The sequence below is a fragment of the Enterobacter sp. 5-4 genome, from assembly GCF_000612205.1.
Taxonomy (GTDB): Bacteria; Pseudomonadota; Gammaproteobacteria; order Enterobacterales; family Enterobacteriaceae; genus Enterobacter; species Enterobacter roggenkampii.
The window spans coordinates 1-230686 of sequence record NZ_JFHW01000006.1 but is presented as its reverse complement, the minus strand read 5'-3'; the positions used below and the strand labels follow the sequence as shown (position 1 = coordinate 230686).

The following is a 230686-nucleotide window of genomic DNA, read 5'->3' as shown; positions in this document are numbered from 1 at the left end:
TTGCTCATCGTAGCCACTAAACAACGATTTACGAAAATCTTGCAGGAGACATTATGAAAGTTATGCGTACCACTGTCGCAACTGTTGTCGCCGCGACCTTATCTCTGAGCGCGTTCTCTGTATTTGCAGAAGCAAGCCTGACTGGCGCTGGTGCAACCTTCCCTGCGCCGGTGTATGCCAAATGGGCGGATACCTACCAGAAAGAAACCGGTAACAAGGTTAACTATCAGGGTATCGGCTCCTCCGGTGGCGTAAAACAAATTACCGCGAACACGGTTGATTTCGGCGCATCAGATGCTCCGCTGTCTGATGACAAACTGGCTCAGGAAGGCCTGTTCCAGTTCCCTACCGTGATCGGTGGCGTGGTTCTGGCGATCAACCTGCCGGGCGTGAAGTCGGGTGAGCTGGTGCTGGACGGCAAAACCCTGGGTGACATCTACCTGGGCAAAATCAAAAAATGGGATGACGAAGCGATCGCCAAACTCAACCCAGGCCTGAAGCTGCCTTCTCAGAACATCGCCGTGGTTCGCCGCGCGGATGGTTCTGGTACCTCTTTCGTGTTCACCAGCTACCTGGCGAAAGTGAACGAAGAGTGGAAATCTAAAGTCGGCTCCGGCTCTACCGTTAACTGGCCTACCGGTCTGGGCGGTAAAGGTAACGACGGTATCGCCGCGTTCGTACAGCGTTTGCCTGGCTCCATCGGCTACGTAGAGTATGCGTACGCGAAGCAGAACAACCTGTCCTACACCAAACTGGTGTCTGCCGACGGCAAACCGGTTAGCCCGACCGAAGAGAACTTTGCTAACGCCGCCAAAGGCGCTGACTGGAGCAAATCCTTCGCGCAGGATCTGACTAACCAGAAGGGCGAAGGGGCGTGGCCAATCACCTCTACCACCTTCATCCTGGTGCACAAAGAGCAGAAGAAACCTGAACAGGGCGCTGAAGTGCTGAAGTTCTTCGACTGGGCATACAAAAACGGCGGCAAACAGGCTAACGCTCTGGATTACGCTACCCTGCCAGACAACGTGGTTGAGCAGATTCGCGCTGCATGGAAAACCAACGTGAAAGACAGCAGCGGTAAAGCGCTGTACTAACAGGATATATTTAACGAAGATGGCGGGTGGCGCTGCGCTTACCCGCCCTACGGTTTACTCTGTAGGCCCGGTAAGCGTCAGCGCCACCGGGCATATTCGTAAAAACGTCTCAAACAGAAGAGTAATTTATGGCTGCAACCAAGCCTGCATTTAACCCTCCGGGTAAAAAAGGTGACATGATTTTCAGCGCGCTGGTCAAACTGGCTGCGCTGATTGTGCTATTGCTGCTGGGCGGCATTATCGTGTCTCTGATTTTCTCCTCCTGGCCGAGCATCCAGAAATTCGGTTTCTCCTTCCTGTGGAGTAAAGAGTGGGATGCGCCGAACGATATCTACGGTGCACTGGTGCCGATTTACGGCACGCTGGTGACCTCGTTCATCGCCCTGCTGATTGCGGTTCCGGTAAGTTTCGGTATCGCCCTGTTCCTGACGGAGCTGGCGCCGGGCTGGCTGCGTCGCCCATTGGGTATCGCCATCGAACTGCTGGCGGCCATCCCAAGTATCGTCTACGGCATGTGGGGCCTGTTTATCTTTGCGCCGCTGTTCGCCACGTACTTCCAGGAACCGGTGGGTAACGTCCTCTCTGCCATTCCGTTTGTGGGGGCCCTGTTCTCTGGCCCGGCTTTCGGTATCGGCATTCTGGCGGCGGGTGTGATCCTCGCCATCATGATTATTCCGTACATTGCGGCGGTGATGCGCGATGTGTTCGAACAAACGCCGGTGATGATGAAAGAGTCGGCCTACGGTATCGGCTGCACCACCTGGGAAGTGATCTGGCGCATTGTTCTTCCGTTCACCAAAAATGGGGTGATCGGGGGCGTGATGCTGGGCTTAGGTCGTGCGCTGGGTGAAACCATGGCGGTCACCTTCATCATCGGTAACACCTATCAGCTCGACAGCGCGTCGCTTTATATGCCGGGTAACAGTATTACCTCTGCGCTGGCGAATGAGTTTGCGGAAGCGGAATCAGGTCTGCACGTCGCGGCGCTGATGGAGCTGGGTCTGATTCTGTTCGTTATTACCTTCATTGTTCTGGCGATTTCCAAGCTGATGATTATGCGTCTCGCTAAAAATGAGGGAGCACGCTAATGGCCACTCTCGAAATGCAAGCAACTGCTGAACTGGCGGAATCCCGCCGCAAAATGCAGGCCAGACGCCGCATGAAAAACCGCATTGCCCTGACGCTCTCTATGGCGACGATGGCATTCGGTCTGTTCTGGCTTGTCTGGATCCTCTTCTCAACGGTCGTTCGCGGGATTGACGGAATGTCACTCTCGCTGTTCACCGAAATGACGCCGCCGCCGAACACGGCGGGTGGTGGCCTGGCGAATGCCCTGGCGGGCAGCGGATTGCTGATCCTCTGGGCCACGGTCTTCGGCACGCCGCTGGGCATCATGGCGGGCATCTACCTGGCGGAATACGGTCGTAAATCCTTTCTGGCGGAAGTGATTCGTTTCATTAACGACATTTTGCTGTCAGCCCCGTCTATCGTCGTGGGTCTGTTCGTTTACACCGTGGTGGTGGCGCAGATGGAACACTTCTCCGGCTGGGCGGGTGTGATTGCGCTGGCGCTGCTGCAGGTGCCGATTGTGATTCGAACCACCGAGAACATGCTAAAACTGGTGCCGGACAGCCTGCGTGAAGCGGCTTACGCGCTGGGTACGCCAAAATGGAAGATGATCTCTGCGATTACGCTGAAGGCGTCGGTCTCCGGGATCATGACCGGTATCCTGCTGGCGGTGGCGCGTATTGCGGGTGAAACGGCACCGCTGCTGTTTACGTCCCTCTCCAACCAGTTCTGGAGCACGGACATGATGCAGCCGATCGCCAACCTGCCGGTGACGATCTTTAAATTTGCGATGAGCCCCTTCGCGGAATGGCAGCAGCTGGCCTGGGCCGGGGTGCTGATCATTACCCTTTGCGTACTGTTGCTGAACATTCTGGCGCGCGTCATTTTCGCGAAGAAGAAACACGGTTAATTTTTTACGGCGCGGCAGCTCGCGGCGCCGAATGAGGAAATGAGTCAATGAGTATGGTTGATACTGCCCCGGGTAAGATTCAGGTTCGTGATTTGAACTTCTACTACGGCAAATTCCATGCCCTGAAGAACATCAACCTGGATATCGCGAAGAACCAGGTCACGGCATTTATCGGTCCGTCCGGCTGTGGGAAATCCACGCTGCTGCGTACCTTTAACAAAATGTATTCGCTCTATCCGGAGCAGCGCGCTGAAGGGGAAATCATCCTCGACGGCGAAAACATTCTGACCCAGGCTCAGGATATCGCCCTGCTGCGCGCGAAAGTGGGGATGGTGTTCCAGAAACCCACGCCGTTCCCGATGTCCATTTATGACAACATTGCGTTTGGTGTGCGTCTGTTTGAAAAGCTCTCCCGTGCCGATATGGATGAGCGCGTGCAGTGGGCTTTGACCAAGGCCGCATTATGGAACGAAACCAAAGATAAGTTGCACCAGAGCGGGTACTCTCTCTCAGGTGGTCAGCAGCAGCGTCTGTGCATTGCGCGCGGTATTGCGATTCGCCCGGAAGTGTTGCTGCTGGATGAGCCGTGTTCAGCGCTGGACCCGATTTCAACCGGTCGTATTGAAGAACTGATCACCGAGCTGAAGCAGGATTACACCGTGGTTATCGTGACCCACAACATGCAGCAGGCTGCGCGTTGCTCCGATCACACGGCGTTTATGTACCTGGGTGAATTGATTGAGTTCAGTAACACGGACGATCTGTTCACTAAGCCCGCGAAGAAACAAACCGAAGATTATATTACTGGCCGCTACGGTTGATTTGCCTTAGTGCATGTGGAGAAACCATGGACAACCTCAATCTTAATAAACACATTTCCGGCCAGTTCAACGCAGAGCTGGAAAGCATTCGCACCCAGGTGATGACCATGGGCGGCATGGTCGAGCAGCAGCTTTCTGATGCGATTACGGCGATGCACAACCAGGACAGCGAGCTGGCGAAGCGCGTCATTGAAGGCGATAAAAACGTCAACATGATGGAAGTGGCTATCGACGAAGCCTGCGTGCGCATTATCGCGAAACGTCAGCCGACGGCGAGCGACCTGCGTCTGGTGATGGCGATCATCAAAACCATCGCCGAGCTGGAACGTATTGGTGACGTCGCCGATAAAATCTGCCGCACCGCGCTGGAGAAGTTTTCGCAGCAGCATCAGCCGCTGCTGGTGAGCCTCGAGTCACTGGGCCGCCACACCGTGCAGATGCTGCACGACGTGCTGGATGCCTTTGCGCGGATGGATCTGGACGAAGCGGTGCGTATCTACCGTGAAGACAAGAAGGTCGATCAGGAGTATGAAGGCATCGTGCGCCAGCTGATGACCTACATGATGGAAGATTCCCGTACGATCCCGAGCGTGCTGACGGCCCTGTTCTGCGCGCGCTCTATCGAGCGTATCGGTGACCGCTGCCAGAATATTTGCGAATACATTTTCTACTTCGTGAAGGGTCAGGACTTCCGTCACGTGGGCGGCGACGAGCTGGACAAGCTGCTGGCGGGTAAAGATCCGAAAGAGTAATCCTGTCATCTGATAACAACGCCGGTACTCACCGGCGTTGTTATTTCTAGTGTAATCACAATTTTCCCCTTCATCCGTTGCCTGACGTTCGAAACGCGCTAACGTGAGACGAAAAAACAGCAAAGGATGGTATATGAAAAATTCATTAGCGTGCCTGGCGATGGCCATCAGCATCGGGATCGGTACTGGAACAGACGTGATTGCCGCACCGTTGCCGGTCACACCTGACCAGACTACCCCGGTCAGCCACTATGTGACCCAGGTTAATGCGGATAAAAGCATTACGTTTCGCCTGTTTGCACCCGGCGCAACGCGAGTCTCCGTGGTGACGGGGTCAATGCCTGAAAGCCAGGTTTCCCATGATATGACGAAAGAGAAAAATGGCGTCTGGTCATGGAAAAGCGAGCCGATGGCCCCGAATCTCTACGAATATTATTTCGACATCGATGGTTTCCGTTCAGTTGACACGGGAAGCCGCTATCAAAAACCCCAGCGGCAGGTGAACACCAGCCTGATTCTGGTTCCGGGCAGTATTCTCGACGATCGTCCTGTACCGCATGGCGATCTGACGACCTTGACCTGGCACTCGCCGTCACTCAAGTCAGAGCGCCGCGTCTATGTATGGACTCCCCCTGGCTACAACGGCACAGGGGAACCCTTACCGGTGCTCTACTTCTACCATGGTTTTGGCGATACAGGACTCTCGGCAATCGACCAGGGCCGTTTGCCGCAAATCATGGATAACCTGATGGCCGAAGGGAAAATCAAACCGATGCTGGTGGTGGTACCCGACACCGAGACGGAGAGCACTGAGGCCATCCCCGAGAACTTCCCACCGGCAGAACGACGGAAGTCTTTCTATCCGCTCAATGCGAAAGCCGCAGACCGTGAACTGATGAGCGAGATTATTCCGCTGGTGGATACCCGCTTCAACGTGCGTAAAGATGCGGCAGGCCGGGCGCTGGCGGGATTGTCACAGGGCGGTTATCAGGCGCTGGTCTCCGGGATGAATCATCTGGAGAGCTTCGGCTGGCTGGGAACGTTCAGCGGCGTTACCACGACAACCGTGCCTGACGAAGGCGTGGCTGCACGCTTTAAGCAGCCGGAGGCCATTAACCGGCAGCTGCATAATTTCACCGTCGTTGTGGGAGAGCGCGATTCGGTAACAGGCAAAGATATCGCCGGTCTGAAAGCGGAGCTGGAAAAGCAGGGCATCAAATTCGACTATAAAATGTACCCCGGTCTGAATCACGAAATGGACGTCTGGCGTCCGGCCTATGCTGAGTTTGTTCAAAAGCTCTTCAGATAAACCTGTCGCCCTCCCTGCCGGGAGGGTCTGCTTAGCACGTAATATTCCACCCGCGCGCCTTCCACAGCGCGGGTAGCTGCGCCAGATCGGTGAAGGTCGTGACTTTTGGATGAACGATCGGCTTGTTGTGCGGGTCGGCGCAGAAGTAAAACACCTCCATCCCCGCATCAATCCCCGACTGCGCGCCCGCAGACGAGTCATCCACCAGAATGCAGTGCTCTACGTTAACGTTCATCGCCTTTGCCGCATGGAACATCAGTGCCGGGTCCGGCTTCCAGCGCTGGATATCGTAGCCGCTGAACAGTTTTTCCGGGAAGTGGTGCAGCATCTCAAGCTTGCCGAGCGAGTGCTGCATTTTGCTGACCGGCCCGTTGGAGACCACGCAGATCGGCACCGTCATGGCATCCAGCAGCGCGTTTGCGCCCGGAATCACCTCCAGCTCCGAATCGAACAGGCGAGCAACCTCGGCGCGGTACACCGGTTCCAGAGCCGCCTTCTCCAGGACGACGCCGTGTTCTTCGTTAATGATGTCGATGATCTCGTAGAGCTTCACGCCCTTAAAGCGCTTAAACACCTCGTCGAGTTCCAGCGTAATGCCAAATTCCTGGAACATGGCGACATACGCGCGGGAACAAATGACCTCACTGTCGACCAGCGTACCGTCGCAGTCGAAAAATACCGCTTCAATTCCGGACATGCCTTTCCCTTTTAACCAGTTTAACGTTTACGTACGGCAGTTCACCGGAACGCAATCGTTGCCGTATAAGCAAATTCAATGAAAAAAGTATCACGTAACCGCCACTATTGTCGCATTTTGGTATAGGATAGCGACGAATTTTCCCTCCTTGTTCGGAAATTGATGATGAGTCAACAACACACTACCCAGACATCTGGTCAGGGTCTGCTTGAGCGCGTGTTTAAACTGCGCGAGCACGGCACGACGGCACGCACCGAAGTGATCGCCGGTTTCACCACCTTCCTGACGATGGTCTATATCGTTTTTGTTAACCCTCAAATTCTGGGCGTTGCTGGCATGGATACCAGCGCCGTCTTCGTGACTACCTGTCTGATCGCGGCCCTCGGCAGCATTCTGATGGGTGTGTTCGCTAACCTGCCGGTCGCGCTGGCCCCGGCGATGGGTCTGAATGCGTTCTTTGCCTTCGTGGTGGTTCAGGCGATGGGGCTGCCGTGGCAGGTGGGTATGGGCGCCATCTTCTGGGGCGCGGTTGGCCTGCTGCTGCTGACCATTTTCCGCGTGCGTTACTGGATGATTGCGAACATTCCCGTGAGCCTGCGCGTGGGCATCACCAGCGGTATCGGTCTGTTTATCGGGATGATGGGGCTGAAAAACGCCGGCGTGATCGTGGCGAACCCGGATACGCTGGTGAGCATCGGTCACCTGACCTCGCATAACGTGCTGCTGGGCGTGCTGGGCTTCTTTATCATCGCTATCCTGGCTTCCCGCAATATTCATGCGGCGGTGCTGGTCTCCATCGTGGTGACCACGCTGCTGGGCTGGATGCTGGGCGACGTTCACTATAACGGCATCGTTTCCGCGCCACCGAGCGTCTCTACCGTTGTTGGCCATGTTGATCTGGCGGGTTCCCTGAACCTGGGCCTGGCGGGCGTGATTTTCTCCTTCATGCTGGTGAATCTCTTCGACTCCTCCGGTACGCTGATCGGCGTGACCGACAAAGCGGGTCTGGCAGATGAGAAAGGCAAATTCCCGCGCATGAAGCAGGCGCTGTTTGTGGACAGTATCTCCTCTGTGACCGGCTCATTTATCGGGACCTCGTCTGTGACCGCTTACATTGAATCCTCTTCCGGCGTCTCCGTGGGCGGCCGTACCGGCCTGACGGCGGTTGTGGTGGGTATTCTGTTCCTGCTGGTGATCTTCCTCTCGCCGCTGGCGGGCATGGTGCCTCCGTACGCTGCAGCGGGTGCGCTGATCTACGTGGGTGTGCTGATGACCTCCAGCCTGTCTCGCGTGAAGTGGGATGATTTAACCGAAGCGGTGCCGGCGTTTATTACCGCCGTGATGATGCCGTTCAGCTTCTCGATTACCGAAGGTATCGCGCTGGGCTTTATCTCTTACTGCGTAATGAAGATCGGTACCGGCCGCTTCCGCGACCTCAGCCCGTGCGTCATCGTTGTGGCGCTGCTGTTTGTACTGAAGATTGTGTTTATTGACGCGCACTAAGGTGCGGTTTGTGGTGTCAGGTGGCGCTTCGCTTACCTGACCTACTGACGAGTGTAGGCCCGGTAAGCGCTAGCGCCACCGGGCTTTTTTATCAGGCTTTAACCCGCTTAATGTAATCCCCGAACGCCGTCAGCTGGCCAGAGAGATGGTCGCGCGTGCTCTGATCCACCACCTCACCCGTTTGTGGGTCGACCTTGTTCTGAATCACTCCGCCCATAAATTCCGGCTTGTTCATCACCATCGCATCGAGGAAGACCAGGATCTGACGCAGGTGATACTGGCAGCGCGCGCCGCCAATCGCGCCCATGGAGCTGGTCTGGATCAACACCGGTTTGCCTGACAGCGGCTGCTCAGGTAAACGGGACAGCCAGTCGATGGCATTCTTCAGACCACCGGGTACAGAGTAGTTGTACTCTGGCGTGACGATGACCACGCCGTCAGCCTGGCGAATCTGCTCTGCCAGCGCTTCAACGCTCTGCGGGAACCCTTCTTCCTGCTGTACGTCAGCATCATAAAGCGGAATATCGCCAATAGACGGCAGGGCGCTAATTTCCATACCTGCAGGTGCCAGCTGTGGCAGCGTGCGGGCTACCATCCCGTTAAATGAACCTTTGCGCAGGCTTCCCAGTAACGTAACAACTTTCAACGTATCAGACATGATTACTCCTGTTTCATCATGATGACCCTGATTGGATCAGCTAAGGGTGAATGCTTTTTCTGCCGGTAAACTGGTTAATCGCATCAGACGTGCGGCGGGCTCGTTGGCGCGCTCGGGCACATCAGGAAGGCTACGCCATCCCTGTTGACTGTCAAATTCCCAGATTTTCATGCGTTCGATGGCGGGGGTCACCGCGATGGACCAGATGAGCACATCCTCCGCGTCGCAGAGCGCTTCTACCAGCGTGGCCTGGGCGGCGCGCAGACGTCCGGAACCAGGCAACAGCTGCAGCAGGCTGGCGTCGTCTGAGGCGCATCCGCAGAGCTTGCGAATGCTCTGGCGCAGGGTAATGAGCTGGGCTCTGGCTTCAACAGGATCGTTCTGGTTGCGTACCCACAGCTTCTCATTGCTGGAGAGCGGATAGTCTTCATGCGCGTTACCACCGTGGAAGCTGCGCGTCGCGCGCTGAAGCTCCATATCGAGCCCACAGTCCCCTTCGGTGGTCAGCGCGACCCCAATGATATTGCCCGTGTAGGCAATGGAAAAACGAGGGAGATCCGGGTCGGCAAAGACCGGGCGGCCTTCTGGCTGGGTAATGATGTCCGGCAGCTCGCTGGTGCCGTACAGCATAAACATCAGTTCTGCGAGAAGCGCTCGGGACGCTAAAAACCGCGACCTGCGATGCTCCGGAAGAGTGAGTGCTTCACGGTGACAGGCTGAAGAAATTCTTGCCGATACGAGACGTCCTTCTGTAAGTATCCCTCTTGCAAAGTGCGTAGCCATTTTTCGCTCCTTGATAATGGTCGTAATCGGTTAAACGGTTACATGATTATCGCTTAACTTGCCTCCTGTTTTAATCAGTAAATGGAAGTAAGAGAAGCCTTAGGACCGAACTTTACATTTTCTTAGGCAAAAATTGGATCGCTCGCACCGTACAGCGCCTTGATGGTCTCCCGCAGCCAGAGAATTTTGGGATTATGGCTGTTCCGTTTATGCCAGATCAGCGTGAAGGGCACGGTCAATTTATCCGCCTGCTCCTCATCAATGGGGATCGGAAGCGCGATCAGCTTACGCTGGTGGAGTTCATTGTAGTGATGACAGTAGTGCGGGGCGGTGGCGATATAGTGATGGCCGGGCTGCGCCGCCATAAACATCGCCTGTTCGAAGCCCGGCAGGCTCATGGCGATAGTGCGATCGCGTCCCATCTCCTTTAACACCTCATCAAGCGCCCAGGTATCGCTGCGTTCCCAGAAGATGCTGATGTGGGGATAGCGCAGGAAGGTCTCCAGATTCCATTCTTGCTGAAGCGCCGGATGATCCTCGCGCAGATAGACGCAGGGGCGGTCGCTGAACAGGATTTCGTAGTCGATAAACCACGGCATCAGCTTAAGCAGCTCGCGGGATCGCGGATGCGTTTCACGCCCGGTGAAGCCCAAATCCACCTCGCCACGCGTAATCGCGTCCAGCGAGTCGTAATCCCACTGGCGCATTTTCACCGTCGCCTGCGGATAGCGCTGGTTCACCTGCTCCAGCAGGGTATTGAAGCGGATCAGCATCAGCGGCGTTTCCGCGGCCAGCACGAACGTCAGCCCGCCCGGAGAATCATGATGGAATTTATCGAGGATCTGGTTGCCGATTTGCATCCAGTCAGCCAGATCCTGCTCCAGGCTCACCGTCAGCGGCGTCGGCAGCAGCCCTAGCGGCGTTTTGACAAACAGCGGGTCGTCAAACCAGTCACGCAGCTTGGCCAGTGATTTACTCACCGCCGACGGCGTCACGTTCATCCGCTTCGCCGCTTTGGTAACGCTGCGCTCCTGCAGCAAAAGCTGCAGGCACAGCAACAGGTTAAGATCGAGACTGCTGATGGGCTTCTTCATAGTGCGCCGCGGGCTGGATGACCATAAGTAAGGTAATGCAGACTATGCTACAGCCAATCAGAACCCCGATCAGCATATTCAGCGCGTTCAGGCCAACTACGGCTGCCAGCCAAATCCACAGCGACGAGCCGCAGACCTGCGCGATCCCGAGCACCGAACTCGCCACGCCTGCCCGCAGCGAGAAGGGACCAAGCGCCTGGCTCATCGCCACGCCAAAGCCAACCGAGAACCCGGCGCAAATGAGCGTAATGCCCACCAGCATCACCGCATGTGAGCTGGTGGTCGCTAGGATCGCGCCTGCGGCAAGGAATAAAACCTGTGAGGTCAGCATCAGCGTGCGCTGGCGAAAGATATTCAGCGCAAACGGGGTAGAGAACGACACAGCCATACTGACCATCGCGGTTAAAGCCATCACCGTTGAATACTCACCGCGATCGAAGCCCATGGTCTCCATCAGCAACACCGGGGAAACGTTTACATAGGTCAGGATCACCGCCACGCTTAACGTGGTCACGGTCAGACGGCTGAGGAAAAAGCGGTTGAGAAGCTTCTCTGCCGGGTGAATGGTCGCGGTATGGCCGGTATTCTGCGAGCCCGGGTGGGTCTCTTTCAGCACGGCAATCGACAGGACAAACACCAGCGCGCCCATCGCCGCCATGGTCCAGAACAGGCTCTGCCACGGGAATTTCAGCATGATCAGATAGCCCACGACCGGGGCCAGCACCGGGATGATGCAGGTAATGCCGTTCAGCATCGACAGCACTTTGGCGCGACGCTGGGCGCTTAAGGTGTCGCGCAAAATGGCAAACGCCACCACGTAGCAACCGCCCGCACCGATGCCCTGGATAAAGCGCCCGGCCAGAAACACGGTGCTGTTTTGCGCCTGTGAGCAGAGAAGCGACGCCAGGGCAAAAACGATGGCACCGGCGATTGCGACAGGATGACGGCCTGCTTTATCCGCAATCTTCCCGGCAAAGACCATCGACGATGCCATCCCCGCGAGGTAGGCCGAAAACGCAATATGCAGCTGCGCTTCGCTGGCGCCCAGATCGCGGGCGATATGCGGTAATCCCACCAGATACATATCAATGCCGGACGGATAAAGCAGAACTAATGCGAAACTACAAAACAGAAAACGCGCCATAAACCCCCCATAGATGCAGGCATGCAGGATAGGGGGGGAAAAGGGATTAGGCGAGTTGCCATTTGGACAATGGTGATTTCCTGAGAGGAAAACCAATCTCTCACTGTTTTATGTATCTAACTTTTGCGAGAAGATACTTCGGATTAACAGGGAGACAAGGCTATGAAATTGTCTGTTTCAGTTATTTTGCAACAGTAGTATTTTAATTAATGAATATCTCCTTTTTTGGTAGGAGATATAGATAATCGACCCATTGCAAATTTTATATAAATTATTAAATAATTCTGTTCTGAAACCGATAACTAAAGAAAACATCTTTTTACTACAAACAGCTCAGCCTCGAGGACATAAAAATGGAAGAAACCGAGTTTTACAGAAATGGGAATGTTAGCATTACTAATGCAAGGTTTATTGTAGGTTCAACAACATATGCAATGAATGGTGTGACATCAGTTAAACGTGGTCAAACAGATCCTTCAAAGGTTGGACCAATCATTTTGGTACTGATTGGTATCGCAATGGTATTCATCGCCGCATCTTTATTGACGAAAGCAATTGGTGTGGTCATTGTGGTGGTTGCTATTGCATGGTTTAAAGCAATCAAGCCTGATTATATTGTTTACCTGAATAGTTCCTCTGGAGAGTCACAGGCACTGACCAGTCAAGATAAACAATATATTGACGATGTGATTAATTCCTTGAACAACGCCATAATTCATCGCGGTTAATATAACTACAGGTGACTTATGAATACGTGATTATCATAAGTCGCCTGTAGATATTGAACACCCCCGATAAGTGATTACTTACCAATACAGAAGCTCGAGAAGATCCGTCCCAGCAGATCGTCCGACGTAAACTCCCCGGTGATCTCGCTCAGATTCTGCTGCGCCAGACGCAGCTCTTCCGCCAGCAGTTCACCTGCCCACGCGCCAATCAGCTGCGCTTTGCCCTGGTCAAGATGGCGTGCCGCCTCTTCCAGCGCCTGCAGGTGACGGCGACGCGCCAGGAAGCCGCCTTCCATGCTGGTATCAAAGCCCATGCTCTGCTTGAGATGGTTACGCAGGTCATCCACGCCTTCACCGGTCCGCGCCGACAGGCGGATCAGTGAGTGACCATTCACATCGCTGATACCGAGCGTTTCGCCGGTCACGTCCGCTTTGTTACGCACCACGGTGATCGGCAGTTTGGCCGGCAGACGGGCAATAAAGTCCGGCCAGATCTCTGCCGGGTCAACGGCGTCGGTCGTGGTGCCGTCCACCATAAACAGCACGCGGTCGGCCTGCTCGATCTCCTGCCAGGCGCGTTCGATACCGATGCGCTCAACCTCGTCGCTGGCATCGCGCAGACCGGCGGTATCGATGATGTGCAGCGGCATGCCGTCGATGTGGATGTGCTCGCGCAGCACGTCGCGAGTGGTACCGGCAATGTCGGTTACGATCGCTGCTTCACGGCCCGCCAGGGCGTTCAGCAGGCTCGATTTACCGGCGTTCGGGCGTCCGGCAATCACCACCTTCATCCCTTCGCGCAGCAGGCTGCCCTGGCGCGCTTCTGCACGAACGGCGTCGAGATCGGCCATCACCTGGTCGAGCTGGGCTTCGATTTTGCCGTCAGAGAGGAAGTCGATCTCCTCGTCCGGGAAGTCGATAGCCGCTTCCACGTAGATCCTAAGGTGAGTAAGTGCTTCCACAAGGTGATTCACACGCGCGGAGAATGCGCCCTGCAGCGAGTTCAGAGCAGAGCGGGCCGCCTGTTCAGAACTGGCGTCGATCAGGTCAGCAATGGCCTCAGCCTGCGCCAGGTCGAGCTTGTCGTTGAGGAAGGCACGCTCGGAGAACTCGCCCGGCTTGGCAATGCGCAGGCCCGGCAGGGTCAGGATACGTTTTAACAGCAGGTCGAGGATGACCGGGCCGCCGTGGCCCTGAAGCTCCAGCACGTCTTCACCGGTAAAGGAGTTCGGGCCGGGGAACCACAGCGCAATGCCCTGGTCCAGCGGCGTGCCGTCGGCATCTTTAAACGGCAGGTAATCAGCGTAGCGCGGCTTTGGCAGTTTACCCAGCACCGCTTCGGCCACCTCGCGCGCCTTCAGGCCGGAGATTCGCAGAATGCCTACACCACCGCGTCCCGGTGGGGTTGCCTGGGCGACGATAGTGTCGTTATGGCTCATGGTTGCTCTCGTTCAATACAAATAAAAAAGGCGGTCAATCGACCGCCCTTATTTTAGCGTTAACTTATCGGATCAGGACTTTTTCTTTTCGCGGCTATGCAGGCCACGTTTTTCCAGACCACGGTAAATCAGCTGCTGCTGGATGATGGTCACCAGGTTGCTGACGATATAGTACAGCACCAGACCTGACGGGAACCACAGGAAGAACACGGTAAAGATGACCGGCATAAAGGTCATGATCTTCTGCTGCATCGGGTCGGTCACGGTGGTCGGCGACATCTTCTGGATGAAGAACATCGTCACGCCCATCAGGATCGGCAGGATGTAGTATGGGTCCTGTGCGGACAGGTCATGGATCCAGAGTGCGAACGGCGCGTGGCGCAGCTCAACGGAACCCATCAGCATGTAGTACAGCGCAAGGAAGATTGGCATCTGAATCAGCAGCGGGAAGCAACCACCCAGTGGGTTCACTTTCTCTGCTTTGTACAGGGCCATCATTTCCTGGCTCTGACGCTGTTTGTCATCGCCCAGACGCTCACGCATTGCCTGAATCTTCGGCTGCAGCATGCGCATCTTCGCCATGGAGGTGTACTGCGCTTTAGTCAGCGGATACATGATGCCACGAACGATGAAGGTGATAACGATGATGGAGAAGCCCCAGTTACCCAGGAAGCTGTGGATGAACTTCAGCAGCTTAAACAGCGGCTGAGAGATGAACCACAACCAACCGTAATCCACGGTCAGATCCAGGTGCGGCGCAACAGCGGCCATTTTGTCCTGAATTTCCGGGCCAACCCACAGGGTGCTGGCCAGCTTACCGGTTTGACCCGGCTGTACCAGAACCGGCTGAGATTTGTAGCCGATGGCTGCAAGGCCGTTACCCAGGTTCGCGGTATAGAAGTTGTTGGTACCGTCGTTATTTGGCACCCACGCCGTCGCGAAATACTGCTGCAGCATCGCCACCCAACCGCCTTTAGCGCTGACGTTCAGGTTTTCGTTATCGGCAATGGTGTCGAATTTGTATTTCTCGTACTTCGCGTCAGGCGTGGAGTACGCCGCGCCACGGAAGGTGTGCAGCGCAAAGTTGCTGCTTCCGGTGTCACGGTGAGACGGCAGATTGATGGACTGCTTCAGCTGGCCAAAGGTCGACAGCTCCAGCGGTTTCGCACTGGCGTTCTGAACGCTGTAGCCCACGTTCACCGCATACTCACCGCGCTTCAGGGTGAAGGTTTTGGTGAAGGTGTTGCCTGCGGCGTCGGTATAGGTCATCGGGATAACGAGTTCGTTCTGGCCATCAGCCAGCACAAAGGTGTCGTTCTCGACGTTATACAGTGGACGCGCACCGTTAGCCGGGTTATCCGGGCCGTCACGACCGGTCAGGCCGCTCTGCGCCTGGTAGATAAACTCAGGCGTGGTTTCCAGTAACTGGAACGGTTCGTTAGACTTCAGCTCTTTCGGGTAGGTCAACAGCAGCGCCTGCTCAACATCACCACCACGGGTGTTGATTGTCAGCTCAAGCACATCGGTCTTAACCGTAATCTGTTTCCCCTGGCCACTGGCCGGTACGCCCTGGTCGGCGGCGCTACCCGCTGCGGTGGTCGTAGTCTGCGTGGTCTGCTGCTGGGGTTGAGGATTTTTATCCTGCTCCCATGCCTGCCAGATCATGAAAGACACGAACAACAAAGCGATGATAAGAAGATTGCGTTGCGAATCCATCGTTAGTGTTCTCTGGTATCAAAGGGTCCTGGGGGGACGGGGTCGTCTCCACCGGGGTGTAAAGGGTGGCATTTTAATACGCGTTTCACCGTCAACCAACTGCCTTTTATCACTCCAAACCTGCGCAATGCCTCAATTCCGTAGCTTGAGCATGTTGGTGTGAAACGGCAGTGCGGCCCGAGTAGCGGACTAATCAGGCGTTGATAGACCCGAATGAGGGCTATCAGGACCCGGGAGCCAGGCGACAGTGGCGGCGCCATAATTTTTCCAACGCTTCCGAGAGAGCACGGTTATCGAGGTCGGCAACCCCTTTCTTCGCCACCACCACGAAATCCATTGAAGGCAGTTCGTGCTGACGTAAACGGAAGCTTTCACGCGTCAGACGTTTAATCCGATTGCGTTCATGCGCACGCTTAACATTTTTCTTGGCGACTGTGAGACCGATGCGGGGATGCCCCAGCGAATTTTGGCGGCCGAGGATGGTGATTTGCGGCGTGCCAGCCCGTTGTGGCTGCTGGAAGACGAAAGTGAAATGAGCGGGAGTTAACAAACGTAACTCCCTGGGAAATGCTAGCTTAACCACTCAGGGGTTAGCTTTATTACTTGGAAACGGTCAGACGAGCGCGGCCTTTAGCACGACGACGTGCCAGAACCTGACGACCATTTTTAGTAGCCATACGAGCACGGAAGCCGTGAGAACGGTTGCGCTTCAGTACAGACGGTTGAAAAGTGCGTTTCATGGCGATTTCTACCTAAACTTGAATAAATTCACTGACTTTTGCGTATACCCGAACGAGTTTCGAACGACTAACGCCTCAGCGTGGGTGATTAAAGAGGCCGGATTGTAATAATTGTACACTCCGGAGTCAATTCTCTTTCCTTATTTCCCGCGTATTTCCGCACGTTTTCGCGTGGAAAATGAGCAACGGACGACGCAGGAAGATGAGCATCACGCGCCGGGTCGAGGATTATACGGGCTCACCGATAAAGCGCAAGGATCGTCCCGGATCTTCGTTAGATCATTTAAGCAATAAATTGGCTGTGCTCATTAATTTTTCCAATATGCGGGCTAAATCGTGGGGCACTCGCGCCAGGATCGTTTACACTTAACCGGTTTCTGATCTTCCTGTGGATAAATCGGGAAGAATCTGTGAGAAACAGAAGATCTCTGGCTCAGTTTAGGCTATGATCCGCGGTCCCGATCGGGATCCCAGGATCCTGGTCAGGATAAATTGCAGATAGCAATTCGCACGTCCCCCTTTACACAGGGTCATGCCGATGTGCGCCAACAATCATGAATATTCAATAGTTTTCTTTTATTGTTCGAGTGGAGTCCGCCGTGTCACTTTCGCTTTGGCAGCAGTGTCTTGCCCGATTGCAGGATGAGTTACCAGCCACAGAATTCAGTATGTGGATCCGCCCGTTGCAGGCGGAACTGAGCGATAACACGCTGGCTTTGTACGCGCCAAACCGTTTTGTGCTCGATTGGGTAAGGGACAAGTACCTTAATAACATCAATGGACTGCTGAACGATTTCTGCGGGTCAGATGCCCCACAGCTGCGCTTTGAAGTGGGCACAAAGCCGGTCACCCAAACCGTACGTGAAACCGTGAATGTGGCTGCGCCTGCTCAGGCCGCACCCGCGCCGGCCCCTCGCGTCGCTCCTGCTCGTCAGGGTTGGGATAATGTTCCTGCACCGGCTGAGCCAACCTACCGCTCTAACGTAAACGTCAAACACACGTTCGATAACTTCGTTGAAGGTAAGTCGAACCAGCTGGCGCGCGCGGCGGCTCGCCAGGTTGCTGATAACCCCGGTGGGGCCTACAACCCGCTGTTCCTGTATGGCGGCACGGGTCTCGGTAAAACGCACCTGCTGCACGCGGTTGGCAACGGCATTATGGCGCGCAAGCCCAATGCCAAAGTGGTGTATATGCACTCCGAACGCTTCGTTCAGGACATGGTAAAAGCCCTGCAAAACAATGCGATCGAAGAGTTTAAACGCTACTACCGTTCCGTTGACGCGCTGCTGATCGATGACATTCAGTTCTTTGCCAATAAAGAACGATCGCAGGAAGAATTTTTCCACACCTTCAATGCCCTGCTGGAAGGCAATCAGCAGATCATTTTGACCTCGGATCGTTATCCAAAAGAGATCAACGGCGTTGAAGATCGTCTGAAATCCCGCTTCGGCTGGGGCCTGACCGTGGCGATCGAGCCGCCGGAGCTGGAAACCCGCGTCGCGATCCTGATGAAGAAAGCCGATGAAAACGACATTCGCCTGCCGGGTGAAGTGGCGTTCTTCATTGCCAAGCGTCTGCGCTCCAACGTGCGTGAGCTGGAAGGGGCACTGAACCGCGTTATCGCCAATGCCAACTTTACCGGTCGTGCGATCACCATCGATTTTGTGCGTGAAGCGCTGCGTGATTTGCTGGCATTGCAGGAAAAACTGGTCACTATCGACAATATTCAAAAGACGGTGGCTGAGTACTACAAGATCAAAGTGGCAGATTTACTGTCTAAACGTCGTTCCCGCTCGGTGGCGCGCCCGCGTCAGATGGCGATGGCGCTGGCAAAGGAGTTAACCAACCACAGTCTGCCGGAAATCGGGGATGCGTTTGGTGGCCGTGACCATACGACCGTGCTGCACGCCTGTCGCAAGATTGAGCAGTTACGCGAAGAAAGCCACGACATAAAAGAAGATTTTTCCAATCTAATCAGAACATTATCATCGTGACGCTATGAAATTTACCGTTGAACGTGAACATTTATTAAAACCGCTGCAACAGGTGAGTGGCCCATTAGGCGGCCGCCCAACGCTGCCTATTCTCGGAAACCTGCTGCTTCAGGTCGCGGACGGTACGCTGTCGCTGACCGGTACAGATCTGGAAATGGAAATGATCGCGCGCGTTACGCTGACGCAGCCGCACGACGCGGGCGCGACCACGGTTCCGGCACGTAAATTCTTTGATATCTGCCGCGGGCTGCCGGAAGGCGCTGAAATCGCCGTGCAGCTGGAAGGCGACCGTATGCTGGTGCGCTCTGGCCGCAGCCGTTTCTCGCTCTCCACGCTGCCTGCAGCGGACTTCCCGAACCTGGACGACTGGCAGAGCGAAGTGGAATTCACCCTGCCGCAGGCGACGATGAAGCGTCTGATTGAAGCCACCCAGTTCTCCATGGCGCATCAGGACGTTCGTTACTACTTAAACGGCATGCTGTTCGAAACCGAAGGTGAAGAGCTGCGTACCGTGGCGACCGACGGCCACCGTCTGGCGGTCTGTTCCATGCCGATTGGCGACTCGCTGCCAAACCATTCGGTGATCGTGCCGCGTAAAGGGGTGATTGAGCTGATGCGTATGCTCGACGGCGGCGACACGCCGCTGCGCGTGCAGATCGGCAGCAATAACATCCGCGCCCACGTGGGCGATTTTGTCTTCACATCGAAGCTGGTTGACGGCCGTTTCCCGGATTATCGCCGCGTATTGCCGAAGAACCCGGACAAAACGCTGGAAGCCGGTTGCGATAGCCTCAAGCAGGCCTTTGCCCGTGCGGCTATTCTCTCTAACGAGAAATTCCGCGGCGTGCGCCTGTACGTGAGTGAAAACCAGATCAAAATCACCGCCAACAACCCGGAGCAGGAAGAGGCAGAAGAGATTCTGGACGTCACCTACGCCGGGGCTGAGATGGAAATCGGCTTCAACGTTAGCTACGTGCTGGATGTGCTGAACGCGCTGAAATGCGAGAACGTGCGCATCCTGCTGACCGACTCCGTTTCGAGCGTACAGATTGAAGATGCCGCATCACAGTCGGCTGCCTATGTTGTCATGCCAATGAGACTGTAATGTCGCTCACCCGTCTGTTGATCCGCGACTTTCGCAACATCGAAAGCGCGGATCTCGCTTTATCCCCTGGCTTTAATTTCCTGGTTGGCGCGAACGGCAGCGGCAAAACCAGCGTGCTGGAAGCCATCTATACGCTCGGCCACGGTCGGGCGTTTCGCAGTTTGCAGATTGGTCGCGTGATTCGCCACGAGCAGGAATCTTTTGTTCTGCACGGGCGTTTGCAGGGCGAGGAGCGGGAGACCGCCATCGGCCTGACCAAAGACAAGCAGGGCGACAGCAAGGTGCGCATCGACGGTACCGACGGCCACAAGGTGGCCGAGCTGGCGCTGCTGATGCCGATGCAGCTGATCACGCCCGAGGGGTTTACTTTACTCAACGGCGGCCCCAAATACAGAAGAGCGTTCCTCGACTGGGGATGCTTTCACAACGAAGCCGGATTCTTTAACGCCTGGAGCAACCTGAAGCGTCTGCTCAAGCAGCGTAACGCCGCGTTGCGCCAGGTGACGCGCTACGCCCAGCTGCGTCCGTGGGACATGGAGTTAATCCCTCTTGCGGAACAAATCAGCAACTGGCGTGCCGAATACAGCGCAGGTATTGCCGAAGACATGGCCGACACCTGCAAACAGTTTTTACCCGAGTTCTCTCTCACCTTCTCCTTCCAGCGCGGCTGGGAGAAAGAGACGGACTATGCCGAGGTGTTAGAGAGAAGCTTCGAGCGCGACCGCATGTTGACCTACACCGCGCACGGCCCGCACAAGGCGGATTTCCGCATTCGTGCCGACGGTGCGCCGGTGGAAGACACGCTGTCGCGCGGGCAGCTCAAGCTCCTGATGTGTGCGTTGCGCCTGGCACAGGGGGAGTTCCTCACCCGCGAAAGCGGGCGACGCTGCCTGTACCTGATAGATGATTTTGCCTCGGAACTTGACGACGCGCGGCGCGGGCTGCTTGCCAGCCGCTTAAAAGCCACGCAGTCGCAGGTTTTCGTCAGCGCCATTAGCGCTGAACACGTTATGGACATGTCGGACGAAAATTCGAAGATGTTTACCGTGGAAAAGGGTAAAATAACGGATTAACCCAAGTTGAAATGAGCGAGAAACGTTGATGTCGAATTCTTATGACTCCTCCAGTATCAAAGTCCTGAAAGGGCTGGATGCGGTGCGTAAGCGCCCGGGTATGTATATCGGCGACACGGATGACGGCACCGGTCTGCACCACATGGTATTCGAGGTGGTAGATAACGCTATCGACGAAGCGCTCGCGGGTCACTGTAAAGACATCGTGGTCACCATCCATGCGGATAACTCCGTCTCCGTCACCGATGACGGCCGTGGCATCCCAACCGGTATTCACCCGGAAGAGGGCGTCTCCGCGGCGGAAGTGATCATGACCGTCCTGCACGCAGGCGGTAAGTTCGACGATAACTCCTATAAAGTTTCCGGCGGCCTGCACGGCGTAGGTGTTTCGGTAGTAAACGCCCTCTCGCAGAAGCTGGAGCTGGTTATCCAGCGCGAAGGCAAAATTCACCGTCAGCTTTACACGCACGGCGTGCCGCAGGCACCGCTGGCCGTTACCGGCGAAACCGACAAAACCGGTACCATGGTGCGTTTCTGGCCGAGCCTCGAAACCTTCACCAACGTCACCGAGTTCGAGTACGACATCCTGGCGAAACGCCTGCGTGAACTGTCGTTCCTGAACTCCGGCGTCTCGATTCGCCTGCGCGACAAGCGTGACAACAAAGAAGACCACTTCCATTACGAAGGCGGTATCAAGGCGTTTGTTGAGTATCTGAACAAGAACAAAACGCCTATTCACCCGAATATCTTCTACTTCTCCACCGAAAAAGACGGCATCGGCGTTGAAGTGGCGCTGCAGTGGAACGACGGTTTCCAGGAAAACATCTACTGCTTTACCAACAACATTCCACAGCGTGACGGTGGTACCCACCTTGCAGGCTTCCGTGCGGCGATGACCCGTACCCTGAACGCCTACATGGACAAAGAAGGCTACAGCAAGAAAGCGAAAGTCAGCGCCACCGGTGACGATGCCCGTGAAGGCCTGATTGCCGTGGTTTCCGTGAAGGTGCCGGATCCGAAGTTCTCCTCACAGACCAAAGACAAGCTGGTCTCTTCTGAGGTGAAATCGGCGGTTGAGCAGCAGATGAACGAACTGCTGAGCGAATACCTGCTGGAAAACCCGTCCGACGCGAAAATCGTGGTGGGCAAAATTATTGATGCGGCGCGTGCCCGTGAAGCGGCGCGTAAAGCCCGTGAAATGACCCGTCGTAAAGGCGCGCTGGACTTAGCCGGCCTGCCGGGCAAGCTGGCTGACTGCCAGGAACGCGACCCGGCGCTCTCCGAACTGTACCTCGTGGAAGGGGACTCCGCGGGCGGTTCTGCGAAGCAGGGCCGTAACCGCAAGAACCAGGCTATTCTGCCGCTGAAGGGTAAAATCCTCAACGTTGAGAAAGCCCGTTTCGACAAGATGCTCTCTTCTCAGGAAGTGGCGACACTCATCACCGCGCTGGGCTGCGGCATTGGCCGTGACGAGTACAACCCGGACAAACTGCGCTACCACAGCATCATCATCATGACCGATGCGGACGTCGACGGCTCGCACATCCGTACGCTGCTGTTGACCTTCTTCTATCGTCAGATGCCAGAAATCGTTGAGCGTGGCCACGTCTACATTGCCCAGCCGCCGCTGTACAAAGTGAAGAAAGGCAAGCAGGAACAGTACATCAAAGATGACGAAGCGATGGATCAGTACCAAATCGCGATTGCGCTTGATGGTGCGACCCTGCACGCGAACTCGCACGCCCCTGCACTGGCCGGTGAACCGCTGGAGCGTCTGGTGTCCGAGTTCAACGCTACGCAGAAAATGATTACGCGTATGGAACGCCGTTATCCGAAAACGCTGCTGAAGGAGCTGGTTTATCAGCCAACCCTGACCGAAGCCGATCTGAGCAGCGAGCAGACCGTCACCCGCTGGGTGAACGCTCTGGTGACCGATCTGAACGAAAAAGAGCAGCACGGCAGCCAGTGGAAATGCGATGTTCAGCAGAACGCTGACGGGCAGTTCGAGCCGATCGTTCGCGTGCGTACCCACGGCGTCGACACCGACTACCCGCTGGAGCACGAGTTTGTCACCGGTCCGGAATACCGTCGTATCTGCACGCTCGGCGAGAAGCTGCGCGGCCTGATCGAAGACGATGCGTTCATCGAACGTGGCGAACGTCGTCAGCCGGTAGCCAGCTTCGAGCAGGCGCTGGACTGGCTGGTGAAAGAGTCCCGTCGCGGCCTCGCGATCCAGCGCTATAAAGGTCTGGGCGAAATGAACCCGGAGCAGCTGTGGGAAACCACCATGGATCCGGAAAGCCGTCGCATGCTGCGTGTTACCGTTAAGGACGCGATTGCTGCAGACCAGCTGTTCACGACCCTGATGGGCGATGCGGTTGAACCACGTCGTGCCTTCATCGAAGAGAACGCCCTGAAAGCGGCAAATATCGATATTTAATCGACGTGATACCGCACGATAACTGGCCGCGCGTTTAGCGCGGCTTTTTTATGGGCGCGGGCATATCCTGCGACAGCACTGACGGTAAGCGACTGGCGAGCGTATCGACGGCAATCCTCACCCTCAGCGGCAGGTGCGGCGTTTGCTGCCAGACGGCATGAACGTCAAAATGGACATCGGGCGCCTGTTTCAGGAGCGGGACGAGCTTTCCCTGATGAATTTCTTTAATGGCCATCCAGCAGGGGAGCCAGGCAATCCCGTGTCCGGCCAGCGCCGCGTCGCAGATGGCCTGCAAATCATCCATATTGAGCGATGAACGGGGAGTAAAGGTGTGCGAGGTCCCTTCGTTATCCATCAGTTGCCAGGGTAACACTCTGCCTGCGCGCAGATAGTTAATGGCCGTATGATGGGGTAAGTCAGCCACGCTTTGCGGCTGGCCTTTGTTCTGCAGATAATCCGGCGCAGCGCACAGCACCATGCGGTGTTCCCCCAGCTTTCTGGCGACCAGCACGCTGCTGTCCTGCAGCGTGCCGTTACGCACCGCCATATCAAACCCTTCCTCCACCAGATCCACCACGCGGTCGCTGAACGACATTTCAAGCTCAAGCCCGGGGTGTTCCTGCGCCAGTTCAATCAACAGCGGCGCGACGCACTGGCGGCCAAACAGTACCGGCATGGCAACGCGCAGGCGGCCGCTAACCTGCTGTTTCCCCGTTTCAAGCAGCGATTCCGCGCCCCGAATTTCCTCCAGCGCACGCAGGCACCGTTCATAAAAAAGGGCGCCGTTATCGGTCAGGCTCTGGCTGCGGGTGGTGCGCTGAAACAGCCGTACCCCCAGTCGCTCCTCGAGACGAGCGATGCTTTTTCCTACCGCCGAGCGTGACAAATGCAGACGAATGGCGGCCTGAGCGAAACTTCCCGCCTCTACGGCAGCCACAAAAACAGGGATATCCTTCAGCGTGTCGGTCATTAATTGTATCTTTTTTGGCGTCAATATAGAGAAAACTTATCGCCACTGGCGACCATGCGTCAACGGTAGACTGTCAGTACTAAAGCTTACTTGATGGCCGGAGAAAAAAATGACAGAGACAATGCAACGCTGGACGATGAGCGCCCTCGGGCGCGAGAGCCTTACGCTTATTCAGGAGCCCATTCCCCAGCCAGGTCCGGGTGAAGTGCGCGTAAGGGTGAATGCCGTCGCGCTCAACTATCGCGACAAAATGGTGATAGAAGGCACGATGCCGATTCCGCTTTCCTTCCCGTTTACCCCGGCGTCTGACATGGCGGGCGTCGTCGACAGCATTGGTGAAGGCGTCACGCGTTTCCAGCCCGGTGCCCGCGTTATCTCAACCTTCTTTCCGGAGTGGATCGACGGTAAGCCGCAGGCAGACGCGCGCAATTTGCCCTATAAAACGTCCGGCGGCTATTTCCAGGGAATGCTGGCCGAGTATGTGATTGTGAAGGAAGACGCGCTGGCGGCATCGCCGGAAACCCTGGATGACGCAGAGGCCAGCACCTTACCCTGCGCGGGGCTTACCGCCTGGTTCGCACTGGTGGAACGCGGTCAGCTGCGCGCCGGGCAATCGGTGCTGGTACAGGGAACGGGCGGCGTGGCGATTTTCGCCCTGCAAATCGCAAAAGCGCACGGCGCAGAGGTCATTGTTACGTCCGGGAGCGATGAAAAGCTGGCGCTGGCCAAAAAGCTGGGGGCCAGCCAGGGCATCAACCGCCTGAAAGGCGACTGGGCTGAAGAGGCGCTGGCGCTGACGCAGGATCGCGGCATCGACCATATTATTGAAACCGTGGGGGGCGAGAACCTGAAGCACTCCCTGCGCGCCGTTGCCGTTCATGGACGTATCTCGGTCATTGGCGTGCTGGCCGGGTCTGACATTTCGCTCTCTGCTGGCGAACTGTTGCTGAAATCTCCCGTCATTCAGGGGATCGGCGTGGGGCACCGCCGGGCGCTGGAGGATTTCGTCCGCGCCGTGGATGTCACCGGGTTGAAACCTGTGATTGAGCATCGCTACCGTTTTAACGAGCTTAAACAGGCTCTTGAGCATCTGGATCGCGGTGCGTTTGGTAAAATCGTTCTCACCCGCGAGTAAGTCTTTGTTCCCCGGGATAGGCGTAAAAGGGGGTTTTTGTTGCGCAAGGTAGCTCTATTTTTGTGTGCTTAATCGCGTTAGCATGAGGCAGCACTCATTTATCCCGGGGAACTCATGGCTATCAAACTTATTGCAATCGATATGGACGGCACGCTGTTGCTGCCAGACCACACTATCTCTCCAGCCGTTAAGAACGCGATCGCCGCGGCACGCGCAAAGGGCGTGAATGTGGTCCTCACCACGGGGCGTCCGTATGCGGGCGTGCACAGCTACCTGAAAGAGCTGCACATGAATCAGCCCGGCGACTACTGCATCACCTATAACGGCGCGCTGGTGCAGAAAGCCGCAGATGGCAGTACGGTTGCGCAAACCGCGCTAAGCTACGATGACTACCGGTTCCTGGAAAAACTGTCCCGTGAGGTGGGTTCCCACTTCCACGCTCTCGATCGCAATACGCTTTACACCGCCAACCGTGATATCAGCTACTACACGGTACATGAATCCTACGTGGCGACCATTCCGCTGGTGTTCTGTGAAGCCGAGAAGATGGATCCGGCCACCCAGTTCCTGAAAGTGATGATGATCGACGAGCCGGAGATCCTGGATAAAGCGATTGCGCGCATTCCGGCCGAAGTGAAAGAGAAATACACCGTGCTGAAAAGTGCGCCGTACTTCCTTGAAATCCTCGATAAACGCGTCAATAAAGGCACCGGCGTGAAATCGCTGGCCGACGCGCTGGGCATCAAGCCGGACGAAATCATGGCGCTGGGCGATCAGGAAAACGACATCGCGATGATTGAATTCGCGGGCATGGGCGTAGCGATGGATAACGCTATTCCGTCGGTGAAAGAAGTGGCTAATTTTGTCACCAAATCCAACCTCGAAGACGGCGTGGCTTACGCCATTGAGAAGTTTGTGCTGAACTAAACACCCGCTTGCGATACCCTGATGCGATAACTGCGCATCAGGGTATCCTCATGAAACAAATCACCTTCGCTTCCCGCAACCACCAGCTTACTAACATCAATACCTGGACGCCGGACAGCCAGTGGCTGGTCTATGACGTGCGCCCGTCAGGTGCATCGTTCACCGGTGAAACCATCGAGCGGGTTAATGTTGTTACGGGCGAAGTCGAGGTGATTTATCGCGCTACTGACGGTGCGCACGTTGGCGTGGTGACCGTTCATCCCGCGCAGGAGAAATACGTCTTTATCCACGGCCCGAAAAACCCGGATGCGGACTGGCACTACGATTTTCATCATCGCCAGGGGGTAATTGCGCATCACGGGCAGGTGAGCAACCTGGACGCAATGGATATCACTTCACCGTTCACCCCGGGCGCGCTGCGCGGCGGCAGCCACGTCCATGTCTTCAGCCCGAACGGCCAGCTTGTCAGCTTTACCTATAACGACCACGTGCTGCACGTGCGCGATGCGAAGCTTGATTTACGCAACGTCGGCGTGGCGGCGCCTTATGGCCCGGTGAATCCGCCGGGAAACCATCCTCGTGAATACCCGGGGACTTACTGGAGCGTGCTGGTCAGCCGCACGACGCCCAACCCGCAGCCGGGCAGCGACGAGATTAACCGCGCCTACGAAGAGGGCTGGGTGGGCAACACCAGGCTGGCGTTTATCGGCGATACCCTGTCTGCAACGGGCGAGAAAGTGCCTGAACTGTTTATTGTTAACCTGCCAGAAGATGAACAGAGCTGGAAACGCGCGGGCGATGCGCCGCTTCAGGGCGCCGCAGAGACCCTGCCAGCCCCGCCTGCTGGGGTGAAGCAGCGTCGTTTGACCTTTACGCATCAAAGGGCCTATCCGGGCCTGGTGAACGTGCCGCGTCACTGGGTTCGCAGCAACCCGGAGGGGACACAGGTCGCGTTTCTGATGCGCGACGATAACGGCATTGTGCAGCTGTGGCTGATCTCACCTGAAGGCGGCGAGCCGCGCCAGCTGACGCGTAACGGGAGCGATATTCAGTCTGCGTTTAACTGGCATCCGGCGGGTGATCGGCTGGGGTTTGTGCTCGAAAACCGGATTGCCTGCTGTGACGCGCAGACCGGACAGGTGACGTTTTTGACGTCCGATCACGGCAATCCGCCGTCTGCGGATGCCGTCGTATTTTCCCCGGACGGGCGCTTTATTGCGTGGATGGAAGAGACGGACGGTTTCCGTCAGCTCTGGTTAGCAGAAACCGCGCAGAACTAGCGCGGCGGCATCTCTGCGGGCGGAATGACGGCGTTTGTCGCCAGATTTTCCTGCTCGCTTTTCTCTACCCGTGAGCGCACGGAGTCGTCCTTACGGAATAAATCCCACGGCAGCAGAAGCGTGTCCGCCACAGCCGTAAACGGCATATCCAGGATAACCAGGGATTTGGTGCCCCAGTTTGTATCGTCATCGGAGATCATCGCCGCGCTGGCGCGCGTCCCCGGATATGTTCCTTCTTTACCGCCGGTGTGAGACATCACGCTCGAACACCCGCAAAGTAAAACTACCCCGCTGAACGTCGTCAGCTTTATCAGAACATTTTTCATCATCACTCAGTCATCGTTAATGGCACTGCATAGACCTGCAACTCAGGGTTATAGCGAGCCTTATCCAAAATGGATAGCCCGATAACCCCGCACTGTGGCAGCCATCGCAATTTAACCCTTTGTGCTGTTGTCCCAGTCTATGCGAGATGCAGGAAAGTGCAAAAAAAAGTGCAGTTGTCATGCTTGAAAAGCCCGGTTGCAGACCCATTTTAAGAATACGACCCGATAACGAACTCGCCTGATGGGTGTTCGGGGGGCGTAAAGGCCTGTCCATGGTGGAAGGCTTACTTTTCTCGCTGATTTCAGGAGTTTTATTTATGCGTAACTTCGATCTTTCTCCGCTATACCGTTCTGCAATTGGTTTTGACCGCCTGTTTAACCATTTAGAAAATAACCAAAGCCAGAGCAACGGCTACCCTCCATACAATGTTGAGCTGGTTGACGAAAACCACTACCGCATCGCCATTGCCGTCGCCGGTTTTGCAGAAAACGAACTGGAGATCACCGCGCAGGACAACCTGCTGGTGGTGAAAGGTTCCCATACGGCCGAGCAGAAAGAACGTACCTACCTTTACCAGGGCATCGCTGAGCGCAACTTTGAACGCAAGTTCCAGTTAGCTGAGAACATTCACGTGAAAGGCGCGAACCTGGTTAACGGCCTGCTGTTTATCGAACTGGAACGTGTGATTCCGGAAGAGAAAAAACCGCGTCGTATCGAAATTAACTAATTATGCGGGTCGCGCGAGCGGCCCACCCAGACCTGCTTGCCGTAACGGGAGCATATGCGAATCCATCAGGATTTGCAGGAACAACTGCGCACAAAATTAAACTGTGCCGAACTCGCTTCTCAGAAGGAGATTTAGTATGCGTAACTACGATTTATCCCCCTTACTTCGTCAGTGGATTGGTTTTGACAAACTGGCTAATGCCCTGCAAAACACCGCTGAGCAACAGACGTTTCCGCCGTACAACATCGAAAAAAGCGACGATAACCACTATCGCATCACCCTGGCGCTGGCCGGCTTCCGTCAGGAGGATCTGGATATCCAGCTCGAAGGCACGCGTCTGACCGTGAAAGGTACGCCGGAGAAACAAGAGACCGAGACCAAATGGCTGCATCAGGGGCTGGTTAATCAGCCGTTTAGCCTGAGCTTTACCCTGGCAGACCATATGGACGTCTCCGGCGCAACGTTTACCAACGGGCTGCTGCATATTGACCTGACCCGTAACGTGCCGGAAGCCATCGCGCCACAGCGTATCGCCATTAGCGACCGGCCGGCGTTAAACAGCTAACAAGCCCGCCGAACCTGTAGGTCGGGTAAGGCGCAGCCGCCACCCGACACTGCTCACAGACCGCACAAGGCCCTGCCCCGGCAGGGCTTTTTTGTGCGCCATCGCCCATACAACCGCCCACGGCTCTGAGAGAATCCTTAGCATAACTAAGGTTATGCCAAGGAAGTGGATCATGAGTGATATCGCGTTAACCGTCAGCGTGTTGGCCCTGGTCGCTGTTGTTGGCCTGTGGATAGGGAATATCAAAATCCGCGGCGTCGGGTTTGGGATAGGCGGGGTGCTGTTCGGCGGCATTTTTGTCGGCCACTTTGCCGACCAGCTCGGGCTGGTGCTGAGCGCCGAAATGCTCCACTTTACCCAGGAGTTCGGCCTGATCCTGTTCGTTTATACCATCGGGATTCAGGTGGGACCGGGTTTTTTCGCCTCTCTTCGTGTCTCCGGATTGCGGCTCAACCTGTTTGCTCTCGGCATTGTGGTGATGGGCGGGCTGGTCACCGCCATTCTGCATAAGATCTTTGCTATCCCTCTGCCCGTGGTGCTGGGCATTTTCTCCGGGGCGGTCACCAACACGCCTGCGCTCGGCGCGGGGCAGCAAATCCTGCGCGATTTGGGCATCGAACCCGGCATTGTCGACCAGATGGGGATGAGCTACGCCATGGCCTATCCGTTTGGTATTTGCGGCATTCTGCTCTCCATGTGGCTGGTCCGCGTCCTGTTTCGCATTAACGTCGATAAAGAGGCGAAGGACCACGAAACCACGCTCACCAACGGCCATATGCCGATCAAAACCATCAACATTCGGGTCGATAACCCCAACCTGAACAATATGGCGATTCAGGACGTGCCGATCCTGAACAGCGCCAATATTATCTGCTCCCGCCTTAAGCGCGACGATATGCTGATGGTGCCTGCCCCCGGCACCATTATTCAGCAAGGCGATCTGCTGCACCTGGTGGGCCAGCCCGGCGATTTGAACAATGCCCGTCTGGTGATTGGTCAGGAAGTGGATACCTCGCTCTCAACGCGCGGCACCGATATGCGGGTGGAACGCGTTGTGGTAACCAACGAGCACGTCCTTGGCAAAAAAATACGCGATCTGCAGGTAAAAGAGCGTTATGACGTGGTGATCTCCCGCCTTAACCGTGCGGGTGTCGAGCTGGTCGCCAGCCCGGAGGCCAGCCTGCAGTTCGGGGATATCCTCAACCTGGTTGGGCGCCCGTCTTCCATCGACGCCGTCGCGGATATGGTGGGTAACGCCCAGCAGAAACTGCAGCAGGTGCAGATGCTACCGGTGTTTATCGGTATTGGGCTTGGCGTGCTGCTGGGCTCCATCCCGCTGTACGTGCCGGGCTTCCCGGTGGCGCTCAAGCTGGGCCTGGCGGGCGGGCCGCTGATTATGGCGCTGATCCTCGGGCGTATCGGCTGCATCGGTAAGCTCTACTGGTTTATGCCGCCGAGCGCCAACCTGGCGCTGCGCGAGCTGGGCATCGTGCTGTTCCTGGCGGTGGTCGGGCTGAAGTCCGGCGGGGATTTCGTCGACACCCTGCTCAAGGGCGAAGGGATGAGCTGGGTCGGCTACGGCATCTTTATCACGGCGATCCCGCTGCTGACGGTGGGCATACTGGCGCGGATGTTCGCCAAAATGAACTACCTGACGCTGTGCGGCATGCTGGCGGGTTCCATGACCGATCCGCCCGCGCTGGCCTTTGCCAATAACCTGCACACCACCAGCGGCGCGGCCGCGCTCTCCTATGCCACCGTCTACCCGCTGGTGATGTTCCTGCGCATCATCACCCCGCAGCTACTGGCGGTGCTGTTCTGGGGGATGAGCTAGTAAATCTTCCGGGTGGATGCGCCGCAGATGGTAGTCCACCTGGTAATCACTGGTATTTCGGAACATCACGGAATAGTTGAGAAACTCGCCGCTGTCGCTGTAGGAAAGGGAGGTGATACGCAACAGCGGTGTCTGTTCCGGCAGGTTCATATAACCCGCCAGCTGCTTATCGGCCAGCACCGGCGTCAGGCTCTCGTAGTTGCCGCTGATGGTGATCCCGCACTCCTTCTCGATGTAATCAAACTTTGACCCTTCAAGATGCGCCAGCGACAGATTGCGAAACAGCTTCACCGGCATAAAACTGTCCTCCAGCATCAGCGGTTTTCCGTCCACGTAGCGCACCCGCCGGGAAAAGTAGATCCGCTCATCCACCTGAATTCGCAGCTGGCTGGCGATGGCGGGCGGGGCGGGCATCACTTCAAACTGCAGCACCTTGCTCTGCACCTCTTTTCCCTGCTGACGCAGCACCTCCACCAGCCCGGTCAGGTTGGTGGTTTCGTGGTGAACGTCTTTGCGTGACACAAACGTGCCGCTGCCGTGCCGCCGTTCAACCAGCCCCCAGCTCACCAGCAGATCCAGCGCCTTGCGGATGGTCATTCGCGCCACGCCGAACTCCTGCGCCAGCGCTTTCTCGCCCGGCAGCGGACTGCCGATATTGTAGTCCGATGAATTCAGCCGCAGCCGCAATCTGTCAGCAATGGATTTGTAGATCACCAGTAGACCTCTCTGCCCTTATCAGGGCGTGGATGGCGTCCTGACATGTCCATATTTACCGTAAAAAGTAGACCTGATTGGTCAAAATAAAACCATGAATGCGATCACGAATCGCAGCGGCACGCCATGTTCGCGCATCAGTAAGTTCTTATGCTCACCTCAGGCCAGCAAAAAACCATAAAGGCCTCTACCCCTACAGGTTGTTTCATGAGGATTTAAAAATGCTCAGTCAAATACAACGTTTTGGCGGTGCCATGTTTACCCCGGTGTTGCTGTTTCCGTTCGCCGGGATCGTGGTGGGAATCGCCATCATGCTTCGCAACCCGCTGTTTGTCGGCGAAGCCTTAACGGCCCCCGATCATCTTTTCGCGCAGATTGTTCACATCATTGAAGAGGGCGGCTGGGCGGTGTTCCGCAATATGCCGCTGATTTTTGCCGTCGGCCTGCCGATTGGCCTGGCGAAGCAGGCCCAGGGCCGCGCCTGTCTGGCGGTGCTGATTAGCTTCCTGACCTGGAACTACTTCATCAACGCGATGGGGATGACCTGGGGCCACTTCTTCGGCGTCGACTTCTCCGCCGAACCGACGGCGGGAAGCGGGCTGGCGATGATTGCCGGGATTAAAACGCTCGATACCAGCATCATCGGCGCCATCGTGATTTCAGGCATCGTTACCGCCATCCACAACCGCTATTTTGACAAGCCGCTGCCGGTGTTTCTGGGGATTTTCCAGGGCAGCTCGTTTGTCGTTATCCTCGCGTTCTTTGTCATGATCCCCTGCGCCTGGCTGACGCTGCTGGGCTGGCCGAAAGTGCAGATGGGCATTGAGTCCCTGCAGGCGTTCCTGCGTTCTGCCGGTGCGCTGGGCGTATGGGTCTATACCTTCCTGGAACGCATTCTGATCCCAACCGGATTGCACCACTTCGTCTACGGTCCGTTCATCTTTGGCCCGGCGGCGGTGGAAGGCGGGATTCAGGTCTACTGGGCGCAGCACCTGCAGGAGTTCAGCCAGAGCACCCTGCCGCTGAAAACCCTTTTCCCGGAAGGCGGGTTCGCGCTGCACGGCAACTCCAAAGTGTTTGGCTCGGTTGGGATTGCGCTGGCGATCTGGTACACCGCGTCGCCGGAAAACCGCGTCAAGGTCGCGGGGCTGCTGGTCCCGGCCACGCTTACCGCCGTGCTGGTAGGCATTACCGAACCGCTCGAATTCACCTTCCTGTTTATCTCGCCGCTGCTGTTTGCCGTTCACGCCGTGCTGGCGGCCACCATGGCAACGGTGATGTACACCTTCGGCGTGGTCGGGAACATGGGCGGCGGCCTGCTGGACCAGTTCCTGCCGCAAAACTGGATCCCGATGTTCCACAACCACGCCTCGACGGTGTTCACCCAGATCGGCATTGGCGTCTGCTTTACCGGAGTTTACTTCGTGGTCTTCAAAACGCTGATTGCGCGTCTGAACCTGAAAACCCCGGGCCGGGAAGAGAGCGAAATCAAGCTCTACAGCAAGGCCGACTATAAGGCGGCGCGAGGGCAAACCACCGCTCCGGCCGCGGCCAGCCAGCAGGTCGGGCAGGCCGCCGGGTTCCTGCAGGCGCTGGGCGGCGCGGCCAACATCGAAAGCATCAACAACTGCGCCACCCGCCTGCGCATCGCCCTGGTCGATATGACGAAAACACAAAGCGATGACGTCTTCAAAGCCCTCGGCGCCCACGGCGTGGTGCGACGCGGCAACGGCATTCAGGTGATTGTCGGCCTGCACGTTCCTCAGGTGCGCGACCAGCTGGAATCGCTGATGAAAACCCCCTTAACGAATGAACAAACCACCCTGACAGAGGCTATATCATGAAAAAATTCTCAGTTGTCATTGCAGGCGGCGGCAGCACCTTCACGCCTGGTATCGTCCTGATGCTGTTAGCCAACCGTGACCGTTTCCCGCTGCGCGCCCTGAAGTTCTATGACAACGACGGCGCGCGTCAGGAAACCATCGCCGAAGCGTGCAAAATCATCCTTAAGGAGCAGGCCCCGGAGATTGAATTCAGCTACACCACCGATCCAAAAGCGGCGTTTAGCGATGTGGATTTCGTGATGGCGCATATCCGCGTGGGCAAATATCCAATGCGTGAAAAAGATGAAAAAATCCCGCTGCGCTACGGCGTGCTGGGCCAGGAAACCTGTGGCCCGGGCGGGATTGCCTACGGCATGCGCTCTATCGGCGGCGTGCTGGAGCTGGTGGATTATATGGAGCAGTACTCTCCGAACGCGTGGATGCTGAACTACTCCAACCCGGCGGCGATTGTTGCGGAGGCCACGCGCCGCCTGCGTCCGAACGCCAAAATTCTCAACATATGCGATATGCCGATCGGCATTGAAGGGCGCATGGCGCAGATTGTCGGCCTGAAAGACCGCAAAGAGATGCGCGTGCGCTACTATGGCCTGAACCACTTCGGCTGGTGGACGTCGATTGAAGATCTTAACGGCAACGATCTGATGCCGAAACTGCGCGAATACGTGGCGAAAAACGGCTATGTACCGCCGTCTGACGATGCGCACACCGAGGCGAGCTGGAACGATACCTTCGCCAAAGCCAAAGACGTGCAGGCGCTGGATCCGGACACCATGCCGAACACCTATCTGAAGTATTATCTGTTCCCGGACTACGTGGTCGCGCATTCCAACCCGGAACGCACCCGCGCCAATGAGGTTATGGACCACCGTGAGAAGCACGTGTTCAGTTCCTGCCGGGCGATTATCGAGGCGGGCAAATCCTCCGCCGGTGAGCTGGAAATCGACGAACACGCGTCGTACATCGTCGATCTGGCGACCGCGATTGCCTTTAATACCCAGGAACGCATGCTGCTGATTGTGCCAAACAACGGGGCCATCCATAACTTTGATGCCGATGCGATGGTGGAGATTCCTTGCCTGGTGGGCCATAACGGACCGGAGCCGCTCACGGTGGGCGATATTCCACACTTCCAGAAAGGGCTGATGAGCCAGCAGGTGGCGGTGGAAAAACTGGTGGTGGATGCCTGGGAGCAGCGCTCGTACCAGAAACTCTGGCAGGCGATTACCCTGTCGAAAACCGTGCCGAGCGCGTCCGTCGCGAAAGCGATTCTGGATGACCTGATCGAGGCCAACAAGGATTTCTGGCCAGCGCTGCACTGATCGTCCTGACCGGCATCGCCCGATGCCGGTCTCCTTGTCCTTGTCGATTTACGCTATGCTGAAGCCTGCCCGTAGCTCGACAAGGAACCTTCATGAAAATTTCCCGCCTCGGCGAAGCGCCGGACTACCGCTTCTCGCTGGCTAATGAACGCACGTATTTAGCGTGGATCCGCACCGCGCTGGGATTCCTTGCCGCCGGGGTGGGGCTCGACCAGCTCGCGCCTGATTTCGCCACGCCGCTGATTCGTGAGGTGCTGGCGCTGCTGCTGTGCCTGTTCGCGGGCGTGCTGGCGATTTACGGCTACCTGCGCTGGCTGCGCAATGAGAAGGCGATGCGTCTGAAGCAGGATCTGCCCTATACGCGCGGGTTACTCATCATCAGCGTGATTCTGCTGGCGGTGGCGGGCGTGGTGATGGGGCTGGTGTTCTATGGCGGATAGCCGCAAAGCGCGACGCGAAGCGGACCCCGGTCTGCAGCCGGAGCGGACGTCACTCGCCTGGCTGCGCACGCTGCTGGGGTATGGCGCGCTGATCGCCCTGGCGATTAAGCACAACTGGCACCGCACCGGGGTGCCGTTCTGGATCTCGCTTGTTGTGCTGGCGCTGGTGGCAATCGTTTTATGGCGCTATACCCGCAGCCGTAACCTGATGGACGTAGCGCAGGACGACTTTGTGCAGCCGAAGGCGGTGCGGGATAAGTTCCTGATTGCGCTGGCCGTGCTGTCGCTGTCTTTACTCTTCGCAGTGACTCACCTTCAGCAAATTGTGAGCTTTTAAAGCCCGGTGGCGGCTACGCCTTACCGGGCCTACAACTGCCGCGAACCGTAGGCCGGGTAAGGCGCAGCCGCCACCCGGCAGAATTACTGCCCTTTAGCCAGATACTTCGCCATCTCGTCTTCCGGCACCATGCCGCCGCCGGTCGCCCACACCAGGTGGGTAACGCTGGCATCTGAAGGCACGCGCAGCGGTCCGGCCATGCCCGCCAGCGCGGACGGTTCCAGACGAATGCCTTCCTCCTGCGCCAGCCAGCCGAGCATGTCGTACATGCTCTGGTCGGAAAGCGTATAAAACCCGTCGAGCAGGCGCTCCATCGCGCGGCCCACGAAGCCGGAGGCGCGTCCTACCGCCAGCCCGTCCGCCGCCGTCACGTTATCAATGCCCAGATCCTGCACCGCGATCTCATCGTGCAGGCCGGTGTAAACGCCCAGCAGCATGCACGGGGAGTGCGTGGGCTCTGCGAAGAAGCAGTGGACGTTGTCACCAAAGGCCAGCTTCAGGCCAAACGCCACGCCGCCAGGGCCGCCGCCGACGCCGCACGGCAGGTAGACGTACAGCGGATGATCGGCATCCACCACGCGGCCCTGAGCGGCAAACTGTGCCTTCAGGCGCTCGCCCGCCACCGCGTAGCCCAGGAACAGGGTGCGGGAGTTTTCATCGTCAATGAAGAAGCAGTTCGGATCGCTTTCCGCCGCTTTGCGTCCCTGCTCCACCGCCACGCCGTAATCCTGCTCATATTCCACGACGATGACGCCATGGCTGCGCAGTTTGGCTTTCTTCCACTCGCGGGCGTCGGCGGACATATGCACCGTCACCTTAAAGCCGATGCGGGCGCTCATGATGCCGATGGACATCCCCAGGTTGCCGGTTGAGCCTACCGCAATGCTGTACTGGCTGAAGAAGTCCTTAAAGCGCGGCTCCAGCAGGATGCTGTAGTCGTCTTCAACGCTCAGCAACCCGGCGTCCAGCGCCAGTTTTTCCGCGTGGGTCAGCACCTCATAGATACCGCCGCGCGCTTTAATCGAGCCGGAGATTGGCAAATGGCTGTCTTTTTTCAGCAGCAGCGTGCCGGGAATGGATTTGCCAGATTCTTTCTCCAGCCGCGCCCGCATTGCCGGGATGGCGACCAGTTCGGATTCAATAATCCCACCCGTTGCGGCCGTCTCCGGGAAGGCTTTCGCCAGATATGGCGCGAAGCGTTTGAGGCGCGCATGCGCATCGTCCACGTCGGCTTTGGTCAGCCCGACATAGGGCAGCCCTTCTTCAAGCGTGGTGGTGTTCGGGTTAAGCCAGGTGGTTTCTTTCAGGGCAATCAGATCCTCAACCAGAGGAAACTGTGCGGTTAAAGTGGTGATAGTTGCGTTTTCCATAATACGTCTCTTCGCGCTCAGATAATGAAAGAAAGCAGGAATGTGCCGCCAAGTGCAAGCACCGAGGCGATAAACGTCGCCGTCGTATAGTATTTGAAGGTCTCATTCAGGGTCGCGCCGCAGTATTGCTTCACCAGCCAGAAGAGAGAATCGGTCACGATCGTGCAGCCAATGGCGCCGGAACCGATGGCAATGGTGATGATCTCCGGGCTGACGTTCGGGTAGAGCGGCAGCATCGGCGCGACGATGGCCGTGGCGCCCATCATCGCGACCGTGGCGGAGCCTACGGCGGCATGCAGCACCAGCGCCACCAGCCAGGCGAGCAGGATAGGGTGCATGTGCAGGTTCGAGAGAATTTGCGCCAGCGAGTCCGCCAGTCCGCTGGTTTTCAGGATGGCGTTGAACGCGCCGCCCGCGCCGATAATCAGCAAAATGTTGGCGATAGAGCCAAAGCCGTGCTCGGTGTGCGTCAGCATCGCGCCCATGCCCATATGCTGGCGGATGCCCAGCAGGTAGTAGGCGACAAACACGGCGATAAACATGGCGGTGATGGGGTTGCCGATAAACTCCAGCAGCGTATACAGCGTGCCGTCTTTTGCCATATTCAGTTCAGCGATGGTCTTCACCAGCATCAGGGCAATCGGCAGCAGCACCGTAAACAGCGTGGCGCCCAGCGACGGCAGGGTATGCTCCTCCCGCACCTTCAGGTCTGAAAATTCCGCCGGAACCGGTTTAAACGGCAGACGATTGCCGAGCAGCTTCAGGAACAGCGGGCCGCCGACCAGAGAGGCCATCAGGCCCACCAGCAGGCCGTAGACGATTACCGTCCCAACGTCCGCCCCTAATTTATTGGTCACAAACAGCGCGGCCGGATGCGGCGGCACCACGCAGTGCACCGCCATCAGCGCGGTACAGAGCGGAATGGCCAGCTTGAGCAGCGACGTGTGGGTCTTTTTGGCGATGGAAAACGCCAGCGGGATCAGCAGGACCACGCCCACTTCCACGAACAGCGTAATGCCGCAGATCAGGCCCACCAGCACCATAATCACGTCTGCTGACAGCCAGCGGCAGCGCTGCAACGTAATCCCGATGCGCTCTGCCGCGCCGGAAACCTCCATCATCTTGCCGAGAATGGTGCCCAGACCAATCACGGCCGCCAGGAAGCCCAGCGTGCCGCCAATCCCGCTCTCAATGGCGTTTACCATATCCAGCGGGCTCATTCCCATCATTGCGCCGACGAAAAAGCTCGCCAGCAGCAGCGCGAGGAACGGGTGAAACTTCAGCTTAACGATGGTTAAAACAATCAACACAATGCTGACCAGCAGCGTTGCCACAACCCAGACCTGAGATCCCATATCTCACCTCACCCTTATGTCATCTGGGGGTATTGGACGAAAAAGCGGCGTGGGCTGACAAACGATATAAATTGGCGTTCAGGTGAGCCAGATTGAATCAACTGAGTGACTGCGCTCTAAAAAACGCACTTAATCCGCATTAGGTTCACATAAATTCACCCATGAACGGTATGCTGGGCGCAGAAAACACGCGTGAGAATTGTGATGACCGATGCAAATGAAGCCAGAAACCGACTATTAAACGGCTGGCAGCTGTCGAAAATGTACACCTTTGAAGTGGCGGCCCGGCATGAATCCTTCGCGCTGGCGGCGGAGGAGCTGTCGCTCAGCCCCAGCGCGGTGAGCCACCGCATCAACCTGCTCGAAGAAGAGCTCGGTATTCAGCTGTTTGTCCGCTCGCACCGTAAAGTTGAGCTGACGCAGGAGGGAAAGCGCGTTTACTGGACGCTAAAATCGTCCCTCGACACCCTGAATCAGGAGATCCTGGACATCAAAAACCAGGCGCTGTCCGGCACGCTGACGGTCTACTCCCGGCCGTCGATCGCTCAGTGCTGGCTGGTACCCATGCTGGGTGACTTTACCCGCCGCTATCCGTCGATTTCGCTCACCGTCCTGACCGGCAATGATTACGTCAATATGCAGCGAACGGGCGTCGATCTGGCGCTCTATTTCGACGATACGCCGCCAAACCATCTGTCTCATCACTTCCTGATGGACGAAGAGATTTTGCCCGTCTGCTCGCCGCAGTATGCCCGCGAGCATGAGCTGCTGAAAAACCCCGATAACCTTAGCCACTGCACGCTGCTGCACGACCGTCAGGCCTGGAGCAATGATTCCGGTACGGATGAGTGGCTGAGCTGGGCGCAGCACTTTGCGGTGAATATGCCGCCATCGTCGGGTATTGGTTTCGATCGTTCCGACTTAGCGATTATTGCGGCCATCAACCACGTCGGCGTCGCGATGGGGAGAAAGCGGCTGGTGCAAAAACGGCTTGAACGGGGCGAACTGATCGCCCCGTTTGGTGACAAGACCCTGAAATGCCATCAGCACTACTATGTTTCGACGCTTTCGGGCCGACAGTGGCCGAAAATAGACGCCTTTATCGGCTGGCTGAGAGAACTGGCAGGTTGAAGAATTATTACGCTTTCGCGCTACACCAAATGTGAAAAAGCGTGCTAAATACAGGTAATGCTTTCGATTTATCCAGGGTAAACCGTGTTAAAGCCTCTTATAGCGACCGCGTTACTGATCTCTTCCGGCTGGGCCATTGCCGCTGAGCCGCCGCTGACGGCTGCCCGTTATGCGCAGCAGCTTGGCGTCGGGATGGATGTGGACTGGGCGCGCACCGAGCGCGGCATACGCGAATTCGATCCGCTGGTGGTCCGCGATTTTCGGGCTAAAGGCATTACCCACGTGCGCATCCGCGTGGCCGACGAGCCGACGGAAGCGCGGCTGATCCACCTGCGCAAGCTGGTAGAAGCCTGTGAGCAGTATGGCGTAATCCCGATAGTCGCTTATCAGGCTGATGAATATAAAAACGACCCGAAAGCCGATAACGAGAAAGAGACGGTCAACTGGTGGATTGCCGTGGCGCACTATTTCGGTCAAAGCTACCCGCTGCTGGGTTTTGATCTCATTTATGAGCCTGCCGACAAGCTTAACCACAATCTGGCGTCGCTAAACCGCGTCTATGAAAAAACCGTTAAAGCGATCCACGACATCGACCCGCAGCGCATGATCTTCATTGCGCCACGCCTGCGTGCCGCGCCGGAGGAGTTATCCAGCCTGAAGCTGCCCGCGCACAGCCAAACCTATCTGCTGGCGGAGTGGCATATTTTCCCGTGGGGGCCGCTGAAAAATGGCGGCAAATACCCGTGGACGTCCGGCACGGCGGCAGAGAAAGCGGCAATCCGTAACCGCATCAATGCCGCGCTGCACTGGCAGCAAAAAACCGGGCACGTTAGCTGGGTCGGGGGCTGGGGCGTGGGGGAGTCAAGCCGCTTTACGCCAACCGCCTCGCAAGTCGCGTTCGCCACCTTTATGGCCTGCGAGCTGCAAAAGGCCAAAATCCCGTATGCGCTTAACGCGGATTTCCAGTTTTACGACGGGGAAGAGGGCGCCTGGCGGCCAGCGCCAGAGCCGTTATTGCAGGCCATGATTGCGCCCGTCTGTGAAAAGCCCGGCGAGAAGCCGGGCCATCATGCGGTTAAACCGGCTGCTCGTGATGCGGGACACGCGACGCCAGCGGCAGCCAGCACAGTAAAATCAGCAGCCCCATCAGCGTCATCAGCAGGCCCAAACTAGCCTGCCCGGTCTGCGGCATCATCGCTGAAAGCCAGGCCAGCGCGCCGGAACCGATGTTCTGCAAACCGCCCACCAGCGCGCCCGCCGTACCTGCAAGGAACGGGAACGGCTCCATCGCGCCGCTGGTGGCGAGCGGGAACAGCATCCCCGCGCCGAAGAAGAACAGCGCCGCCGGGATGAGCAGCGTCCAGACGGTCATCACGCCAAACAGCCCCGGGATCCACATCATCAGACCCGCCAGCAGACAGCTGATCACCGACTGCCACATCAGGGTGGAGAAGCGCTTGTTTGGTCGCCCGGCAAACCACGCGCCGAAGAACGCCGCCGGGATCGGCAGAATAAACAGAATGCTCACCACCATACTGCTCAGGCCAAGCCCCGCGCCCAGCAGCACGCCGGAGCAGGCTTCGAACACCGCGATGCCCGCCAGGCCGCCAATCAGCATCAGCAGGTAGCAGGTGAACGCGCCGTTGCCGAACAGCGTTTTATAGCTGGCGATCAGCTTCGTGCGCGGCGCGTCCTGCGGGCGCGTTTCCGGCATCCAGCGCGCCATGCTGAAGGTGACAATGATGCACAGCACCAGCAGGAAGGCGTAGCAGGCGCGCCAGGACCACATCGTGTCCAGCAGGCCGCCGATCAGCGGGGCCAGCAGCGGGCTGACCAGAATGCCCATATTCAACAGGCTGTTAGCATGACGGAGCTGGGTGCCCTGATACATATCGCGCGGTAAGGTTCGCGCCATCACCCCGCCGACGCCGGTCCCAACGCCCTGCAGGGCGCTGGCGGCAATCAGTACGGTCAGGCTATGGGTGGTAATGGCAATTACCGTCGCCACCATGAAAATACTCATGCCCACCAGGATCACCGGGCGACGCCCGACGCGGTCGGAGAGCGGGCCGTAGAAGAGCTGCGAAACGCCATAGGTCAGCAGGTAGGCCGCCATTACGCTCTGTACCGCGCCCTCGCGGACGTTCAATTCCTTTGCCATGTCGGCAATCGCCGGAATGTAGATGGTTTGCGCCATCTGACCGACGGCCACCAGTAACACCAGCATCAACAATAAGTTAACGTTCCGTTGCTTTTTCATGTCGCTGAATACTTTTGCCAAAAGAGAAAAATGAAGAATAAGTGACTGCGCATTCCCATAAATGCGCGAGGAATCTACCACAGAGAGATGACAATTTAAGCATTGTTGTGGTGAATGAAAAAACCGGTAAAGGCAGGATTTGTAAACAAGAACGGCAACTAATGTTGCCAGTGCTTTACGCCAGGCGCAGCAGAATGGCGCCGCCGGCGATACCCAGCGCCGCCGCGATGCGCAGGCCCGCAACCTTTTCTTTTAAAAGCAAAAATGCGATCAGCGCGCCAAAGAGTATGGAAGTTTCCCGCAGCGCCGCGACCACCGCCAGCGGTGCCTGCGTCATTGCCCACAGCGCCAGACCGTAAGAGCCCATGGTGCCAACGCCGCCGAGCAGCCCCTTTTTCCAGTGCAGACGCAGGTAGCCGGATGCCTCGCGTCGACGCGCGACCATCGCCCAGCCGAGCAGGCAGAAGCCGTTCATAAAGAAGGTCCACAGCGTATAGCCTAGCGCGGTCTCCGACAGCCGCACGCCGGTGCCGTCCACCAGCGTATATCCCGCAATAAAGCAGGCGTTCAGCAGCGCCAGCCAGATCCCCTTGCGTGACTGCATGCGCCCGTTCATTGCCATCGCCAGAATCGACAGGCAAATTACCCCGATGCCGGACCAGGCGAGCCAGGAGAGACGATCGCCGAGCACCAGCACGCTGATCAGCGCCACCAGCAGCGGGGCGGTGCCGCGCATCAGCGGGTAGGTCTGGCTCATATCGGAAACCTGATAGGTCTTCGCGACCAGCACGGTGTACACCACCTGTAAGGCGCAGGAGACGATCAAAAACGGCCAGCTTGCGGCAGAGGGCTGTGGAGAGAAGGGGAGCAGCACCAGGGCAATCAGCGTGGCGGAGCCGCTGACGCTGATTGCAGAATAAAGCTTGTCCGTTCCGGCTTTGACGATGGCGTTCCAGCTGGCATGCAGCAGCGCGGCGAAGAGTAAAATGCAGAATACGGTGAGGGTCATGGCGTGTCGGGTGGTGAATTGTCACTCAACTGTAACATTCACGCCCTGAAGCTGCCAGCCGCTTATACCGCACAAAAAAGGCGGTGCGTCACCCGCGGTTCGTCCGAGACCAGCGTAAACCCTGCCCGGCGATAAAACCCGTAGGCAGCGTCCGGCGCATGGGTATTGAGGAAATCGAACCAGATGCTGGCATCGGCCATCACGACGGTTAAAAGCTGCTTGCCAATCCCCAGCCCGCGGCACTTCTCGCTGACGTAGAGATGGCGAATACGCCCGGCGCGCGGCTGCTGGCTGAACGGATCGCGATTCAGACCGCACACGCCGACCAGCTTGCCGTTGAGAAACGCCCCCAGCAGCTTTTCACCCGGCGCGTTAAAGCGGTTCTCACCCCGCTGCCAGCTCTCTTCCAGCCTGCGCAGCATGTTGAAATTCAGTGCGATACTTTCCGCCTTCAGGGCGATATACCCCGGCTCGTCGGGCGTGACAGGCTCAATTAACAGACGCGACATAGCATTCCCTCGTTATTAAAGAGGGGCGGTTGCCCGCCCCTCTCAGGTGCGACTTGAACCTGAATTACCGAACGAATTTCAGGACAGCATCAAGCAGTTGCAGTACTGCAACAATGAGTTTGAGGATAAGTATCACCATATCCACTACGCTCATACGCGTCTCCTTTTGGTTAAAAGGAGCACGATGCTGGCGTACCTTTCCGCCGCCTGTTGCCAGCACCTGGATTGACGTAACACAGTGTGCTCACTTCAGGGGTTAAGGCACTGACGGCACCACCCGTTTCAGCCAGGACTTCGTTGCGCCGGTAGAACTGCGGCCCCCTCGCTCACTGCGAACACCCTCAGTATAGATAAATACTGTACGTATGAACAGTATTTTGTGGACAAAATCTGGAAGGCGATCCATACTCAAAAACGTCAAAATCCGTGCCGGAATTGCGCGTTCGTCTTCGATCGCGTATACTTTTTGCGTTGACGTAACACAGTGTGTTCTGTGGCGACCAACCGCAAAACCCTGATAAAAACCTCGCTTAGGCGGGGTTTTTTGTTTTCTGTTAGTCGGAATAATTCATATTTTCAATGTACGACTGTATTGCGGCTCTCTTTTGTTCAAAAGCCATTTCCTCCGCTTTTTGACACTCTGCCAGGATTGCGGCAGGGTAGTGAACGCAGGGTATTTGCCGGGTTTTATCCTGCAATATCCCCAGCAGATATCCCGTGCTGGCATCAAGGACAGAAATGCGTTGTTCGACGGATGCTGATGGCCCTTGTCCGGTGTTTTGCAATTCAATCAGAAACTGGACCTCATGCGTTGAGATGGGGTAACCCAGGCCTGCAACATAGCCCAGCATGGAGAGTGGCTTTACCTGTTTACTCGTCGCTTCGCCGAAATAGATCATACGGTAGATAAAATAACTGCCCCAGGGTTCGCGCGAGCCCAACGCGCTGTGCATAAACCAGGCCCGGGAATCATGGATTTGGTCATCAAAAAGCGCTCTAGTCAGCCCTGAGGGGTCATTGGCATTGCTCTGTTCCCCTTGTGGTGGAAACAGTGTTTCCAGATGTTGTTTCCCCGCCTCTTTGATCTTTTTAAACTCAACGGGAATATCATCCTGGTTAAAGGCAAAAACAAAGCCTTTGAAGTAATCGAGTACGGCGTAGGTTGTGCTTTTTGCCTGAGTACGAGAAACGCCCTGATAGTCTTCTTTGAACTCGAATGCTGCCTGTAAAAGCTGAGTTTGCCCGAGCAAGGCATCAAAGTCTTTTGGGCCTGTTTTAAGCATGACAAACAGACCCTGCGGATGGCTACCGAGCTGTTTAATTCGCTCTCTTTCTGCATCTTTTTGTAGTTTTTCGCGTTCTCTTTCCCGTTCCGCCCTTTTACCAGGATCGTTATCCTGATTTTGATTATTGGCTGCGGCGTCGTGATAAAAGCGCTGGCTCCGGAATGTTTCCTGGGCGTAGCGATTGATGCGCCAGGCGGTTATCCAGCCGATTTGGTTTTCAAGCGCTTCGATGATATTGACCCGAGCGCGAACGGGGGAGTAGAGGGTTGCCTGTTCATCGGGAACGCCACTTTCGGAAGGAGGTAAATCAAGAGTGAGCTGGCGCCAGGCGTTGAAGCGTTGGATTAGTAAGGGGTCAGTACTAAATTCGTCAACCAGGGCTTCTGGCATAATTCTCCATGAATCTTTTTGTAAATCTTCAGGGAGCGACTCTTTTTGGACTTTTAATGGGGCACCTGAAGTAAAGGCTGCTGCGTATATGTCGTTTAAACAAAGCTGTGATAATAAGAAATCATCGACATTAGCATTTGCTTTCCCCTGATCGCCTGGTGGGTACCCGCCCCCAATATCAGAGTGCATGCCAGGATAAACCACCTCTACGGCATATTCAGGATATCGCCCGTCAGCACGACAGATTGAATCGAGTGGGAAGCACAACCGCTGATCGTGAGCCGAAACCAGATGCACGCAGCGCTTAATCAGCGCATTGTCCGGCAATTCCATCGTTCCGTCGGCCCAGCCCATATGACCTTCCGCTACCGGGGCAATATGGGCAATCCCTACGGAAGCGACCGTATCCAGCAAACCTAAAAATTCAATGCTAATCGGAATTTCACCCTGTTTTGTCGCCAGGTAAAAAGGTTGTAAGGCCCCTGCTCGGGAAGGCGAAAGCAGGGCGTTAAGCCAGTTAACAAAGGCCCGGGCCGAGGCCGCTCCGCGCGAGAAACCGTAAACATAGAGCTTGATTCCCAGCAGCTTAGAGGTGCCTGGCGGTGGCTGCGTTAACGCGGTCTCCAGCGTTTTACCCAACCCGTTTAACAGCCGGAAAAGCTCTCTGTGGCGGAGGTATTCTCCGTGAACGTTGGAGTGTGAGTAGTTGGTGGCCATAGCCTGAATGGAGTGCCAGTTTTCCTCATCGCTCAGCTTGCCAAGCCCAAGCGTACATCGCAGAGCGTCTACCAGCCGAAGCAGACCCCAGTTGATGCGCTCCTCGCCGTAAGCTGCGTATTTCAGGCCTGCATCACTGAAGTCGAGATCCAGCACCTCCGGAAAAGGCGTCCCCACGCCGGGAATATAGTATTTGTAATACTGGTTGTGCGCGACGCCTTCCTGATCGACCAGCTCTGCGTTATGCGCGCCGGTTCCCCCTGCATAGCCTTGTCCTATGGTGGAACGGAACAGGCGAGCGATATTGGTCGGATGAGGCGGGGTCGATTCATAGAGGTCATGATTCAGGTTGTTGCCCGTACCGTCAAAGAAAAGGCTGATATGGAGCGTTTTACAGCAGGGAGGCAAGACGCGTCGGTTGGCAGCCGTGCAAAGCTGGTTATGGTATTGCGTTTCCAGACGGCCTTGTTCCCTGCAGTTTTGCCCAAAGTGAGATCTAGTACTAGGTAATCTACCTCTTTCCGGAAACTCAGGAGGGTACCAGACATTATCAGGGTTCAGTTTGGACATACTTTGGGCTTCTCCATATGCACGGGGTCTTTGACGGGATAATCAGGGCTGCCGTAGTCGGCACAGCTGGTGGTGACCTTCACCTGGTCACAGGGCAGGAAGTGAACGGTAATACCGCAGGTTTTTTGTCCGGTGTAATCGGGGACCGGAACGCTTTGAGTATGTTTTTTATTCAACCCTTTGATTATTGCTCGCCACTCACGGCGTTTATCTGCATATTCCTGCCATGCCTTGTAACGCTCATCCCGGTTCATCCCGGTGGTATCTGGTTCATCAGGCTGCGGGATCTCAGGCACATCGCTGGCAAACGCGACGCCCGTTTCCCAGTCAACCTGCACCGTCATTCCGGGCTTCCACGGCCCGCTCACGCCAAAGCAGCATCCTCCACCGCCACCCGAATACGGGCCGATAATATCGAGGCCGGACTGCCCGTTAACGCTGAAGCGGTTGATGGCCCAGCTGGTGTGGTTAATGGCTTCAATGGTTCCGCCCCCGCCGGGCGGGGCTGGTTCTGTTTTTACGGGCTGGTCGCACCCGGCCAGTAAAAGCAAAGCCGCGAAAAGCATTGTGTAAAACTTATTCACGTTGTCTTCCTTAACACCCGCCTGTATCCCTCGGCACGCTCTAGTATTTTTGTAGTTGTTCTTAGGTTCGAAGAAATCATAACCACATAAAGCCTGCGACAATACCCTCGAGCCGCTATTTTCAGATTTTCATAAGAAATTAATATGTGACTGAACCTAATAGCGTTTAGGGCAAATTTGAGAGGTGAAAACGGAGAGCAAACCCAACAAACGAAACGTGATCCCTGACGCATTTTTGCGCAGATGAAAATATTTCCATTGTCACGCCCGAAAACCTGTGTTTGTATAAATTCCATCAATGATTCCAAACACAGGTCCCCAATGACTTCATCCATCTTCACTTCGACCCTACTAAAAACTGCGCAACCAGCCGCAGTGGTCGTCGTGCGTGTGGTGGTGGTCGTCGGCAATGCGCCGTAGGGACTGGATCAACACACGAATCCAAAACCCCGCCGGCGCAAACCGGGCGGGGTTTTTCGTTTAGGACCCTCCCCGGAAAGTCGGCTCAGAAGAAAAGGACTGGAGCATGGCAAGTTCGGGCACAACATCCACCAAGACGCGTTTTACCGGCGCGCAGCTGATCGTTCATCTGCTGGAGCGACAGGGCATCACCACGGTTGCGGGCATCCCTGGCGGCACGGTGCTGCCGCTGTACGATGCGTTAAGCCAAAGCACGCAGATCCGCCACGTGCTGGCGCGCCACGAGCAGGGGGCGGGGTTCATCGCTCAGGGCATGGCGCGCACGCAGGGTAAACCGGCGGTCTGTATGGCCTGCAGCGGGCCGGGCGCAACCAACCTGGTCACCGCCATCGCCGACGCGCGCCTCGACTCCATTCCGCTGATCTGCATTACCGGCCAGGTGCCGTCCTCGATGATCGGTACCGATGCGTTCCAGGAAGTGGATACCTACGGCATCTCTATCCCCATCACCAAACATAACTATTTAGTTCGCGACATCGCCGAGCTTCCTCAGGTTATCAGCGATGCGTTCCGCATTGCGCAGTCCGGTCGCCCGGGCCCGGTGTGGATAGACATTCCTAAGGATGTCCAGACCGCAGAGATCGAGATCGACGTGCTGCCGGAGCCGGGCGAGCGTGCCCCCGCGCCGGAGTTCAGCGCTGAGAGCGTGCGCGACGCCGCCGCCATGATTAACGCCGCCAAACGCCCGGTGCTCTATCTGGGCGGCGGGGCGATTAACGCTGCGGATGAAATCCGCCAGTTTGCGGAAAAAGCCAACCTGCCGACCACCATGACCCTGATGGCGTTGGGTATGCTGCCAAAAGCGCACCCGCTGTCCCTGGGGATGTTGGGCATGCACGGCGCGCGCAGCACCAACTATATCCTGCAAGAGGCGGATTTGCTGATTGTGATGGGCGCACGTTTTGATGACCGGGCGATTGGCAAAACCGAGGAGTTCTGCCCGAACGCGAAAATTATTCACGTGGATATCGACCGCGCCGAGCTGGGTAAAATCAAGCAGCCGCACGTGGCGATTCAGGGGGACGTAGCCGAAGTGCTGGCGCAGCTGATCCCGCAAACCGACGCGACCGATCGCGCCGACTGGCGCCAGCTGGTGGCCGATCTGCAGCGCGAGTTCCCGGGCGCGATCCCAACTGAAGGCGACCCGCTGAGCCACTATGGTCTTATCAACGCCGTTGCCGCCTGCGTGGACGACAGCGCGATTATCACCACCGACGTGGGCCAGCACCAGATGTGGACCGCCCAGGCCTACCCGCTGAACCGTCCGCGCCAGTGGCTGACCTCCGGCGGCCTCGGCACCATGGGCTTTGGCCTGCCCGCAGCTGTGGGCGCGGCGCTGGCGAATCCGGACCGCAAGGTCATCTGCTTCTCCGGTGACGGTAGCCTGATGATGAACATTCAGGAGATGGCGACCGCGGCCGAAAACCAGTTAGACGTGAAAATCATCCTGATGAACAACGAGGCGCTGGGGCTGGTGCACCAGCAGCAGAGCCTGTTCTACAAGCAGGGCGTGTTTGCGGCGACCTATCCGGGGATGATTAACTTTATGCAGATTGCCGCCGGCTTTGGCCTGCACACCTGCGATCTGAACGCGGAAGAGAATGCCCACGCGGCGCTGCAGGCGGCGATTTCTCGCCCAGGACCGGCGCTGATCCACGTGCGTATCGACCCTGAACAAAAAGTGTATCCGATGGTGCCGCCGGGTGCGGCAAATACTGAGATGGTGGGAGAATAAGCCATGCAGAAACAACATGATAACGTCATTCTGGAACTCACCGTCCGCAACCACCCTGGCGTCATGACCCACGTCTGCGGGCTGTTTGCCCGCCGGGCGTTTAACGTGGAAGGCATTCTCTGTCTGCCGATTCAGGGCAGCGAGCACAGCCGCATCTGGCTACTGGTCAACGATGACCAGCGTCTGGAGCAGATGATGGCGCAGATCGACAAGCTGGAGGACGTCACCAACGTGGCGCGCAACCAGTCCGATCCCACCATGTTTAACAAAATTGCGGTGTTCTTCGAATAGATCGCTTAAGGTAAGCGTCTTTCGCTCTTGTAGGCCGGATAAGCGCAGCGCCATCCGGCTTTTTCAGACCGCAGGAACACACATGACCACCATCGCCCTTATCGACGACCACCTTATCGTCCGCTCTGGCTTTGCCCAGCTTCTCAACCTCGAACCGGATTTCCAGGTCGTGGCCGAGTTTGGCTCCGGCCGCGAAGCGCTGGCGGGCCTGCCGGGGCGCGGGGTGCAGGTCTGTATCTGCGACATTTCGATGCCGGATCTCTCCGGGCTGGAGCTGCTAAGCCAGCTGCCGAAAGGAATGGCGACCATTATGCTCTCGGTCCACGACAGTCCGGCGCTGGTCGAGCAGGCGCTCAACGCGGGCGCACGCGGCTTCCTCTCTAAACGCTGCAGCCCGGACGAGCTGATTGCCGCCGTGCGCACCGTCTCCACCGGCGGCTGCTACCTGACGCCGGAAATCGCCATCAAGCTGGCGGCCGGACGACAGGATCCGCTCACCCGGCGCGAGCGTCAGGTGGCTGAGAAGCTCGCGCAGGGGATGTCGGTAAAAGAGATTGCCGCCGAGCTGGATCTGTCGCCGAAGACCGTGCACGTCCATCGCGCCAACCTGATGGAAAAACTCAACGTCAGCAACGACGTCGAGCTGGCGCGCCGCATGTTCGACAGCTGGCAATGAGTCCCGTCTTTTCGCGGCTGATCGCCGTCGTCGCCAGCTTTTTTATCTTCTCCGCCGCGTGGTTCTGCCTGTGGAGCATCAGCCTGCATCTGGTGGAACGTCCTGAGCTGGCGGTGCTGCTGTTTCCCTTCGGCCTGCGTCTGGGGTTAATGCTCCAGTGCCCGCGCGGCTACTGGCCCGTTTTGCTGGGCGCAGAGTGGCTGCTGCTGGTCTGGCTGGCGCAGGAAGTGGCCCTCGCGCATCTGCCCTTATTGATGACCGGAAGCCTGCTCACGCTTCTCCCGGTTGCCCTCATTTCCCGCTATCGTCACCAGCGCGACTGGCGCACGCTGCTGCGCCAGGGGGCGGCGCTGATTGCCGCCGCGCTGCTGCAGTCCCTGCCGTGGGTTGGCGACAAGGAGATGCTCAACGCTCTGCTGCTGACCCTCACCGGTGGCCTGACGCTGGCACCCACCTGCCTCGTGATCTGGCACTACCTCACCAGCACCGTCTGGCAGCCGCTTGGTCCGGGGCTGGTGTCCCAACCGGTGAACTGGCGCGCCCGGCATCTCATCTGGTATCTGCTGCTGTTCGTGGTGAGCCTCTGGCTCCAGCTTGGTCTGCCCGCCGAGCTTTCACGCTTCACGCCGTTTTGCCTGGCTCTGCCGATTATCGCCCTGGCCTGGCACTACGGCTGGCAGGGGGCGCTGATCGCCACCCTGATGAACGCCATCGCGCTGATCGCCAGCCAGACCTGGCACGACCATCCGGTGGATCTGCTGCTCTCGCTGCTGGCCCAGAGCCTGACCGGGCTCCTGCTCGGGGCGGGCATTCAGCGCCTGCGCGAGCTGAATCAGTCCCTGCAGACCGAGCTGGCGCGCAACCGGCGTCTGGCTGAACGCCTGCTGGAGACGGAAGAGAGCGTGCGGCAGGAGGTGGCCCGCGAGCTGCACGATGACATCGGGCAGACCATTACCGCCATCCGCACCCAGGCGGGCATTGTCCAGCGCCTGGCGGCAGAAAACGCAGGCGTGAAGCAGGGCGGGGCGCATATTGAACAGCTTTCGCTGGGCGTGTATGACTCGGTGCGACGCCTGCTCGGCAGGCTGCGGCCGCGCCAGCTTGACGACCTGTCGCTGGAGCAGGCGGTACGCTCCCTGATGCGCGAGATGGAGCTGGAAAGCCGCGGCATTGTCAGCCATCTCGACTGGCGAATTAACGAATCAGCCCTGAGCGAAGGCCAGCGCGTAACCCTGTTCCGCGTCTGTCAGGAAGGGCTGAACAATATCGTCAAACACGCCAGCGCCAGCGCGGTCACGATCCAGGGCTGGCAGCAGGACGAGCGCCTGATGCTGGTGATTGAAGACGACGGCTGCGGCCTGCCGCCGGGCTCCGGCCAGCAGGGCTTTGGCCTGGCGGGCATGCGCGAGCGCGTGAAGGCGCTCGGCGGCACGCTGAGCCTCTCCTGCACCCACGGGACGCGCGTCAGCGTCAGCCTGCCGCTAAGGAGCCACCATGTTTAAAACCCCCGCAAACGCCGCGCCGATAGGCAACAAAGCGGAGATCGACGCCCGCTACCGCTACTGGCGGCGTCATATTCTGATTACCATCTGGCTCGGCTACGCGCTGTTCTACTTCACCCGTAAAAGTTTCAACGCCGCCGCGCCGGAAATCCTTGCCAGCGGTGTGATGACGCGCACCGACATCGGCCTGCTGGCGACGCTGTTCTACATCACCTACGGCCTGTCGAAGTTCTTCTCCGGCATCGTCAGCGATCGCTCAAATGCCCGTTATTTCATGGGCGTTGGGCTGATCGCCACCGGCGTGGTGAATATTCTGTTTGGCTTCTCCACCTCGCTGTGGGCCTTTGCCCTGCTGTGGGCGCTGAACGCCTTCTTCCAGGGCTGGGGCGCGCCGGTCTGCGCGCGTCTGCTCACCGCCTGGTACTCACGCAACGAACGCGGCGGCTGGTGGGCCGTCTGGAACACCGCGCACAACGTCGGCGGGGCGCTGATCCCGATGGTGGTGGGGGCCGCGGCGCTGCACTACGGCTGGCGCGCGGGGATGATGATTGCGGGTGGCCTGGCGATTGTCGCCGGGCTGTTCCTCTGCTGGCGCCTGCGCGACAGGCCGCAGACCGTGGGCCTGCCTGCGGTGGGCGACTGGCGGCACGACGAGATGGAGATTGCCCAGCAGCAGGAGGGCGCGGGGCTGACCCGCAGGGAGATCCTCACCAAATACGTGCTGAAAAACCCGTACATCTGGCTGCTGTCGCTCTGCTACGTGCTGGTCTACGTGGTGCGCGCGGCCATCAACGACTGGGGCAATCTGTACATGTCCGAGACGCTCGGCGTGGACCTGGTGACCGCCAACTCGGCGGTGACGATGTTCGAGCTGGGCGGGTTTATCGGCGCGCTGGTGGCGGGCTGGGGCTCGGATAAGCTGTTCAACGGCAACCGCGGCCCGATGAACCTGATCTTTGCCGCCGGGATCTTGCTCTCCGTCGGCTCGCTGTGGCTGATGCCGTTCGCCAGCTACGTCATGCAGGCGGCGTGCTTCTTCACCACCGGCTTCTTCGTGTTTGGCCCGCAGATGCTCATCGGCATGGCGGCGGCGGAGTGCTCGCACAAGGAGGCGGCAGGCGCGGCGACGGGCTTTGTCGGGCTGTTTGCCTATCTCGGCGCATCGCTCTCCGGCTGGCCGCTGGCGCGGGTCATCGACGTCTGGCACTGGAGCGGTTTCTTCGCGGTGATCGCCATCGCGGCGGGCATTTCCGCCCTGCTGCTGCTGCCTTTCCTGCACGCGCAGGCTCCGCGCGAAGCCAGCGTGATGTGATGCGCTTCACCTTTTCGCCCCGAGTGGCGCAAAACTAGGAAATTTTCCCGGTTTTACCTGGACGCTGTCTCAGGCATCTCTCCCGGCTGATTTTTACAATGCTGCAAAAATCAGCTCAGGAGTAAACCAACCATGCTGGCCTTCTTAAACCAGGTGCGCAAGCCGACTCTGGATCTGCCGCTCGACGTGCGGCGCAAGATGTGGTTCAAACCGTTCATGCAGTCCTATCTGGTGGTCTTCATCGGCTACCTGACCATGTATCTGATCCGCAAAAACTTTAACATCGCGCAGAACGACATGATCTCGACCTACGGGCTGAGCATGACGCAGCTGGGGATGATTGGCCTGGGCTTCTCCATCACCTACGGCGTGGGGAAAACCGTTGTCTCGTACTATGCAGACGGCAAAAACACCAAGCAGTTCCTGCCGTTTATGCTGATCCTCTCCGCCATCTGTATGCTCGGCTTCAGCGCCAGCATGGGCGCGGGTTCCGTTAGCCTGTTCCTGATGATCGCCTTCTACGCCCTGAGCGGTTTCTTCCAGAGTACCGGCGGGTCGTGCAGCTACTCCACCATTACCAAATGGACCCCGCGCCGCAAGCGTGGTTCCTACCTCGGCATGTGGAACATCTCCCACAACCTCGGCGGGGCGGGCGCGGCTGGCGTGGCGCTGTTCGGCGCAAACTACCTGTTCGACGGCCACGTCATCGGGATGTTTATCTTCCCGTCGATTATCGCCCTGATTGTCGGCTTTATCGGCCTTCGCTACGGCAGCGACTCCCCGGAATCGTACGGCCTCGGCAAAGCGGAAGAGCTGTTCGGCGAGGAGATCAGCGAAGAGGACAAAGAGACCGAAGAGAACGAGATGACCAAATGGCAGATCTTTGTTGAGTACGTGCTGAAAAACAAAGTGATCTGGCTGCTCTGCTTCTCAAACATCTTCCTCTACGTGGTGCGTATCGGCATTGACCAGTGGTCAACCGTGTATGCTTTCCAGGAGCTGAAGCTTTCTAAAGAAGTAGCAATTCAGGGCTTCACCCTGTTCGAAGTGGGCGCGCTGGTCGGCACGCTGCTGTGGGGCTGGCTCTCCGACCTCGCCAACGGCCGTCGCGCGCTGGTGGCCTGCATCGCGCTGGCGTTGATTATCGCCACCCTCGGCATCTACCAGCACGCCAGCAACCAGTACGTTTACCTCGCATCCCTGTTCGCGCTCGGCTTCCTGGTGTTTGGTCCGCAGCTGCTGATCGGCGTGGCGGCAGTGGGCTTCGTACCGAAAAAAGCGATCGGCGCCGCCGATGGGATTAAAGGCACCTTCGCCTATCTGATCGGCGACAGCTTTGCCAAGCTGGGTCTGGGGATGATCGCCGACGGCACGCCAATTTTCGGCCTCACCGGCTGGGCGGGCACCTTCGCGGCGCTGGATGCGGCAGCGATCGGCTGTATCGTCCTGATGGCGATGGTCGCGGTGCTGGAAGAACGTAAAATTCGCCGTGAAAATCGCGCGCAGAAATTAAAAACAGCCTGAGTGTGCAGGTAACTTCTTTGCCCGGTGTGTGATGCCGGGCTTTTTTATTTGCGCCAACGGCGTTAATACCTGATCCCCCATTCCGCAACGTCTTTTCAGAGCACTATTCTGGTTATGCCCGCTGTTGACGCCGTGCGTTTCCCGCTATGATGAGCGGCTAGTCAAAGGAGAACGCATGGTCTGGATAATGCTGGCAACGCTTGCCGTGGTCTTTGTGGTGGGATTTCGCGTCCTGACCTCAGATTCCCGCCGCGCCATCAAACGTTTAAGCGAGCGTCTTGGCATCACCCCGATGCCGGTTGAGTCGATGATCGATCAGTTCGGTAAAACGCCGGGCAATGAGTTTATCCGCTACCTTGAACGGCCGGACGAGGCGCATCTGCAAAACGCCGCGCAGGTGCTGCTGATCTGGCAGGTCTGCATTGTCGACGGCAGTGAAGAGAACCTGCACACGTGGCACCGCCTGCTGCGTAAAGCCCGCCTGGCCGCGCCGATCACCGATGCGCAAATTCGTCTGGCGCTCGGCTTTATGCGCGAGATGGAGCCCGATCCGCAGGAGCTGAACGCCTTCCAGCTACGCTATAACCAGCTCTTCCTGCCGGAAGAGGGCGTGTTTTACCTGCACTGATCCCCTCTAAAACCACAAAAGTTGTCTAAACGTTAAATTCGTCACACTTTTGATGATAAACTGCGCGACTTTTCCGCACGTTTTTATCTTCAGGTGACGCCATGACAGAACATATCCAGCCCACGACCCGACCGCAGACCAAAGAGGTTACTCGCCCCAACTGGTCGGCGGTTTTCTCCGTGGCGTTCTGCGTCGCCTGCCTGATTACCGTTGAGTTTCTGCCGGTGAGCCTGCTGACGCCGATGGCGCAGGATCTGGGCATTTCCGAAGGCGTGGCGGGGCAGTCCGTTACCGTCACCGCCTTCGTGGCGATGTTCGCCAGCCTGTTTATCACCCAGGTGATTGGCACCATCGACCGCCGCAAGGTGGTCATACTGTTCAGCGTGCTGCTGACGCTCTCCTGCCTGCTGGTCTCCTTCGCGGAAAGCTTCACCCTGCTGCTGCTCGGTCGCGCCTGCCTGGGGCTGGGGCTCGGCGGCTTCTGGGCGATGTCGGCCTCGCTCACCATGCGCCTGGTGCCCGCGCGGACGGTGCCAAAAGCGCTTTCCGTTATCTTTGGCGCGGTCTCCATCGCGCTGGTGATCGCCGCGCCGTTAGGCAGCTTCCTCGGCGGGATTATCGGCTGGCGTAACGTCTTCAACGCCGCGGCGGTGATGGGCCTGCTCTGCATCATTTGGGTATGGAAAGCGCTGCCGTCCCTGCCGGGCGAAGCGGCGCACCATAAGCAGAACATGTTCGCGCTGCTCAAGCGCCCCGGCGTGCTGGCGGGGATGACCGCCATCTTCATGGCCTTTGCCGGGCAGTTTGCCTTCTTTACCTATATCCGCCCGGTGTTTATGACCATGGCGGGCTTTGACGTAGACGGCCTGACGCTGGTGCTGCTGAGCTTCGGTATCGCCAGCTTTGTCGGTACCTCGCTGTCGTCGCAGTTCCTGAAACGCTCCCTGAAGGTGGCGCTGGCGGGTGCGCCGCTGGTGCTGGCGGCAAGCGCCACGGTGCTGGTGCTGTGGGGCAGCGATAAGTGGGTCGCGTCTGCCATTGCGATTATCTGGGGCTTTGCCTTTGCGCTGGTGCCGGTGGGCTGGTCGACGTGGATCACCCGCTCGCTTGCCGATCAGGCGGAAAAAGCCGGGTCGATTCAGGTGGCGGTGATCCAGCTGGCGAACACCTGCGGCGCGGCCATTGGCGGCGTGGCGCTCGACCATCTGGGGCTGACGTCACCGCTGGTGATTTCCGGTACGCTGATGCTGCTGACGGCGCTGCTGGTGGCGGGGAAGGTTAAAGCGAAGTAGTGTTTTTCTCCCTCTCCCGTGGGAGAGGGTTGGGGTGAGGGCATCAGGCTACGCCGATGCCTTAACCCTTCTACGCGAATCCATCGAAATCAGCACCACCGACGACACGATCAGCAGCGTCCCCAGCCAGTCCGGCAGGGTAAACGCCACGCCCAGCAAAATCACCGACAGCAGCGCGCTGCTCAAGGGTTCGGCGCAGCTCAGGATGCTCGCCTTCGGCCCGCCGATCATCTGTGCGCCTTTCAGATACAGGCTGAACGTCAGCGCGGTGCCAATCACCACCAGGTAGAAAAACGCCAGCAGCAGGCCGCCGTCGATCACGAAGATGGTGCCGCGTCCGGCGTAGAACGGCGTCAGCATTAATCCGGCAATCAACATACTCCAGCCGACAATCGGCAATGTGCCGTAGCGGGCAATCAGCGTTGACGGATAGGTGGTGTAAAACGCGGCGGCAAACGCCGAGGCGATGCCGAAGAACAGGGCGGCAGGCGAGATGGAGAGCGAGGTTGGGTCGCCGTGGGTGACCAGCAGGAACGTCCCGACAAGCGAGGTCACAATCGCGGACAAAACAAACACGCCGGGGCGCTTTTTCCGCGCCAGCGCGAACCATGCCACGATAATCGTTGGCGACAGAAACTGCAGCACGGTGGCCGTCGCGGCGTTGGATTTTTCAATCGTCAGCAGGAAGGTGAGCTGCACGGTGAGCGCGCCGACCAGCGAGAAAAACAGCAGGCTGAGGGCGTCTTTGCGATGTTTGATGACCGAGAAAATCTTGTCGCCGTGAACGAAGGAGAGCGTCAGCAGGATCACGCCGGTAAACAGCAGGCGAACCATGGTCAGGTAAGGCGAAGAAATGTGGCTTTTCTCCATGATGTACTGCGCGCAAACGCCGGAACTGCCCCATAAAACGGCGGCGATCAGGACGTTCAGCATCCCTTTACGTGTGGAACCCATTTTCTCCCCTGTTATGTTGGTTTTTTTGTAGCATAACATGGGATCTTGCCGGGTGGCGCTACGCTTACCCGGCCTACAAAACCTTGTAGGCCCGTGCAAGCGCAGCGCCGCCGGGCGAAACAAACGACGCTTTACTAGAACCACGCCTCCCACATCGCGCCGACGTTAAAGTCGTCGAGCGTCTCGTCTTTGGTGTTGTTCACGCGCGCGGTGCGTGCGTTATCCACCTTGCCGCCGGTCACGTAGAAGCGCAGCATCGGACGGAACTCCGGCCCCATGGCGATAGACATGTTCTGCGACAGGGTCAGCTTCCAGCCCTTGTTGTCGCCGCCGTTGTCGTAATCCACGTGCTGCCAGCCCGCTTCCAGCCAGGTGGAGTGAACGTCGTTCCACCAGTGCATCGGACGCACGATGGCGTTGTAGTTCTTACGGTTGTCGGTCTTATCACGGCTGTTGTCGTAGTCGTGGAAGGCGAGGATGTACTCCACCTGCGTGGCCTGGGTGAATTTGTACAGCCCTTCGAAGCTGGCGTAGACCGTGGTCAGGTCTTCGGTTTTATTGAACACGCTGTTGTCCGAGTTATCGGAGTAGCGGGCAATCACCTTGTTCACGCCGCTGTCGTTGGTGTGGCTCAGCACCACGCCGCCCTGCCAGGCGTTCAGACGCTCGTCGCTCTCCACCGCTTTTGAATCAAAGCCGTAGTTGGCGTACAGCTCCAGATCCAGCGGACCGAGCTTCATGCCGTGGATTTTAGAGGTGGCCGCGTAGTTACCTTTGTCGCCCGTGCCGGACCCGCCGGTACAGGTGATGCGTGACGGGTTCGCTTCGTCTTCCATCACTTCCGGGCTACAGGATTCCACTGCCGCCACGGCAGCGACGTCAAACTGCACGCCGCCGATATCGAAGTTCTTCACCCCGGCGCCCTGGCCGTCGTGGTTCATCCAGAAGTAATCGTTGATGCCCTGCTGCGGACGCTGGTGGAAGTCGCGACCGGCCCAGAAATAGGCGTTCGGGTTGGAGGCCATAATGTTGGTCACCCCCGCGTAGGCCTTTTTCAGGTTAACTTCGTCGCCCCAGTGGTCGATCATCACGTTGATGTCCCAGATGGCGCCGTTTTCTCCCTTGAAGGCTTTAGAGAGCTGGAACTCGCCGCCGTTGCCTTCGTTACCCAGACGACCGATCGCGGACGCGCCGTTGTAGGAGCCATCCACCGCCACATATTTCTGATCGGCGGCCTGGAAGTGCGCGCCGTAGCGGGCGTAGCCGGTAAATTTAATGCCGAACGGAATCGCCATGTCCGGGGATTGCGCCGCGCTTTGCGGCTCGGTCACCACGTCCGCTTTTTTCGCGACGGCGGCATCCATTTTGGCCTGACGTTCGGCCAGGGCTTTATCCACCGCTTTCGCCACAATGGCGTCGATTTGCTCCTGCGTGAATTCCTGGGCGAGCACGGAAATTGGGCAAAGCGCGGCGATAACCGCCATGGTTAATGGAAGTTTTTTAATCGTATTCATGGTTATCTCAATATAGTTTAATTTTATTCAGACAATAACCATCCCGCTCCGATCTGACAGAATATGTCGCTATCATCAGAACAAGTGGATTTCTATTTAAGGTACAGAGGTATTACAGTAATTTATTTCGCCATAGACTATCTCTGATATAAATGAATAATTTCTTCGGATAATTCACGCGCTAATAAGGAGTTCATTAAATGATCCTGCGCGTGCACCATGATTAACGTCATTGGCTGGCGGGCTTCGCCCGCGTCCTGCTCAATCAGTTTGGTCTGCATTTTATGCGCCTGACGCGCGTAGCCGTCGGCTTCGCGCAGCAGGCTTTTGGCCTCGTCAATGTTGCCCTGACGCGCCGCGTGCAGCGCTTCAAAGCACAGGCTGCGGGACTGCCCGGCATTGACGATAATTTCCATTACGGCTTCTTCTAGTGCGATCATCATCATTACTCTTTATCAAAGCTATTATTTAAGGCGGTGGCGGCAAACCACTCCCCGCTTTTCTTAATGGTGCGCTGCTGCGTCTTTAAATCGAGCTGGATAAATCCGTAGCGATTTTTATACGCGTTACACCACGACCAGTTATCAATAAACGTCCACATATGGTAACCAAGACAATTGCACCCTTCGCTAATACCCTTATGCAGCCAGGCTAAATGTTCGGAAATAAACTCGATGCGGTATTGATCGTTAATCTGGCCATTTTCAATAAAGCGTTGTTCGTTTTCGACGCCCATGCCGTTTTCAGAAATAAAGCAGCGGGGGTTGCCGTAATTGTCGCGCAGGTTAATCAGAATATCGTAAATACCCGGCGCGTAGATTTCCCAGCCGCGGTAGGGGTTCATCTTGCGGCCCGGCATCTCGTAGCTATCAAAGAACCATTCCGGCATAAACGGCGCCTGCGGGTTCACCGCGCTGTCGCGACACTTCACGCGACGCGGCTGATAGTAGTTAATGCCGAGCTGGTCGATTTTCCCTTCCGCAATCAGGAAACCGTCTTCCGGCTTGCAGGCGGGCAGCTGGTCGTAAGATTTCAGCAGCGCCACCAGATCGGCCGGGTATTCGCCGCGCAGGACCGGGTCGAGGAAGCTGCGGTTAAACATCAGATCCGCAACGTGCGCCGCCTTCACGTCTGCCGGGTTCTGCGAACGCGGATACGACGGCGTCAGGTTCAGCACGATGCCGATCTCCCCCGCGTAGTGCCCGGCGCGGTAGGCCTGAACCGCCTTCGCATGGGCCAGCACCGTGTGATACGCCACGGTGGCCGCCCGGCGGAAATCCACTACGTTGGGGTAGTGGAAGTCGTACAGATAACCGCCTTCCACCAGCACGATCGGCTCGTTGAAGGTAAACCAGTGCAGCACGCGGTCGCCGAACAGCTCGAAGCAAATCTGCGCATAGCGGGCGTACGCGTCCACCACGTCACGGTTTTCCCAGCCGCCAATTTCCTGCATCGCCATCGGCATGTCGAAATGGAACAGGGTGATAAACGGCGTGATGCCCTGTTCATTCAGCTCATCAATGACCTGATTATAAAAATCGACCGCGTCCGGGTTCACTTCACCGATACCGTCGGGGATCAGGCGCGCCCAGCTAATCGAGGTACGAAAGCTGTTGTGGTTCAGCTGTTTTAACAGCTGAATGTCCGTTTTCCAGTGCTGATAAAACGTGGAGGTGTGCTGCGGCCCCACGCCGTTGTGAAAACGGTTCGGCTCGCGGGCAAACCAGTAGTCCCACGTGGTTTCACCCTCTCGTGTCCCTTCCGTCTGGAGAGCGGAGCTTGCGCTGCCCCACCAGAAGTTATCGGGAAATGCGTATTTCATGACCCTTCCTCTTTGACTTAATTGCTTGTGGCTTCAGCGGCACCCACGGTTGCAGCCTGGGCTTTCTGCTCTTCGTTTTTAATCAGCGTACGCTCATAGGCGCGCAGGAACGGCAGGTACATCAGCGCCGACATCACCATGCAGACGAGGCACATTACCACCGGGCTCAGCGCCCAGTTCGCCGCCCACGAGGCGCCAATCGGCGCGGGCGTAGTCCACGGGGTTAACGAGACCACCTGTGCCAGCCAGCCGAGCTTGGTTGCGCCGTACGCCAGGCAGGCGTTGACCAGCGGAACAAACACAAACGGGATAAACAGCATCGGGTTCATGATGATCGGCGCGCCGAACAGAATGGGTTCATTGATGTTAAAGAAGCTTGGCACGACGCCCATTTTGCCGATGGTGCGCAGGTGGGTAACGCGGCTGCGCAGCAGCAGGAAGGCCAGCGGCAGGGTGGAACCGACGCCGCCAATCAGCAGGTAGTGATCCCAGAAACCCTGCAGATAAACGTGCGGCAGCGCCGCGCCTGCGGCCAGTGCCGCCTGGTTTGCCGAGAGGTTCGCCATCCAGAACGGGTTCATGATGCCGGTAACAATCAGCGAGCCGTGGATACCCGCGAACCAGAAGATCTGGCACAGCAGCACGGAGAGCAGAATGGCGGGCAGGGAGTCAGACGCGGACACCAGCGGCTCCAGCAGGTGCATGATCGCCTGCGGGATAATCATCCCGGTCTGCGCTTCAATGAACAGGTTCAGCGGGTGCAGCGTGCCGATCACCACCATCACCGGGATCAGGATCTCAAACGAACGCGCCACGCCGGTGGGCACTTCCTTCGGCAGGCGGATGGTGACGTTGTTCTGCTTCAGCCAGGCGTACACGCGGGTTGAGTAAATGGCGGCGATCAGGGCGGTGAAGATGCCCTGGCCGGAGAGGTACTGGGTTGAGATTTTGCCGTCGGCATACGGCGCGGCGACCAGCAGGAAGGCCATAAAGGCCAGCAGGCCGGACATCACCGGGTCGAGGTTAAACTGACGCCCCAGGCTCGCCCCAATCCCTACCGAGATGAAGAAGGTCATCACGCCCATGCTGAGGTTAAACGGCAGCATCAGCTGTTCGCGGTAGGTTTGGGAAAAATCCAGCCAGCCGCGGGCGAAGCTGTTAGTGGTATCCGCCGAGAACGGCGGGAAGATGAACACCAGCATAAACGAGCCGATGATCATAAACGGCAGCGCGGCGGTAAAGCCGTCGCGGATGGCAATCACGTACTTTTGCTGACCGAGCTTCGCGGCCAGCGGGGTAATTGACTGCTCAATCACCGCAACCATGGATTGATATAACGAACTCATGTGAACACCTTTTAGTGTGCCGCTTCGATGAGCGACAGAGCAAAGTCCAGTACTTTATCGCCACGCTGCATGCCGTAGTCCATCATGTCGATGGGCTGCACCGGAATGCCATGCGTCGCCGCCTTGTCTGAGAGTGTCTGTAACATGTATTTCACTTGCGGTCCGAGAAGTACCACCTGGTATTGCGGAAACTGCGTATCAAATTCGGAAACACCGTACGCATCAATCTTCACCGACAAACCACGTTCTTTCGCGACATCGACCATTTTGCTGACCAACAGGCTGGTGGACATCCCGGCAGAGCAGCACAGCATAATCTTGAACATCGACAACCATCCTCTAAATGTAAAAAGTTATTGCGAGGATGATTGGACATGATACGGAAACCGGTTTCCATTCATAAAAGACAGAACTGTGACAACCATCAAGATCCAATACTTATGAGGCTAATTAACCGGATGCAGGTCACATAATTTGGCTGTTTTGACATCATTTGGAGTGGAAACGGAAAATCGGTTTCCATGGAAAACGGAAACGGATATACTCCGCTCTGGCTATAATGTGAGCCGAAGCGGTCATGGAATTTGCAGGCGCGAGGTAAGCCTGCCAGGGGAAAGAGATGTCGACAATCAATGATGTATCACGTCTTGCCGGGGTGTCTAAAGCCACGGTATCGCGAGTGTTGAGTGGGTCGCGTGGCGTAAAGGAAGCCAGCCGTCAGGCCGTTCTGAAGGCAGTGGATGAGCTGAACTACCGGCCTAACGTGATTGCCCAGTCGCTGCTGAGCCAGTCGACGGGCTGTATCGGGGTGATTTGCGCCCAGGAAAACATTAACCAGACCACCGGTTATCTCTACGCGCTGGAAAAACAGCTCAGCCAGCATCAAAAACACCTGCTGCTGCGTTTCGCGCACAGCAAAGCGGAAGTGATGCACGCTCTTGAGGAACTCTCCTGCGGGCTTTGCGATGACATCCTGGTGATTGGCGCGCGTTTCCCGCTGGACGTCGATATGGACAACGTCATTCTGGTGGACTGCATGGAGTCTGATAATTCCAACAGCATCCAGTTCGATCACGCCTTTGCCGCCGAAACCGCCTGTAACTACCTGACCAGCCAGGGGCGACGCCAGATTGCCCTGATCCATCCGCACGGCAGCGGTTTTGCTGACCAGGTGCTGCTCGGCTACAAGCACGCGCTGGAGAAAAATTTCCTGCCCTTTAATCGCAACCTTGTGTTCATGGACGCGACCTCGTCGTCCGTTGCGCTACAGGAGCTGCTGAATAACGCCAGCACGCTGAACTTCAACGCGCTGCTGGTGGCGGACGAGCAGGAAGCCCAGCGGGTGATCCCGCAGCTGCAGGCGTTTAACAAATCCGTGCCGGACGACATTATGGTCTTTAGCTTGGCCGGATCGCTGCACCTGCCGGGTATTCCGGTGATCCCGGCGATTGAATATTCTATGGATGCGATGGCGGCGCGTATCGTGAGCTGGCTGACGGAGAAAACGCAGATGCTGGGCTCGTATGTGCTGCGCGGGGATTTGATCATTCCAGATGTGCGTAAGCGTTAAACATGTTGTGTAGGCCGGGTAAGGCGCAGCCGCCACCCGGCGAGAAGCAGGTTTCCAGCCCTCAATAATCTTCCATACAATCCACCTGACCAATCGCCGCCCAGTAGGCGTCCAGGTTGTCACGCTTCACGGCGGTAACGGCATTTTTGATCAGCAGCTGATTGGCCTCTGACGACAAAATCATCGCCTGCCAGGCCTTATCGCTCTGCTTTTTCTGTGGCGTACAGGTTTTCTTAATATCTTTCAGGACCTGTTGCTTAATCTGCGCCTCTTTCGCCGGATCGTCCTTTTCCTGAGCATGGACAAACGCGGCGAACAGCAGACAAACCAGCAGGCAGACAAGGTGTGCAGCTTTCATCAACAACCCCCTTTTGACGTCACAGGCTTCCCATGAAATATATCGTTACATTCAGTGTAGCGACGCCAGCCGAAAGTATGAATTTTCTCCACGTTGCGTGTGTGAGATAGTGAAACGGCACAGATAACAAGGAGAAAAATATGCACCTGAGCATTACTCATGCGGTTACGGCGCAGGAAAAAGAAGAGTTACTCACGGGCCTGAGAGCCTACAATGCGCAGTTTCTGGATCTCTCCACATTCAGCGGGGATATTGGCGTTTACGTGCGGGACGACATCGGCACCATGCTCGGCGGGCTCATTGGGGTGCGCAAAGGCGACTGGCTGAATATCGACTTTCTCTGGGTGAGCGATGCCGTACGCGGATCCGGCGTGGGCAGCCAGCTCATCAAAACGGCGGAAGATGAAGCCAGACGCAAAGGCTGCAAGCACGCGCTGGTGGATACCGTCAGCTTCCAGGCGCGTCCGTTCTATGAAAAACAGGGGTACCAGTTGCAGATGTCTTTGCAGGATTATCCGTACCCGGGCATGCAGCGACATTACCTGGCGAAAGCCCTTTAAGCCCGTTTCTGTCATTATGCATTCTGCTATTTATTGCGAGCCGCTTTCCTAATTTAAAACGTGTTGCTTGTCTTCTTTTCGGGCCCTGGCGCATGCTTTGGCCTGGTCAAGTCATCCATGGAGATAGCAATGGAACGCACAGCAAAACTATTCAGAAAGGGTCAGAATCAGGCCGTTATGCTGCCTGCTGAATTCGCGTTTAATGCGGAGAGCGTCTACATCCGACGGGATGAGGAGGGGAATGTCGTTTTGGCGGCAAAACCTGTTCGAATAAAGAGCTGGGATAATTTTCTCCGCATGCTGGCAGAAACGGACGTACCAGATACGTTTTTGAGCAAGGAGGAACGCAATCAGAGTGTTACGACAAGAGACCCTCTGGATGGAGCATGCTCATGAGACATATGCTGGATACGAATATTGTGAGTCACTTGTTTAAACGACACCCGGAGGTTGTAAGCAGAATGACATGTCTGGCGCCGGGTGACGTTTGTATCTCAAGCATTACCGAAGCGGAATTGCTGTATGGTGCTGACAAGAAGAAAAGCAGTAGATTGAAAGAAACAATCCGGGAGTTTCTCAATACCATCACGATTTGCGACTGGGACAGCGACGCCGCAGCAACGTACGGTGAACTCCGTGCAACCCTGGAAAAGAAAGGGAAAGTGATGGGGGATCTCGATCAACTGATCGCTGCACATGCTATCAGTCGGGGAACAACGATCGTGCATTCAGAATGGTGCAGGAGCTTGCCGTCGAGGACTGGACGACAATGTTGTGATCCCTGATGCCCGGTGGTGCAGCGCCACCCGGCCATACCCGCATATAACCGATCCTTCTTATTGATTCTTTTTCGGTTTTTATTTCCCCGCCTCGTTGTCGATATAGTCACTACAACATTCAGCAAAAGGAACTGTCTTGTGAAACGTCGATTGGGTGCTCTGGTACTGGCTGGCCTGCTGCTGGCCGGGTGCGATCAAAGTGGCAGCGATGCCAAACACATTAAAGTCGGCGTCATCAACGGCGCCGAGCAGGACGTGGCGGAAGTCGCCAAAAAGGTGGCAAAAGAGAAATATGGCCTGGACGTGGAGCTGGTGGGCTTCAGCGGCTCGCTGTTGCCTAACGATGCCACCAACCAGGGGGAACTGGATGCCAACGTCTTCCAGCATCGCCCGTTCCTTGCAGAGGATAACAAGGCGCATGGCTACAAGCTGGTGGCCGTGGCGAACACCTTTGTTTTCCCAATGGCTGGCTATTCCCGCAAAATCAAATCCGTGTCTGACCTGAAGGACGGCGCAACCATTGCCATTCCAAACGACCCGACCAACCTGGGACGTGCGCTGTTGCTGCTGCAAAAAGAGAAGCTCATCACCCTGAAGCCAGATACCGGGCTGCTGCCGACGGCGCTGGATATTACCGCCAACCCTAAACAGCTGAAAATCATGGAGCTCGAAGGGGCGCAGCTGCCGCGCGTGCTGGACGACCCGAAAGTGGATGTCGCCATCATCAGCACCACCTATATCCAGCAAACCGGGCTGTCGCCGGTGCATGACAGCGTCTTTATCGAAGACAAAAACTCGCCGTACGTGAACATCGTGGTGACGCGCGAAGACAACAAAGACGCCGAGAACGTGAAGGAATTTATCCAGTCGTATCAGTCGCCTGAAGTGGCGAAAGCGGCGGAGACGATCTTTAACGGCGGGGCGGTGCCGGGCTGGTAAGGAACCCGCAGAAAGCGCGGTGACGAAAATTGGCCCGATTCCATCGGTAATCGCCCTTTAACCCACAGCGTGACGCGCGACGGCTGGCTATCCTCCTTATCACACCAACCGGAGGATAGCCCATGAACATCACCCACATTCGCAACGCCACCCAGCTGATTACCTACGCCGGAAAACGTTTTTTAATCGACCCGATGCTGGCTCCGCAGGGCGCTTATCCGGGCTTCCCCGGCACGGCCCATGCCGAACGCCGTAACCCGACGGTCGAACTCCCCGTAGACGTCAACACGCTGCTGGACGCCGACGCGGTGATCGTCACCCATACCCATGACGATCACTGGGATCGCGCCGCGGCGGAGCTGATCGCCAAAGATAAACCGATCTACGTGCAAAACGACCGTGATGCCGCGCTGCTGCGCAGCCAGGGGTTTAGCAACCTGACGGTCATGACCGACGCAACCACCTTTGGTGATATCCGGATAGCGAAGACCCACGGCGGCCAGCACGGTACCGATCGCGCATACGCCGTGCCCGAACTGGCGGAGCGGCTGGGCGAGGCCTGTGGCGTGGTGCTGCGTCATCCTGATGAGAAGACGCTCTATATTGCCGGGGATACCGTCTGGCGTGACGAGGTGGCGGCCGATCTGCAAAAGCACCAGCCGGACGTGGTGGTGCTGAACGCCGGCTATGCCCACGTCATTGGTTTTGGGCCCATTATTATGGGGCAGGAGGATGTGCTCAACGTCCATTTCCTGCTGCCGCAGGCTAAAATTGTGGCGATCCATATGGAAGCCATTAACCACTGTCTGTTAACCCGCAGCGCGCTGCGGGAGTACGTTGAAGCCAACCAGGTGAGTGACGCAGTGAGCATTCCCCAGGATGGCGAAACCGTTATATTCTGAGTGTCTGAAAGGGAAAGGAGAGACAAATGTCGCTAGTCAACGTCGCGATTGTCGCAGTAGACGGGTTCAGCCCGTTCCACTACTCCGTTCCCTGCATTCTGTTTGGCGACTCGGTCTCCGGAGAAAAGCGCTTTAACGTGACGATCTGCGCCGAAACGCCAGGGTTTCTCACCTCAAAAGACGGATTTGCCCTCAACGCCACGCAGGATTTTACCGCCATTGGGCAGGCCGATATTGTTGTCGTTCCTTACTGGCAGCACGTTCTTGAACGCCCACCACAGGCGCTGCTCGACAGCCTGGTACAGGCGAGGGACCACGGTGCGGAAATCGTCGGGCTGTGTCTGGGGGCGTTTGTGCTGGCCTGGGCGGGGCTCCTCGACGGCAAACGCGCGGCCACCCACTGGGAGTTCGAACGTCAATTTCAGTCGCTCTTCCCGAACGTTCAGCTGGATATTAATGCCCTTTACGTGGATGACGGCAATATCATTACCTCTGCCGGGACTGCCGCCGCGCTGGACTGCTGCCTGTATATCATTCGTCAGCGCTTTGGCAGCGTGGTTGCCAACCAGATTGCCCGCCGGATGATTGTTCCGCCCCACCGCGAGGGCGGGCAGGCGCAGTTCATCGCCCAGCCGGTACCCAAAGATACCCGCGACGGACGCATTAACTGCCTGATCGACTACCTGCAGCAGCACATCACCGAACAACATAGTCTGGACTCGCTGGCTGAGGTGGTCTCGATGAGCCGCCGCACCCTGACTCGTCATTTTGTTAACGCGACGGGGATGAGCGTCGCCGACTGGCTGACCGCCGAACGCCTGCGGCGCAGCCAAATCCTGCTGGAAGCCGGAAATATGCCGATTGAACGCGTGGCTGAGCTGGTGGGATTTAATTCCGCCGTCACCTGGCGACAGCAGTTTAAAGCGCGTTTTGGGGTGAGTCCCGCAGAGTGGCGAAAAACTTTCCGTCTTCACAGCTAGTGTATTCGGGCTAACTCAAGATTTAAGGCTTAGTTAAATTAGTTCGTATTTTTTCTTAATACCCTTCTCATTTTTCTGAAAGAAAAATTTATTTCAGATGCCCTAACGCAAATTAGATATACTCGCTTTAAGAATGCTCTTATATTACGCAAATAATCATTGCGGACATTTTTGTGGCATGGATGAATAGCTCCAAAATAAAAAATAGAATAATTTCATTAGTAAATTATGCTGCTGCTATCTTATTGGCCGTCTTTTTTTTAGCGCGCGCCAATGCTGCGCCGCTGTCGCCGGCCGATCGCGATTCCATTCAACAGCAACAGCAGCAGCTTTTATTACAGAACCAGCAACAGCGTGAGGAGCTGGAGCGCAGTATTCCTCGCCCTGCGCCCGCCAGACCGCTGCCTGTTACCGGCTCCGGGCCCTTTTTCACTATTCATACCATTACCCTTTCCGGTGCGACCTTAATCTCCCCGAAAACCCGGCAGACCCTTGTCGCGCCGTGGCAGGGCCGCTGTCTGGATATGGCGAAAATAACGGAACTTCTCGCCCATATTTCTGACTGGTATATCAGCCGGGGATATATCACCAGCCGCGCTTTTCTTACCGAGCAGGATCTCTCCGGCGGTCAGCTGAATATTGTTGTGCTGGAAGGCAGACTGGAAGCGATCCGTCTGGAAGGCGAAACGCCGCGCATGCTGAAAATGGCGTTTCCGGGACGGGTGGGCGGCATCCTTAATTTACGCGACATCGAACAGGGCATGGAGCAAATTAACCGTTTGCGTACCGAGCCGGTTCAGATTGAAATTCTTCCGGGAACGCAGGCCGGATATTCCATTGTTAATCTTACGGCAAAGCCGGAATTTCCCTTAAGTGCATCGGTAAGCCTGGATAATAGCGGGCAGAAGAGTACCGGCGAAGATCAGCTGAGCGGCGTGCTCACCGCCAATAATATGCTGGGTCTGGCGGATAAATGGTTTGTCAGCGGCGGGCGCAGCAGCGATTTTGCCAGCGCGTACGATGCGCAGAATTTCCAGGCGGGCGTCAGCGTGCCGTTTGGCTACGGATTACTGGACTACAGCTACGCCTGGAGTAACTACCGGACCACCATCAGTAACCAGGGATTCAACTGGCTCTCCACGGGCGATACCAAAACCCACCGCCTTAACGCGTCCTGGGTGGTCTTCCGCAACGGGGATGTGAAAACCGGCATTGCGGCTGGCGTGGTTCAGCGCTCCAGTCGCAACTGGCTCAACGACGCGCCGCTTCAGAGCAGCACGCGCAACCTCTCCAGCCTGATTCTTGGGATCACGCACACGCAAAAAATGCTGGGCGGCGTGGCGACCTTCAACCCGACCTGGAGCCACGGCATGCCGTGGTTCAATGCCGAAACCGACGAAGATAAGTCCGGGGATGTGCCGCGTGCGGAATTCCGTAAATGGAGTCTGAACGCCAGCTTCCAGCGGCCGATTACCCGTAATGCCTGGTGGCTGACCAGCGCCTACGGCCAGTGGTCGCCCGATCGGCTGTACGGTTCCGAGCGCCTGACGCTCGGCGGCGAAAGCTCCGTGCGCGGTTTTAAAGAGCAGTACCTGTCCGGGGACAACGGCGGCTACTGGCGCAACGAGCTGGGATATTCCCTCTTCACCCTTCCGGTGATTGGCGCGGTGAGCGCAACGGTCGCCGTTGACGGCGGCTGGCTGGAAAAAGACCGTCAGGACCGCTTTGCCTCCGGCACGTTGTGGGGCGCTTCGGTAGGACTGAACAGCGCAGGGCGCGGGTACAGCAGCCAGATTTCGGTCGGTACGCCCCTGCACTACCCCGACTGGCTCGGCCCGGATCATGTGAGCGTTAACTGGCGCATTGCCTTCATGCTTTAAGAGACTCTACGACTATGGATACCCGTCACCCACCCGTTCGTTTCTCGCAGCGTCTGATCAGCTGGATTGTCTGCGGCCTGATGGTCTGGCAGCCGATGGCACCTGCCGTCGCGGCGGCGCTTACGCCAACCGGGCAGACCACGGTCGATCGGGCGGGGAACGGGGTGCCGGTCGTCAACATCGCCACGCCCAACGGGGCGGGTATCTCGCATAACCAGTTCGGTGAGTATAACGTCGGCAAAGAGGGGCTTATCCTCAACAACGGCACGGACCGTTTAACCCAGACCCAGCTGGGCGGGCTTATCCAGAACAACCCCAACCTGCAGGCCGGGCGGGAAGCGAAAGGCATTATCAACGAAGTCACGGGCGCCAGCCGCTCGCAGCTGCAGGGCTATACGGAAGTCGCCGGTAAAGCAGCAAACGTCATGGTGGCCAACCCGTACGGCATTACCTGTAACGGGTGCGGATTTATCAACACCCCGAACGTCACCCTGACCACGGGGAAACCGCAGTTCGACGCCAGCGGTAACCTGCAGGCGCTGGAGGTGACGAAAGGCGCCATCACGGTTGAAGGCCAGGGGCTGGATGCCAGCAAGAGCGACGCGCTGTCGATTATTGCGCGTGCGACGGAAGTGAACGCCGCGATTCACGCGAAAGATTTGACCGCGACCGTGGGCGCCAACCGGGTTGCCGCCGACGGCAGCGTCACGCCGATTACCGGCGAGGGGGCCGCACCTGTGGTAGCCGTGGATACCGGCGCGCTCGGCGGGATGTACGCCAACCGTATCCGTCTTGTTTCCAGCGAAAAAGGCGTCGGGGTTAACCTCGGGGATCTTAACGCCCGACAGGGCGATATTACGCTGGATACCAACGGTAAGCTGATGGTGAATAACAGCCTTGCAAGCGGTAGCCTGACGGCGAAGGCGGATAGCGTTGTCCTCAGCGGCGAACATAAAAGTACGGGAGCAATGCTGATCAACAGCCGTTCAGACGTGGCGGTAACGAACGGCAAACTGCTTAGCGACGGGGATATTACGCTTGCCGGTAATGGAAAGCTGAGCGTCGCTAACGGTACGTTAACGGCGGGTAAAAACATCAGCCTGAACTCTGGTTCGCTTACCGCAGATACCACCAGTGAGGTTAATGCGGCTGGCACCATTCAGGCTAACGTCGCAGGGGCTGCAAACCATGCGGGTAAGATGGTGGCAGGCAGCGGTATCTCTCTTTCCGCAGGCCAGCTCGCTAACAGCGGGAAAATGACCGCGAACGGCGATCTAAACGTGAAGGCGGGAGGTTTTACCAATAGCGGTGCGGTACAGGCGCAGAAAAATACCCGGCTCGATCTGGGCACGCTTAACCATACTGGTCAACTGCTGGCCGGCGGCGTGCTGGAGATCTCAACGGGGGATGCCTGGATTGACGGCATGCTCAGCAGCGATAGCGATCTGAGCGTTAGCGGTACTGGCGCGCTGAATATCGGGCAAAACGGGCAATTGTTATCCACCGGCAGGCTCGGGCTGCAGTCTGACAGCGTCATAAACAACGGGCTGGTCAGTGGGAAACAGAATCTCGCGCTCACCAGCCGTCAATTCAGCGCTCTTCAGGGGAGCACGCTGACCAGCGGGGGCAGCCTGCAGCTCAATGCGGGTGATGCGCAGATCGCCGGGGAGGTTCTGGCCCAGGGCGATCTGTCCTTCAGCGGCGACCGACTTACGACGCTGGCGAGCGGACAGCTTCAGTCGCAGGGCGATATGCTGTTGCAGGCGCATAACGCCGCCGGGCTGGACGGTGTCCAGGCTGCAAAAGGCAACCTGACGCTCGCTGCCGGCAGCTTAACGCATCGCGGTACGAGCCGCGGCAGCAACGTTTCTCTGCAGGCTAACCAGATTGACACCAGCGGCACCCTGCAGGCGGATAATGCCATGGCGTTGAGCGCCGAAACCATTGTTCAGCAGGCCGGAGGGGCGCTGCTGGCGCAGAAAACGCTGCAGCTTAATACCAGCCAGTTGACCAACAGTGGTTCGCTGGATAGCGATGCCTTAACGCTTGCCATTACCGGGCATACGGATAACCACGCGAGCGGCAAAATGACGGCCCGTAACGGGCTCACGCTGACGGGAAATACCTTCACCAACGACGGCCAGCTGGCTGCCAGCGCGCTGGCGCTGACGCTAAATAACGCCTTTACCAACACGGCCTCCGGAAGCGTGCTCGCCGAAAATACACTCGACCTGACCGCTCCAGTGTTCAATAACGCCGGGAGAGTGGCCTCATCCGCTCTGAACCTGAACGCGAATACCCTCGACAATAGCGGCCTGCTGCAGGGCGGGCAAACGTTGCAGCTCGCTTCCACAAGGCTGGCTAACCAGAGCGGGGGAAAAATCATCAGCGGCAGCGGGCTGACGCTGAATATCCCACAACTGGTGAATGCCGGGCTGATTTCGGTGAAGCAGGGGCTAACCATTGAAAGCCTGATGCTGACGAACAGCGGCAATCTTGAAGCCCAGTCGATGGCGCTGAAAGCGGGTCAGAAATTAAGTAATCAGCAAGGCGGCGTACTGCTGGCGGAAGCGTCGCTGGCGCTTACGACCCCGGCGTTTGATAACGCGGGCAGCGTTCAGGGCAAAACGCTGACGATTGACGCCGGGGAGTGGAGCAACGGGGGTCAGGCTTCGGGGCTGGACGATCTGTCGGTCAATGTCCGCGATACGTTTACTAACCTCGCCGACGGGCGGCTTGTCAGCCAGCAGACTGGCCGCGTGAACGCCGGGAAGTTTGCTAATTTCGGCGGCGTCACGGCAGACAATCTGCGCATTAGCGGCAACAGCCTGACTAACGACGGCTGGTTGCAAAGCGGCGGGGCGCTGGATCTGAATGTCGGCGCGCTGGCAAACGGGCTTTCCGGCACTGTTCAGGCAGGCAGCGGCCTGGCCGTTACCGTACAGCAGCTGGTTAATGCTGGCGCGATCTCCGCTCAGCAAGGCGCTGCCATTGATGCGTTAACGCTGGATAACAACGGGCGGATTGAAGCTCAGGATCTGCAGCTAAAGCTGCGCGAAAAGCTGAATAACCTGGCTGAGGGGATCCTCCTGGCCCAGCGCAGCCTGAAGCTCGCGACGCCGCAGCTCAGTAACGACGGACGTCTGATGTCGGAAAGCGCGACGCTGAACGCGAAGACGCTCGTCAATAAGGGTTTGCTGCAGGGGAGCGCGGCACTTGTCGCTGACGGTGAGCAGTTTAACAATGCCTCCGAAGGCGAAGTCGTCAGCGGCGGTACGCTGACGTTCAATGAGACCCTAGGGTTCAGCAACGCCGGTAAGGTGCAGGGCGAGACTATTGGACTGAATACCAGAAAGGCGGATAACAATGGCCAGATGCTGGGATTATCTGCGCTTAGCCTGAGCGGAACCGAAAGCCTCACCAATAGCGGTAATTTGCTCAGCAAAGGCAAACTGGGCCTTACGAGCGAGCAGTTGGATAACCAGGGGCAGATCGCGGCGCCCGAGCTGAACATCAACACCCGGCAGATGACCAATAGCGGTTTGCTACAGGGTGACCAGCTGTTTGGTTTTACCGCCTCCTCACTCCATAACCAGAAGCAGGGCAGCATTATCAGCGGCAGCGGGCTAAGACTTGCCATTCCCGACCTGATTAACGCCGGTTTGATTTCGGTCACCCAGGGGCTGGCTATCGAGGCCGCGACGCTGGACAACGCTGGGAACATCGAGGCGAAGGATTTACAGCTGACGCTGCGCCAGCAGCTGAATAACCAGGCGAAAGGTGTGCTGCTGGCAGATGATTCGCTTCACCTGTCGACACCTGAGTTCACCAACCGGGGGCAGCTGATTAGCCGCTCAGGCACGATAATCGCCAATACTCTGTCAAATGCGGGGTTATTGCAGGGAAATCAGGGGCTTTCCGTCAGCAGCCATACGCTGGATAACCTTTCAGGTGGTCAACTCCTGAGCGGCGGTGCGCTCACCCTGAATACCGTGCAGGGAGGGAACGCCGGACGTCTGCAGGGGGACACGGTTCAGATCGGTGCGGGGCGGCTGGATAACAGCGGCCAGGTGCTTGCTATCAACGGTCTGTCGCTCACCGCCGGGGAATTGAATAATACTGCAGGCGCAGAAATGAGCGGCAGCGGAGGTAGTTTACATGTTGATCGGCTGGTCAACGCCGGGCTGATTTCGGTCAGTCAGGGGCTGGCTATCGACGCGCTGACGCTAACGAATGGCGGCAATATTGAAGCAGGCAATCTGGCGTTAACGTCGGTACAGACGCTGAATAACCAGGCCAGTGGCGTACTGCTGGCAGACGATACCCTCTCGATTGACGCCGCCCGCGGTGATAACGCCGGGAAGCTTATCAGCAGCAACGCGCGTCTTGCGGTTAGCAGCTTAACAAATAGCGGGCTGATTCAGGGAAACCAGTCCCTCGGCCTGCAGAGCAGCCAGTTGAACAACATCGCCAGCGGCCAATTGCTGAGCGATGGTGATGTGGGACTTAATGTTGACCGTCTGGATAACGCTGGCCGGGTTCAGGGGAAAAGCCTGACGCTCGCGGGTGGACAGTCTGGCGGCGTTAACCGCGGACAAATGCTGGGCCGCGAGGCGCTGAATATTCTGTTCGCCGGGGCTTTCAACAACGACGGGCGTCTTATCAGCCAGAATTCCCTCAGCCTGAAAAGCGGGGCGCTTTCTAATACAGGGGTAATTGCTGCTGCAACCGTTAACATCGACAGCGCAGTGGGGCAGGCAAATAACAGCGGATTAATTCAGGCCGACGGCAAGCTCAGCTTCTCCGCCGCCTCATTGTCCAATCAAAAGAGCGGTTCGCTGGTAGCAGGCGATGATATTGCGCTGACGGTACCTGCGCTGATCAATGACGGGCTGATGTCGACGGGGAAAAACCTGCGCCTGGACGGGACTTCTCTTGATAACCGCGGTGGTCTGGAAGCACTGAATGTGCAGCTGAATTTGTCCGGTCAGGTAAACAACCAGCCTGAGGGGCATCTGTTTGCAGACGACCTGCTGACGCTTAACGCCGGAAGCTGGCGTAACGACGGGCAGCTTATCGGCAACAACGTCATTATTTCGTCCGGACGCGGGCAAAATAGCGGCCTGCTGCAGGGGGATATTGGTCTTAAACTTGCCGTTACCGGCCTCGATAACGATCAAGCAGGCAAGATATTAAGTGGTGGGCTGCTCGATATTACCGGCCAGCAGCTGAACAACACTGGCCTGATGCAGGGGCAGAACGCTCTCCTGCACGGCGTGGATTTCACTAATGCGGGTTCGCTGACAGGTAAAGGCGATCTGACGCTGAATGTGGATAATACCGCGACCATCAGCGGGCAAATGCTGAGCCAGGGCAAGCTGCAGCTTGACGCCAGTCAGCTCGATAATAGCGGTATTCTGGCAGCAAATACGGTTAGCGTGAGCACCGGAGAGCTGAACAATACCGGGACGCTGCAAAGCAATGGTGCTTTGAATCTCGTTGCAGACGCGTTCAGCAACGTTGGTACGCTTCTGGCCAAACAGGCGCTAAATCTCACGAGCGCAATGCTGACTAACAGCGGTGTGATTCAGGCCGACACGCTGACCCTCGCGGTAAAAAACGCGCTGACCAACCGGGACACGGGCAAAGTGCTTGCCACCCAGGCGCTGGCTTTTGACGGCAATACGTTAACCAACAGCGGCACGCTGGCGGCAGATAATGCGCACCTGGCTCTCGGGATCCTGAACAATAGCGGCCTGGTGCAGGGTAACAGTGGGCTGGCGATCCAGGGTCAAGCGGCACAGACCTCGGGCCTGAGAAGTGTTGACGCCGCGCAGACGCCTGCTGCCAAAGTGATTAATAACCTGATCGTCGGACAGCTGTTAAGCGGCGGCGATTTGACGATTGCCGGGGATAAGGGCGATAACGCCGGTACGCTACAGGGCCGGACGCTGAACGTTAAGGCCGGAAGCTGGAATAACGAGGGGACGCTGCTTGGCCAGCAAGGCGCGAGCCTGAACGTCAGCAGCACGCTAACAAACAGCGGAACGTTACTCAGCGAGGCCGGGTTTGATATTCGCGCAGGCGCTGTAGATAACCGCGGGCAGTTGGCGGCGGGTACGCTTAACCTGCAATCGGACAGCATCAGCAACAGCGGTTTATTGCAGGGTAGCGCTGCGTTGACGTTCGATACCCGGGCCCTGGATAACCTTACCGGTGGACAAATTCTGTCCGGCGGCTCGCTTAATCTCGATCTGCCGCAGTTTACCAACGGCGGGCTCGTTCAGGCGAGTCAGGATATGACGCTGACGACCGGCAGCTTTGACAACCTGGGCACATTGTCTGCCGGAGCGTTAAATCTTAACGTCGCGCAACAGCTGAATAACCAGAGCGGGGGCAAGCTGCTGGCGACCCGTCAACTTAGCAGCCAGAGCGCCAGCCTGACGAATAACGGTGTGCTTGCCGCAATGAGTGTCGAGCTTACCAGCGGCCAGATCGACAACAACGGCATCCTGCAGGGAGACAGCGCGCTGGCGCTGCACACGCCGCGGCTCAACAATCTGACGAACGGGCAAATTGTTAGCGGCAGCTCGCTGAATCTCTCCATCCCGCAGATGGTCAACCTGGGGCTGATGTCTGTAAAAGAGGCGCTGGTCCTTTCTGGAGCCACCCTGGATAACCAGGGAACGCTACAAGGGAGCCGTGTGGGGCTAAGCTTCACCGGCGACGTCGTGAACCGCGGCAATGCACGCCTGGTGGCACAAAAAGATCTGACCCTGAGCGCCGCCAGCCTTAACAACCAGGGCACGTTAGCGGGAGATTCGGTGAATATCATCACCAATCTGCTGACCAACGTCGGCTTGCTGCAGGGTAACAGCGCGCTGGCGCTGAACTCCCTGACGCCATCAACTCTGGTACTTAACAATAAGACCGGCGGGCAAATTATCACCGGCGGGGCGCTGACGCTTTCCCTGCCGCAGCTGACCAACCAGGGGCTGCTGCTTTCGCAGCAGGGGCTCACGCTTAATCTCGATAATCTCGACAACCAGGGCATCGTGCAGGCGCGCGATCTGGGCCTGAATATCGGCAACCAGCTGACGAACCAACAAAGTGGACGGCTGCTCGCTCAGCAGGGGCTGAACCTGACGGCCGCAAGGCTGGATAACGCAGGTCAGCTGGCGGCGAGTAATGCCACGCTGGCGGTCAATATTCTGAATAACCGCGGCGTGCTTCAGGGCGACGGCGGGCTGTCGATTACCGCCCCGACGCTGAACAACCTGACCGGCGGGAAACTGCTTTCCGGCGGACAGCTGACGCTTAAGGCCGGTCAGCTCGCGAATGGCGGGATAATGCAGGGGCAACGGCTCGGCGTGAACGCGAGTGGCTGGAACAACAGCGGCAGCGTACTCGGTACCGACGGACTGACCGCTCAGGTTGATAACCAGTTGACCAACACGGGTCGCCTGCTTGGCCAGGGGAGTACGCGCGTTGCTGCGGGGGCGCTGAATAACCAGGGCTCTCTGCTGGTTGACGGTGACCTGATACTGGACGGCGGCAGCCTGTCAAACGGGGGCAGCCTTCAGGGCAGTACCCTGACGGTAAATAGTGGTACGGTCGATAACGCCGGTTCCGTGATTGGTCTGAACGCCCTGACGCTTCAACCTCTTCAGGGGCTGACCAACCGGGCCGGTGCATCAATGAAAACGCAGGGAACGCTGCTGGCGGGTGGGCAGAGCATCACGAATGATGGTCTGTGGCAGTCGCAGTACCTGAAGGTTAACGCCCGGCAGTTACAGAACAACGGTACGCTGCAAAGCGCGGGAAATACGGATCTCGCGCTGACCTCCTCCCTGGTCAATACGGGCTCAATGGTGGCGAACGGGACGGCCACGCTCGGGGCGCCAACGCTGAAGAATCAGGGGCAAATGCTGGCGAAGAAGATGTCGCTGTCGGGCGGTTCGCTCAGTAACAGCGGCAGCATCAGCGGTGCCGATGGCCTTGGCGTCACGCTCAGCGGCGATCTTGACCAGCAGGCGGGTGCGAAGCTGTTAAGCAACGGCCTGCTCAGCATGGGCGCCAATATCCTGACCAACCTCGGTCATATCCAGGGGAGCACCCTGACGCTGAATGCCGGTAGCCTGAATAACCAGGGCCGCATGGAGGCGAATACCGCGCTCAACGCCACGCTGCGCGGTAACGTCGATAACGGACGCAATGCCGTGATGCTGAGCCAGGGCGCTTTCCAGCTGGGCGCACAGACGCTGAATAATGACGGTACGCTACAGGGGAACGGTAATACGCAGCTTGACCTGCGCGATCGCGGCAGTAATCAGGGGCAGTTACTCAGTGGTTCAACGCTAACGCTGAATACGCCGGGGCTGACCAACAGCGGCTGGGTGCAGGGCTTTGCGCTGTGGCTCAACGCCGGTTCGCTGAACAACAGCGGTACGGTGCTGGCACAGCAGCAGGGAACGCTCGGTGGTAATTATATTGTAAACGACGGCATGTTGCAGGGCGCGAACCTGACGGTTAATCCGGGCCAGCTCGATAATAACGGTACGGTATACGCCACCCAGAATCTTGGGATTGCCGCCTCGCAGGTCAATAACGCTGCTGCTGCCCGGATGCTTAGCCAGGGTAACCTGGCGATTAACGCCACTAATACCGGCCTTCAGGGGCAGGTTGTGGCGCTGGGGGACCTCACCCTCGCGAGCAAGGCTTCCTATAATCAGCTGACTACGCTGGCCGCGGGGAATACGCTGTCCGTCACCAGCCAGGGCGATATCACGACCAATGGCCTGATGCAGGGCAAGGGGATACAGCTTTCCGCTGCGGGTACGCTGAATAATAACGGCCAGCTGCGGGCGGGCTATGGCGAAAGCCAGCTTAGCGCAGGGCAGCTAAACCTGAATGGTACAGGCAGCGTCGAGGCGGGCGGTACGCTGCGCCTGAGCAGCCTGAACGGTATTAATAACGCAGGGTTTGTCGGAACTGCAGGCGATCTGATCGCCAGCGCCGGAAGCACGCTGCTGAATAGCGCTCTGCTGTACGCGGGCAATAATATGAGCCTGCTGGCGAACAGCATCCGTAACGCGCGCGGCGATATTCTGGCCGGTAACAGCCTGTGGATGCAGCGCGACAGCGCAGGTAACGCTAGCGCGGAGGTCGTGAATACTTCAGGCAGTATTGAAACCCTGCGTGGCGACATTTCAATCCTGACCGGGCATTTAGTAAACGAGCGGGATGGGCTCAATGCAGCCCAGAGCGAAACGAATATCGCACCGTCCTGGGTTAAGGGTGGAACGGCGGATATTCCTGTGGACTGGATTTCCTCTTCCGGTACCGGCAAGTACGGTATTTATGTGACGGAAGGACAGAGTTATCACGGCCACGGTGACGACTGGAGCGAAATGCTTGGCAACTATGCGCCTTATGAAGACGCGGATGTTCAAAAAGTTGCCGTTAAAACCGTTTCGGTATCCGTGAGCGCGAAGGGGCAGCAGTCCCGCATTGCGTCCGGCCGAGACATCATCGCCCGGTCTGATAACGTTGAAAATATGGCGTCGTCGATTCTGGCGAACAGAAATATTCAGCTTTCAGGAAGTACCTTAAATAACCAGTCATGGCTAAACGGCACGTCGACGGTTTATAACGTTTATCGCTATGGGGTAGGCGATAAATATGCCCGCAGACCTGATGAGACCACGCGAAGCTATGACAAGCTGGTATCGAAGTCGATTAGCTATGTTCTTGACAGTGTGACCACTGAAGGGGCCAGCGGAGACGTTTATCGCGCCGTTATCCAGGCCGGCGGCGCGGTAGTCGCCAGCTTCAGCAACAATATCAGCAATACCTCCACCACGGCGAACGCCCCGGGCTATAAGCCTGGCCTCAGTGCCCCCGGGCTGAACCTGTCTGGCGGCCCGACCGTTGCGTCTGGCGCTAAGGCCACCGGACTCGGCGCGGCAAGCAGCCAAAGCGTTGCCGCACCGCAGGCGACCATTAACCTGCCCGGCGGTGGGAGTGGCATAGGTAATGCGGAAGTGCTCACCAGCCGCAATGCCGGTAATAACGGTCTGGCATCGATTGATAACCGTCCCCAGAGCATCGGCGATTTTGGCCAGGCAGGCGGCAAGCTGGCTGACGTTCACCTGCAGGCTGCAGGCTTAACCTCCCAGAACGGTGCGAACGGTACGCCGGTTGATTTGACCGGGACCGGTGCAGCCCTGGTGGTTCCCGGCAGCGCGGGTGGCAAGCATACGACTATTGCCAGCGATACCGTAGCGCTGGCGGGGCAGAAGCAGTCGGGAACAAGCGGAACGTCCGCGCTGGCTTCCCGCGATAAGATCGGTGAAATCGCTGCGGTAACGGCTCAGATCATTTCGCTTTCCAGCGGCGGGAAAACGCCTCCGCCACCGGGTTATAACTACCGTCCTGTTTCGCTTACCGATATCTCGTCGGTTGCCCCAGCGCTGACCAGCAATGGTTCGCCGATTAAGCTGAGCGACTATCCGCTACCGGCCAACAATAACGGCTATTTTGTGGCAAACCGCGATCCGAAAAGCCCGTATCTCATTGTTACCAACCCGAAACTGGCGGGTTTAGGGCAACTGGATAGCAGCCTGTTTAATGATTTGTACAAGCTGGCCGGGACAACGCCGCCTTCGGCGCCGCAGGAAACCCGTACAACCTATACCGATACCACGCAGTTCCTGGGGTCGGATTATTTCCTGGCGCGTCTGAATCTGCGTCCGGAATATGATTACCGTTTCCTGGGCGATGCGGCCTTCGACACCCGCTACGTCAGCAATCAGATCCTGAACGAGACCGGTAGCCGCTACGTTAACGGCGTGGGCTCCGACCTTGAGCAGATGCAGTATCTGATCGATCGCGCCGCTCAGGCCCGTGACAAGCTGGGGTTACAGCTCGGCGTCAGCCTGTCGGAAGAGCAGGTTGCCTCGCTGGATTCCAGTATCCTGTGGTGGGAAAACACGGTGATTGAGGGACAAAATGTCCTCGTGCCAAGGCTGTACCTGTCGGCGAAGGACGTGGCGTTTAACAAAGGGAGCATTATCGCCGGAAATCAGGTGATCCTTAATGCTGGCAGCATCACGAATGACGGCAGTACGCTGCAGGGTAAAAGCCTGCTGGCTGCCAGCAGCCAGAGCACAATCAACAACATCAATGGTGGCCTGATCGGTTCCAGCGGAAGCCTGCAGCTTAGCGCCCTGGGCAATATCAATAACGTGGGGTCAACCATCAGCGGGCAGACGGTTAGCCTTGAGAGCGTGGGGGGCAGTATTGTTAACCAGACGCTGACCAACCAATGGAATATCTCGGGTACCACGAACGGATGGAACAGCCAGGCCGTCTCGCTGACGCAAACCGACCTGGGCGCGCTTGCTTCCATCAAAGCGACGGACAGCCTGACCCTGAGCGCCGGGAAAGATATCATCAATACCGGCGCTAACCTCAGTGCTGGCGGCGATATGTTGCTAAAAGCGCTGGATGATATCTCTGTTACAGGGAATCAACTGGTGACGCGCGACCGTTATGGCCGCAATCTCAATGAGACCGTCACCAACCAGGGCAGTACGGTCACCAGCGGAGGCAACCTTGGCCTGCAGGCAGGTTACGATCTGAACGTTACGGGCAGTAATCTGACGGCCGGAGGCAGCGCTGCGCTTTGGGCGGGGAACGATCTGGTGCTGGATGTGGCGCAGAATAGCCGTCACAGCCAGACCGCGAAAACGGATTCCCTGAAGACGGATAATACGCGTACGGTCATTAGCGCTGGCGACGATCTGACGCTGGCCGCAGGCCGCGATCTGCGCAGTAACGCCGCGGCGCTTGCCGCACAGGATCGCGTGGGGCTGCAGGCCGGACGGGATATCGATCTGCTGGCGGCAGAGACCACAACCAGCGACAAATACAGCGCGAAGAAAAAGGTCGAGATCAACCAGTCTGTGCGCCAGCAGGGAACGGAGATCGCCAGCGGCAGCAGCACCACAATCATTGCGAACCGTGATGTTAATACCCAGGCGGCGCAGGTCACAGCACACGGGGATATTGGCGTGGGCGCAGGGCGGGACATAAATCTCGCCACCGCAACCGAAAGCGATTATCACTACAAAGAGCAGACTAAAACCAAAAAAGGGTTCCTGAGCAAGAAAACCACCCACACCATCGAGGAGAACAGCGCGACGCGTGAATCCGGCTCATTGCTGAGCGGCGATAACGTGCAGGTGGTGGCGGGCAATAACCTGCTGGTGAACGGTTCCGCCGTGGCGGGCGACGGCGACGTGAAGCTTAAGGCGGGCAACAACGTCGATATTGTGGCAGCGACGAACAGCGATACCTCCTGGCGCTTTAAGGAAGAGAAAAAATCCGGCCTGATGGGCTCGGGTGGGATTGGTTTCACCATCGGCAGCAGCAAAAGTACCCAGGATCTCCGTGAGAAGGGCACCACCCAGAGCCAGAGTTTCAGTACGGTGGGCTCGACGGGGGGGAGCGTTGATATTGCCGCCGGTAATCAGCTGCATGTCGGCGGCGCGGATCTGGTGGCTGGCAAAAATATGGCGCTCACCGGAGACAGCGTGACGATCGAGCCGGGCCACGACAGGCTCACCAGCGATCAAACCTTCAAGCAGAAAAGCAGTGGCCTGACGATTGCCCTCTCCGGCGCAGTGGGTGACGCGGTGAACACTGCGGCCAGCACGGCAATGGCGGTGAAAGACCAGAGCGATGGCCGTCTCGCCGCACTGCAGGCGACCAAAGCGGCACTGTCGGGTGTTCAGGCCGTGCAGGCCAACCGTCTCGCTGAAGCGGCTAACGGCAGCGATCCCACCAACAATGGCGCGTTCGGCGTGATGGCCTCCATTGGCGGACAGTCCTCTAAATCCACCTCACACTCGGAGCAGGACAAAACGACCGGCAGCACGCTGAATGCCGGGGGTAACCTCGCCATCACGGCGACAGGTCAGGGCAACGCTGCCAACAGCGGTGATATTACCGTGGCGGGCAGCCAGCTGAAGGCTGGCAAGGATCTGACGCTCAATGCGGCTCAGGATATCAACCTGACGAGTGCAGCCGACACCAACAAACTGACGGGCAGTAACTCCAGCAAGGGTGGCTCAATCGGGATCGGTATTACCGCCGGTCCGAATGGCGCGGGCATCACCGTCTCTGCCAGCGTAAACGCCGCCAGAGGCAGCGAAAAAGGCAATGGAACCTCCTGGAACGAAACGACGCTGGATGCCGGACAGAACGTCAACCTGACCAGCGGCCGCGATACGGTACTTAAAGGCGCGCAGGTCAACGGCGATAAGGTCACGGCGGATGTCGGGCGCGACCTGACCCTCAGCAGCCTGCAGGATAGCGACAAATACAACAGCAAACAGCAGAGTATGAATGCGGGTGCAAGCTACACCTGGGGAGCGGGCAGCGGTAGCGGCAGCTTTAGCATCAGCCGCGACAAGATGAAGAGCAACTACGACTCGGTCCAGGAGCAGACCGGGATCTTCGCTGGCAAAGGCGGCTTTGATATTAACGTTGGCAACCATACGCAGCTGGACGGTGCGGTGATTGCCAGCCGTGCTGATGCAGACAAAAACCGCCTTGAGACCGGTACGCTGGGCTTTACGGACATCAACAATAAGGCGGAGTATAAGGTTGAACATCAGGGTGTCGGCTTCAGCAGCGGCGCCGGGGTTGCGGGTAATCTGGTTAGCAACATGGCCAGCACAATGCTGGCAGGAATGGGCGGCAGCGGCCATGCTGAAGGGACCACGCAATCAGCGGTAGCCGACGGTGCTATCATTGTTCGCGACCAGGCTAACCAGAAGCAGGACGTCAGCACGCTCAGCCGTGACACTGACCATGCCAATGGCAGCATCGACCCGATCTTTAACAAAGAGAAAGAGCAGAAACGCCTGCAAACCGCGCAAATGATTGGCGAGATCGGCAATCAGGTTGCGGATATTGCGCGCACCAACGGCAAGATTGCGGCCACGGAAGCGGCCAACGAGAAGATGAAAACCGCGGGCAGCGATGCGCGTAACGCCGCCATCAGCCAGCTGAAAAAAGACGGTAAAGAGGTTACCGATCAGGCGATTCATGACCAGATGTACCAGACCTTCTATAACGAAGCGTTTAACCAGTCTGGCATGGGAACGGGGCAGAGCACCCAGCGCGCCATCACGGCAGCAACGGCGGCCATTCAGGCGCTGGCAGGTGGCGATATTAAAGCTGCGATTGCGGGCGGTGCCGCGCCGTATATCGCCAATGCCATCGCGAATGCCATCCCGGAGAAGGATCTTAAGGGACGCGTGCTGGCCCATGCGGTTGTCAACGCCGCACTTGCAGCCGCTTCCGGCAGAGATGCGGCGTCCGCTGCAGCTGGCGCGGCGGTGGGTGAGCTGGCTGGTAAGATTGCGGTTGACGGTTTTGGCAAACAGGTCAGCGAACTGAGCGAGGAAGAAAAACAGACGGTATCTGCGCTGGCGACACTGGCTTCTGGTCTGGCTGGCGGGCTTGTCGGAGACAGCAGCGCGAATGCGGTAGCGGCGGCTCAGGCGGGCAAAACGACGGTTGAGAATAACTATCTTAGCAACCAACAACGTTCTGAGCGGGATAAAGAGTTTGATGCCTGTAAAGGTAACACCTCATGCCAGTTGAAAGTCGGTGCTAAATGGGATGCTATTGATATCGGGCAGGAGGCCGCCTACGGGGCTGGTATGCTGGTTGGTGTTCCTCAGGGGATTAGTGATTCCGTCGAGAGTTTATCGAAAGCCATCACAAATCCTGCCGCCACTTATGATGCGATTAAGCAATTAATCACGAGCGACGACATGTTCAGTACGATGTCGGATGCCGTTAAACAAAGTTATATTGATCGTATCAATCTGATGGAATCAGAGTATCAGAGGGCAGGTGCGGGAGGTGCGTACAATGCAGGTCTTGAGGCGGGTAAACTCATGTCCGATCTCATTACTGCTGTTGCCAGTGGTGTTGGTGTTGCAAAAACAGGTACGGCTCTGACAGAGAAGATTGTTGCAAAAGTCACTTCCAAAGTAGAGAAAGTTATTCCTGAAAATCCATCGATCACATGGACTGCTGGCGATGGCGAGTATTCAGTAAAACCGGGTAAGGATATTAAAAATGTAGAGTATCCTGGCGGTCAGTACGACGGAAATTCGCTGCCATATAAAACCAGTACAGAGAAGGGCATTACGACAATCACTTATCCTGATGGGATGAGTATCAGAATTGATCAACCAAAACATCTGGCAACGGTTGATGGGTTTACGCAAAAGAGTGGGATTTCAGGTGGGCATAATGCTGATGCGTTTTATGATGCCGTTAAAAAATATGGCGTAAAAATCGTAAGCGAGAAACCTACAAATGTTAAAGGTATTTCTGAAGTTGAATACTTAGTTCCTACCAAAGATCGCATGGGGAATTTAGATGGAAAATATAAACCAAGTCCAGAAAAGAAAACTATCTATGATCCGAAAATATATACTGACAAAGTAATGTTAGATCTTGGGCAAGAGGCTGCAGTGAAAGGGTATAGAGATGCAATGCTCAATGGTCAGTCAGCATATGACGCTACAGCTGGCGGGTTGAATTTTAGAGTTTATCTCGATAAAAATACAGGTCGAGTCACAAACTTTCATCCCAAATAGGATTAAATGAATGAAATTTTTATTTGGTTTACCTTATATAAAATCAGACCCTTACGTGGTTATAAAAACTTACTTTGACCTCATGTATAATGATGGTGATTTCTTGATGTCTATTGAAAGTATTATTAAAAAGCATTCATTTATGAGAGATGGGGTTTACTGCTTCTTTCCTGATATGGAAAGTTATGACGAAAGTGAACATTTTGAGGGTGTTGAATTTGCTGTTGGTTATCCTCCCTCTGAAGCAGATACTACTATCGTTAGTGAAGAAATCTGCTATCACTACGTACGACTTGCAAGTGAAAAGTATTTGCTGCTTCACCCGGAAGATACGGAAAAGGTAAATAGCTTACTTGCTCGGCTACCTGTGTGAGTACAAATCCAGCCAACTGTCCGCGGGATTTTTTTGCTCTGCCTTTTTCACTTCCAGACAAGATGTGTTTTTGGAGTACCGCCGTCCGCGACGGTACTCCAAAACGGCCAGGTCACGCAATCCTAAAACATCAGATGGTGGAACCGTTTTTAGGCCTGTAAACGGTAGGGCGTACTTCGATAATTTGAGGTGATGAATGTAATATCTCTTGCTGGGAAACAAGCTCAATTAACCATTGATGAAAATGAGTTATTGATCCTGAATTCAGCTTTAAATGAAATCTGTAATGGTATCTCTGTTCCTGAATTTGAAACCAGGATTGGGGCTTCTAAAGAAGATGTCTGTGCCTTACTTAATGATATAGGCCAAATTTTAGCCAATATGATGGCTTGAGAAGATCCCAGCTCCTGCGGCGTTTTTTTGTTACGCAATACTGTTTGGAAATATCTGAACTCATCCCGGCAGGCTATTTTACGATAGCCTGCTTCTCACTGACCTGCTCCCCGTTGATGCCATTATGCCGGGCGTGGCATCTGCCGCAACTACGGGGAAAGGCTGGAACGTATGAGCGGCAATCAATATTGGGGCTGCGATTGGCAGTGCGATTAAAAGGGAAGACCCGAGTAACACTCTGATAAGTCGTGGATTTGGAAGTGCGGCTGGTAGTTTAGGAGCAAAAGTTTTTGGTTCATTGTCTCCAGTAGCTGATCAAGTGACAAAGGATGTTATTGGTGTAGTAACAGGTTCTACTGCTTTTGAATTTCCAGGAAAAGTGGTAAAAGATGAGTTAAACAAACGGGAGAAGAAGCAATGAGCATCTTCAGTAAGGTTGGTATCTTTTGGCTTCTTTTCTTGGTTATGTACTGTACAGTTTTAGTCACTATTGTTCTTTTCGCATGCCAGTTCGGAGTGTCAATAATTTTCTATTTTAACGATGGTGAATTCTTTTTTTCATGGAAAAAGGCATTACATATCGCATTAATAAAAGGGGGTATTACAGGATTAATATTAGGTGTAGGGGTGTGGTTAAAAAACAAACTGCATGAGTATCGCTGGAAAAATAGTCGCTGAGAATAGATAGTATGAGTGAGATGCGAAAAAACAGCCCGCGGGCCTCGGCAAATTACGGCTGCTAACAACAATAATGGAGCAGCAAAATCAACTAAAAAAACGGTTAATATTTTTTATTTTGCTGGCGCTGATTTTAACAATGGAGATTATTGCTTTGTTAACTTATTTTTTTCAAAGTCTGTCTCTATTTCATTCGTAATATTCCTTTTGAGATAAATATTTTTGACTTAGTGAGGGTTATTAAGGGTGCTTCATTTGGTGGACTTGTTGTTGGTATAGGTTGTTAGTATCTTTCTTTTAAAAAAATTAATTATTGCGGATGATGATTTACTCGGCGGTAGCGAAGATGTTCAGGCCGCGACGATACGCCAGCATGGCGTTGATATGGCGTCTTGTTCCGACAATCCGAGTGGGGTTGTATGTCAGAAAGCAATGAAGGACTAATCAAATGATTTATCTGTTGTTAGGAATTGCGCTGTTCGCATTTTTCATCGGAACTGTCGTGTTTGTCCGTTTTAGTAAAGTGACGGGAAGAAGCGTTCAGTCACCTCTTACCACGATGTTTTTCTTTGATGCGCTCTTTTTTGGTCTGGGTAGTAAGCGAGACATGAACATCGCAGCATCTTCATTTATCGTCTTTCTAGTCAGTATCTGGGGATTAACTTATTTAAAATTAAGCACCCATTTTTGGGGAAGTCGCGAAAGTTATTTTGGTTTTGCGTTCGCCGGAATTTTATTTCTGATTATGCATTGCCGCTATTGTGCAAAAAATGTCGTTATCAAAAATGATGGCCTGGCCCCCATGAGAGAGTTGATTAATATCCGGCGATCCGGCCTTACCAGCCCCTTTATATGGTTAAGCAGGGCCGGGTATCTGGGGTTCTTTATTGGCATGCTTCACTGAAGCGAGATGCGAAAAAACAGCCTCCGTTCCCATTGAGACTACCCCAGCCTCTCCACCGCGTCTCCCCCTCCGCCATCGAAGCTGGTAAGGCAGATCTGCGAGTAGAGGCGGGTCTCGGCGATTAAGCTCGCGAGGGCGGGCAGCATCTGCGGGGGCAGGCTGTTTTCCGGTTAGTTCAACGCGATATTCAATTGATAAACTAAAAGTGGCTGAAATATTCTATTTCTACGACCTAAAAAGAGGTTAGCACCAACAACACGGGTGAGGCGACCACTGGTCGAATAAAGAGTTTGTCATGGGGTTTCAGTATCCGCAGAGCTTTCTGAATGTTATAGATGAAGACTATCTTATTGATCTGGAACCTTGGTGGTTCCTGTGCGAGTTCGAGGGATATTCTCAGCAGTGGTTTGATGAAATTAAAAAGCAATACCCAGAACGAAATTTGATACCATTTGCAAAAAAGAGTGACTCTGACGATGTTGCTTGTTTTGACGGCCACTCTATATCAGGCGATCCTAACGTTTACTATGTTCATGCTTTTGCATCACCGGGGTGGGCGGACCATGGTGCAGTAGCTAACTTTAGCGCGTGGTTTGCAGCTGCAGAGAATGAATCTGCTGTGTATAAATCAGGGCAGAGAACTTAAATTCATTAACCACACACTGCTATCGGAAAGATAAAAATTATAGCCCTGTTCGTACATTTGCAGGCCTTTCATATCAACCACTGTTTAGCCCTGTACCAGACTCGGGAAAGGTATATATTGATGATATTTTTGGTTCTCTGAGAAGGGCGTTTTCGATAATGCCGATAAAGATGATGTGAACAAAATGACAAAAAATAAACCTACTCTCGCCAGGTTATTGTTCAGCATTGCCTACCTGTTTGTTTGCTGCCTGGCGTTTTTCTCTCTGGCCCTGATTGTCGTTAAATTCATCATCAGCCATGACGTTGTTTTTGACCGGTCAGATATTAAGCAGGTTGTCGTTGTAAGCGCTATTGCAGCAACCGCGGCAGGCGTCAGATCGTGGCTATATGCCTTACTCGATGAGCGCAAGATACGAAAGAAGCCCCCGGAGTAATGTCGAGTTTGGGACTGTGTTTCTTTTTGTTGGGCTTCTAAGGAAGAGAATGCGGCTTACCCCAGCCTCTCCACCCTCGTTTCCCCCTCAACCATCGACAGCTGATACAGCGAAAACGATCGCTGCTTCTCAATCAACGTCGCCAGCTCCGGCGAGTGGCTGGTGAGCCAGATCTGCGAGTAGCGGCTGGCCTCGGCGATTAAGCTCGCCAGGGCGGGCAACATCTGTGGGTGCAGGCTGTTTTCCGGTTCGTTCAACGCGATAAACGCCGGTGGGCGCGGGCTGAGCAGCGCTACCGCCAGGCACAGAAAGCGCAGGGTGCCGTCGGAGAACTCCGCCGGTTCCAGCGGTCTGCTCAGCCCCTCGCGCTGCATCATCATGCGAAAACGTCCGCCGGTGTTGTCGCTGTAAAACACGCAGCCGGGGAAGGCCTGATCGAGGATGCGCATCAGCAGCAGCTCGTCGCCAATTTCGACGATGGTCTGAAACGCCGCCGCCAGGTTGGCGCCGTCGCTGGCCAGCACCGGGGAGCGGAAACCGACCTGCGGGGCGCGCATCGCCGAGCCGATTGATACAGAAAACTCATGATAAAATCGCCAGTTACGCAGGGACTCGCGCATCTGCGACACTTCCGGGTAAAGGTGCGGTTCGCCGAGCTGGCCGAATACCGATTCGTTCTCGTACAGCGTGCCGCTGTGGGTCACCTTCTCGTGATGCACGTTGTTCAGAAACACGGCCTGATTCCTGCGCTTCATCAGCTGGGACGAGGGGCGTCGGTGCTGGCCGCTCAGCCAGAGAGATTCTTCCTTGATCACCGGGTCGAGCTGGAACTGCGACGGGTAAGGCAGCTTCTCCACAAACCCGACCTGCAGCTCGTATTCATAGGTCTCTGTTTCCACCGCGAGGTTCATCCGCCGCAGCTGGTCGCTGCGGGTTTTACCTGCCCAGAACACCTTCAGAATGCCGCCCTCGTTCGCCAGCGCCTTTGAAAACTGCCCCTGGGCGGCGCTGTGCATCAGGTGTATCGCCTTGTAGATATTCGATTTCCCGGTGCCGTTCGGCCCGAAGACGATATTGAGCTGCTCCAGCTCCAGCGACATCTCGCGGATGGAGCGGTAGTTTTGGATGTGCAGGGTGTGGATCACAGGCAGGCCCCTTTCGCAGAATAAGCCTGTATATAATCACAGTCTTTGAGATGAAATGCAAAAAAGAGACGACAGTGAGGATGTCGTCTAAACGGGGTACTGCTTTGGGCCTCTACGGGTCAATGGGGCCTTCGCATTTTTTTCATCACTTGACTGCCAGACGCAGACCCAAATCATCAGGATAGGGATCAAAGTAGTTTTGCGTCATCAGATACCGGTCGGGGTATTCGGCCAGGTAGTGCTTCAGCAGCGTGATCGGGGCGAGGATAGGCAACTGTCCGTTGCGATAATGCAGGATCACGTCGCGCAGTTCGCCGCGCTGGCGGGTGTTCAGCTGGTTACGAAAATACCCCTGAATATGCATCAGCACGTTGGTGTGATTCTTCCGCGAAGCGGGTTTTTTTAGGATGGTCATCAGCTTTTCCCGGTACGCCACAAAGAAGGCGTCCAGGTCTTCCCACTCGTGCAGCGAGGCAACGAACGGGCCGATTTCACGGTAACCCGCCTGATGGTGCGCCAGCAGCTGGAGTTTGTAACGGCTGTGGAAGTCCAGCAGCGCGCGGCGCGTGAGGCCATTTTTACGCAGCGTGTTCAATTCGTGCAGGGCAAAAACACGTTCGACAAAGTTTTCACGCAGCACCGGATCGTGCAGGCGTCCGTCCTCTTCCACGGGCAGCCACGGCCAGGTTTCAAGGAGGGCGGCGGTGAACAGCCCGACCCCCTCCTTGCGGCCCCGGTTGCCGTTTTCATCATACAGCCGCACGCGTTCCATGCCGCAGCTTGGGGATTTAGCGCAGACGATAAACCCGGCGAGATCGCCGATTTTCGGCAAAAAATCTGCCGTAAAGTCCGCCATTTTCTGCGTAACGTCTTCGTGAGGCGCGTGGCTAAAGCGCATCTGCGTTTCACCGCTGGTGGTCATAATCAAACGCAGCGCAGGGCGAGGCGTCGGCAGGCCGATGGCCATTTCCGGACACACGGGCCTGAAGTTCACCCACTGGGCCAGTTCATCCATGACGAAGCTCATACGCTTGTGTCCGCCGTCAAAGCGAACGGCGGATCCGGTCAAACATCCGCTAATACCGAGCACAGGTTTCGTTGTCATGGTGTGGTCCTCCCGTTCATATAATTAAAACTTACACAACATGACTAATTTGTCCAAGTATTCGCGGAACTATTTTTTTTATTCCTTTAGAATCAATGCATCTTAGCTGCCCTTATAGGTCGAGTAACCGTACTGGCTCAGCAGAAGCGGGATGTGCAGCTTCTCGTTGGTGCGGGTCACGGTAAACAGCACCGGGATCTCCGGGAAGAAGGAGTCCAGCTTTTTGCCGTGGAAGTACTCAGCGGTTTTGAAGGTCACTTTATACACGCCAGGCTGCATGTCCTGATCCTGCGGATAAAGCGATTTGATGCGTCCGTCATGGTCGGTTTTACCGCTGGCAATCGGGGTCCATTTGTCCTGCTGCTGCTTCTCCAGCGTAACGCTCACGTCTGATGGCGGCATCCCGGTTTGCTGGTCGAGAATGTGGACGCTCAGCGTACCGGCAGGGGCGCTAAAGGCGGCGGGGGCAAAGGCCATTGAGGCCAGGATCAGCAGAGGGGCAGTTTTTTTCATGGTGTTTTCCTGTGGAGTTATTCGTCACAGGAAAACGTTAGCATTTGCGGCGCGGGAAAATATTCAACTTTTCGTGAAGATTCCCGCAGGAGAAAATGATCAGAGGATAATCACTTCAAGCGATACCTGCTGCTGCCACTGCTCCACCTGCTTTTTCCGCCCGGCGGTGAGTTTACCGCTGGTGACCAGCAGCCATTTTCGCTCCGGGAAAATGTCCGGAGCCAGGGCGTCTGGCGGAACTGGCAGAATGTCGATGCGGTGGCCCTGCCCGGTGCGCGTTAGGGCTTCGAGCCAGATCTCGCACGGGTCGTTCAGGTGCCAGCCGCTAAGCAGAATGTTATCGCCAGGCGCTTTTTTATCGCCTTCGAGGCAAAACGAGGTATAGGCGATGATGATGCCGTCGAGGATCGCGCGCAGGGTCATGGCGGCGGCCACGTTAGCCGAGACCTGGCGGCGCAGCGGGCGCAGCACGTTCGCGACCAGTTCGGGTCTTGGGTACTCGCGTCCGGCGTCGTAAATCATCTGGCGCAGGGACTCGACTTTGCCGTCCTGCAGGCGTTGCAGCATGTTCTGCTGCAGGGTTTGCCAGTTGTTGGTTCGGCCCGGCGTCGGGCGTTCCAGCAGCGGTTTGACCTGGCCGATCGGGACGCCTTTTTTTACCCAGTCGAGGATTTTGAGCGCCTGCTGGACGTCCTCATCGCTGTACTGGCGATGGCCGCCTTCCGTGCGCTGTGGCTTGAGTAAACCATAGCGACGCTGCCACGCCCGCAGGGTGGTGGCGGTGATGCCGCTGAGTCTGGCGAATTCGCCGATGGAGTAAGCCATGTCCGTGTCCAGAGTGGAGGAATACTCTCAATATACTACGAATTTTCCCGAACGGGATGAAGCGCCGAAACGGTGCACTACACTTAACATCCAACCGTGCAAATGAAAGGAATTCTCATGAAGCTATGGCCCGTTGTGACCGGTGTTGCGATTGCTTTGACGCTGGTCGCGTGTAAATCTCCCACGCCGCCGAAAGGCGTGCAGCCTATTACCAACTTCGAAGCCAGCCGCTATCTCGGCAAATGGTACGAAGTCGCCCGTCTGGAAAACCGCTTCGAACGCGGCCTGGAGCAGGTGACGGCGACCTACGGCAAGCGCAGCGACGGCGGCATCAGCGTGCTTAACCGGGGGTACGATCCGGTGAAGAACAAGTGGAATGAGAGCGAAGGCAAAGCGTACTTTACCGGCGAGCCGACCACCGCCGCGCTGAAGGTCTCCTTCTTCGGCCCGTTCTACGGCGGGTATAACGTGATCAGACTCGACGATAAGTACCAGTATGCGCTGGTCAGCGGCCCGAACCGCGATTACCTGTGGATCCTGTCACGCACGCCGACCATCCCGGATGCGGTGAAGCAGGATTACCTGAACACCGCGCGCAATCTGGGCTTCCGGGTTGACCAGCTGGTGTGGGTGAAGCAATAAAAATCGTGCTTTCTTCCTGGGGCATTACTGGCTCGCCTGGATAGACTTCCGTTAAAAGCCCACCGGAGGGAAGACGACATGAACTGGCAGCCTTTTCGCGGCGATGCGCCGGAAAATATGACGATTTTCAGCGCGTCATTTCCCGACGTCAGCGACCAGTGGCCGATGAAAGACGATGCGGCCCGTGAGATCGCCTCCCTTGACCGCGCCCTGAAAGCCGAGCCAGCGCTCCGGCCGCCGAGGGTGGAATACGACGAAGGGGGGCAGGCCGTGCTTGTTCCGCAGAACCGCTATTCCGAACAGGCCTTCCGCAACCGTCCGGCGCTCACCGCGTGGCGCACCCGGCTGGTCCCCTCCGCGCTGGCGCTGTTTGTGGTGCAAAACCCGCTGGAGGACCGCCTGCCCGACGGCACAAAAATGGACAGCGACAGCCGCCAGTGGTTTATCCACGCTAACGATGCGATTGGCGTGCGCTCCCGCGCCCGGGTGCTGGCAGCGCTGGTGGATAAGTACATTCATAATGAAAGCGAGAACAACTGGGTCAGCCTGGCGAGCGGTGCCGCCATTCCGGTGCTGGAGGCGTTGCGCGAAGCAAAGCTCGACGGTCAGCAGGTGTATCTCACGCTAGTGGACAAAGACCCCGTAGCGCTGAGCTGGGCGGAAACCATGGCGGCGCAGGAAGGCATTGTGGTGGGCGAACAGCTGACGCTGCTCAGGCGTAACCTGCTCCATACGCTGGTGCGTAACGAGGACCTGCTGCTGGAGCTGGGGGAGCATCAGGCCGAACTGGTCGACGCGCTGGGGATTTTCGAATACTTCAACGATACCGACGCGGTGATTTTTCTCCAGCGCGCGCTGCGGCTGGTCAAGCCCGGCGGCGCGGTGATTGTGTCGAACATGCTCACCAGCAGCCCGCAGATTGACTTTGTGCTGCGGGGTATCGGCTGGGAGGATATTCACCCGAGGTCGTTACAGCAGCTGCAGGACATCCACCTCGCGGCGGGCGTGCCGGTGGAAAACGTCACCGTGGTGGTGCCGAAGGACGGGGTGTATGCGGTGATGGAGATCAGGGTAGGGGATGAAAAACCGCACGGTCAGTCCCCTCTCCCTGAGGGAGAGGGTTAGGGTGAGGGGGAGCAGGCCGCATAGAGTGATTTGCATTAGTAGGATTTTCCAATCATGATCCCCCCATGAAAATTGAAACCGCACTCCCCACACACTTCGAGCGTCTGGTCGCGATCTGGGAATCCTCCGTCCGCGCCACCCATCACTTTTTACAGGAAAGCGATATTGCGGCGCTGCGCCCGCTATTGCTCAACGCCTATCTGCCAAATCTCAAGGTTGTGATTGCTCGCGATGACGCAGGCGTTATTCACGGCTTTTTAGGCGTGGATGAAAACCGCATTGAAATGTTGTTTGTTGACGACGCGAGCCGCGGGAAGGGCGTTGGGAAATTGCTGCTGCAACACGCCATCGCAGCGTTCGGCGCGAACGAAGTGGATGTGAATGAGCAGAACCCGCAGGGCGTCGCGTTTTATGGCCATATGGGGTTTGAGCAGGTCGGACGCTCGGAACTGGACGGGCAGGGGAATCCGTTTCCGTTGCTGCATATGCAGTTGGGCGGGCAGGTTTAACGCCCCCTCCCTCTGGAGAGGGAGTCTGCAAGCTAGTTACTGGTAATTTGCCCGATGATTACGCCACGCACTTTTTCGCCATCGAAGTAATAAGAGACCGTATTACTCTGGATGAATCCATTCTGTACTGGCGTCTCCTGATAAAAAAGCATCGCTTTCTTTTTGGCGATCTCTTTCTTGCCGAACAATTCGACTAAATTCCCATGCGTCGCATTTAATAATGGAACATTAGCGACTGAGACTCTGACAGGTTCCGTTGTTTTAGCACACTCGTTATGGATGCCATCTTTGGCTATAACTAGCGCAGTTAGCAATCCTGCACCCATTTCGTTATCAGAAATGAACCAGTAATTCGTGCCATCGTCGTCATGAAGGCAGACCCAACGAGCGGAACTGTCTTTGTTGACTGGTGTGCTGGAGATGTCCGCCAGATGAGTAACCTGCATTTGCACGGTTTTCTTACCGATAGTGATGGTTGAGGTAAGGGGCATTGTTGTTGAAATTTCCGTCAGCGAGTCGTCTTCATCGTAATACCGGGTCGCGAAGCCGGTCATTTCCGTTGCTGAGACGTGCGAACTGACTGCAACGAGTAATGGCAATAAACAAAATAAATGCTTCATTTGACAATCAATATCGTATCGTTGCTTTTCCAGATACTCCTTCTGGCACTCAGAGGAGCAATGATGCAGCCCTCTGAAGAGTCGTCGGGGTGCAAACTGCGTTTACCATGTGTGAATCGCCACGGATAATCTAGACACTTCTGAGCCGTTGATAATATAGGTTTTCATATTCAGCCGGTGGCATCTGCTCGCTCGAACCATGCCGACGCTTACTGTTATAAAACATTTCCATATAATCAAAAATATCGCTTCTGGCTTCGTCTCTCGTTCCGTAGATCCTTTTCTTAATCCGTTCGCGTTTCAGTAGCTGGAAAAAGCTTTCCGCAACCGCGTTGTCATGACAATTACCGCGACGACTCATGCTGCCTTCCAGACCGTGTGATTTCAGGAACGACTGCCACTCATGGCTCGTGTACTGACTGCCCTGATCAGAGTGAACCAGTACCTGCTTTTGAGGATTACGCCTCCACACCGCCATAAGTAATGCGTTCAGGACAATCTCTTTTGTCATGCGGGGTTGCATTGACCAGCCGATAACTTTTCGGGAGAACAGGTCAACCACCACGGCCATATACAGCCAGCCTTCGTGGGGTCGGATGTAGGTTATGTCCGTCACCCAACGCTCATCCGGTGAGTCCGGATTGAACTGCCGCTGGAGCCTGTTGGGTGTCACGATGCTGGCTTCGCCTTTACGTGCCCGTGGGCTACGGTACCCAACCTGAGCTTTTATTCCGGCACGCTTCATCAGCCGCCAGACCCGGTTCACTCAGCACTGCTGTCCGGTATCACGCAGATCGAGATGGATCTTGCGATAACCTTAGACGCAGCCCTCCTCAAGCCAGGACTGTTTGATCTGCCCGGTCAGCATCTGGTCTGTCTGGTGACGTTGTGAATGTGGCTGCTGAAGCCAGAAATAAAATCCACTCGGATGGACATCCAGAACCCGACAGAGCAAACGAACAGGCCAGCAACGGCTGTTGTCGCGGATAAAGGCGTACCTCAGTCGGACAGCTTTGCGAAGTACGCCGCGGCTTTTTTTAATATGTCCCGTTCGTCCGTAACCCGCTTCAACTCTTTCTGAAGACGGCGGATTTCGGCCTGAGCATCTGACTGTTCATTATGAGTGGAAGAATCCGGACCGTACTTCTTTATCCAGGCGTAAAGACTGTGAGTGGTGATATCGAAACGTGTTGCAACACTGGAAACAGAATGACCACGATCACAACCTGTTTGACTGCTTCAATTTTAAACTCTTCAGGATAACGCTAACCGCTCATGGTCACCTCTCTTTAAGTCATCTTAAATGGCTCTGAGGTGTCTGTTAAACCCGTGGCGATTCAGTCAGTCCACTTAACACCATCCGTATATCTAAAACGATCTAATGTTGTTAACGATAAAAAAAATTGCCAGTATCCCTAAAAAAGTTGGCAAACCTGCCGATGAACTGACAACCTATGTCAGCATTTCACATATAATCCATGTCAGGGAAACAGAAAAGTAGGTGCTTATGGCCGATTCAGCAAGGAGTTGCTCAGCGGGACGTTTAGTCGATATTCTGATAGAACTACAAACTTGTGGCGCTGTGAATCGCTATCAGTTGATGAGGAAATTTAATATTACTGAACGAACGGTCTATCGTGATCTTAATATGCTTTCCTCATTTATAGAGGGGTGTGGTGGTGGAGAGTATCGATTGATACCTATTCGAGCTCAGAATAATCGCTACGATGCTCTTCATTACCCACTGGCTAAGTTGCTGGACGCCGATGCGGTTTTTCCTGACAGAGATGAGGATTTTTGGCTTAGCTTAGAGAAAAGAGCTGCAGAACAGCATGTTAGAGTTCAGTTTGGTCGCCCTGAACATTCAGTCAGAAATGATTTGCGAAAGTATTTTAACTTATTAGAAAAAGCGATTCAGAAAAACAGCGTCTGTCATATTTTATATAAAGACAAAACGCGCACTGTTCATCCTTATAAATTAGTTAACCAGAAAAATATTTGGTATCTGCAGGCGACTGAGGACGGAAAACTAAAATCTTTTTCGTTAGGTAAAATTCGGTGGTTGGATATCCGGAAAGAGCATTTTGCTGTAGACACCCCCACACTGTCATTAATTGATGAGCATCGCGATCCTTGGGTGAGTGAAGAGACGTTTGAGGTGCGGGTGCGTATTAAACACAGTATTGCTGGCTACTTCGCAAGACGAGACTTACTGCCTCAGCAAGAATTGGTTCGCGAAGAGAATGATGGTGTGACTTTGCTTTGCAAGGCAGCACATCAGAATCAAATTATTCCACTAATTCTATTCTGGTTACCGAATATAGAAATTCTGGAACCAGAATGGTTGAAAAAAACGGTCATCAACTTACTGCATAACTACATCACTGTCGATCGTGACTCTGTTCCTGTTCAGGAATGTGATGCGTAGCGGGTAACAACGACTTATTGCACAGGAGATTATTATCTATGGCATTACCATTCATTATTCTGGGCGTCGCGGCAGCGGCAACGGCGTTTGGCGGCAAAAAAGCTTATGATGGCTACCAGAAAAAATCGGAAGCTGATGATGTATTAGATCGCGCGCAGCGTCGCTTTGATAAGCATAAAGAGAGCTTTGATCTGGCAAATGAAACAACGTCGAAAAAACTGGCCGAACTGGGTGAAAAAGAGCTGGAAATCGGTAAAGATTTCAATGAGTTTAAAACGATTGCCGACGATCTGCTGGCGCGTATGGCGAAAGATGGGCATAAAGATCTTCAGCTGAAGGTACCACAGCATAACATCAATAAAATTCAGAACTTGGCGATTTCCGCCACGGAATACCTGACGACGGTCGTCGGTGCCGGGGTTTCTGGTGCTGCCGCTGGTTTTGCCGTGTACAGCGGCGTGATGGCGTTTGCCGCAGCTTCTACCGGTACGCCGATCGCCGCCCTGTCTGGTGCGGCGGCGTATAACGCCACAATGGCAGCGATTGGTGGTGGTTCCCTGGCCGCAGGTGGTTGGGGGATGGCGGGCGGCGCGATGGTGCTTGGCGGTGCAGTGGTGGCTCCGCTGATTGCTATTGCGGGCTGGGCTTACGATAGCCATGCCGAAAAGGCGCTTAACAATGCTTATCAAAGCTCCCGTGAAGTGACCGCGGCGGTGGAAAAAATGAATGCGGCTGAAGCGCAGCTGACGAAGGTGCAGCAGTATGTAAATAGCATTTATGAATCAATCACCCGTATGCATAGCGTCTTTATTCAGCACTACTTTGAGCCGCTGAAAGCGATGCATACCATCATTGTTGAACGTCATGAGAAGAATATCACTACCGAGATTAGTGAGTCGGAAGAGATCATGGCGATTATCGACCATGGTTATGAATTAGCTGCCATAATGACCGACGTGATCACCACGCCGTTGTTCAAGCCGGTGACGCAGGAAAACGGTGAAGCCGTTATCGAAGATGGCGTGATCCAACTGCAGACCGACAGCAACGGTATGAACCTGCTGAACAAAGAGATTCTGGACGAAAAACTGGCGGCTTCTGATTCTGAGTTTGACGCATTTTCTTCTCGTATTTAATCAACTCGCCGGGCGAATCTGCCCGGTATTGCTATGGGCGAGCACAATGAACACAGCCAGGTTTGACTGGGGTGAAGAGTTACATCAGACGGTAGTCAAGAGTCTGACTACCTCTTTTGGGTTGGATTTTCTCTTGCTGGAGGATAAACACGGCGGCGATGTGAATACCATTCATAACGCTCGCGAGGGAGTGTATGCCTCCGATGCCGAGCGTCAACGGTACGAGCAACGCGAAGGGTATGATTCTCATCATTACCATAGGCACGAAAACTACATTGCCACCAACCGGGCGGGAAAAAAGGCGCACGAGGCCGGTACGTTGACCGATACCTACACTGGTGAGAGATTTGCGGCTAATGATAAAAAGAATCTCGACCATATTATTGCCGCCCATGAAATTCACAACGATCCAGGGCGTATCCTTGCCGAATGCGATGGTGCCGATCTGGCTAATGATTCATCAAATCTGACCTTCACGAATGAGTCGCTGAATAAGGCGAAGAAGGCGAAAACGATGGATGCCTTCGTGCAAACGCTACAAGAACAGCATGCTGCGACCACGCAGGAAATTGCCCGTTTGCGCAGCCAGCCAACGCTTTCCGAGCAAGAGCAAAAACAACTGAATAAGCTGGAAAATAAAGCAGCCGCCGATTTTGAACGGATGAAAGAGGCTGACAAAAAGGCGCGGGAAAAATACAACAGTACGATCAATCAGGAATATTACACCAGCAGCAAATTTGCGAAGAATGTCGCCACTGCCACAATAAACAATGCATTTCGCATGGGAACGCGGCAGATGTTGGGGCTGGTTCTGGCTGAGACCTGGTTTGAGTTCCGCGAGCGCATTCCGGTGATGTTCGAGAAGCATCGTCGTTCATTCGATGCCGGAGACTTCCTGCAAGATGCGGCGGAGGCATTACGCGCAGTCTGGCAGCGAGTGCAGAGTAAATTCAGCACTTTCCTGACATCCTTTAAAGACGGTGCTATCGGTGGCGTGCTCTCCAGCATTACGACGACGCTCTTCAATATCTTCTTTACGACTAAGAAGATGATGGTGCGCCTGATTCGTGAGATGTGGAACAATTTGGTACAGGCCTTTAAAGTTATGGTCTTTAACCCTGAGGGGTTAGCGCCGGGGCAGCTAGCTAAAGCGGTGAGCAAGCTGGTGGCTGCGGGTGTGGCCGTGGCTGCTGGTGTGGTGGTTAACGAAGCTTTAGCCAAGATGCTCGTCTTTCCTTTTGGTCCGGAACTGGCGGCTTTCTGCGGCGCGCTGGCGACCGGTCTTCTGACGCTGGTGATGAACTACTTCCTTGAACACAGCGCATTGATGAAAAAGGTCTGGGCGTTTCTGGATACGTTTAAAGATAAGTATCAGAAAGCACTAGAGTATTATCAGCAGGTGAATGCTGAACTCGATCGTTATCTACTGGAGCTTTCGGCGTTAGAGTTTGCTATTGATACGTCTGCGTTATCGCGTTTCTCGCTGCATCTTAACGCGGTGAATAGTGAAATTGAGCGTGGTTTGTTGCTGCGTGCAGAGGTTGAGCGCCGTAATATTGCGCTACCGTTTGAAGCAGGGAATACCCGCTCTGTGCGTAGCTGGTTAAGTAAGCTATGACGCTAACGCCCGCGTTTCCCTGTAACCAGTGCGGCGCTTGTTGTCGCCACGTCAATCGCGCCAGTGAAACGCAATTTCTCGATCGTGGTGACGGCATTTGTCGTCACTATCAGATGGAGACAAAGCTGTGCGCGATTTATGAAACACGTCCGCTTATTTGCCAGGTAGAAAAACAGTATCAGCTTAACTACCAACAACAATATAGCTGGCAGGAATTCATTACTCTTAATCGTGAAGCTTGTTTAATTCTAGAAAAACTTGAGCAGTAGGATGGACTGATCCCATGACCATAGTCACGACTAGGCCAGTTTGAAGGCCTTTGGACTGATGCTGCCGTTGTTTTGACTACTTGAACCCGAATCAAAGAGCAGAATTTAAAGTAAATCACTTCGGAGACAAAAAAACACTCCAAATAATAGCCATCTAGATTTATAGATGGCTAAATCATTGTTGTATTTACCCCACAACATGCCTATTCAATACAGCCTCTCTCATCCTTAGCTCATCAATAAAATCCCCATACCACTGCATCATTTCCCTTCTTCCTTCCAGATATTGCGCATGGTTGTAAGTACCACGGATCGCATTCTTATCGACGTGTGCAAGTTGCGTTTCAATCCACGCTGAGTTAAATCCCTGCTCATGCAAAATGGTACTCATGGTGTGACGGAAGCCATGTCCAGTTAGCCTACCTTTATAACCCAGTAGCTCTATTACCTGATTCACACTTTCCTTTGAGATTGGTTTAGTTCGATCATTACGCCCGATAAACACTAATGGATACTGCCCGGTAATCGGTTTAAGCGATTCAAATAGGGCCACTATCTGGTTCGATATTGGAACGATATGGGGTCGCTTCATTTTCATCACCTCGGCAGGTATTTCCCAGAGTCGTTTTTCAAAATCAATATCTTCCCATCGGGAAAAACGTAGCTCCTGAGTTCGTACGCCCGTCAGCATGATGATCTATGTTGCTGTTTTTGGGATGACACTGCCAGTATAGCCAGAGAGGTCTTTGAGGAAATGCGGGAGCTCATCTGCAGAGAGGAAAGGAAAATGCGTTTTCTTTGGTGTTGCCAGGGCAGTTGCAAGATCCGGTGCTGGGTTATATTCGGCCCTGCCTGTGACTATTGCATAGCGAAACACTTCACCACAGCGTTGACGAACCTTGCGCATTTTCTCTAACGCCCCGCGCTTTTCCATGCGACGGAGTGCTTCCAGTAATTCCATTGGTTTGCTTTCAGCAATAGGGCGCTTACCAATGTAGGGAAAATATCTTTTCCAAAGGTATCAATGATTTCATCGCAGTAGCGTAATGACTAGCGATCGGCTTTTGAGTGATGCCACTCACGAGCTACAGCTTCGAAGGTGTTCTCAATATTGAGCTTTTGGGCTAATTTCTCCGCTTTTTTTACTTCTGCTGGAGCACTTCCTGCAGCTAATGTCTTTTTAGCCCCTTCTCTTCTGTCACGTTCAGGATAAACATCAAATGCTAAGCGCTTCTCTTTACCTCCGTAGCGATATTTTAGTCTCCAGTAGCGAGAGCCGCTGGTTGCTATCTCAAGATAAAGTCCACCACCGTCTGAGAGCTTGTACGGCTTATCTTTAGGTTTTGCGGTCTCTACTTGTCAGGCTGTCAGTTTCATTGGGGGCACCTAGAAAATAGGGGCATCTTTTATGCCCCCAGAACACGCTTGATTCTGATAGACATGAGTTGATCTAAGGAGAGCATAGATGCTTTCAGTTGCAGGTATTATAAGGGATTAATTGACTTAGGGAGAATTTAGAAGAGGCATATTGGCGGAAGATCACAGGAGTCGAACCTGCCCGGGAACGCTGGCGTCCCCAACTGGATTTGAAGTCCAGCCACCTCACCGGAGATGACGATCTTCCGCGCCTGCATTGCTACATGGAGGCGGGGCGCATTATAGCTACTTTCAGGCATTTACCACATACCCCACACCACTTTTTTCACCTCTCTTTTGACCTGTACCCCCCTGTTTCAGTTAATTCTTAAGAAAATCCTCAGGTTAGCCTTTCGTGCTCTCCGGTATTTACCGCGATCACAAAAAACAAGAAACGTAATCTGCTAACCAGAAAACGCAATACCCGCCGTTGAAACAATGGTTTAAAACCAATGCAACCGGTCTCAGCGCCCCCTACAGCGTGAAGGATAAAAAAGATGAGCGAAGTACTGTCAGTAAAAGAGAAGATTGGCTACGGCATGGGAGACGCCGCCAGCCACATCATTTTTGATAACGTCATGTTGTACATGATGTTTTTCTACACCGACATTTTCGGCATTCCCGCCGGGTTCGTCGGCACCATGTTCCTGCTGGCCCGCGCGCTGGATGCGATCTCCGACCCGTGCATGGGGCTGATTGCCGATCGCACCCGCAGCCGCTGGGGCAAGTTCCGCCCGTGGATTTTGTTCGGCGCGATCCCGTTCGGTATCGTCTGCGTGCTGGCCTACACCACGCCGGACCTCAGCCTTAACGGCAAAATGGTTTACGCCGCCGTGACCTACACCCTGCTGACCCTGCTCTATACCGTGGTCAACATTCCTTACTGCGCGCTGGGCGGCGTGATCACCAGTGACCCGACGCAGCGTATCTCCCTTCAGTCCTGGCGCTTTGTGCTGGCGACGGCGGGCGGCATGCTCTCTACGGTGCTGATGATGCCGCTGGTGAAGCTGATTGGCGGCGACGATAAGGCATTCGGCTTCCAGGGCGGGATTGCCGTGCTGTCGGTGGTCGCGTTCCTGATGCTGGCGTTCTGCTTCTTCACCACCAAAGAGCGCATCCAGGTGCCGCCGAGCACCACCTCCATGCGGGAAGACCTGCGCGATATCTGGCAAAACGACCAGTGGCGCATCGTGGGCGTGCTGACCATCCTCAACATCCTTGCCGTCTGCGTGCGCGGCGGCGCGATGATGTACTACTGCACCTGGATCATGGACTCGCCGGAAGTGTTCGTCGCGTTCCTCACCACCTACTGCGTCGGCAACCTGATTGGCTCCGCGCTGGCAAAACCGCTCACCGACTGGAAGTGCAAGGTCAGCATCTTCTGGTGGACCAACGCCGCGCTGGCGGTGGTCAGCGTGGCGATGTTCTTCGTGCCGATGCACGCCACGGTGCTGATGTTCGCCTTTATCTTCGTCATTGGCGTGCTGCACCAGCTGGTGACGCCGATCCAGTGGGTCATGATGTCCGATACCGTCGACTACGGCGAATGGACCAACGGCAAGCGCCTGACCGGCATCAGCTTTGCAGGCACGCTGTTCGTGCTGAAGCTCGGTCTGGCGCTGGGTGGGGCGATGATCGGCTGGATGCTGGCTGGAGGTGGCTACGACGCGGCGGCCAAAACCCAGAACAGCGCGACCATCAGCATTATTATCGGCCTGTTTACCCTGGCCCCGGCGGTCTGCTACGTGCTGAGCGCCATCATCGCCAAACGCTACTACACGCTGAAAACCCCCTTCCTGACCAAAATCCTGGCCGAGCTGGCGCAGGGTGCGCGCCGCAATCAGCAGGAGTTTGAAAACCTGCCGGTCAGCAAAGAATTGCAGAACTAAGAGGACGAAAGCATGAAAATCAGTGATGGAAACTGGCTTATTCAACCGGGCCTGAACGTGACCTGTCCGGTGCAGGTATTCGACGTGGAGCAGCAGGGCAATGACCTGGTGGTGTTTGTTGCGCCGCGTGACGTGCGCGAACGCACCTGGCAGCTCGACACGTTGATGTTCACGGTGCGCCTGTTTGCCCCGCAGGAAGGGATTGTGGGGGTGCGCATTGAGCACTTCCAGGGCGCGCTAAACAACGGCCCGCACTATCCGCTGAACGTTCTGAAAGACGTGAAGGTAGAGATTGAAAACAACGCCGATTTTGCCGAGCTGAAAAGCGGCAGCGTCAGCGTGCGCGTCACCAAAGGCGAGTTCTGGGCGCTGGATTTCCTGCGCAACGGCCAGCGCATTACCGGCAGCCAGCTGAAAAACAACGGCTACGTGCAGGACAGCAATACCGACCGCAATTACGTTTTTGAGCGTCTGGATCTGGGCGTGGGGGAAACGGTCTACGGCCTGGGCGAGCGTTTTACCGCGCTGGTGCGCAACGGCCAGACGGTCGAGACCTGGAACCGCGACGGCGGCACCAGCACCGAGCAGTCCTACAAAAACATCCCGTTCTACCTGACCAACCGCGGCTACGGCGTGCTGGTGAATCACCCGGAAAACGTCTCGTTTGAAGTGGGCTCCGAGAAAGTTTCTAAGGTGCAGTTCAGCGTGGAAGGCGAATATCTTGAGTACTTCGTGATCGACGGCCCGACGCCAAAAGAGGTATTAAACCGCTATACCCGCTTCACCGGGCGTCCGGCGCTGCCGCCTGCCTGGTCGTTCGGCCTGTGGCTCACCACCTCGTTCACCACCAACTACGACGAAGACACGGTGAACAGCTTTATCGACGGCATGGCCGAACGGGACCTGCCGCTGCACGTGTTCCACTTCGACTGCTTCTGGATGAAGGCCTTCCAGTGGTGCGACTTCGAGTGGGACCCGGTGACCTTCCCGGATCCGGAAGGGATGATCCGCCGCCTGAAAGAGAAAGGGCTGAAGGTCTGCGTGTGGATTAACCCATACATCGGCCAGAAATCCCCGATCTTCCGGGAACTGAAAGAGAAGGGCTACCTGCTCAGGCGCCCGGACGGCTCCCTGTGGCAGTGGGACAAATGGCAGCCGGGGCTGGCGATTTACGACTTCACCAACCCGGATGCGTGCCGGTGGTATGCCGACAAGCTGAAAGGGCTGGTGGATATCGGCGTCGACTGCTTTAAGACTGACTTCGGCGAGCGTATCCCGACCGACGTGCAGTGGTTCGACGGTTCCGATCCGCAGAAGATGCACAACCACTACGCCTACATCTACAACGAGCTGGTGTGGAACGTGCTGAAAGAGACGGTGGGAGAAGAAGAGGCGGTGCTGTTTGCCCGCTCCGCGTCCGTGGGTGCGCAACAGTTCCCGGTACACTGGGGCGGCGACTGCTACGCCAACTATGAGTCGATGGCCGAAAGCCTGCGCGGCGGGCTGTCGATTGGCCTGTCCGGCTTCGGGTTCTGGAGCCACGATATCGGCGGGTTCGAAAACACCGCCCCGGCGCACGTCTACAAACGCTGGTGCGCGTTCGGGCTGTTCTCCAGCCACAGCCGCCTGCACGGCAGCAAATCCTACCGCGTGCCGTGGGCGTACGATGACGAGTCCTGCGACGTGGTGCGCCACTTCACCCAGCTGAAGTGTCAGCTGATGCCGTACCTGTACCGTCAGGCGGCGCTGGCGCGCAAGTTCGGCACGCCGATGCTGCGCGCGATGATGCTGGAGTTCCCGGACGATCCGGCCTGCGATTACCTTGACCGTCAATACATGCTGGGGGATGCCCTGATGGTCGCTCCGGTGTTCTCCGAGGCGGGGGACGTGCAGTTCTACCTGCCGGAAGGGCGCTGGACGCACCTGTGGCACAACGACGAAATTCAGGGCAGCCGCTGGCATAAGCAGCAGCACGATTTCATGAGCCTGCCGGTCTACGTGCGCGGCAACACGCTGCTGGCGCTGGGCAACAATAACCAGAAGCCCGACTACGCGTGGCACGAGGGGACGGCCTTCCAGCTCTTTAACCTGGATGATGGCGCAACGGCAGTGAGCGAAGTGCCTTCGGCGGACGGCGCGGTGGCGTTTACGCTGAAGGCATCGCGTCAGGGCGACATCGTGACCTTTACCGGCGCGGGAGACGCGCAAAACTGGTCGGTGTGTTTGCGCAACGTGCAGAAAGTGCGCGGCGTGAAGGGCGGCTCGCACGCGGGTAGCGAGTGGGGCGTGGTGGTGAAAGCCGAGGGGGATGAGGTGGTGGTTCAGCTCTGAGGTGGAAAATGCCCGGTGGCGCTGCGCTTACCGGGCCTACGGTAATTATGCGGTCTGATGCCCTCACCCACAGGGAGAGGGAACCAAAACCTCGTAGGCCGGGTAAGGCGAAGCCGCCACCCGGCTTTTTACTGTGCCGGCGCCATCGCCGACACCACGCCGCCCGTCATCGTCTGCTCTACCTGCTGCTTATCCATATTCACCGCGCTCAGCTTCCCATTCACCGTTGGCTTCAGCGGCGCACTGGCCTGCACGCTGCCGCTGGCGGTGAGCTGAATATTGCCGTCACCTGCAATCGGCAGCGCAGGCCAGCCCCACTGCTGCAGCACGCTGAGCGGAACGCCGCGCCCGTTGAGGCTCACCGCGGTCTGCCGCTGCGGCAGCTGGGAAACGGTCGCCGTGGCTTCCAGAATACCTTTCTCGGTAAACGCACTCAGGTCGGTAATGTTCACCGTCGCGGCGTTAGCATTCAGCGCCAGCGACGGACGGCGCACGTCCACGCGGTTAAAGGTCGCCGCCGCGCCGTTCAGGGTTGCGCTGCCGCCCCAGACGCCCCACTGGCGATCTTTCACCAGCTGCAGGTTTGCGCCATAGCCGTCCAGAGAGGTGATCTGCCACGGGAAGGCGGGATCGATGTCGATCACCAGGTTGCGGCTCAGGCCAAATTTTTGCAGCGTGACGCTGTTCAGCCATTCCGGCAGAGGCGCCATCCACAGCGTTTTCCAGTTCTGCGGCAGGGTATACTCCAGCCCGGCAATGGCGACATCGTCCAGCACCAGCGCTTTACCGTCGCGCAGCCAGTTACCGGACGTGCGCACCATGCCGCCTTCCCAGCGGGAGGTGAACTGGCGCAGCGCCATGCCCTGCGGGGAAAACTCCGCATTCAGGATCGGATCAAAAAGATGCAGCGAGCCGTAGATAAACTCGCTGGCGTTCATGGACAGGCGGCCTTCCTGGCTCTGCCAGTCACCTTTGCTCAGCGTCAGGTTGCGCAGGCTTAAATCGAGGTCGGTCACCGCCCAGTCCGGGCCCTGAAGCCGGGCGTCGGTCACGTCCAGACGACCAATCTGCAGAGAGGGGATAGTGGCCAGCGGTGCGAAGAACGCCGTCAGCGTTTTATCGCTCTGCAGGCGGATCTCGTTCAGGCGCATCGTGTCGATAATCCAGCTCCCGTCGGCGTTGCGCAGGGCCGAGCCGGTGAGCGAGCCCCGGGCCATATCGGCACCAATCGTGTTCAGCACCACTTCCTTGCCGTTAAGCTGGCCCTCGATCAGCACGTTGGTGGCCGGTACGCCGTTGAGGGTCAGCGAGCCTGCGCTCATCTGGATCTGCGCGTGATTACCCAGCACGTTGCCCGCTTCTGGCTGCCATGGGCTGACGCCGCCCGTCACCTTCTGCGCGCTCAGATCCCATTCGGTATTCGGGCTGTTAAAGGCCATATTGTTCAGCTGCAGGCGATCCGCCTGGAAGGGCAGCGGCGCGGTCTGCGGGGAGAGATTCAGCGTGCCGTCGAACAGGGTGATGGTGTCCACGTGCAGCGGATCGGTTATCTGGCGGCTGCTGAGGCCGATATCCACTTTTTTGGCCACCAGCGTGGCGGGTTTACCGTCCCTGCCGAAGGTGACGTTTTCCAGAATGATGTGGGATGGTGACGAAAAGCGGTGGTTCATCTTGTCGAAGCTGAGCTCGTAGTCGGTATTCACCGTTACCCAGCTGCTGACCTGAGTCGCGCCCCAGCGGGTCTGGAGCAGAATATAGAGCGCCAGTATCACAATGAGCAGGGCTACCAGAAGATAGACGAGTAGCTTTCCAATAAATTTCATGGTCTTCCATCCCGCAAAACGCACATAAGGGAGTTATGCACGATTTATGCGCAATCCTCAAGGCGGGAATGGTGTAAATAGATGTCACGGCAGACATTGACTGCCTGCCGTGAAGGGGATCAGTTCTTTTCAGGCGGGAAAACGAGGTTCAGCACGATAGCGGTGATACCGCCCGCAGCAATGCCGGAAGAGAGCAGGTTTTTCACCCAGTCCGGGGCAAACTGCAGGATCAGCGGCTGCTGAGAAACGCCCAGACCGACGGCCAGCGACAGCGCAATAATCATGATTGCGCGGCGGTTCAGCGGCTCGCGGGAGACGATACGCACGCCGGAGGCCGCGATCGTCCCGAACATCACCAGCGTTGCGCCGCCCAGCACCGGCTCAGGGATGTGCTGCACAAAGCCGCTCACCGCCGGGAACAGGCCGAGGACGATCAGCATCAGCGCCACCACGAAGCCGACATAGCGGCTGGCCACGCCGGTCAGCTGGATCACGCCGTTGTTCTGACCGAAGCAGGAGTTCGGGAAGGTATTGAAGACCGCAGAGACAAACGAATTCAGACCGTTCGCCAGCACGCCGCCTTTCAGGCGCTTCATGTACAGCGGGCCGGAAACGGGCTGCTCGGAGACGTCGGAGGTGGCGGTGATGTCGCCGATGGTCTCCAGAGAGGTGATCATAAAGACCAGCATCAGCGGCAGGAGCAGACCCCAGTCAATGCCCAGACCGTAATACAGCGGCGTAGGGACAGTGATCAGCGCGCTGTTGGCTGGCGCGGTGTTCTCCGGCAGCATGCCCAGCGCCCACGCCAGCAGGTAGCCTGCCGCCATGGCGATCACCAGCGAGGCGACGCGCAGGTATGGGTTACGCTGGCGGTTAAGCAGAATAATGATGGCCAGCACGACGCCCGCCAGCAGCAGGTTTTTTGGCGCGCCGAAGGTGTGGTCGCTCATCGCGGCATAGCCGCCGCCGATGGAGGTGAGGCCCACCTGAATCAGCGACAGGCCGATAATCATCACGACGACGCCGGAAACCAGCGGGGTGATAACGCGGCGAGCCAGATGCAGAACGCGGGAGATCACCATCTCCGTACAGCTGGCCAGCATCAGCGTGCCGAACAGCGCCGCCATCATGGTCGGGACATCCGCGCCGCCGGTTTTCAGGGCCGTACCGCCCATGATCAGCGGTGCCACAAAGTTAAAGCTGGTGCCCTGAATCGACAGTAAACCCGACCCCACCGGACCCCACGCTTTAATCTGGATAATCGAGGCCACGCCGGAGGCGAAGAGAGACATGCTGATAATGTGCTGCGTGTCCTGCGCCGGTAAACCGAGCGCCTGACAGATCAGCAGCGCCGGGGTGATCACCGCAACAAACATCGCCAGAAGATGCTGGCAGGCGGCGAAAAGCGTCTGCGGCAGCGGCGGGCGGTCTTCAAGGCGGTAAATCAGTTCGCTATTTTGCTTCTGCGCAATCGGTTGCGCATCAGGCGACTCTATGGTGTTAACGGACATCGGCGACAATCCCACGGTGGAAAAGCGGGCATTTTATCTGACCATCTGGTAAAAGCAAACGATTGCCAGCAAAAAAAGACAAGAAAATCTGCCGCTGTGAGCAGGTTTTCTACATCCGATGAGGAAAAAAAATTACACTTTTTGCGCCGGAAGCTCATGAAGAGCGCAAACCGGCCCAGGATAACGCCGCGTGTGTATAGAACACGCGCAAAAAAGGAGCCTTCTATGATTCATCTCGATACGTTGTCGACCCTTGTTGCCGCAACGCTGGTGTTACTGCTTGGCCGTAAGCTGGTACATAGCGTTTCCCTTCTGAAAAAATACACCATTCCTGAACCTGTCGCTGGCGGCCTGCTGGTGGCGCTGGCCCTGCTGGTGCTCAAAAAAAGCATGGGCTGGGAAATCGATTTTGACATGTCCCTGAAAGACCCGCTGATGCTGGCCTTCTTTGCCACCATCGGCCTGAACGCCAACCTGGCAAGCCTGCGGGCGGGCGGTAAGGTGCTTGGCGTATTTTTAATTGTGGTGGTGGGGCTGCTGCTGATGCAAAACGCGATTGGCATCGGCATGGCAACCTTGCTGGGGCTGGACCCGCTGATGGGGCTGCTGGCGGGGTCGATTACGCTGTCAGGCGGTCACGGTACCGGGGCGGCGTGGAGTAAATTGTTCGTCGAGCGCTACGGTTTTGAAAATGCAACGGAAGTGGCGATGGCCTGTGCCACCTTTGGCCTGGTGCTGGGTGGCCTGATTGGCGGCCCGGTGGCGCGCTATCTGGTGAAGCACTCCACCACGCCGGACGGCAGGCCGGACGACGAGCTGGTACCGACCGCCTTTGAAAAGCCTGACGTTGGGCGCAGTATTACCTCGCTGGTGCTGATTGAAACCATCGCGATGATCGCCATCTGCCTCACCGTGGGCAAAGTGGTTGCGCAATGGCTGGCGGGCTCCGCGTTTGAGCTGCCGACGTTTGTCTGCGTGCTGTTTATCGGGGTGATTCTGAGCAACGGCCTGGCGCTGATGGGCTTCTACCGCGTGTTTGAACGGGCGGTGTCGGTGCTCGGCAACGTCTGCCTGCCGCTGTTCCTGGCGATGGCGCTGATGAGCCTCAAGCTGTGGGAGCTGGCCTCCCTGGCGCTGCCGATGGTGGCGATTCTGGCGGTGCAGGCCCTGTTTATGGCGCTGTACGCCATGTTTGTCACCTGGCGCATGATGGGCAAAAACTACGATGCGGCGGTGCTGGCGGCGGGTCACTGCGGTTTTGGTCTGGGGGCAACCCCAACGGCTATCGCCAACATGCAGGCGATCACCGAACGGTTTGGGCCATCGCACATGGCGTTTCTGGTGGTTCCGATGGTCGGGGCGTTCTTTATTGATATCGTCAACGCGCTGGTGACTAAGCTGTACCTGATGCTGCCGATGTTCGCCTGAAATCAGGCGTTGGAATAGCGTTCGGTTTCCGGCATCCAGCGCTCAATTAACGCTGCCGCCTGCTCGGGGTAGCGTTCATGAATGTGGCGGGCGAGGCGCTGAACCTCGGGGATCATGGCCTGATCGCGCAGCAAATCCGCGACTTTGAATTCCGCATTTCCCGTCTGACGCGTGCCCAGCAGTTCACCGGGGCCGCGGATCTCCAGGTCTTTTTGCGCAATCACAAAACCGTCGTTGCTGTCGCGCAGCACCTGCAAACGCATCTGGGCGGTTTTCGAGAGCGGCGCTTTGTAGAGCAGGACGCAGTGGGACGCTACCGCGCCACGGCCGACGCGCCCGCGAAGCTGGTGGAGCTGGGCAAGGCCCAGGCGCTCCGGGTTTTCGATAATCATCAGGCTGGAGTTCGGCACATCCACGCCCACTTCGATGACCGTGGTCGCGACCAGCAAATGCAGCTCGCCCTGTTTGAACGACTGCATCACCGCCTGCTTTTCAGCGGGCTTCATGCGTCCGTGAACCAGACCCACGTTCAGCTCCGGCAGGGCGAGCTTTAACTCTTCCCACGTGGCTTCGGCAGCCTGCGCTTCCAGCAGTTCCGACTCTTCAATCAGGGTACAGACCCAGTAGGCCTGACGCCCTTCGTGGGTGCAGGCGTTGCGCACGCGGTCGATGATATCGCTGCGACGCGTGTCAGGAATGGCAACCGTCGTGACCGGCGTACGGCCCGGGGGGAGTTCGTCGATGGTGGAGGTATCCAGATCGGCGTAAGCCGTCATCGCGAGCGTGCGCGGGATCGGCGTGGCGGTCATAATCAGCTGATGCGGGTGGAAGCCCTGCTGCAGTCCCTTTTCCCACAGCGCCAGACGCTGATGCACGCCGAAGCGGTGCTGTTCATCGATAATCACCAGCGCAAGGCCGTTGAACTGCACCTGCTCCTGGAAGATAGCGTGCGTGCCGACAATCATCTGCACCTGCCCGCTGGCGATGGCTTCCTGCTGCGCAAGGCGCGCTTTGCCCTTTTGTTTTCCTGCCAGCCAGCCCACTTCAATCCCCAGCGGCGCGAACCAGGCGCGGAAATTGTTGGCGTGTTGTTCCGCCAGCAGCTCGGTCGGCGCCATTAACGCGACCTGTTTACCGTGGGCAATGGCGCGCAGGGCTGCAAGGGCGGCAACCAGCGTTTTACCGGAGCCTACATCGCCCTGTACCAGGCGCATCATCGGCACGTCGAGCGCCATATCGCGTTCAATCTCGGCGGTGACGCGCGCCTGCGCACCGGTGGGTTTAAACGGCAGAGAGGCCAGCAGCTTATCTTTGAGCGCATCATTCTGGCTTAACGGCTGAGCGTGGAAACGCTGCGCGCCAGCGCGAAGCGCCAGCATGCTCAGGTTATGCGCCAGCAATTCCTCAAGGATAAGACGCCGTTGGGCGGGGTGTTTCCCGCTTTCTAAGTCGCTGAGCTGCAGCGTGGGCGGCGGACGGTGCAGGGTACGCAGCGCTTCGGGAAGGCTCATCATGCCCTGCGCCAGCTCGGGTGGCAGCAGCTCGGTAATGGCGCAGGTGTCCAGCAGCTCCAGCGCCTGATCGGTGAGCTTACGTAGCGTCGCCTGCTTGATGCCTTCGGTCGTCGGGTAAACCGGGGTAAGTGTCTCCTGCAGTTCCGGCGTGCTGAGATCGCCCTGCACGCGGTACTCCGGGTGGATCATCTCTGCGCCATATTTTCCGCGTTTGGCTTCGCCATAGGCCAGCACCCTGCGGCCCGTTGCCAGGCTGTTTTTCATCGCCGCGCTGAAGTTGAAAAATCTCATGGTGAGAATGCCGGTGCCGTCACTGATCTGACAGGTCATCATCCGGCGTCCGCCGAACGTGATATTGCAGTTCAGGACTTCGCCTTCAACGGTGGCGTAAATGGCGGGAAGGAGATCGCCAATCTTATAAAGCTGGGTGCGGTCTTCATAACGCAGGGGGAGGTGAAGCAGGAGATCCTGCACGGTGTGCAGGCCAATTTTGGCCAACTTACTGCTTTGCGCCGCGCCCACGCCCGTCAGGCTGTTGAGCGGGATAGCATCCAGCAGGCGGCCTTTCATCGCTTACCCGGCGTACTGCATGGTGGCCCACCACTCGGCATCGGCTTCAATTTCGCCCTGCGCGTTGACGTGGGGGTAAGGCAATTTTTTCTGCTTCGCAACGCGAGCCAGCACTGGATAACCGCCTTCAAACAGCAGGCGCTGCTGTTCATCTTCCGGCAGCATGCTGTTGCTACGCTCGTACATGCCGGCGTTCTGACGCTGGCGCTGCGCTTCATACAGAATGAGCGCGGACGCCACGGAGACATTGAGAGACTGGACCATGCCGATCATCGGAATGATGATGTCCCGATCCGCCAGATCCAGCGCTTCCTGTGAGATCCCGGTTTTCTCCTGACCCATCAAAATGCAGGTCGGGCGAGTGTAATCGATCTCGCGAAAATCCACGGCTTTAGCGGACAGGTTAGTGGCAAGGATCTGCATCCCGCGCCCTTTCAGGTGCGAAACGGCATCGCCAATTGTCTGGTGAGATTTGACGGAAACCCAGCTGTTACTGCCTGCCGCCGCCGAGACCATGGTGCGCACCCGGTGACCCGGCCAGACGGCGTGCACTTCATGCACACCGACGGCATCGGCGGTACGGACGATAGCAGAGACGTTATGCGGTTTATGGACCTGCTCCATGCAGACCGTCAGGTCAGGCTGACGCCTGGCGAGCATTTCGCATATCCGCGCGTAACGTTGTGAATTCATACCACTAGTTTCGGTTACGGGTGACTTTAATCACGTCCGGCATGACGCGGATCTTGCGCATGATATTCGCCAGATGCACGCGGTCGCGGGCGGTCAGACGAATAAAGGCGCTGTACACGCGGCCATCTTTTTCTTCCGTATTCAGGCTTTGAATATTGGAAGAGGCCGTGTTGATCGCTGCCGTCAGGTTCGCCAGGGCACCCTGGTGATTGAACATATCCACCTTAATCTCGGTGATAAATTCCTGCGCCGTCTCTTTATCCCACTCGACCGCCATAAACTTCTCGGCTTCTTTCTGGTAGCCGCGAATGTTACGACAGGATTCGTGGTGGATAACCAGCCCTTTACCTGGGCTGACGTGCGCAATAATCGGGTCGCCTGGAATTGGACGGCAACATTTTGCGAAGGTGATCAGCACCCCATCCGCGCCTTTGATTGGCAGATGAGCATGGCCGGATGCGCCAGGCGCAGAAGGTATTGCTTCGCCCTGCTGCAGGTTTTTCGCCACCACGACGCTCATGGCGTTGCCCAGACCAATTTCCGCCAGCAGATCGTCAAGAGACGTGAGCTTCATACGGTCGAGCTCGCGCTGGATATGCTCCGGTGGGATCTCAGCCAGCTTACGGCTGCCGCCCAACGCGTGGTTGAGCAGACGACGCCCCAGGCTGACGGAATCATCACGCTTGAGGTTTTTCAGCAGCTGGCGGATTTTAGCGCGCGCTTTGGAGCTCACGACAAAGTTCAGCCAGGCCGCGTTCGGACGTGCGCCCGGCGCGGTAATAATTTCCACCGTCTGGCCGCTGGCGAGCGGCTGAGACAGCGGGTAAGGTTGTCTGTCGACGCGCGCGCCCACGCAGGCATGGCCGATATCGGTATGCACGGCGTAAGCGAAGTCGACCGGCGTTGCACCCGCAGGGAGTTCGACAATGCGACCTTCGGGGGTGAAAACGTAAATCTCATCCGGGAAGAGATCGGATTTCACGCTCTCGATAAATTCAAACGAGCTGCCCGCACTCTGCTGAAGTTCCAGCAGGCTCTGCATCCAGCGCTGGGCGCGGATTTGTGCGGTCGTGCTGCTTTCGCCACCGTGCTCTTTATAGGCCCAGTGCGCGGCAACACCCATCTCTGCCATCTGGTCCATGTCTTCGGTGCGAATTTGCACCTCAACAGGCACGCCGTGCGGCCCGATCATCGAGGTGTGCAAAGATTGATAGCCGTTCGCTTTTGGAATGGCGATGTAATCTTTCATCCGCCCCGGACGCGGTTTGTAGAGGCTGTGCATCTGCCCCAGCACGCGATAGCAGGTGTCCGAGTCGTGGACAATCACGCGGAAGGCGTAGATATCCATGATCGAGTGAAAACGCTGCTCTTTGAGCACCATTTTGCAGTAGATGGAGTACAGGTGTTTCTCGCGACCGCTGACGCGGCACGGAATTCCCGCTTCCTGCAAGCGCCCTTCGATTTCAGAGAGGATTTTTTGAATCATCTCCTTACGGTTGCCGCGTGCGGCTTTCACCACCTCTTTAATCACGCGATAGCGGTTCGGGTACAACGCTTCAAAACCCAGCTCTTCCAGCTCGGTTTTAATGTGGTGAATACCTAAACGGTGCGCCAGCGGACTGTAGATTTCGAGGGTTTCACGGGCAATGCGGCGACGTTTATCCGGGCGAAGCGAGCCCAGCGTGCGCATGTTGTGGGTGCGGTCAGCGAGTTTGATGAGAATGACGCGGATATCCTGCACCATCGCCATAATCATCTTGCGGAAGTTTTCGGCTTGCGCCTCTTTCTTGTCGCGGAAATTCAGCTTATCAAGCTTAGAGACCCCTTCCACCAGTTCGGCAACGCTTTTGCCAAACAGCTGTTCCATGTCCTGGTAAGTGGCAGGGGTATCTTCAATCACGTCGTGCAGCAGCGCGGCCATCAGCGTTTCGTAGTCGAGTTTCATCTCGGCCAGAATACAGGCCACCGCTACCGGGTGCGTGATGTAGGGTTCACCGCTTGAACGTGTCTGGCCCTCGTGAGCGTCACGTGCAACGAGATACGCCTGCTGAAGACGCTTAATCTGATCTTCAGGCAGGTAGATTTGAATCAGTTGATTCAGGCTTTCAAACAGATACAAGGGCGACCCGCAGGTTTAATTAACGACGACCTTCAGCAATAGCGGTTACGGCCTGCAGTTCTGCGGCTTCCTGCTCTTGCTGCTCCTGGCGCTCACGCACGTCGAGGATCTGGTTGTTGATCAGACCTTCTTCGATTTCGCGAAGTGCAATAACGGTGGTTTTATCGTTTTCTTCCGGTACCAGCGGATCTTTACCGCCTACCTGCATCTGACGAGCGCGACGCGCGGCGACCAGCACCAGGTCAAAACGGTTACCAATTTTCTCTACAGCGTCCTGAACAGTTACGCGTGCCATACTTAAAATGCTCCACAGGTGAAGAAATGACTGGGCATGATACTGAAAGTGGGTTCAGTCTGCCAACAGTTTGGTGATTAATGCGTCATGTCGCTGCTTCTGGCGGCTCATACGCAGACGTTCTGCACGAAGAATGGTTTTGAGATCGCTCAGTGCGGCATCAAAATCATCATTCACAATAAGGTAATCATATTCCGCGTAATGGCTCATTTCTGCAACAGCCTGTTCCATACGCTTTGCGATGACTTCTTCGCTGTCCTGACCGCGGCCACGCAGGCGGCGATCCAGCTCATCTTTCGATGGCGGTAAAATAAAGATACTGCGCGAGTCAGGCATTTTCTTGCGAATTTGCTGTGCACCTTGCCAGTCGATATCCAGGAACACATTCACGCCCGTGGCCAGAACCTGCTCAATGGTTTCACGCGAGGTACCGTAGTAATTACCGAATACTTCCGCGTGTTCAAGAAACGCGTCTCTGCCGATCATCGCTCTGAACTCGTCGTGATCCACAAAGAAATAGTGTTCGCCGTGCACTTCACCCGGACGCGGTTGACGCGTGGTGTGAGAAACAGAAACCTGTGTGTCGTACAACGGTTGGGTTTTTAACAGTGCCTGAATAAGGCTGGATTTACCCGCGCCACTAGGGGCAGAAACAATATACAGCGTGCCTTGAGCCATGAGAGTCTTTTGTATGTGTTAACGAAGAAGTCCTACATACGGGCTTATTATACACGTCACTGCCGTGTGACGTAGCCTTTGTCACACTTTTTCCCCTGGATTATTGAATTTTGCGTGCCGTTATCAGGTTTTATCTGGGGTTTTCAGCAACCCAAAGAAATACCGGATAGCGTCTCGCATTGTGAATCGTTGCCGTTAGCGTTGTTTCAGGCATCGGGATATACCTCCTGCAACACAAAGGAGGAGTAGCAATGTGGCGATGGATAAGCGGGTTAATGCTCTTGTGGAGTGGCTATGGCGCGGCGGTGTGCCCGGTGTGGTCGCAGGCAAAAGCTGAGAAAGAGATGGCGTCGTTAAGCGCGCAAATCAAACGCTGGGATGACGCTTACTGGAAGCAGGGCGTGAGCGAGGTCAACGACGAAGTTTACGACCAGCTTAACGGGCGCTTAATGCAGTGGCAGCACTGTTTTGGCAGTGAGCCTTCAGAGGAGAAACTCCCTGCGCTGGTGGGAAGCGTAAAACATCCTGTTGCCCATACGGGCGTACATAAAGTGGCCAGCAAAGAGGAGTTGAGACAGTGGATGCGTGCGCGGCAGCATCTGTGGATGCAGCCCAAAGTTGACGGTGTGGCGGTAACGCTGGTCTATCGTGACGGAACATTAACCCAGGCCATCAGTCGTGGTGATGGCCTGAAAGGGGAAGACTGGACCGGGAAGGTGCGTTTGATCCCGACTATTCCGCAAAAGCTCACCGGCAAGCTCGCGAACAGCGTCTTACAGGGCGAGCTTTTCTGGCTAAGCGACAATCACATTCAGCGGCAGATGGGCGGGATGAACGCTCGCGCAAAGGTGGCGGGGGCGATGATGCGGCAAAAGGATAACTCAGTTTTGAGCAAGATCGGCGTGTTCATCTGGGCCTGGCCGGATGGGCCGAAAGATATGCAGACATCTTTAGCTGAACTGTCTCAGGCCGGTTTTACGCTGTCGGCACGGTATACGCTACCCGCCGAATCTGTTGATGCCGTCGAGAAACAGCGCGCCGCCTGGCACGTAACCGGATTACCCTTTGCCACGGATGGCATTGTGGTGCGTTCGGAGGATGCGCCCGCAGGGGAAGGCTGGTTACCGGGCGAAGGCAACTGGCTGGTTGCGTGGAAATATGCGCCTGCAGCCCAGGTGACCGAGGTGAGTGATATTCATTTTTCCGTGGGGCGAACGGGCAAAATGTCCGTTGTAGCCGCACTGGAACCTGTGCAACTGGACGATAAACAGGTACGGCGGGTGAGTCTGGGCTCGGTGGAGCGCTGGCAGAGGCTGGATATTGCCTCAGGGGATCAGATACAGGTCAGCCTGGCCGGGCAGGGTATTCCCCGGTTTGATAAGGTGGTCTGGCGCGGGACGGACAGACATAAACCCGAGCCTCCAGCCTCGCGTTATCATGCGCTGAGCTGTTTCTATGCTTCTCCGGAATGTATGGAACAGTTCTTTGCCCGACTGACCTGGCTCAGCTCAAAGCAGGTGCTTGATATTGAAGGATTAGGCGAGTCAGGCTGGCGCACCCTCTGGCAGGCACATCATTTTGAACACCTCTTTTCGTGGCTGTTATTAACGCAGGCGCAAATGCAGGCTACGCCTGGCTTTTCCTCCGCGCGCGGGCTGGCGCTCTGGCATCGATTTAATCTGGTGCGCGAGAAGCCATTTATTCGCTGGCTCATGGCATTGGGTGTTCCGCTGACACAGGCTTCGCTGAAGGCGATGGGGAACGTAACGTGGCAGACGCTGAGTGGACATAACGTAAAGAACTGGCAAAGCCTGCCGGGAACGGGAGAGAGGAAGGCGCGACAAATTGTTGCCTTCATCCACGATCCTGGCGTTGCCGGGCTGGCATCCTGGTTAGGCAAGCAGGGCCTGCCTGGATTTTAGAGCGAGCTTGCTTTAGCTTTGCGCCAGGGGGTATGTCTGTCTGGCGAACTGAAGGTTTCGCGGAGCTGATCGTAGTCATAGATGTGGCGGCCGCCATCAATTACCGGGATAAGTGTGGGAGCCTGATAGCACGCCGCAAGCACCGAGCTGCATTGATCAACACCCGTTGTGATTCCAAGCCACGTCAACATCAACTCATAATTGCTTGCTGTGGGCCACGCTTCATGCACCCACCCCACCGATCTTTTTTGAGCATTCAGGGCTTGCTGGCTATACCAGATAAACTGGGGGACCTGGTAAGCCTCTTTGCTTGGGTTGCGTGAGCCATGCATATAGATGGAGTTCAGCTGCGGGTTTTTTTCCAGCCCATGGTCTGAAAAATAGAGCAGAGAGGATGCGCTGCCCTGCAGACGTTTAGCTACTTCGCCAATGAAGTAGTCGGTAAACAGAATCGCATTATTGTAGCAATCTTCATACTTGTTGCCGGTATGCAGAATATTTGCGGATGGCGGATACCGATCGCAGGCCATCTCATGACTGCCGTTGATATGCAGGAAAATTAACTTCCTGCCGGGTGCTTTAAGCGCCTCATCCAGGGCAGGTAAAAGTTCGGTGTCATAACGGGTGTCAATCCACTGGGCTTTATGGCTAATAGAAGCAATCGCCACAATATAGTTATTGCTCTTGCCTGTATTACCCTGGGCGCTAATCCATTCGGTGTGATAGCCCGTTTTTTTAGCGACGCTAACGATATTGTCAGCAAGCTTATCGGTGGTGAAGTGGTCTGGATCGGCTTTACTTAATATCATCGGCACGGAAAGCACGGTGGCTGACGCCGGGGCAATAGCATTGCTAAAAATGAGGGAGTCCTTCGCCAGCAAGGATTCCACTGGCGTGGTATCCTGGTGAAAACCGTAGAGCTTCATATTGCTGCGACGTGCGGATTCACCCACGATAACAACATAGTTTTCGATGCCCGTTTCATGATACTGCAACGCAGGATAATTGACGCTGTGCTGGCTAATTTTCTCCGCCAGCGCGTTATCGCGATGGGCAATAATGAACTCTGCGCCGGTGTAAAATGGCGTATTGGTTAAAATCCGGGAGCTTAGCGGATAATAAACTTCAAGGTCGTGGCGTTTTTTTAGCCAATTTGCCGTCGAATACCAGCCAAAATAAACGGCAAGCAGAACGAAGCCGATAGTTTTGACGCGGGAAGAAACATGCTCGCTAGCTGCTTTGATTGCGAACCAGGTGACAATAAAGTAAGCAAACGCGGCTGGTAAACAGTGCAGGTATAAACCTGACATGCTTTTCGCTTCGGCTACGTGAGTGCCGAGAATACTCATCGCGAATACCGTGTTAAATTCGCTCTGGTAGACGCTCCAGGTACTGTAAGCAATCGCAAAATTTAACGTGAGCAGGGCGGTTAAAAAAAATGCGAGGATCTTGCCGGGAAGCGAGCGAAAGATTGCTGCGGCGCAAACCAGTAAAAGCGCATTACAAATCGCAATGCGCACTGCGAATCGTGCAGGTTGCGTTAAAAATACTGGCCATAACTGAATCAGCACGGAAACGAGCAGCAAAATTAAAAAATGGCTGCTGAGTTTTTTATTAATAATCAGGGCTGACGTTTTGGCAAAGGACATTGTTTTAACGCAAGTTTATGGGGACAAAGATGCGACAGTTTATCGCGTTTGGCCCGGTTATATGAGATAACAAAAAGTGCTTTTTACTACTTTGTTGTGGTTTTGTTGAGAATTCAATGGGTGTCCTGCGTGTAATGAAAAACAGGCAATCCCAGCTTTAAGCGCAGTGCCAGCAAGCGAGCCGTAAAGCCAAATAATAACGTGGCAATGACCACAACATCATGGCTCGAAACATAATGTTGTAAAGCAATATACAGAACGGCAGACGCAAAGGATATTCCGGCGTAAAGCTCTTTCTGGAAAACCAGTGGAATGCGCTTGCAGAACATATCGCGCAGCACACCGCCGAATACGCCCGTGACCACGGCGGCAATGGTAGCGATAACAGGTCCTTCCCCCATATCGAGCGCGATTTGCGCTCCGATAATCGAGAAAACCACCAGACCTAAAGCGTCAAGGACTAAAAACAGGCGGCGAAGATGGGGCATGACGGGCGCCACTATGGTGGTTAACACGGCAGCTGTCGCCACGATAATGACGTACTCAGGATGTTTGACCCAGCCAAGCGGATAATGTCCCAGCAGAATATCGCGTACCGAGCCGCCGCCCAGCGCGGTCGCTGTAGCAATAATGATCACGCCGAAGGTGTCCATACGGCGACGTCCGGCAGCAAGTGCGCCGGTCATGGCTTCTGCGGTGATGCCAATGAGATAAAGGATGTGAAGCAGCATATTTCCTCCGGTGTGAACGCGGGGGAGGTTAGCGATTTGTGCGCAAGATCACGATTGAGTTTTTCTAAGGCGACTGCGTTTGCCCTATAAATTTTTATCAAATGATGTTGAATAAGCTTGATGAAAGGCGGTGACGCGCAAAATCAGGTGCCGGAGTGGATTAGAAATAATAATGGGTGGTGCCGTCGACACCACCCGATAAGGCATTACTCAATATTCTGGATCTGCTCGCGCATTTGCTCAATCAGCACTTTCAACTCAATCGCTGAATTCGTCACTTCTGCATTGATCGACTTAGACGCAAGAGTGTTCGACTCGCGGTTGAACTCCTGCATCATAAAGTCCAGACGGCGGCCTACCGCTTCCTTTTTCTTCAGAATGTTGTAGGTCTCTTTAACGTGCGCTTCCAGACGGTCCAGCTCTTCAGCGACATCAATACGTTGCGCCATCAGCACCAGCTCTTGTTCCAGACGGGTGTTTTCCAGCTGAACTTCTGCCTCTTCCAGTTTGGCGACCAGGCGCTCGCGCTGCCACTGCAGCACTTCCGGCATATGGGTGCGAACCTTAGCCACTTCCGCACTCACGCCTTCAAGGCGCTGCTCAATCATCGCTTTCAGCGCCTGACCTTCGGTTTCGCGGGCAACGATAAAGTCATCCAGCGTGCCGTCGAGGGCGGCCAGAATTTCAGCGGCAATCGTGTCCAGATCCTGCTCACCGGCGGCCATGACGCCAGGCCAGCGCAGAATATCAACCGGGTTGATTTCGCCTTCATCGCTCTGCATTTTGACCCAGTTCGCCGCATTCACGAGCTGTTTTGCCAGTTTTTCGTTGAGGATCAGCTCGCCCTGTGCGCTGGCATCAGGCTCAAAGCGCAGGTTACATTCCACTTTACCGCGCGTCAGACGCGTACGGATACGCTCGCGAACAACAGGCTCAAGGCTGCGGAACTGCTCCGGTATACGGAAATACGTTTCCAGGTAACGCTGGTTTACCGAGCGCATTTCCCATGTAGCGCTACCCCAGCTACCCTTGATTTCACGCCGGGCGTAGGCGGTCATACTGCGGATCATAGACATTCCCGTTTTTAAAGGAGAGATGGGGGGATTATAGCTTTCGGGGGCTTCTCAGGATAGGAATAAGCGTCCTTTATCCGTATAATGCGCAGCCACATTCGTTTCAAGCCGGAGAATCCATCATGCGTCCATCAGGTCGTAGCGCCAATCAGGTGCGTCCCGTCACCCTGACCCGTAACTATACAAAACACGCTGAAGGCTCCGTGCTGGTTGAGTTTGGTGACACCAAAGTGCTGTGTACCGCATCCATCGAAGAAGGCGTTCCGCGCTTCCTGAAAGGTCAGGGCCAGGGCTGGATCACCGCCGAGTACGGCATGCTGCCGCGCGCGACCCATACCCGTAACGCTCGTGAAGCGGCAAAGGGTAAGCAGGGCGGTCGTACCATGGAAATTCAGCGTCTGATCGCGCGTGCGCTGCGCGCCGCCGTTGATCTGAAAACCCTCGGCGAATTCACGATTACCCTGGACTGCGACGTGATTCAGGCCGATGGTGGCACGCGTACGGCCTCTATTACCGGCGCCTGTGTAGCGCTGGCAGATGCTCTGAACAAGCTGGTTGCAGCCGGTAAGCTGAAAACCAATCCAATGAAAGGCATGGTTGCGGCGGTCTCCGTAGGCATCGTTAACGGTGAAGCGCTTTGCGATCTGGAATACGTTGAAGATTCCGCTGCAGAGACAGACATGAACGTGGTGATGACCGAAGACGGTCGCATCATTGAGGTGCAGGGCACGGCAGAAGGCGAGCCGTTCACCCACGAAGAGCTTCTCTCCCTGCTGGCGTTGGCCCGAGGGGGAATCGAATCCATTGTCACGACGCAGAAAGCGGCGTTAGAAAATTGATTTTAAAGGCGACCAATGAGTCGCCTTTTTTTTGCCTGTAAGACAGAAAAACCAAAGGAGCTAATCCATGAAATCGTATCAGCGCCAGTTTATTGAGTTTGCGCTTAACAAGCAGGTACTTAAGTTTGGCGAATTTACGCTGAAATCCGGGCGTAAAAGTCCTTATTTCTTCAACGCCGGGCTGTTTAATACCGGGCGCGATCTGGCACTGTTAGGCCGTTTCTATGCCGAAGCGCTGGTGGATTCCGGGATTGATTTTGACCTGCTATTTGGCCCGGCCTATAAAGGCATTCCGATTGCGACCACTACCGCGGTGGCGCTGGCGGAACATCATGATCGCGACGTGCCGTACTGCTTTAACCGCAAAGAAGCCAAAACCCACGGTGAAGGCGGGAATCTGGTCGGCAGCGCGCTGCAGGGCCGCGTCATGCTGGTGGACGATGTGATCACCGCGGGCACGGCGATCCGCGAATCAATGGAGATTATCCAGGCCAACGGTGCAACGCTGGCTGGCGTGTTGATTTCGCTGGATCGTCAGGAGCGTGGTCGTGGAGAAATTTCCGCCATTCAGGAAGTGGAGCGGGATTACAACTGCACTGTGACGTCAATAATCACCCTGAAAGATCTGATTGCGTATCTGGAAGAGAAGCCTGAGATGGCGGACCATCTGGCAGCGGTAAAAGCGTATCGCGAAGAATTCGGGGTTTAATTGCATTGCCCGGTGGCGTTGTGCTTACCGGGCCTACCCGTTCGTAGGCCGGATAAGGCGAAGCCGCCATCCGGCGATCGCGTTACTGTAATTGTGCTGCCACTAACGGCCAGCGGGCGTCAAAATCGTCCGTTGGGCGGTATTTGAACTCGCTGCGCACGAAGCGGGAAAGCATCCCTTCACAAAACGCCAGAATCTGGCTCGCCAGCAGCGTTTCATCAATGCTGTATCCTTCACCCTCACGCATTTTCTTCTCGCGCAGAACCTGGCGCAGCTGCGCTTCAATGCGTTCGAAAAGCTGGTTAATGCGGCCCTGGAGTCTGTCCTGCTCAAACATCAGCGCGTGGCCGGTCAGGATACGGGTTAAGCCCGGATTGCGTTCACCGAAGCCCAGGATTAACAGCACTATCAGACGCAGACGCGCGGTAGTGTCTTTTTCGTCTTTCAGAATCAGGTTGATGCGCGTGATCAGGCTGTCTTCAATAAACTCGATCAGACTGTCGAACATCCGGGTCTTGCTCGGAAAATGACGGTACAGCGCCGCCTCAGACACGCCTACGGAGGCGGCCAGTTTAGCGGTGGTGATGCGTTGACTGCCATCGCTGGATTCAAGCATCAGAGCCAGAGATTGAAGTATTTCTTCGCGACGATTCCTTTTCGCGGTTTGTTTTTCTGCCATGTTACAAAATACCCCTGAAAATAAGCACTTGCCAGGCTGGCATCCACACAGCGACCGCAAACGGACGTTTGCGGTTTGTTATTGCATTATGACGCTGTGAGATACGTGTTTGTCGGGCCGTTATTTGCGCCCGGAATGGCCGAAGCCGCCTTCGCCACGGTCGGTGGCGTCAAAGTCTGCCACCAGGTTAAATTCTGCCTGTACCACCGGTACAAAGACCATCTGTGCGATACGCTCGCCCGGTTCAATGGTGAAGCTGTCCTGACCACGGTTCCAGACGGAGACCATCAGTTGACCCTGATAGTCGGAGTCGATCAGGCCCACCAGGTTACCCAGCACAACGCCGTGCTTATGGCCCAGGCCAGAACGCGGCAGGATAACCGCTGCCAGCGACGGGTCAGCAATGTGAATCGCCAGGCCAGTCGGAACCAGGGTCGTGGCACCCGGAGCCAGTTCTACGGCGTCATCGAGACAGGCGCGCAGGTCAAGACCGGCAGAGCCGGAGGTGGCATAGGTTGGCAGCGGGAATTGCTCGCCAACACGCGGGTCCAGAATCTTAACGTCGATTTTTTTCATCATAACGGGTAACGATCTCGTCGAGTAAATGTTGGCCCAGGAGTTCCTTGCGCTCAAGCGGTAAGACTTTATCTCCATCCTGCCAGAAAAGGTGCAGTGCGTTGCTGTCGCTGTTAAATCCTTGTGTGGCCAGCGATACGTCGTTCGCGCAAATCAAATCGAGGTTTTTGCGGGTACGTTTTTGCCGGGCATATTCTTCCACATTATTCGTTTCTGCGGCAAACCCAACAACGTATGGACGGTGGCTTTTTAGTGCGGCGACACCGGCAACAATGTCCGGGTTTTTCACCATTTTTAGTGTTAATTCATCGCCTTGCTTTTTAATTTTAGCCTCGGCGATCGTCTCAGCACGATAGTCTGCCACGGCCGCACAGCCGATAAAAATCTGCTGGCTTTGCGCATGTGCCTGCACGGCGGCTTCCATCTCCAGCGCGGTGGTAACGTCAATTCGCTTCACACACGCAGGGGTAGGCAGAGAGACCGGGCCGCTCACCAGCGTGACGTTCGCACCACGCTTCGCGGCGGCGGCGGCAATCGCAAAGCCCATTTTGCCGGAGCTATGGTTGGTAATGTAGCGCACCGGATCCAGCGGCTCGCGCGTGGGGCCCGCGGTTATCATGATGTTGAGATGTTGCAGATCGTTGACAGGCGAAAAGTGGGCCGCGGCCATATCAACAATCGTCAGCGGATCAAGCATGCGGCCCGGGCCAACATCGCCGCATGCCTGGCTGCCGCTGTCCGGACCCCAGATAAGCAGGCCGCGTGAGGCCAGCGTCTCAAGATTGTGCTGCGTAGCCGCGTTACGGTACATCTGCTGGTTCATGGCAGGCACGACGGCAACAGGCGCAGGTGTGGCCAGACAAATGGTGGAGACCAGGTCGTTTGCCATACCGGCCGCTACCCGGGCGATTAAATCAGCCGTGGCGGGCGCGAGGATAACCAGGTCTGCCCATTTCCCAAGCTCAATATGGCCCATCGCGGCTTCGGCGGCCGGATCGAGCAGGCTGTCAGATACCGGGTATCCTGAAACGGCCTGCAGGCTCAGAGGAGTGATAAAGGCTTTACCGCCTTCGGTTATCGCGACCCGTACATCTGCCCCGCGCTCGCGCAGACGACGCACCAGCTCCGGCGCTTTGTAGGCAGCAATACCGCCGCTCACGCCAAGAACGATTTTTTTACCGGCCAGGCTCATCATGATTCTTTCCTGTTGGGGTTCACCAGAGAGCGGGCATTTTATCACAATCCCCAAAACGGGGTGATTTTGTCCTTCGACCACTTTGCGAGGCGCTACGCAAGAACGCAACGTGGTCGTCGAGTGCCTGACTGGCCTGTGGCAGCATGCGGTTAAAAAAGGGAGAAAGAGCATGGAAGAAGAGGATGAGCCGCTGCTGCCGCGCGAAAAACTGCTGCGCTATGACGTCACCCTGTTAAAAGATGATGAACTGCTGGCGCTCTTTTTACGTACCGGAACGCCCGGTAAAACGGTATTTACGCTGGCAAAAGAGCTGATCGTACATTTCGGTTCTCTGCACGGTTTGCTGACCGCCGAACTGGCGCAGTTTAAGCACGTAGAAGGGATCGGTGTGGCGAAATATGCCCAGTTGCGGGCCATTGCTGAACTTGCCCGCCGTTTTTACAATGTCCGCATGGAGAAGGACGATCCGATCCTGACGCCAGCGATGACGCGTGAATACCTGCAAAGCCAGTTAACCGATATCGAGCGCGAGATCTTTATGGTGATCTTTGTCGATAACAGAAACCGGGTACTGAAACATAGCTGCCTCTTTGCCGGTACGTTAAGCCACGTTGAGGTGCATCCGCGAGAAATTGTGCGGGAAGCGATAAAAGTGAATGCAGCGGGCGTGATCCTCGCGCATAATCACCCCTCAGGCTGTGCAGAACCGAGCAGAGCGGACAAAGAAATCACCGAGCGCATTATCAAATGCTGTCAATTCATGGACATTCGTGTGCTGGACCATCTGATAATTGGCCGCGGAGAGTACATTTCTTTTGCAGAACATGGCTGGATTTAGGCTATTTCTCGCGATCCATCGGGATCTTTGTCTGTTCGGGACTTGAGCACACCGCCGAGTCAGCGTATACTACGCCACCTTTGAGAATCTCGGGTTTGGCATTTGGGCCTGGCAATCGAGAGTTCACTTAGAACTATGCGATGACCGGGCTGTAAAGCCTGACGAGGCGCCGATACCCCATACGAAGCTCGAGCTAATTTGATTTTTGGAGAATAGACATGTCCCGAGTCTGCCAAGTTACTGGCAAGCGTCCGGTGACCGGTAACAACCGTTCCCACGCACTGAACGCGACTAAACGCCGTTTCCTGCCGAACCTGCACTCTCACCGTTTCTGGGTTGAGAGCGAGAAGCGTTTTGTCACCCTGCGCGTATCTGCTAAAGGTATGCGTGTAATCGATAAGAAAGGCATCGATACAGTTCTGTCTGAACTGCGTGCCCGTGGCGAAAAGTACTAAGTACTTAAAGAGGAAATAAATCATGGCTAAAGGTATTCGCGAGAAAATCAAGCTGGTTTCTTCTGCTGGTACAGGTCACTTCTACACCACCACGAAGAACAAACGTACTAAGCCGGAAAAACTGGAACTGAAAAAATTCGATCCAGTTGTACGCCAGCACGTACTGTACAAAGAAGCTAAAATCAAATAATTTTAGTCTCCTTGTATCGAAAAACCCCGCAACTGCGGGGTTTTTTGCATTCTGTATCTCAACGGAGGAACCATGCCTGAATTACCTGAGGTAGAAACCAGCCGTCGCGGCATTGAGCCCCATCTGGTCGGCGCGACGATTCTTCACGCGGTTGTCCGTAACGGGCGTCTGCGCTGGCCGGTGTCCGATGAGATCCATGCCCTGAGCGATAAACCCGTCCTTAGCGTGCAGCGCCGCGCGAAATACCTGCTGCTGGAGCTGCCCGACGGCTGGATCATTATCCACCTGGGGATGTCCGGGAGCCTGCGCGTTCTTACCGAAGAACTGCCTGCGGAAAAGCACGACCACGTGGATCTGGTGATGAGCAACGGCAAAGTGCTCCGTTACACCGATCCACGGCGCTTTGGCGCGTGGCTGTGGACGAAGGAGCTGGAAGGGCATAACGTGCTGGCGCATCTGGGCCCGGAGCCGCTCTCAGACGCGTTTAACGCGGAATACCTCAAGGCGAAGTGCGCGAAGAAGAAAAGCCCGATTAAGCCCTGGCTGATGGATAACAAGCTGGTGGTCGGCGTGGGGAATATCTACGCCAGCGAATCGCTGTTTGCGGCCGGGATCCACCCCGATCGGCTGGCCTCGTCGCTGTCGGCGCAGGAGTGCGAGCTGCTGGTCCGGGTGATTAAAGCCGTATTGCTGCGCTCAATTGAGCAGGGGGGGACAACGCTGAAGGACTTCCTGCAAAGTGACGGCAAGCCGGGCTATTTTGCCCAGGAGCTGCAGGTGTATGGCCGTAAGGGCGAACCGTGCAGAGTCTGCGGCACACCCATTATTGCCACGAAACACGCCCAGCGCGCCACGTTCTACTGCCGTCAGTGCCAGAAATAGGGCTACTTGAGCTTTTCCATCAACGCCTGGTGGACGTTAACCGGCAGGAAATGGGTAACGTCCCCGTGATGTCGCGCCACCTCTTTTACCAGCGTGGACGAGATAAACGACCACTCTTTGGAGGGCATCAGGAACACGCTCTCCAGCTCCGGCATCAGGTGGCGGTTCATGTGCGCCAGCTGCATCTCATATTCGAAGTCTGCCACCGCGCGTAAACCGCGGATCAGAATGTTCGCCTGCTGGGCCCGGGCGAAGTTCGCCATCAGGTCGCTGAATCCGACAACCTCAACATTCGGCAGGTGCGAAATGGCATCGGTGGCGAGCTGCACGCGCTCGTGGAGGTCAAACATCGGCTTTTTGCTGGGGCTGGCGGCAATGGCCAGGATCACCTTGTCAAACATGCACGCCGCACGGGTGATGATATCAAGATGACCGTTGGTGATCGGATCGAAGGTACCCGGATAAATCGCTTTTGTGCTCATGGCTCACGTTTTCTCTGAGTAGCCGCGGCAGAGCGCCCACAGCTCGGTGTATTTGTTGAAAGTATACTGGGCATTGACTACCGCAAGTAACCAGCCCTGCTTACCGTCCAGCACGCCACCACGCAGCAGCAGCGTTTTCAGGAACGCGCCCAGCGTGTGGGTGAAGATTCCGGTCAGCGAGGCCTTCTTGCCGCGCTGGTAACGCTCCTGCGCCCATGCGGTGGCATAGTTGAGCTGTTTGCGCTGGAAGCTTGCGAAATCGCGGCAGGTCAGGTGCAGCAAATCGCCCGTCAGGGGGATGATCTGGGCGTTGTCGCAGGCCAGAGATTCATGCACCAGATTGTCGTTGTACTGATACCGCTCGCGCTCGTAGAGGCGCGTCACGCGGTCAGGATACCAGCCGCTGTGGCGCATAAAACGGCCAAGGAAGTAGTTGCGGCGGGCAATGCTGTATACAGCACCAGGTTGAGGTGAGGAAAGCACCGCCTGAATGGCCTGCTGAAGTTCTGGCGTAATACGTTCGTCAGTATCGAGCATCAGGACATAATCTCCGGTGGCAAACCCCTGCGCGCGCTGGCGCTGGAGGCCATAGCCTTGCCAGTCAGTATCGATAAAGACTTTTGCGCCCGCTGCCCGGGCAACGTCCACCGTGTTGTCCGTACTTCCGGAATCAAGAATGACTGTCTCGTCAGCCCAGGCAACCGACGCCAGGCAGTCCGGAAGCAGGTCGGCGGCGTTTTTGGCGATCATCACGACCGACAGACGCGTTGACATCAGTGGCTCCGCTGGGGCAGGTAAGGTTGCAGAAGTTGCAGCAGACGGGTCAGGGCACCCTGGTTCTGGTGCAGCACTTCGACCGCATGTCGCCCGTACCACAGGCGATAATCTTCGTCAGTCAGAAGGGTTGAGACCTCTTTGACTACCGAATCCGCATCGGTCACGGTAATTAAACCATCGGCCTGCTGTAATTTCGCGCAGATATCTTTGAAGTTAAATGTGTGCGGCCCCATCAGCACCGGAATCGCGTGGGCTGCTGGCTCGAGCGGGTTATGGCCTCCGCGTTCCACCAGGCTTCCGCCGACAAACGCGAGGTCAGCAATGCCGTAGAGCAGCATCAGTTCGCCCATCGTATCGCCAATCACCACCTGGGTGCTGCCAGACGGGATCTCCCCGCTGCTGCGCAGCGTGAAGCTGAAACCGCCTTTTTGCACCATTTCACGGGCATCTTTAAAACGTTCCGGATGGCGGGGCACGAGGATTAGCAGTAAATCAGGGAAGCTTTCCAGCAGCTTGCGGTGCGCCTGCAGGATGATCTCTTCTTCACCGTCATGGGTACTGGTCGCAATCCAGACCTGACGACGCGGGGCCCACTGGCGGCGAAGCGTGATGGCGCGGGCGGCGAGTTCAGGGGTAACCGAAATATCAAATTTCAGGCTGCCCGTCACCGCAAGCTGGTTGCGTTTGAGGCCCAGAGAGATAAAGCGTGCCGCATCTTCTTCATTCTGCGCGGCAATCAGGGTGATCTTGCTCAGCAGGCGGCGCATAAATTTACCCAGCTTGCCGTAACCTTTCGCCGAGCGCTCTGACAGCCGCGCGTTGGCAATCACCAGCGGAATTTTACGGGCATGCAGGGCGGAAATCATGTTCGGCCACAGTTCGGTTTCCATCACAATCACCAGCTTCGGGCGAACGGTATTCAGGAAACGATTCATGGCGCAGGGGAGATCGTAAGGGAGATAGACGTGATGAACGTCTTTGCCGAAAGCGGATAACGCGCGCTCCGAGCCGGTTGGCGTCATCGTCGTGACGGTGATCGGCAGCGACGGGTAGCGGTGACGCAGGGCGCGAACCAGCGGGATCGCCGCCAGCGTTTCACCCACAGAAACGGAATGCAGCAAAATACCGTCCGGTGCGACTTTATTGCGGCAGAAGCCATAGCGTTCAGCCCAGCGTTTACGATACGCAGGCGCTTTCCGGCTACGAAGCAACAGTCTCAGCCACACCAGTGGCTGAATAATGTAGAGCAGGGCGGTATACAACAATTCCAAGCGATTATCCGTTTTTTTAGTTTCGGCGGGCAAATTCTAAGCATTTAAGCCAGGTAAAGCTATCTCTTATGCCAGATACCGTTTCAGACGGAAATAACGGCGTCCCAGGCGCCAGTGCTGGCGCAGCCCACGGGCGTTTTTCCAGATTAGCGACCAGATCCCGCGGTCAAACAGCTCGCGGATGATTTCACGCTTTTTGCTCTGATCGCCGATGTTGTTAATGGCGTGAAGAATGCCCAGACCCTCTTTGGCAATCTGCCACTGGCAGGCCGGCACATGGCGCACCGCATCCGGGTAACGCTGGTTGATTGCATCCAGCATTTCGAGGATTTTCATGTAGTGGCGGGCGTTGCGCATTCGCGTGTCGTCCGTTCCCGGCGTGTGCGACACCGAGGCCGAGTGGATCAGGTAATCGTAAAAGGTTTCGTCGGTGTACTGCACGCGTTTGGCGGTCAGCAGCACTTCAGTGGTCCAGGGGATATCCTGGTGGCGCAGACCGTGTTCAAAGGTGAAGCCCTGCTCCTTGATGAAAGCATGACGGTAGATATTGAGCCAGGTCACGTGCAGGAACTTTCGTGATGAAAGCGCGCGCTGAAGCCAGGTTGGGCCGTCCAGCACGTCGGTGGACTGCAGCTTGTCGGACGGGAAGATCTTTTTCGACGGGCGTCCGTCGTCGTAGATATAGGTACCGTTGCAGGTCGCGACATCAAGATCGTTCTTTTTGGCCATCTCAAGCAGGCGCGGGTACATGCCCGGATAAATCACGTCGTCGATGTCCGGGAAGGCGACGTATTCGCCCGTTGCCACCGCCAGGCCGGTATTACGCGCGGCCGACACGCCCTGATTGGCCTGATCGATAACTTTGTAGAAGGGGAATTCGCTGGCGTACTGCGCAATGATGGTGGAGGAGCTGTCGCTTGACCCGTCGTTCACAACGACCAGTTCCAGACTGTCCAAATGTTGAGCTTTAATGCTGTCGAAAAATGCATTGAGGAATTTTTCACCGTTATAAACGGCGACCACGAGGCTCAATAAAGGTTTGTCGGACATGCTTTCTCCGTTGTGTTCAGGGCAGGCCACCCATTATGGTGGTACCATTCGCGCTGTATTATATCTGGTGGATACTAAAAACATATGCCTGGAGGGACAAAGATCGTTTCAGGTGGAAAATTAGCGTCACGCGGGCGAGATTTTTAACAGGAAATATATGCATATTGTTCACACTGAAGCAGACGGCGGCAAAGGCGGGCAGCCTCTGCGCATTATCAACGAATCGCTTGGGATGATTCAGCGTGGCCATCAGGTGACTCTCCTTTGTCCGGAAACTGCGCCGCTCCACGCGCTGGCACGCAATGCCGGTTTGATGGTAGTCACGATGCCGTTAAAGCGTAAGAACCTTAAAAACCTGCAGGTGCTGCGTCGCTGGATGAAGGATAACCGTCACTCGATTGACGTCATCAACAGCCATAACTCTGCCGATACCTGGCTGGTGGCGCTGGCGAATCTGACGCTGTCCAACCCTGTACCACTGGTGAGAACCCGTCATGCGTCCGGCGTACCGCGCAACAACTGGACGACCCGCTGGCTCTTCCGCACGGCCTGCGCGCATATCGTGACCACCGGCGAGGCGCTGCGCCATCAGGTGGCAGATATTGGCGTGCCGATGTCTCAGAGTACGTCGGTGCCAAGCGGTGTCGATACGCAGCGTTTCCATCCGGGAGATAAGCACCAGGCCCGGGTTCATTGTGGTTTGTCGCAGGACGATTTCTGGCTGGGCGTGGTATCGCATTTACGCCCGAACAAAGGCCATAGCGTACTGCTGCGCGCCCTGGCGAAAATTGACAATCCACACATCAAGCTGGCGATTGTCGGCGAAGGTCCGCACAAAGCGACGCTGGAACAGGAAATCACCGCCCTGGGGTTACAGCAGCGCGTGGTCATGGCGGGACATCAATCCGATCCGGAACGCTGGTTCCCGGCCTTTGATATTGCGCTCAGCCCTTCGCACGATATGGAAGGTGTTCCGCAGGGCGTGCTGCAATCGTTTGCCACCCGTATTGCCACCATTGCGACGGATGCGGGTGGAACGGGAGATGCGGTGATTAACGGGCAGACGGGAGTGCTGGTCGCGCAGCGCGACGAAAACGCGCTGCGCGATGCCATAATGAAACTCTATGACGACTCAGCCCTTCGTGAGACGCTCGCGCAACAGGGATATGACTACCTGAGCACGCACTTTACCCGCGAATGTATGCTGGACGCGATGGAGAAAGTCTTCTCCGATGTCGCTCAGCGCAGCAAATCACGATAAAGCGCCTGTAGCTCTTTCGCCATTCTGTCCAGGGTGAAGGGCTCGGCGGTTGCACGCGCAGCGGCGGAGTAATCGACACCCTGTTCACGGCCTTTCAGCCACAGCGAGATGGCCTGCTGGTAGCCTTCGCTGTCCAGCGCGTCCCGCACCCAGCCGTTATGACCCTCGGTTATCCACTCCGCCGCGCCGCAGCCGTGGCTGGTAAGCAGCGGCAAACCACAGGCCAGCGCTTCCACGCAGACGTTCGGGAAGGGATCGTACAGCGTCGGCAGGATAAGGGCATCCGCCGTGCCATAGACTTCACGCACGTTGGCAACGGGGCCCAGGAACTTCACTCGTGAGGAAATCCCCAGCGCCTGCGCCAGCTTTTCGAACTTCCGCGCATGTTTATCGCGGCCGGCAATCAGCAGCCAGACGTCAGGATGCGACACAATGGCGCGCAGCGCGGTGGCGACGCCTTTACGGCTGAAGCCTGACCCAACATACGCCAGCACCGGTGCGTCAGGAGGAATACCCAGGACATCACGCTGCGAAAGGGCGCGGACCTCAGGGCTAAACTGAACGGTGTCCACGCCGTTGTAGATCACCGTCAGCTTGTCGTCCGGCAGCCCGAAGCGCCGCGCGATATCATCGCGCACCATCTTCGAATTACAGATCACCTTGCGCAGCTGCGGATGGGTAAACATCTGCGCCTCGGCCTGCAGAATGTAGCGGTGATAGCGGCTCAGAGATTGCGCCCAGCGCGCCAGCGGCGACAGAATGCGGCCATATTGCTCAAGCCAGGTGGCGTGAACACCGTCGCCCGCCCGGAAGATGGTGGCTCCCGGTATGCGTTCGTGGCTTTGCACAATATCAAACTGCGCAAAATGCGCGGCGGCTTCGAGGGCAAAACCGGATTCACGCGCGATGCGATTACGAAACGGCGGATTGACCGTCAGCGTTTTCCAGCCTGCGGCATCCTCCCACTGGCGAGCAATCAGCGTGACATCAAGGGAGGTATCCTGCGCCAGCACGTTTAGCGCACGTGAGACAAAACGCTCTGCGCCACCGTTGGGGTTGTAGGTCTGTCGGACAATAGCCAGCTTCATGCAGGTGTTTCCGTTTCCAGAAGCATCGTATCAATGGCGCTCAGCACCTGCTGTGGGGTGATGGCCGTGATGCAGTCAGAGACACCGCTGTCTCCGCAGCCCGCTTTGCCGCACGGCTGGCAGGTAAACCCGGCAACGATTACGCGATAATTTACCCCCCACGGCGCCCATTTGATGGCGCCGGTAGGGCCAAAGATGGCGACGGTTGGCGTACCGACGGCGCTCGCAAGATGCATTGGCATGGAATCCACGCCGAAGTACACCCGGGCGTGCTTCATGAGCGCACCCAGCTCTTTCAGGTTCAGCTGACCGCTTAAATCAAAGACCGGCTGGGTGAGGGCTGCGCGCAGCTCATCCATATAGGCCTTCTCTTCTTTTGACGGCGCGGCGGAGAGGACGATCGGCAGGCCGCGCGCCGCCAGGTTATCAATGGTCGCTGCCAGCTTTTTGATATCCCAGGCCTTAAACATCCAGCGCGAGGTCGGGTGAACCAGAATGTAGGATTTACTCGTGAGCCCAAACCCGGCCAGTTTTTCGGCCACAGAGGCTTCTGCCGCGTCACCGGGCACAAAAAGCGTATGTTTGTCTTCATCGGACTGCGGATGAATGCCGATCCGGCGCAGGGCATCCAGATTAACCTCCACCATATGACGGCTGTTGTCCTGAATCGCCGGATAGAGCGTGGTGAACGATTTCACCCAGCGGCGACGCGCCAGGCCCCCGCGCTTATCCGGCTTAAAGCCGACGGAGACGCGCGGTTTCAGGCGACGCGCCAGACGCGCGCCGTGCCAGTGTTCGGTCAGGTTAATCAGCACGTCATACTGACGGCCTTTCAGGGTGTTCAGCAGGGCGCGGTAGAGGCGGAATTGTTCAAACCAGCCCTTCTTGCGCCAGTTGCGCCCAATAGTGTGCACCTGGTCGATATGCGGGTGGCTGGTCAGCATCGCCTGGGTATCGTCATAAACCAGCGCATCGACTTCCACGTTCGGCCAGTTCTTTTTCAGCACGGTAAAAACCGGCGAGGTAAGCAAAACGTCACCGTGGTGACGAAGCTTAATAATCATCACGCGCTTTGGCGGGCGCTCCGCTGAGAAAAAATCAGACATAGGCTCTCTCTGCTGCCAGCAAAGGCTCTAATTGCGCAAATACCGCAGCGGCGCTGAGGTCGCTCAGCTGCGATGAGTGTTCCGGGCGGCAGATATATTGATTTTTTCCATAGCCGCCGATAAGCCCCGGGTCCGTTGGGCCGTAAAGCGTAATATTAGGACGGTCCAGCGCCGCCGTCAGGTGGCTGAGTCCCGTATCCACGGAGACCACTGCCGTAGCGCCTGCCAGCGCCTGAGCGACGCCATCCAGCTTCATGCGCGGCAGAACGTCCACATAATCAAACCCTGCCGCCAGGCGTTTGGCCCGCGACTCTTCGTGCGGTGCACCCCACGGGAGTTTGATACGTAACCCCTCACTCCCCAGCAGGCCGATCAGTTCGCGCCAGTGCGCTTCCGGCCAGTGCTTGTCATCGCGGGTTGTCGCGTGAAGGAAAATCAGATAAGGATCGCTTTCCTGCGATGAGGTGTGCAGGAAATGCCGGGAAATCGCATAGTCGCCCTGGGTTTCCGGTTTCGCATAGCCCAGGCTTTTGGCAAACAGCTCTCGGGTACGTTCCACCGCGTGCTGCTGCTTCGCGATGTGATGGCGGCGGTTATAAAACAGGCTCGCCAGCGGTTCGCGGGCGGTTTGCCAGTCCATGCCGTGCTTTACGCCGCGCGCCAGTCGCGTCACCAGCGCGGCGCTTTTGACCAGCCCCTGCGCGTCAATGATGGCGTCGTAATGCTGTGCCCGCACCGCCTCGCGGAAGGCTTTGCGTTCGGCTTTAATCGGCGCGGAGAACCACGCTTTCCGCCAGCGGCGAATCGCCACCGGGATCACGCGGTCAACCGCTTCATGCCAGGTGGGGATCTGCGCGAAGCCCTCTTCCACCACCCAGTCAAAACGGATGCCGGGAATGGCCCGCATGGCGTCCGTCAGCGACGGCAGCGTGTGCAGAACATCACCCATTGAGGAGGTTTTAACGATCAATACCCGCATTCGTTATCCTTCTTCGCTCAACAGCAGTTCGTTAAGCTCTTCAAGAACGCGCTGCGGGGTAATGTCGATCAGGCTCTGATGATAACCTTCAGCGGCATCGCCTTTGCGCACCTTGTGGTAGCCGGTGATCAGGCGAATAACGCGCGCTTTATGGGAAAGCGGAGGCGTAAAGTCCGGGCTGCTTGGCCCATACAGCGCCACCAGCGGACGGTTGAGCGCAGCAGCGACGTGCATCAGGCCTGAATCGTTGGTAACCACAGCGTGGCAGGCAGCAATCAGGATAACCGCCTGCTCAAGCTGCGTTTCTCCCGCCAGGTTGCGGCACCAGGCCTGCTGTTCATTACTGAGCGTCGCGAGAATTTCGTTGCCCGCCTCATGGTCTTTTGCCGAACCGAACAGGACAATCTGGTAGCCTTCGTCGATCAGCTGTTTCGCCAGCTCTGCATAGTGGTAGTGCGGCCAGCGTTTTGCCGGGCCGAACTCGGCGCCAGGGCAGAAGCCAATCATCGGACGTTCAGCCGAAAGGCCAAACGCGCTGCAGGTCTGGGATTTTTCACCGTCGTTAACCTGAAGCTGGGGCCAGAGCAGCGGCTGCGGCAGGTCTTTCGCGCTGCGCATCACGCCTTTGTCATAGGCCAGCGCCACGTAGCGCTCCACCATTAATGGCCAGGCCGCTTTATCCAGCACGCGCGCATCGTTCAGCAGGCCGTAGCGCATTTCGCCGCGCCAGCCGGTGCGATGCGGAATGCCCGCAAAGAAGGGCACCAGGGCAGATTTAAAGGAGTTGGGCAGAACATACGCGCGGTCATACCGCTTCTCGCGCAGGCTATGGCCGAGCTTGCGGCGTTCGCCAATTTCAAGCGCCCCGTGGCCGAGCGGCATCGGGATCGCTTCATTCACTTCCGGCATACGCGATAACAGCGGACGGCACCACGCGGGTGCCATCACGTCGATTATCGCCTGGGGATAGCGCGCCTTGAGCGTGCGATAGAGACTTTGCGACATCATCATGTCGCCCACCCATGACGGGCCGATCACCAGAATCTTCATACTTACGCGTCGCGGTTCAGCCAGGCCATATACTCCGTTACGCCTTCGGCAACGGTTTTGAACGGCTTGTCATAACCCGCTGCGCGCAGGTTAGTCAGGTCAGCCTGGGTGAACGCCTGATAGCGGCCTTTCAGCTTGTCCGGGAACGGAATGTACTCGATGCTGCCTTTTTTATGGTACGCCAGCGTGGCGTCAGCCACCGCCTGGAAGGACTCTGCGCGGCCGGTACCCAGGTTGAAGATGCCGGACACGCCGTTTTCCCAGAACCACAGGTTTACGGCTGCCACGTCGCCCACGTAAACGAAGTCGCGCTTAAAGCCGTCGCTGCCTTCGAAGAGTTTTGGACTTTCACCGTTATTCAGCTGGGTGTTCAGGTGGAACGCCACGCTTGCCATGCTGCCTTTGTGGCCTTCGCGCGGTCCGTAGACGTTGAAGTAGCGGAAGCCGACGATCTGCGAGTTCGCTTCTGGCAGAACCTGACGCACATATTCGTCGAACAGGAATTTGGAGTAGCCGTAGACGTTCAGCGGCTGCTCATATTCGCGGGACTCGATGAAGTCCGAGGTGCGCCCGCCGTAAGTGGCGGCAGAAGAGGCATACAGGAACGGAATTTCACGCTCCAGGCAGTAGTGCAGGATCTCTTTGGAGTACTGATAGTTGTTGTCCATCATGTACTTGCCGTCCCACTCGGTGGTGGAAGAACACGCACCTTCGTGGAAGATGGCTTCGATTTCGCCGAACTCTTCGCCCGCCATAATCTGGATAAGGAAGTCTTCTTTATCCATGTAGTCAGCGATGTTCAGATCCACCAGGTTAACGAACTTGGTGCCGTCTTTCAGGTTGTCAACCACCAGGATGTCGGTGATGCCTTTGTCATTGAGAGCCTTAACAATATTGCTGCCGATAAAGCCTGCGCCGCCGGTAACGATGATCATAACTGTAACCTTTGAAGTGTGGAGCCCGGGGACAATCCCGGACGCTAATGTTTCTATCATATCATTAGTATGGCTGCCCTTCAGCCATTCACCGACATAGCGCAAGGGTACACGTGATTTATGCTGCAAAAACGACAAGAGATGACGTGTCATCTCGTCATGAACTATAGGTTTGGGTAATATGTCCCGAAATTTGCCGAGTCTGGAGAATTGCAATGCGTGGTGATTTTTACAAACAGTTAAACAGCGACCTTGAGACCGCACGTGCGGAAGGGTTGTTCAAGGAAGAGCGTATTATCACGTCTGCACAGCAGGCGGACATCACCGTTGCCGACGGCAGCCATGTGATCAACTTTTGTGCGAACAACTACTTAGGTCTTGCGAATCACCCTGAGCTGATTGCCGCGGCAAAAAACGGCATGGATACCCACGGTTTTGGTATGGCCTCAGTACGCTTTATCTGCGGTACCCAGGACAGCCACAAGCAGCTTGAGCAAAAGCTGGCGAACTTCCTCGGAATGGAAGACGCGATTCTCTACTCCTCCTGCTTCGACGCCAACGGCGGCCTGTTCGAGACCCTGCTCGGCGCAGAAGATGCGATTATCTCCGACGCCCTGAACCACGCCTCCATCATCGACGGCGTACGCTTGTGTAAAGCGAAGCGTTTTCGCTACGCCAACAACGACATGGTTGAGCTGGAAGCGCGCCTGAAAGAGGCCCGTGAAGCGGGCGCTCGCCATGTGCTGATCGCCACCGACGGCGTATTCTCCATGGACGGCGTGATCGCCAACCTGAAGGGCGTGTGTGACCTGGCGGATAAATACGACGCGCTGGTGATGGTCGATGACTCTCACGCGGTCGGTTTTGTCGGCGAAAACGGCCGCGGCTCACACGAATACTGCGACGTAATGGGCCGCGTGGACATCATCACCGGCACGCTGGGCAAAGCGCTCGGCGGCGCATCCGGCGGCTATACCGCTGCGCGTAAAGAGGTGGTGGAGTGGCTGCGCCAGCGCTCGCGTCCGTATCTGTTCTCCAACTCCCTGGCACCGGCGATTGTTGCCGCCTCCATCAAAGTGCTGGAGATGGTGGAGTCCGGCGCTGAACTGCGCGACCGCCTGTGGTCCAACGCGCGTCTGTTCCGTGAAAAAATGAGCGCAGCAGGGTTCACCCTTGCCGGTGCTGACCACGCGATCATTCCGGTGATGCTGGGTGATGCGGTCGTGGCGCAGAACTTTGCCCGCGAACTGCAGAAAGAAGGGATTTACGTCACCGGGTTCTTCTTCCCGGTGGTGCCAAAAGGTCAGGCGCGTATCCGCACCCAGATGTCTGCGGCGCATACGCCTGAACAAATTGAACGTGCGGTGGAAGCCTTTACCCGCATCGGTAAACAGCTGGGCGTCATTGCCTGAGGACGTGTGATGAAAGCGTTATCCAAACTGAAAGCGGAAGAAGGGATTTGGATGACCGACGTGCCGGAACCGGAAGTCGGTCATAACGATCTGCTGATCAAAATTCGTAAAACGGCTATCTGCGGTACTGACGTTCACATCTACAACTGGGACCAGTGGTCGCAGAAAACCATTCCTGTACCGATGGTTGTCGGTCACGAATATGTCGGTGAAGTGGTGGGTATCGGCCAGGAAGTGAAAGGCTTCAAAATCGGCGACCGCGTCTCCGGTGAAGGTCACATTACCTGCGGCCACTGCCGTAACTGCCGCGGCGGGCGTACGCACCTGTGCCGCAATACCATCGGCGTGGGCGTGAACCGTCCGGGCTGCTTTGCGGAATACCTGGTGATCCCGGCCTTTAACGCCTTCAAAATCCCGGACAATATTTCTGACGATCTGGCCTCCATCTTCGATCCGTTCGGCAACGCCGTGCACACGGCGCTCTCCTTCGATCTGGTCGGTGAAGACGTGCTGGTCTCCGGCGCGGGCCCCATCGGCATTATGGCGGCAGCCGTGGCGAAGCATGTAGGTGCGCGCAACGTCGTGATCACCGACGTGAACGAATACCGCCTGTCGCTGGCGCGCAAAATGGGCGTCACCCGCGCGGTGGATGTCTCGAAAGAGAGCCTGACCGACGTGATGGAAGAGCTGGGCATGACCGAGGGCTTTGACGTGGGTCTGGAGATGTCCGGTGCGCCACCGGCGTTCCGCACCATGCTCGACACCATGAACCACGGTGGCCGTATCGCGATGCTGGGTATCCCGCCGTCGGATATGTCCATCGACTGGAACAAAGTCATCTTCAAGGGGCTGTTCATCAAGGGTATCTATGGTCGTGAGATGTTCGAGACCTGGTACAAGATGGCGGCGTTGATTCAGTCCGGTCTGGATCTGTCCCCGATTATTACTCACCGTTTCTCCATCGATGAGTTCCAGCAGGGCTTTGACGCGATGCGTTCCGGCCAGTCAGGGAAAGTGATTCTGAGCTGGGATTAAATCTGCCTGCTGGCACCACTTTTTCGGGTGCCAGCGCTCTTTCTTAGCGGTTTGACTTTCCAGAGGTTACTTGTTAACTTTTGGCGAAATTTTCTCCATTCCGTCTTCTCCACACGTTCATTCAAGTAGTTAAAATGATTGCGTCAGGAAAGATTCTGCCAGGCTAATTAGGTCATTATGTCCACACTATTTCCACAGAAGTTGGTTGAGACACCTTCGCGATTTACCGCTTTCTTAACTTTCTTTATTTCCCTGCTAATAGTCATTGGCGTTAATATTATACATGCTAAATATAATGCGGTAATTAACCGTACGCTGGTTTTCGCACTGATATTGCTGTCTTTAAAATGTATAAACAATAAAATATTCAGAAATGTACTTGCGATTATTTTATTAATTCCAGTCGCGGCAGACATCACTTTACAGTTATATGCCTGGAGTAATTTCAATTCTGCGTTTAGCTATGGGTTTGCGCTAAGCGTACTTAATACGACACCGGGTGAAGCAAGTTCGATGCTCGGTTTGTACTGGCGCGATTGCCTGATTTTTATCGCCCTCTCGGCGTTTTTCATTTTTACCGCCAATACCGGGAAATGGCCTGTCGCGCCGCGTTTTCGTCGCTGGCCCGCCATTGCGCTTGCCGTCACGCTGCTGAGTTTTTATGGTCAGGCCTTGCAGCATCAACTCAGGAAAAGCAGCGTAGAAAGCCTGGCGCAGCGCGTGGTTCAGGCAACACCTGTCAGCACGTCTAAAGTCTTTATGCAGGCCATCGAAGATAATGCCGTGGTGGCCAATATCGGTAATAACATTCCTGATTATAAAATCACGCTATCCGATACTGGCATCGAAAACTATGTATTGATTATTGGTGAGTCTGAGCGCACGGCAAATATGGGTATCTATGGTTATCCTCGAGATACGACACCGGAGCTGGAGAAGCAAAAATCGCAGCTATTATTGTTCCGTAATGCTGTAACGCCTGCTCCGGTCACGATTATGGCGGTTCCGCTGGCGTTGACCGCCGATACTGTGAATGCACGAGATCCTCGTAAGTATGGCGATAACGTCATCAATATCGCTAACAAAGCGGGATATGATACGTACTGGTTTAGTCGTCAGGGTAAAGGAGGGGCGCATAATAACGTCATTACCGGAATTGCCCTGAACACGAAACAGCATGAGTGGATTGACGGGGGCTACGACGAAGACCTTCTGCCGCTGTTGCGGAATGCGTTAAAAACGCCGGGCAAGAAACTGATTGTTCTGCATTTGTACGGAAGTCACGAACCTTCCTGTCGACGCTTCCCTGCCAGCCAGGCGGTGCTGCAGGGTGATAATGAAGCTGATGATTGTTATGACAATTCGGTGCGATACACAGACACAGTGATGGGCAACGTTTTTAGCCTGCTGGAGAACTCGCGCTCATCCGTCATGTATTTCTCCGATCATGGCTTGATTCGCGATCCGAAACGTGCTGTAGCTTACTCGCACGGGAACGTTAATCCTCCACGCGAGGCGTTGCAGATCCCCGTGTTTATCTGGTACGGAAATCAGGTGGATTCTAGCAAGCAATACACCGGAGATTACAATACCGTGTGGTCAGCTGATGATATTAATACGCTGGCAGAGCTGTGGCTTGGAATCCATCGCCAGGGGGAGACTGTTCAGTCGGTACAGTCCTGGCTCGCTGGTTATAATAAGGACGTTACTGTGCTGGACACGACCGGGAAGTCCTATGACTGGCGTAATATTCGTTAACACAGGTGCGATAAACTTGCCTTTAGCAGCGTGCTAGTCTGCTTTGCCTTTATAGTAAATGGAATGATGATGATTAATGTAGAACGAGATAAGGTCCAGTTTGTATTGCTGCAGCTACTCTTCGGACTGTGTGCTTTAGCTTTTGGTTGCGTCGTTGTTTCACCTAACTTATCCGCCAAAATTTTGGGCCTGGCGGGTGTGACAGCATTCGTTATTTTCTTATTGGATATTAAAAACTTCAGAAAGAACGATGCATTCTGGCTTTGTCTGGTCCTGCTGGCTATTGGAATTTGCGATTTGGCCTGGTACCGGATGTATAAGGTTGACAGTGAGGCGATCAACTCGTATCGCGCCTATCTGGAAGTCGGGAAAATCTGCCTTTTCGGGGCATTCTCCATCTTCATGCTTGTGAGCAGAGAGCAATTCAAAATCGGCAGCAATAAAATCCATATGTTGCTGGTCATCACGCTGCAGGTGATGATTATTGTCTATGCAGGATACCAAAATATTTTTCTTGGTAACCAAAGGGTTACGTTTTCTCTTGCCGGTGGGGCGGATGCGACAGGGGCCGCTTATACCATTTCATTTATTTCGTTCTACACGATTCTGGTGCTTCAGCACAGTTTAAGTAGATGGAAAGAGTTGTTTGTACTCGGGCATTTTTTTATCACTTTCCTGGTACTGGTGGCGACAGAAACTCGAGCAGCCATTCTGACCTATCCGATTATTTTCTTCGCATTGCTGGTAGTGAAGTTCTACAAGGAAAAGCATATCCCATGGAAGGGAGTTGTGGTTTTCCTGATCGCGTTGCTGGCTGGTGCATTTATGATGAAAGACAGCCTGATAAAGCGTTATAACGACTTTAACAATGACATTGTTTCCTATGATAAAGCGAACAGTGCCACTTCTGTTGGGGCTCGTTTTGCTATGTGGAAAACGGGATTAGCTGCGTCTAAAAATAATTATTTATGGCAGTCGACAGATGAGCGAAACGCAAAGATAATTGCCGAGGTTAATAAAGACCCAAGCTTGTCAGGCGCGCTGGATCACATCCGCGGTCATCTTCATAATGAAATCGTCGAAACGCTTTCAGTGAAAGGACCTTCAGGCGTTCTTCTTTATATTCTGTTTGTGATATCGCTTGGCTGGTATGCATTACGTAAACGTAAAAGTATTATACTTTTCGCGTTCCTGGTTTCGATTGTTATGTTCGGCGTAGGTGGTGTGATGTTCTATTCTAAAACAACCCCTGTTGCGTGGATGTTGACGCTGATAATGTCGATTGTTTTCCTGGAACAAAACAAACATCGTACTGTCATTAAGTAACCGTTTTGATTCTCCCTCGGGAAAAAGGTATTCTTCCGAGGGAGAAATACCTTTTACCAGACGAGTATCCCATGAACGAACTGATTTCAGTCATCATCACCACCTACAACAGAGAGGCGTTGCTGGAACGCGCAATTCGTTCAGTTATTGCTCAGACATATCCCGCAGTAGAATTGGTTATTGTTGATGACTGCTCCAATGAGAAAACCCCTCAACTTATCGAGCGTATGCGCGCTGAGTGTGAGGCGCGCTTTGTACATTTCGTCTACGAGCGTAACGAAAAGAACAGCGGTTCTAACTTCAGCCGTAACCGGGGCTATGCGCTTTCGCACGGCGTGTTTGTAACGGGGCTTGATGACGACGATTATTTCCTGCCAGAGCGTTTGAAGAAGCTCGCTGAGCGGTATGATGATAAGTATGCTTTCGTGACGGACACGCCCGCCAGGTTGGACAAAACCCACCGTACCTATCCGGAAACTGATGACAAACGAATCATTGAGCTGCAGGATATTCTGTGTGAAAACGTGGTTGGCAATCAGGTATTGACCACAAAAGAAAAACTGTTAGGCGTAGGCGGATTTTCCCCTGAAATTAAACAGCAGCAAGATCGCGATGTGTGGATTAAATTAATTCTGAAGTATGGTCCAGGAATCAAATACAGTTTCAGTACTGCGATGGTGGATGCTGAACACGGGAGCGATCGGATTACGTCGCAGGTTAAAAAATACAATGCGTATCGGAAACTCTATTTTAAATACCGTCGGCACATGTCTGAAGTGACCCGCAGTAATAATTTATTCCAACTTATGTCGTTTCGTGGCTTTACATCATCGCGCATGAATTTCTTATTACGCGGGCGTAAAAAAGACGCTAAATTAAAAATGAAACTGTTTCGCCGTACGCTAAAAGAGCTATTCTGAATTTAATTAGGTGAAATGATGAATCTCAATGCAACGAATAAGCTCATCAAGAAAACCCGGCGCTGGCACAACAAAACGGGTTTTTCTCTTTTTCAGCGTGCTGCTTGCCATTTTGAGCGGAAGAAAAAAGAAGCGATTTTTAGCATTATTGATGATCTCAAGGTTCAACCTGACGATTCGCACACAGCGGAACCGATGCAATCAAACATTATCTGGATCTGCTGGTTCCAGGGGCTGGATAACGCGCCTGAGTTAGTTAAACACTGTGTCGACTCTGTTTATAAACACTCAAATGGATATGAGATTATAATTATTACTGAAGATAATTTCTCGGATTATATCACACTACCTGATGTGATTATTGAGAAATATAATTCTGAATTGATCGGTAAAGCTCACTTCTCTGATTTATTACGTTGCTGTTTATTGTATGAATATGGCGGTGTATGGCTTGACTCTACCATATTTATGGCTCATGATTTACCTTCCTACCTTGCCAATTCCTCATTTTGTTCTTTGCGTTTCACTCCAGCAGATTGCTCTGGGAGTATTAGCAACGGTTTCTGGACAACTTATTTTTTGGTTTCCGAGAAAAATGGCTATTTAATCGGTAATGTAATGAATGTGCTTTTAGAATACTGGCAAAAGCATGATAAAATCATAGACTATTTTTTAATGGATTATATCTTTTCTTATTATTTTGAAAACGATAGCCACTCAAGAGAAATTATTTTATCTCAACCTGTGCTCGGTGAAAATCGTTTTTTACTAAAAAATAGTATGAATGAGCATTTCTCACTGGAAATACAAAAACAATTTATGGAAGACCCTATAGGCATATATAAATTGTCTTATAAAGGGTCTTACCGTACTTCAAACAACGGCCAGCCGACAATATATAGCCTGATCCTTGATGGCACTTTCGAACTAAAGTGAGAAAAAAGCCACCATGACGGTGGCTTATTATCGTCAGGCTTTCTTACCCCATCCCTGCCACTGCTGCTGGACGTATTTCACCAGCGTACTGTTACTGATGCTGTCTCCGATGACAGAGAAGAAGCGGGTCGCGTAGACCGGTTCTAGCGGCTGCTTCGGTACGCAGCGCTTCACGCCGCGGAACGGATTACGCGGCGCCGTCGGAGTGGGCTGCGCAGAATTCGGCGTAGAGCTATCCACCTGCGGCTCATTCAGCAGATCGCTCGGGCGCACCAGCGTGATATCGGAAGGTAAGGTCGGCAGCATTTGCTGCAGGACGCGGACGGTAGACGGGTGGGGGTGACCGATGGCAATGGCCGAACCATTGCGGCGGGCCAGCTGTACCGCGCGATTAAACTGCACGCGAATATCGGCTTCGTTCTGGGTATCATCCAGGAACACCTTGCGCTTAATCACCTTTACGCCCGTTCCCTGAGCGGCGCGCATTGCCTGGCTGTTGCCGATGGTCATGCTGTCGAGGAAGTAGAGGTTATAGCGCTCCAGCGCCTGCATCACTTTGAGCATCCCGTACAGGCTCGACGTCATCGCGCTGCCCATATGGTTGTTCAGCCCTACGGCATACGGCACCTTGTTGTAGGCGTCGCGGATGATGCGCTCGATCTCCTCGCTGCTCATATCCGGGCGCAGGGTATCTTTTTCCAGCGGCTGCTTGCTGAGCGGGGCCATAGGCAGGTGGATGAGAACCTGATGCCCGCTGCTGTGGGCTTTGGTCGCCATCTCACGCGCGTGGGGGGCATTCGGCAGGACGGCAACGGAGATGGCCGACGGCATCGCCAGCACCTGGTTTTCATAATGTGGGCGATAACCGAAGTCATCAATCACGATAGCGAGCTTACCGGCGTATACCGGTGCAGCCAGCGCCAGCGCGCTGACGACGGAGAAAACGATTCGACGAAATTGAAGCAAAACTTATCTTCCCAACCACGGCTGTGGATTGACCGCCTGACCCTGACGACGAATTTCGAAATAGAGTGACGGGCGGCCCTGACCGCCACTGCTGCCCACAAGGGCGATGGGTTGGCCAGCGCGCACCTGCGTGCCGACGCTGACCAGCGCGCTCTGGTTGTAGCCGTAAAGACTCATGTCGCCTTTACCGTGCTCGACCACTACCACAAGCCCGTAACCCTGCAGCCAGTCGGCCAGAATCACGCGGCCATCGGCGATGGCTTTCACTTCGCTACCTTCAGACGCACCGATAACGATCCCTTTCCAACGTAGCTCACCCTGCAGCTGTTCGCCATAGCGATGCAGAATTGAACCGCGAACGGGCCAGAAAGCCTGACCGCGAGGAGAGCCGAGGCCGCCGGTACGCGACATCAGGGAACGTTCGCTTTCGCTTGGCTTGTAGGTGGTCCCTTTGCGGGAGGCTTCCTGCTGCTTGTCGCGAACGGCCTGCGCCTCGCGAGCCTCTTTTTCGGCGCGCGCTTTCGCTGCGGCTTCAGCACGGGCGATGCTGTTGCGCAGTTTCGATTCGTTGGCGCGCATTTCGCTCAGCTGGCTCTGCCCTTCCTGAATCGAGGACTCGAGACCGGCCAGGGTTTTCTTACGCTCGTTGCGTGCCTGCTCAAGCTTTGCCTGCTGGGCCTGCTGATCGTAGAGCAGCGTCTGCTGCTGGCTCTGCTTCTCTTCCAGCTCGGCTTTTTGCGTGGAGACCTCTTCGCGCGTCTGCTTCAGCTGCGCGATCGTCTCCTGACGCGCCTGGTTCAGATAGCCAAAGTAGGCCTGCAGGCGCTGGCCGCGCTGGCTCTCTTCGCCGCTGAGGATCAGCTGGAGTCCGGTATGTTCACCCTGGCGGAATGCGGCATCAAGCTGTGCGGCAAGGTTGCGCTCCTGCGCATCGCGCTGGCGCTCCAGTTTGGCAATCGACGCGTTCATCTCGTCGATCTGCTTATTCAACTGGGCAAGGGTGTTTTGCGTTTCACGGAGTTTACGCGTGGCAGCGGAGATGGCCTCTTCCTGCTGCTTAAGCTGGGCGAGCAGGGCGGCGCGCTGTTGCTGCTGTTGGCGTACCGCACGCTCTTTGGCGGCGATATCGGCCTGAATGGATTTCAACTGGTCGCGGTCATCCGCGTGGGCGGATGCGGCGCACAGCAATACGCCAGCGCTGAGTGCGCTGGCGTAAAACAGAGGTCTGACTGATAACCTAAGCGGCTTCACGACCCATGTGATTGAAAAAATCGCCTTTCCCCTCATGGGGAGCGATTATTCCACGATGAACAGCGGCTTACCAGTCATCTCTTCAGGGATCGGCATCCCCATCAGCGACAACATGGTTGGCGCGATGTCAGAAAGCTTGCCGCCTTCTACGGCTTTCACTGATTTATCACCCACATAAATCAGCGGAACCGGCAGGTTGGTGTGGGCGGTGTGCGCCTGTCCGGTCGCCGGGTCGCGCATCTGTTCAGCGTTACCGTGATCCGCGGTGATCAGCAGCTGGCCGCCAACGGATTCAACCGCTTTCGCCACCTGCTCAACGCAGTGGTCCAGCGCTTCAACCGCTTTCACTGCCGCTTCCATCACCCCGGTATGACCGACCATGTCGCCGTTCGGGTAGTTACAGATGATGGTGTCGTATTTGCCGCTCTCGATGGCCGCAACCAATTTTTCAGTCAATTCTGCAGAGCTCATTTCTGGCTGCAGATCGTAGGTGGCGACTTTCGGGGAGTTGATCAGAATACGTTCTTCGCCTTTGAACGGCTCTTCAACGCCGCCGTTAAAGAAGAAGGTCACGTGCGCGTATTTTTCCGTTTCGGAGATACGCAGCTGCGTTTTGTCGTTCTTCGCCATCCACTCACCGAAGGTATTTGCCAGCGAGGCCGGTGGGTATGCGCACGGCGCTTTGATGTCTGCCGCGTATTCGGTCAGCTGGATGAAGTCGATGTTTACCACTTTCTTACGGGCAAAACCGTCGAAGTCGCTGTTGACGAACGCACGGGTGATTTCGCGCGCGCGGTCAGCGCGGAAGTTCATGAAGATCAGCGCGTCGCCGTCTTCCATGGCGGCATCGGCCTGGCCTTCAGCGCGAATCACGGACGCTTTTACGAATTCGTCGTTTTCATCGCGTGCATAAGCCGCTTCCAGCGCTTCAACGGCGGTCGCGAACTGGAATTCCCCTTTTGCCAGGGTCAGCAGGTCATAGGCCTGTTCAACGCGATCCCAGCGGTTGTCGCGGTCCATGGCGTAGTAACGACCAATGATGGAGGCCACGCGGCCTTTACCCAGCGCGGCGAATTTGTCTTCGAAGGCTTTCAGGGAGCCTTCCGCACTGCGTGGTGGCGTGTCGCGACCGTCCAGGAAGGCGTGCAGATAGATTTTTTCCGCACCGCGCTCAGCGGCCAGTTCAACCATTGCCATGATGTGATCTTCGTGGCTGTGAACGCCGCCAGCAGAGAGCAGACCCATGATGTGAACGGCCTTGCCAGCAGCAACGGCTTTATCAACCGCGCCACACAACGTTGGGTTGGAGAAGAAGGTGCGTTCTTTGATTTCAACGTCCAGACGCGTCAGGTCCTGATACACGATACGCCCGGCGCCCAGGTTAACGTGACCGACTTCGGAGTTGCCCATCTGGCGGTCCGGCAGGCCCACTTCCAGGCCAGACGCGTCAATCAGCGTATGCGGACGTTTTGCCCACAGGGCATCCATGACCGGGGTTTTGGCGTTGAAAATAGCGTTATCCTGGCTGTCTTCACGGTAGCCATAGCCATCCAGAATCACCAGTACCATAGGTTTTTTAGAAACCGACATTGCGACAACCTCATGCTCAAGAGTCAAAATTTGCGTAATTTTACTACAGCTGAATCGATCAAATAGCCGCAGAAGATCAAAGAAAGCGCAGGGGCAAGGTACTCGCCAGACCATTTTGAGGCATTTTTTTAGGTGGCATGCCGCAGAAAATGGATTAGGTTAGGGTCGCTGGCTGTATTTGCCAGAACGCACAGGTATACTCCTGTCCTGGTTTTTTTAATCACTAAGTCGGGAGTAGTTACCCTCCATGCAAGAAATTATGCAATTCGTTAGCCGCCATCCGGTTCTGAGCATCGCGTGGATTGGCCTGCTGGCTGCTGTGCTGTTCACCACATTTAAGAGCCTGACGTCTAAGATTAAGGTTATCACCCGTGGTGAAGCGACGCGTCTGATTAACAAAGAAGATGCTGTCGTGGTCGATCTGCGCCAGCGTGACGATTTCCGCAAAGGGCACATTGCAGGTGCGATTAACCTGCTGCCTGCTGAAATCAAAGCGAACAACGTGGGCGAGCTTGAGAAGCATAAAGCCCAGCCGATTATCGTTGTTGACGGTACCGGCATGCAGGCGCAGGAATCCGCCAGCCTGCTACATAAAGCAGGCTTCGAAAACGTATCTGTGCTGAAAGAAGGCATTTCCGGCTGGAGCGGGGAAAATCTTCCTTTGGTACGCGGTAAATAAGGAGTTCAGTCATGGCCCATATTGAGATCTACACCAAAGCGACGTGCCCGTTCTGCCACCGTGCGAAAGCGCTGCTGAACAGCAAAGGCGTCACGTTCCAGGAACTGCCGATTGACGGTGACGCGATTAAACGCGAAGAGATGATCCAACGTAGTGGTCGTACGACGGTTCCACAGATTTTTATTGATGCGCAGCACATTGGCGGCTGTGATGACTTGTATGCGCTCGATGCCCGTGGTGGACTCGATCCGCTGCTGAGCTAAGAGACTTTAGGACAATTAAAAAGGGTATTTCCATGTCAGAACAAAGCAATAATGAAATGATTTTCCAGATCCAGCGCATCTACACCAAAGATGTCTCTTTTGAAGCGCCAAATGCGCCGCACGTTTTCCAGAAAGACTGGCAGCCAGAGGTTAAACTTGATCTGGATACCGCATCAACCCAACTGGCTGATGACGTGTATGAAGTCGTACTGCGTGTGACCGTGACCGCTTCTCTGGGCGAAGAGACTGCTTTCCTGTGTGAAGTACAGCAGGGCGGTATCTTCTCCATCGGCGGTATCGAAGGCAACCAGATGGCGCATTGCCTGGGTGCGTACTGCCCGAACATTCTGTTCCCGTATGCACGTGAATGCATCACCAGCCTGGTTTCTCGCGGTACATTCCCGCAACTGAACCTTGCGCCAGTTAACTTTGATGCGCTGTTCATGAACTATCTGCAGCAGCAAGCTGGCGAAGGTGCTGAACAACATCAGGATGCCTGATGAGCACTGTTAATGCGTCAATGACTGTGATCGGTGCCGGCTCATACGGCACCGCTCTTGCCATCACGCTGGCAAGAAATGGTCACGATGTGGTCCTGTGGGGCCACGACCCAAAACATATCGCGACGCTACAGCGCGACCGCTGTAACGTGGCGTTTCTCCCGGACGTTCCGTTCCCTGACACCCTGCACCTTGAAAGCGACCTTGCGACCGCGCTGGCGGCCAGCCGCAACATTCTGATTGTGGTCCCGAGCCATGTCTTTGGCGACGTGCTGCGTCAGATTAAGCCGCTGATGCGCCCGGATGCGCGCGTTGTCTGGGCGACGAAAGGACTGGAAGCCGAAACCGGACGCCTGCTGCAGGACGTTGCCCGCGAAGCGCTGGGTGATGCGATCCCGCTGGCGGTCATCTCCGGCCCGACCTTTGCCAAAGAGCTGGCCGCTGGCCTGCCGACGGCGATTTCACTGGCCTCCACCGATCGGGCCTTCTCCGACGATCTCCAGCAGTTGCTGCACTGCGGCAAGAGCTTCCGCGTTTACAGCAACCCCGATTTTATCGGCGTGCAGCTGGGCGGCGCGGTGAAGAACGTGATTGCGATTGGCGCCGGGATGTCCGACGGCATTGGTTTTGGTGCCAACGCCCGTACGGCGCTGATCACCCGCGGTCTGACCGAGATGTCCCGCCTGGGCGAAGCGCTGGGTGCCGATCCGGCCACCTTTATGGGGATGGCTGGCCTGGGCGATCTGGTGCTGACCTGTACCGACAACCAGTCTCGTAACCGCCGCTTTGGCATGATGCTCGGACAGGGCAGCGATGTAAAAAGCGCGCAGGAGAAGATTGGCCAGGTGGTGGAAGGCTACCGCAATACCAAAGAAGTCCGCGAGTTGGCGCACCGTTTCGGTGTCGAAATGCCAATAACCGAGGAAATTTATCAGGTATTGTATTGCGGAAAAAATGCGCGCGAGGCAGCATTGACCTTATTAGGTCGTGCGCGCAAGGACGAGCGCAGCAGTAACTAGTCGGAACCGTTGTCACCTGAATGACCCAGCCAGCGCAGAACTGGCTGGTCATTAACTATCGTCTGGAGTAAGCAATGCCGTGTGAAGAACTGGATATCGTCTGGAATAACATTAAAGCCGAAGCCCGGGCGCTGGCCGACTGTGAGCCTATGCTGGCCAGTTTCTACCACGCAACGCTACTCAAGCACGAAAACCTCGGCAGCGCGCTGAGCTATATGCTCGCCAACAAGCTGGCGTCCTCGATCATGCCCGCGATTGCGATTCGTGAGGTGGTGGAAGAGGCTTACGCCGCTGACCCGGAAATGATCGCCTCTGCCGCCTGTGATATCCAGGCGGTGCGCACGCGTGACCCGGCGGTCGATAAATATTCTACGCCGCTGCTGTACCTGAAAGGCTTCCACGCCCTGCAGGCTTACCGCATCGGCCACTGGCTATGGAATGAAGGCCGCCGCGCGCTGGCGATCTTCCTGCAAAACCAGGTTTCCGTGACGTTTCAGGTTGATATTCATCCGGCGGCGAAGATTGGCCGCGGGATCATGCTCGACCACGCCACCGGGATCGTTGTCGGGGAAACGGCGGTGATTGAAGACGACGTCTCGATCCTGCAGTCGGTTACCCTGGGCGGTACCGGGAAAACCAGCGGCGATCGCCATCCGAAAATTCGTGAAGGGGTGATGATTGGCGCGGGTGCTAAAATCCTCGGCAATATCGAAGTCGGACGCGGCGCGAAGATCGGCGCAGGCTCCGTGGTGCTCCAGCCGGTGCCGCCGCACACCACCGCCGCTGGCGTACCGGCGCGCATCGTCGGTAAGCCAGACAGCGATAAGCCGTCCATGGATATGGATCAGCACTTCAACGGCATTCACCATACCTTCGAGTATGGTGACGGCATTTAACTTCTGAGAATGGCGCCCGGATATCCCAGCTGGCGCCATGCTTCATACACCACCACCGACACCGCGTTCGACAGGTTCATGCTGCGGCTGTCCGGCATCATCGGAATACGGATTTTCTGCTCAGCGGGCAGGGCATCCAGAATCGTGGCCGGCAGGCCGCGGGTTTCCGGGCCAAACATCAGATAGTCACCTGCCTGATAGCTTACGGCGCTGTGCGCTGGCGTGCCTTTAGTGGTCAGGGCGAACATGCGCTGCGGCTGCTCTGCTTCCAGAAACGCGGCGTAATCATGGTGACGAATAACGGCGGTAAATTCATGATAATCCAGCCCTGCGCGACGCAGGCGTTTGTCGTCCCACGTAAAGCCCATCGGCTCAATAATGTGCAGACGAAAACCGGTGTTGGCACACAGGCGGATAATATTGCCGGTATTCGGCGGAATTTCTGGTTCGAATAAAACGATGTTAAGCATGCTGCCCCCTTAATTGCGGGGGCAGAATAGCAGAAAAGAGAGGAACTACGCGACGCCGGGTTCCTGCGAGCGGCTGTACAGCATTTTGTAGACGATTGCCGCAGCGGCCACCAGAGCGGGCACGCTGAGGATCATTAAAATACTGTCTGCCTGCCACTGCATGGAAAGAAGCTGGGCGCTGGTCATGGTTCCCGCCACGCCGCCAAAGCGGCCGATGCCCTGCATCCAGGCGATGCCCGTCGCGCGGCACTCGGTAGGGTAAAAGGTGGCGGCCAGGGTCTGCATGCCCGACTGCGCACCGTTCATCGCGATCCCCATCAGGAAGATCAGCCCGCCAAACAGGGCGATATGGTTATGCTCAATGCCCAGTAACAGAATAAGGCCCATCGTCAGGACGAAACCACACGCAACCACCCTGTGCGCTTCCCAGCGGTCCATCATCCAGCCCGCGAGCAGGATCCCCGCGGTACCGCCGAAGGTGAACAGCGAAGTCAGCCATGCGGATTCCGCCAGGGCATAGCCCATCCCCTGCATCAGCGTCGGCATCCAGCTCAGCAGTACGTAATAAATCACCAGTCCCATAAAGTAGGTGATCCACAGCATCAGGGTGCCGGGTAGCCAGGGCATGGAAAACAGCTGCGACACGCTCCCTTTTTTAGACGCGACCTTCTCCTCCGCCAGGAAAAAGCCCGTGACGCCCTCCAGCGTGCTGCGCGAGAACCGGCTGGCGATACGGCGGATCTGCATGACATCTTTCCCGCGCTGCACCAGAAACTTCACCGACTCCGGTAAAAGCAGCGCCAGCAGCAGCGTTAAAATCAGCGGCGCAATTGCCCCGGTCAGCAGCACGCTTCGCCAGCCGTGGTGGGGAATCAGCCAGGACGAGATCGCGCCGCCGCCCGCCGCACCCAGAGGGAAGCCGCAGTACATGGTATTGATCGCCATCGCGCGACAGCGCTGGGGGGCAAACTCGGAGATCAGCGTAATGGCGTTCGGCATGGCGGCACCGAGCCCCAGGCCGGTCAGGAAGCGCCACAGCGTCAGGGTATTCAGGCTTTGCGCCCAGGCCGTCCCCAGGCTCGCGAGGCCGAAGAACAGGCAGGAGAAGACCAGCACGCGCTTGCGTCCCATCCGGTCCGATACCGGACCGGCAATCAGCGCGCCCAGCGACAGCCCCAGCAGCGCCGCGCTCAGCACCGGCCCCAGATCCTGCTTATGGATCCCCCATTCTGCCGACAGCGTGGGCGCGATGTAGCCCATCGCCGCCGTATCAAAGCCATCGATCGCCAGAACCAGAAAGCCCAGCACAATGAGCAGCCAGTGAAACCCTGAAAAGCGGCTAACGTCGATCACCTGCTGAATATCCACCTTACCTGAATAGGTCATACGCTCCCCTCTGATGTGATGTTGTTTTTGTGTTCTTGTCTTTTCTTGTCTATACAATTGCGGGCGACAGGTAGATGTCAAATTTTCTTATCCAATATGTTATCTGGATGTTATTTTTGGCGTAAAAAAGCGCCCGAGGGGGAGATCGGACGCGTGAGAAGAGGTGTTAACGAGGGGTAATTCAGGCCGCGTTTCCCTGAGCAAGCGGAGCCAGCGCTGCCGGTAATTTGCTTAACTCCTGAACCAGAGAATCCCTGCTGATTTCGCTAATCGTTTTTGCACCGGTCAGCGTCATCGCTACCTTCATCTCTTTTTCGATCAGGTTAAGCAGATTCGCCACGCCCGCCTGGCCCGCCGTCGCCAGGGCGTACAGATACGCGCGGCCCAGCAGCACGCTGTCGGCACCCAGCGCAATCATGCGCACCACGTCCAGCCCGTTGCGGATCCCGCTGTCGGCCAGGATGGCAATATCGCCTTTCACCGCATCGGCAATGGCCGGCAGGGCGCGGGCGGAAGAGAGCACGCCGTCGAGCTGGCGTCCGCCGTGGTTAGAGACCACAATCCCGTCTGCGCCAAAGCGGACCGCGTCGCGGGCATCTTCCGGATCGAGGATCCCCTTGATCACCATCGGGCCGTCCCAGAATTCGCGGATCCACTCCAGGTCTTTCCAGGAGATGGACGGATCGAAGTTGTTCGCCAGCCAGCCGATGTAATCCTCCAGCCCGGTGGGTTTACCCAGATACGCCGAGATATTCCCCAGATCGTGTGGACGACCGTTCAGGCCGACGTCCCACGCCCACTGTGGATGCGTTACCGCCTGCCAGTAGCGGCGGAGCGCCGCATTTGGGCCGCTCATGCCGGAGTGGGCATCGCGGTAGCGCGCGCCGGGGGTCGGCATATCAACGGTAAAGACCAGCGTGGAGCAGCCCGCCGCTTTGGCGCGCTCGAGCGCGTTACGCATAAAGCCGCGATCCCGCAGGACGTACAGCTGGAACCACATCGGGCGCTTGATGGTCGGGGCGACCTCTTCGATCGGACAAACCGAGACGGTAGAGAGGGTAAACGGAATGCCTTTGGCATCCGCCGCCGCGGCGGCCTGCACTTCACCACGGCGGGCGTACATGCCGCATAAGCCGACAGGCGCGAGCGCGACCGGCATGGAGAGCGTTTCGTTGAACAGTTTCGTCTCAAGGCTGAGGTCAGACATATTCTTCAGCACGCGCTGGCGCAGCGCCACCTCCGACAGGTCTTCCACGTTGCGGCGCAGGGTGTATTCGGCATACGCCCCTCCGTCAATGTAGTGGAACAGGAACGGGGGCAAAATGCGCTGCGCCGCGGCGCGATAGTCACTGGCTGCTGAAATAATCATGCTTTGTTCTCCCTGGAAATATCACTGTCGCCAGGCAGACGGGTAATACGCGCCTGTCGGGCCTGGTCTTCATCGAATCGTTTAATCGTGGTGTGCACGAAACCGAGATGCGCCATCATCGCTTTGCGTGCGGCCTCGGCATCGCCGGCCAGAATGGCGTTGAGCACCGCCTCGTGTTGTTCGGTCAGCCGGGCAAACACCGGCGGAACCAGATACATCCGCTGGCGGCTCTGCTTCACGGAGGATTGCAGCAGGTCGAAGAACCCGCGCATGGTCTGGAGCAGCACCACGTTGTGCGACGCCTCGGCAATCGCCAGGTGAAAGCGCACGTCCGCCTGGGAGGCGATATCCGGGTCGCTGCTTTGCGTGGCCTCAAAGCAGGCGATGAGTTTCTCTTTGTCGGCCTCGGTTGCCCGCATGGCCGCGTGCCAGGCGGTACTGGTTTCGATGGCGTGACGCGCTTCAAGGATGTCGAAGCTGTAGTCCGGGTCGTTCTCCATCAGCGTTTTCAGCGGCTGAACGATGTTTTGCTCGGACCAGTCGTCATGCTGCCAGCGTACAAAGGTGCCGCCGCCGCGACGGCTTACCAGCACCCCTTCGCTGACCAGCGTTGCCAACGCCTCGCGCAGTGAATTGCGCGACACGCCAAGCTGGGCGGCGAGCTGGCGTTCGGCGGGCAACTTCATGCCCGCTTCCAGCTGTTGTTCTTCAATCAGCGCCCGCACGCGAGAGGCAATCTCGTCGGACAGGCGTCTGGGCATCACTATCATGGGATCATCCAGGTTAAGACATAGGCCTGCAGGGTGGTGATCACCCCGACCATGCAGGTGAATATCAGGCTGTGTTTCACGGTAAAGCGGAACAGATCCGACTCTTTACCGACCAGTCCCACCGCCGCACAGGCAATGGCGATGGACTGCGGGGAGATCATTTTCCCGGTCACGCCGCCGGTGGTATTTGCGGCCACCAGCAGGACGTCCGACACGCCAATCTGCTGGGCCGCCGTTGCCTGCAGTGCGGCAAACAGGGCGTTAGACGAGGTATCGGAACCGGTCAGGAACACCCCCAGCCAGCCGAGGAACGGCGAGAAGAAGGTGAAGGCGTGGCTGGTATGGGACAGCGCCAGTGCCAGCGTTGATGACAGACCGGAGTAGTTCGAGATAAACGCGAACGCCAGCACCATGCCGATGGAGTAAATCGGCAGCATCAGCTCTTTAACGGTCGCCGCAAAGGTCTGTACCGCAGCCGCAGGTTTCATGCGCAGCCACACCACGGAAAGAATAGCGGCAAACAGGATGGCGGTCCCGGTGGCGGAGAACCAGTCGAATTTATAGACCGCGGCATACGGCGTGGCGGCGTGCACCACCGGCGGCATACGGGCGACCATCTTGTCGAGGAACGGGACAGAAACGTTAATGACCATGTCGTACAGCGCGCCGCCCGGGGCGAACAGGGCTTTAAACGGCGGGATGCTCCACAGCGTAACCGTGGCGGTCAGGAACAGGAACGGCGACCAGGCGCGGATCACCTGGCCTGCGGTGTAGCCGGTGCGGGCCAGCGTTTGATCGACCTGCGAAGCGCCCATGTCGGCGAAGCGGAAAATACGAACCGGCTGCCAGCGTTTCAGGAACAGCGTCAGGCAGACCAGCGACACCAGCGAAGAGATGATGTCCGGCAGCTCCGGGCCAAGGAAGTTCGAGCTGAGGTACTGGGCAATCGCGAACGAACCGCCCGCCACCATCACCGCAGGCCAGGTCTCCTTCACGCCGCGCCAGCCGTCCATAATCGCCATGATCCAGAAGAGGACGATAATGGTCAGGAACGGCAGCTGGCGGCCAACCATCTGGCCAATCTCAAAGCTGTCCAGACCGGTCACCTGGCCCGCCACCAGAATCGGAATACCCATCGCGCCAAACGCCACCGGCGCGGTGTTCACAATCAGGCACAGGCCCGCGGCATACAGCGGGTTAAAGCCCAGCCCCACCAGCAGCGCGGCGGTGATCGCCACCGGTGCGCCAAAGCCTGCCGCGCCTTCCAGAAACGCCCCGAAGGAGAAGCCGACAATCAGCATCTGCAGGCGCTGGTCCGGCGTGATGGAGAGAATCGACGAGCGGATGATGTCGAACTGCCCGGTTTTCACCGAGATTTTATAGACGAAGACCGCCGCGATGATGATCCACGCAATCGGCCACAGGCCGTAGAAGAAACCGTAGACGACGGAGGCCAGTGCGCGATCGACCGGCATCTTGTAGAAGAACAGCGCCACCATCAGGGCGATGGCGACGGTGTACGTCGCGGCAAGGTAGCCCTTCAGCTTGAGCTTAATCAGCGCAAAGAAGAAGAACAGGATCGGCAGCGATGCGATCAGGCTCGACAGCCAGATATTTCCGGCCGGGTCGTAGTTTTGTTGCCAGAGGCTCATGCAGGTCTCCTGGGGACCAGACAGCCTGCGCTGCGGGTGAGTCTCCGCTCATCTCTGCGTCACAGTCTGTGTAAAAGTGGTCCTGCCAATGTTGTGTTGTAGGGTTAATGACAATGAATGGTTAACCAGATGTTATGAGCTAGCAATGGTTTTGTGAGCGGAAATAATGGAATTGTGAACCGGGGGAGGATTGATTGCGCTATTGGTTGGACCAATTCACGCGAAGGGGAAAAGAGTAGGCCGGGTAAGCGCAGCGCCACCCGGCATGAAATCAGAACGCCGTCTTACAAAAACCCGTCATCTCTTTCAGGCCCATTTCGCGGCCAAGCTCGGTCATCGGGTGAACCACCACCAGACCACGGACGCTTTTCTTCAGCTTGCCCATGTCGGCCTGCTCTTTTTTGGTGATCGCACGGCGGTGCGGCATGTTCATCAGCTTCTGCGCTTCTTTGCTCAGCTTCTGGCCTTTGACCTCGCGCAGGCGCTCGATCTCCGCTTCCAGCTTCGCGGTCTCTTTCTCAAGCTCGGCGTACTTCTCGGCGGAGTCGACCAGCGACAGGCCCGCCATCTGGTGGCGGATGAGATCCAGGCGGTCGCTCAGGCGTTTAATTTCGTTCTTTTCGACTTCTTTCATGACAAATAACTCTAAAAACGGGGAATTTACAGGGAAGGATACACCAATGTGAGCAGGCTTACTTCTGAAACGCTTTTTTTAAGCTGATTCGGGAAATCAGCTCAGTCAGGGAAAGGACCATCGTAGAACGGACAACCTGTTGATAACGCAGCTTTTGCATCGCGTAGAGCTCCGGGTCGCTGTTATCAAACTGCGGTGCCGGAGGAAGCGCGGTGACGCAGTGCAGCTCGCCGAACGGCCCCAGGATCTCATCGTCGGTAAAGGTGTATTCGTTACCGTCATGGTTGAGTTCTTCGCGCAACGCCATTAGCAGCTCCGCATCTTCATACTCTTGTCGGTTCAGCACGCCAAGACCATAAATCAGCTTCAGACGCACGGATAGATCGCCCAGCGGTCCGTCTCCGTCCAGTAACGGTTCTACAGCATATTTTACCGCGTAGTCGTCTTTGCGAAACACCTGAAGCACCAGGATATTCACCGCCTCGGTTAACAGCTCGACGGCGGCAATCAGGAAGCTTCGTACGGTTTTGCCAGCATTCAGACGCTCAAGCACACGATTTTCAAAGGCCTGGGTTTGTTCCATTATTGCCTGCATATCTGACAATCTGTAATCAGGGCGCAGGATTACCTGCGCCGCATTCTGCATCATTTGGTTGCGTTGTATGCGTTAACCGCCTCCACAACCACGTCGCTGTTGGCGTCCAGACCGGAAATCTGCGCCAGCGCAGCCTGCGCGCCCTGGGTATCAATCAGCTGAGCCAGTTCCTGCGCCTGCGGGTCCTGCTCGCTGCGGTAGTGCATCGCGGCGGCAATTCCTTTCACCAGGTTGGCGTGCGGCAGACCGTATTCCAGCGTGCCCAGCAGCGGCTTAATCAGGCGGTCGCCCGCGCTCAGCTTACGCAGCGGCTGGCGGCCCACGCGCTCAACGTCATCTTTCAGATACGGGTTTTCAAAGCGACCGAGGATTTTCTGGATGTATGCTGCGTGTTTCTCAGCATCAAAACCGTAGCGTTTGATCAGCACCGCGCCGCTCTCTTCCATTGCCCCTTTTACCACCGCGCGGATCTTCTCATCGAGGATCGCATCACGAATGGTCTGATGACCGGCCAATTTTCCGAGGTACGCGGTTATAGCATGCCCGGTGTTCAGCGTGAAGAGTTTGCGTTCGACAAATGCCATCAGGTTATCGGTTAATTCCATTCCCGGAATAGTAGGCAAGTCGCCTTTAAACTGGGTTTTATCAACGATCCACTCGCTGAAGGTTTCCACGGTCACTTCCAGCGGGTCGTTGGTGGCAGATTCTGACGGCGGAACGATGCGGTCCACGGCGGAATCCACAAAACCGACGTGCGCTTCCACCCAGGCTTTGTCTTCATCTGCCACAGCGTTGAGAACGTGGCCTTTCAGCTGCGTGGTGCCGCGCACCATGTTTTCACAGGCGATGATGTTCAGCGGGGTGTCGATACCCTGCGCTTTACGTTTTGCCAGGCCTTTCGCGACCGCAGGGGCGATGCGCTCAAGCACAACCGGGCCCACGGCGGTGGTGACCAGATCGACGCTGGCGATAAGATCAATAACGTCGTCGCCGATGCTGCTGACCGCGTTGACGCCAGATACTGTCTCAACCTGCTCGTTTTCGCCCACCACATGGACCTGATAGCTATGACGGGCATTCAGGGCATCCAGGACGACCTGATTCACATCGGCGAATGTCAGGGTAATGCCCGCGTCTGCCAGCAGTTTACCGATAAAACCACGACCGATATTACCTGCGCCAAAATGTAATGCTTTCATAGTGTTAACCTTCATCAATGTTTTTACCCGAGAGGGCTGGGGTGAGGAACGTTTTCCCCTCACCCTAGCCCTCTCCCCGGGGGGAGAGGGAGGAGTACCGTTATTTGTTAAGCAGAGCCAGAACTTCTTCAACGCTGGTGGTGTTCGCCAGACGCTCAATAACCGTTTCGTCATCCAGCGCGTTGGTCAGGCTGGTAATCACCTGAATGTGCTCGTTGTTGCGAGCGGCGATACCAATTACCAGACGGGCGATGTCATCTTCTTCTTCACCGAAGCGCACGCCCTGCGGGTACTGACAGAATACGACGCCGGTTTTCAGGACGCGATCTTTCGCTTCAACCGTACCGTGCGGCACCGCGATGGATTCGCCCAGATAGGTTGGCGTCAGTTTTTCGCGTTCCAGCATCGCGTCGACATATTCAGGCTGAACGTAGCCGCCTTTCACCAGCTGCTCACCGGCAAAGCGAATCGCGTCTTCTTTGGTGGCCGCGGTACGACCGAGGAAGATGTTTTCCGCACCCAGCTTAAACAGGTGGGCGTTGCTCTCGTCAAAACTGTCCTGCAGGCTGGAGCGCACTTTCACTTCGTTGTCTTCGTGACGCTGCGCGGCAACCAGACGTTCGGTCAGGCTGGTGTACAGGCCGCTGTCGAGGAAGTTGGTCAGCGAAATGTGCTGTGCCTGCGGCACCTGGCGCATGGCGCGTTCGGTCAGATCGCGGTGCGTGATCACCAGGTCAACATCCGGCGGCAGGCTGTTAATGGCGCTGTTGGTCACGGAGATGTTGGTCAGGCCTGCATCCTGCACTTTCTTACGCAGCACGCCTGCACCCATTGCGCTGGAACCCATACCGGCATCACAGGCAACGATGATTTTACGCACGTGGCTCAGGTCGTTAGAAACATCACCTGCTGCCAGTGGCGTTGCGCCTTTGGATTCGGCTTTCATATCGTGCATACGACGGGTTGCGGCTTCGATGTCATCATCTTCTTTCACTTTGCTGGTTTTCAGCAGGATAGAAGAGACCACGAAGGAGACGGCCATTGCCGCAAAGATAGCTGCGAGGTTCGCGAAATAAGCGCCTTTTGGCGTCATCGCCAGTACCGCCAGGATAGAACCCGGAGAGGCCGGAGAAACCAGACCACCGCCCAGGACGCTCAGCGTGAACACGCCGGTCATACCGCCGAGGATAACGGCCAGGATCAGACGTGGGTTCATCAGCACGTATGGGAAGTAAATTTCATGGATACCGCCCAGGAAGTGGATGATCGCCGCACCGCCAGCTGACTGTTTTGCGCTGCCACGGCCAAAGAAGATGTACGCCAGCAGTACGCCCATACCCGGACCCGGGTTGGCTTCAATCAGGAAGAAGATGGACTTGCCGAGATCGTGAGACTGCTGAATACCCAGCGGCGAGAAGATACCGTGGTTGATGGCGTTGTTCAGGAACAGGATTTTCGCCGGTTCAACAAAGATAGACGCCAGCGGCAGCATCTCGTGCGCCACCATGAAGTTAACGCCTGCCGCCAGAATTTTAGACAGCACTTCAACCGCAGGACCAATGCCGAGGAACGCCAGAATGGCGAGGATCATCCCGATGATGCCCGCAGAGAAGTTGTTCACCAGCATTTCGAAGCCGGATTTGATCTTACCATCAACCCAGACGTCGAATTTCTTAATCGCCCAACCGCCCAGAGGACCGGCAATCATCGCCCCGAGGAACATCGGCATATCCGCACCGACGATAACACCCATGGTTGTGATGGCACCCACGACGCCACCACGGTCACCGCCCACCAGACGACCCCCGGTGAAACCGATGAGCAGCGGCAGGAGATAGGTAATCATTGGGCCAACAAGTTTCGCCAGCGTTTCGTTAGGCAACCACCCTGTCGGAATGAACAATGCAGTGATGATACCCCACGCGATAAACGCGCCGATATTTGGCATCACCATGTTGCTGAGGAAACGACCAAAGCTTTGAACTTTGATCTTGAAATCGGATGACATAAAACACCCCTTCTTCTGTTTACGCTTAGGCTTATGGCCCGAGGTTTATTGTTAATGAGGCGGCAGAGGTAGCCGGGCCCTGTTCTGATGCTGTGAAATCTGGCACTGAATCGTTCAACTGTCCAGACAGGGAAATTTATGTGATGCGTGTCACGTAAAGGCAGGGGGTAGGGATGTCAATGAAGTGATCTCAATCACAAAATAAGTGGGCAAAAAAAATACGATGGCGAGAAAAAAAGCAAAATCCACCTCTTAGTGTGATTGCTGTCACGTTTTGTCATGACGTGTTTGTTTCTGGATTGTGACTGATTTCACAAAATATTTTTATGCAGATTTCTCCGGCTGTGATCGGCGGCAAACTCTGCTTCGCGTTTCAGCGCCAGGATGATATGGCACGACACGATAAGCTAAAAAACCACTTTTGATGTGTGGTATGGCGAAAAGTTAAAAGGTGGATTACGCTCATATTGTAAGGTTAAGTCTATTATTATTCAGGATATATTTTGACACGCTTATAAACTTGCATGGAGATATTATAAAAACTCATACTCCCCGGCTCGGAAATAGTAAGCACATCCCCGTGTTTATAAAAAAATTAATTAGGTTGCGTACCGTTTTATTAATTTAATGAGTTGACGTTGTTTAAGTGAGGAGAATATGTTTCTCAACTATTTTGCGCTGGGCGTATTGATTTTTGTATTTCTGGTTCTCTTTTACGGAATCATCGCCATCCATGATATTCCTTATAATATGGCCAAAAAGCGTAACCATCCGCATGCCGATGCCATTCATACGGCAGGCTGGATTAGCCTGTTTACACTCCATGCCATCTGGCCATTCCTGTGGATTTGGGCCACGCTGTACCGCGAAGATCGCGGCTGGGGCATGCAAAACCACATCACAAAGCCTGATGAAGTTCCGGGCATGGATGCGCTGGCCAAACGCGTGGCGGAACTCGAACAAAAGCTGGCTGCAGTACAGCCCACTGCTGATAAGAACACGCTGGAGCGCTAATCATGGATCTGTTGATTATTTTGACCTACGTGGCATTTGCCTGGGCCATTTTTAAAATATTCCGAATTCCGGTCAACCAGTGGACGCTTGCCACCGCAACATTAGGCGGCGTATTTATTGTTGCCGGTCTTATTCTGTTAATGAACTATAACCATCCGTATACCTTTACGGCGCAAAAAGCGGTTATTTCTATTCCAATCACGCCGCAGGTGACCGGTGTGGTCAGTGAAGTCACGGATAAAAATAACCAGCTTATTAAAAAAGGCGAAGTGTTATTTAAACTGGATCCTGGCCGCTACCAGGCGCGCGTCGACAGACTCCAGGCTGACCTGGTGACAGCGACGCACAATATCGATAACCTGAAAGCGCAGCTGTCGGAAGCGGTTGCCAATACCACACGTGTCTCCGCTGAGCGCGATCGCCTCTATAAAGATTATCAGCGCTACCTGAAAGGCAGCCAGGCGAAGGTGAATCCTTTCTCTGAAAGCGATATTGATAACGCGCGGCAAAACTATCTGGCACAGGATGCCATGGTGAAAGGCTCCGTGGCTGAGCAGGTGCAGATTCAAAGCCAGTTAGACAGCATGGTGAACGGCGAGCAGTCACAGATTGCTTCGTTACGTGCCCAGCTTGCCGAAGCCAAATATAACCTGGACCAGACCGTGGTGCGTGCGCCGAGCGATGGTTACATCACCCAGGTGCTGATCCGTCCGGGGACCTATGCCGCCGCGCTGCCTCTGCGTCCGGTGATGGTCTTCATTCCTGAACAGAAGCGTCAGATTGTGGCCCAGTTCCGCCAGAACTCGCTGCTGCGTCTGAAACCGGGCGATGAAGCGGAAGTGGTGTTTAACGCCCTGCCGGGCCAGGTATTCTCCGGGAAGCTCACCGCAATTCTGCCGGTGGTGCCGGGGGGGACCTATCAGGCGCAGGGTGCGCTCCAGTCTCTGACGGTCACGCCGGGCACGGATGGCGTGCAGGCCATCATCGAGCTGAGCCCTGACGCTGAAGTCGATGCCCTGCCGGACGGTATCTATGCCCAGGTGGCGGTCTATTCGGACCACTTCGCCCACGTCTCGGTCATGCGTAAAGTACTGCTGCGTATGACCAGCTGGATGCACTACCTCTACCTCGATCACTAATCCTTCCAGGGCAGGAATGCGACATGCAGACCTGCCCTTTTTTCATCGCTTGATCCATACTGACTTTTTTCCGGCATTAAGGATCAGGCAATGAAACTCATCGGCAGCTACACCAGTCCCTTCGTGCGAAAAATCTCGATTCTCCTGCTGGAGAAGGGGATTGAATTTGAATTCGTGAATGAACAGCCTTACAACGCGGAAAACGGCGTTGCGCAGTACAACCCGCTGGGAAAAGTCCCGGCGCTGGTCACGGACGAGGGCGAGTACTGGTTTGATTCCCCGATTATTGCGGAGTATATCGAGCTGCTGGGCGTTGCCCCGGCAATGCTGCCAGCAGACCCAAAAGCGGCGCTGGCGGTGAAGCAGGTCGAAGCCCTGGCCGACGGTATTATGGATGCGGCGTTAACCTCCGTACGGGAACAGGCAAGGCCCGCTGCCCAGCAGTCGGAAACGGAACTGTTACGCCAGCGGGAAAAAATCAGCCGCAGCCTGGACAGGTGTGAACAGCTTATCCGGGAGGGAAAGATCGACACCGACAGCCTGAACCTGGGGACCATCGCCATCGCCTGCGCGATTGGTTATCTCAACTTCCGCCACGTCTCCCCGGGCTGGTGCGTCGACCGTCCGCTGCTGGTGAAGCTTGCAGACACGCTGTTTAGCCGCGAGAGCTTTGCCCGTACCGAACCACCAAAGGCTTGACGCGGGTTATAACACTTCGCCGTCGGAGGCGGTACAATCCCCCCACATGTTAACTCCCTCTCCCGTCGGGAGGGGGGAAGATATTTACTCGCCAGGCGCCTTCATGACTACTCATCATTCGCTGTACAGCCAGATCCCCGCTACCGACCGTCTTCTTCGCGAACCCCGCATTCATGCTGTTGCTGAGCGTTTCGGCCATACCGCGACGGTGGAAATGTTACGCCTGCTTCAGGACGAAGCCCGATGCGCGATTCAGGCAGAAAACGCCTTGCCCGCCTGGTGTAGCGCGTGGGAGCAGGAAGTTGAACAGCGGCTGGATGAGAAGGCGCAAAGCGCATTACGCCCGGTGATAAACCTGACCGGAACCGTGCTGCATACCAACCTGGGGCGCGCGCAGCAGGCGGAAGAGGCCGTTTCCGCAGTCGTGCAGGCCATGCAAGCGCCCGTAACGCTGGAGTACGATCTGGACGGCGCCGGACGCGGGCACCGCGACCGCGCGCTGGCGGAGCTGCTGTGCCAGCTGACCGGCGCGGAAGATGCCTGCATTGTGAATAACAACGCCGCAGCGGTGCTGCTGATGCTGGCGGCCACCGCCAGCGGCAAAGAGGTGGTGGTGTCCCGCGGCGAGCTGGTGGAGATTGGCGGAGCGTTTCGTATTCCTGACGTGATGCGCCAGGCGGGCTGTACGCTGCATGAGGTGGGTACCACTAACCGTACCCATGCGAAAGACTATCGCGCGGCGGTGAATGAAAATACCGCCCTGCTGATGAAGGTCCACACCAGCAATTACCATATTGAAGGCTTCACCAAAACGGTTGAAGAGGCGGAGCTGGCGGCGATTGGGCGCGAATTGAATATACCGGTGATTGCCGATCTCGGCAGCGGCTCGCTGGTGGATCTGAGCCTGTACGGGCTGCCAAAAGAGCCGATGCCGCAAGAGATGATTGCGGCGGGCGTGAGCCTGGTCAGCTTTTCCGGCGACAAACTGCTGGGCGGGCCGCAGGCCGGGATTATCGTCGGCAAGCGCGAGCTGATTGCGCAGCTGCAGCAGCATCCGCTCAAGCGCGCCCTGCGCGCCGATAAAATGACGCTTGCCGCGCTGGAGGCGACGCTGCGGCTCTATCTTTACCCGGAAAAACTGGCCGACCGCCTGCCCACGCTGCGCCTGTTAAGCCGGGATGCCGCCTCGATTCGCGCCCAGGCCGAGTTACTGCTGCCGCGCGTCGCCCCGCACTACCCCGATTTTGACGTTCGCATTGAGCCCTGCCAGTCGCAGATTGGCAGCGGTTCGCTGCCGGTGGACAGGCTGCCGAGTGAGGCGCTGACGTTCACGCCGCGTGACGGGCGCGGTAGCCATCTTGACGCCCTGTCGTCACGCTGGCGTGGCCTGCCGACGCCGGTTCTCGGGCGGATTTACGACGGCCGAATGTGGCTGGATCTGCGCTGCCTTGAAGATGAAGAGCGATTTCTGGAGATGTTGTTGAAATGATTATTGCCACCGCCGGTCACGTTGACCACGGAAAAACCACGTTACTGCAGGCGATTACCGGCGTAAACGCCGACCGCCTGCCGGAAGAGAAAAAGCGCGGCATGACCATCGATCTGGGCTATGCCTACTGGCCCCAGCCTGATGGCCGCGTGCTGGGCTTTATTGATGTGCCGGGGCATGAAAAGTTTCTGTCTAACATGCTGGCGGGCGTGGGCGGCATCGATCATGCCCTGCTGGTGGTGGCCTGCGATGACGGCGTGATGGCGCAAACCCGCGAGCACCTGGCGATCCTGCAGTTGACCGGCAACCCGCAGCTGACCGTGGCGCTGACCAAAGCCGATCGCGTGGATGACGCGCGCGTCAGCGAGGTGCGCGAAACGGTCCAGGCGACACTGCGGGAGTATGGCTTTGCCGACGCATCGCTTTTTGTCACCGTGGCGACAGAAGGGCGTGGTATCGACGAACTTCGCCACCATTTGCAGCACCTTTCATCACGCGCTCACGCCAGCCATCACCGCTTTCGTCTGGCGATCGACCGGGCCTTTACGGTAAAAGGTGCGGGGCTGGTCGTAACCGGCACCGCGCTGAGCGGTGAAGTCAGCGTGGGAGATACCCTCTGGCTGACGGGCGTGAATAAACCGATGCGCGTGCGCGGACTGCACGCACAAAACCAGCCCGCTGACCGTGCCCACGCCGGACAACGTATCGCGCTGAACATTGCCGGGGATGCGGAAAAAGAGCAGCTGAACCGCGGAGACTGGCTGCTGGCCGATGCCCCGCCGGAACCGTCTGAACGCGTGATTGTCTCCCTGCAGACACACATGCCGTTGACCCAATGGCAGCCGCTGCATATTCACCACGCGGCCAGCCATATCACCGGGCGCGTGTCGCTGCTGGAAAACGACCTTGCCGAGCTGGTATTCGATTCGCCGCTCTGGCTGGCAGACAACGATCGTCTGGTACTGCGTGACATTTCTGCAAGGGAAACGCTGGCGGGGGCGCGCGTGGTGGCGCTTAACCCACCTCGACGCGGCAAGCGTAAGCCGGAATATCTGCAGTGGCTGGCCGCGCTGGCGCAGGCCAAAGAGGATAACGCCGCGCTGCGGGTGCACCTCGATCGCGGGGCGGTGAGTCTGCGTGATTTTGCATGGGCACGCCAGCTGAGCGGGGAAGGCTTACGCCAGCTGACCCAGGAGCCGGGCTTTATACAGGCCGGAGACAGCCTGCTCAATGCCCCGGTTGCTGCGCAATGGCAGCGTAAGATACTGAACACGCTTGCGATTTACCACGAACAGCATCAGGACGAGCCAGGCCCGGGCCGTGAGCGTCTGCGACGCATGGCGCTGCCGATGGAAGACGATGCGCTGGTGCTGCTGCTGATCGAAAACATGCGCGAAAGCGGAGTGATTAAAAGCCACCACGGCTGGCTGCACCTGCCGGATCACAAGGCCGGGTTCACCGCAGATCAGGAGGCGATATGGCAAAAAGTAGCCCCGCTGTTTGGCGATGAGCCGTGGTGGGTTCGGGATCTGGCCCGCGAAACGAATACCGAAGAGCAGCTGATGCGGCAGGTGTTGCGCCATGCGGCGCAGCAGGGGCTAATCGTCGCGATCGTGAAAGATCGTTACTACCGTAACGATCGCATTGTGGCGTTTGCCAACCTGATCCGCGAGCTGGATCAGGCGCGCGGCTCGACCTGCGCAGCGGATTTCCGCGATCGGCTGAACGTGGGCCGCAAGCTGGCGATTCAGATCCTGGAGTATTTCAACCGCATCGGCTTTACCCGCCGCCGCGGTAACGATCATCTGTTGCGCGATTCGTTATTATTTCCTGAAACTCCGTGACCTCCGTCGTAAACACCGTTACCGGTTGGCGAGAAAATCGCCAGCCGGAACTACCCTTGTTGTACACCAACAGCAAGGAGACGGACATGACAAACAATCCTCCCTCATCGCGTATCCAGCCCGGCGAGTATGGTTTCCCCCTCAAGCTGAAGCCCCGTTATGACAACTTTATTGGCGGCGACTGGGTCGCGCCCGTCGACGGCGAATACTATTCCAACCTGACCCCGGTTACCGGCCAGCCGCTGTGCGAGATTGCCAGCTCCGGTAAGCGTGATATAGACCTGGCGCTGGATGCGGCGCACAAAGCGAAAGAGAAATGGGCTCACACCTCCGTGCAGGACCGGGCGGCGATCCTGTTCAAAATCGCCGACCGGATGGAGCAAAATCTGGAGCTGCTGGCGACGGCGGAAACCTGGGATAACGGCAAGCCGATCCGGGAAACGATGGCGGCTGACGTGCCGCTGGCTATCGACCACTTCCGCTATTTTGCCTCCTGTATTCGCGCGCAGGAGGGCGGGATCAGCGAAGTTGACAACGACACCGTGGCGTATCACTTCCACGAACCGCTGGGGGTAGTAGGCCAAATTATTCCGTGGAACTTCCCGCTGCTGATGGCGAGCTGGAAAATGGCGCCCGCGCTGGCGGCCGGAAACTGTATTGTGCTCAAACCGGCGCGTCTGACCCCGCTCTCGGTCCTGCTGCTGATGGAAATCGTTGGCGATCTGCTGCCGCCGGGCGTGATTAACGTGGTCAACGGTGCGGGCGGGGAGATAGGGGAATATCTGGCCACCTCAAAACGGATTGCCAAAGTGGCGTTTACCGGGTCGACGGAGGTGGGCCAGCAGATCATGCAGTACGCCACGCAAAACATCATTCCGGTGACCCTCGAGCTGGGCGGGAAATCCCCGAACATCTTCTTCGAGGACGTGATGGAGGAAGAGGATGCCTTCTTCGATAAAGCCCTGGAAGGGTTTGCGTTGTTTGCGTTTAACCAGGGCGAAGTCTGCACCTGCCCAAGCCGCGCGCTGGTGCAGGAATCCATCTACGAGCGCTTTATGGAGCGGGCCATTCGCCGCGTCGAGTCTATCCGCAGCGGTAACCCGCTCGATAATGTCACCCAGATGGGGGCACAGGTCTCGCATGGACAGCTGGAAACGATCCTCAACTACATCGACATCGGCAAGAAGGAGGGGGCGGATATTCTCACCGGCGGACGCCGTAAGGTGCTCGGAGGGGATCTGCAGGACGGGTATTACCTTGAGCCGACGATCCTGTTCGGGCAGAACACCATGCGCGTTTTCCAGGAGGAAATCTTCGGACCGGTGCTGGCCGTGACCACCTTTAAAACGATGGAGGAGGCGCTGGCGATTGCCAACGACACGCCGTATGGCCTGGGGGCAGGCGTCTGGAGCCGCAACGGTAATCTGGCCTATAAAATGGGCCGCGGCATTCAGGCCGGGCGCGTCTGGACCAACTGCTATCACGCCTATCCGGCACACGCGGCATTTGGCGGTTATAAGCAGTCGGGCATCGGGCGTGAAACCCACAAGATGATGCTGGAGCATTACCAGCAGACCAAATGTCTGCTGGTCAGCTATTCCGATAAGCCACTGGGGCTATTCTAATCGCCCAGCTCAGGCCGTCCGTGGGCGGCCTGAGCAATTTGCTGGCGCAGGCAGTTCAGTACGCCATCCAGAACGTATTGCACGCGCCAGGGCTGGTATTCGCGTTTGCGGAAGATGGCCGTCAGGTCGAGCCACCACTCTTCCTGATGCGGGAAGCAGGGGACGAGCATGCCTTTCGTTAATTCTTTTTTCAGGCTCTCTTTTGGCGCAAAAACAATCCCAAGATTATTTCTTGCCAGCTCCAGGGCCGTCTGCGTATTGTCGCAAATATAATTACCGGTCACCCGGTAGTCATGCACGTCATCGCTGCCGTGCACGCGGAAACGCCAGATGTTGGCTTCATCGACCAGCATGGAGTCAATGAGAATACAGGAGTGATTAATTAAATCTTCAGGTCCGGTTAAGGGATGTTTATTTAAATATTCTACGGTTGCGAAGGCCGTAACGGAATATTGTGTCAACACGCTGGCCACCAGGCTTTCGTCTTTCGGCTGAGCATAGGTAATTAAAATGTCGCAGTCATCCGGAAAGGTAACGCCTTCTGAAAATTCATTCCGGTCCAGATTGTAGGTTTTCAGGGAGATGCGGATGTCGCCGATGTCTTCTATCTGATGGATCACGTGTCGCGCGAGGTAGGTCACGATACCTGTTGGGGCATAGATCGTCACTTTTCCGCGCTTTTCATGCTTATAATCAGCAATGAAATTAACAAGCTGGCTGTTCTTATCCAGCGTGGCATTCACGTAGGGGAGTAACGCTTCACCAAACTGGGTCAGGGCCAGCTGCCGCGTGGTGCGCTCAAAAACCTTGAGCCCAACCCGCGTTTCAAAATCAGACAGATATTTACTGACGTTGGCCTGCGCCATACCCAGCAGGGCGGCGGCATCACCAATGCTGTGGGTGGCTGCAATGACGGAGATAATTTTTAATTCGCGTGGTTTTAGCTGTAATGTACTCATTATGCACACCCATCTATATGATTTTATATATAATATTATATAAACCGCAGCGTTGCATTGGCAATTTTGTAACCATTATTATGCGCCTCGCTTGTTTGGCATATATATGGATTACATGGAATGACTATTAAATACAATTTACTGATCGCTGCCACGTTATTTGCATCAACGTCTGCCATGGCCGGTGAATTTTCACTTGGTGCGGGGGCTGTATTTAATGAGTCTCCTTACAAAGGCTATAACGAAAATACGACCGCAGTACCGTTGATTAGCTACGAAGGCGATCGTTTCTACGTTCGCCAGACCACGGGCGGATGGATCCTGTGGAAAGATGCAAAAAATGAATTGAGCCTGACCGCAACGTGGATGCCGCTGCATTTCGACCCTGACGATAACGACGATCATCAGATGAAGCAGCTGGATGAGCGTAAAGCGTCCGCCTTCCTCGGTGGGGCGTACTACCGCCACGAAAGCTGGGGGTCGCTGAAAGTGGCGGTCTCTGGTGATGCCACGGATGAAAGCGGCGGCGTGATCGGCGAAGTATCGTACTTCCGTCCGATCAAAATGGAGCGCCTGACCCTGACGCCTTCCGTAGGTGTGTTCTACAGCGACGAAAGCTATAACGACTACTACTACGGCGTATCCGGTAGCGAGTCTCGCCGCTCCGGACTGGATCAATACACCGCCGGCGACAGCTGGACGCCATACGTTGGCCTGGCGGCTAAATATCAGTTAACCCAGAAGCTGTATCTTAACGCCAGCGCGGTCTACACCGTGTTGCCTGACGACGTGAAGAACAGCCCGATGATCGACCGCGACGACAGCTTCGCGCTGATGATCGGCCTGACCTGGCGTTTCTGATGCGTTACAGCCGGGTGGCGGCGTTGCCTTACCCGGCCTACGATCTTGCCTGCACTGCTGTTCCTTAAAGCCCATCTCAATGCCCGATCACTGCCCGTAGTAGGCATTCGCCCCGTGCTTACGCAGATAATGCTTGTCGAGCAGCTCCTGCTGCATAACCGGAAGCTGTGGCGCGAGCTGGCGTGAGAACAGGCCCATATAGGCGCACTCTTCCAGCACCACGGCATTGTGAACCGCATCGGCCGCGTCTTTACCCCAGGCGAACGGGCCGTGGGAGTGGACCAGCACCGCCGGGATCTGCATCGGGCTAAGATCGCGCTCCTCGAAGGTTTTGATGATCACTTCACCCGTCTGGTATTCGTATTCCCCGGCAATTTCTGCCGAGGTCATCAGGCGCGTGCAGGGAATGGTTCCGTAGAAATAGTCCGCGTGCGTGGTGCCCCAGGCCGGTAAATCCAGCCCCGCCTGGGACCAGATAGTGGCGTGTCGCGAATGGGTATGCACGATGCCGCCAATCTCCGGGTAACGACGATACAGCGCAAGATGGGTAGGCGTGTCTGAAGAGGGCTTTTTATTCCCCTCAATAACCTGGCCCGTGGAGATATCCACCACCACCATATCCTCCGCCGTCATCACGTCGTATTCCACACCGGACGGTTTAATGATCATCATGCCGCTTTCGCGGTCAACCGCGCTGACGTTGCCCCAGGTAAAGGTCACCAGCTGGTGGGCGGGCAACGCCAGGTTTGCTGCCAGTACCTCGGCTTTAAGTTCGTCTAGCATGTCATGCCTCCTTCCTGCATACGGGCTTCAATCCAGCGGCGCGCCTGGATAATCTCCAGCACCGGCTCTTTTGCTTTTTCGGTCCACATTTCAATCAGAAATGCGCCGCGATAGTTCAGTTGATGCAGCGTGTTAAACACGCCAACGAAATCGACGCAGCCCTCGCCAAACGGCACGTCGCGGAACTGTCCGGGGCTTTGTGCGGTGACGGGTTGGGTATCTTTCAGGTGAATAGCCGCAATGCGGTCAATGCCCAGCGTCAGCTCGGCGGTGACGTCGTTACCCCACGCGCTCAGGTTGCCAACGTCCGGATAAACGCTGAACCACGGTGAGGCGAGCATGTCGTCCCACTTTTTCCATTTGCTGATGGAGTTCATAAACGCGGTGTCCATGATCTCCACCGCCAGCATCACCTGTGCGGCGGCGGCCTGCTCCACGGCCCAGGCCAGCCCGTCGGCAAAGCGCTGTTGCGTCCCCTCGTCATGCGCTTCGTAATAGACGTCATACCCGGCAAGCTGGATGGTGCGAATGCCTAAATCACGCGCCAGCCTGATGGCTTTGCTCATGATCTCACGGGCGCGTTCGCGCACGGTTTCATCGCGGCTGCCAAACGGGAAGCGACGGTGTGCAGACAAGCACATAGAGGGGATCGCCACGCCGGTTTCCAGCATCGCTTCCACCAGAGAGGCGCGCTGCGTGGTGCTCCAGTCGAGGCGTGATAATCGCTCATCGGTTTCATCGACAGACATCTCGACAAAATCGAACCCGCAGCTTTTCGCCAGTACCAGCCGCTCGGGCCAGGAGAGATCTTTTGGCAGCGCTTTTTCGTAAATACCTAACGGATGCTGACGCATGGTTACGCTCCCCAGATGTCGCGAATGTGCGAATGGAATGCCTGTGCCACCTGCGGCGGATTGGCGGCGCCTGCCAGCGCGCGTCCGGCAATAAAGGCTTTGACGTTGATTTGCTTAAACAGCGGCAGGTCGGCGGGGGTGATGCCGCCGGTAATAGAAAGCTGCAAACCGATCTCGGAGAGCGCTTTCATTTTTGCGAGATCCTCCTCACCCCACTGCTGGCCGCTCGCCTGTGCGTCACGTCCGCGGTGATAAATGGCCTGCTTCACGCCGATGCGATGCCATGCGCGAGCATCGTCCAGCGTCCAGTGACCAAAGAGCTCCATCTGGATTTCTCCCCCGCGGCGCAGGGCCACCTCGTGGCCGCGTTCAACGGTGGCCAGCGGGGCGGCGCAGATGATGGTCATCCAGTTTGCACCCGCGCCAAATGCCTGCTCTGCCAGGGTTTCTCCGGCATCGGCCACTTTCCAGTCCGCAGCGATGATTTTATCCGGGCACTGCTCGCGCAGGGCGCGCACGGCGTTTAGCCCTTCGGTCAGGCACAAAATGGTGCCCGCTTCGACGATATCAACGTGATCGGCAAGCAACGCGACATCACGCTGCGCGGCCTGAAGAGAGGTATGGTCGAGCGCCAGCTGCAGTAATGGTCGGCTCATAGGTTGTTCTCCTTAACTCGGGCGTGATAGCCCTGTAGTGCTGAAATCAGTAGCTGATAGCGCTGATACTTGCGCTGATAGGCCTCATGGGCGCGCATGTCAGGCTCAATGACACGAATGTCGTGTCGGAGGGCGCATTGCGCCGCATGGAAATCGGGATACACGCCGGTGCCGACCAGGGCGGCCAGCGCCGCGCCGGAACAGCCGGTCTCTTCCAATTGCGGCAGTTCAATCGCCAGTCCGCTGACGTCCGCGAGCATTTGCATCCATACGTCCGAATGGGTTGGGCCACCCGTCACGCGCAGGGCATGCACGTGGGTAAAGCGCTCGAGCATGCGGTTGAGGTGGGTCATGTGGCAGAACACCACGCCCTCATAAACCGCCTGTAGCAGGTGCGCGCGCGTGTGTAGCGCCTGCATTCCGTAGAAACCGCTGGTCATCTCCAGCCCGGCGTTGCTGCCATAGAGGAACGGCAGGAAATACACATCGCTTTCGGCTTTCGGCAGGCTGGCGACGGCGTGGTTGATCTCGCTGAACGACATGTCGCCCCACTGCGCGGTGAGCCACTCAAGGTTGCCGGACGAGGTCGGGCTGGCTTCGTGAACGATGTACTGCTGCGGATGCACGTAGCGGCCATAAACGTAGGGGAAGGGTTCGTTGCTGCGAAGCGCACTGGCGATCCCGCTGGTGACGGCCCAGGTGCCCATCACGGCGTTCAGCGTGTGCTCGTCCTGCAGTCCGGCGCAGAGCGCGGTGGAAACCACATCAAACAGTCCCCCCACGACGGGCGTGCCCGCCGCGAGACCGGTCAGGGCGGCTGCCTGAGCGGTGATTTCCCCGCAGATTTCTGCTGAACCGACAATCGGCGGTAGGGCGCCGTCAATCTCGCTGATCCCGAGCCAGCGCGTAAGCTGCGGGTCATACTGCCCGGTATTCATGTTGTAGAGATTGGACTCGGAGATGTTGCTCTCTTCACCGCCCTTCATGCCGGTCAGGCACCAGCGCAGATAGTCGTGCGCCATCATCACGCAGCCAATTTGCTGATACCGCTGCGGCTCGTTCTCTTTGACCCAGCGCAGAAGCGAGGCCGGATGCCCGGTCCACAGCGTCTGGCGCGTATGCGGGTAGAGTTTTTCGGGAATGCCGTCCTGCTGCCAGCGCTGCACAATCTCCAGTGCCCGGCGATCGGAGGAGAGGATGGCGTTGCCCAACGGTTGGTCTTGTTTATCGAGCAGAAACAGCCCCTTACCCTGCGCAGAAATGCCGACCCCATTGATCTGGTTGCCGTTTACGCCTGCATTCTTGAGCAACGCGGCGATGGTGGCGTGGCAGTGCTGCCAGAGCTGATGCATATCCCGCTCGGCGTAGCCCGCTCGCGGGCTGAGCGTGGCAACGGAGCGGCGTTCGATACAAACTTCTTTGCCCTGGCGGGTGTATAAACCGGCTTTTAGATAAGTACCGCCACAATCGATACCCAGCCAGAAGGGCTCTTTTTCACTCATCTTCATCTCGCTTAATTGCCGGGTGGCGCTTCGCTTACCCGGCCTACTGTTCGGTTTTCTCCCTCTCCCCGTGGGAGAGGGCTGTGGTGAGGGCATCAGGCCGCACGCTTATGGGGATTTACCGTGGGATTGGGCTCTGCCCCGGCATCGCATTTCGCCGGCAACAGCAGGGCCAGCAGCGACGCCAGCGCGAGTGAAACGGCCAGGCAGTAGACGCCTGCATCTTTGCTGTACAGGGTGATCAGCACGCCAACGGCATACGGGCCGCAGAAGCCACCGAGGTTACCCAGGGCGTTGATCACGCCGCGCGCGCCGCCTGCCATTTCGGCGCTAAACAGTCTTGCCGGTATCGTCCAGAACACCCCCGCGGCGGATTGCAGGAAGAAACCACAGCCCACCAGTGCGGCATAGGCCAGCCAGATGTTTGCTTTCAGGGCAACGGAGAGGAACATGCAGAGCGCGAAGCCAATCAACGGCAGGGAGACAAACAGCTTGCGCTTGCCGGTGCGGTCAGAAAGCGAGGAGAACAGGAACATGCCCGCAATGGCGCCGATGTAGGGCAGGATGGCGAGCATCCCCACCTGACCAATACTGGTGTGCGTCAGCTCCTTCAGAATGGTCGGCAGCCAGAGGGTGTAACCGTAAATCCCGGTCTGATAGAAGAAATTCAGGGCGATCAGCTGCCACATGGTTTTGTCAGACAGCACCGCGCTGAGCGAGGCATTTTTCACCTCTTTTCCGGCGATGGCCTGCTGTTCAGCCGCCAGCGTTTGCACCAGATAGTTTTTCTCGGCCGCTGAGATCCAGCGGGCTTCCTGCGGACGGTCGTAGACCGTGAATGCCCAGAGCACCAGCACAACAATGGACATCAGACCTTCAATGATGAATAGCCAGCGCCAGTCAAGTGCGGTGATAATCCATCCCGACAGCGGGGCGGTAATTATCCCGGCGATGGGTACGAACATGATCACAATTGCGTTGGCGCGACCGCGTTCGGCATCCGGGAACCAGTTGCTGATCATGGTGAGCACAACGGGTAGCATCCCGCCTTCCGCCACGCCGAGTAAGAAGCGCAGCACCAGCAGCTGGTACTGATTCGTCACGAGACCCGTGAGCACCGAGATCACCGCCCAGGCGACCAGTGACCAGCCGATAAATTTCTTGCCGCTACCGTGCACCGCAATCTTGCCGCCGGGTACCTGCAGGAACAGATAGCCGATAAAAAATATGCCGCCCGCGAGGCCTGCCATGGTGGCGGTAATACCTAATTCTTCGTCCATACCTCCCGGCATTGCAAACGCGATATTCACGCGGTCCATATATGAAATAATACAGGCGATAAGAATAGGAGGAATGATTCTTAGCCAGCGCTGGCGCGGAATGTCCGCATGTAGAGCATGAGTAGAAATATTCATAGTTAATCTCTCAGTAGGTAACCGGAATAAACTTTTCTTATTGTTATTGCGTTGCTTTATTCATTGCGCTGATACCGTCGCGCAAAATGGCGATGCGATGGCTGACATCAGCATTAGCATTTATTTCCAGTAATTTAATACCGGAGAATTTCAACGTTGCGGCGCTCGCCGCAGTAAAGAGTGCTTTTGCACGTTCAGTGGACATCAAACTGTCGGCACAGAAGGAAGAAAATGGCGCGTGCAGATCCTGCCATTCACCGTACTCGCCGCTGGTGGTCGTACCCGAGAACATCAAGGCCCCCAGTTTCCCGGCATTAAGCGCGGCCTGAACGTGATCAAGCGGAAGGGTGGTGTTACGGCCTTCGATGGCCGACCGCGCCCAGTTGATGCAGACGCTGATATCCGTGTCTTTCACCACCTCCAGCACCTGCTCTAAGGGCAGGAAGCCTTTACGGGGTGCGACGCCGGTCATGGCATCGCAGTGTTCCAGCACCAGGTCGCAGCCCCAGTCCCAGCTTGTTATTTCACGGACGGAGCGGGAAAACGCGTCGGTGGCTTGTTCGACCGAGGCATTGCCCGCCTGCGGGGCCGCCTGCATCTCAAGAGCAATCACTTTCCCCGGGAAGCGGGTATTCACAGCGTTAATTTTTTTGTGCAAATGTCGGTAAAAGTCCACGCACGCTTTACGCTGCGCGTCGTCAGCCGAGGCCAGGCCAAACGCGCCGTTGATGCCGCGGCGCCGCATGGTTTCCATAACTGCCGTGACCACGATTTGCCAGTCCCCCGGGGTATGGCGGAACAGCCATTCGTCACCAAGGGGGTGAAGATTTTCAAGGCAAGGCTGTTCCAGCCCGCGAATATTCGGCGTGTCGGAAAGTTCACGCCAGAAGGTTTGTTCTTCTTGTTCCCCTTTCTGGTGAAACGAGGGTGCGCAGGGGTACGCACCAATAATAAAACCGGTATTAGTCATTTCGCGTTCCTGTATTTATACCCGTCATACTTCAAGTTGCATGTGCGTTGGCTGCGCTCGTTCACCCCAGTCACTTACTTATGTAAGCTCCTGGGAATTCACTCTCTTGCCGCCTTCCTGCAACTCGAATTATTTAGGGTATATCAGAAAATTAATCTAATTCGCTGATTGCCACTTTCACCACAATCTTACGAATTGTGGTTTCCTTGTTTTTAATACAGGCAGGACGGTGCACATCCTGCGGAAAAAATATGGCATAGCTGCCGGGTATCATTTCGATAAACGACTCATTTTCACTGTTGTGATAAAAAATAATATCGCGCTGTTCCAGCAATGATTCGCTTATTTCGTTATTACCAGTATCAATAGCGATACCGATTTTCTCTTCACCCCAGGCCAGGAATTGGATATCCAGATAGCGGCGATGCACTTCCGGGCGATTCTCGTGCAGATCCTTTGTTGTCAGGTCGAGAACCTGGGCAAAAATGTTGCGACCTTCAATTTCTACTACGCCTGGCTCCAGGGTGGTGAAATCCGTCGTGCGCAGAAAATGAAGGGCTTTTTCAATCGCCCGCGGCAGGCGACACGGATTTGGCTGGGAAATATGTCCGAATATCATGGCCCACTCCTTACAGAGACTGGATTTTCGCCCACACGCTGTCGTCAACCGTGATGCCGTTGCTGCGGTTCTCTTCAAGCAAACGGGTAAATTCATGCCCTGGCAGACGGATGGCGACATTTTCATCCGCGCGTTCGGCGGTGGTGATGAAGTCCATAATGCGCTGCAGTTTGGCATCGCGGGTTGGGCCATCGATCAGGCGATCCACCTCAATGGCGATGAAGATCTGCGATACGCCGTACTCGTCGCTGTTGTCCTGGGTCACTTCCGCGACGGAAGATCCGTTTGAGAGCAGGGTGGCGATCATATCGAGCACGATGGATAAGCCGGACCCTTTCCAGTAGCCCATGGGCAGAATACGGCGGTTTTTCTCGATCACGCCCGGCTCTCTGGTGAGGTGACCTTCGTCGTCAAAGCCGCCATCTACCGGCAACGCGCGCCCGGCCAGGCGGTTCACCTCCAGCATGCCGTAGGAGAACATCGACATCGACATGTCGACCATGGTGATCGGGTTCGACGGAATGGCAACGATCAGCGGGTTTGTGCCGATGCAGCACTCTTTTGATCCCCACGCGGGCATCACGGCAATCGAGTTGGTCCAGCAAATGCCGATATAGCCCTTCTCCGCCGCCTGCCAGCCGTAGCTGCCGCCGCGCATCCAGTGGTTCGCGTTACGCAGTGCCACCAGACCAATGCCGTGATCGGACGCCAGCTCGGTGGCGCGATCCATCATCTTCTTCGCCGTCAGGTTGCCAATGGAGCGCTGCGCATCCCACTGTTCGATGGCGCCTAATGTCATCACCCGTTTGGGCTGGGCGTCAGGAATGATATCCCCTGCATCAAGCTGCTGAATAAAACGCGGGAAACGGTTTACACCATGCGAATAGACGCCGGATTCCGTGGTGCGGGCAAACATCTCGGCGCAGGCGTCTGCGGTTTCCGCTTTCACGCCGCGGTCGAGCAGAACCCGATTGAACGCCGCTTTCAACTCTTCGAAGGTCACTTTCATCCCTGTTCTCCTGTTCTTTTAAGGGCAAGTGTGAGTGCTTTTTTATCGCTAAATTCCACTATGCGAAATCTGATTTCAAATATAGCGATCAAATTTTGTCAGATCAACGACATTCATGTTTTTCAAAATCGATTAAAATCAACTGGTTGTGTTTTTTCTGTTGAGATCGTGAACTGACCCACACTTTGCGCTACCATCAGGGCGCGCTAAACAGGAGCCATGTAATGAGCATGAAAGAGAGCGAAATGACGCAAGAAAAAGAGAGGCCAGCAGGCAGCCAGAGCTTGTTTCGCGGCCTGATGCTGATTGAGATCCTCAGCAACTATCCGAACGGGTGTCCGCTTGCACATTTATCGGAACTGGCGGGGCTGAATAAGAGCACCGTGCACCGCTTGCTGCAGGGGCTACAGTCGTGCGGGTACGTGACCCCGGCACCCGCCGCGGGCAGCTATCGCCTGACCACCAAATTTATCGCCGTCGGGCAAAAGGCGCTGTCGTCGCTGAATATCATTCATGTGGCCGCTCCGCACCTCGAAGCGCTGAACATTGCGACCGGCGAGACGGTGAACTTCTCCAGCCGGGAAGATGACCACGCCATCCTGATTTATAAGCTCGAACCGACAACCGGTATGCTGCGCACGCGCGCCTATATTGGCCAGCATATGCCGCTCTACTGCTCTGCGATGGGCAAGATTTACATGGCGTTTGGCCATCAGGATTACGTGGCAAGCTACTGGGAAAGCCATCAGGAACAGATCCAACCTTTGACGCGCAACACCATCACTGAACTGAGCGCCATGTATGATGAACTGGCGGAAATTCGCGACCGCAGCATGGCGATGGACAAAGAAGAGAACGAGCTGGGCGTCTCCTGTATTGCCGTGCCGGTGTTTGATATTCACGGCCGCGTTCCGTATGCGATCTCTATCTCGCTATCGACGTCGCGCATGAAGCAGGTGGGCGAGAAGAACCTGCTCAAGCCGCTGCGCGAAACGGCAGAGGCTATCTCAAAAGAGCTGGGTTTTAACGTACGCGAGGCGTAACAGATGAACCGATTTATCATGGCGGATGCGGAAAAATGCATCGGGTGCCGCACCTGTGAAGTGGCCTGTGCGGTCGCGCATCAGGATGACTTCACCGCAGAGGCTTTTACCTCTCGCCTGCGGGTGGTGAAGGGGGACGCCTACACTACGGCGGTGGGTTGCCATCAGTGCGAGGAAGCCCCCTGTGCCAATGTCTGCCCAACCCATGCCATCAGCCTTACGGCAGGCGCCTGGCTTGTTGAGCAGACGCGCTGTATTGGCTGTAAAAGCTGCATGGTCGCCTGTCCGTTTGGGGCGATGCAGGTACGGCTGGTGGGAAGCAGGGCACAAGCGCTGAAATGTGATTTATGTGTGCAGCGCGAAGGCGGACCGGCCTGCGTGGAGGCCTGTCCAACCCACGCGCTGCGCTGCGTTGATCCTGCCAGTATTCGGGCTGAAAGGCTTACTGCATTTTATTGAAATTCCACGTAAACGTCAGACTGTAGCGCCAGTCTCTGTTGCGACTGTCTGTCGGAACATCCCCGACGGGTCTTGCCGCCTCAACCGTGATGCTATAGTGGCGGGTATCGCCTACCATCACGCCAGCCGCCACTGACCCGAGCCGCTGATGAGGCAAGCCGGAGGTGTTAAACCAGGTTTGCGCGGTATCGGCCAGGATGTAGGGCTGGATTGTGGCAAGCCATGTGCTCTCTTTTCGCATCTGGATATAGCGCAGTTCTACCTGCCCGCCATAGCCGTAATCACCGCTTGCTTCGCTGTCCTGGTATCCACGGCCAAACCGCTGGGCACCGAAGCTAACGCGTTCGGGTTCTGGCAACGTGTTGTTTGACCAGTCCCCCTCCCAGGACGTTGATAGCCGCCACTTATCGGCAAACAGCCAGGCTGCGTCCAGATAGCTTTTCGTGAGCGTAAAATTAATATCGGGCCTGGGGGCCGAGACGATATCGGCTCCCATCGCATCCATACCCTGACGCACGTTGAGTCGGCCGCTGATGCTGGCGGTTGTGAACTGATGTGCACCGTTGATGCCCACTTCCAGCGCGGGATAACGCGCGTGCTGGTTGACGGAGTCCAGACGATAGGTTTTGCCCAGCAGTCTGGCCTGCAGGGCATAATCATCCTGGCGGTCGGTGTAATCAAAACCGCTGGTCAGATTAATTTGTGATTTTTGCGTCAGCAGCAGGGGATAGCCAAACGTCACGCCGCCGTTGTATTGCGTTGTTTTTTGCTTCGAATCGACGCTGATATTATTCGGCAAAGAGAGCAGGGGCGAAAAATCTCGCGGATCTTCACGGTAATAGCTGCCTTTGAGCTGCATCGTCAGCCCTTCATCGTTTAAAAACTGCTGCCAGTTGAGCCCGACATAGTTTTTTCGCGTGTTGCTATCTAACGGCACAAGCGTGGCTACGCCAAGCTGATCGCCATAGCTTGTCATGTTGCTGAGCGTGCCGTTCAGCATCATTAAATCTTGCCCTTTACGGGTATCAATCGTCGACGCGATATTCCAGCTCCGCTCCTGGTTGCCGGTGATTTGCATCGCCGCCGCGCCATAGATATTGGTTGGCAGCTGCGCGTTAGCCGTAACCGGAACGTTCGGGGTGCGCGTCATCAGCTGGCTGTAGCGATCGAACGTATCCTGAGACAGCGGTTTTTCCGCCATGATTTTTTCGGACAAACGTTTAAGACGTTCGGCGATGTGCGGGTTATTACTGGTGATGTCGCTATGAGCGACATAGCCTTCAACCAGAACAATTTTAATATTGCCCTGCTGGAAATTATTATCGGGCAGCCAGGCATAAGAGAGTGGAAAACCGTCGGCCTTATAGCGTTCCGTAATATCGTTTACCAGCCCCGTAAGCGTTTTTAGCGGCACGGTTTTTCCAGCGTAAGGCCTGAAGGGCTGAAGTAATTCCTTCAAGGGATAACGCGTGCCGCCAATAAACTGAATGTGATGAATGGTAATGGGCGTTTCAGGCGTCAGCGTTGACTTCGGTTTTTCTATTTTGACGTTCGGCTGTGGCGCGGCCTCAGTCTGTTCGGGGGCAACGTTACGAGAAACTTGCGCCGGGTTATCGGGGTTAATAATAGAGGGCAGAGTATCGGCGCGGGCCATGCTCAGCACAACCAGCCCCGTCAGCGAAAAAAGGAAGTGGTGTTTCATCGCGCTATCCCTGTTCGTCATCCCCGGTTGGGGTAAATGTCGCTGAATAAAGCGCCCCTGAACCAAGGGCGCAGACAGGCAGTAAAAGGATTACTGTTTTGGCGTCAGTAGGCTCGAGGTTAACGTGTTGAGCCCGTTAATCGGGTTTGTCGTAGATGTGTTTTGGGTTGTGCCTGCATTGGCCGTTACACCCGCAGTCAGCGTATTGAGGGTGGTATTGACCGTTGTGCTCAGGCTATTGTTTGTGGCTGTCACATTGGCATCGGCCGTCAGAGATCCTGTGCCGCTGCCTCCGGTGGTTGATGTGGGTTTCACTAGCGTACCGCTATCCGTGACCGTCTGGCCGACATTTTGAACGACCTGACCGACACCGCTAAGCCCGCTATTGCTGCTGCTAATGTTGGTCCCCACGCCGCTGACGGTGCCACCCACCTGAGTCAGCAGACCGTTGACCGGTGTGCCGAGACCCGTTGTGGTGCCTACGGTTTGCGTCACGCCTTGTACTCCGCCCAGCGTCTTGTTAGCCAGGGTCGTGGTATCGGTTGTTACCTGAGTGACAGCAGGGCTGCTTACCGTGTTGGTGAGACCCGTGCCGGTGTTACTGACCAGTTGTCCGGTACTGTTTACCACGCTGCCCGTCAGGCCGGTTACGCCGCTGACCGGGGTTCCGGAAGTGGAACTCGCCAGGCCCGTGCCTACCGTTGAAACGGTATTGCCGAGGGAGGTGACCGACGTGGTCACGCCTTTAACCGTGGTACCCACACCGTTCGGGTTGTTTGCATCGCCAACGCCAGTCGTAACGCCTGTCCCCACGGTGGACACGGCACTGCCAACACCGCTGACGGTGGTTGAGACGGTTGACGTGACGGGATTATTTGTCGGAAGCTGGCTTCCGAGGCTATCCACAGTGGATCCGACGCTGGTCACGGTTTTACCGGCATCACCCAGTATCGTATTTACGCCTGCGGTAGTGGTTCCTCCACTGCCTCCTGAGCCTGAGCCTGAGCCTGAACCTGATCCCGACCCTGAACCAGAACCCGTTCCGGTGCCCGATCCGTTGCTGCCCGAACCGCCATTGCTCGCGGTTGTGCCACTTCCATCATCTGAGCCGCTGCTGCTTCCCGTCGCAGGGTTATTTTTGGCCGTTGAGTGAGATCCGCCACCGCTTCCACTACAGGCAGAAAGAGAGAACGCGAGCAGTACCGCAACAGCAATAGCGCTGATGCGACTAACATTATTAGGTAGCATATGAATACTCCACGCAAAAGAACGCCGAGCGGCGTATTAGTGAGTATATGCAGTATTTTTAAATATGCATGAAAGCGACTCAGGAAGGTATTTTGCTGCGTTGAAGAGGGTTATTTAAAATAACAATAAGTTAGCAGATTTAATTTTTGCTTAATTATTGAGAGGGTGGTTAGCGAGCCTAAATTAAAGGAATATTCCTAAGAAAACTCAATGGGAATGATAAATGAAGCGCTACAGGATATATCCTTAATATAAGATTCAGATCACGGAAAAATAAGGCTCTTCATTTGAAGAGCCTTATTTTTAACAATTGCCTTCTTGCCAGGCTTTTTCGATCTCTTCGGCGAGAATTTTAACACCCGCTTCGATTTTTTCCGGGTCGGGGACGTAGTTCATGCGCATGCACTGATGGGTATGCGGCCATGGCTTATCCAGACCCGGGAAGAAATAATCGCCCGGCACCATCAGCACGCCGCGCTTTTTCAGGCGCTGGTAAAGCAGTTCGGTGGAGATAGGTAAATCCTTAAACCACAGCCACAGGAAAATCGCCCCTTCCGGTTTGTGGATAAGGCAGCGTTCTTCCGGCAAATAGCGACGAAGTGTCGCGATCGTCTCCTGAACGCGCTGGTAGTAGAACGGCTTGATAACGTCATTCGACAGACGCAGCAGGTCCTTGCGTTTGATCATTTCGCACATCATTGCCGGGCCAATGCCGCCCGGAGAAAGGCTGATAATGCCGTTCATATTGGTGATGGCGGTGATGATTTTCTCATTGGCGATGATGATTCCGCAGCGGCTGCCCGGCAGACCCAGCTTAGAGAGGCTCATGCACAGGACAATGTTCGGGTTCCACAGCGGACGTGCTTCGCTGAAGATGATGCCCGGGAACGGCACGCCGTAGGCGTTATCGATCACCAGCGGAATACCGTGCTGATTGGCCAGCGCATCCAGCTTCATCAGTTCGTCATCGGTGATCACGTTGCCCGTTGGGTTAGTCGGGCGCGATACGCAGATCATGCCCGTCTCTTCGCCAATATGCAGGTGTTCAAAATCGACGTGATATTTGAACTGGCCTTCCGGCAGCAGCTCGATGTTCGGGCGCGCAGAGACGAACAGATCCTCTTCCAGGCCGGAATCGGCATAGCCGATATACTCCGGCGCCAGCGGGAACAGCACTTTTTTGGTGGTGCCGTCCGCGCGACGTCCTGCGAACAGGTTAAACAAGTAGAAAAACGCGCTCTGGCTGCCGTTTGTCAGTGCAATATTCTGTGGTTCGATATCCCAGCCCAGCTCGTCACGCAGCATTTCGGCGAGGAGTGCCAGCAGCTCGGTTTTCCCCTGCGGGCCGTCGTAATTGCAAAGCGCATCGGTTGCTTTGCCGCTTTCCAGCATCTGAGCGAGCAGGGTCTGGAAATAGGTATTCATCTCCGGGATTTGAGCCGGGTTTCCGCCGCCGAGCATGATTGCGCCCGGTGTGCGCAGCCCGTCGTTGAGGTCCTCCATCAGGCGAGTAATGCCTGAATGGCGGGTAAATTTGTCGCCGAAAAGTGAAAACGTCATAGCAGGTGATCTGTCGAGCTTATTTTGAAAGTGGGTAACCATAACGCTAGCACCGTGTTGGTGCAAATCGGGTGGTGTGGTCGGATTTGTGGTTTTATAGGGCGGGAGTGGATTTGTGTAGTGAATAGTTCTGGAGCTTCTCCCCTCTCCCCATGGGGAGAGGGTTAGGGTGAGGGGTATGATCTACTGATTCCCCGCCCAGACGACCATCACCTTATCGCCATCATGTTCACGTACGAATCCATACCCCTCTTTCAGCGACAGCGTGGTTTGCTTGCCTTCACCAATCGCCGGGTGGCGGGCGCGGAACTGACCCAGCGTTTGCCAGTGGGCGACGGTTAAGGCCTGCTTGCCCGTGACGTCCTGCCAGTTCATATCCGAGCGGGTGCCCTGCAGCGGGTCGGAGCCTGTCGGCCCGAACGGACGCTCGGACTCATCCCCGTAATAGATTTGCACGCTGCCCGGTGCCAGCAGGAGCAGCTCCGCCGCGCGCTGGCCCCCTTCGCGGAACAGACGCGTATCGTGTGATGAGAGGTAGCTCAGCACATTGAAGCTTTGCAGCTTCTCCGCCATCTGCTGCCAGGTGAGATCCATATCGGCCAGGCAATTTACCGCTTTCGCCGCCTGCTCCTGATAATCAAAGTTGATCATCGCGTCGAAGCCGTGGCGGTAATAATCGCTCTGCATCACTCCGTGACCCCAGGATTCGCCGGTCATCCAGAACGGTGCGTTGTCGAGCTTTTTGTCCGGGTGAGCGCCTTTCCAGGCGGCCAGCGCCTGGCTTGCCTGGTCTTTCAGCTGCTGCCAGGCCGCAAGCTCAACGTGCTTCGCGGTATCCACGCGGAAACCGTCGATGCCGTAGTCACGTACCCACTGGCTGAGCCAGTGGGTCAGGTAATCGCGCGGGGTATAGCCCGGAATAGCTTTCGCGTGGGTATCGGGTTTGTGTTGATAGAAATTGGGTAGCCCGGAAGGGGCGGTGGATTCCGTTTTCAGGTCGGGCAGGAACGCCAGCGACATCGTTAAATCATCGAAGCCGGGGTTGTCGTAATCACCGATGTCGGTGCGGATCCACTTTTTACCCCACCATTTTTCCCATGCGGCTTTGTCGCTGAAGTTGATGTAGTCGTTGAAGCTATGCCAGGTCTGGCCTGCGCCAGGCTTCCAGTCCGTCCAGTGCTCTCCCAGCGTCTTTTTCAGCTCATCACCCTGCAGGTACAGGGCGCCAAACTGATACGCCTGCATGTCCGCAAGCGTCGCGTAGCCCGTGTGGTTCATGACGATATCAAACAGGATGCGAATGCCGCGCTTATGCGCTTCATCAACAAGCTGACGCAGGTCATCCCCGGTGCCCATGTTGGCGTCGAGCGTTGTCCAGTCCTGGGTGTAGTAGCCGTGGTAGGCATAATGCGGGAAATCACCTTTGGTGCCGCCGCCTACCCAGCCGTGGATCTGCTCAAGCGGGGAGCTTATCCAGAGCGCATTCACCCCCAGCTGCTGCAGGTAATCAAGCTTGCTGGCCAGTCCCTTGAGATCCCCGCCGTGGAACGTACCAATCTCCTGCATGCCGTCTTTGTGGCGGCCATAGCTGTTGTCGTTGCTCGGGTCACCATTCACATAGCGGTCAGTCAGTACAAAATAGACGGTGGCGTTTTGCCAGCTAAACGGCGCCGGCCTGTCGGTTTCGGCGCGCTCAAGCAGCAGCAGGCCGTTACTGTTGGCGGCTGGCTGCAGGGTGATTTTTCCACCTTGTACGGTCACCGTCTGTTTACTGTAGAAATCGCGCACGACGGAGCCTTCCGGGAAGGTATGGCTGACGTCCAGCGTCAGCGGCTTACCGTCCCACTTCGGGCACTGGCGGATAACGTTGGCCACCGGCTGTTCTGTCGCGCTCTGAACCGCCAGCAGCAGCGTGGGCGTGCCGGAGCGTGTATCGATTCGCATCTGGTATTTACCGTCGCGGAAAAGGCGCCACTGCGGCGGTGTACCGTCACAGGGCTTGAGCGACAGCATCTCATTGAGTTTTATCGCGCCTGTGGGCTGCCAGCACGTCTTGTCAAAACTGAGCGTAAGAGGACGCGTACCCTTCGCAAGCTTTGCCTGGCTGGTGAAAATCCCGGTGCCTTCGGCGCGAAATGCGTCAAACCCCGGCGATGACCAGTCGGCATGTGCCAGTGCGGGTAACATCAGAAAGGCTATTGCGGTGCGTTTCATTCCAGGTTCCTGTCGCGGCATTTTTGACCAGTTTGCCAGCCGGCGGGCGGGAAAAACTCATCCCGTGTCGCTTTCTGCCAGGAGGATGCGTGAGGATGAGTGATCTTGCGCAAAATTAGGCAGTTATCTGCGATAACGCACACATTTTTCCGGAAATGATGTTTTTATGAGCAAGTTTCAGGTGACATAGTTTCGGAATTGGACTATTTCTATACGTGCTCTTGAAGTCTATTTTTGATATGATTTGAGATTCCGCTCTCAAATTTGTGAAAAAAATAAGGTGTTGGGATGATTACATCCGACCAGGAGACCTAATGATATCGACTCCCATTCGACGATATGGGGCTGCGATACTCATGTTACTCACCACGGCATTTTCGGGTGGGGTGCTTGCGAAGACGCACACGGATACAACGAGTAAGAAAGCCCACGTAATAAAGACGACAAGTAGTAAGGTTAGCAGTAAACAAGAGTATTCTCGCAATAGTGCAAAGAGTAGTTCACTTCCTGATTTGCGAAAATACCCTTCCGGAACACCAAGGAAAAAAGCGTTTCTCCGGACGGTAATGCCTTACATCACGAGTCAAAATGCCGCGATTACTGCGGATCGTAACTGGCTGATTTCCAAACAGTACGATAGCCGCTGGTCGCCATCCGAGCGCGCGCGTCTGAAAGATATCACGAAGCGCTATAAGCTGAGCTGGAACGGGAACACGCGTCGTGTGCCGTGGAATGCTCTCCTTGAGCGTGTGGATATCATCCCGGGCAGCATGGTTGCGACCATGGCTGCAGCCGAAAGCGGCTGGGGAACGTCTAAGCTTGCGCGTAACAACAACAACCTTTTCGGCATGAAATGCGTGAAAGGTCGTTGTACGAATGCGCCTGGCAAGGTGAAAGGCTATTCGCAGTTTGAATCCGTGAAGGATTCCGTGAACGCCTACGTGGTGAATCTGAACACGCACCCGGCCTACTCATCGTTCCGTAAATCACGCGCTCAGCTGCGTAAAGCGGACCAGGAAGTGACGGCCAGTACGATGATCCACAAGCTGAAAGGGTATTCGACGAAGGGACAGAGCTATAACAACTATCTGTTCGCCATGTACCAGGATAACCAGCGCTTAATCGCCGCTCATATGTAATCTCAAAAAACGCCTTCCACTGGAAGGCGTTTTCTTTTCTATATCAGCACCTCGCTGTGGCGATCCCGATACTCCTTCGGCGTGGTGTCATACTCTTTGCGGAACACCGAGTAGAAATATTGCAGCGACGGGTAACCGCACATCTGCGAGATTTCGTTGATCGACAGCGACGTGGAAACGAGCAGGCTGCGTGCTTTCTCCAGCTTTTCAGCATGGATGACGGCATGAATGGTTTCGCCCACCTCTTCTTTAAAACGCTTCTCCAGATTCGAACGCGAAATGCCCACCGAATCCAGCACCTGATCGACCTTAATCCCTTTGCAGGCGTGGTTGCGAATATAGTGCATGGCCTGAATGACGGCCGGGTCGCTTAAGGAGCGATAATCGGTCGAGCGACGTTCCACGACGCGAACCGGTGGCACCAGCAGGCGCTGAAGCGGCAGAGATTCTTTATCCAGCAGACGGTGCAGCAGCTTCGCCGCCTGATAGCCCATTTGACGCGTGCCCTGAGCCACGGAAGAGAGCGCCACGCGGGACAGATAGCGGGTAAGCTCTTCGTTATCAATGCCAATCACGCACAGCTTTTCGGGCACCGGAATGTGTAAGTGTTCGCAGACCTGCAGCACGTGCCGCGCGCGGGCGTCCGTCACGGCAATAATGCCGGTTTGCGGCGGAAGCGTTTGCAGCCAGTCAGCGAGACGGTTCTGCGCGTGCTGCCAGTTTTCCGGGGCAGTTTCCAGCCCCTGATAGACCACGCCGCGATACTTCTCCTGCGCGACCAGCTGGCAAAATGCGTGTTCACGCTCAACGGCCCAGCGCTTGCCGCTGGTGGCGGGTAAACCATAAAACGCGAAGCGGTGGACGCCTTTCTCTTTTAAATGGAGAAACGCGGCTTCAACCAGGGCATGGTTATCGGTGGCAATATAGTGAACCGGCGGATAGTGTTCGGGCGAGTGGTAGGAGCCGCCGACGCCCACGATCGGCACGTCGACGTCGGTCAGCAGCTGTTCAATGACGGGGTCGTCATAGTCGGCGATGACGCCATCGCCCAGCCAGTCTTTAATGTTCTCCAGACGGGTGCGGAAATCTTCTTCAATAAAAATATCCCATTCGGATTGCGACGCCTGCAAATATTCACCCACGCCTTCTACCACCTGACGGTCATAGGCTTTGTTGGCATTGAATAACAACGTAATGCGGTGACGCTTTTCAAACATGGCTCACTTCCCAATTAAGTCACAATACCGTTATCAGGCCCGTCGCTTGGTGGCCGAGTCCATCCAGACTGCCAGTAAAAGAATGGCTCCCTTGACGATATACTGCCAAAACGTCGGGACGTCCATCATACTCATCCCGTTATCCAACGACGCCATGATAAATGCCCCCATCACCGCGCCCGCGACGCTGCCGATACCCCCTGCGAGGCTGGTGCCGCCAATAACGCAGGCGGCGATAGCATCCAGCTCGGCGATGTTGCCCGCGGAGGGAGAACCGGCCCCCAGGCGCGAGCTGAGGATCAGCCCGGCGATGGCGACCATCAGGCCGTTAATGGCGAAGACCGCGAGTTTGGTGCGTTCGACGTTAATCCCCGACAAACGGGCAGCCTCAAGGTTGCCGCCGATGGCATAAATACGGCGGCCAAACGCGGTGCGCGTCGCCATAAACATGCCGCCCAGCAGCAAAAGCGCCAGCAGCAGGACGGGGGTCGGGACACCGCGATAGTCATTCAGAAGCCAGATGGCACCCAGCACAATGACCGCCGTCAGCGCCTGACGTCCCACCACCGAGGTTGATGCTGGCGACGCCAGCCCCAGCGCCTGACGGCGCATGCGTCCACGCCACTGCCACGCGACAAACGCCAGCAGCCCCGCCACGCCGATGGTAAAGCCCACGCCATCCGGGAGATAGCTTTGACCAATCTGCGACATGGCCGCGCTGGTCGGGGAGACGGTGGTACCGTTGGTGATGCCGATTAAGATCCCGCGGAAGGCCAGCATCCCCGCCAGGGTGACAATGAACGACGGCACTTTACGGTAGGCTACCCACCAGCCGTTCCAGGCCCCCAGAACCAGACCCAGCACCAGCGTGACCGCCACGGTCAGCGGCAGCGGCCAGCCGAGCCAGACGTCAAAAATGGCCGCCACGCCGCCGAGGAGCCCCATCATCGAGCCGACCGACAGATCGATTTCCGCGGAGATAATCACGAACACCATGCCCACGGCCAGAATGCCGGTGATAGCGGTCTGGCGGAGCAGGTTGGAGACGTTACGCGCGCTCAGGTACGAGCCATCGGTCATCCAGGTAAAGAAGAGCATGATGACGATAATGGCCGCGATCATCACGAACACCTGCAGGTTCAGCGCTTTTAGCCCTGCGAACGCACCGGGCGTCGGAACGGCGACTTTGATATCAGACGGATTGCTTTTCGACATGACGTTCGCTCCTTAAAGCGGCTTCCATCACCTGCTCCTGCGTCAGGTTCTGGTTAATCAGATTGGCTTTCAGTTTTCCCTCGTGCATGACCAGCACGCGGTCGCTCAGGCCGAGCACTTCGGGTAACTCAGACGAGATGACAATGACGGCAATCCCTTGCTGTACAAGCTGATTAATCAGTTTGTAGATTTCATATTTGGCACCGATATCAATCCCGCGCGTGGGCTCATCGAGGATTAATATGCGCGGGTTGAGCAGCAGGCAGCGCGCCAGAATCGCCTTCTGCTGGTTGCCGCCGCTCAGGCGGCCAATGGCCAGTTCCGGTGAGGAGGTTTTGACCTTCAGACGGGCAAGCGACTGGAGGATGCACTGCTGCTCGGCGGCATCGTCCAGGCTGCTCAGCGCGCCGGAGAAGCGATCGAGTGCCGCAAGCGTAATGTTTTTCCCCACTGCCATGACCGGCACGATGCCGTCCTTTTTGCGGTCTTCCGGCACCATAGCAATGCCGTGGGCAATCGCCTGCTGGCAGTTGTCGATTTTCACCGGCTGGCCGTCGATATAAATCGTGCCCTCCCAGCGCCCCGGCCATACGCCAAACAGACACTGTACGGCCTCCGTGCGCCCGGCACCGACTAACCCGGCAATACCGAGAATTTCGCCGCTGTGCAGAGAAAACGAGACGTTATTGACGCGCTTAATGTGGCGGTTAACGGGGTGCCACGCGGTCAGGTTTTCCACGCGCAGCACTTCATCACCTTTGGTGTGAGGCTCATTCGGGTAGAGCGCCGTCAGCTCGCGCCCCACCATCATGGTGATGATGTCATCTTCGCTCATGCCCGCGGCTTCACGCGTGCCGATGTGCTGACCGTCGCGGATCACGCAGATGGTGTCCGAAATGGCTTTGACCTCGTTAAGCTTGTGCGAAATGTAGATACAGGCGATGCCGTGGTTTTGCAGATCGCGGATGATATTGAGCAGAACCGCGGTTTCCTGTTCGGTGAGCGAGGCCGTTGGCTCATCGAGGATCAGCAGCCTGACCTGCTTATTGAGCGCTTTAGCGATTTCAACCAGCTGCTGTTGCCCCAGGCCCAAGTCGCCCACGCGGGTATCCGGTGAAATGTGGAGGCTCACCTGCGCCAGCAGCTTTTCACAGCGGAGCGTCATGGTGTCGTAATCCAGCACGCCGTGGCGGGAGATTTCGGCTCCGAGGAAAATGTTCTCCAGCACGGTGAGATGTTTCACCAGCGCCAGTTCCTGGTGGATGATGGCGATACCTTTGCGTTCGGTATCGCGAATGTGAGTTGCCTGGATCACTTCGCCGGCAAAGACGATTTCGCCTTCGTAGCTGCCGTGCGGGTAGATCCCACACAGCACTTTCATCAGCGTTGACTTGCCTGAACCGTTCTCGCCACACAGCGAAACCACTTCGCCGGGATTTAGCCGGAGACTGACGTTGTCGACGGCTTTCACCGTGCCGAAGCGCTTGGTGATGCTTTTCATTTCAAGTAAATAAGGCATAACTGCTCCACATAACCCGAGGAAAGAACAGTGCAACGTGATGCGCCCCCGCAGAGCAGGGGCCGCGCCGGATTACAGTTCGCTCTTCTTGTGGAAACCGTCCTTAATGACGGTGGCGTCAATGTTCTCTTTATTGACTTCAATAGGGGTGAGCAGGCGAGCCGGAACGTCTTTCAGCCCGTTATTCAGCGTGGCGTCTGCTTTTGGTTGCTTACCGTTGCCCAGTTCCACGGCGATTTCCGCCGCCGTATTGGCCAACTCGGTAATCGGTTTGTAGACCGTCATGGTTTGGGTGCCGGCGATAATACGTTTTACGCCAGCCAGATCGGCATCTTGCCCTGAAATGGCGACTTTACCCGCCAGCCCCTGGGCGCTCAGGGCCTGAATCGCACCGCCTGCGGTGGCATCGTTGGAGGCCACAACCGCGTCAATTTTGTTGTTGTTGGCCGTCAGCGCGTTTTCCATAATCTTCAGGGCGTTTTCGGGTAACCATCCGTCGGCCCACTGATCGCCAACCACTTTTATTTTCCCGTTATCGATGTACGGTTTAAGGACCTTCATTTGCCCTTCGCGGAACAGCTTGGCGTTGTTATCTACCGGCGAGCCGCCCATCAGGAAATAATTGCCCTGAGGCACTTTGTCGATCAGGCTTTGTGCCTGTAATTCGCCGACTTTTTCATTGTCGAACGAAATATAATAATCAATGTCCGCATTATTAATCATGCGGTCATAGGCCAGCACTTTTATGCCTTCTTGTTTGGCTTCTTTCACCACGTTACTTAATACCTGGCCGTTATAGGGGATAATGACCAGCACATCGACGCCGCGGTTAATCATATTCTCGATCTGCGACATTTGCGTTTCTTCGTTGCCGTTAGCTGACTGAACAAACACATTCGCACCGAGTGATTCCGCTTTCTTCACAAAAATATCGCGATCTTTTTGCCAGCGCTCCAGACGCAGGTCGTCAATCGCCATGCCAATTTTGACCTCCTTGGCATGCCCTGCAAAGCTTGCAAGGAGGAGCGTAGTGCAGAGCGTTAGGGTCAGGTTCTTTATCTTCATAATTATTAGGCCTTTTTGTAGGGGTATGTGTTGCTGAGATAAAAGAAACATTCACTGCTGGGACGCAGCAAATTTTTAACGCGGAAAGGCAGGCTGGCAATTACAGATTTTTATCTTCTCATTATGATATTTGGTTTATTTCTGAATTTATGACCGCGATCGGATTTTAAAATACGTAACGTCTTAATTACATTTGATTCTGGAATCCGCGCCGAAAAATAGTTTGCCTGCGCATTATTTTGCGAGCCAGCGCACAGTTGTGCATTCTCTCAATAGCAGTGTGAAATAACGTAATTGAGCAACCCAAAATGTCTATTCACTATTACTCCTGTATCAACGACTCGCCGCATACCCTGATTATGGAGCTCAATATGCAAGCTTATTTCGACCAACTCGATCGTGTTCGTTACGAAGGCCCAAAAACGACCAATCCTTTAGCATTTCGTCACTACAACCCGGATGAGCTGGTGCTGGGTAAGCGCATGGAAGATCATCTGCGCTTTGCCGCCTGTTACTGGCATACCTTCTGCTGGAACGGCGCCGATATGTTCGGCGTGGGCTCCTTTGACCGCCCGTGGCAGCAGCCGGGTGAGGCCATCGAACTGGCAAAGCGCAAAGCCGATGTGGCGTTTGAGTTCTTCCACAAGCTGAACGTGCCGTACTACTGCTTCCATGACGTTGACGTGTCGCCGGAAGGGGCGTCGCTGAAAGAGTACCTGAACAACTTTGCGCAGATGGTGGATGTACTGGCGGCAAAACAGCAGGAAAGCGGCGTGAAGCTGCTGTGGGGCACGGCAAACTGCTTCACTAACCCACGCTACGGCGCAGGTGCGGCAACCAACCCGGATCCGGAAGTGTTTAGCTGGGCGGCCACGCAGGTGGTGACGGCAATGAATGCCACGCATCAGCTGGGCGGCGAAAACTATGTCCTGTGGGGAGGCCGTGAAGGCTATGAAACCCTGCTCAACACCGACCTGCGTCAGGAGCGCGAGCAGATTGGCCGCTTTATGCAGATGGTTGTCGACCACAAGCACAAAATCGGCTTCCGCGGCACGCTGTTGATTGAGCCAAAACCGCAGGAACCGACGAAGCACCAGTATGACTACGACGTGGCGACGGTGTATGGCTTCCTGAAGCAGTTCGGTCTGGAAAAAGAGATCAAAGTGAACATTGAAGCCAACCACGCCACGCTGGCGGGCCACTCTTTCCACCACGAGATCGCGTCGGCGATTGCGCTGGGCATCTTCGGCTCTGTCGATGCGAACCGTGGCGATGCACAGCTGGGCTGGGACACCGATCAGTTCCCGAACAGCGTTGAAGAGAATGCGCTGGTGATGTATGAGATCGTCAAAGCGGGCGGCTTCACTACCGGCGGCCTGAACTTTGACGCCAAGGTGCGTCGCCAGAGCACCGACAAATACGATCTGTTCTACGGCCACATTGGCGCGATGGACACCATGGCGCTGGCGCTGAAGGTAGCGGCACGTATGATTGAAGACGGCGAGCTCGATAAACGCGTGGCGAAGCGCTACAGCGGCTGGAACAGTGAGCTGGGCCAGCAAATTTTGAAAGGTCAGTTATCGCTTGCGGAGATCGCGAAGTACGCTGAACACCATCAGCTGGCGCCGCAGCACCAGAGCGGGCACCAGGAGCTGCTGGAAAATCTGGTCAACCACTACCTGTTCGATAAATAACGGCATCCAGCTTGTAGGCCCGGTAAGCGCAGCGCCACCGGGCATTTTCACTTAAGGAATCCACTATATGTATATCGGGATCGATCTGGGCACATCGGGTGTGAAAGCCATCCTGTTAAGCGAGCAGGGCGACGTGTTAGCAACGCAGACTGAAAAGCTGCAGGTTTCACGTCCGCATCCGCTGTGGTCGGAACAGGACCCGGAGCAGTGGTGGCAGGCAACGGAACGTGCAATCAAGGCGTTAGGTGAACAGCATTCTCTGCGTGACGTGAAAGCGCTGGGGATTGCCGGGCAAATGCACGGTGCAACCTTGCTGGACAGCGAGCATCGCGTGTTGCGTCCTGCGATCCTCTGGAATGACGGCCGTTGTGCGGAAGAGTGTGCGCTTCTTGAGGCGCGCGTACCTACGTCTCGTGAGATTACCGGCAACCTGATGATGCCCGGCTTTACCGCGCCCAAGCTGCTGTGGGTGCAGAGACACGAGCCGGAGATTTTCCGGCAGGTGGCGAAAGTCCTGCTGCCGAAAGACTATCTGCGCTTTCGTATGACGGGCGATTTTGCTTCCGACATGTCCGATGCCGCCGGCACGATGTGGCTCGACGTGGCGAAACGTGACTGGAGCGAGGCGATGCTGGATGCCTGCCACCTGACCCGTGAACACATGCCCGCGCTATTCGAAGGTAGCGAGGTAACAGGCACATTGCTGCCGGACGTTGCGGAACGCTGGAATATGTCTGCCGTGCCGGTGGTTGCCGGGGGCGGTGACAATGCCGCAGGGGCCGTGGGCGTCGGCATGGTTGAGGCAGGTCAGGCGATGCTGTCGCTGGGAACCTCTGGCGTCTATTTTGCCGTCAGTGACGGCTATCGCAGCAATCCCGAAAGCGCGGTGCACAGTTTCTGTCATGCGCTGCCAGGAAAATGGCATTTGATGTCGGTGATGCTGAGTGCAGCGTCGTGCCTGGACTGGGCGGCGAAGCTGACCGGGATGGCCGATGTTCCTGCGTTGATTGCCGCAGCACAGCAGGCGGATGAAAATGCCGGTACCGTCTGGTTTTTACCGTATCTGTCAGGCGAGCGTACGCCACACAACAATCCGGAAGCGAAAGGGGTGTTCTTTGGCTTAACCCATCAGCATGGTCCGGCAGAACTGGCGCGTGCGGTTCTCGAAGGCGTCGGATATGCGCTGGCTGACGGAATGGACGTGGTTCACGACTGCGGCCTGAAACCCGCAAGCGTCACCCTGATTGGCGGCGGTGCGCGAAGCCCTTACTGGCGACAAATGCTGTCGGACATCAGCGGGTTGCAGCTGGATTTCCGCACCGGTGGCGATGTTGGCCCCGCGCTCGGCGCCGCGCGTCTGGCGCAGATTGCTATGAACCCGGAAAAACAGCTTTCACAACTGCTGCCGCAGCTTACGCTTGAACAGGCGCATTTGCCTGACGCGGCGCGCCATGCGCGGTACGCGGAAAGGCGCGACGTGTTCCGCAAAATCTACCAGCAGCTGCTGCCGCTAATGACGTAAATTCGCTTGTCCGGGAGAGGCACGAGGATGTCCTTTTTTGGTCTGTGCGCGCCTTCCTTTCCTTGCCAGTATGGTGTCACACCCACTGGCGAGGAGAACCATCATGTCACGCATTGCACTCATCAACATTGATACTCAGCAGTCCTTCCATCACCGCAATTACTGGCAGGAGGATGACATTCCCGCGTTTCAGCAGGCGATGCTGGGGCTGATTGAAGGCTGCCAGGCGCGCGGTATTCCGGTCGTTGATATTTTTCATGTGGATGAAGACGGCCCATTTACGCTGGAAAGCGGCTATGTCAAACCGATGGCCTTTTTGCGTCATCAGCCGGATGTGGTTTTCCAGAAACACGTTCATAATGCCTTCACGGATACCGGGCTCGATCGCTGGCTGCGCGAGCGCGATATCAATAGTGTGATTATCTGCGGCATTCGCACGGAGCAATGCTGTGAAACCACCGCCCGGGTGGCATCCGATCTGGGGTATGCTGTGACCTTTGTGAGCGAGGCAACGCTGACGTTCCCCATGACGTACAAGGGCATTACCCTTAGCGCAGCGGACATTCGCCACCGTACCGAAACGGTACTGTCCGGGCGTTTTGCCGACATTAAAACGGTAGCGGAGACGCTGGAGTCACTGTAATGCCCATCGACGTCTGGTTCGTGATGTTGCCCGGGGTGCTGTCATTAGACATGACCGGCCCGGCAGAAACCTTTGTGCTGGCAGGCGACGCGTTTCGTCTGCATTACATTGGCCCGCAGCCGGAGGTTCCGACGTCGATAGGTCTGACGATGAGCGGCATCCAGCCGTTGCCGGAAAGCCTGTCTCCGGGCAGCTTGCTGGTCCTGCCGGGGGTGAGCGACTCCCGCTTTCAGTTCTCAACCCCGCAGGCGCAGCAGATTCAGCACTGGCTGATGCGCCGGCAGCCGCAGATCCAGCGCCAGGAAATCACCGTGATGTGCGTCTGTTCAGGAGCGTTGCTGGCGGCGAAATCGGGCCTGCTGAATAACAAACAGTGCACAACTCACCATGACGTTATCAGCCGTTTACGCACCGCGGCCCCTACGGCGACGATTAAAGAAAACCGCATCTTTGTGCAGGACGAGAACATCTGGACCAGCGCGGGGATCACGTCGGGCATCGACCTGGCGCTGCATATGATTAACCGCCTGTGCGGCCCCGAAAAGGCGCTGAATGTGGCGCGCGAGATGGTGGTCTGGTTCCGCCGTTCTGGTGACGATCCCCAGCTCTCCCCGTGGCTACGCTACCGCAATCATCTTCATCCGGCGATTCATCGGGCGCAGGATGCGCTCACAGCCGAGCCGCAAAAAGCGTGGAACTTGCCTGATATCGCCGCGCTGGCGCACGTCAGCCCGCGCCATCTCACCCGGCTTTTCCAGACACATTTAGGGATTAGCGTCCGCGATTATCTGGAGCAGCTGCGTCTGGCGGTGGCGGAACAGTGGCTATTGCAGGGGCGCGGCGTGGAGCAGGCTTCCCTGGCGGCAGGGTTTTCCTCCCCGCGCCAGTACCATCGCGCCCGGCAGCGAAGCGTTAGCTGACGAAGCGGCGAACGTCTATTTTTTGCAGCAGCATCGACAGCAGCAGGCTGATCGCCAGGGTCGCAGCAAAAATCCAGATGATATCCAGCACCGGCCAGGTTTTAAGCTCGACGCCTCGTGTCCGAAGCGCGTGGATCACCAGCGCGTGAAAACCGTAAATCCCGAGAGAGTGTCGTGAAATGACGCTCAGTACGGGAAGGTGACGCGCATTCAGGGTGTTTTTAACGAGCGTGAGCAGCGATACGGCACAGATAAAGACCATCGGCCCGCAGTAGAGATACCAGGTATCGGCAAAATTACCGCGCCCTTGAAGCTCATGCAGCGTCCCGCGTGAAATCACCGCCACGCCGGCGATAAACAGTGCCCCGCAGAGCCAGTTCAGACCGCGTTTTTGCGTGTCCATCATCCCGATGGCGCGCCCCAGCATGCCGTAAAGCACGTAATAGAAGGTATCGCCGTTGATATAGAGGTTCACCGGCAGCCACTCAAATCCGTCGATTTTCTGCGAGACCGTATTCGGGTTGGCGACAATGCCAATCACCACCATCAGGGCCAGAAGCATTTTCCCGCTGACGTTTTTCACCTGAATGAGCGGAGAGACCAGATAGATCACGATAATGGCGAAGAAGAACCACAGGTGGTAGAACACCGGTTTTTGCAGCAAATATTTGAGGGATAACCCGGCGTTAATGGAGGTGAACAGGGTGATATAGAGCAGGGCAACGGCGCTGTAGAACCCCAGGCAGGCCGCGATGCGGATGAAGTGCCGCGGCTGCGCGCTGCGTTCGCCAAAAAAGAGAAAGCCAGAAATCATAAAGAACAGCGGCACGCTGACGCGCGACGCAGAGTTGAGAATATTGGCGATATCCCAGTTAACGGGGCTGATGCTGTGGGCGTTCGTGACGTACCAGGTCGTCGTGTGGATCATGACCACCATCAGACACGCTATTCCTCGCAGGTTATCAATCCAGTTAATTTTTGACGGCATCAGTTCCTCGTATTCCCTGTAAAGTGAATGTGACTCCCATTGTCCAAAAGTCTTCGTTTGGAAAATTCTGAGTTTTATTCGCAGGCTTGCCGGGAGACCGCGAGATTCGCAGAATGGCTGACCATAATCTATAAACGTATTGATACTAAAAATAACAGCCACTGACCAGGACGGTAATAAAAATGATGATGAAGCGTGTGGCATCACTCATTCTGCTTTTCATGCTGGCGGGATGCAGTGCGCCACAAGAAGCACCAGTGCAAAAAGCCCAGCAGGGCAAAATGAGCCCGGAACGTTCACTGAATATGGAGTCACTCTGCAAGGACCAGGCCGCACGCCGCTATAACTCGGACGTGCAGAAAATCAACGTCACCGGGTTTGAGCGCTTTCAGGGCAGCTATGAGCTCAAGGGCTATACGGCGCGTAAAGAAGGCTTTGTCTGCTCGTTTGATGCGGACGGCCAGTTTTTACACCTCTCCATGCGCTAGCCTGCTCGCATAATCAACAGCCAGACGCCGTCAGCGCCCTGGCGTGAATGCTTATTTCCCAATTTTCCCTAAACAACCCCGTTTCGTACTGTATATCTTGCAGCCAGCGGGTATACTGGTCCCTTCCATTTAAAACCACACGTATCCAGCACGAAATACTATGCAAAAGTTTGATACCAAGACCTTCCAGGGCCTGATCCTGACCTTACAGGATTACTGGGCTCGTCAGGGCTGTACCATTGTTCAACCTTTGGACATGGAAGTCGGCGCCGGCACTTCACACCCGATGACCAGCCTGCGCGCGTTGGGGCCAGAGCCAATGGCGACCGCGTATGTGCAGCCTTCCCGTCGTCCGACCGATGGTCGTTACGGTGAGAACCCGAACCGTCTGCAGCATTACTATCAGTTCCAGGTGGTGATTAAGCCATCACCCGACAACATTCAGGAACTGTACCTCGGGTCGCTGAAAGAGCTGGGTATGGATCCCACCATCCACGACATCCGTTTCGTGGAAGATAACTGGGAAAACCCAACGCTGGGTGCCTGGGGTCTGGGTTGGGAAGTGTGGCTGAACGGCATGGAAGTGACCCAGTTCACTTACTTCCAGCAGGTTGGCGGTCTGGAATGTAAGCCGATCACCGGTGAGATCACCTACGGTCTGGAACGTCTGGCGATGTACATTCAGGGCGTAGACAGCGTTTACGACCTGGTCTGGAGCGACGGCCCGCTGGGTAAAACCACCTACGGCGACGTGTTCCATCAGAACGAAGTGGAACAATCCACCTATAACTTCGAATACGCGGACGTGGACTTCCTGTTCACCTGCTTCGAGCAGTATGAGAAAGAAGCGCAGCAGCTGCTGGCGCTGGAGACTCCGCTGCCGCTGCCTGCCTACGAGCGTATTCTGAAGGCCGCCCACAGCTTCAACCTGCTGGACGCCCGCAAAGCGATCTCCGTGACTGAACGTCAGCGCTACATTCTGCGTATTCGCACCCTGACCAAAGCCGTTGCAGAAGCTTACTATGCGTCCCGTGAAGCCCTTGGCTTCCCGATGTGCAACCGAAACAAATAAGAGGCGGCCATGTCTGAGAAAACTTTCCTGGTGGAAATTGGCACCGAAGAGCTGCCACCAAAAGCCCTGCGCAGCCTGGCTGAATCTTTTGCTGCGAACGTGACTGCCGAGCTGGATAACGCTGGCCTGGCGCACGGTAAAATTGAGTGGTTTGCTGCTCCGCGTCGTCTGGCGCTGAAAGTGGCAAACCTGGCGGCGTCTCAGCCGGATCGCGAAGTCGAAAAACGTGGCCCGGCGATTGCCCAGGCGTTTGACGCGGAAGGCAAGCCGAGCAAAGCGGCGGAAGGCTGGGCGCGCGGCTGCGGCATCACCGTCGATCAGGCCGAGCGTCTGACCACCGATAAAGGTGAGTGGCTGCTGTATCGTGCCCATGTGAAAGGCGAAAGCGCGGAAGCGCTGCTGCCGGACATGATTGCCACGTCTCTGGCGAAGCTGCCCATTCCTAAGCTGATGCGCTGGGGCGCGTCCGATGTGCACTTCGTGCGTCCGGTTCACACCGTGACCCTGCTGCTGGGCGACACCGTTATTCCGGCGACCATTTTGGGCGTGGCGTCCGATCGCGTGATTCGCGGCCACCGCTTTATGGGCGAGCCTGAGTTCACCATCGACAATGCCGACCAGTATCCGCAAATCCTGCTGGAGCGCGGCAAGGTCATTGCTGACTATGAACAGCGTAAAGCCAAAATCAAAGCGGACGCGGAAGACGCGGCGCGTAAGATTGGCGGTAAAGCCGATCTGAGCGACAGCCTGCTGGAAGAAGTGACCTCGCTGGTGGAATGGCCGGTTGTGCTGACCGCGAAGTTCGAAGAGAAATTCCTGGCCGTTCCGGCTGAAGCGCTGGTTTACACCATGAAGGGTGACCAGAAGTACTTCCCGGTCTATGCCAACGACGGCAAGCTGCTGCCAAACTTCATTTTCGTGGCGAACATCGAATCGAAAGATCCGAGCCAGATTATCTCCGGTAACGAGAAGGTCGTGCGCCCACGTCTGGCGGATGCCGAGTTCTTCTTCAACACCGACCGTAAAAAGCGTCTGGAAGATCATCTTCCACGCCTGCAGACCGTACTGTTCCAGCAGCAGCTGGGTACGCTGCGCGACAAGACCGACCGTATTGCGGAGCTGTCCGGCTGGATCGCTCGTGAAATCGGTGCCGACGTTAACCACGCGACGCGTGCGGGCCTGCTCTCCAAGTGTGACCTGATGACCAACATGGTGTTCGAATTTACCGACACCCAGGGCGTGATGGGCATGCACTACGCGCGTCACGATGGCGAAGCGGAAGACGTGGCGGTTGCCCTGAACGAGCAGTATCAGCCGCGCTTTGCGGGTGACGAACTGCCGTCCAACCCGGTAGCTTGTGCTGTCGCAATTGCCGATAAGATGGACACCCTGGCGGGTATCTTCGGTATCGGCCAGCATCCGAAAGGCGACAAAGACCCGTTTGCGCTGCGTCGTGCTGCGCTCGGCGTGCTGCGTATCATCGTTGAGAAGAACCTGAACCTGGATCTGCAGACCCTGACCGAAGAAGCGGTGCGTCTGTACGGCGACAAGCTGACCAACGCCAACGTTGTGGATGACGTGATCGACTTTATGCTCGGTCGTTTCCGCGCCTGGTATCAGGATGAAGGTTACACCGTCGACACCATTCAGGCGGTGCTGGCGCGTCGTCCGACCCGTCCGGCTGATTTCGATGCGCGTATGAAGGCGGTTTCCCACTTCCGTACGCTGGAAGCGGCATCTGCTCTGGCGGCGGCCAACAAGCGTGTCTCCAACATCCTGGCGAAGTCCGACGAGACGCTGAACGAGCGTGTGAACGCCGCGACGCTGAAAGAGCCGGAAGAGATCGCCCTGGCGATGCAGGTTGTGGTGCTGCGCGACAAGCTCGAGCCGGTCTTCGCGGAAGGTCGCTACCAGGAAGCGCTGGTGGAGCTGGCCGAGCTGCGTGACGTCATCGACGCCTTCTTCGAGAAAGTGATGGTAAACGTAGAAGATAAAGAGCTGCGTATTAACCGTCTCTCTATGCTCGAGAAACTGCGTGAGCTGTTCCTGCGCGTGGCGGATATTTCGCTGCTGCAGTAATGTGCCCGTTGTGACAAATGCTAAAAACCCGCTTCGGCGGGTTTTTTTATAGTGTGTTGCTGAAAATTTAACCTTGAAATGGTCAACCCATTCCCGCTATCCTTATCCCCGTTAACTTTCTCGCGCTGGAGTGCCCCCCAAAAATGAACAAACACGACTGATGAATTTCGATCCTTGCTAAACGCCATCGCGTCGGCAGGGGATGTTTTGATTTCATTCAGGAGTGCTTATGGCTCATTTTGCGCAGTCCCCTTCTTTTATTTTGCATCAGGTCACCTGTCAGTTTCCGACGGGCGATACCCTTTTTGGTCCGCTGAATCTCACGCTGGAACCCTCCCTGTGTGCGCTGGTTGGCCGCAACGGCAGCGGAAAAACGCGTCTGCTGCGTCTGCTGTCGGGGCTGGACGAACCGGCTACCGGTCATATTGAACGCTTTGGCTCGCATGCCTGGGTGGCGCAGCAGCATGTTATTTCTTCGCAGACGACGCTGGCTGAACTTCTCGGGTATGACGCGATTTTTGCGGCGCGTAAGCGCATTGACAGCGGTGATTATCAGCCTGACGATCTGGCGTTACTCGACGGCCACTGGGATATAGCCGAACGTCTGAGCGAAGCGTTTATCAATGCGACGCTCCCACCGTTTGAGCCTGATAAGCCCGCCATAGAACTCAGCGGCGGCGAGCGCATCCGCGCCCTGCTGTGCGGGGCGTTTACGGCGGGCGCGGACTTTCTTCTGCTGGACGAACCGACTAACCATCTGGATCGACAAGGCCGGGTGTGGTTCTACGACCAGTTGAGTCGGTATCAGGGCGGCGTGCTGGTGGCCTCTCATGACCGCGAACTTCTGGAGCAGGTGCCGCGTATTCTTGAGCTGAGCGCCTCGGGTCTGCGCAGCTACGGCGGAAATTATGCGGATTATCAAGCCCAGCGCGATGCCGAACAGCAGGCTGCCCGCGCGGCGCTGGAACATGCGGCAACCGAGCGCAAACGCACCCGCGCGCGCATGCAAAAAGAGCATGATGACAGCCAGCGGCGGTCGGCAAAGACGTTACGCACCGTCGATACCCTGAATATCGCATCGTTCGAGCGGGTCAAATATAAAGGCGCGGCAAAGGAGCGGATTGGCTCCTGGAAAAAACAGCACAGCGAGCAAAATGAAGCGCTGAACGCCGCGGTTAACAAGGCGCGTGAGCGGGTTGAAGACGATAACCCGGTCATGTTCACCCTGCCGGGAAGTCAGATCCCGGAGGGGAAGCAGGTGCTGGTGCTGGAGGATCTGGTGCTGCAGCATGTACCTGTTCCTCCGCTCAACTGGCGGATGGACGGACCGATGCGTGTGGCGTTAAAGGGGCCGAACGGCTGCGGGAAGTCGACGCTGTTAAAAACCCTCCTCGGCGAGGTTGCCCCACGGTCGGGTAGCTGTAAAGTGTCCGTCAGCTGCGCTTATCTCGACCAGCATCTCTCCCGGTTCGATCTCTCGCAGTCGGTCATGACGCATCTCAATTTGAGTCATACCCCTCTGGAAGAGGGGGTATTGCGAACCCGTTTAGCGCAGCTTCAACTGGGGGCTGACAAAGTGATGCTCCCATTGGCGGCGCTCAGCGGCGGTGAGCGTCTTAAGGCTGCCCTGGCCTGCGTGCTGTGGCGCGCGGAAGCCACGCAGCTTCTGCTGCTGGATGAACCGACCAACCATCTGGATCTGGCTTCAGTCCAGGCCATTGAAGCGGCGCTGGCCGGTTTCCCTGGGGCACTGCTGGTGGTATCACACGATGAGGCGTTTTTAAGCGGCTTAACGTTAACGCATGCGCTGGTGTGGGAAGAGGCGGGGTGGCGTTGTGATAGCCTGTAAAACACAAGCCCCCGCAAAGGCGGGGGCATTCAATCTTCACTACGCGATCTGCTTGCTGAGTGCAGGGTTGGCCTGAATCAGGCGCATCAGCCGTAACTCGGTTGGGGTGGGTTTCTCACGTTTTGACTCCCACTCCTGCACCATAGCCACGCTGACACCCATCGCTCTGGCGAATTCTTCGGTTTTCAGTCCTGTCCCTTTGCGCAATTGCTCATATTCTGTAAAGGGATTGGATTTTTGTTGCAGGGTAATCGTCTGCGGTACATCTTTAAAAATGATCTGTTCCAGGCTGCTCAGCAGCTCAAACTCAGGATCTTTATATTCCATTGAGGACTCCTCTTAAATCTCACATCGTGATCAAGAACATCAGAGAGCCAGTTAAGAATAGTCCCTAATACCAACCCAGGATCGTCACGGGTGTGATTAATCGTGCGGTAACGATCGCTGTATCCGATTCAGCAATATGGAGAGTTATGCTAATTCCCTGATTAGTCATATGTCGGCTTCGCCAGGTATTTTTTTGTAAATGGTAAGAAATAAATCGGCAATAGCCGTTTTGCATGAAAAGAGTATCTTGCAAGGCTGACCTGGACTATCCTTGTCAGCGTCGGGCACGCGTGTGCCGGTGTGCGCTTTTTTGGGTGAAAGGAGTAATAAAATGGCGACAGGAAAGTCCTGCTCTCGCTGGTTTGCGCCTATTGCGGCGTTGTTGATGGTTGTTAGCCTGAGTGGGTGTTTTGATAAAGAAGGCGATCAGCGCAAAGCGTTTATCGATTTTCTGCAGAATACAGTGATGCGCAGCGGCGAGCGGTTGCCAACGCTGACTGCGGATCAGAAAAAGCAGTTTGGCCCCTTTGTGTCCGATTACGCCATTCTTTATGGTTATTCACAGCAGGTGAGCCAGGCGATGGATTCCGGTATCCGCCCGGTAGTGGATAGCGTGAACGCCATCCGCGTTCCACAGGATTACATGACGCAGCGTGAACCATTGCGCCAGTCCAACGGTGCGCTTGGCGTGCTGAGCCAGCAGCTGCAGAATGCGAAAATGCAGGCTGACGCGTCACGTTCTGCGCTGAAGCAGGGCGACGATCTCAAACCGGTCTTCGACAAAGTGTATGAGAAAGTGGTGACCAAACCGTCAGAAGCACTGCAGCCGTTGATTCCGGCCGCGCAAATCTTCACGCAGCAGCTGGTCCAGGTGGGTGACTTTATTGCCCAGCAGAATACGCAGGTAAGCTTTGTTGCCAACGGTATTCAGTTCCCGACCTCCCAGCAGGCAAGCCAGTACAATACGCTGATTGGGCCGCTGGCCTCTCAGCATCAGGCCTTTAGCCAGGCCTGGAGTGCCGCAGTCGCTGCCACAGAATAAACCGAAAAAACCCCGCTTCTGGCGGGGTTTTTTTATGCGTTGCGAAAATAACGCTTGTCATTCCTCTACCACATCGGTATAACTATTCCCGTCGGTTTGTTACACAGACCTAAAGCAGTTTAGTAAAGCAGTCCAGATTGTTATCCATAGATACCCTTCGTAGTGACCCTTCCTTCATCGCTTAAAAATCTGTAACGCAATCCATCAAGCCGGAAGGCACAATATATTTGTTAATAAGGTAATTTCTATGTCTGCTAAAATGACTGGTCTGGTAAAATGGTTCAACGCTGATAAAGGTTTCGGCTTCATCACTCCTGACGATGGCTCTAAAGACGTGTTCGTACACTTCTCTGCTATCCAGAACGATGGCTACAAATCTCTGGACGAAGGTCAGAAAGTGTCCTTCACCATCGAAAGCGGCGCTAAAGGCCCAGCAGCTGGTAACGTTGTAAGCCTGTAAGCTTCCAACCCAGTAGCAAAGAATTTAAAAACCCGCCTTCTGGCGGGTTTTTTCGTTTCTACCGTTGCACCTGCGGGTTCACGCAGTTTCTCTCCACCTTTCCGCTAAGGGCGGCAATAAGGTTATCGACCGCGGTGGCCGCCATGTTGTAGCGCGTCTCATGGGTGGCTGAGCCGATGTGGGGCAGGGCAACCACGTTAGGCATTGTCAGCAGCGGGGAGTCCACCGGCAGCGGCTCCTGCTCAAACACGTCCAGACCTGCTGCATGGATCTCACCGTTTTTCAGGGCCTCAATCAGCGCCTTCTCATCCACCACCGGGCCACGACCCGCATTGATGAAAATGGCTGACCTCTTCATTTTTTCAAACGCCTCTTTGCCGATCAGATGACGGGTTTCGTCCGTTAGCGGCAGAACCAGGCAGACAAAATCGGCTTCCTGCAGCAGGGTATCCAGCTCGCAGTAACGGGCGTTGAAGCGTTCTTCGGCTTCACTGTGATGGCAACGCGCGTTATACAGAATCGGCATGTTAAAACCAAAATGCGCGCGCTGCGCCAGCGCCAGCCCGATACGCCCCATACCGACAATGCCCAGCGTTTTGCAGTGAACATCCACACCGAACCAGTCCGGACCAATGCTTTTTGTCCATTCGCCCGCTTTGACGCGCTCAGCCACTTCCACCACGCGACGGGCCGTGGTGAGCATGAGCGCCATCAGCGTATCGGCCACGGTTTCCGTCAGAGCATGCGGGGTATGCATCAGCAGGATTTTGCGGGCGTTAAGCGCATCCACGTCGAAGTTGTCGTAACCCACGGAAACGGTTGAGGTAGCACGAAGCTTCGGCATTTTCTCCAGCAGGGCGACATCTACTTTTTCGCTTGAACCCAGCAGGCCTTCCGCGCTCGCGAACGCGTCGGCATGCTGTGCCACGGTTTCCGGGCGCAGGTTCTTCACCTGCGTGACGGTGAAGTGCTCTTCAAGGCGTTTCTGCAGATCTTCCGGCAGGGTTTTATACAAAATGACGGACGGCTTCATGCTAATCTCCGTTGATTTTTTAAGGATTCAGGCGTGGCGAGCGCCGACAGGGTGTTGTTGATTATTAGCAGGCTTAACAATCAGAGTAAGCCATACCGAGGCGAAAAGCGCCACCCCCATAAAGATGTACGATGCGGATGGGCTGCCGGTGGCACCGTTCAGGTAACCGACGAACCAGGAGCCGCAGAACGAACCCAGCGCACCCATACTGTTAATCAGCGCCATCGCGCCCCCCGCCACGTTACGCGGCAGCATCTCGGGGATGATGGCAAAGAACGGTCCGTAAGGGGCGTACATGGCCGCACCGGCAACCACCAGCAGCGTATAAGAGACCCAGAAGTGGTTTGCGCCCACGGCCCAGGAGCCAATAAAGGCGAAGGCAGCAATCAGCAGCAGCGGCCAGACAAAGAGCTTGCGGTTCTGCAGCTTGTCCGACGCCCAGGAAACGATAATCATCGCGATGGTTGCCGCCAGATACGGTACGGATGACAGCCAGCCTACTTCGACCATACCGAGGTTTTCACCGCCGCTGCGGATAATGGACGGCAGCCACAGCACAAAGCCGTACACACCAATGCTCCAGGTAAAGTACTGCGCGCAGAGCAGGATCACGTTACGCGAGCGGAAGGCTTCACCATAGTTACGCACCGCCTTCAGACCTTGCTGTTCTTTGTCCAGCTGCGCCTGCAGCGCTGCTTTTTCATCTTCGGAAAGCCACTTCGCCTGGGCAGGTTTATCTTTCACCAGCACCCACCAGCAGAAGGCCCAGATAATTGCCGGTACCCCTTCAATGATAAACATCTCGCGCCAGCCGAAGGCCTGGATCAGGTAGCCGGACACCACCGACATCCACAGTACCGTGACCGGGTTACCGAGGATCAGGAAGGTATTCGCGCGCGAGCGCTCAGATTTGGTAAACCAGTTGCTGATGTAGATCAGCATCGCGGGCATAACCGCCGCCTCAACGACGCCGAGGATAAAGCGAATGGCGGCCAGGGCAGGAATATTGTTCACCATGCCGGTCAGCGACGCGCAGGCGCCCCACAGGATCAGACAGATGAAGATCAGCTTACGCACGCTGCGGCGTTCCGCATAGATCGCGCCGGGGATCTGGAAGAAGAAGTAGCCCAGGAAGAAAAGGGCACCCAGCAGGGAGGAGATCCCTTTGGTGATCCCGAGGTCCTCGGTGATCCCTGCGGCGGACGCGAAGCTGAAGTTGGCACGGTCAAGGTACGCCAGGCTGTACGTGATAAACACGATTGGCATGATGTACCACCAGCGTTTTACTGCATTGGTCGAACTGTTCATAGGCTTGCCTCTGTTGTTGAGGTTGTTACCGCCGTTGTCTGTAGGGTACACGGTGGCTTAATTATCTGGTGCGGCTTGCTGCCTCACCCTGGCCCTCTCCCACAGGGAGAGGGAATTTAAACGCCGAGCTGTGCTCGTGTTGGTAATCCTTCGCTGTCGCCCTGCACCTGAATGGCCAGCGAGCCAATCTTGTTGCCTCGCGCGACGGCCTGCGGCAGCGTTTTACCTTCCAGCAGGGCGCTAATCACGCCCACGGCAAAGCCGTCACCTGCGCCGACGGTGTCGACGACGTTCTCGACCTTCACTGCCGCGACCGCGCCCTGCTCGCCGTTGGCCGTTTTAAACCACGCGCCATCGGCACCGGTCTTCAGCACCACCGCTTTTACCCCTTTATTCAGGTAGAAGTCGGCGATGCCTTCCGGCGTGCTTTCGCCGGTCAGAATCATCCCTTCTTTCAGGCCTGGCAGAACCCAGTCCGCCCGGAACGCCAGACGGTTCAGTTTCTCCACCATTTCCGCTTCGCTTTTCCACAGCACCGGACGCAGGTTGGGGTCGAACGATAGGGTTTTCCCCTGAGCTTTCATGGTGGTCGCGGCATGATCCAGCAGCTCATACGAGCTGGCAGAGAGTGCCGCGGCTACGCCGCTCAGGTGCAGATGACGTGCGGAGGCAAAGTAATCGGCGTGGTAATCCGCGACAGAAAGGTGGCTTGCAGCCGAGCCTTTGCGGAAATACTCCACGATGGGATCGGTTCCATTTTCGACCTTGGATTTAAGCTGAAAGCCGGTAGGGAAGCGTCCGTCGAGGGTGACCCCTGCAGCATCAATCCCCTCTTTTTTCAGCGAATCGAGAACGAAATGGCCAAAGCTGTCATCCCCCACGCGGCTGACCCAGCCCACGTTCAGGCCGAGACGCGCCAGGCCGGTCGCGACGTTGAGTTCAGCGCCTGCGACGCGTTTGATAAAGTGCTCCACCGCACTCAGCTCGCCCGTTTCGGTGGCGACAAACATGGCCATGGCCTCGCCGATCGTGATGACATCCAGCGTCTTGTGCATGGTTTACTCCTCGCGCAGCAGGTTGACGTAATGGCGGGTAACGGCGGTTAAATCCGACCCTTCCAGCGGGAATTCGATACCGCGCGGGGCATCGGCAGGCAGCTGGCCGAGCAGATCCAGCCAGCGCGCATCGGCGCGGTCCGGTGCGACGGCGCGGAAGTTATCTTTATGCGGCACGGCGGCTTTCACGTGGATATAGCTCACCGCAGGGGCCAGATGACGCGCGGCCTCTTCCGGGGAGTCGCCCACCCACAGCCAGTTCCCCATGTCGAAGGTCAGCGTGACGGGAAGCGCCATTTCCCGACAGGCGGCCTGGAAGCGCTGCATGGGCGCGAGCTGTCCGCAGTCGGTCTGATCGTTCTCCACGACCAACGCCATACCGCTGGTGTTCAATAGCGTACGCAGGGCGTCGAGTGGTTGCGTGTCGCTGAAATGGCCGAGGGAAACCTTCAGCCACAGGGCGTTCAGGGTGTTGGCTTCAGAGAGATAGTGGGGCAGGTCCGGGTTGAGGGTGCCGTCGGGCATAAACAGGGCGGCGGGTGCGGAGTAGCACGCCAGCAGACCCAGCAGCTCAATGGATTCGCCCAGCGCGGGCAGCGCCAGCAGCTCTTCGCTGTTGAACAGTTCCCGGCGGATCTCCACGCCGTCTGCCCCCGCGCCAGCAATAACGGGGAGCATCGCCCGTTGACCGCCCGCCTGTCGCACCTGTTCCGCACCGTACGCGGCGGTGACCACCATAATTTTCCTGCCCATCTTCGGACTCCATCGCAACATATCAATACTATTACGCTAGATGGAACCGGTTCCAAAGAAAAGGTCAGGATGTTGAATTTATGATCGCTATCACAAGGGAAATTTAACGCGCGGTGGAGCCACGAACGATCAGCTCGCCGGAGAAGACCTGCTCGCGAACGGCATCGCTGGTGCCTTCAATACGACGAACGACTTGTTCAACAGCAGCATAGCCAATCTGCCAGGTGGGCTGTTTGAGGGTAGTAATGCCGACGCCAGCCAGCTCCGCCCACTCCAGTTCATCAAACCCCAGCAGACCGATGTCGCTGCCCCAGTGCAGGCCAATGCGCTTGAGCGAGCGGGCAACCTGCAGCGTCAGCGCCCCGTTGGCGGAGATAACCGCTTTGCGCATCCCACGATGGCGCGTATGGAACTGACGCAGGGTGTTGTCGAGCTGCCCGGCTTCGTGAAGCGGCGTTTCGGCATTTTCGGCGATCACGCCGGGATAACGCTCCAGCGTGGCTCGAAATGCGCTCAGGCGTTCACGTCGGGTATTGACCATCCCCAGCGGTTCACTCAGAAACAGAATGGCCTCGAAGCCCTGTTCAATCAGATGTTCGGTGGCGGTCGTGGCGGCCTGGATGTTATCCAGCCCGACCACGTCGCAGGCAAATTCCGGGATTTTACGGTCGATGAGGACCATGGGCAGGGAGGATTGCTGCAGGCGATTCAAGCCTTCTTCACGCATGCCTACCGCGTTGACCACAATCCCTTCCACCTGATAGCTGCGCAGCAGGTCGAGATAATGCAGCTCCTGGTCGACTTCGTTGTTGGTATTACAGACCAGCGGCGTGAAACCCTTCTCGCGACAGGCGGCTTCGATACCGCTGAGCACGTTCACGGAGTAGGGGTTGGTGATATCGGCGATGATCAGCCCGATAAGGCGGGTGCGGCCGCGTTTGAGCCCGCGCGCCATGAGGCTGGGACGGTAGTCGAGATCGGCAATAGCCTGTTCAATACGCGCCAGCAACGCATCGGATAGCAGGTGTTTCTCGCCGTTAAGGTAGCGCGAAATGCTGGTTTTGCCGGTTTTGGCGGCTTTCGCCACGTCGCTGATGGTGGCCCGGGCTGGTTTGCTCATCGCTGATTTCCCTGAATTTAGTGAGAATACCTTAGCGGGAAAATCGGACGAATCAAGTAATTTGCCCGGTGGTGCTGCGCTTACCGGAGGTTGCGGTCTGATGCCCTCACCCCAACCCTCTCCCACGGGAGAGGGCGCAAACACAAAAACGGCAACGGGGTTGCCGTTTTGCTTTTACTTACTGAATTGGGCTTAACGTAATCTCTACGCGGCGGTTCTGCGCTTTGCCTTCCGCCGTGCTGTTGCTGGCGATAGGGTTGGCAGGGCCCATGCCGCTGGTGCGGATGCGGTTTGCTTCAACGCCCTGGGTAATCAGCGAGCTGGCCACGGAATCGGCGCGCTGCTGGGACAGACGCATGTTCAGATCCTGGCTGCCGGTGCTGTCGGTGTAGCCAATCACGTTCACGGCGGTCTTGTTGTACTCTTTCAGCACCATCGCCACGCCGGTAAGGGTGTTCGCACCCGCGGGTTTCAGCGTTGCGCTGCTGCTGTCGAAGGTGACGTTGTTCGGCATGTTCAGGATGATGTTATCGCCGCTGCGCGTCACGCTCACGCCGGTTCCCTTCATTTTGTCGCGCAGTTTTGCTTCCTGCACGTCCATGTAATAACCGACGCCGCCGCCCAGGGCCGCGCCCGCCGCTGCGCCAATCAGCGCGCCTTTGCCGCGGTCTTTCTTGGAGGAGGAGAGCGCCCCAACGCCTGCGCCGACCAGCGAGCCGATACCCGCGCCAATGCCGGATTTACCCGCTTCGCGCTCACCGGTGTAAGGGTTGGTTGTGCAGCCAGAAACAGCCAGTGCACCGCTCACCAGAGCGGCAATAACGAGTACGCGTTTTTTCATCTTCTTTCCTTAATCCTTTTTATTCTTTGCCACGGCGAACGTGGCAGTTGATTATGACGTCCAGATACGGAGAAAATTCCGGGTATAACTCTGAAATTTGTGACAAACCATAAACGGTCTCAGCAAGAAGGCCGTAAAACCTGCACGCAACCAGGAGCGCACGCTTGAGCACCTCAACGAAAACCATTCTGACCGCCGCCCACTGGGGGCCAATGCTGGTCGAAACCGATGGCGAAAATGTTCTGTCGTCTCGCGGAGCATTGCCAACACAACATCCCAACTCTTTACAGACCGTCGTTCGCGATCAGGTGCACAGCAAAACACGCGTGCGCTGGCCGATGGTGCGTAAAGGTTTTCTCGCCTCACCTGACAAGCCGCAGGGCATTCGCGGTCAGGATGAGTTTGTTCGCGTGAGCTGGGATGACGCGCTGGCGCTGATCCACACCCAGCACAAGCGCATTCGCGACAGTTACGGTCCGTCGTCGATTTTCGCCGGGTCCTACGGCTGGCGCTCTAACGGGGTGCTGCATAAGGCGTCGACGCTGCTGCAGCGCTATATGAGCCTGGCGGGAGGCTATACCGGTCATCTGGGGGATTACTCCACCGGTGCGGCGCAGGCGATCATGCCGTACGTCGTGGGCGGGAACGAAGTGTACCAGCAGCAGACCAGCTGGCCGCTGGTGCTGGCGCATACCGACGTGGTGGTGCTGTGGAGCGCTAACCCTCTTAACACGCTGAAAATTGCCTGGAATGCCAGCGACGAGCAGGGCATTGGCTATTTCGACGCGCTGCGCAAAAGCGGCAAGCGCATCATCTGCATTGACCCGATGCGCTCTGAAACCCTGGATTTCTTCGGCGACAGCGCCGAGTGGATTGCCCCGCATATGGGCACCGATGTGGCAATGATGCTGGGTATCGCCCATACCCTGGTGGAAAACGGCTGGCACAATGTCGAATTCCTGACGCGCTGTACCACCGGCTTCGATAAATTCGCCGACTATCTGACGGGTAAAACGGATGGCGTGGCCAAAACGGCAGAGTGGGCGGCTGACATTTGCGGTGTTTCTGCGGATAAACTCCGCGAACTGGCGGCGTTATTCCATAAAAACACCACGATGTTGATGTCCGGCTGGGGGATGCAGCGCCAGCAGTTTGGCGAGCAAAAACACTGGATGCTGGTGACCCTCGCCGCGATGCTGGGGCAGATCGGTACGCCGGGCGGCGGTTTTGGTCTCTCCTATCACTTTGCCAATGGCGGTAACCCCACGCGTAAAGCGGCGGTGCTGGCGTCTCTGCAAGGTTCGGTGCAGGGGGGCGAGGATGCCGTGGATAAAATCCCGGTGGCGCGTATTGTTGAAGCCCTGGAAAATCCGGGCGGTTTTTATCAGCACAATGGTCTCGACCGCCACTTCCCGGATATTAAATTTGTCTGGTGGGCGGGCGGGTCGAACTTCACGCACCATCAGGATACCAACCGCCTGATCCGCGCCTGGCAGAAGCCGGAGCTGGTGGTGATCTCCGAGTGCTTCTGGACCGCCTCGGCGAAACACGCTGATATCGTGCTCCCGGCGACCACCTCGTTTGAGCGTAACGATCTCACCATGACCGGCGACTACAGCAATCAGCATATGGTCCCGATGAAGCGCGTGGTGGCCCCGCGCGATGAGGCGCGCGATGATTTCGACGTGTTTGCTGAACTGAGCGAGCGGTGGGAAGCGGGCGGTCGCGCGCGTTTTACCGAGGGAAAAACCGATCTCGAATGGCTGGAAACCTTCTACCAGATTGCCGGACAGCGCGGCGCGGCGCAGGGCGTGACGCTCCCGCCATTTACTGAGTTCTGGGAGGCGAACCAGATCGTCGAAATGCCGGAGAGCGAACAGAACGCGAAGTTTGTTCGTTTTGCCGATTTCCGCCGCGATCCGGAGAACCACCCGCTGAAAACCGAGAGCGGTAAGATCGTGATCTACAGCGAGCGCATCGCCAGCTTTGGCTATGCTGACTGCCCGCCGCATCCCACGTGGCTCGAGCCGGACGAATGGCACGGCAACGCCCGGCCGGATCAGCTGCAGGTGTTATCTGCCCATCCCGCGCACCGTCTGCACAGCCAGCTTAACTATACCTCCCTGCGCGAGCAGTATGCGGTCGCCGGGCGAGAGCCCATCACGCTGAATACCCTTGATGCGCAAGCGCGCGGGATTGCGGACGGCGACGTGGTGCGCGTCTGGAACGCGCGTGGACAGGTGCTGGCAGGGGCGGTGGTGAGCGACGGGATTAAGCCGGGCGTGATCTGCATTCATCAGGGCGCATGGCCTGACCTTGAGCTCGCCGAAGGCGGTATCTGTAAAAACGGGGCGGTTAACGTGCTGACCAAAGATCTCCCCAGCTCGAAGCTGGGGAATGGTTGCGCAGGGAACACGGCGCTGGCCTGGGTCGAGAAATATACGGGTCCCGAGCTTACCTTAACGGCGTTTGATCCGCCTGCCAGCTCATAATCCACGTCGGGTGTTGGGTGTCATCCTGCCAGGCGCTGTCTTCAATGCGAAAGCCCTGAGCATGGTAGAAATTCACCGCCCGGACATTTTTCTGATACACCTCCAGGGTTAAGTGCGGGAAGCGCTGTTGAACATGGTTCAGCAGCGCGCGCCCGATGCCTTTCCCGATGCATGACGGCGCCACAAACAGGGCGCCGACAAACTGAGACTGCATCACGCTGATAAATCCGCAAGGTTCGCCGTCCTGCTCCCAGACCCAGGTTTCAGCGGACGGCAGATAAACGTCCCGCACCATGGCCTCATTCTCTTTCCAGTAATTCGGCGCGATGAACGGATGCGCTTCCGTGGTACTTTCCAGCCACAGGCTCAGCAGCGGCGCGGTATTTTCATTTTGCCATTTGCGGATCATGATGGCCTCCCGGATGACAGAAGCAGCCGGTAACGTGGTCGTTGACCAGGCCACAGGCCTGCATAAAGGCGTAGCAGATGGTGGAGCCGACAAACTTAAAGCCGCGTTTTTTCAGGGCCTTCGAGAGCGCATCCGAGGCCGGAGTGGCGGCCGGAATTTCCGCGAGCGTGGTCGCCTCCGTGACTTGCGGATCGTTATTCACAAACGTCCAGACAAAATCTGAAAATGATTCGCCGTTTTGTTCCATCGCCAGATAAGCGCGTGCGTTACCGATGATGGCCTGGATCTTACCACGATGGCGGATGATGCCGGCATCCTGCACCAGTCGCTCGACGTCCTCATCGGTCATCGCGGCGACGGCGACGGGGTCGAACTGGTGGAAAGCGCTGCGGTAATTTTCGCGTTTTTTCAGTACCGTAATCCATGATAACCCCGCCTGCTGGCCCTCCAGGCAGATCATCTCAAAGAGCTTTTTGCCATCCCTTTCCGGCACGCCCAATTCCCGATCGTGATAGTCGATATAAAGCTGATCCTGGCTTACCCAACCGCAACGTTCCATCCGTCATCTCCCTTATTGATACTGATTTCGCAAAAATTTCGTTCTGACTGGCTTGACGTGTTTACTATAAAGACAATAGTTAATACAGGGCCATATGCTCTCTAAGCTCTTCCTGAATAACGACAAATATCGCCGAATTCGGCTCTCTCTGGGGTCGCGTTGAAGATGATAAAAAAAATCAGTGGTCGCCATGCTGTGTCTGGCCTGGTGGGGATTTCAGCCTGCCTGTTTTTTTGTAATACAGCGTCTGCCTGGCAACAGGAATATATCGTTTCAGACGCCCAAAATAATACGGCGGAACGCTATACATGGGACGCGGATCACCAACCGCGCTATGAGGATATTCTCGCGGAGCGTATTCAGTCTTCGCAAAATGCGCCGGGTCTTGCTCTGAATATACCGTCTGGCAGCACGACAGAGGGGGCGATGAGCGTAGGCTGGAATTTTCCCGTTTCAGCGCGAATTACCACCGGCCCGGTGGTGGCGTGGCGGTACGACGGCACGGCTCCTATGATGATTAACGAGTTTGGTGATAGCGCGTCGACACAGTCAGTTACGGACCCGCTCTGGCATGCCAGCGTCAGCACGCTGGGGTGGCGTGTTAACACCCAGTACGGCGATCTCCGGCCCTGGGCGCAGATCAGCTATAACCAACAGTTTGGTGAAAACCAGTGGAAATCGCAGTTTGGTATGCCGCAAACGCCAGCTCCTGCCCAAAACGGCAGCTGGATGGATGTCACCGTGGGAACGGATATTCCCTTTAATACGCACATGGCGGCCTATGCCTCGCTGGCTCAGGGGGAGCATACCACCACCGGTGAGGAGTTTTTATACACCCTCGGCGTCAGCGCCAATTTCTAGCGTTGTTACTTTTTTAAACGTTACGATAACATCTCGAATACAATAACCACGGGCTTTACAGCGATAGCAGATACTAACACGCTGTCGCTTTATTCCCGTGCCAGGTCATTCATTCCCGATTCCAGGCATTTCATTCCGTTCCGCCTGCATTTCATGCCGTTTTACCCCAGGCATATTGAGGTTTTGTTTATCGTTGTCCTCAGCGAATTCCCTCAATTTATCTTGCAGGACAACTGCCATGAACACATCAACCTATAACCGCACGCGCTGGCTCACGCTCTTTGGTACCATCGTCACTCAGTTTGCGCTGGGATCGGTCTATACCTGGAGCCTGTTTAACAGTGCGCTTTCTGACAAACTCGGCGCACCGGTCAGCCAGGTCGCGTTCTCCTTTGGTTTGCTGAGCCTGGGTCTGGCGATTTCATCTTCCGTCGCGGGCAAGCTGCAGGAGCGTTTTGGCGTGAAGCGCGTGACCATGGCGTCCGGCATCCTGCTGGGGCTGGGCTTTTTCCTGACCGCGCATTCCAGCAATCTGATGATGCTCTGGCTGAGTGCGGGCGTGCTGGTGGGACTGGCGGACGGCGCGGGCTATCTGCTGACGCTGTCAAACTGCGTGAAGTGGTTCCCGGAACGTAAAGGCTTAATCTCCGCGTTTGCCATTGGTTCTTATGGTTTGGGCAGCCTCGGGTTCAAATTTATCGATGCCCATCTGCTGGCGTCCGTTGGCCTCGAAAAGACCTTCATGATCTGGGGCGCAATCGTGCTGGTGATGATTCTGTTCGGCGCCACGCTGATGAAGGATGCGCCGCAGCAGGAAGTGAAATCCGTGAATGGCGTGGTGGAGAATGATTTCACCCTCGCGCAGTCCATGCGTAAACCGCAGTACTGGATGCTGGCGGTGATGTTCCTGACGGCCTGCATGAGCGGCCTGTATGTCATCGGCGTGGCGAAAGATATCGCGCAGGGGATGGTGAAACTGGATGCAGCCACGGCGGCCAACGCGGTGACTGTGATCTCCATTGCTAACCTCTCCGGTCGTCTGGTCCTCGGTATTCTGTCCGACAAAATCGCCCGCATCCGCGTGATTACGATTGGGCAGGTGGTCTCGCTGGTCGGTATGGCGGCGCTGCTGTTCGCTCCGCTGAATGAAGCCACCTTCTTCGCGGCAATTGCCTGCGTGGCCTTTAACTTCGGCGGCACCATTACCGTCTTCCCGTCACTGGTGAGCGAGTTCTTTGGCCTGAACAATCTGGCGAAAAACTACGGCGTGATCTATCTGGGCTTCGGGATCGGCAGTATCTGCGGCTCGCTGATTGCTTCCCTGTTCGGCGGGTTCTACGTAACCTTCTGCGTGATATTTGCCTTGCTGATTATCTCCCTGGCGCTGTCAACCACGATTCGCCAGCCGCAACGTGAAGTTTTTAAAGAAGTTCATGCATAATCGCGACGAGAAAGGCCGGTAATCCGGCCTTTTTATTTTCTTAACCTGGAAATAAAGCGATTTTGTCTGTTTTTGGATTTGCTTTTTTGTAAATAACTGTACTGATCACACTCTCTGCTGCCACTTTTCCGCTTCCCTGTGGTCTACTTACCACGCCTGTAGACGTTTCATTGAACGATCCCCTGAGCGTATGTCTAATCTGCCCACTTTTTTGATTGAGGTGGGCGGCGGTATTGTCCCTTTTTCCGGGTAGCTTGCATGAAATACATTAAATCGATGGCGCAACAAAAGCTCTGCTTTTTGCTGGCGTTGTACATCGGCCTGTTTATGAACGGCGCAGTTTTTTTCCGTCGGTTTGACGGTTACGCGCATGATTTTACCGTCTGGAAAGGAATTGCAGCGGTTGTCGAATTGGTCGCTGCGGTACTGGTCACCTTCTTTTTATTCCGTATTCTTACCCTGTTTGGCCGTCGCGTGTGGCGAGTGCTGGCAACGTTTATCGTGCTGTGCTCGGCGGGTGCCAGCTATTACATGACTTTTATGAACGTGGTGATTGGCTACGGCATTATTGCCTCGGTGATGACCACGGATATCGACCTCTCTAAAGAGGTTGTGGGGCTGCACTTTATCCTCTGGCTGGTAGCGGTCAGCGCCTTGCCGCTGCTGCTCATCTGGAGCAACCGCTGCCGCTATACCCTTGTTCACCAGATCCGCACGCCAGGAAAGCGATTCAGAAGCGTCGCCGTGGTGCTGCTGGCGGGCCTGATGGTCTGGGGGCCGATTCGTCTGCTGGAGGTGAAGCAGAAGAATGATGAGCGTACCTCCGGCGTGGATATGCCGAGCTACGGTGGCGTGGTTGCCAACTCGTATTTACCGTCTAACTGGATCTCCGCGCTAGGGCTGTATGCGTGGGCGCAGGTGGATGAGTCCTCGGATAATAAGTCGCTGATAAACCCGGCGAAGAAGTTTACCTATGTGGCGCCAAAGGATATCGACGATACCTACGTCGTCTTTATTATCGGAGAGACCACACGCTGGGATCATATGGGCATTCTCGGCTATAACCGTGATACCACGCCTAAACTGGCGCAGGAAAAGAACCTGATTGCCTATCGTGGCTATTCCTGTGATACCGCCACCAAGCTTTCCCTGCGCTGCATGTTTGTGCGCGAGGGCGGGGCGAGCGACAACCCGCAGCGTACGCTAAAAGAGCAAAACGTCTTCTCGGTGCTGCATCAGCTTGGGTTTACCTCCGACCTCTATGCGATGCAGAGTGAGATGTGGTTCTACAGCAACACCATGGCGCAAAACATCTCCTACCGCGAGCAGATTGGCGCAGAGGCGCGCAACCGTGGCAAACCTGTCGATGACATGTTGCTGATTGATGAGATGAAACTCTCACTCAACGGGAATCCTGATGGTAAGCATATGATCATCCTTCATACCAAAGGGTCGCACTTTAACTACACGCAGCGCTACCCCCGCAGCTTTGCCAAATGGACGCCGGAGTGCGTCGGAGTGGATAAAGACTGCACCAAAGCCCAGTTGATTAACTCTTATGACAACTCCGTGATGTATGTGGATCACTTTATTGATTCGGTGATTGACCAGGTTCGCGATAAGAAGGCTATTGTCTTCTATGCGGCGGACCACGGTGAATCTATCAATGAGTTCGAACATCTGCACGGTACGCCACGCAAGATGGCGCCGCCGGAGCAGTTCCGCGTGCCAATGATGGTGTGGATGTCCGATAAGTACCTGGAAGACCCGGAGAAAGCGAAGATGTTTGCCCATCTGAAGAAAGAGGCGGAAATGAAGGTGCCGCGTCGTCACGTTGAGCTGTACGACACCATTATGGGTTGTCTCGGCTACACCTCACCGAACGGTGGGATTAACGAAAACAACAACTGGTGTAAACTCCCTGATAACAGCGCAAAAGCCGCGCAGTAGCTGCTCTGGCGAGAATATCGCCAGTTGAATGGCTTTTTGAAAATAAGGGATTGACGGGGGCGCACCTCAGCAGTAAGATGCGCTCCGCATTCGGCGAGTAGCGCAGCTTGGTAGCGCAACTGGTTTGGGACCAGTGGGTCGGAGGTTCGAATCCTCTCTCGCCGACCACATTCTGAAAAGGGCTAACCGTAAGGTTAGCCCTTTTTGCATTATGGCCTTAGCTCTTCAGAGTAATCAAAACGCCCCTTACGCCCGCTTCTCCCTGCCTGTTAACGATTTTGTGACATAATCCATTGTATTTTTTTATATATAGATTGATCTTTTTTCGCGTTGCTTATGGATAACCTCAGCATTTTTCGCTGTGCGTTTTAACGTTCGCGGTATTTAGTGCTCAGATAATCACCATTCTGCAAGAAAATTTACCCATTCTGAATAAAAGTTAATCACTGATTGTTGCGAAATATGAAGATAGTTGTGCTGCAACATGGCGAGTAGCATAAATTTCCCTGCTGAAAACTGACGCTCATGGTTTTTTTAATCTTTGTTTGCGGTTTCTCACACTCAGCGTAAATCCCCGTCACCTGTATTGACGTTTTCACATTCTGTTGACAGATTGTAGGGCATGAGGGGCATTTCAGGGACGATCTGCGCTGCAACTCAAACGCTCTTCTGAAAGGATTCTCCATCCCTTTAACGCCTTCGGGCACCTCCGACCGGACCGGGTAAAAAATAAATAAAGGTCTGGCGGCGTAACACAACAAAGCAAAACATCACATTGGAGCAGAATAATGAGTATTTCCTTGAAGAAGTCAGGGATGCTGAAGCTTGGTCTGAGCCTGGTGGCTATGACCGTGGCAGCAAGCGTACAGGCAAAAACCCTGGTTTACTGTTCTGAAGGCTCGCCGGAAGGCTTTAACCCACAGCTCTTTACCTCTGGTACGACTTACGATGCAAGCTCTGTACCGATCTATAACCGTCTGGTTGAATTCAAAACCGGTACCACGGAAGTGATTCCGGGTCTGGCCGAGAAGTGGGACGTCAGCGAAGACGGTAAAACCTACACCTTCCACCTGCGCAAGGGCGTGAAGTGGCAGGACAGCAAAGAATTCAAACCAACGCGCGACTTTAACGCCGACGACGTTGTGTTCTCCTTCGACCGTCAGAAAAACGCTCAGAACCCGTACCACAAAGTCTCTGGCGGCAGCTATGAATACTTCGAAGGGATGGGTCTGCCGGATCTGATCTCTGAAGTGAAAAAAGTGGACGATAATACCGTTCAGTTCGTGCTGACACGTCCGGAAGCACCGTTCCTGGCTGACCTGGCCATGGACTTCGCCTCAATTCTGTCCAAAGAGTACGCGGACAACATGCTGAAAGCCGGTACGCCGGAAAAAGTCGACCTGAACCCAATCGGTACCGGTCCATTCCAGCTGCTGCAGTACCAGAAAGACTCCCGTATTCTGTATAAAGCATTCGAAGGCTACTGGGGCACCAAGCCGAAGATTGATCGTCTGGTCTTCTCCATCACGCCGGATGCGTCAGTACGTTATGCAAAACTGCAGAAAAACGAATGCCAGGTGATGCCATACCCGAACCCGGCTGACATCGCCCGCATGAAGCAGGATAAGAACATCAACCTGCTGGAGCAGGCTGGCCTGAACGTGGGCTATCTCTCCTTCAACACCGAGAAGAAACCGTTTGATGACGTGAAAGTGCGTCAGGCGCTGACCTACGCGGTGAACAAAGAAGCGATCATCAAGGCGGTTTACCAGGGCGCTGGCGTTGCAGCCAAAAACCTGATCCCACCAACCATGTGGGGCTATAACGACGACGTTAAAGATTACTCCTACGATCCTGAGAAAGCGAAAGCGCTGCTGAAAGAAGCGGGCCAGGATAAAGGCTTCACCGTTGAGCTGTGGGCGATGCCGGTACAGCGTCCGTACAACCCGAACGCACGCCGTATGGCAGAAATGGTTCAGGCTGACTGGGCGAAGATTGGCGTACAGGCCAAGATTGTGACCTACGAGTGGGGCGAGTACCTGAAGCGCGCCAAAGCGGGTGAGCACCAGGCAGTGATGATGGGCTGGACCGGTGACAACGGGGATCCGGACAACTTCTTCGCTACCCTGTTCAGCTGCGCGGCGGCAAAAGACGGTTCTAACTACTCTCGCTGGTGCTACAAGCCGTTTGAAGATCTGATCCAGCCGGCGCGTGCGACCGACGATCACAACAAACGTATTGAACTGTACAAGCAGGCGCAGGTTGTTATGCACGATCAGGCTCCGGCGCTGATTGTTGCTCACTCCACCGTGTACGAGCCAGTGCGTAAAGAAGTGAAAGGCTACGTGGTTGATCCACTGGGCAAACACCACTTCGAAAACGTATCGGTTGAATAATTAAAAGCAACGCCAGGCGGCGCTGCGCTTGCACTGGCCTACGGTATGTAGGCCGGGTAAGCGTAGCGCCACCCGGCAGCAGTGCTTAATTCTCTCTCTGAAAGGAGAGGGGATAAGATTTGTGAGCAATACAGACGTCACGCCACTGGTCGTGCGTCATCAGAGAGAATCCGGGTTATGTTGCAGTTCATCCTCCGACGTCTGGGACTTGTTATCCCCACGTTTATCGGTATCACCCTTCTCACTTTTGCCTTCGTCCATATGATCCCCGGCGACCCGGTAATGATTATGGCGGGCGAGCGTGGTATTTCCCCTGAGCGCCATGCACAGCTGCTGGCTGAACTCGGCCTCGATAAGCCAATGTGGCAGCAGTATCTCCACTATATCTGGGGCGTGCTGCACGGTGATTTAGGGATTTCACTGAAAAGCCGTCTTCCGGTGTGGGACGAGTTCGTGCCGCGTTTTAAAGCGACGCTGGAGCTTGGCGTCTGCGCCATGATTTTCGCCACCGCGGTGGGTATTCCTGTCGGAGTACTGGCTGCCGTTAAGCGTGGCTCTATTTTTGACCACACCGCCGTGGGCCTGGCGCTGACCGGCTACTCCATGCCTATCTTCTGGTGGGGCATGATGCTGATCATGCTGGTCTCGGTGCAGCTTAACCTGACACCGGTCTCCGGGCGCGTCAGCGATATGGTCTTCCTGGATGACACCAACCCGCTCACCGGCTTTATGCTGATTGATACGGCTATCTGGGGCGAAGAGGGCAACTTCATGGATGCCGTCGCGCATATGATCCTGCCTGCCATGGTGCTGGGCACCATTCCTCTGGCGGTGATCGTGCGTATGACCCGTTCATCGATGCTGGAAGTGCTGGGTGAGGATTATATCCGCACCGCGCGCGCCAAGGGCCTGACGCGTATGCGCGTCATTATCGTCCATGCGCTGCGTAACGCCATGCTGCCGGTGGTGACCGTTATCGGTCTCCAGGTGGGGACATTGCTGGCGGGGGCGATCCTGACCGAAACCATCTTCTCCTGGCCGGGCCTGGGCCGCTGGCTGATTGACGCGCTGCAACGCCGTGACTATCCGGTGGTGCAGGGCGGTGTGCTGCTGGTCGCGACGATGATTATCCTCGTCAACCTGCTGGTCGATTTGCTGTACGGCGTGGTGAACCCGCGTATTCGTCATAAGAAGTAAGGGGCCATCATGTCACAGGTTTCTGAAAACAAAGTTGTTGCTGCACCGGTTCCGATGACGCCGATGCAGGAGTTCTGGCACTACTTCAAGCGCAACAAAGGCGCGGTGGTGGGGCTGGTGTATGTCGCTATCATGATCCTGATTGCGGTGTTTGCGAACGTCCTCGCGCCGTATAACCCGGCGGATCAGTTCCGCGATGCGCTGCTCGCCCCGCCTGCCTGGCAGGATGGCGGTAGCCTGGCGCACCTGCTGGGGACCGATGATGTGGGCCGCGATGTGCTGTCGCGTCTGATGTACGGTGCGCGCCTGTCGCTGCTGGTCGGCTGCCTGGTGGTGGTGTTATCCCTGATTATGGGGATCGTACTGGGTCTGGTTGCCGGCTACTTCGGCGGTATCGTTGATAACATCATCATGCGTATCGTCGACATCATGCTGGCGCTGCCAAGCCTGCTGCTGGCCCTGGTGCTGGTGGCGATCTTCGGTCCGTCGATCGGTAACGCCGCCCTGGCGCTGACGTTCGTGGCGCTTCCTCACTACGTGCGTTTAACCCGTGCGGCGGTGCTGGTGGAAGTGAACCGCGATTACGTCACCGCCTCTCGCGTGGCAGGTGCCGGTGCGATGCGCCAGATGTTCGTCAATATCTTCCCGAACTGCCTTGCGCCGCTGATCGTTCAGGCGTCGCTCGGTTTCTCTAACGCCATTCTCGATATGGCCGCTCTTGGCTTCCTGGGCATGGGTGCGCAGCCGCCAACACCGGAGTGGGGCACCATGCTCTCCGACGTGTTGCAGTTCGCACAAAGCGCCTGGTGGGTTGTCACCTTCCCGGGTCTGGCAATCCTGCTGACGGTGCTGGCATTTAACCTGATGGGTGATGGCCTGCGTGATGCGCTTGATCCCAAACTGAAGCAGTAAGAGGCACGAGATGGCGTTATTAAATGTAGATAAATTATCGGTGCACTTCGGCGATGAAGGCACCCCGTTTCGCGCCGTGGACCGCATCAGCTATAGCGTAAATCAGGGCGAAGTGGTTGGCATTGTCGGGGAGTCCGGTTCCGGTAAGTCAGTGAGCTCGCTGGCGATCATGGGGCTGATTGATTACCCGGGCCGCGTGATGGCGGAAAACCTGCAGTTCAACGGTCAGGACCTGAAGCGCATTTCTGAGAAACAGCGCCGCCAGCTGGTGGGTGCGGAAGTGGCGATGATTTTCCAGGATCCGATGACCAGCCTGAACCCGTGCTACACCGTCGGTTTCCAGATTATGGAAGCAATCAAGGTGCATCAGGGCGGGAATAAGAAAACGCGTCGTCAGCGGGCGATCGACCTGCTGAACCAGGTGGGCATTCCTGACCCGGCATCGCGTCTGGACGTTTACCCGCACCAGCTTTCAGGCGGGATGAGCCAGCGCGTGATGATCGCCATGGCGATTGCCTGTCGGCCAAAGCTGCTGATTGCGGATGAACCGACGACGGCGCTGGACGTGACCATCCAGGCACAGATCATCGAGCTGCTGCTGGAGCTGCAGCAGAAAGAGAACATGGCGCTGGTGCTGATTACGCACGATCTGGCGCTGGTGGCTGAAGCTGCGCACAAAATCATCGTGATGTATGCCGGCCAGGTGGTCGAGACCGGAAATTCACACGATATCTTCCGCGCGCCGCGTCACCCGTATACCCAGGCGCTTTTACGCGCGCTGCCGGAGTTTGCTCAGGATAAAGCGCGTCTGGCGTCGCTGCCGGGTGTGGTGCCGGGCAAATATGACCGTCCGCAGGGCTGTCTGCTTAATCCGCGCTGTCCGTATGCGACGGACAAATGCCGGGCGGAAGAACCAGAGCTGAACCAGCTGGCTGACGGTCGTCAGTCGAAATGCCACTACCCACTCGATGATGCCGGGAGGCCAACACTATGAGTACGCAACAGGCCACCACGCAACAGCCGCTGTTGCAGGCCATCGACCTGAAAAAATATTACCCGGTGAAGAAGGGGCTGTTTGCCCCTGAACGCCTGGTGAAAGCGCTGGACGGCGTCTCCTTTAACCTCGAACGCGGTAAAACGCTGGCGGTGGTGGGGGAGTCCGGCTGCGGGAAATCCACGCTGGGCCGTCTGCTGACGATGATTGAAGTGCCGACCGGCGGCGAGCTCTATTATCTGGGGCAGGATCTGCTCAAGCACGACCCGCAGGCGCAGAAGCTGCGTCGCCAGAAAATCCAGATTGTGTTCCAGAACCCGTACGGTTCGCTGAACCCGCGTAAAAAGGTGGGGCAGATTCTGGAAGAGCCGCTGCTGATTAACAGCAATCTGAGCAAAGAGCAGCGCCGTGAAAAAGCGCTGGCGATGATGGCGAAGGTCGGCCTCAAAACCGAGCACTATGACCGCTACCCGCACATGTTCTCCGGCGGCCAGCGTCAGCGTATCGCCATCGCACGCGGGCTGATGCTTGACCCGGACGTGGTGATTGCCGATGAGCCGGTGTCGGCGCTCGACGTCTCCGTACGGGCGCAAGTGCTGAACCTGATGATGGATCTCCAGCAGGAGCTGGGGCTCTCTTACGTGTTCATCTCCCACGACCTGTCGGTGGTGGAGCATATTGCCGATGAAGTGATGGTGATGTACCTGGGGCGCTGCGTGGAGAAGGGGACCAAAGACCAGATCTTTAATAACCCTCGTCACCCGTACACCCAGGCGCTGCTGTCTGCGACGCCGCGTCTGAACCCGGACGATCGTCGTGAGCGCATAAAGCTGACGGGAGAGCTGCCAAGCCCGCTGAATCCGCCGCCGGGATGTGCATTCAACGCCCGCTGCAGCCGCCGCTTTGGCCCCTGCACCCAGCTACAGCCGCAGTTAAAGGAGTATGGGGGGCAGCTGGTGGCCTGCTTCGCGGTCGATCAGGATGAAAATGGCGAGAAGCCACACGCATAACGAAAAAAACCGGCGCTAAGCCGGTTTTTTTATGTCTGCTTGATTATTTCCGCAGGCGAATCTGGTCGACGGCGTGCTTCTCGCTCTTGGTGAGGATCAGGCTCGCACGCTCGCGCGTCGGCAGGATGTTCTCTTTAAGATTCACATAGTTGATCTCATTCCACAGCCCCGTCGCCACATTGATCGCTTCTTCTTCAGAAAGCTGAGCATAGTGGTGGAAATAGGAATCCGGATCGGTGAATGCCCCTTCACGGAACTTCAGGAAGCGGTTGATGTACCAGTTCTGCAGCAGGTCTTCCGGCGCATCGACATAAATAGAGAAATCGACGAAATCCGAGACAAAGACGTGATGCGGATCGTGAGGATAGTCCATGCCGCTTTGCAGCACGTTGAGACCTTCCAGAATGAGAATATCCGGCTGGACCACCGTCTTATCCCCACCCGGGATGCGATCGTAGATCAGGTGCGAATAGACCGGCGCCGTCACGTGAGGCACGCCGGATTTCAGATCGGAGACAAATTTCACCAGACGGTGCATATCATAAGAGAGCGGGAAGCCTTTCTTCTTCATCAGCCCGCGTTCTTTTAATACTTCGTTCGGATGCAGGAAGCCGTCGGTCGTGATCAGCTCCACGCTGCGGTGTTCCGGCCAGCGGCTCAACAGTGCCTGCAGGACGCGTGCGGTGGTGCTTTTACCCACGGCCACGCTGCCTGCGATACTAATGATATAAGGAATGCGTTGACCGTTCGTCCCGAGAAACTGCTCCAGCACCGCCTGACGACGCAGGTTCGAGCTGATATAGAAGTTAAGCAAGCGCGAGAGGGGGAGATAAATTTCTGCCACTTCTTCAAGGGACAGATCTTCGTTTATCCCTTTTAACCGTGCGATTTCACCTTCCGTCAGCGTCATAGGGACGGAATCACGCAGGGCAGCCCACTGGCTGCGGTTAAAGTGAAGATAAGGCGTCATTAACGTTTGCTCTTTTTTGCTCATAAGCATGCTTCAGTGAGCCAGCACGAAACTGCCGGATCGTGGCTCATCACACAGTTAATTTTGGACAATGGGCAGGAGGTTAACACCAGATGACAGGAATAATAAGAAAAAAGATGGAAAGCGCTGCGTTACGCGGAGGCCGTCACGCTACGGTGTTTACAGTGCAAATACCCCTTACATGTTGATTATTTGACCGTGAATGACTACTTTTACAGCGCTCAACACGCTGTTAGCATAAAATGTGAGCGAAAGAACGTTTTATGCAAATTTTTAGTTGCATGACCGCGCAGGTATCCATAGAATGCGCGCTACTTGATGCCGACTTAGCTCAGTAGGTAGAGCAACTGACTTGTAATCAGTAGGTCACCAGTTCGATTCCGGTAGTCGGCACCATCAAGTCCGGTGGGGTTCCCGAGCGGCCAAAGGGAGCAGACTGTAAATCTGCCGTCACAGACTTCGAAGGTTCGAATCCTTCCCCCACCACCACTTTCTGGCAGCGTAAATGCCGCCGGAGCTGGTTGGAAAAATTAGCCAGCTCAAACTGAAAAAGAGAGAAATCTCTTTTTTTGTTACAGAAAGAACTGGGTAGCCGAGTTTCAGGATGCGGGCATCGTATAATGGCTATTACCTCAGCCTTCCAAGCTGATGATGCGGGTTCGATTCCCGCTGCCCGCTCCAATACGTGCTGATATGGCTCAGTTGGTAGAGCGCACCCTTGGTAAGGGTGAGGTCCCCAGTTCGACTCTGGGTATCAGCACCACTTCACTTCTCCTTCCCGTTTCTCTCTGTTTCAATTTTACTGTATTCAACAATTCAGGCATTTCGCCTGGTTGATGTGGTGATATCACCGATTTATCCGTGTCTTAGAGGGACAATCGATGTCTAAAGAAAAGTTTGAACGTACAAAACCGCACGTTAACGTCGGTACTATCGGCCACGTTGACCATGGTAAAACAACGCTGACCGCTGCAATCACTACCGTTCTGGCAAAAACCTACGGTGGTTCTGCTCGTGCATTCGACCAGATCGATAACGCACCAGAAGAAAAAGCTCGTGG

General features: G+C 56.2%; 200 protein-coding genes, 6 tRNA genes, 3 pseudogenes and 1 other annotated feature. Of the genes and pseudogenes, 111 read left to right on the top strand and 98 right to left on the bottom strand.

Annotated features, from left to right (window positions below; genetic code table 11):
• Positions 1 to 53: 53 nt before the first annotated feature.
• The 6 genes from pstS to AA74_RS0102415 all read left to right on the top strand — a co-directional run bounded on the left by pstS (position 54) and on the right by AA74_RS0102415 (position 5954).
• Positions 54 to 1094, top strand: a complete 1041-nt coding sequence (gene pstS, locus AA74_RS0102440; protein ID WP_008500186.1) for a phosphate ABC transporter substrate-binding protein PstS — start codon at positions 54 to 56, stop codon at positions 1092 to 1094.
• A gap of 128 nt (positions 1095 to 1222) precedes the next feature.
• The gene (gene pstC, locus AA74_RS0102435) at positions 1223 to 2182 is read left to right on the top strand and encodes a phosphate ABC transporter permease PstC (RefSeq protein WP_008500185.1); all 960 of its coding nucleotides are present in this window, start codon (positions 1223 to 1225) and stop codon (positions 2180 to 2182) included.
• Complete coding sequence (gene pstA, locus AA74_RS0102430; protein WP_025910768.1) at positions 2182 to 3072, top strand: phosphate ABC transporter permease PstA; 891 nt, start codon at positions 2182 to 2184, stop codon at positions 3070 to 3072. The genes pstC and pstA overlap by 1 nt, the downstream gene beginning before the upstream one ends.
• A gap of 47 nt (positions 3073 to 3119) precedes the next feature.
• Positions 3120 to 3893 (top strand): phosphate ABC transporter ATP-binding protein PstB, encoded by a 774-nt coding sequence (pstB, locus tag AA74_RS0102425; protein WP_008500183.1) that lies wholly within the window; start codon positions 3120 to 3122, stop codon positions 3891 to 3893.
• A 26-nt stretch (positions 3894 to 3919) separates the two neighbouring features.
• Positions 3920 to 4645, top strand: a complete 726-nt coding sequence (phoU, locus tag AA74_RS0102420; RefSeq protein ID WP_008500182.1) for a phosphate signaling complex protein PhoU — start codon at positions 3920 to 3922, stop codon at positions 4643 to 4645.
• A gap of 160 nt (positions 4646 to 4805) precedes the next feature.
• Positions 4806 to 5954, top strand: coding sequence for an esterase (locus AA74_RS0102415; protein WP_087450469.1), 1149 nt, complete (start codon positions 4806 to 4808; stop codon positions 5952 to 5954).
• A gap of 31 nt (positions 5955 to 5985) precedes the next feature.
• Here the strand turns inward: AA74_RS0102415 and yieH are convergent, their stop codons facing one another.
• Entirely contained in the window at positions 5986 to 6651 is a 666-nt protein-coding gene (gene yieH, locus AA74_RS0102410) for a 6-phosphogluconate phosphatase (RefSeq protein ID WP_025910763.1), read from the bottom strand.
• Positions 6652 to 6816: 165 nt separating this feature from the next.
• Between yieH and adeP the strand changes: the two genes are divergently transcribed.
• The gene (adeP, locus tag AA74_RS0102405; RefSeq protein ID WP_021242668.1) at positions 6817 to 8154 is read left to right on the top strand and encodes an adenine permease AdeP; all 1338 of its coding nucleotides are present in this window, start codon (positions 6817 to 6819) and stop codon (positions 8152 to 8154) included.
• Positions 8155 to 8245: 91 nt separating this feature from the next.
• Here adeP and AA74_RS0102400 read toward each other — a convergent pair whose 3' ends face one another.
• The 4 genes from AA74_RS0102400 to AA74_RS0102385 all read right to left on the bottom strand — a co-directional run bounded on the left by AA74_RS0102400 (position 8246) and on the right by AA74_RS0102385 (position 11833).
• Positions 8246 to 8812, bottom strand: coding sequence for an NADPH-dependent FMN reductase (locus tag AA74_RS0102400; protein WP_014833835.1), 567 nt, complete (start codon positions 8810 to 8812; stop codon positions 8246 to 8248).
• Between the two features lie 36 nt (positions 8813 to 8848).
• The gene (locus tag AA74_RS0102395; RefSeq protein WP_023326370.1) at positions 8849 to 9595 is read right to left on the bottom strand and encodes a 4'-phosphopantetheinyl transferase superfamily protein; all 747 of its coding nucleotides are present in this window, start codon (positions 9593 to 9595) and stop codon (positions 8849 to 8851) included.
• A gap of 122 nt (positions 9596 to 9717) precedes the next feature.
• Positions 9718 to 10689 (bottom strand): HTH-type transcriptional regulator YidZ, encoded by a 972-nt coding sequence (gene yidZ, locus AA74_RS0102390; protein ID WP_008500176.1) that lies wholly within the window; start codon positions 10687 to 10689, stop codon positions 9718 to 9720.
• The gene (locus AA74_RS0102385; RefSeq protein WP_025910757.1) at positions 10658 to 11833 is read right to left on the bottom strand and encodes an MFS transporter; all 1176 of its coding nucleotides are present in this window, start codon (positions 11831 to 11833) and stop codon (positions 10658 to 10660) included. The genes yidZ and AA74_RS0102385 overlap by 32 nt, the downstream gene beginning before the upstream one ends.
• Positions 11834 to 12186: 353 nt before the next feature.
• Here AA74_RS0102385 and AA74_RS0102380 point away from each other — a divergent pair, with 353 nt between their 5' ends.
• On the top strand, positions 12187 to 12561 hold the full coding sequence (locus AA74_RS0102380; RefSeq protein ID WP_023293692.1) for a DUF6232 family protein: 375 nt from the start codon (positions 12187 to 12189) through the stop codon (positions 12559 to 12561).
• Positions 12562 to 12635: 74 nt separating this feature from the next.
• On the opposite strand, the gene mnmE is transcribed toward AA74_RS0102380, so the two are convergent.
• The 5 genes from mnmE to rpmH form a co-directional block, all read right to left on the bottom strand.
• A complete protein-coding gene (mnmE, locus tag AA74_RS0102375; RefSeq protein ID WP_025910754.1) occupies positions 12636 to 14000 on the bottom strand; it encodes a tRNA uridine-5-carboxymethylaminomethyl(34) synthesis GTPase MnmE in 1365 nt (454 codons plus the stop codon).
• Positions 14001 to 14072: 72 nt separating this feature from the next.
• Complete coding sequence (yidC, locus tag AA74_RS0102370; RefSeq protein WP_008500173.1) at positions 14073 to 15716, bottom strand: membrane protein insertase YidC; 1644 nt, start codon at positions 15714 to 15716, stop codon at positions 14073 to 14075.
• A gap of 2 nt (positions 15717 to 15718) precedes the next feature.
• Positions 15719 to 15976 carry a membrane protein insertion efficiency factor YidD gene (gene yidD, locus AA74_RS1000000122615; RefSeq protein WP_001307474.1) on the bottom strand — a complete coding sequence of 86 codons (258 nt, stop codon included), beginning with the start codon at positions 15974 to 15976 and terminating at the stop codon, positions 15719 to 15721.
• Complete coding sequence (rnpA, locus tag AA74_RS0102365; protein WP_021242673.1) at positions 15940 to 16299, bottom strand: ribonuclease P protein component; 360 nt, start codon at positions 16297 to 16299, stop codon at positions 15940 to 15942. Before rnpA ends, yidD begins: the two co-directional genes overlap by 37 nt.
• A 16-nt stretch (positions 16300 to 16315) precedes the next feature.
• Complete coding sequence (gene rpmH, locus AA74_RS01000000121975) at positions 16316 to 16456, bottom strand: 50S ribosomal protein L34 (RefSeq protein ID WP_000831330.1); 141 nt, start codon at positions 16454 to 16456, stop codon at positions 16316 to 16318.
• 599 nt (positions 16457 to 17055) lie between these two features.
• Between rpmH and dnaA the strand changes: the two genes are divergently transcribed.
• From dnaA to gyrB, 4 genes are read left to right on the top strand one after another with little or no spacing between them, the layout of a single operon-like run.
• Positions 17056 to 18450: a chromosomal replication initiator protein DnaA gene (gene dnaA, locus AA74_RS0102360; protein ID WP_010426558.1), complete on the top strand. Its 1395-nt coding sequence runs from the start codon at positions 17056 to 17058 to the stop codon at positions 18448 to 18450.
• Between the two features lie 4 nt (positions 18451 to 18454).
• Entirely contained in the window at positions 18455 to 19555 is a 1101-nt protein-coding gene (dnaN, locus tag AA74_RS0102355; RefSeq protein WP_008500170.1) for a DNA polymerase III subunit beta, read from the top strand.
• A complete protein-coding gene (recF, locus tag AA74_RS0102350) occupies positions 19555 to 20628 on the top strand; it encodes a DNA replication/repair protein RecF (protein WP_008500169.1) in 1074 nt (357 codons plus the stop codon). The genes dnaN and recF overlap by 1 nt, the downstream gene beginning before the upstream one ends.
• A 28-nt stretch (positions 20629 to 20656) precedes the next feature.
• Positions 20657 to 23068 carry a DNA topoisomerase (ATP-hydrolyzing) subunit B gene (gene gyrB / locus AA74_RS0102345; RefSeq protein WP_008500168.1) on the top strand — a complete coding sequence of 804 codons (2412 nt, stop codon included), beginning with the start codon at positions 20657 to 20659 and terminating at the stop codon, positions 23066 to 23068.
• A 34-nt stretch (positions 23069 to 23102) separates the two neighbouring features.
• Here gyrB and AA74_RS0102340 read toward each other — a convergent pair whose 3' ends face one another.
• Entirely contained in the window at positions 23103 to 24038 is a 936-nt protein-coding gene (locus AA74_RS0102340) for a LysR family transcriptional regulator (protein ID WP_025910745.1), read from the bottom strand.
• Between the two features lie 109 nt (positions 24039 to 24147).
• Between AA74_RS0102340 and AA74_RS0102335 the strand changes: the two genes are divergently transcribed.
• From AA74_RS0102335 to AA74_RS0102325, 3 genes are all read left to right on the top strand, one after another.
• Complete coding sequence (locus AA74_RS0102335) at positions 24148 to 25173, top strand: NAD(P)-dependent alcohol dehydrogenase (RefSeq protein WP_025910743.1); 1026 nt, start codon at positions 24148 to 24150, stop codon at positions 25171 to 25173.
• 114 nt (positions 25174 to 25287) lie between these two features.
• Positions 25288 to 26100, top strand: a complete 813-nt coding sequence (gene yidA, locus AA74_RS0102330; protein ID WP_008500165.1) for a sugar-phosphatase — start codon at positions 25288 to 25290, stop codon at positions 26098 to 26100.
• Between the two features lie 50 nt (positions 26101 to 26150).
• Positions 26151 to 27380, top strand: coding sequence for a DUF3748 domain-containing protein (locus AA74_RS0102325; RefSeq protein WP_025910740.1), 1230 nt, complete (start codon positions 26151 to 26153; stop codon positions 27378 to 27380).
• On the opposite strand, the gene AA74_RS0102320 is transcribed toward AA74_RS0102325, so the two are convergent.
• Positions 27377 to 27709, bottom strand: coding sequence for a YceK/YidQ family lipoprotein (locus tag AA74_RS0102320; protein ID WP_021242679.1), 333 nt, complete (start codon positions 27707 to 27709; stop codon positions 27377 to 27379). The two genes, AA74_RS0102325 and AA74_RS0102320, sit on opposite strands and share 4 nt — an antisense overlap.
• Before the next feature lie 249 nt (positions 27710 to 27958).
• Positions 27959 to 28030, top strand: a sequence feature (ROSE (Repression Of Heat Shock gene Expression) occurs in the 5'-region of heat shock genes and acts as an RNA thermometer to modulate expression.).
• Here AA74_RS0102320 and ibpA point away from each other — a divergent pair.
• The 3 genes from ibpA to AA74_RS0102305 all read left to right on the top strand — a co-directional run bounded on the left by ibpA (position 28024) and on the right by AA74_RS0102305 (position 30833).
• Entirely contained in the window at positions 28024 to 28434 is a 411-nt protein-coding gene (gene ibpA, locus AA74_RS0102315; RefSeq protein ID WP_008500162.1) for a small heat shock chaperone IbpA, read from the top strand. It overlaps the preceding feature by 7 nt.
• Before the next feature lie 136 nt (positions 28435 to 28570).
• Positions 28571 to 28999: a small heat shock chaperone IbpB gene (ibpB, locus tag AA74_RS0102310; protein WP_008500161.1), complete on the top strand. Its 429-nt coding sequence runs from the start codon at positions 28571 to 28573 to the stop codon at positions 28997 to 28999.
• Between the two features lie 172 nt (positions 29000 to 29171).
• Positions 29172 to 30833 carry a putative transporter gene (locus tag AA74_RS0102305; protein ID WP_025910734.1) on the top strand — a complete coding sequence of 554 codons (1662 nt, stop codon included), beginning with the start codon at positions 29172 to 29174 and terminating at the stop codon, positions 30831 to 30833.
• Here the strand turns inward: AA74_RS0102305 and AA74_RS0102300 are convergent.
• Positions 30801 to 31547: a GntR family transcriptional regulator gene (locus AA74_RS0102300; protein ID WP_008500159.1), complete on the bottom strand. Its 747-nt coding sequence runs from the start codon at positions 31545 to 31547 to the stop codon at positions 30801 to 30803. The genes AA74_RS0102305 and AA74_RS0102300 overlap by 33 nt on opposite strands.
• 221 nt (positions 31548 to 31768) lie before the next feature.
• On the opposite strand from AA74_RS0102300, the gene AA74_RS0102295 reads away from it, so the two are divergent.
• From AA74_RS0102295 to AA74_RS0102280, 4 genes are all read left to right on the top strand, one after another.
• The gene (locus AA74_RS0102295) at positions 31769 to 33391 is read left to right on the top strand and encodes an alpha-glucoside-specific PTS transporter subunit IIBC (protein WP_025910732.1); all 1623 of its coding nucleotides are present in this window, start codon (positions 31769 to 31771) and stop codon (positions 33389 to 33391) included.
• Complete coding sequence (locus AA74_RS0102290) at positions 33388 to 34710, top strand: 6-phospho-alpha-glucosidase (protein WP_025910730.1); 1323 nt, start codon at positions 33388 to 33390, stop codon at positions 34708 to 34710. Before AA74_RS0102295 ends, AA74_RS0102290 begins: the two co-directional genes overlap by 4 nt.
• 92 nt (positions 34711 to 34802) lie before the next feature.
• Complete coding sequence (locus AA74_RS0102285; RefSeq protein ID WP_025910728.1) at positions 34803 to 35150, top strand: YidH family protein; 348 nt, start codon at positions 34803 to 34805, stop codon at positions 35148 to 35150.
• The gene (locus AA74_RS0102280; RefSeq protein WP_025910726.1) at positions 35140 to 35487 is read left to right on the top strand and encodes a DUF202 domain-containing protein; all 348 of its coding nucleotides are present in this window, start codon (positions 35140 to 35142) and stop codon (positions 35485 to 35487) included. The genes AA74_RS0102285 and AA74_RS0102280 overlap by 11 nt, the downstream gene beginning before the upstream one ends.
• An 83-nt stretch (positions 35488 to 35570) precedes the next feature.
• On the opposite strand, the gene dsdA is transcribed toward AA74_RS0102280, so the two are convergent.
• Together dsdA and dsdX are read right to left on the bottom strand one after the other, a co-directional pair.
• Positions 35571 to 36857 carry a D-serine ammonia-lyase gene (gene dsdA, locus AA74_RS0102275; protein ID WP_025910724.1) on the bottom strand — a complete coding sequence of 429 codons (1287 nt, stop codon included), beginning with the start codon at positions 36855 to 36857 and terminating at the stop codon, positions 35571 to 35573.
• 17 nt (positions 36858 to 36874) lie between these two features.
• A complete protein-coding gene (gene dsdX, locus AA74_RS0102270) occupies positions 36875 to 38212 on the bottom strand; it encodes a D-serine transporter DsdX (RefSeq protein WP_025910722.1) in 1338 nt (445 codons plus the stop codon).
• Between the two features lie 204 nt (positions 38213 to 38416).
• Here dsdX and dsdC point away from each other — a divergent pair, with 204 nt between their 5' ends.
• The gene (gene dsdC, locus AA74_RS0102265; protein WP_025910720.1) at positions 38417 to 39343 is read left to right on the top strand and encodes a DNA-binding transcriptional regulator DsdC; all 927 of its coding nucleotides are present in this window, start codon (positions 38417 to 38419) and stop codon (positions 39341 to 39343) included.
• A gap of 84 nt (positions 39344 to 39427) precedes the next feature.
• Complete coding sequence (locus AA74_RS0102260; RefSeq protein ID WP_023293702.1) at positions 39428 to 40516, top strand: cellulase family glycosylhydrolase; 1089 nt, start codon at positions 39428 to 39430, stop codon at positions 40514 to 40516.
• On the opposite strand, the gene emrD is transcribed toward AA74_RS0102260, so the two are convergent.
• From emrD to AA74_RS0102230, 6 genes are all read right to left on the bottom strand, one after another.
• Positions 40419 to 41603 carry a multidrug efflux MFS transporter EmrD gene (gene emrD, locus AA74_RS0102255; RefSeq protein WP_023293703.1) on the bottom strand — a complete coding sequence of 395 codons (1185 nt, stop codon included), beginning with the start codon at positions 41601 to 41603 and terminating at the stop codon, positions 40419 to 40421. The genes AA74_RS0102260 and emrD overlap by 98 nt on opposite strands.
• Before the next feature lie 175 nt (positions 41604 to 41778).
• Entirely contained in the window at positions 41779 to 42612 is an 834-nt protein-coding gene (locus tag AA74_RS0102250; protein ID WP_025910714.1) for an EamA family transporter, read from the bottom strand.
• Positions 42613 to 42674: 62 nt separating this feature from the next.
• A complete protein-coding gene (locus AA74_RS0102245) occupies positions 42675 to 43121 on the bottom strand; it encodes a GNAT family N-acetyltransferase (protein WP_025910712.1) in 447 nt (148 codons plus the stop codon).
• Between the two features lie 64 nt (positions 43122 to 43185).
• The gene (tisB, locus tag AA74_RS1000000122605; RefSeq protein WP_008500146.1) at positions 43186 to 43275 is read right to left on the bottom strand and encodes a type I toxin-antitoxin system toxin TisB; all 90 of its coding nucleotides are present in this window, start codon (positions 43273 to 43275) and stop codon (positions 43186 to 43188) included.
• Positions 43276 to 43675: 400 nt separating this feature from the next.
• Entirely contained in the window at positions 43676 to 46084 is a 2409-nt protein-coding gene (locus AA74_RS0102235; RefSeq protein WP_025910711.1) for a DUF2235 domain-containing protein, read from the bottom strand.
• Positions 46072 to 46650: a DUF3304 domain-containing protein gene (locus AA74_RS0102230; RefSeq protein WP_025910708.1), complete on the bottom strand. Its 579-nt coding sequence runs from the start codon at positions 46648 to 46650 to the stop codon at positions 46072 to 46074. The genes AA74_RS0102235 and AA74_RS0102230 overlap by 13 nt, the downstream gene beginning before the upstream one ends.
• Positions 46651 to 46989: 339 nt before the next feature.
• On the opposite strand from AA74_RS0102230, the gene ivbL reads away from it, so the two are divergent.
• The 9 genes from ivbL (at position 46990) to nepI (ending at position 56108) form a co-directional block, all read left to right on the top strand.
• Positions 46990 to 47088 carry an ilvB operon leader peptide IvbL gene (gene ivbL / locus AA74_RS1000000123315; RefSeq protein WP_057979964.1) on the top strand — a complete coding sequence of 33 codons (99 nt, stop codon included), beginning with the start codon at positions 46990 to 46992 and terminating at the stop codon, positions 47086 to 47088.
• A 106-nt stretch (positions 47089 to 47194) separates the two neighbouring features.
• Positions 47195 to 48883: an acetolactate synthase large subunit gene (gene ilvB / locus AA74_RS0102225; protein ID WP_025910705.1), complete on the top strand. Its 1689-nt coding sequence runs from the start codon at positions 47195 to 47197 to the stop codon at positions 48881 to 48883.
• A gap of 3 nt (positions 48884 to 48886) precedes the next feature.
• The gene (gene ilvN / locus AA74_RS0102220) at positions 48887 to 49174 is read left to right on the top strand and encodes an acetolactate synthase small subunit (protein WP_008500144.1); all 288 of its coding nucleotides are present in this window, start codon (positions 48887 to 48889) and stop codon (positions 49172 to 49174) included.
• An 82-nt stretch (positions 49175 to 49256) separates the two neighbouring features.
• A complete protein-coding gene (gene uhpA / locus AA74_RS0102215; RefSeq protein ID WP_021242693.1) occupies positions 49257 to 49850 on the top strand; it encodes a transcriptional regulator UhpA in 594 nt (197 codons plus the stop codon).
• Entirely contained in the window at positions 49847 to 51352 is a 1506-nt protein-coding gene (gene uhpB, locus AA74_RS0102210) for a signal transduction histidine-protein kinase/phosphatase UhpB (RefSeq protein WP_025910702.1), read from the top strand. The genes uhpA and uhpB overlap by 4 nt, the downstream gene beginning before the upstream one ends.
• On the top strand, positions 51345 to 52664 hold the full coding sequence (locus AA74_RS0102205; RefSeq protein WP_025910699.1) for an MFS transporter: 1320 nt from the start codon (positions 51345 to 51347) through the stop codon (positions 52662 to 52664). Before uhpB ends, AA74_RS0102205 begins: the two co-directional genes overlap by 8 nt.
• A 132-nt stretch (positions 52665 to 52796) precedes the next feature.
• Entirely contained in the window at positions 52797 to 54188 is a 1392-nt protein-coding gene (gene uhpT / locus AA74_RS0102200) for a hexose-6-phosphate:phosphate antiporter (RefSeq protein WP_025910697.1), read from the top strand.
• A gap of 175 nt (positions 54189 to 54363) precedes the next feature.
• A complete protein-coding gene (locus AA74_RS0102195) occupies positions 54364 to 54816 on the top strand; it encodes a DUF1198 domain-containing protein (protein ID WP_008500140.1) in 453 nt (150 codons plus the stop codon).
• A 101-nt stretch (positions 54817 to 54917) separates the two neighbouring features.
• Complete coding sequence (gene nepI, locus AA74_RS0102190) at positions 54918 to 56108, top strand: purine ribonucleoside efflux pump NepI (protein WP_025910692.1); 1191 nt, start codon at positions 54918 to 54920, stop codon at positions 56106 to 56108.
• Between the two features lie 48 nt (positions 56109 to 56156).
• Here nepI and AA74_RS0102185 read toward each other — a convergent pair whose 3' ends face one another.
• The 6 genes from AA74_RS0102185 to AA74_RS0102160 all read right to left on the bottom strand — a co-directional run bounded on the left by AA74_RS0102185 (position 56157) and on the right by AA74_RS0102160 (position 62070).
• Positions 56157 to 57062 carry an EamA family transporter gene (locus tag AA74_RS0102185; protein ID WP_025910689.1) on the bottom strand — a complete coding sequence of 302 codons (906 nt, stop codon included), beginning with the start codon at positions 57060 to 57062 and terminating at the stop codon, positions 56157 to 56159.
• Positions 57063 to 57196: 134 nt separating this feature from the next.
• A complete protein-coding gene (locus AA74_RS0102180; RefSeq protein ID WP_023326394.1) occupies positions 57197 to 58576 on the bottom strand; it encodes a carbohydrate porin in 1380 nt (459 codons plus the stop codon).
• A gap of 137 nt (positions 58577 to 58713) precedes the next feature.
• The gene (locus tag AA74_RS0102175; protein ID WP_008500136.1) at positions 58714 to 59016 is read right to left on the bottom strand and encodes a PTS lactose/cellobiose transporter subunit IIA; all 303 of its coding nucleotides are present in this window, start codon (positions 59014 to 59016) and stop codon (positions 58714 to 58716) included.
• 5 nt (positions 59017 to 59021) lie between these two features.
• Entirely contained in the window at positions 59022 to 60398 is a 1377-nt protein-coding gene (locus AA74_RS0102170; protein WP_025910684.1) for a glycoside hydrolase family 1 protein, read from the bottom strand.
• Between the two features lie 17 nt (positions 60399 to 60415).
• On the bottom strand, positions 60416 to 61744 hold the full coding sequence (locus AA74_RS0102165) for a PTS sugar transporter subunit IIC (protein ID WP_025910681.1): 1329 nt from the start codon (positions 61742 to 61744) through the stop codon (positions 60416 to 60418).
• 11 nt (positions 61745 to 61755) lie between these two features.
• Positions 61756 to 62070 carry a PTS sugar transporter subunit IIB gene (locus tag AA74_RS0102160; RefSeq protein ID WP_021242703.1) on the bottom strand — a complete coding sequence of 105 codons (315 nt, stop codon included), beginning with the start codon at positions 62068 to 62070 and terminating at the stop codon, positions 61756 to 61758.
• A 293-nt stretch (positions 62071 to 62363) separates the two neighbouring features.
• Between AA74_RS0102160 and AA74_RS0102155 the strand changes: the two genes are divergently transcribed.
• Complete coding sequence (locus tag AA74_RS0102155; RefSeq protein ID WP_023293714.1) at positions 62364 to 63314, top strand: LacI family DNA-binding transcriptional regulator; 951 nt, start codon at positions 62364 to 62366, stop codon at positions 63312 to 63314.
• A 61-nt stretch (positions 63315 to 63375) separates the two neighbouring features.
• On the opposite strand, the gene AA74_RS0102150 is transcribed toward AA74_RS0102155, so the two are convergent.
• Positions 63376 to 63672 (bottom strand): YicS family protein, encoded by a 297-nt coding sequence (locus AA74_RS0102150; RefSeq protein WP_021242704.1) that lies wholly within the window; start codon positions 63670 to 63672, stop codon positions 63376 to 63378.
• 140 nt (positions 63673 to 63812) lie between these two features.
• Between AA74_RS0102150 and AA74_RS0102145 the strand changes: the two genes are divergently transcribed.
• The 13 genes and pseudogenes from AA74_RS0102145 to AA74_RS0102070 all read left to right on the top strand — a co-directional run bounded on the left by AA74_RS0102145 (position 63813) and on the right by AA74_RS0102070 (position 88828).
• Entirely contained in the window at positions 63813 to 64232 is a 420-nt protein-coding gene (locus AA74_RS0102145; RefSeq protein WP_008500129.1) for a GNAT family N-acetyltransferase, read from the top strand.
• Positions 64233 to 64361: 129 nt separating this feature from the next.
• Entirely contained in the window at positions 64362 to 64628 is a 267-nt protein-coding gene (locus AA74_RS0102140) for an antitoxin (RefSeq protein ID WP_025910676.1), read from the top strand.
• A pseudogene (locus tag AA74_RS01000000121965) lies at positions 64625 to 65010 on the top strand (type II toxin-antitoxin system VapC family toxin). The gene AA74_RS0102140 and the pseudogene AA74_RS01000000121965 overlap by 4 nt, the downstream one beginning before the upstream one ends.
• A gap of 139 nt (positions 65011 to 65149) precedes the next feature.
• Positions 65150 to 65950 carry a lipoprotein NlpA gene (gene nlpA, locus AA74_RS0102130; protein ID WP_008500128.1) on the top strand — a complete coding sequence of 267 codons (801 nt, stop codon included), beginning with the start codon at positions 65150 to 65152 and terminating at the stop codon, positions 65948 to 65950.
• A gap of 122 nt (positions 65951 to 66072) precedes the next feature.
• Positions 66073 to 66852 (top strand): MBL fold metallo-hydrolase, encoded by a 780-nt coding sequence (locus AA74_RS01000000121960; RefSeq protein WP_032667212.1) that lies wholly within the window; start codon positions 66073 to 66075, stop codon positions 66850 to 66852.
• A gap of 26 nt (positions 66853 to 66878) precedes the next feature.
• On the top strand, positions 66879 to 67832 hold the full coding sequence (locus AA74_RS0102110) for a GlxA family transcriptional regulator (protein ID WP_025910670.1): 954 nt from the start codon (positions 66879 to 66881) through the stop codon (positions 67830 to 67832).
• A 182-nt stretch (positions 67833 to 68014) separates the two neighbouring features.
• On the top strand, positions 68015 to 69712 hold the full coding sequence (locus AA74_RS0102105; protein ID WP_155267961.1) for a ShlB/FhaC/HecB family hemolysin secretion/activation protein: 1698 nt from the start codon (positions 68015 to 68017) through the stop codon (positions 69710 to 69712).
• A 14-nt stretch (positions 69713 to 69726) separates the two neighbouring features.
• Positions 69727 to 85398 carry a hemagglutinin repeat-containing protein gene (locus AA74_RS0102100; RefSeq protein WP_025910666.1) on the top strand — a complete coding sequence of 5224 codons (15672 nt, stop codon included), beginning with the start codon at positions 69727 to 69729 and terminating at the stop codon, positions 85396 to 85398.
• A 10-nt stretch (positions 85399 to 85408) separates the two neighbouring features.
• Positions 85409 to 85771, top strand: a complete 363-nt coding sequence (gene cdiI, locus AA74_RS1000000122595; RefSeq protein ID WP_008500122.1) for a ribonuclease toxin immunity protein CdiI — start codon at positions 85409 to 85411, stop codon at positions 85769 to 85771.
• A gap of 192 nt (positions 85772 to 85963) precedes the next feature.
• Positions 85964 to 86164: a hypothetical protein gene (locus AA74_RS1000000122590; protein WP_071530939.1), complete on the top strand. Its 201-nt coding sequence runs from the start codon at positions 85964 to 85966 to the stop codon at positions 86162 to 86164.
• 1126 nt (positions 86165 to 87290) lie between these two features.
• Complete coding sequence (locus AA74_RS0102085; RefSeq protein ID WP_025910663.1) at positions 87291 to 87746, top strand: hypothetical protein; 456 nt, start codon at positions 87291 to 87293, stop codon at positions 87744 to 87746.
• Positions 87747 to 88041: 295 nt separating this feature from the next.
• Positions 88042 to 88392: a hypothetical protein gene (locus AA74_RS0102075; RefSeq protein WP_025910661.1), complete on the top strand. Its 351-nt coding sequence runs from the start codon at positions 88042 to 88044 to the stop codon at positions 88390 to 88392.
• 184 nt (positions 88393 to 88576) lie between these two features.
• Positions 88577 to 88828, top strand: coding sequence for a hypothetical protein (locus tag AA74_RS0102070; protein ID WP_025910659.1), 252 nt, complete (start codon positions 88577 to 88579; stop codon positions 88826 to 88828).
• 56 nt (positions 88829 to 88884) lie between these two features.
• Here the strand turns inward: AA74_RS0102070 and AA74_RS0102065 are convergent, their stop codons facing one another.
• The 4 genes from AA74_RS0102065 to AA74_RS0102050 form a co-directional block, all read right to left on the bottom strand.
• Entirely contained in the window at positions 88885 to 89973 is a 1089-nt protein-coding gene (locus AA74_RS0102065; protein ID WP_025910657.1) for an AAA family ATPase, read from the bottom strand.
• 145 nt (positions 89974 to 90118) lie between these two features.
• Complete coding sequence (locus AA74_RS0102060) at positions 90119 to 91078, bottom strand: DUF523 and DUF1722 domain-containing protein (RefSeq protein WP_008500118.1); 960 nt, start codon at positions 91076 to 91078, stop codon at positions 90119 to 90121.
• A 102-nt stretch (positions 91079 to 91180) separates the two neighbouring features.
• Entirely contained in the window at positions 91181 to 91591 is a 411-nt protein-coding gene (uraH, locus tag AA74_RS0102055) for a hydroxyisourate hydrolase (RefSeq protein ID WP_008500117.1), read from the bottom strand.
• A gap of 99 nt (positions 91592 to 91690) precedes the next feature.
• Complete coding sequence (locus AA74_RS0102050) at positions 91691 to 92416, bottom strand: MerR family transcriptional regulator (protein ID WP_008500116.1); 726 nt, start codon at positions 92414 to 92416, stop codon at positions 91691 to 91693.
• A 117-nt stretch (positions 92417 to 92533) separates the two neighbouring features.
• On the opposite strand from AA74_RS0102050, the gene AA74_RS0102045 reads away from it, so the two are divergent.
• The 3 genes from AA74_RS0102045 (at position 92534) to AA74_RS0102035 (ending at position 94692) form a co-directional block, all read left to right on the top strand.
• Complete coding sequence (locus AA74_RS0102045) at positions 92534 to 93058, top strand: lipocalin family protein (RefSeq protein ID WP_025910651.1); 525 nt, start codon at positions 92534 to 92536, stop codon at positions 93056 to 93058.
• A gap of 78 nt (positions 93059 to 93136) precedes the next feature.
• On the top strand, positions 93137 to 94183 hold the full coding sequence (locus tag AA74_RS0102040; protein ID WP_025910649.1) for a class I SAM-dependent methyltransferase: 1047 nt from the start codon (positions 93137 to 93139) through the stop codon (positions 94181 to 94183).
• Positions 94184 to 94248: 65 nt separating this feature from the next.
• Positions 94249 to 94692, top strand: coding sequence for an acetyltransferase (locus AA74_RS0102035; protein ID WP_025910648.1), 444 nt, complete (start codon positions 94249 to 94251; stop codon positions 94690 to 94692).
• Between the two features lie 32 nt (positions 94693 to 94724).
• Here AA74_RS0102035 and AA74_RS0102030 read toward each other — a convergent pair whose 3' ends face one another.
• Positions 94725 to 95312 carry a hypothetical protein gene (locus AA74_RS0102030; protein ID WP_224162534.1) on the bottom strand — a complete coding sequence of 196 codons (588 nt, stop codon included), beginning with the start codon at positions 95310 to 95312 and terminating at the stop codon, positions 94725 to 94727.
• Between the two features lie 130 nt (positions 95313 to 95442).
• Positions 95443 to 96556 (bottom strand): annotated as a pseudogene (locus tag AA74_RS1000000123210) (IS3 family transposase).
• Between the two features lie 263 nt (positions 96557 to 96819).
• Here AA74_RS1000000123210 and AA74_RS0102015 point away from each other — a divergent pair.
• Genes AA74_RS0102015 through AA74_RS1000000122575 form a run of 4 tightly spaced genes read left to right on the top strand, consistent with a single transcriptional unit; the run spans position 96820 to position 100763 of the window.
• Positions 96820 to 97740 (top strand): YafY family protein, encoded by a 921-nt coding sequence (locus AA74_RS0102015; protein WP_025910644.1) that lies wholly within the window; start codon positions 96820 to 96822, stop codon positions 97738 to 97740.
• Positions 97741 to 97778: 38 nt separating this feature from the next.
• Positions 97779 to 98876 (top strand): hypothetical protein, encoded by a 1098-nt coding sequence (locus tag AA74_RS0102010; RefSeq protein WP_025910642.1) that lies wholly within the window; start codon positions 97779 to 97781, stop codon positions 98874 to 98876.
• Positions 98877 to 98922: 46 nt separating this feature from the next.
• The gene (locus tag AA74_RS0102005) at positions 98923 to 100494 is read left to right on the top strand and encodes an ATP--cob(I)alamin adenosyltransferase (RefSeq protein ID WP_025910640.1); all 1572 of its coding nucleotides are present in this window, start codon (positions 98923 to 98925) and stop codon (positions 100492 to 100494) included.
• Positions 100491 to 100763, top strand: coding sequence for a YkgJ family cysteine cluster protein (locus AA74_RS1000000122575; protein ID WP_061353835.1), 273 nt, complete (start codon positions 100491 to 100493; stop codon positions 100761 to 100763). The genes AA74_RS0102005 and AA74_RS1000000122575 overlap by 4 nt, the downstream gene beginning before the upstream one ends.
• Before the next feature lie 187 nt (positions 100764 to 100950).
• Here AA74_RS1000000122575 and AA74_RS01000000121940 read toward each other — a convergent pair.
• Positions 100951 to 102140, bottom strand: a pseudogene (locus tag AA74_RS01000000121940) (tyrosine-type recombinase/integrase).
• A gap of 152 nt (positions 102141 to 102292) precedes the next feature.
• Positions 102293 to 102387, bottom strand: a tRNA-Sec gene (locus AA74_RS0101995).
• Positions 102388 to 102676: 289 nt separating this feature from the next.
• On the opposite strand from AA74_RS0101995, the gene AA74_RS0101990 reads away from it, so the two are divergent.
• Positions 102677 to 104068 carry a glycoside-pentoside-hexuronide family transporter gene (locus AA74_RS0101990; RefSeq protein ID WP_025910638.1) on the top strand — a complete coding sequence of 464 codons (1392 nt, stop codon included), beginning with the start codon at positions 102677 to 102679 and terminating at the stop codon, positions 104066 to 104068.
• 12 nt (positions 104069 to 104080) lie between these two features.
• Positions 104081 to 106399: an alpha-xylosidase gene (yicI, locus tag AA74_RS0101985; protein ID WP_025910636.1), complete on the top strand. Its 2319-nt coding sequence runs from the start codon at positions 104081 to 104083 to the stop codon at positions 106397 to 106399.
• Positions 106400 to 106527: 128 nt separating this feature from the next.
• Here yicI and AA74_RS0101980 read toward each other — a convergent pair whose 3' ends face one another.
• The gene (locus tag AA74_RS0101980; RefSeq protein ID WP_025910634.1) at positions 106528 to 108222 is read right to left on the bottom strand and encodes an AsmA family protein; all 1695 of its coding nucleotides are present in this window, start codon (positions 108220 to 108222) and stop codon (positions 106528 to 106530) included.
• A 119-nt stretch (positions 108223 to 108341) separates the two neighbouring features.
• Positions 108342 to 109733 (bottom strand): xanthine/proton symporter XanP, encoded by a 1392-nt coding sequence (gene xanP, locus AA74_RS0101975; protein ID WP_008502668.1) that lies wholly within the window; start codon positions 109731 to 109733, stop codon positions 108342 to 108344.
• Between the two features lie 225 nt (positions 109734 to 109958).
• On the opposite strand from xanP, the gene gltS reads away from it, so the two are divergent.
• Entirely contained in the window at positions 109959 to 111161 is a 1203-nt protein-coding gene (gene gltS / locus AA74_RS0101970) for a sodium/glutamate symporter (RefSeq protein WP_025910632.1), read from the top strand.
• 2 nt (positions 111162 to 111163) lie between these two features.
• Here the strand turns inward: gltS and recG are convergent, their stop codons facing one another.
• The 5 genes from recG to gmk are packed head-to-tail and all read right to left on the bottom strand — an operon-like array spanning position 111164 to position 117030.
• Positions 111164 to 113245, bottom strand: a complete 2082-nt coding sequence (gene recG, locus AA74_RS0101965; RefSeq protein ID WP_021242409.1) for an ATP-dependent DNA helicase RecG — start codon at positions 113243 to 113245, stop codon at positions 111164 to 111166.
• 3 nt (positions 113246 to 113248) lie between these two features.
• Positions 113249 to 113938 carry a tRNA (guanosine(18)-2'-O)-methyltransferase TrmH gene (gene trmH / locus AA74_RS0101960; protein WP_025910628.1) on the bottom strand — a complete coding sequence of 230 codons (690 nt, stop codon included), beginning with the start codon at positions 113936 to 113938 and terminating at the stop codon, positions 113249 to 113251.
• Between the two features lie 4 nt (positions 113939 to 113942).
• Positions 113943 to 116057, bottom strand: a complete 2115-nt coding sequence (spoT, locus tag AA74_RS0101955; RefSeq protein WP_008502673.1) for a bifunctional GTP diphosphokinase/guanosine-3',5'-bis pyrophosphate 3'-pyrophosphohydrolase — start codon at positions 116055 to 116057, stop codon at positions 113943 to 113945.
• Positions 116058 to 116076: 19 nt separating this feature from the next.
• Positions 116077 to 116352 (bottom strand): DNA-directed RNA polymerase subunit omega, encoded by a 276-nt coding sequence (gene rpoZ, locus AA74_RS0101950; RefSeq protein ID WP_000135058.1) that lies wholly within the window; start codon positions 116350 to 116352, stop codon positions 116077 to 116079.
• 54 nt (positions 116353 to 116406) lie between these two features.
• Entirely contained in the window at positions 116407 to 117030 is a 624-nt protein-coding gene (gene gmk, locus AA74_RS0101945; RefSeq protein ID WP_008502674.1) for a guanylate kinase, read from the bottom strand.
• Positions 117031 to 117281: 251 nt separating this feature from the next.
• Between gmk and ligB the strand changes: the two genes are divergently transcribed.
• Complete coding sequence (ligB, locus tag AA74_RS0101940; RefSeq protein ID WP_025910625.1) at positions 117282 to 118952, top strand: NAD-dependent DNA ligase LigB; 1671 nt, start codon at positions 117282 to 117284, stop codon at positions 118950 to 118952.
• On the opposite strand, the gene AA74_RS0101935 is transcribed toward ligB, so the two are convergent.
• From AA74_RS0101935 to AA74_RS0101925, 3 genes are all read right to left on the bottom strand, one after another.
• Positions 118949 to 120601, bottom strand: coding sequence for a phosphoethanolamine transferase (locus AA74_RS0101935; protein ID WP_008502676.1), 1653 nt, complete (start codon positions 120599 to 120601; stop codon positions 118949 to 118951). The genes ligB and AA74_RS0101935 overlap by 4 nt on opposite strands.
• Positions 120602 to 120714: 113 nt before the next feature.
• Positions 120715 to 121332, bottom strand: a complete 618-nt coding sequence (locus AA74_RS0101930; RefSeq protein ID WP_008502677.1) for a trimeric intracellular cation channel family protein — start codon at positions 121330 to 121332, stop codon at positions 120715 to 120717.
• A gap of 206 nt (positions 121333 to 121538) precedes the next feature.
• Positions 121539 to 122402, bottom strand: coding sequence for a YicC/YloC family endoribonuclease (locus AA74_RS0101925; protein ID WP_025910622.1), 864 nt, complete (start codon positions 122400 to 122402; stop codon positions 121539 to 121541).
• 125 nt (positions 122403 to 122527) lie between these two features.
• Here AA74_RS0101925 and rph point away from each other — a divergent pair, with 125 nt between their 5' ends.
• Positions 122528 to 123244 carry a ribonuclease PH gene (rph, locus tag AA74_RS0101920; protein ID WP_006812424.1) on the top strand — a complete coding sequence of 239 codons (717 nt, stop codon included), beginning with the start codon at positions 122528 to 122530 and terminating at the stop codon, positions 123242 to 123244.
• A 67-nt stretch (positions 123245 to 123311) separates the two neighbouring features.
• Complete coding sequence (gene pyrE, locus AA74_RS0101915; RefSeq protein ID WP_025910619.1) at positions 123312 to 123953, top strand: orotate phosphoribosyltransferase; 642 nt, start codon at positions 123312 to 123314, stop codon at positions 123951 to 123953.
• An 82-nt stretch (positions 123954 to 124035) separates the two neighbouring features.
• Here the strand turns inward: pyrE and slmA are convergent, their stop codons facing one another.
• The 3 genes from slmA to coaBC form a co-directional block, all read right to left on the bottom strand.
• Positions 124036 to 124632 carry a nucleoid occlusion factor SlmA gene (gene slmA, locus AA74_RS0101910; protein ID WP_008502690.1) on the bottom strand — a complete coding sequence of 199 codons (597 nt, stop codon included), beginning with the start codon at positions 124630 to 124632 and terminating at the stop codon, positions 124036 to 124038.
• Positions 124633 to 124752: 120 nt separating this feature from the next.
• Positions 124753 to 125211: a dUTP diphosphatase gene (gene dut / locus AA74_RS0101905; protein WP_008502691.1), complete on the bottom strand. Its 459-nt coding sequence runs from the start codon at positions 125209 to 125211 to the stop codon at positions 124753 to 124755.
• Entirely contained in the window at positions 125189 to 126400 is a 1212-nt protein-coding gene (gene coaBC / locus AA74_RS0101900; protein WP_025910617.1) for a bifunctional phosphopantothenoylcysteine decarboxylase/phosphopantothenate--cysteine ligase CoaBC, read from the bottom strand. The genes dut and coaBC overlap by 23 nt, the downstream gene beginning before the upstream one ends.
• A gap of 172 nt (positions 126401 to 126572) precedes the next feature.
• Here coaBC and radC point away from each other — a divergent pair, with 172 nt between their 5' ends.
• The 4 genes from radC to mutM all read left to right on the top strand — a co-directional run bounded on the left by radC (position 126573) and on the right by mutM (position 128768).
• On the top strand, positions 126573 to 127241 hold the full coding sequence (gene radC / locus AA74_RS0101895) for a DNA repair protein RadC (protein ID WP_008502693.1): 669 nt from the start codon (positions 126573 to 126575) through the stop codon (positions 127239 to 127241).
• 218 nt (positions 127242 to 127459) lie between these two features.
• Positions 127460 to 127696 carry a 50S ribosomal protein L28 gene (gene rpmB / locus AA74_RS0101890; RefSeq protein WP_002436699.1) on the top strand — a complete coding sequence of 79 codons (237 nt, stop codon included), beginning with the start codon at positions 127460 to 127462 and terminating at the stop codon, positions 127694 to 127696.
• Positions 127697 to 127718: 22 nt separating this feature from the next.
• Positions 127719 to 127886: a 50S ribosomal protein L33 gene (rpmG, locus tag AA74_RS0101885; protein WP_003024094.1), complete on the top strand. Its 168-nt coding sequence runs from the start codon at positions 127719 to 127721 to the stop codon at positions 127884 to 127886.
• Positions 127887 to 127958: 72 nt separating this feature from the next.
• Positions 127959 to 128768: a bifunctional DNA-formamidopyrimidine glycosylase/DNA-(apurinic or apyrimidinic site) lyase gene (gene mutM, locus AA74_RS0101880; protein ID WP_008502694.1), complete on the top strand. Its 810-nt coding sequence runs from the start codon at positions 127959 to 127961 to the stop codon at positions 128766 to 128768.
• A 2-nt stretch (positions 128769 to 128770) separates the two neighbouring features.
• Here the strand turns inward: mutM and coaD are convergent, their stop codons facing one another.
• From coaD to AA74_RS0101860, 4 genes are all read right to left on the bottom strand, one after another.
• Positions 128771 to 129250 (bottom strand): pantetheine-phosphate adenylyltransferase, encoded by a 480-nt coding sequence (gene coaD, locus AA74_RS0101875; RefSeq protein ID WP_008502695.1) that lies wholly within the window; start codon positions 129248 to 129250, stop codon positions 128771 to 128773.
• A gap of 3 nt (positions 129251 to 129253) precedes the next feature.
• Positions 129254 to 130024 carry a glycosyltransferase family 2 protein gene (locus AA74_RS0101870; protein ID WP_025910602.1) on the bottom strand — a complete coding sequence of 257 codons (771 nt, stop codon included), beginning with the start codon at positions 130022 to 130024 and terminating at the stop codon, positions 129254 to 129256.
• The gene (gene waaA, locus AA74_RS0101865; RefSeq protein WP_025910600.1) at positions 130024 to 131298 is read right to left on the bottom strand and encodes a lipid IV(A) 3-deoxy-D-manno-octulosonic acid transferase; all 1275 of its coding nucleotides are present in this window, start codon (positions 131296 to 131298) and stop codon (positions 130024 to 130026) included. The genes AA74_RS0101870 and waaA overlap by 1 nt, the downstream gene beginning before the upstream one ends.
• Before the next feature lie 66 nt (positions 131299 to 131364).
• A complete protein-coding gene (locus AA74_RS0101860) occupies positions 131365 to 132348 on the bottom strand; it encodes a glycosyltransferase (protein WP_025910598.1) in 984 nt (327 codons plus the stop codon).
• Between the two features lie 157 nt (positions 132349 to 132505).
• Between AA74_RS0101860 and AA74_RS0101855 the strand changes: the two genes are divergently transcribed.
• Positions 132506 to 133609 carry a glycosyltransferase family 4 protein gene (locus AA74_RS0101855; RefSeq protein ID WP_025910596.1) on the top strand — a complete coding sequence of 368 codons (1104 nt, stop codon included), beginning with the start codon at positions 132506 to 132508 and terminating at the stop codon, positions 133607 to 133609.
• On the opposite strand, the gene AA74_RS0101850 is transcribed toward AA74_RS0101855, so the two are convergent.
• From AA74_RS0101850 to rfaD, 5 genes are read right to left on the bottom strand one after another with little or no spacing between them, the layout of a single operon-like run.
• Positions 133588 to 134697 (bottom strand): glycosyltransferase family 4 protein, encoded by a 1110-nt coding sequence (locus AA74_RS0101850; protein ID WP_025910594.1) that lies wholly within the window; start codon positions 134695 to 134697, stop codon positions 133588 to 133590. The two genes, AA74_RS0101855 and AA74_RS0101850, sit on opposite strands and share 22 nt — an antisense overlap.
• Positions 134694 to 135803: a putative lipopolysaccharide heptosyltransferase III gene (rfaQ, locus tag AA74_RS0101845; protein WP_025910592.1), complete on the bottom strand. Its 1110-nt coding sequence runs from the start codon at positions 135801 to 135803 to the stop codon at positions 134694 to 134696. Before rfaQ ends, AA74_RS0101850 begins: the two co-directional genes overlap by 4 nt.
• Positions 135796 to 136782, bottom strand: a complete 987-nt coding sequence (rfaC, locus tag AA74_RS0101840; protein ID WP_025910589.1) for a lipopolysaccharide heptosyltransferase RfaC — start codon at positions 136780 to 136782, stop codon at positions 135796 to 135798. The genes rfaQ and rfaC overlap by 8 nt, the downstream gene beginning before the upstream one ends.
• Positions 136783 to 136785: 3 nt before the next feature.
• Positions 136786 to 137832 (bottom strand): ADP-heptose--LPS heptosyltransferase RfaF, encoded by a 1047-nt coding sequence (gene rfaF, locus AA74_RS0101835; RefSeq protein ID WP_008502706.1) that lies wholly within the window; start codon positions 137830 to 137832, stop codon positions 136786 to 136788.
• Between the two features lie 2 nt (positions 137833 to 137834).
• On the bottom strand, positions 137835 to 138767 hold the full coding sequence (gene rfaD, locus AA74_RS0101830; protein ID WP_008502707.1) for an ADP-glyceromanno-heptose 6-epimerase: 933 nt from the start codon (positions 138765 to 138767) through the stop codon (positions 137835 to 137837).
• 215 nt (positions 138768 to 138982) lie between these two features.
• On the opposite strand from rfaD, the gene kbl reads away from it, so the two are divergent.
• From kbl to AA74_RS0101800, 6 genes are all read left to right on the top strand, one after another.
• On the top strand, positions 138983 to 140179 hold the full coding sequence (gene kbl / locus AA74_RS0101825; RefSeq protein WP_023294809.1) for a glycine C-acetyltransferase: 1197 nt from the start codon (positions 138983 to 138985) through the stop codon (positions 140177 to 140179).
• 9 nt (positions 140180 to 140188) lie between these two features.
• On the top strand, positions 140189 to 141214 hold the full coding sequence (tdh, locus tag AA74_RS0101820) for an L-threonine 3-dehydrogenase (RefSeq protein WP_021242426.1): 1026 nt from the start codon (positions 140189 to 140191) through the stop codon (positions 141212 to 141214).
• Positions 141215 to 141391: 177 nt separating this feature from the next.
• Complete coding sequence (locus tag AA74_RS0101815; RefSeq protein ID WP_025910586.1) at positions 141392 to 142972, top strand: sulfatase-like hydrolase/transferase; 1581 nt, start codon at positions 141392 to 141394, stop codon at positions 142970 to 142972.
• A gap of 63 nt (positions 142973 to 143035) precedes the next feature.
• The gene (locus AA74_RS0101810; RefSeq protein WP_309487306.1) at positions 143036 to 144298 is read left to right on the top strand and encodes an O-antigen ligase family protein; all 1263 of its coding nucleotides are present in this window, start codon (positions 143036 to 143038) and stop codon (positions 144296 to 144298) included.
• Positions 144299 to 144369: 71 nt separating this feature from the next.
• Complete coding sequence (locus AA74_RS0101805; protein ID WP_025910583.1) at positions 144370 to 145218, top strand: glycosyltransferase; 849 nt, start codon at positions 144370 to 144372, stop codon at positions 145216 to 145218.
• 15 nt (positions 145219 to 145233) lie between these two features.
• Entirely contained in the window at positions 145234 to 146154 is a 921-nt protein-coding gene (locus AA74_RS0101800) for a capsular polysaccharide synthesis protein (RefSeq protein ID WP_240520118.1), read from the top strand.
• Between the two features lie 33 nt (positions 146155 to 146187).
• Here AA74_RS0101800 and AA74_RS0101795 read toward each other — a convergent pair whose 3' ends face one another.
• Genes AA74_RS0101795 through gpmM form a run of 3 tightly spaced genes read right to left on the bottom strand, consistent with a single transcriptional unit; the run spans position 146188 to position 149961 of the window.
• A complete protein-coding gene (locus AA74_RS0101795) occupies positions 146188 to 147120 on the bottom strand; it encodes a divergent polysaccharide deacetylase family protein (RefSeq protein WP_025910578.1) in 933 nt (310 codons plus the stop codon).
• Positions 147121 to 147123: 3 nt separating this feature from the next.
• Positions 147124 to 148383, bottom strand: coding sequence for a murein hydrolase activator EnvC (envC, locus tag AA74_RS0101790; protein WP_025910576.1), 1260 nt, complete (start codon positions 148381 to 148383; stop codon positions 147124 to 147126).
• Between the two features lie 33 nt (positions 148384 to 148416).
• Positions 148417 to 149961: a 2,3-bisphosphoglycerate-independent phosphoglycerate mutase gene (gpmM, locus tag AA74_RS0101785; protein ID WP_023294812.1), complete on the bottom strand. Its 1545-nt coding sequence runs from the start codon at positions 149959 to 149961 to the stop codon at positions 148417 to 148419.
• A 247-nt stretch (positions 149962 to 150208) separates the two neighbouring features.
• Here gpmM and AA74_RS0101780 point away from each other — a divergent pair, with 247 nt between their 5' ends.
• From AA74_RS0101780 to cysE, 5 genes are all read left to right on the top strand, one after another.
• Complete coding sequence (locus tag AA74_RS0101780) at positions 150209 to 150640, top strand: rhodanese-like domain-containing protein (protein WP_008502714.1); 432 nt, start codon at positions 150209 to 150211, stop codon at positions 150638 to 150640.
• A gap of 11 nt (positions 150641 to 150651) precedes the next feature.
• On the top strand, positions 150652 to 150903 hold the full coding sequence (gene grxC, locus AA74_RS0101775; RefSeq protein ID WP_008502715.1) for a glutaredoxin 3: 252 nt from the start codon (positions 150652 to 150654) through the stop codon (positions 150901 to 150903).
• A 32-nt stretch (positions 150904 to 150935) separates the two neighbouring features.
• A complete protein-coding gene (gene secB / locus AA74_RS0101770; protein ID WP_008502716.1) occupies positions 150936 to 151403 on the top strand; it encodes a protein-export chaperone SecB in 468 nt (155 codons plus the stop codon).
• Positions 151403 to 152422 carry an NAD(P)H-dependent glycerol-3-phosphate dehydrogenase gene (gpsA, locus tag AA74_RS0101765; protein WP_025910572.1) on the top strand — a complete coding sequence of 340 codons (1020 nt, stop codon included), beginning with the start codon at positions 151403 to 151405 and terminating at the stop codon, positions 152420 to 152422. The genes secB and gpsA overlap by 1 nt, the downstream gene beginning before the upstream one ends.
• Before the next feature lie 74 nt (positions 152423 to 152496).
• Positions 152497 to 153318, top strand: coding sequence for a serine O-acetyltransferase (cysE, locus tag AA74_RS0101760; RefSeq protein WP_008502718.1), 822 nt, complete (start codon positions 152497 to 152499; stop codon positions 153316 to 153318).
• Here the strand turns inward: cysE and trmL are convergent.
• From trmL to AA74_RS0101715, 9 genes are all read right to left on the bottom strand, one after another.
• On the bottom strand, positions 153315 to 153788 hold the full coding sequence (gene trmL / locus AA74_RS0101755; RefSeq protein ID WP_021242431.1) for a tRNA (uridine(34)/cytosine(34)/5-carboxymethylaminomethyluridine(34)-2'-O)-methyltransferase TrmL: 474 nt from the start codon (positions 153786 to 153788) through the stop codon (positions 153315 to 153317). The two genes, cysE and trmL, sit on opposite strands and share 4 nt — an antisense overlap.
• Positions 153789 to 153833: 45 nt before the next feature.
• Positions 153834 to 155174, bottom strand: a complete 1341-nt coding sequence (locus AA74_RS0101750; protein ID WP_025910569.1) for an aromatic acid/H+ symport family MFS transporter — start codon at positions 155172 to 155174, stop codon at positions 153834 to 153836.
• A gap of 181 nt (positions 155175 to 155355) precedes the next feature.
• Positions 155356 to 156543, bottom strand: a complete 1188-nt coding sequence (lldD, locus tag AA74_RS0101745) for a quinone-dependent L-lactate dehydrogenase (protein ID WP_008502721.1) — start codon at positions 156541 to 156543, stop codon at positions 155356 to 155358.
• The gene (gene lldR / locus AA74_RS0101740) at positions 156540 to 157313 is read right to left on the bottom strand and encodes a transcriptional regulator LldR (protein WP_025910566.1); all 774 of its coding nucleotides are present in this window, start codon (positions 157311 to 157313) and stop codon (positions 156540 to 156542) included. The genes lldD and lldR overlap by 4 nt, the downstream gene beginning before the upstream one ends.
• Positions 157310 to 158965: an L-lactate permease gene (gene lldP, locus AA74_RS0101735; protein ID WP_025910565.1), complete on the bottom strand. Its 1656-nt coding sequence runs from the start codon at positions 158963 to 158965 to the stop codon at positions 157310 to 157312. Before lldP ends, lldR begins: the two co-directional genes overlap by 4 nt.
• A 271-nt stretch (positions 158966 to 159236) precedes the next feature.
• On the bottom strand, positions 159237 to 159599 hold the full coding sequence (locus tag AA74_RS0101730; RefSeq protein WP_008502724.1) for a YibL family ribosome-associated protein: 363 nt from the start codon (positions 159597 to 159599) through the stop codon (positions 159237 to 159239).
• Positions 159600 to 159657: 58 nt separating this feature from the next.
• Positions 159658 to 160248, bottom strand: coding sequence for a mannitol operon repressor MtlR (gene mtlR / locus AA74_RS0101725; RefSeq protein WP_008502725.1), 591 nt, complete (start codon positions 160246 to 160248; stop codon positions 159658 to 159660).
• Entirely contained in the window at positions 160245 to 161408 is a 1164-nt protein-coding gene (gene mtlD, locus AA74_RS0101720) for a mannitol-1-phosphate 5-dehydrogenase (protein WP_084832029.1), read from the bottom strand. The genes mtlR and mtlD overlap by 4 nt, the downstream gene beginning before the upstream one ends.
• A gap of 85 nt (positions 161409 to 161493) precedes the next feature.
• Positions 161494 to 163401, bottom strand: coding sequence for a PTS mannitol transporter subunit IICBA (locus AA74_RS0101715; protein ID WP_023294817.1), 1908 nt, complete (start codon positions 163399 to 163401; stop codon positions 161494 to 161496).
• Between the two features lie 657 nt (positions 163402 to 164058).
• On the opposite strand from AA74_RS0101715, the gene AA74_RS0101705 reads away from it, so the two are divergent.
• The 6 genes from AA74_RS0101705 (at position 164059) to aldB (ending at position 171211) form a co-directional block, all read left to right on the top strand.
• Positions 164059 to 164415 carry a DUF3302 domain-containing protein gene (locus AA74_RS0101705; RefSeq protein WP_008502729.1) on the top strand — a complete coding sequence of 119 codons (357 nt, stop codon included), beginning with the start codon at positions 164059 to 164061 and terminating at the stop codon, positions 164413 to 164415.
• 2 nt (positions 164416 to 164417) lie between these two features.
• Positions 164418 to 165554 (top strand): HlyD family secretion protein, encoded by a 1137-nt coding sequence (locus AA74_RS0101700; RefSeq protein WP_021242439.1) that lies wholly within the window; start codon positions 164418 to 164420, stop codon positions 165552 to 165554.
• 90 nt (positions 165555 to 165644) lie between these two features.
• Positions 165645 to 166253, top strand: a complete 609-nt coding sequence (locus AA74_RS0101695; protein WP_008502731.1) for a glutathione S-transferase — start codon at positions 165645 to 165647, stop codon at positions 166251 to 166253.
• A 103-nt stretch (positions 166254 to 166356) separates the two neighbouring features.
• Positions 166357 to 167742: an L-seryl-tRNA(Sec) selenium transferase gene (gene selA / locus AA74_RS0101690; protein ID WP_025910551.1), complete on the top strand. Its 1386-nt coding sequence runs from the start codon at positions 166357 to 166359 to the stop codon at positions 167740 to 167742.
• Entirely contained in the window at positions 167739 to 169586 is a 1848-nt protein-coding gene (gene selB / locus AA74_RS0101685) for a selenocysteine-specific translation elongation factor (protein WP_025910550.1), read from the top strand. Before selA ends, selB begins: the two co-directional genes overlap by 4 nt.
• Positions 169587 to 169672: 86 nt before the next feature.
• Positions 169673 to 171211: an aldehyde dehydrogenase AldB gene (gene aldB, locus AA74_RS0101680; protein WP_023294820.1), complete on the top strand. Its 1539-nt coding sequence runs from the start codon at positions 169673 to 169675 to the stop codon at positions 171209 to 171211.
• On the opposite strand, the gene AA74_RS0101675 is transcribed toward aldB, so the two are convergent.
• Positions 171208 to 172170, bottom strand: a complete 963-nt coding sequence (locus AA74_RS0101675; RefSeq protein ID WP_008502735.1) for a LysR family transcriptional regulator — start codon at positions 172168 to 172170, stop codon at positions 171208 to 171210. The genes aldB and AA74_RS0101675 overlap by 4 nt on opposite strands.
• Positions 172171 to 172290: 120 nt before the next feature.
• Between AA74_RS0101675 and AA74_RS0101670 the strand changes: the two genes are divergently transcribed.
• Complete coding sequence (locus AA74_RS0101670; protein ID WP_025910549.1) at positions 172291 to 173031, top strand: MipA/OmpV family protein; 741 nt, start codon at positions 172291 to 172293, stop codon at positions 173029 to 173031.
• A gap of 87 nt (positions 173032 to 173118) precedes the next feature.
• On the opposite strand, the gene araD is transcribed toward AA74_RS0101670, so the two are convergent.
• The 8 genes from araD to yiaK all read right to left on the bottom strand — a co-directional run bounded on the left by araD (position 173119) and on the right by yiaK (position 180839).
• Positions 173119 to 173814: an L-ribulose-5-phosphate 4-epimerase gene (gene araD / locus AA74_RS0101665; RefSeq protein ID WP_025910547.1), complete on the bottom strand. Its 696-nt coding sequence runs from the start codon at positions 173812 to 173814 to the stop codon at positions 173119 to 173121.
• A complete protein-coding gene (locus tag AA74_RS0101660; RefSeq protein ID WP_025910545.1) occupies positions 173808 to 174668 on the bottom strand; it encodes an L-ribulose-5-phosphate 3-epimerase in 861 nt (286 codons plus the stop codon). Before AA74_RS0101660 ends, araD begins: the two co-directional genes overlap by 7 nt.
• Positions 174669 to 174670: 2 nt before the next feature.
• Positions 174671 to 175324 (bottom strand): 3-keto-L-gulonate-6-phosphate decarboxylase UlaD, encoded by a 654-nt coding sequence (gene ulaD, locus AA74_RS0101655; RefSeq protein WP_025910543.1) that lies wholly within the window; start codon positions 175322 to 175324, stop codon positions 174671 to 174673.
• Positions 175321 to 176826: an FGGY-family carbohydrate kinase gene (locus tag AA74_RS0101650; RefSeq protein WP_025910541.1), complete on the bottom strand. Its 1506-nt coding sequence runs from the start codon at positions 176824 to 176826 to the stop codon at positions 175321 to 175323. Before AA74_RS0101650 ends, ulaD begins: the two co-directional genes overlap by 4 nt.
• Positions 176827 to 176921: 95 nt before the next feature.
• Positions 176922 to 178241, bottom strand: a complete 1320-nt coding sequence (locus AA74_RS0101645; RefSeq protein WP_025910539.1) for an MFS transporter — start codon at positions 178239 to 178241, stop codon at positions 176922 to 176924.
• Between the two features lie 43 nt (positions 178242 to 178284).
• Positions 178285 to 179211 carry a DUF4862 family protein gene (locus AA74_RS0101640; RefSeq protein WP_023294827.1) on the bottom strand — a complete coding sequence of 309 codons (927 nt, stop codon included), beginning with the start codon at positions 179209 to 179211 and terminating at the stop codon, positions 178285 to 178287.
• Between the two features lie 151 nt (positions 179212 to 179362).
• Positions 179363 to 179830 carry a YhcH/YjgK/YiaL family protein gene (locus tag AA74_RS0101635; protein ID WP_023294828.1) on the bottom strand — a complete coding sequence of 156 codons (468 nt, stop codon included), beginning with the start codon at positions 179828 to 179830 and terminating at the stop codon, positions 179363 to 179365.
• Between the two features lie 10 nt (positions 179831 to 179840).
• Complete coding sequence (gene yiaK, locus AA74_RS0101630; RefSeq protein ID WP_025910535.1) at positions 179841 to 180839, bottom strand: 3-dehydro-L-gulonate 2-dehydrogenase; 999 nt, start codon at positions 180837 to 180839, stop codon at positions 179841 to 179843.
• Positions 180840 to 181063: 224 nt separating this feature from the next.
• Here yiaK and yiaJ point away from each other — a divergent pair, with 224 nt between their 5' ends.
• Positions 181064 to 181882: an IclR family transcriptional regulator YiaJ gene (gene yiaJ / locus AA74_RS0101625; protein WP_021242452.1), complete on the top strand. Its 819-nt coding sequence runs from the start codon at positions 181064 to 181066 to the stop codon at positions 181880 to 181882.
• 3 nt (positions 181883 to 181885) lie between these two features.
• Complete coding sequence (locus AA74_RS0101620) at positions 181886 to 182341, top strand: 4Fe-4S dicluster domain-containing protein (protein WP_025910532.1); 456 nt, start codon at positions 181886 to 181888, stop codon at positions 182339 to 182341.
• Here AA74_RS0101620 and AA74_RS0101615 read toward each other — a convergent pair.
• The 4 genes from AA74_RS0101615 to AA74_RS0101600 all read right to left on the bottom strand — a co-directional run bounded on the left by AA74_RS0101615 (position 182325) and on the right by AA74_RS0101600 (position 189065).
• Entirely contained in the window at positions 182325 to 184043 is a 1719-nt protein-coding gene (locus tag AA74_RS0101615) for a ShlB/FhaC/HecB family hemolysin secretion/activation protein (protein WP_025910530.1), read from the bottom strand. The genes AA74_RS0101620 and AA74_RS0101615 overlap by 17 nt on opposite strands.
• Positions 184044 to 184133: 90 nt before the next feature.
• Positions 184134 to 185291 carry a collagen-like triple helix repeat-containing protein gene (locus AA74_RS0101610; protein WP_025910528.1) on the bottom strand — a complete coding sequence of 386 codons (1158 nt, stop codon included), beginning with the start codon at positions 185289 to 185291 and terminating at the stop codon, positions 184134 to 184136.
• 303 nt (positions 185292 to 185594) lie between these two features.
• Positions 185595 to 186851: a valine--pyruvate transaminase gene (gene avtA, locus AA74_RS0101605; protein WP_023294831.1), complete on the bottom strand. Its 1257-nt coding sequence runs from the start codon at positions 186849 to 186851 to the stop codon at positions 185595 to 185597.
• Between the two features lie 183 nt (positions 186852 to 187034).
• Positions 187035 to 189065 (bottom strand): alpha-amylase, encoded by a 2031-nt coding sequence (locus AA74_RS0101600; protein ID WP_025910526.1) that lies wholly within the window; start codon positions 189063 to 189065, stop codon positions 187035 to 187037.
• A 314-nt stretch (positions 189066 to 189379) separates the two neighbouring features.
• On the opposite strand from AA74_RS0101600, the gene AA74_RS01000000121935 reads away from it, so the two are divergent.
• Positions 189380 to 190204 (top strand): protein bax, encoded by an 825-nt coding sequence (locus AA74_RS01000000121935; RefSeq protein WP_021242459.1) that lies wholly within the window; start codon positions 189380 to 189382, stop codon positions 190202 to 190204.
• A 38-nt stretch (positions 190205 to 190242) separates the two neighbouring features.
• Here the strand turns inward: AA74_RS01000000121935 and xylR are convergent, their stop codons facing one another.
• From xylR to xylF, 4 genes are all read right to left on the bottom strand, one after another.
• Positions 190243 to 191421, bottom strand: a complete 1179-nt coding sequence (gene xylR / locus AA74_RS0101590) for a D-xylose utilization transcriptional activator XylR (protein WP_023345227.1) — start codon at positions 191419 to 191421, stop codon at positions 190243 to 190245.
• A gap of 33 nt (positions 191422 to 191454) precedes the next feature.
• Positions 191455 to 192636 (bottom strand): xylose ABC transporter permease XylH, encoded by a 1182-nt coding sequence (xylH, locus tag AA74_RS0101585; RefSeq protein ID WP_008502744.1) that lies wholly within the window; start codon positions 192634 to 192636, stop codon positions 191455 to 191457.
• On the bottom strand, positions 192614 to 194155 hold the full coding sequence (locus tag AA74_RS0101580; protein ID WP_008502745.1) for a xylose ABC transporter ATP-binding protein: 1542 nt from the start codon (positions 194153 to 194155) through the stop codon (positions 192614 to 192616). Before AA74_RS0101580 ends, xylH begins: the two co-directional genes overlap by 23 nt.
• A 72-nt stretch (positions 194156 to 194227) precedes the next feature.
• A complete protein-coding gene (gene xylF / locus AA74_RS0101575) occupies positions 194228 to 195220 on the bottom strand; it encodes a D-xylose ABC transporter substrate-binding protein (RefSeq protein ID WP_008502746.1) in 993 nt (330 codons plus the stop codon).
• A gap of 371 nt (positions 195221 to 195591) precedes the next feature.
• On the opposite strand from xylF, the gene xylA reads away from it, so the two are divergent.
• The 4 genes from xylA to AA74_RS0101555 all read left to right on the top strand — a co-directional run bounded on the left by xylA (position 195592) and on the right by AA74_RS0101555 (position 199999).
• Positions 195592 to 196914, top strand: coding sequence for a xylose isomerase (gene xylA, locus AA74_RS0101570; RefSeq protein ID WP_119312291.1), 1323 nt, complete (start codon positions 195592 to 195594; stop codon positions 196912 to 196914).
• Positions 196915 to 196981: 67 nt separating this feature from the next.
• Positions 196982 to 198436, top strand: coding sequence for a xylulokinase (xylB, locus tag AA74_RS0101565; RefSeq protein WP_025910511.1), 1455 nt, complete (start codon positions 196982 to 196984; stop codon positions 198434 to 198436).
• Between the two features lie 103 nt (positions 198437 to 198539).
• Positions 198540 to 199079, top strand: a complete 540-nt coding sequence (locus tag AA74_RS0101560; protein WP_008502749.1) for an isochorismatase family protein — start codon at positions 198540 to 198542, stop codon at positions 199077 to 199079.
• Positions 199079 to 199999 carry a GlxA family transcriptional regulator gene (locus AA74_RS0101555; RefSeq protein ID WP_023326456.1) on the top strand — a complete coding sequence of 307 codons (921 nt, stop codon included), beginning with the start codon at positions 199079 to 199081 and terminating at the stop codon, positions 199997 to 199999. The genes AA74_RS0101560 and AA74_RS0101555 overlap by 1 nt, the downstream gene beginning before the upstream one ends.
• Here AA74_RS0101555 and AA74_RS0101550 read toward each other — a convergent pair.
• Positions 199992 to 200987 carry an acyltransferase gene (locus tag AA74_RS0101550; RefSeq protein WP_025910508.1) on the bottom strand — a complete coding sequence of 332 codons (996 nt, stop codon included), beginning with the start codon at positions 200985 to 200987 and terminating at the stop codon, positions 199992 to 199994. The two genes, AA74_RS0101555 and AA74_RS0101550, sit on opposite strands and share 8 nt — an antisense overlap.
• 182 nt (positions 200988 to 201169) lie before the next feature.
• Between AA74_RS0101550 and AA74_RS0101545 the strand changes: the two genes are divergently transcribed.
• The 4 genes from AA74_RS0101545 (at position 201170) to AA74_RS0101530 (ending at position 206475) form a co-directional block, all read left to right on the top strand.
• The gene (locus AA74_RS0101545) at positions 201170 to 201475 is read left to right on the top strand and encodes a YsaB family lipoprotein (protein ID WP_021242465.1); all 306 of its coding nucleotides are present in this window, start codon (positions 201170 to 201172) and stop codon (positions 201473 to 201475) included.
• 160 nt (positions 201476 to 201635) lie between these two features.
• Entirely contained in the window at positions 201636 to 202547 is a 912-nt protein-coding gene (glyQ, locus tag AA74_RS0101540) for a glycine--tRNA ligase subunit alpha (protein ID WP_003860141.1), read from the top strand.
• 9 nt (positions 202548 to 202556) lie between these two features.
• A complete protein-coding gene (gene glyS, locus AA74_RS0101535; protein WP_008502753.1) occupies positions 202557 to 204626 on the top strand; it encodes a glycine--tRNA ligase subunit beta in 2070 nt (689 codons plus the stop codon).
• A 229-nt stretch (positions 204627 to 204855) separates the two neighbouring features.
• Complete coding sequence (locus AA74_RS0101530; protein WP_025910499.1) at positions 204856 to 206475, top strand: ABC-F family ATP-binding cassette domain-containing protein; 1620 nt, start codon at positions 204856 to 204858, stop codon at positions 206473 to 206475.
• Between the two features lie 39 nt (positions 206476 to 206514).
• Here AA74_RS0101530 and AA74_RS0101525 read toward each other — a convergent pair whose 3' ends face one another.
• Positions 206515 to 206802: an HTH-type transcriptional regulator gene (locus tag AA74_RS0101525; protein ID WP_008502755.1), complete on the bottom strand. Its 288-nt coding sequence runs from the start codon at positions 206800 to 206802 to the stop codon at positions 206515 to 206517.
• 331 nt (positions 206803 to 207133) lie between these two features.
• On the opposite strand from AA74_RS0101525, the gene AA74_RS0101520 reads away from it, so the two are divergent.
• Both AA74_RS0101520 and cspA read left to right on the top strand, forming a co-directional pair.
• Positions 207134 to 207844 carry a DUF3053 domain-containing protein gene (locus tag AA74_RS0101520; protein WP_008502756.1) on the top strand — a complete coding sequence of 237 codons (711 nt, stop codon included), beginning with the start codon at positions 207134 to 207136 and terminating at the stop codon, positions 207842 to 207844.
• Between the two features lie 247 nt (positions 207845 to 208091).
• Entirely contained in the window at positions 208092 to 208304 is a 213-nt protein-coding gene (gene cspA / locus AA74_RS0101515) for an RNA chaperone/antiterminator CspA (RefSeq protein ID WP_003860775.1), read from the top strand.
• 58 nt (positions 208305 to 208362) lie between these two features.
• On the opposite strand, the gene ghrB is transcribed toward cspA, so the two are convergent.
• The 6 genes from ghrB to AA74_RS0101485 all read right to left on the bottom strand — a co-directional run bounded on the left by ghrB (position 208363) and on the right by AA74_RS0101485 (position 214414).
• Positions 208363 to 209337, bottom strand: a complete 975-nt coding sequence (ghrB, locus tag AA74_RS0101510) for a glyoxylate/hydroxypyruvate reductase GhrB (protein ID WP_025910494.1) — start codon at positions 209335 to 209337, stop codon at positions 208363 to 208365.
• 27 nt (positions 209338 to 209364) lie between these two features.
• On the bottom strand, positions 209365 to 210645 hold the full coding sequence (locus AA74_RS0101505; protein WP_021242469.1) for an MFS transporter: 1281 nt from the start codon (positions 210643 to 210645) through the stop codon (positions 209365 to 209367).
• Positions 210646 to 210761: 116 nt separating this feature from the next.
• Positions 210762 to 211700 (bottom strand): sugar kinase, encoded by a 939-nt coding sequence (locus AA74_RS0101500; RefSeq protein WP_023294842.1) that lies wholly within the window; start codon positions 211698 to 211700, stop codon positions 210762 to 210764.
• A gap of 3 nt (positions 211701 to 211703) precedes the next feature.
• On the bottom strand, positions 211704 to 212453 hold the full coding sequence (locus tag AA74_RS0101495) for a sugar phosphate isomerase/epimerase (RefSeq protein WP_025910491.1): 750 nt from the start codon (positions 212451 to 212453) through the stop codon (positions 211704 to 211706).
• A gap of 103 nt (positions 212454 to 212556) precedes the next feature.
• Positions 212557 to 213573 (bottom strand): LacI family DNA-binding transcriptional regulator, encoded by a 1017-nt coding sequence (locus AA74_RS0101490; protein WP_023345235.1) that lies wholly within the window; start codon positions 213571 to 213573, stop codon positions 212557 to 212559.
• A 178-nt stretch (positions 213574 to 213751) separates the two neighbouring features.
• Positions 213752 to 214414: an OmpA family lipoprotein gene (locus AA74_RS0101485; protein ID WP_008502762.1), complete on the bottom strand. Its 663-nt coding sequence runs from the start codon at positions 214412 to 214414 to the stop codon at positions 213752 to 213754.
• A gap of 212 nt (positions 214415 to 214626) precedes the next feature.
• Between AA74_RS0101485 and AA74_RS0101480 the strand changes: the two genes are divergently transcribed.
• The gene (locus AA74_RS0101480) at positions 214627 to 216906 is read left to right on the top strand and encodes a molybdopterin guanine dinucleotide-containing S/N-oxide reductase (protein ID WP_050437722.1); all 2280 of its coding nucleotides are present in this window, start codon (positions 214627 to 214629) and stop codon (positions 216904 to 216906) included.
• Here the strand turns inward: AA74_RS0101480 and AA74_RS0101475 are convergent.
• Positions 216869 to 217315 (bottom strand): N-acetyltransferase, encoded by a 447-nt coding sequence (locus AA74_RS0101475; protein WP_008502764.1) that lies wholly within the window; start codon positions 217313 to 217315, stop codon positions 216869 to 216871. The genes AA74_RS0101480 and AA74_RS0101475 overlap by 38 nt on opposite strands.
• Positions 217293 to 217874, bottom strand: coding sequence for a DNA-3-methyladenine glycosylase I (gene tag / locus AA74_RS0101470; RefSeq protein ID WP_025910485.1), 582 nt, complete (start codon positions 217872 to 217874; stop codon positions 217293 to 217295). The genes AA74_RS0101475 and tag overlap by 23 nt, the downstream gene beginning before the upstream one ends.
• A gap of 165 nt (positions 217875 to 218039) precedes the next feature.
• Here tag and AA74_RS0101465 point away from each other — a divergent pair, with 165 nt between their 5' ends.
• The 9 genes from AA74_RS0101465 (at position 218040) to dppF (ending at position 228635) form a co-directional block, all read left to right on the top strand.
• Entirely contained in the window at positions 218040 to 218735 is a 696-nt protein-coding gene (locus AA74_RS0101465; protein WP_021242477.1) for an autotransporter domain-containing protein, read from the top strand.
• Positions 218736 to 218973: 238 nt separating this feature from the next.
• A complete protein-coding gene (locus AA74_RS0101455) occupies positions 218974 to 220176 on the top strand; it encodes an MFS transporter (protein ID WP_008502767.1) in 1203 nt (400 codons plus the stop codon).
• Between the two features lie 258 nt (positions 220177 to 220434).
• Entirely contained in the window at positions 220435 to 222126 is a 1692-nt protein-coding gene (gene eptB, locus AA74_RS0101450) for a kdo(2)-lipid A phosphoethanolamine 7''-transferase (RefSeq protein WP_008502768.1), read from the top strand.
• Positions 222127 to 222217: 91 nt separating this feature from the next.
• Positions 222218 to 222294 (top strand) — tRNA-Pro (locus tag AA74_RS0101445).
• 620 nt (positions 222295 to 222914) lie between these two features.
• Positions 222915 to 224522: a dipeptide ABC transporter periplasmic-binding protein DppA gene (gene dppA, locus AA74_RS0101440; RefSeq protein ID WP_008502769.1), complete on the top strand. Its 1608-nt coding sequence runs from the start codon at positions 222915 to 222917 to the stop codon at positions 224520 to 224522.
• A 177-nt stretch (positions 224523 to 224699) separates the two neighbouring features.
• Positions 224700 to 225719 (top strand): dipeptide ABC transporter permease DppB, encoded by a 1020-nt coding sequence (dppB, locus tag AA74_RS0101435; protein ID WP_024909087.1) that lies wholly within the window; start codon positions 224700 to 224702, stop codon positions 225717 to 225719.
• Between the two features lie 9 nt (positions 225720 to 225728).
• Positions 225729 to 226631 (top strand): dipeptide ABC transporter permease DppC, encoded by a 903-nt coding sequence (gene dppC / locus AA74_RS0101430; RefSeq protein ID WP_008502771.1) that lies wholly within the window; start codon positions 225729 to 225731, stop codon positions 226629 to 226631.
• 10 nt (positions 226632 to 226641) lie between these two features.
• Positions 226642 to 227625: a dipeptide ABC transporter ATP-binding protein gene (dppD, locus tag AA74_RS0101425; protein WP_008502772.1), complete on the top strand. Its 984-nt coding sequence runs from the start codon at positions 226642 to 226644 to the stop codon at positions 227623 to 227625.
• Complete coding sequence (gene dppF, locus AA74_RS0101420) at positions 227622 to 228635, top strand: dipeptide ABC transporter ATP-binding subunit DppF (RefSeq protein ID WP_025910474.1); 1014 nt, start codon at positions 227622 to 227624, stop codon at positions 228633 to 228635. The genes dppD and dppF overlap by 4 nt, the downstream gene beginning before the upstream one ends.
• 43 nt (positions 228636 to 228678) lie before the next feature.
• Here the strand turns inward: dppF and coaA are convergent, their stop codons facing one another.
• Positions 228679 to 229629: a type I pantothenate kinase gene (gene coaA, locus AA74_RS0101415; RefSeq protein WP_021242480.1), complete on the bottom strand. Its 951-nt coding sequence runs from the start codon at positions 229627 to 229629 to the stop codon at positions 228679 to 228681.
• 317 nt (positions 229630 to 229946) lie between these two features.
• Between coaA and AA74_RS0101410 the strand changes: the two genes are divergently transcribed.
• The 5 genes from AA74_RS0101410 to AA74_RS1000000122550 all read left to right on the top strand — a co-directional run.
• A tRNA-Thr gene (locus AA74_RS0101410) sits at positions 229947 to 230022 on the top strand.
• 8 nt (positions 230023 to 230030) lie between these two features.
• Positions 230031 to 230115: transfer RNA gene (locus AA74_RS0101405), tRNA-Tyr, on the top strand.
• A 117-nt stretch (positions 230116 to 230232) separates the two neighbouring features.
• Positions 230233 to 230307 (top strand) — tRNA-Gly (locus AA74_RS0101400).
• Between the two features lie 6 nt (positions 230308 to 230313).
• Positions 230314 to 230389, top strand: a tRNA-Thr gene (locus AA74_RS0101395).
• A gap of 118 nt (positions 230390 to 230507) precedes the next feature.
• On the top strand, positions 230508 to 230686 hold a 179-nt coding region (locus tag AA74_RS1000000122550), incomplete at its 3' end, for a GTP-binding protein (RefSeq protein ID WP_010287081.1).

Bases quoted from the DNA above. Each gene is read 5' to 3' on its own strand.
- pstS (WP_008500186.1), top strand. From the start codon at position 54: ATGAAAGTTATGCGTACCACTGTCGCAACTGTTGTCGCCGCGACCTTA.
- pstC (WP_008500185.1), top strand. From the start codon at position 1,223: ATGGCTGCAACCAAGCCTGCATTTAACCCTCCGGGTAAAAAAGGTGAC.
- pstA (WP_025910768.1), top strand. From the start codon at position 2,182: ATGGCCACTCTCGAAATGCAAGCAACTGCTGAACTGGCGGAATCCCGC.
- pstB (WP_008500183.1), top strand. From the start codon at position 3,120: ATGAGTATGGTTGATACTGCCCCGGGTAAGATTCAGGTTCGTGATTTG.
- phoU (WP_008500182.1), top strand. From the start codon at position 3,920: ATGGACAACCTCAATCTTAATAAACACATTTCCGGCCAGTTCAACGCA.
- AA74_RS0102415 (WP_087450469.1), top strand. From the start codon at position 4,806: ATGGCCATCAGCATCGGGATCGGTACTGGAACAGACGTGATTGCCGCA.
- yieH (WP_025910763.1), bottom strand. From the start codon at position 6,651: ATGTCCGGAATTGAAGCGGTATTTTTCGACTGCGACGGTACGCTGGTC.
- adeP (WP_021242668.1), top strand. From the start codon at position 6,817: ATGAGTCAACAACACACTACCCAGACATCTGGTCAGGGTCTGCTTGAG.
- AA74_RS0102400 (WP_014833835.1), bottom strand. From the start codon at position 8,812: ATGTCTGATACGTTGAAAGTTGTTACGTTACTGGGAAGCCTGCGCAAA.
- AA74_RS0102395 (WP_023326370.1), bottom strand. From the start codon at position 9,595: ATGGCTACGCACTTTGCAAGAGGGATACTTACAGAAGGACGTCTCGTA.
- yidZ (WP_008500176.1), bottom strand. From the start codon at position 10,689: ATGAAGAAGCCCATCAGCAGTCTCGATCTTAACCTGTTGCTGTGCCTG.
- AA74_RS0102385 (WP_025910757.1), bottom strand. From the start codon at position 11,833: ATGGCGCGTTTTCTGTTTTGTAGTTTCGCATTAGTTCTGCTTTATCCG.
- AA74_RS0102380 (WP_023293692.1), top strand. From the start codon at position 12,187: ATGGAAGAAACCGAGTTTTACAGAAATGGGAATGTTAGCATTACTAAT.
- mnmE (WP_025910754.1), bottom strand. From the start codon at position 14,000: ATGAGCCATAACGACACTATCGTCGCCCAGGCAACCCCACCGGGACGC.
- yidC (WP_008500173.1), bottom strand. From the start codon at position 15,716: ATGGATTCGCAACGCAATCTTCTTATCATCGCTTTGTTGTTCGTGTCT.
- yidD (WP_001307474.1), bottom strand. From the start codon at position 15,976: ATGGCGCCGCCACTGTCGCCTGGCTCCCGGGTCCTGATAGCCCTCATT.
- rpmH (WP_000831330.1), bottom strand. From the start codon at position 16,456: ATGAAACGCACTTTTCAACCGTCTGTACTGAAGCGCAACCGTTCTCAC.
- dnaN (WP_008500170.1), top strand. From the start codon at position 18,455: ATGAAATTTACCGTTGAACGTGAACATTTATTAAAACCGCTGCAACAG.
- recF (WP_008500169.1), top strand. From the start codon at position 19,555: ATGTCGCTCACCCGTCTGTTGATCCGCGACTTTCGCAACATCGAAAGC.
- gyrB (WP_008500168.1), top strand. From the start codon at position 20,657: ATGTCGAATTCTTATGACTCCTCCAGTATCAAAGTCCTGAAAGGGCTG.
- AA74_RS0102340 (WP_025910745.1), bottom strand. From the start codon at position 24,038: ATGACCGACACGCTGAAGGATATCCCTGTTTTTGTGGCTGCCGTAGAG.
- AA74_RS0102335 (WP_025910743.1), top strand. From the start codon at position 24,148: ATGACAGAGACAATGCAACGCTGGACGATGAGCGCCCTCGGGCGCGAG.
- yidA (WP_008500165.1), top strand. From the start codon at position 25,288: ATGGCTATCAAACTTATTGCAATCGATATGGACGGCACGCTGTTGCTG.
- AA74_RS0102325 (WP_025910740.1), top strand. From the start codon at position 26,151: ATGAAACAAATCACCTTCGCTTCCCGCAACCACCAGCTTACTAACATC.
- AA74_RS0102320 (WP_021242679.1), bottom strand. From the start codon at position 27,709: ATGATGAAAAATGTTCTGATAAAGCTGACGACGTTCAGCGGGGTAGTT.
- ibpA (WP_008500162.1), top strand. From the start codon at position 28,024: ATGCGTAACTTCGATCTTTCTCCGCTATACCGTTCTGCAATTGGTTTT.
- ibpB (WP_008500161.1), top strand. From the start codon at position 28,571: ATGCGTAACTACGATTTATCCCCCTTACTTCGTCAGTGGATTGGTTTT.
- AA74_RS0102305 (WP_025910734.1), top strand. From the start codon at position 29,172: ATGAGTGATATCGCGTTAACCGTCAGCGTGTTGGCCCTGGTCGCTGTT.
- AA74_RS0102295 (WP_025910732.1), top strand. From the start codon at position 31,769: ATGCTCAGTCAAATACAACGTTTTGGCGGTGCCATGTTTACCCCGGTG.
- AA74_RS0102290 (WP_025910730.1), top strand. From the start codon at position 33,388: ATGAAAAAATTCTCAGTTGTCATTGCAGGCGGCGGCAGCACCTTCACG.
- AA74_RS0102285 (WP_025910728.1), top strand. From the start codon at position 34,803: ATGAAAATTTCCCGCCTCGGCGAAGCGCCGGACTACCGCTTCTCGCTG.
- AA74_RS0102280 (WP_025910726.1), top strand. From the start codon at position 35,140: ATGGCGGATAGCCGCAAAGCGCGACGCGAAGCGGACCCCGGTCTGCAG.
- dsdA (WP_025910724.1), bottom strand. From the start codon at position 36,857: ATGGAAAACGCAACTATCACCACTTTAACCGCACAGTTTCCTCTGGTT.
- dsdX (WP_025910722.1), bottom strand. From the start codon at position 38,212: ATGGGATCTCAGGTCTGGGTTGTGGCAACGCTGCTGGTCAGCATTGTG.
- dsdC (WP_025910720.1), top strand. From the start codon at position 38,417: ATGACCGATGCAAATGAAGCCAGAAACCGACTATTAAACGGCTGGCAG.
- emrD (WP_023293703.1), bottom strand. From the start codon at position 41,603: ATGAAAAAGCAACGGAACGTTAACTTATTGTTGATGCTGGTGTTACTG.
- AA74_RS0102250 (WP_025910714.1), bottom strand. From the start codon at position 42,612: ATGACCCTCACCGTATTCTGCATTTTACTCTTCGCCGCGCTGCTGCAT.
- AA74_RS0102245 (WP_025910712.1), bottom strand. From the start codon at position 43,121: ATGTCGCGTCTGTTAATTGAGCCTGTCACGCCCGACGAGCCGGGGTAT.
- tisB (WP_008500146.1), bottom strand. From the start codon at position 43,275: ATGAGCGTAGTGGATATGGTGATACTTATCCTCAAACTCATTGTTGCA.
- AA74_RS0102235 (WP_025910711.1), bottom strand. From the start codon at position 46,084: ATGTCCAAACTGAACCCTGATAATGTCTGGTACCCTCCTGAGTTTCCG.
- AA74_RS0102230 (WP_025910708.1), bottom strand. From the start codon at position 46,650: ATGCTTTTCGCGGCTTTGCTTTTACTGGCCGGGTGCGACCAGCCCGTA.
- ivbL (WP_057979964.1), top strand. From the start codon at position 46,990: ATGACTTCATCCATCTTCACTTCGACCCTACTAAAAACTGCGCAACCA.
- ilvB (WP_025910705.1), top strand. From the start codon at position 47,195: ATGGCAAGTTCGGGCACAACATCCACCAAGACGCGTTTTACCGGCGCG.
- ilvN (WP_008500144.1), top strand. From the start codon at position 48,887: ATGCAGAAACAACATGATAACGTCATTCTGGAACTCACCGTCCGCAAC.
- uhpA (WP_021242693.1), top strand. From the start codon at position 49,257: ATGACCACCATCGCCCTTATCGACGACCACCTTATCGTCCGCTCTGGC.
- uhpB (WP_025910702.1), top strand. From the start codon at position 49,847: ATGAGTCCCGTCTTTTCGCGGCTGATCGCCGTCGTCGCCAGCTTTTTT.
- AA74_RS0102205 (WP_025910699.1), top strand. From the start codon at position 51,345: ATGTTTAAAACCCCCGCAAACGCCGCGCCGATAGGCAACAAAGCGGAG.
- uhpT (WP_025910697.1), top strand. From the start codon at position 52,797: ATGCTGGCCTTCTTAAACCAGGTGCGCAAGCCGACTCTGGATCTGCCG.
- AA74_RS0102195 (WP_008500140.1), top strand. From the start codon at position 54,364: ATGGTCTGGATAATGCTGGCAACGCTTGCCGTGGTCTTTGTGGTGGGA.
- nepI (WP_025910692.1), top strand. From the start codon at position 54,918: ATGACAGAACATATCCAGCCCACGACCCGACCGCAGACCAAAGAGGTT.
- AA74_RS0102185 (WP_025910689.1), bottom strand. From the start codon at position 57,062: ATGGGTTCCACACGTAAAGGGATGCTGAACGTCCTGATCGCCGCCGTT.
- AA74_RS0102180 (WP_023326394.1), bottom strand. From the start codon at position 58,576: ATGAATACGATTAAAAAACTTCCATTAACCATGGCGGTTATCGCCGCG.
- AA74_RS0102175 (WP_008500136.1), bottom strand. From the start codon at position 59,016: ATGATCGCACTAGAAGAAGCCGTAATGGAAATTATCGTCAATGCCGGG.
- AA74_RS0102170 (WP_025910684.1), bottom strand. From the start codon at position 60,398: ATGAAATACGCATTTCCCGATAACTTCTGGTGGGGCAGCGCAAGCTCC.
- AA74_RS0102165 (WP_025910681.1), bottom strand. From the start codon at position 61,744: ATGAGTTCGTTATATCAATCCATGGTTGCGGTGATTGAGCAGTCAATT.
- AA74_RS0102160 (WP_021242703.1), bottom strand. From the start codon at position 62,070: ATGTTCAAGATTATGCTGTGCTGCTCTGCCGGGATGTCCACCAGCCTG.
- AA74_RS0102155 (WP_023293714.1), top strand. From the start codon at position 62,364: ATGTCGACAATCAATGATGTATCACGTCTTGCCGGGGTGTCTAAAGCC.
- AA74_RS0102150 (WP_021242704.1), bottom strand. From the start codon at position 63,672: ATGAAAGCTGCACACCTTGTCTGCCTGCTGGTTTGTCTGCTGTTCGCC.
- AA74_RS0102145 (WP_008500129.1), top strand. From the start codon at position 63,813: ATGCACCTGAGCATTACTCATGCGGTTACGGCGCAGGAAAAAGAAGAG.
- AA74_RS0102140 (WP_025910676.1), top strand. From the start codon at position 64,362: ATGGAACGCACAGCAAAACTATTCAGAAAGGGTCAGAATCAGGCCGTT.
- AA74_RS01000000121960 (WP_032667212.1), top strand. From the start codon at position 66,073: ATGAACATCACCCACATTCGCAACGCCACCCAGCTGATTACCTACGCC.
- AA74_RS0102110 (WP_025910670.1), top strand. From the start codon at position 66,879: ATGTCGCTAGTCAACGTCGCGATTGTCGCAGTAGACGGGTTCAGCCCG.
- AA74_RS0102105 (WP_155267961.1), top strand. From the start codon at position 68,015: ATGAATAGCTCCAAAATAAAAAATAGAATAATTTCATTAGTAAATTAT.
- AA74_RS0102100 (WP_025910666.1), top strand. From the start codon at position 69,727: ATGGATACCCGTCACCCACCCGTTCGTTTCTCGCAGCGTCTGATCAGC.
- cdiI (WP_008500122.1), top strand. From the start codon at position 85,409: ATGAAATTTTTATTTGGTTTACCTTATATAAAATCAGACCCTTACGTG.
- AA74_RS1000000122590 (WP_071530939.1), top strand. From the start codon at position 85,964: ATGAATGTAATATCTCTTGCTGGGAAACAAGCTCAATTAACCATTGAT.
- AA74_RS0102085 (WP_025910663.1), top strand. From the start codon at position 87,291: ATGATTTATCTGTTGTTAGGAATTGCGCTGTTCGCATTTTTCATCGGA.
- AA74_RS0102075 (WP_025910661.1), top strand. From the start codon at position 88,042: ATGGGGTTTCAGTATCCGCAGAGCTTTCTGAATGTTATAGATGAAGAC.
- AA74_RS0102070 (WP_025910659.1), top strand. From the start codon at position 88,577: ATGACAAAAAATAAACCTACTCTCGCCAGGTTATTGTTCAGCATTGCC.
- AA74_RS0102060 (WP_008500118.1), bottom strand. From the start codon at position 91,078: ATGACAACGAAACCTGTGCTCGGTATTAGCGGATGTTTGACCGGATCC.
- uraH (WP_008500117.1), bottom strand. From the start codon at position 91,591: ATGAAAAAAACTGCCCCTCTGCTGATCCTGGCCTCAATGGCCTTTGCC.
- AA74_RS0102050 (WP_008500116.1), bottom strand. From the start codon at position 92,416: ATGGCTTACTCCATCGGCGAATTCGCCAGACTCAGCGGCATCACCGCC.
- AA74_RS0102045 (WP_025910651.1), top strand. From the start codon at position 92,534: ATGAAGCTATGGCCCGTTGTGACCGGTGTTGCGATTGCTTTGACGCTG.
- AA74_RS0102040 (WP_025910649.1), top strand. From the start codon at position 93,137: ATGAACTGGCAGCCTTTTCGCGGCGATGCGCCGGAAAATATGACGATT.
- AA74_RS0102035 (WP_025910648.1), top strand. From the start codon at position 94,249: ATGAAAATTGAAACCGCACTCCCCACACACTTCGAGCGTCTGGTCGCG.
- AA74_RS0102030 (WP_224162534.1), bottom strand. From the start codon at position 95,312: ATGAAGCATTTATTTTGTTTATTGCCATTACTCGTTGCAGTCAGTTCG.
- AA74_RS0102015 (WP_025910644.1), top strand. From the start codon at position 96,820: ATGGCCGATTCAGCAAGGAGTTGCTCAGCGGGACGTTTAGTCGATATT.
- AA74_RS0102010 (WP_025910642.1), top strand. From the start codon at position 97,779: ATGGCATTACCATTCATTATTCTGGGCGTCGCGGCAGCGGCAACGGCG.
- AA74_RS0102005 (WP_025910640.1), top strand. From the start codon at position 98,923: ATGAACACAGCCAGGTTTGACTGGGGTGAAGAGTTACATCAGACGGTA.
- AA74_RS1000000122575 (WP_061353835.1), top strand. From the start codon at position 100,491: ATGACGCTAACGCCCGCGTTTCCCTGTAACCAGTGCGGCGCTTGTTGT.
- AA74_RS0101990 (WP_025910638.1), top strand. From the start codon at position 102,677: ATGAGCGAAGTACTGTCAGTAAAAGAGAAGATTGGCTACGGCATGGGA.
- yicI (WP_025910636.1), top strand. From the start codon at position 104,081: ATGAAAATCAGTGATGGAAACTGGCTTATTCAACCGGGCCTGAACGTG.
- AA74_RS0101980 (WP_025910634.1), bottom strand. From the start codon at position 108,222: ATGAAATTTATTGGAAAGCTACTCGTCTATCTTCTGGTAGCCCTGCTC.
- xanP (WP_008502668.1), bottom strand. From the start codon at position 109,733: ATGTCCGTTAACACCATAGAGTCGCCTGATGCGCAACCGATTGCGCAG.
- gltS (WP_025910632.1), top strand. From the start codon at position 109,959: ATGATTCATCTCGATACGTTGTCGACCCTTGTTGCCGCAACGCTGGTG.
- recG (WP_021242409.1), bottom strand. From the start codon at position 113,245: ATGAAAGGCCGCCTGCTGGATGCTATCCCGCTCAACAGCCTGACGGGC.
- trmH (WP_025910628.1), bottom strand. From the start codon at position 113,938: ATGAATTCACAACGTTACGCGCGGATATGCGAAATGCTCGCCAGGCGT.
- rpoZ (WP_000135058.1), bottom strand. From the start codon at position 116,352: ATGGCACGCGTAACTGTTCAGGACGCTGTAGAGAAAATTGGTAACCGT.
- gmk (WP_008502674.1), bottom strand. From the start codon at position 117,030: ATGGCTCAAGGCACGCTGTATATTGTTTCTGCCCCTAGTGGCGCGGGT.
- ligB (WP_025910625.1), top strand. From the start codon at position 117,282: ATGTGGCGATGGATAAGCGGGTTAATGCTCTTGTGGAGTGGCTATGGC.
- AA74_RS0101935 (WP_008502676.1), bottom strand. From the start codon at position 120,601: ATGTCCTTTGCCAAAACGTCAGCCCTGATTATTAATAAAAAACTCAGC.
- AA74_RS0101930 (WP_008502677.1), bottom strand. From the start codon at position 121,332: ATGCTGCTTCACATCCTTTATCTCATTGGCATCACCGCAGAAGCCATG.
- AA74_RS0101925 (WP_025910622.1), bottom strand. From the start codon at position 122,402: ATGATCCGCAGTATGACCGCCTACGCCCGGCGTGAAATCAAGGGTAGC.
- rph (WP_006812424.1), top strand. From the start codon at position 122,528: ATGCGTCCATCAGGTCGTAGCGCCAATCAGGTGCGTCCCGTCACCCTG.
- pyrE (WP_025910619.1), top strand. From the start codon at position 123,312: ATGAAATCGTATCAGCGCCAGTTTATTGAGTTTGCGCTTAACAAGCAG.
- slmA (WP_008502690.1), bottom strand. From the start codon at position 124,632: ATGGCAGAAAAACAAACCGCGAAAAGGAATCGTCGCGAAGAAATACTT.
- dut (WP_008502691.1), bottom strand. From the start codon at position 125,211: ATGATGAAAAAAATCGACGTTAAGATTCTGGACCCGCGTGTTGGCGAG.
- coaBC (WP_025910617.1), bottom strand. From the start codon at position 126,400: ATGAGCCTGGCCGGTAAAAAAATCGTTCTTGGCGTGAGCGGCGGTATT.
- radC (WP_008502693.1), top strand. From the start codon at position 126,573: ATGGAAGAAGAGGATGAGCCGCTGCTGCCGCGCGAAAAACTGCTGCGC.
- rpmB (WP_002436699.1), top strand. From the start codon at position 127,460: ATGTCCCGAGTCTGCCAAGTTACTGGCAAGCGTCCGGTGACCGGTAAC.
- rpmG (WP_003024094.1), top strand. From the start codon at position 127,719: ATGGCTAAAGGTATTCGCGAGAAAATCAAGCTGGTTTCTTCTGCTGGT.
- mutM (WP_008502694.1), top strand. From the start codon at position 127,959: ATGCCTGAATTACCTGAGGTAGAAACCAGCCGTCGCGGCATTGAGCCC.
- coaD (WP_008502695.1), bottom strand. From the start codon at position 129,250: ATGAGCACAAAAGCGATTTATCCGGGTACCTTCGATCCGATCACCAAC.
- AA74_RS0101870 (WP_025910602.1), bottom strand. From the start codon at position 130,024: ATGTCAACGCGTCTGTCGGTCGTGATGATCGCCAAAAACGCCGCCGAC.
- AA74_RS0101860 (WP_025910598.1), bottom strand. From the start codon at position 132,348: ATGTCCGACAAACCTTTATTGAGCCTCGTGGTCGCCGTTTATAACGGT.
- AA74_RS0101855 (WP_025910596.1), top strand. From the start codon at position 132,506: ATGCATATTGTTCACACTGAAGCAGACGGCGGCAAAGGCGGGCAGCCT.
- AA74_RS0101850 (WP_025910594.1), bottom strand. From the start codon at position 134,697: ATGAAGCTGGCTATTGTCCGACAGACCTACAACCCCAACGGTGGCGCA.
- rfaQ (WP_025910592.1), bottom strand. From the start codon at position 135,803: ATGTCTGATTTTTTCTCAGCGGAGCGCCCGCCAAAGCGCGTGATGATT.
- rfaC (WP_025910589.1), bottom strand. From the start codon at position 136,782: ATGCGGGTATTGATCGTTAAAACCTCCTCAATGGGTGATGTTCTGCAC.
- rfaF (WP_008502706.1), bottom strand. From the start codon at position 137,832: ATGAAGATTCTGGTGATCGGCCCGTCATGGGTGGGCGACATGATGATG.
- rfaD (WP_008502707.1), bottom strand. From the start codon at position 138,767: ATGATCATCGTTACCGGCGGCGCAGGCTTTATCGGCAGCAATATTGTT.
- kbl (WP_023294809.1), top strand. From the start codon at position 138,983: ATGCGTGGTGATTTTTACAAACAGTTAAACAGCGACCTTGAGACCGCA.
- tdh (WP_021242426.1), top strand. From the start codon at position 140,189: ATGAAAGCGTTATCCAAACTGAAAGCGGAAGAAGGGATTTGGATGACC.
- AA74_RS0101815 (WP_025910586.1), top strand. From the start codon at position 141,392: ATGTCCACACTATTTCCACAGAAGTTGGTTGAGACACCTTCGCGATTT.
- AA74_RS0101810 (WP_309487306.1), top strand. From the start codon at position 143,036: ATGATGATGATTAATGTAGAACGAGATAAGGTCCAGTTTGTATTGCTG.
- AA74_RS0101805 (WP_025910583.1), top strand. From the start codon at position 144,370: ATGAACGAACTGATTTCAGTCATCATCACCACCTACAACAGAGAGGCG.
- AA74_RS0101800 (WP_240520118.1), top strand. From the start codon at position 145,234: ATGATGAATCTCAATGCAACGAATAAGCTCATCAAGAAAACCCGGCGC.
- gpmM (WP_023294812.1), bottom strand. From the start codon at position 149,961: ATGTCGGTTTCTAAAAAACCTATGGTACTGGTGATTCTGGATGGCTAT.
- AA74_RS0101780 (WP_008502714.1), top strand. From the start codon at position 150,209: ATGCAAGAAATTATGCAATTCGTTAGCCGCCATCCGGTTCTGAGCATC.
- grxC (WP_008502715.1), top strand. From the start codon at position 150,652: ATGGCCCATATTGAGATCTACACCAAAGCGACGTGCCCGTTCTGCCAC.
- secB (WP_008502716.1), top strand. From the start codon at position 150,936: ATGTCAGAACAAAGCAATAATGAAATGATTTTCCAGATCCAGCGCATC.
- gpsA (WP_025910572.1), top strand. From the start codon at position 151,403: ATGAGCACTGTTAATGCGTCAATGACTGTGATCGGTGCCGGCTCATAC.
- cysE (WP_008502718.1), top strand. From the start codon at position 152,497: ATGCCGTGTGAAGAACTGGATATCGTCTGGAATAACATTAAAGCCGAA.
- trmL (WP_021242431.1), bottom strand. From the start codon at position 153,788: ATGCTTAACATCGTTTTATTCGAACCAGAAATTCCGCCGAATACCGGC.
- AA74_RS0101750 (WP_025910569.1), bottom strand. From the start codon at position 155,174: ATGACCTATTCAGGTAAGGTGGATATTCAGCAGGTGATCGACGTTAGC.
- lldD (WP_008502721.1), bottom strand. From the start codon at position 156,543: ATGATTATTTCAGCAGCCAGTGACTATCGCGCCGCGGCGCAGCGCATT.
- lldR (WP_025910566.1), bottom strand. From the start codon at position 157,313: ATGATAGTGATGCCCAGACGCCTGTCCGACGAGATTGCCTCTCGCGTG.
- lldP (WP_025910565.1), bottom strand. From the start codon at position 158,965: ATGAGCCTCTGGCAACAAAACTACGACCCGGCCGGAAATATCTGGCTG.
- AA74_RS0101730 (WP_008502724.1), bottom strand. From the start codon at position 159,599: ATGAAAGAAGTCGAAAAGAACGAAATTAAACGCCTGAGCGACCGCCTG.
- mtlR (WP_008502725.1), bottom strand. From the start codon at position 160,248: ATGATGCAGAATGCGGCGCAGGTAATCCTGCGCCCTGATTACAGATTG.
- mtlD (WP_084832029.1), bottom strand. From the start codon at position 161,408: ATGAAGGTTAACACTATGAAAGCATTACATTTTGGCGCAGGTAATATC.
- AA74_RS0101715 (WP_023294817.1), bottom strand. From the start codon at position 163,401: ATGTCATCCGATTTCAAGATCAAAGTTCAAAGCTTTGGTCGTTTCCTC.
- AA74_RS0101705 (WP_008502729.1), top strand. From the start codon at position 164,059: ATGTTTCTCAACTATTTTGCGCTGGGCGTATTGATTTTTGTATTTCTG.
- AA74_RS0101700 (WP_021242439.1), top strand. From the start codon at position 164,418: ATGGATCTGTTGATTATTTTGACCTACGTGGCATTTGCCTGGGCCATT.
- AA74_RS0101695 (WP_008502731.1), top strand. From the start codon at position 165,645: ATGAAACTCATCGGCAGCTACACCAGTCCCTTCGTGCGAAAAATCTCG.
- selA (WP_025910551.1), top strand. From the start codon at position 166,357: ATGACTACTCATCATTCGCTGTACAGCCAGATCCCCGCTACCGACCGT.
- selB (WP_025910550.1), top strand. From the start codon at position 167,739: ATGATTATTGCCACCGCCGGTCACGTTGACCACGGAAAAACCACGTTA.
- aldB (WP_023294820.1), top strand. From the start codon at position 169,673: ATGACAAACAATCCTCCCTCATCGCGTATCCAGCCCGGCGAGTATGGT.
- AA74_RS0101675 (WP_008502735.1), bottom strand. From the start codon at position 172,170: ATGAGTACATTACAGCTAAAACCACGCGAATTAAAAATTATCTCCGTC.
- AA74_RS0101670 (WP_025910549.1), top strand. From the start codon at position 172,291: ATGACTATTAAATACAATTTACTGATCGCTGCCACGTTATTTGCATCA.
- araD (WP_025910547.1), bottom strand. From the start codon at position 173,814: ATGCTAGACGAACTTAAAGCCGAGGTACTGGCAGCAAACCTGGCGTTG.
- AA74_RS0101660 (WP_025910545.1), bottom strand. From the start codon at position 174,668: ATGCGTCAGCATCCGTTAGGTATTTACGAAAAAGCGCTGCCAAAAGAT.
- ulaD (WP_025910543.1), bottom strand. From the start codon at position 175,324: ATGAGCCGACCATTACTGCAGCTGGCGCTCGACCATACCTCTCTTCAG.
- AA74_RS0101650 (WP_025910541.1), bottom strand. From the start codon at position 176,826: ATGAGTGAAAAAGAGCCCTTCTGGCTGGGTATCGATTGTGGCGGTACT.
- AA74_RS0101645 (WP_025910539.1), bottom strand. From the start codon at position 178,241: ATGAATATTTCTACTCATGCTCTACATGCGGACATTCCGCGCCAGCGC.
- AA74_RS0101640 (WP_023294827.1), bottom strand. From the start codon at position 179,211: ATGACTAATACCGGTTTTATTATTGGTGCGTACCCCTGCGCACCCTCG.
- AA74_RS0101635 (WP_023294828.1), bottom strand. From the start codon at position 179,830: ATGATATTCGGACATATTTCCCAGCCAAATCCGTGTCGCCTGCCGCGG.
- yiaK (WP_025910535.1), bottom strand. From the start codon at position 180,839: ATGAAAGTGACCTTCGAAGAGTTGAAAGCGGCGTTCAATCGGGTTCTG.
- yiaJ (WP_021242452.1), top strand. From the start codon at position 181,064: ATGAGCATGAAAGAGAGCGAAATGACGCAAGAAAAAGAGAGGCCAGCA.
- AA74_RS0101620 (WP_025910532.1), top strand. From the start codon at position 181,886: ATGAACCGATTTATCATGGCGGATGCGGAAAAATGCATCGGGTGCCGC.
- AA74_RS0101615 (WP_025910530.1), bottom strand. From the start codon at position 184,043: ATGAAACACCACTTCCTTTTTTCGCTGACGGGGCTGGTTGTGCTGAGC.
- AA74_RS0101610 (WP_025910528.1), bottom strand. From the start codon at position 185,291: ATGCTACCTAATAATGTTAGTCGCATCAGCGCTATTGCTGTTGCGGTA.
- avtA (WP_023294831.1), bottom strand. From the start codon at position 186,851: ATGACGTTTTCACTTTTCGGCGACAAATTTACCCGCCATTCAGGCATT.
- AA74_RS0101600 (WP_025910526.1), bottom strand. From the start codon at position 189,065: ATGAAACGCACCGCAATAGCCTTTCTGATGTTACCCGCACTGGCACAT.
- AA74_RS01000000121935 (WP_021242459.1), top strand. From the start codon at position 189,380: ATGATATCGACTCCCATTCGACGATATGGGGCTGCGATACTCATGTTA.
- xylR (WP_023345227.1), bottom strand. From the start codon at position 191,421: ATGTTTGAAAAGCGTCACCGCATTACGTTGTTATTCAATGCCAACAAA.
- xylH (WP_008502744.1), bottom strand. From the start codon at position 192,636: ATGTCGAAAAGCAATCCGTCTGATATCAAAGTCGCCGTTCCGACGCCC.
- AA74_RS0101580 (WP_008502745.1), bottom strand. From the start codon at position 194,155: ATGCCTTATTTACTTGAAATGAAAAGCATCACCAAGCGCTTCGGCACG.
- xylF (WP_008502746.1), bottom strand. From the start codon at position 195,220: ATGAAGATAAAGAACCTGACCCTAACGCTCTGCACTACGCTCCTCCTT.
- xylA (WP_119312291.1), top strand. From the start codon at position 195,592: ATGCAAGCTTATTTCGACCAACTCGATCGTGTTCGTTACGAAGGCCCA.
- xylB (WP_025910511.1), top strand. From the start codon at position 196,982: ATGTATATCGGGATCGATCTGGGCACATCGGGTGTGAAAGCCATCCTG.
- AA74_RS0101560 (WP_008502749.1), top strand. From the start codon at position 198,540: ATGTCACGCATTGCACTCATCAACATTGATACTCAGCAGTCCTTCCAT.
- AA74_RS0101555 (WP_023326456.1), top strand. From the start codon at position 199,079: ATGCCCATCGACGTCTGGTTCGTGATGTTGCCCGGGGTGCTGTCATTA.
- AA74_RS0101550 (WP_025910508.1), bottom strand. From the start codon at position 200,987: ATGCCGTCAAAAATTAACTGGATTGATAACCTGCGAGGAATAGCGTGT.
- AA74_RS0101545 (WP_021242465.1), top strand. From the start codon at position 201,170: ATGATGATGAAGCGTGTGGCATCACTCATTCTGCTTTTCATGCTGGCG.
- glyQ (WP_003860141.1), top strand. From the start codon at position 201,636: ATGCAAAAGTTTGATACCAAGACCTTCCAGGGCCTGATCCTGACCTTA.
- glyS (WP_008502753.1), top strand. From the start codon at position 202,557: ATGTCTGAGAAAACTTTCCTGGTGGAAATTGGCACCGAAGAGCTGCCA.
- AA74_RS0101530 (WP_025910499.1), top strand. From the start codon at position 204,856: ATGGCTCATTTTGCGCAGTCCCCTTCTTTTATTTTGCATCAGGTCACC.
- AA74_RS0101525 (WP_008502755.1), bottom strand. From the start codon at position 206,802: ATGGAATATAAAGATCCTGAGTTTGAGCTGCTGAGCAGCCTGGAACAG.
- AA74_RS0101520 (WP_008502756.1), top strand. From the start codon at position 207,134: ATGGCGACAGGAAAGTCCTGCTCTCGCTGGTTTGCGCCTATTGCGGCG.
- cspA (WP_003860775.1), top strand. From the start codon at position 208,092: ATGTCTGCTAAAATGACTGGTCTGGTAAAATGGTTCAACGCTGATAAA.
- ghrB (WP_025910494.1), bottom strand. From the start codon at position 209,337: ATGAAGCCGTCCGTCATTTTGTATAAAACCCTGCCGGAAGATCTGCAG.
- AA74_RS0101505 (WP_021242469.1), bottom strand. From the start codon at position 210,645: ATGAACAGTTCGACCAATGCAGTAAAACGCTGGTGGTACATCATGCCA.
- AA74_RS0101500 (WP_023294842.1), bottom strand. From the start codon at position 211,700: ATGCACAAGACGCTGGATGTCATCACGATCGGCGAGGCCATGGCCATG.
- AA74_RS0101495 (WP_025910491.1), bottom strand. From the start codon at position 212,453: ATGGGCAGGAAAATTATGGTGGTCACCGCCGCGTACGGTGCGGAACAG.
- AA74_RS0101490 (WP_023345235.1), bottom strand. From the start codon at position 213,573: ATGAGCAAACCAGCCCGGGCCACCATCAGCGACGTGGCGAAAGCCGCC.
- AA74_RS0101485 (WP_008502762.1), bottom strand. From the start codon at position 214,414: ATGAAAAAACGCGTACTCGTTATTGCCGCTCTGGTGAGCGGTGCACTG.
- AA74_RS0101480 (WP_050437722.1), top strand. From the start codon at position 214,627: ATGCTGGTCGAAACCGATGGCGAAAATGTTCTGTCGTCTCGCGGAGCA.
- AA74_RS0101475 (WP_008502764.1), bottom strand. From the start codon at position 217,315: ATGATCCGCAAATGGCAAAATGAAAATACCGCGCCGCTGCTGAGCCTG.
- tag (WP_025910485.1), bottom strand. From the start codon at position 217,874: ATGGAACGTTGCGGTTGGGTAAGCCAGGATCAGCTTTATATCGACTAT.
- AA74_RS0101465 (WP_021242477.1), top strand. From the start codon at position 218,040: ATGATAAAAAAAATCAGTGGTCGCCATGCTGTGTCTGGCCTGGTGGGG.
- AA74_RS0101455 (WP_008502767.1), top strand. From the start codon at position 218,974: ATGAACACATCAACCTATAACCGCACGCGCTGGCTCACGCTCTTTGGT.
- eptB (WP_008502768.1), top strand. From the start codon at position 220,435: ATGAAATACATTAAATCGATGGCGCAACAAAAGCTCTGCTTTTTGCTG.
- dppA (WP_008502769.1), top strand. From the start codon at position 222,915: ATGAGTATTTCCTTGAAGAAGTCAGGGATGCTGAAGCTTGGTCTGAGC.
- dppB (WP_024909087.1), top strand. From the start codon at position 224,700: ATGTTGCAGTTCATCCTCCGACGTCTGGGACTTGTTATCCCCACGTTT.
- dppC (WP_008502771.1), top strand. From the start codon at position 225,729: ATGTCACAGGTTTCTGAAAACAAAGTTGTTGCTGCACCGGTTCCGATG.
- dppD (WP_008502772.1), top strand. From the start codon at position 226,642: ATGGCGTTATTAAATGTAGATAAATTATCGGTGCACTTCGGCGATGAA.
- dppF (WP_025910474.1), top strand. From the start codon at position 227,622: ATGAGTACGCAACAGGCCACCACGCAACAGCCGCTGTTGCAGGCCATC.
- coaA (WP_021242480.1), bottom strand. From the start codon at position 229,629: ATGAGCAAAAAAGAGCAAACGTTAATGACGCCTTATCTTCACTTTAAC.